At 37.7% G+C, this 213,572-nt stretch carries 207 protein-coding genes, 2 tRNA genes, 1 other RNA gene and 4 pseudogenes (1 of these 214 cut by a window edge); 80 read left to right on the plus strand and 134 right to left on the minus strand.

Annotation, left to right across the window (positions count from 1 at the left end):
- Window positions 1-842, minus strand: partial view of a DNA polymerase III subunit gamma/tau gene (locus tag B9N66_RS04190; protein ID WP_087580015.1) — the 5' portion only. It extends 796 nt beyond the left edge of the window; 842 of the gene's 1,638 nt are visible here — the first part of the coding sequence; it begins with the start codon at window positions 840-842; its stop codon lies off the left edge, out of view.
- A 149-nt stretch (window positions 843-991) separates the two neighbouring features.
- On the opposite strand from B9N66_RS04190, the gene B9N66_RS04195 reads away from it, so the two are divergent.
- Window positions 992-1,597 (plus strand): LysE/ArgO family amino acid transporter, encoded by a 606-nt coding sequence (locus tag B9N66_RS04195; RefSeq protein ID WP_087580016.1) that lies wholly within the window; start codon window positions 992-994, stop codon window positions 1,595-1,597.
- 98 nt (window positions 1,598-1,695) lie between these two features.
- On the opposite strand, the gene glnA is transcribed toward B9N66_RS04195, so the two are convergent.
- The gene (glnA, locus tag B9N66_RS04200) at window positions 1,696-3,126 is read right to left on the minus strand and encodes a type I glutamate--ammonia ligase (RefSeq protein ID WP_054196569.1); all 1,431 of its coding nucleotides are present in this window, start codon (window positions 3,124-3,126) and stop codon (window positions 1,696-1,698) included.
- 88 nt (window positions 3,127-3,214) lie between these two features.
- On the minus strand, window positions 3,215-3,994 hold the full coding sequence (locus B9N66_RS04205; protein WP_087580017.1) for a histidinol-phosphatase: 780 nt from the start codon (window positions 3,992-3,994) through the stop codon (window positions 3,215-3,217).
- A 135-nt stretch (window positions 3,995-4,129) separates the two neighbouring features.
- Between B9N66_RS04205 and B9N66_RS04210 the strand changes: the two genes are divergently transcribed.
- From B9N66_RS04210 to rplS, 17 genes are all read left to right on the plus strand, one after another.
- Window positions 4,130-4,888 carry a chemotaxis protein gene (locus B9N66_RS04210; RefSeq protein WP_087580018.1) on the plus strand — a complete coding sequence of 253 codons (759 nt, stop codon included), beginning with the start codon at window positions 4,130-4,132 and terminating at the stop codon, window positions 4,886-4,888.
- Window positions 4,888-6,147, plus strand: coding sequence for a peptidase U32 family protein (locus B9N66_RS04215; RefSeq protein WP_087580019.1), 1,260 nt, complete (start codon window positions 4,888-4,890; stop codon window positions 6,145-6,147). The genes B9N66_RS04210 and B9N66_RS04215 overlap by 1 nt, the downstream gene beginning before the upstream one ends.
- A complete protein-coding gene (gene purE, locus B9N66_RS04220; protein ID WP_087580020.1) occupies window positions 6,144-6,638 on the plus strand; it encodes a 5-(carboxyamino)imidazole ribonucleotide mutase in 495 nt (164 codons plus the stop codon). Before B9N66_RS04215 ends, purE begins: the two co-directional genes overlap by 4 nt.
- 12 nt (window positions 6,639-6,650) lie before the next feature.
- Window positions 6,651-7,124: a DUF3972 domain-containing protein gene (locus tag B9N66_RS04225; RefSeq protein ID WP_087580021.1), complete on the plus strand. Its 474-nt coding sequence runs from the start codon at window positions 6,651-6,653 to the stop codon at window positions 7,122-7,124.
- Between the two features lie 3 nt (window positions 7,125-7,127).
- Complete coding sequence (locus tag B9N66_RS04230; RefSeq protein ID WP_087580022.1) at window positions 7,128-7,547, plus strand: GyrI-like domain-containing protein; 420 nt, start codon at window positions 7,128-7,130, stop codon at window positions 7,545-7,547.
- A gap of 32 nt (window positions 7,548-7,579) precedes the next feature.
- Window positions 7,580-9,091 (plus strand): AbgT family transporter, encoded by a 1,512-nt coding sequence (locus tag B9N66_RS04235; RefSeq protein ID WP_257639768.1) that lies wholly within the window; start codon window positions 7,580-7,582, stop codon window positions 9,089-9,091.
- Window positions 9,092-9,109: 18 nt separating this feature from the next.
- A complete protein-coding gene (glyQ, locus tag B9N66_RS04240) occupies window positions 9,110-9,970 on the plus strand; it encodes a glycine--tRNA ligase subunit alpha (protein ID WP_087580024.1) in 861 nt (286 codons plus the stop codon).
- A 6-nt stretch (window positions 9,971-9,976) separates the two neighbouring features.
- A complete protein-coding gene (locus B9N66_RS04245) occupies window positions 9,977-10,699 on the plus strand; it encodes a Nif3-like dinuclear metal center hexameric protein (protein ID WP_087580025.1) in 723 nt (240 codons plus the stop codon).
- A gap of 17 nt (window positions 10,700-10,716) precedes the next feature.
- Window positions 10,717-11,424, plus strand: a complete 708-nt coding sequence (locus B9N66_RS04250; protein ID WP_087580026.1) for a zinc ribbon domain-containing protein — start codon at window positions 10,717-10,719, stop codon at window positions 11,422-11,424.
- An 8-nt stretch (window positions 11,425-11,432) separates the two neighbouring features.
- Window positions 11,433-12,569 (plus strand): lipid IV(A) 3-deoxy-D-manno-octulosonic acid transferase, encoded by a 1,137-nt coding sequence (waaA, locus tag B9N66_RS04255; protein WP_087580189.1) that lies wholly within the window; start codon window positions 11,433-11,435, stop codon window positions 12,567-12,569.
- Window positions 12,566-13,324 (plus strand): RluA family pseudouridine synthase, encoded by a 759-nt coding sequence (locus B9N66_RS04260; protein ID WP_087580027.1) that lies wholly within the window; start codon window positions 12,566-12,568, stop codon window positions 13,322-13,324. The genes waaA and B9N66_RS04260 overlap by 4 nt, the downstream gene beginning before the upstream one ends.
- A 62-nt stretch (window positions 13,325-13,386) precedes the next feature.
- Entirely contained in the window at window positions 13,387-14,727 is a 1,341-nt protein-coding gene (gene ffh, locus B9N66_RS04265) for a signal recognition particle protein (protein WP_087580028.1), read from the plus strand.
- 72 nt (window positions 14,728-14,799) lie between these two features.
- Complete coding sequence (gene rpsP / locus B9N66_RS04270) at window positions 14,800-15,027, plus strand: 30S ribosomal protein S16 (protein ID WP_009293992.1); 228 nt, start codon at window positions 14,800-14,802, stop codon at window positions 15,025-15,027.
- Window positions 15,027-15,269: a KH domain-containing protein gene (locus tag B9N66_RS04275; protein ID WP_072594183.1), complete on the plus strand. Its 243-nt coding sequence runs from the start codon at window positions 15,027-15,029 to the stop codon at window positions 15,267-15,269. The genes rpsP and B9N66_RS04275 overlap by 1 nt, the downstream gene beginning before the upstream one ends.
- Window positions 15,262-15,792, plus strand: a complete 531-nt coding sequence (rimM, locus tag B9N66_RS04280) for a ribosome maturation factor RimM (RefSeq protein ID WP_087580029.1) — start codon at window positions 15,262-15,264, stop codon at window positions 15,790-15,792. The genes B9N66_RS04275 and rimM overlap by 8 nt, the downstream gene beginning before the upstream one ends.
- Complete coding sequence (gene trmD / locus B9N66_RS04285; protein WP_087580030.1) at window positions 15,789-16,481, plus strand: tRNA (guanosine(37)-N1)-methyltransferase TrmD; 693 nt, start codon at window positions 15,789-15,791, stop codon at window positions 16,479-16,481. The genes rimM and trmD overlap by 4 nt, the downstream gene beginning before the upstream one ends.
- Before the next feature lie 8 nt (window positions 16,482-16,489).
- Window positions 16,490-16,846 (plus strand): 50S ribosomal protein L19, encoded by a 357-nt coding sequence (gene rplS / locus B9N66_RS04290; protein WP_021090978.1) that lies wholly within the window; start codon window positions 16,490-16,492, stop codon window positions 16,844-16,846.
- 162 nt (window positions 16,847-17,008) lie between these two features.
- Here rplS and B9N66_RS04295 read toward each other — a convergent pair whose 3' ends face one another.
- Window positions 17,009-17,707, minus strand: a complete 699-nt coding sequence (locus tag B9N66_RS04295; protein WP_087580031.1) for a CorA family divalent cation transporter — start codon at window positions 17,705-17,707, stop codon at window positions 17,009-17,011.
- The gene (gene tgt, locus B9N66_RS04300; RefSeq protein WP_087580032.1) at window positions 17,697-18,827 is read right to left on the minus strand and encodes a tRNA guanosine(34) transglycosylase Tgt; all 1,131 of its coding nucleotides are present in this window, start codon (window positions 18,825-18,827) and stop codon (window positions 17,697-17,699) included. The genes B9N66_RS04295 and tgt overlap by 11 nt, the downstream gene beginning before the upstream one ends.
- Before the next feature lie 79 nt (window positions 18,828-18,906).
- Here tgt and B9N66_RS04305 point away from each other — a divergent pair, with 79 nt between their 5' ends.
- The 10 genes from B9N66_RS04305 to mog all read left to right on the plus strand — a co-directional run bounded on the left by B9N66_RS04305 (window position 18,907) and on the right by mog (window position 29,805).
- On the plus strand, window positions 18,907-20,013 hold the full coding sequence (locus tag B9N66_RS04305; protein ID WP_087580033.1) for an MlaE family ABC transporter permease: 1,107 nt from the start codon (window positions 18,907-18,909) through the stop codon (window positions 20,011-20,013).
- Window positions 20,010-20,750, plus strand: a complete 741-nt coding sequence (locus B9N66_RS04310; protein WP_087580034.1) for an ABC transporter ATP-binding protein — start codon at window positions 20,010-20,012, stop codon at window positions 20,748-20,750. Before B9N66_RS04305 ends, B9N66_RS04310 begins: the two co-directional genes overlap by 4 nt.
- Entirely contained in the window at window positions 20,751-21,683 is a 933-nt protein-coding gene (locus B9N66_RS04315; RefSeq protein ID WP_087580035.1) for an MlaD family protein, read from the plus strand.
- Complete coding sequence (locus B9N66_RS04320; RefSeq protein ID WP_087580036.1) at window positions 21,680-22,240, plus strand: ABC-type transport auxiliary lipoprotein family protein; 561 nt, start codon at window positions 21,680-21,682, stop codon at window positions 22,238-22,240. The genes B9N66_RS04315 and B9N66_RS04320 overlap by 4 nt, the downstream gene beginning before the upstream one ends.
- A gap of 92 nt (window positions 22,241-22,332) precedes the next feature.
- Window positions 22,333-23,751, plus strand: a complete 1,419-nt coding sequence (locus B9N66_RS04325; RefSeq protein WP_087580037.1) for a COG3400 family protein — start codon at window positions 22,333-22,335, stop codon at window positions 23,749-23,751.
- A 3-nt stretch (window positions 23,752-23,754) separates the two neighbouring features.
- Window positions 23,755-24,792: a 3-dehydroquinate synthase gene (gene aroB, locus B9N66_RS04330; protein WP_087580038.1), complete on the plus strand. Its 1,038-nt coding sequence runs from the start codon at window positions 23,755-23,757 to the stop codon at window positions 24,790-24,792.
- Complete coding sequence (locus B9N66_RS04335) at window positions 24,789-26,378, plus strand: mechanosensitive ion channel domain-containing protein (RefSeq protein WP_087580039.1); 1,590 nt, start codon at window positions 24,789-24,791, stop codon at window positions 26,376-26,378. The genes aroB and B9N66_RS04335 overlap by 4 nt, the downstream gene beginning before the upstream one ends.
- Window positions 26,378-27,616, plus strand: a complete 1,239-nt coding sequence (gene mtaB, locus B9N66_RS04340; RefSeq protein WP_087580040.1) for a tRNA (N(6)-L-threonylcarbamoyladenosine(37)-C(2))-methylthiotransferase MtaB — start codon at window positions 26,378-26,380, stop codon at window positions 27,614-27,616. Before B9N66_RS04335 ends, mtaB begins: the two co-directional genes overlap by 1 nt.
- Entirely contained in the window at window positions 27,579-29,255 is a 1,677-nt protein-coding gene (locus B9N66_RS04345; RefSeq protein WP_087580041.1) for an ATP-dependent metallopeptidase FtsH/Yme1/Tma family protein, read from the plus strand. The genes mtaB and B9N66_RS04345 overlap by 38 nt, the downstream gene beginning before the upstream one ends.
- A 10-nt stretch (window positions 29,256-29,265) precedes the next feature.
- Entirely contained in the window at window positions 29,266-29,805 is a 540-nt protein-coding gene (mog, locus tag B9N66_RS04350; protein WP_087580042.1) for a molybdopterin adenylyltransferase, read from the plus strand.
- Between the two features lie 284 nt (window positions 29,806-30,089).
- Here mog and B9N66_RS04355 read toward each other — a convergent pair whose 3' ends face one another.
- The 15 genes from B9N66_RS04355 to murA form a co-directional block, all read right to left on the minus strand.
- Window positions 30,090-30,707 carry a thiamine phosphate synthase gene (locus B9N66_RS04355; protein ID WP_087580043.1) on the minus strand — a complete coding sequence of 206 codons (618 nt, stop codon included), beginning with the start codon at window positions 30,705-30,707 and terminating at the stop codon, window positions 30,090-30,092.
- Complete coding sequence (gene thiH, locus B9N66_RS04360) at window positions 30,700-31,854, minus strand: 2-iminoacetate synthase ThiH (RefSeq protein ID WP_087580044.1); 1,155 nt, start codon at window positions 31,852-31,854, stop codon at window positions 30,700-30,702. Before thiH ends, B9N66_RS04355 begins: the two co-directional genes overlap by 8 nt.
- Window positions 31,854-32,618 (minus strand): thiazole synthase, encoded by a 765-nt coding sequence (locus B9N66_RS04365; RefSeq protein ID WP_087580045.1) that lies wholly within the window; start codon window positions 32,616-32,618, stop codon window positions 31,854-31,856. Before B9N66_RS04365 ends, thiH begins: the two co-directional genes overlap by 1 nt.
- Entirely contained in the window at window positions 32,619-33,470 is an 852-nt protein-coding gene (gene thiF, locus B9N66_RS04370) for a sulfur carrier protein ThiS adenylyltransferase ThiF (protein WP_087580046.1), read from the minus strand.
- Window positions 33,471-33,477: 7 nt separating this feature from the next.
- Window positions 33,478-33,681, minus strand: coding sequence for a sulfur carrier protein ThiS (gene thiS / locus B9N66_RS04375; RefSeq protein WP_054196599.1), 204 nt, complete (start codon window positions 33,679-33,681; stop codon window positions 33,478-33,480).
- Complete coding sequence (locus B9N66_RS04380) at window positions 33,681-34,859, minus strand: pyridoxal phosphate-dependent aminotransferase (RefSeq protein WP_087580047.1); 1,179 nt, start codon at window positions 34,857-34,859, stop codon at window positions 33,681-33,683. The genes thiS and B9N66_RS04380 overlap by 1 nt, the downstream gene beginning before the upstream one ends.
- Window positions 34,860-34,870: 11 nt before the next feature.
- Complete coding sequence (speA, locus tag B9N66_RS04385; RefSeq protein WP_087580048.1) at window positions 34,871-36,706, minus strand: biosynthetic arginine decarboxylase; 1,836 nt, start codon at window positions 36,704-36,706, stop codon at window positions 34,871-34,873.
- Window positions 36,703-37,929: a histidine--tRNA ligase gene (hisS, locus tag B9N66_RS04390; protein ID WP_087580049.1), complete on the minus strand. Its 1,227-nt coding sequence runs from the start codon at window positions 37,927-37,929 to the stop codon at window positions 36,703-36,705. Before hisS ends, speA begins: the two co-directional genes overlap by 4 nt.
- Window positions 37,930-37,958: 29 nt before the next feature.
- On the minus strand, window positions 37,959-38,546 hold the full coding sequence (gene tmk, locus B9N66_RS04395) for a dTMP kinase (RefSeq protein ID WP_087580050.1): 588 nt from the start codon (window positions 38,544-38,546) through the stop codon (window positions 37,959-37,961).
- A gap of 1 nt (window position 38,547) precedes the next feature.
- Window positions 38,548-39,018: a pantetheine-phosphate adenylyltransferase gene (gene coaD, locus B9N66_RS04400; protein ID WP_012001782.1), complete on the minus strand. Its 471-nt coding sequence runs from the start codon at window positions 39,016-39,018 to the stop codon at window positions 38,548-38,550.
- Entirely contained in the window at window positions 39,015-39,566 is a 552-nt protein-coding gene (locus B9N66_RS04405; RefSeq protein ID WP_087580051.1) for a UbiX family flavin prenyltransferase, read from the minus strand. The genes coaD and B9N66_RS04405 overlap by 4 nt, the downstream gene beginning before the upstream one ends.
- Window positions 39,563-40,369, minus strand: coding sequence for a flagellar basal body P-ring formation chaperone FlgA (gene flgA, locus B9N66_RS04410; RefSeq protein WP_087580052.1), 807 nt, complete (start codon window positions 40,367-40,369; stop codon window positions 39,563-39,565). The genes B9N66_RS04405 and flgA overlap by 4 nt, the downstream gene beginning before the upstream one ends.
- Window positions 40,370-40,434: 65 nt before the next feature.
- Window positions 40,435-40,509: transfer RNA gene (locus B9N66_RS04415), tRNA-Gly, on the minus strand.
- Window positions 40,510-40,560: 51 nt separating this feature from the next.
- Window positions 40,561-41,721: a molybdopterin molybdotransferase MoeA gene (locus B9N66_RS04420; RefSeq protein ID WP_087580053.1), complete on the minus strand. Its 1,161-nt coding sequence runs from the start codon at window positions 41,719-41,721 to the stop codon at window positions 40,561-40,563.
- Between the two features lie 2 nt (window positions 41,722-41,723).
- Window positions 41,724-42,992: a UDP-N-acetylglucosamine 1-carboxyvinyltransferase gene (gene murA / locus B9N66_RS04425; protein ID WP_087580054.1), complete on the minus strand. Its 1,269-nt coding sequence runs from the start codon at window positions 42,990-42,992 to the stop codon at window positions 41,724-41,726.
- Between the two features lie 139 nt (window positions 42,993-43,131).
- Here murA and B9N66_RS04430 point away from each other — a divergent pair, with 139 nt between their 5' ends.
- From B9N66_RS04430 to B9N66_RS04440, 3 genes are all read left to right on the plus strand, one after another.
- On the plus strand, window positions 43,132-43,812 hold the full coding sequence (locus tag B9N66_RS04430) for an NlpC/P60 family protein (RefSeq protein WP_087580055.1): 681 nt from the start codon (window positions 43,132-43,134) through the stop codon (window positions 43,810-43,812).
- Window positions 43,813-43,920: 108 nt separating this feature from the next.
- Entirely contained in the window at window positions 43,921-44,730 is an 810-nt protein-coding gene (locus B9N66_RS04435; protein ID WP_087580056.1) for a ferritin-like domain-containing protein, read from the plus strand.
- Window positions 44,730-45,224, plus strand: a complete 495-nt coding sequence (locus tag B9N66_RS04440) for a SixA phosphatase family protein (protein ID WP_087580057.1) — start codon at window positions 44,730-44,732, stop codon at window positions 45,222-45,224. The genes B9N66_RS04435 and B9N66_RS04440 overlap by 1 nt, the downstream gene beginning before the upstream one ends.
- 9 nt (window positions 45,225-45,233) lie before the next feature.
- Here B9N66_RS04440 and B9N66_RS04445 read toward each other — a convergent pair whose 3' ends face one another.
- From B9N66_RS04445 to B9N66_RS04520, 16 genes are read right to left on the minus strand one after another with little or no spacing between them, the layout of a single operon-like run.
- On the minus strand, window positions 45,234-46,493 hold the full coding sequence (locus B9N66_RS04445) for a methyl-accepting chemotaxis protein (protein WP_087580058.1): 1,260 nt from the start codon (window positions 46,491-46,493) through the stop codon (window positions 45,234-45,236).
- 2 nt (window positions 46,494-46,495) lie between these two features.
- Complete coding sequence (locus B9N66_RS04450; protein ID WP_087580059.1) at window positions 46,496-46,996, minus strand: PAS domain-containing protein; 501 nt, start codon at window positions 46,994-46,996, stop codon at window positions 46,496-46,498.
- A gap of 21 nt (window positions 46,997-47,017) precedes the next feature.
- Window positions 47,018-48,256: a type II secretion system F family protein gene (locus tag B9N66_RS04455; protein ID WP_072594213.1), complete on the minus strand. Its 1,239-nt coding sequence runs from the start codon at window positions 48,254-48,256 to the stop codon at window positions 47,018-47,020.
- A complete protein-coding gene (locus B9N66_RS04460; RefSeq protein WP_087580060.1) occupies window positions 48,253-50,004 on the minus strand; it encodes a GspE/PulE family protein in 1,752 nt (583 codons plus the stop codon). Before B9N66_RS04460 ends, B9N66_RS04455 begins: the two co-directional genes overlap by 4 nt.
- A 9-nt stretch (window positions 50,005-50,013) precedes the next feature.
- Window positions 50,014-50,553: a hypothetical protein gene (locus B9N66_RS04465; protein WP_087580061.1), complete on the minus strand. Its 540-nt coding sequence runs from the start codon at window positions 50,551-50,553 to the stop codon at window positions 50,014-50,016.
- Window positions 50,550-51,428 carry a hypothetical protein gene (locus tag B9N66_RS04470; protein ID WP_087580062.1) on the minus strand — a complete coding sequence of 293 codons (879 nt, stop codon included), beginning with the start codon at window positions 51,426-51,428 and terminating at the stop codon, window positions 50,550-50,552. Before B9N66_RS04470 ends, B9N66_RS04465 begins: the two co-directional genes overlap by 4 nt.
- On the minus strand, window positions 51,421-52,248 hold the full coding sequence (locus B9N66_RS04475; protein ID WP_054196616.1) for an ATP-binding protein: 828 nt from the start codon (window positions 52,246-52,248) through the stop codon (window positions 51,421-51,423). The genes B9N66_RS04470 and B9N66_RS04475 overlap by 8 nt, the downstream gene beginning before the upstream one ends.
- Window positions 52,241-53,761 (minus strand): pilus (MSHA type) biogenesis protein MshL, encoded by a 1,521-nt coding sequence (mshL, locus tag B9N66_RS04480; RefSeq protein WP_087580063.1) that lies wholly within the window; start codon window positions 53,759-53,761, stop codon window positions 52,241-52,243. Before mshL ends, B9N66_RS04475 begins: the two co-directional genes overlap by 8 nt.
- A complete protein-coding gene (locus B9N66_RS04485) occupies window positions 53,739-54,152 on the minus strand; it encodes a hypothetical protein (protein WP_180382063.1) in 414 nt (137 codons plus the stop codon). The genes mshL and B9N66_RS04485 overlap by 23 nt, the downstream gene beginning before the upstream one ends.
- Window positions 54,152-54,799, minus strand: coding sequence for a pilus assembly protein PilO (locus B9N66_RS04490; RefSeq protein WP_087580064.1), 648 nt, complete (start codon window positions 54,797-54,799; stop codon window positions 54,152-54,154). The genes B9N66_RS04485 and B9N66_RS04490 overlap by 1 nt, the downstream gene beginning before the upstream one ends.
- Complete coding sequence (locus B9N66_RS04495) at window positions 54,796-56,316, minus strand: C4-dicarboxylate ABC transporter (protein WP_087580065.1); 1,521 nt, start codon at window positions 56,314-56,316, stop codon at window positions 54,796-54,798. Before B9N66_RS04495 ends, B9N66_RS04490 begins: the two co-directional genes overlap by 4 nt.
- Window positions 56,317-56,375: 59 nt before the next feature.
- Window positions 56,376-57,245: a GTPase Era gene (era, locus tag B9N66_RS04500; protein ID WP_087580066.1), complete on the minus strand. Its 870-nt coding sequence runs from the start codon at window positions 57,243-57,245 to the stop codon at window positions 56,376-56,378.
- Window positions 57,242-58,564, minus strand: a complete 1,323-nt coding sequence (gene hslU, locus B9N66_RS04505) for an HslU--HslV peptidase ATPase subunit (RefSeq protein WP_087580067.1) — start codon at window positions 58,562-58,564, stop codon at window positions 57,242-57,244. Before hslU ends, era begins: the two co-directional genes overlap by 4 nt.
- Entirely contained in the window at window positions 58,561-59,106 is a 546-nt protein-coding gene (gene hslV, locus B9N66_RS04510) for an ATP-dependent protease subunit HslV (protein ID WP_087580068.1), read from the minus strand. Before hslV ends, hslU begins: the two co-directional genes overlap by 4 nt.
- Window positions 59,107-59,553, minus strand: a complete 447-nt coding sequence (gene rplI, locus B9N66_RS04515) for a 50S ribosomal protein L9 (protein ID WP_087580069.1) — start codon at window positions 59,551-59,553, stop codon at window positions 59,107-59,109. It lies immediately after the preceding gene.
- Window positions 59,554-59,577: 24 nt separating this feature from the next.
- The gene (locus tag B9N66_RS04520; RefSeq protein ID WP_087580070.1) at window positions 59,578-60,801 is read right to left on the minus strand and encodes an argininosuccinate synthase; all 1,224 of its coding nucleotides are present in this window, start codon (window positions 60,799-60,801) and stop codon (window positions 59,578-59,580) included.
- A gap of 202 nt (window positions 60,802-61,003) precedes the next feature.
- Here B9N66_RS04520 and B9N66_RS09880 point away from each other — a divergent pair, with 202 nt between their 5' ends.
- The 7 genes from B9N66_RS09880 to B9N66_RS04555 are packed head-to-tail and all read left to right on the plus strand — an operon-like array spanning window position 61,004 to window position 66,578.
- Window positions 61,004-61,828: a TonB-dependent receptor plug domain-containing protein gene (locus B9N66_RS09880; protein ID WP_087580071.1), complete on the plus strand. Its 825-nt coding sequence runs from the start codon at window positions 61,004-61,006 to the stop codon at window positions 61,826-61,828.
- Between the two features lie 32 nt (window positions 61,829-61,860).
- Window positions 61,861-63,105 (plus strand): TonB-dependent receptor domain-containing protein, encoded by a 1,245-nt coding sequence (locus tag B9N66_RS09885; RefSeq protein ID WP_257639769.1) that lies wholly within the window; start codon window positions 61,861-61,863, stop codon window positions 63,103-63,105.
- Entirely contained in the window at window positions 63,099-63,926 is an 828-nt protein-coding gene (locus tag B9N66_RS04535) for an alpha/beta hydrolase (RefSeq protein WP_087580072.1), read from the plus strand. Before B9N66_RS09885 ends, B9N66_RS04535 begins: the two co-directional genes overlap by 7 nt.
- Before the next feature lie 33 nt (window positions 63,927-63,959).
- The gene (locus B9N66_RS04540) at window positions 63,960-64,205 is read left to right on the plus strand and encodes an RNA-binding S4 domain-containing protein (protein WP_087580073.1); all 246 of its coding nucleotides are present in this window, start codon (window positions 63,960-63,962) and stop codon (window positions 64,203-64,205) included.
- Window positions 64,205-64,603 (plus strand): tRNA (adenosine(37)-N6)-threonylcarbamoyltransferase complex ATPase subunit type 1 TsaE, encoded by a 399-nt coding sequence (tsaE, locus tag B9N66_RS04545; protein ID WP_087580074.1) that lies wholly within the window; start codon window positions 64,205-64,207, stop codon window positions 64,601-64,603. Before B9N66_RS04540 ends, tsaE begins: the two co-directional genes overlap by 1 nt.
- Window positions 64,596-65,324, plus strand: a complete 729-nt coding sequence (gene lptB, locus B9N66_RS04550; RefSeq protein WP_009293825.1) for an LPS export ABC transporter ATP-binding protein — start codon at window positions 64,596-64,598, stop codon at window positions 65,322-65,324. The genes tsaE and lptB overlap by 8 nt, the downstream gene beginning before the upstream one ends.
- 3 nt (window positions 65,325-65,327) lie before the next feature.
- On the plus strand, window positions 65,328-66,578 hold the full coding sequence (locus B9N66_RS04555; protein ID WP_257639770.1) for an RNA polymerase factor sigma-54: 1,251 nt from the start codon (window positions 65,328-65,330) through the stop codon (window positions 66,576-66,578).
- On the opposite strand, the gene B9N66_RS04560 is transcribed toward B9N66_RS04555, so the two are convergent.
- From B9N66_RS04560 to B9N66_RS04570, 3 genes are read right to left on the minus strand one after another with little or no spacing between them, the layout of a single operon-like run.
- A complete protein-coding gene (locus B9N66_RS04560) occupies window positions 66,579-67,322 on the minus strand; it encodes a hypothetical protein (protein ID WP_087580076.1) in 744 nt (247 codons plus the stop codon).
- Window positions 67,323-67,360: 38 nt separating this feature from the next.
- The gene (locus B9N66_RS04565) at window positions 67,361-68,191 is read right to left on the minus strand and encodes an adenylosuccinate lyase (protein WP_054196630.1); all 831 of its coding nucleotides are present in this window, start codon (window positions 68,189-68,191) and stop codon (window positions 67,361-67,363) included.
- A gap of 50 nt (window positions 68,192-68,241) precedes the next feature.
- Window positions 68,242-68,427: a hypothetical protein gene (locus B9N66_RS04570; protein ID WP_054196631.1), complete on the minus strand. Its 186-nt coding sequence runs from the start codon at window positions 68,425-68,427 to the stop codon at window positions 68,242-68,244.
- Between the two features lie 110 nt (window positions 68,428-68,537).
- Between B9N66_RS04570 and B9N66_RS04575 the strand changes: the two genes are divergently transcribed.
- Window positions 68,538-68,614: transfer RNA gene (locus B9N66_RS04575), tRNA-Arg, on the plus strand.
- A gap of 61 nt (window positions 68,615-68,675) precedes the next feature.
- Window positions 68,676-69,410, plus strand: a complete 735-nt coding sequence (locus B9N66_RS04580; RefSeq protein WP_087580077.1) for an imidazole glycerol phosphate synthase — start codon at window positions 68,676-68,678, stop codon at window positions 69,408-69,410.
- On the opposite strand, the gene murG is transcribed toward B9N66_RS04580, so the two are convergent.
- Window positions 69,402-70,424: an undecaprenyldiphospho-muramoylpentapeptide beta-N-acetylglucosaminyltransferase gene (gene murG / locus B9N66_RS04585; RefSeq protein WP_087580078.1), complete on the minus strand. Its 1,023-nt coding sequence runs from the start codon at window positions 70,422-70,424 to the stop codon at window positions 69,402-69,404. The two genes, B9N66_RS04580 and murG, sit on opposite strands and share 9 nt — an antisense overlap.
- On the minus strand, window positions 70,421-71,581 hold the full coding sequence (locus B9N66_RS04590; RefSeq protein WP_087580079.1) for an FtsW/RodA/SpoVE family cell cycle protein: 1,161 nt from the start codon (window positions 71,579-71,581) through the stop codon (window positions 70,421-70,423). Before B9N66_RS04590 ends, murG begins: the two co-directional genes overlap by 4 nt.
- Before the next feature lie 92 nt (window positions 71,582-71,673).
- Between B9N66_RS04590 and murI the strand changes: the two genes are divergently transcribed.
- Window positions 71,674-72,462, plus strand: coding sequence for a glutamate racemase (murI, locus tag B9N66_RS04595; protein ID WP_087580080.1), 789 nt, complete (start codon window positions 71,674-71,676; stop codon window positions 72,460-72,462).
- A 72-nt stretch (window positions 72,463-72,534) separates the two neighbouring features.
- Here murI and B9N66_RS04600 read toward each other — a convergent pair whose 3' ends face one another.
- The 8 genes from B9N66_RS04600 to pbpC form a co-directional block, all read right to left on the minus strand.
- Complete coding sequence (locus B9N66_RS04600; RefSeq protein ID WP_087580081.1) at window positions 72,535-73,125, minus strand: DedA family protein; 591 nt, start codon at window positions 73,123-73,125, stop codon at window positions 72,535-72,537.
- 138 nt (window positions 73,126-73,263) lie between these two features.
- Window positions 73,264-74,043, minus strand: a complete 780-nt coding sequence (locus B9N66_RS04605) for a MetQ/NlpA family ABC transporter substrate-binding protein (protein ID WP_087580082.1) — start codon at window positions 74,041-74,043, stop codon at window positions 73,264-73,266.
- A gap of 72 nt (window positions 74,044-74,115) precedes the next feature.
- Window positions 74,116-74,898 (minus strand): MetQ/NlpA family ABC transporter substrate-binding protein, encoded by a 783-nt coding sequence (locus B9N66_RS04610; protein WP_087580083.1) that lies wholly within the window; start codon window positions 74,896-74,898, stop codon window positions 74,116-74,118.
- 256 nt (window positions 74,899-75,154) lie between these two features.
- On the minus strand, window positions 75,155-75,829 hold the full coding sequence (locus B9N66_RS04615; RefSeq protein ID WP_087580084.1) for a methionine ABC transporter permease: 675 nt from the start codon (window positions 75,827-75,829) through the stop codon (window positions 75,155-75,157).
- A complete protein-coding gene (locus B9N66_RS04620) occupies window positions 75,829-76,785 on the minus strand; it encodes a methionine ABC transporter ATP-binding protein (protein ID WP_087580085.1) in 957 nt (318 codons plus the stop codon). The genes B9N66_RS04615 and B9N66_RS04620 overlap by 1 nt, the downstream gene beginning before the upstream one ends.
- Window positions 76,785-79,409 (minus strand): valine--tRNA ligase, encoded by a 2,625-nt coding sequence (locus B9N66_RS04625; protein ID WP_087580086.1) that lies wholly within the window; start codon window positions 79,407-79,409, stop codon window positions 76,785-76,787. The genes B9N66_RS04620 and B9N66_RS04625 overlap by 1 nt, the downstream gene beginning before the upstream one ends.
- 121 nt (window positions 79,410-79,530) lie before the next feature.
- Complete coding sequence (locus B9N66_RS04630; protein WP_087580087.1) at window positions 79,531-84,651, minus strand: alpha-2-macroglobulin family protein; 5,121 nt, start codon at window positions 84,649-84,651, stop codon at window positions 79,531-79,533.
- Between the two features lies 1 nt (window position 84,652).
- Window positions 84,653-86,821 (minus strand): penicillin-binding protein 1C, encoded by a 2,169-nt coding sequence (gene pbpC / locus B9N66_RS04635; protein ID WP_087580088.1) that lies wholly within the window; start codon window positions 86,819-86,821, stop codon window positions 84,653-84,655.
- A gap of 65 nt (window positions 86,822-86,886) precedes the next feature.
- On the opposite strand from pbpC, the gene B9N66_RS04640 reads away from it, so the two are divergent.
- The 5 genes from B9N66_RS04640 to B9N66_RS04660 are packed head-to-tail and all read left to right on the plus strand — an operon-like array spanning window position 86,887 to window position 93,940.
- Entirely contained in the window at window positions 86,887-88,920 is a 2,034-nt protein-coding gene (locus B9N66_RS04640; protein WP_087580089.1) for an ATP-dependent helicase, read from the plus strand.
- Between the two features lie 53 nt (window positions 88,921-88,973).
- On the plus strand, window positions 88,974-90,167 hold the full coding sequence (locus tag B9N66_RS04645; protein ID WP_087580090.1) for an efflux RND transporter periplasmic adaptor subunit: 1,194 nt from the start codon (window positions 88,974-88,976) through the stop codon (window positions 90,165-90,167).
- Window positions 90,168-92,096, plus strand: coding sequence for a MacB family efflux pump subunit (locus B9N66_RS04650; RefSeq protein WP_087580091.1), 1,929 nt, complete (start codon window positions 90,168-90,170; stop codon window positions 92,094-92,096).
- A 1-nt stretch (window position 92,097) separates the two neighbouring features.
- Window positions 92,098-93,444 carry a TolC family protein gene (locus B9N66_RS04655; RefSeq protein WP_087580092.1) on the plus strand — a complete coding sequence of 449 codons (1,347 nt, stop codon included), beginning with the start codon at window positions 92,098-92,100 and terminating at the stop codon, window positions 93,442-93,444.
- Window positions 93,445-93,448: 4 nt separating this feature from the next.
- On the plus strand, window positions 93,449-93,940 hold the full coding sequence (locus B9N66_RS04660) for a flagellar protein (RefSeq protein WP_087580093.1): 492 nt from the start codon (window positions 93,449-93,451) through the stop codon (window positions 93,938-93,940).
- Between the two features lie 512 nt (window positions 93,941-94,452).
- Here B9N66_RS04660 and B9N66_RS04665 read toward each other — a convergent pair.
- Both B9N66_RS04665 and B9N66_RS04670 read right to left on the minus strand, forming a co-directional pair.
- The gene (locus B9N66_RS04665; protein ID WP_087580094.1) at window positions 94,453-94,884 is read right to left on the minus strand and encodes a GatB/YqeY domain-containing protein; all 432 of its coding nucleotides are present in this window, start codon (window positions 94,882-94,884) and stop codon (window positions 94,453-94,455) included.
- Window positions 94,885-94,914: 30 nt separating this feature from the next.
- Complete coding sequence (locus B9N66_RS04670; protein WP_087580095.1) at window positions 94,915-95,817, minus strand: Ppx/GppA phosphatase family protein; 903 nt, start codon at window positions 95,815-95,817, stop codon at window positions 94,915-94,917.
- Between the two features lie 130 nt (window positions 95,818-95,947).
- Between B9N66_RS04670 and B9N66_RS04675 the strand changes: the two genes are divergently transcribed.
- Entirely contained in the window at window positions 95,948-97,486 is a 1,539-nt protein-coding gene (locus B9N66_RS04675; RefSeq protein WP_087580096.1) for an inorganic phosphate transporter, read from the plus strand.
- Window positions 97,487-97,591: 105 nt separating this feature from the next.
- Here B9N66_RS04675 and B9N66_RS04680 read toward each other — a convergent pair whose 3' ends face one another.
- Window positions 97,592-100,165, minus strand: a complete 2,574-nt coding sequence (locus B9N66_RS04680) for an ATP-dependent Clp protease ATP-binding subunit (protein WP_087580097.1) — start codon at window positions 100,163-100,165, stop codon at window positions 97,592-97,594.
- 207 nt (window positions 100,166-100,372) lie between these two features.
- Here B9N66_RS04680 and B9N66_RS04685 point away from each other — a divergent pair, with 207 nt between their 5' ends.
- From B9N66_RS04685 to B9N66_RS04710, 6 genes are read left to right on the plus strand one after another with little or no spacing between them, the layout of a single operon-like run.
- The gene (locus B9N66_RS04685; RefSeq protein ID WP_374057421.1) at window positions 100,373-101,689 is read left to right on the plus strand and encodes a S41 family peptidase; all 1,317 of its coding nucleotides are present in this window, start codon (window positions 100,373-100,375) and stop codon (window positions 101,687-101,689) included.
- Window positions 101,690-101,706: 17 nt separating this feature from the next.
- Entirely contained in the window at window positions 101,707-102,417 is a 711-nt protein-coding gene (purC, locus tag B9N66_RS04690; RefSeq protein ID WP_021091373.1) for a phosphoribosylaminoimidazolesuccinocarboxamide synthase, read from the plus strand.
- Between the two features lie 8 nt (window positions 102,418-102,425).
- Window positions 102,426-102,662, plus strand: coding sequence for a phosphoribosylformylglycinamidine synthase subunit PurS (purS, locus tag B9N66_RS04695; protein ID WP_085657331.1), 237 nt, complete (start codon window positions 102,426-102,428; stop codon window positions 102,660-102,662).
- Window positions 102,659-103,324 carry a phosphoribosylformylglycinamidine synthase I gene (gene purQ, locus B9N66_RS04700; RefSeq protein ID WP_087580099.1) on the plus strand — a complete coding sequence of 222 codons (666 nt, stop codon included), beginning with the start codon at window positions 102,659-102,661 and terminating at the stop codon, window positions 103,322-103,324. The genes purS and purQ overlap by 4 nt, the downstream gene beginning before the upstream one ends.
- A complete protein-coding gene (locus tag B9N66_RS04705; RefSeq protein WP_087580100.1) occupies window positions 103,318-104,613 on the plus strand; it encodes an SH3 domain-containing protein in 1,296 nt (431 codons plus the stop codon). Before purQ ends, B9N66_RS04705 begins: the two co-directional genes overlap by 7 nt.
- Window positions 104,594-105,268: a lysophospholipid acyltransferase family protein gene (locus B9N66_RS04710; RefSeq protein WP_257639779.1), complete on the plus strand. Its 675-nt coding sequence runs from the start codon at window positions 104,594-104,596 to the stop codon at window positions 105,266-105,268. Before B9N66_RS04705 ends, B9N66_RS04710 begins: the two co-directional genes overlap by 20 nt.
- A gap of 146 nt (window positions 105,269-105,414) precedes the next feature.
- On the opposite strand, the pseudogene B9N66_RS10085 reads toward B9N66_RS04710, so the two are convergent.
- Together B9N66_RS10085 and B9N66_RS10090 are read right to left on the minus strand one after the other, a co-directional pair.
- Window positions 105,415-106,467, minus strand: a pseudogene (locus B9N66_RS10085) (methyl-accepting chemotaxis protein); the annotation flags it as partial.
- Window positions 106,468-106,494: 27 nt separating this feature from the next.
- Window positions 106,495-107,391 (minus strand): annotated as a pseudogene (locus B9N66_RS10090) (Cache 3/Cache 2 fusion domain-containing protein); the annotation flags it as partial.
- 248 nt (window positions 107,392-107,639) lie between these two features.
- Here B9N66_RS10090 and htpG point away from each other — a divergent pair.
- Window positions 107,640-109,496: a molecular chaperone HtpG gene (gene htpG, locus B9N66_RS04720; protein WP_087580103.1), complete on the plus strand. Its 1,857-nt coding sequence runs from the start codon at window positions 107,640-107,642 to the stop codon at window positions 109,494-109,496.
- Between the two features lie 58 nt (window positions 109,497-109,554).
- On the opposite strand, the gene B9N66_RS04725 is transcribed toward htpG, so the two are convergent.
- The 19 genes and pseudogenes from B9N66_RS04725 to mltG all read right to left on the minus strand — a co-directional run bounded on the left by B9N66_RS04725 (window position 109,555) and on the right by mltG (window position 130,808).
- Window positions 109,555-114,261, minus strand: a complete 4,707-nt coding sequence (locus B9N66_RS04725; protein WP_087580104.1) for a hypothetical protein — start codon at window positions 114,259-114,261, stop codon at window positions 109,555-109,557.
- A 214-nt stretch (window positions 114,262-114,475) separates the two neighbouring features.
- Window positions 114,476-115,333, minus strand: a complete 858-nt coding sequence (gene sdhE, locus B9N66_RS04730; RefSeq protein ID WP_087580105.1) for an 8-methylmenaquinol:fumarate reductase membrane anchor subunit — start codon at window positions 115,331-115,333, stop codon at window positions 114,476-114,478.
- A gap of 2 nt (window positions 115,334-115,335) precedes the next feature.
- On the minus strand, window positions 115,336-116,301 hold the full coding sequence (gene sdhB / locus B9N66_RS04735; protein WP_087580106.1) for an 8-methylmenaquinol:fumarate reductase iron-sulfur subunit: 966 nt from the start codon (window positions 116,299-116,301) through the stop codon (window positions 115,336-115,338).
- A 9-nt stretch (window positions 116,302-116,310) separates the two neighbouring features.
- Complete coding sequence (gene sdhA, locus B9N66_RS04740) at window positions 116,311-118,173, minus strand: 8-methylmenaquinol:fumarate reductase flavoprotein subunit (RefSeq protein ID WP_087580107.1); 1,863 nt, start codon at window positions 118,171-118,173, stop codon at window positions 116,311-116,313.
- A 396-nt stretch (window positions 118,174-118,569) separates the two neighbouring features.
- On the minus strand, window positions 118,570-119,583 hold the full coding sequence (locus tag B9N66_RS04745; RefSeq protein WP_087580108.1) for an ABC transporter substrate-binding protein: 1,014 nt from the start codon (window positions 119,581-119,583) through the stop codon (window positions 118,570-118,572).
- An 11-nt stretch (window positions 119,584-119,594) separates the two neighbouring features.
- On the minus strand, window positions 119,595-119,936 hold the full coding sequence (locus B9N66_RS09895) for an ABC transporter ATP-binding protein (protein WP_257639771.1): 342 nt from the start codon (window positions 119,934-119,936) through the stop codon (window positions 119,595-119,597).
- A gap of 6 nt (window positions 119,937-119,942) precedes the next feature.
- Window positions 119,943-120,371 (minus strand): ATP-binding cassette domain-containing protein, encoded by a 429-nt coding sequence (locus tag B9N66_RS09900; protein ID WP_257639772.1) that lies wholly within the window; start codon window positions 120,369-120,371, stop codon window positions 119,943-119,945.
- Entirely contained in the window at window positions 120,368-121,330 is a 963-nt protein-coding gene (locus tag B9N66_RS04755; RefSeq protein WP_257639773.1) for a FecCD family ABC transporter permease, read from the minus strand. Before B9N66_RS04755 ends, B9N66_RS09900 begins: the two co-directional genes overlap by 4 nt.
- A gap of 40 nt (window positions 121,331-121,370) precedes the next feature.
- A complete protein-coding gene (locus B9N66_RS04760) occupies window positions 121,371-121,835 on the minus strand; it encodes a hypothetical protein (protein ID WP_087580110.1) in 465 nt (154 codons plus the stop codon).
- Between the two features lie 53 nt (window positions 121,836-121,888).
- Window positions 121,889-122,020, minus strand: coding sequence for a methyltransferase domain-containing protein (locus B9N66_RS10095; protein ID WP_374057419.1), 132 nt, complete (start codon window positions 122,018-122,020; stop codon window positions 121,889-121,891).
- A gap of 55 nt (window positions 122,021-122,075) precedes the next feature.
- Window positions 122,076-122,621: pseudogene (locus tag B9N66_RS09905) on the minus strand (TonB-dependent receptor domain-containing protein); the annotation flags it as partial.
- Window positions 122,622-122,655: 34 nt separating this feature from the next.
- Window positions 122,656-123,570: a TonB-dependent receptor gene (locus B9N66_RS09910; RefSeq protein WP_257639775.1), complete on the minus strand. Its 915-nt coding sequence runs from the start codon at window positions 123,568-123,570 to the stop codon at window positions 122,656-122,658.
- 307 nt (window positions 123,571-123,877) lie between these two features.
- Complete coding sequence (locus B9N66_RS04770) at window positions 123,878-124,429, minus strand: 2-oxoacid:acceptor oxidoreductase family protein (protein ID WP_087580111.1); 552 nt, start codon at window positions 124,427-124,429, stop codon at window positions 123,878-123,880.
- Window positions 124,426-125,271, minus strand: coding sequence for a 2-oxoglutarate ferredoxin oxidoreductase subunit beta (locus tag B9N66_RS04775; protein WP_087580112.1), 846 nt, complete (start codon window positions 125,269-125,271; stop codon window positions 124,426-124,428). The genes B9N66_RS04770 and B9N66_RS04775 overlap by 4 nt, the downstream gene beginning before the upstream one ends.
- Window positions 125,261-126,391 carry a 2-oxoglutarate synthase subunit alpha gene (locus B9N66_RS04780; protein WP_087580113.1) on the minus strand — a complete coding sequence of 377 codons (1,131 nt, stop codon included), beginning with the start codon at window positions 126,389-126,391 and terminating at the stop codon, window positions 125,261-125,263. The genes B9N66_RS04775 and B9N66_RS04780 overlap by 11 nt, the downstream gene beginning before the upstream one ends.
- The gene (locus tag B9N66_RS04785) at window positions 126,388-126,699 is read right to left on the minus strand and encodes a 4Fe-4S dicluster domain-containing protein (protein WP_021091402.1); all 312 of its coding nucleotides are present in this window, start codon (window positions 126,697-126,699) and stop codon (window positions 126,388-126,390) included. Before B9N66_RS04785 ends, B9N66_RS04780 begins: the two co-directional genes overlap by 4 nt.
- A gap of 8 nt (window positions 126,700-126,707) precedes the next feature.
- Window positions 126,708-127,601: a lactate/malate family dehydrogenase gene (locus B9N66_RS04790; RefSeq protein WP_087580114.1), complete on the minus strand. Its 894-nt coding sequence runs from the start codon at window positions 127,599-127,601 to the stop codon at window positions 126,708-126,710.
- A 4-nt stretch (window positions 127,602-127,605) separates the two neighbouring features.
- Window positions 127,606-129,780 carry an NADP-dependent isocitrate dehydrogenase gene (locus B9N66_RS04795; protein WP_087580115.1) on the minus strand — a complete coding sequence of 725 codons (2,175 nt, stop codon included), beginning with the start codon at window positions 129,778-129,780 and terminating at the stop codon, window positions 127,606-127,608.
- 83 nt (window positions 129,781-129,863) lie between these two features.
- Window positions 129,864-130,808: an endolytic transglycosylase MltG gene (gene mltG / locus B9N66_RS04800; protein WP_087580116.1), complete on the minus strand. Its 945-nt coding sequence runs from the start codon at window positions 130,806-130,808 to the stop codon at window positions 129,864-129,866.
- Between the two features lie 73 nt (window positions 130,809-130,881).
- On the opposite strand from mltG, the gene B9N66_RS04805 reads away from it, so the two are divergent.
- Entirely contained in the window at window positions 130,882-133,347 is a 2,466-nt protein-coding gene (locus tag B9N66_RS04805) for a YhdP family protein (protein WP_087580192.1), read from the plus strand.
- 244 nt (window positions 133,348-133,591) lie between these two features.
- On the opposite strand, the gene hypA is transcribed toward B9N66_RS04805, so the two are convergent.
- The 16 genes from hypA to flgH all read right to left on the minus strand — a co-directional run bounded on the left by hypA (window position 133,592) and on the right by flgH (window position 148,893).
- Entirely contained in the window at window positions 133,592-133,933 is a 342-nt protein-coding gene (hypA, locus tag B9N66_RS04810; protein WP_087580117.1) for a hydrogenase maturation nickel metallochaperone HypA, read from the minus strand.
- The gene (gene hypE, locus B9N66_RS04815; protein ID WP_087580118.1) at window positions 133,933-134,925 is read right to left on the minus strand and encodes a hydrogenase expression/formation protein HypE; all 993 of its coding nucleotides are present in this window, start codon (window positions 134,923-134,925) and stop codon (window positions 133,933-133,935) included. Before hypE ends, hypA begins: the two co-directional genes overlap by 1 nt.
- Before the next feature lie 9 nt (window positions 134,926-134,934).
- Complete coding sequence (gene hypD / locus B9N66_RS04820) at window positions 134,935-136,023, minus strand: hydrogenase formation protein HypD (RefSeq protein ID WP_087580119.1); 1,089 nt, start codon at window positions 136,021-136,023, stop codon at window positions 134,935-134,937.
- The gene (locus tag B9N66_RS04825; protein WP_054196671.1) at window positions 136,023-136,262 is read right to left on the minus strand and encodes a HypC/HybG/HupF family hydrogenase formation chaperone; all 240 of its coding nucleotides are present in this window, start codon (window positions 136,260-136,262) and stop codon (window positions 136,023-136,025) included. Before B9N66_RS04825 ends, hypD begins: the two co-directional genes overlap by 1 nt.
- Window positions 136,262-137,074, minus strand: coding sequence for a hydrogenase nickel incorporation protein HypB (gene hypB / locus B9N66_RS04830; RefSeq protein WP_002941014.1), 813 nt, complete (start codon window positions 137,072-137,074; stop codon window positions 136,262-136,264). The genes B9N66_RS04825 and hypB overlap by 1 nt, the downstream gene beginning before the upstream one ends.
- A 182-nt stretch (window positions 137,075-137,256) precedes the next feature.
- Window positions 137,257-137,865: a GDYXXLXY domain-containing protein gene (locus tag B9N66_RS04835; RefSeq protein WP_087580120.1), complete on the minus strand. Its 609-nt coding sequence runs from the start codon at window positions 137,863-137,865 to the stop codon at window positions 137,257-137,259.
- Window positions 137,862-139,121, minus strand: coding sequence for a DUF2157 domain-containing protein (locus B9N66_RS04840; RefSeq protein WP_087580121.1), 1,260 nt, complete (start codon window positions 139,119-139,121; stop codon window positions 137,862-137,864). Before B9N66_RS04840 ends, B9N66_RS04835 begins: the two co-directional genes overlap by 4 nt.
- A gap of 95 nt (window positions 139,122-139,216) precedes the next feature.
- The gene (locus B9N66_RS04845; protein ID WP_087580122.1) at window positions 139,217-139,585 is read right to left on the minus strand and encodes a Na+/H+ antiporter NhaA; all 369 of its coding nucleotides are present in this window, start codon (window positions 139,583-139,585) and stop codon (window positions 139,217-139,219) included.
- A gap of 16 nt (window positions 139,586-139,601) precedes the next feature.
- Entirely contained in the window at window positions 139,602-140,015 is a 414-nt protein-coding gene (gene nikR / locus B9N66_RS04850; protein ID WP_021091291.1) for a nickel-responsive transcriptional regulator NikR, read from the minus strand.
- A gap of 45 nt (window positions 140,016-140,060) precedes the next feature.
- Window positions 140,061-142,286 (minus strand): carbamoyltransferase HypF, encoded by a 2,226-nt coding sequence (gene hypF, locus B9N66_RS04855; RefSeq protein WP_087580123.1) that lies wholly within the window; start codon window positions 142,284-142,286, stop codon window positions 140,061-140,063.
- Window positions 142,270-143,742, minus strand: a complete 1,473-nt coding sequence (locus tag B9N66_RS04860) for a hypothetical protein (protein WP_087580124.1) — start codon at window positions 143,740-143,742, stop codon at window positions 142,270-142,272. The genes hypF and B9N66_RS04860 overlap by 17 nt, the downstream gene beginning before the upstream one ends.
- The gene (locus B9N66_RS04865) at window positions 143,739-144,281 is read right to left on the minus strand and encodes a HyaD/HybD family hydrogenase maturation endopeptidase (protein ID WP_087580125.1); all 543 of its coding nucleotides are present in this window, start codon (window positions 144,279-144,281) and stop codon (window positions 143,739-143,741) included. Before B9N66_RS04865 ends, B9N66_RS04860 begins: the two co-directional genes overlap by 4 nt.
- Window positions 144,281-144,961 carry a Ni/Fe-hydrogenase, b-type cytochrome subunit gene (gene cybH / locus B9N66_RS04870; protein WP_021091370.1) on the minus strand — a complete coding sequence of 227 codons (681 nt, stop codon included), beginning with the start codon at window positions 144,959-144,961 and terminating at the stop codon, window positions 144,281-144,283. Before cybH ends, B9N66_RS04865 begins: the two co-directional genes overlap by 1 nt.
- A 9-nt stretch (window positions 144,962-144,970) precedes the next feature.
- Window positions 144,971-146,689: a nickel-dependent hydrogenase large subunit gene (locus tag B9N66_RS04875; RefSeq protein ID WP_087580126.1), complete on the minus strand. Its 1,719-nt coding sequence runs from the start codon at window positions 146,687-146,689 to the stop codon at window positions 144,971-144,973.
- Window positions 146,690-146,698: 9 nt separating this feature from the next.
- On the minus strand, window positions 146,699-147,844 hold the full coding sequence (locus tag B9N66_RS04880) for a hydrogenase small subunit (protein ID WP_087580127.1): 1,146 nt from the start codon (window positions 147,842-147,844) through the stop codon (window positions 146,699-146,701).
- Between the two features lie 341 nt (window positions 147,845-148,185).
- Window positions 148,186-148,893 (minus strand): flagellar basal body L-ring protein FlgH, encoded by a 708-nt coding sequence (flgH, locus tag B9N66_RS04885; RefSeq protein WP_087580128.1) that lies wholly within the window; start codon window positions 148,891-148,893, stop codon window positions 148,186-148,188.
- Between the two features lie 66 nt (window positions 148,894-148,959).
- On the opposite strand from flgH, the gene pta reads away from it, so the two are divergent.
- The gene (gene pta, locus B9N66_RS04890; protein ID WP_087580129.1) at window positions 148,960-150,327 is read left to right on the plus strand and encodes a phosphate acetyltransferase; all 1,368 of its coding nucleotides are present in this window, start codon (window positions 148,960-148,962) and stop codon (window positions 150,325-150,327) included.
- 1 nt (window position 150,328) lies between these two features.
- Window positions 150,329-151,525, plus strand: coding sequence for an acetate kinase (locus B9N66_RS04895; protein ID WP_087580130.1), 1,197 nt, complete (start codon window positions 150,329-150,331; stop codon window positions 151,523-151,525).
- Window positions 151,526-151,649: 124 nt separating this feature from the next.
- Here B9N66_RS04895 and lpxD read toward each other — a convergent pair whose 3' ends face one another.
- From lpxD to B9N66_RS04955, 12 genes are all read right to left on the minus strand, one after another.
- Window positions 151,650-152,603, minus strand: a complete 954-nt coding sequence (gene lpxD, locus B9N66_RS04900; protein ID WP_087580131.1) for a UDP-3-O-(3-hydroxymyristoyl)glucosamine N-acyltransferase — start codon at window positions 152,601-152,603, stop codon at window positions 151,650-151,652.
- Window positions 152,603-153,064, minus strand: coding sequence for an acetolactate synthase small subunit (gene ilvN, locus B9N66_RS04905; RefSeq protein WP_223154400.1), 462 nt, complete (start codon window positions 153,062-153,064; stop codon window positions 152,603-152,605). The genes lpxD and ilvN overlap by 1 nt, the downstream gene beginning before the upstream one ends.
- Before the next feature lie 2 nt (window positions 153,065-153,066).
- Window positions 153,067-154,761: an acetolactate synthase large subunit gene (locus tag B9N66_RS04910; RefSeq protein ID WP_257639780.1), complete on the minus strand. Its 1,695-nt coding sequence runs from the start codon at window positions 154,759-154,761 to the stop codon at window positions 153,067-153,069.
- A 270-nt stretch (window positions 154,762-155,031) separates the two neighbouring features.
- Complete coding sequence (gene mnmH, locus B9N66_RS04915) at window positions 155,032-156,039, minus strand: tRNA 2-selenouridine(34) synthase MnmH (RefSeq protein WP_087580133.1); 1,008 nt, start codon at window positions 156,037-156,039, stop codon at window positions 155,032-155,034.
- The gene (locus B9N66_RS04920) at window positions 156,026-156,508 is read right to left on the minus strand and encodes an HIT family protein (protein WP_087580134.1); all 483 of its coding nucleotides are present in this window, start codon (window positions 156,506-156,508) and stop codon (window positions 156,026-156,028) included. The genes mnmH and B9N66_RS04920 overlap by 14 nt, the downstream gene beginning before the upstream one ends.
- Window positions 156,508-157,293: an indole-3-glycerol phosphate synthase TrpC gene (gene trpC / locus B9N66_RS04925; RefSeq protein ID WP_087580135.1), complete on the minus strand. Its 786-nt coding sequence runs from the start codon at window positions 157,291-157,293 to the stop codon at window positions 156,508-156,510. Before trpC ends, B9N66_RS04920 begins: the two co-directional genes overlap by 1 nt.
- Complete coding sequence (locus tag B9N66_RS04930) at window positions 157,290-158,555, minus strand: tetratricopeptide repeat protein (RefSeq protein ID WP_087580136.1); 1,266 nt, start codon at window positions 158,553-158,555, stop codon at window positions 157,290-157,292. The genes trpC and B9N66_RS04930 overlap by 4 nt, the downstream gene beginning before the upstream one ends.
- Window positions 158,534-158,899, minus strand: a complete 366-nt coding sequence (locus B9N66_RS04935; protein ID WP_054196689.1) for a YkgJ family cysteine cluster protein — start codon at window positions 158,897-158,899, stop codon at window positions 158,534-158,536. Before B9N66_RS04935 ends, B9N66_RS04930 begins: the two co-directional genes overlap by 22 nt.
- Window positions 158,896-159,603, minus strand: coding sequence for a tRNA1(Val) (adenine(37)-N6)-methyltransferase (locus B9N66_RS04940; RefSeq protein WP_087580137.1), 708 nt, complete (start codon window positions 159,601-159,603; stop codon window positions 158,896-158,898). The genes B9N66_RS04935 and B9N66_RS04940 overlap by 4 nt, the downstream gene beginning before the upstream one ends.
- Window positions 159,600-161,852 (minus strand): vesicular transport factor Uso1p, encoded by a 2,253-nt coding sequence (locus tag B9N66_RS04945; RefSeq protein WP_087580138.1) that lies wholly within the window; start codon window positions 161,850-161,852, stop codon window positions 159,600-159,602. The genes B9N66_RS04940 and B9N66_RS04945 overlap by 4 nt, the downstream gene beginning before the upstream one ends.
- A 2-nt stretch (window positions 161,853-161,854) precedes the next feature.
- Window positions 161,855-162,811 (minus strand): NAD(P)/FAD-dependent oxidoreductase, encoded by a 957-nt coding sequence (locus tag B9N66_RS04950; RefSeq protein ID WP_087580139.1) that lies wholly within the window; start codon window positions 162,809-162,811, stop codon window positions 161,855-161,857.
- Between the two features lie 24 nt (window positions 162,812-162,835).
- On the minus strand, window positions 162,836-164,176 hold the full coding sequence (locus B9N66_RS04955) for a class II 3-deoxy-7-phosphoheptulonate synthase (protein ID WP_087580140.1): 1,341 nt from the start codon (window positions 164,174-164,176) through the stop codon (window positions 162,836-162,838).
- A 145-nt stretch (window positions 164,177-164,321) separates the two neighbouring features.
- Here B9N66_RS04955 and rarD (B9N66_RS04960) point away from each other — a divergent pair, with 145 nt between their 5' ends.
- Genes rarD (B9N66_RS04960) through B9N66_RS04980 form a run of 5 tightly spaced genes read left to right on the plus strand, consistent with a single transcriptional unit; the run spans window position 164,322 to window position 169,139 of the window.
- Window positions 164,322-165,209 (plus strand): EamA family transporter RarD, encoded by an 888-nt coding sequence (rarD, locus tag B9N66_RS04960; protein ID WP_084107873.1) that lies wholly within the window; start codon window positions 164,322-164,324, stop codon window positions 165,207-165,209.
- A gap of 16 nt (window positions 165,210-165,225) precedes the next feature.
- Window positions 165,226-166,080: an EamA family transporter RarD gene (gene rarD / locus B9N66_RS04965; protein ID WP_257639781.1), complete on the plus strand. Its 855-nt coding sequence runs from the start codon at window positions 165,226-165,228 to the stop codon at window positions 166,078-166,080.
- A complete protein-coding gene (locus B9N66_RS04970) occupies window positions 166,073-166,525 on the plus strand; it encodes an aryl-sulfate sulfotransferase (protein ID WP_087580142.1) in 453 nt (150 codons plus the stop codon). The genes rarD (B9N66_RS04965) and B9N66_RS04970 overlap by 8 nt, the downstream gene beginning before the upstream one ends.
- Window positions 166,526-166,564: 39 nt before the next feature.
- Window positions 166,565-167,917, plus strand: a complete 1,353-nt coding sequence (locus tag B9N66_RS04975; RefSeq protein WP_257639776.1) for an McrB family protein — start codon at window positions 166,565-166,567, stop codon at window positions 167,915-167,917.
- A 16-nt stretch (window positions 167,918-167,933) separates the two neighbouring features.
- Entirely contained in the window at window positions 167,934-169,139 is a 1,206-nt protein-coding gene (locus B9N66_RS04980; protein WP_087580143.1) for an McrC family protein, read from the plus strand.
- Between the two features lie 41 nt (window positions 169,140-169,180).
- Here B9N66_RS04980 and B9N66_RS04985 read toward each other — a convergent pair whose 3' ends face one another.
- The 14 genes from B9N66_RS04985 to B9N66_RS05050 all read right to left on the minus strand — a co-directional run bounded on the left by B9N66_RS04985 (window position 169,181) and on the right by B9N66_RS05050 (window position 180,662).
- Window positions 169,181-170,236 (minus strand): glycoside hydrolase family 3 protein, encoded by a 1,056-nt coding sequence (locus tag B9N66_RS04985; protein WP_087580144.1) that lies wholly within the window; start codon window positions 170,234-170,236, stop codon window positions 169,181-169,183.
- Window positions 170,233-171,123, minus strand: a complete 891-nt coding sequence (locus B9N66_RS04990) for an NAD(P)H-dependent glycerol-3-phosphate dehydrogenase (protein ID WP_087580145.1) — start codon at window positions 171,121-171,123, stop codon at window positions 170,233-170,235. The genes B9N66_RS04985 and B9N66_RS04990 overlap by 4 nt, the downstream gene beginning before the upstream one ends.
- 13 nt (window positions 171,124-171,136) lie before the next feature.
- Entirely contained in the window at window positions 171,137-172,558 is a 1,422-nt protein-coding gene (gene gatB / locus B9N66_RS04995; RefSeq protein ID WP_087580146.1) for an Asp-tRNA(Asn)/Glu-tRNA(Gln) amidotransferase subunit GatB, read from the minus strand.
- Window positions 172,559-172,721: 163 nt separating this feature from the next.
- Window positions 172,722-173,405 carry a F0F1 ATP synthase subunit A gene (locus tag B9N66_RS05000; protein WP_054196701.1) on the minus strand — a complete coding sequence of 228 codons (684 nt, stop codon included), beginning with the start codon at window positions 173,403-173,405 and terminating at the stop codon, window positions 172,722-172,724.
- Window positions 173,406-173,470: 65 nt separating this feature from the next.
- A complete protein-coding gene (locus B9N66_RS05005) occupies window positions 173,471-174,232 on the minus strand; it encodes a TSUP family transporter (RefSeq protein ID WP_084041069.1) in 762 nt (253 codons plus the stop codon).
- A 154-nt stretch (window positions 174,233-174,386) separates the two neighbouring features.
- Window positions 174,387-174,923, minus strand: a complete 537-nt coding sequence (locus tag B9N66_RS05010) for a superoxide dismutase family protein (protein WP_087580147.1) — start codon at window positions 174,921-174,923, stop codon at window positions 174,387-174,389.
- Between the two features lie 66 nt (window positions 174,924-174,989).
- Window positions 174,990-175,757 (minus strand): TIGR02757 family protein, encoded by a 768-nt coding sequence (locus B9N66_RS05015; protein ID WP_087580148.1) that lies wholly within the window; start codon window positions 175,755-175,757, stop codon window positions 174,990-174,992.
- Window positions 175,754-177,625, minus strand: a complete 1,872-nt coding sequence (gene flgK / locus B9N66_RS05020) for a flagellar hook-associated protein FlgK (RefSeq protein WP_087580149.1) — start codon at window positions 177,623-177,625, stop codon at window positions 175,754-175,756. The genes B9N66_RS05015 and flgK overlap by 4 nt, the downstream gene beginning before the upstream one ends.
- Window positions 177,626-177,628: 3 nt before the next feature.
- On the minus strand, window positions 177,629-178,060 hold the full coding sequence (gene flgN / locus B9N66_RS05025) for a flagellar export chaperone FlgN (RefSeq protein WP_072594306.1): 432 nt from the start codon (window positions 178,058-178,060) through the stop codon (window positions 177,629-177,631).
- A 13-nt stretch (window positions 178,061-178,073) separates the two neighbouring features.
- Window positions 178,074-178,277, minus strand: a complete 204-nt coding sequence (locus tag B9N66_RS05030; RefSeq protein ID WP_180382065.1) for a flagellar biosynthesis anti-sigma factor FlgM — start codon at window positions 178,275-178,277, stop codon at window positions 178,074-178,076.
- 58 nt (window positions 178,278-178,335) lie between these two features.
- Window positions 178,336-178,635 carry a rod-binding protein gene (locus B9N66_RS05035; RefSeq protein ID WP_021091392.1) on the minus strand — a complete coding sequence of 100 codons (300 nt, stop codon included), beginning with the start codon at window positions 178,633-178,635 and terminating at the stop codon, window positions 178,336-178,338.
- On the minus strand, window positions 178,635-179,687 hold the full coding sequence (locus B9N66_RS05040) for a flagellar basal body P-ring protein FlgI (RefSeq protein ID WP_087580150.1): 1,053 nt from the start codon (window positions 179,685-179,687) through the stop codon (window positions 178,635-178,637). Before B9N66_RS05040 ends, B9N66_RS05035 begins: the two co-directional genes overlap by 1 nt.
- Window positions 179,688-179,754: 67 nt before the next feature.
- Complete coding sequence (rsmD, locus tag B9N66_RS05045) at window positions 179,755-180,321, minus strand: 16S rRNA (guanine(966)-N(2))-methyltransferase RsmD (protein ID WP_087580151.1); 567 nt, start codon at window positions 180,319-180,321, stop codon at window positions 179,755-179,757.
- A complete protein-coding gene (locus B9N66_RS05050; RefSeq protein ID WP_054196708.1) occupies window positions 180,318-180,662 on the minus strand; it encodes a hypothetical protein in 345 nt (114 codons plus the stop codon). The genes rsmD and B9N66_RS05050 overlap by 4 nt, the downstream gene beginning before the upstream one ends.
- Window positions 180,663-180,782: 120 nt before the next feature.
- On the opposite strand from B9N66_RS05050, the gene B9N66_RS05055 reads away from it, so the two are divergent.
- The 4 genes from B9N66_RS05055 to B9N66_RS05070 are packed head-to-tail and all read left to right on the plus strand — an operon-like array spanning window position 180,783 to window position 183,542.
- Window positions 180,783-181,178, plus strand: a complete 396-nt coding sequence (locus B9N66_RS05055) for a FlaG family protein (protein WP_084041076.1) — start codon at window positions 180,783-180,785, stop codon at window positions 181,176-181,178.
- 2 nt (window positions 181,179-181,180) lie between these two features.
- On the plus strand, window positions 181,181-182,941 hold the full coding sequence (fliD, locus tag B9N66_RS05060; protein ID WP_087580152.1) for a flagellar filament capping protein FliD: 1,761 nt from the start codon (window positions 181,181-181,183) through the stop codon (window positions 182,939-182,941).
- 9 nt (window positions 182,942-182,950) lie between these two features.
- Window positions 182,951-183,322: a flagellar export chaperone FliS gene (fliS, locus tag B9N66_RS05065; protein WP_035167483.1), complete on the plus strand. Its 372-nt coding sequence runs from the start codon at window positions 182,951-182,953 to the stop codon at window positions 183,320-183,322.
- Window positions 183,315-183,542, plus strand: coding sequence for a hypothetical protein (locus B9N66_RS05070; protein ID WP_087580153.1), 228 nt, complete (start codon window positions 183,315-183,317; stop codon window positions 183,540-183,542). The genes fliS and B9N66_RS05070 overlap by 8 nt, the downstream gene beginning before the upstream one ends.
- Before the next feature lie 14 nt (window positions 183,543-183,556).
- On the opposite strand, the gene rnpB is transcribed toward B9N66_RS05070, so the two are convergent.
- The 4 genes from rnpB to B9N66_RS05090 all read right to left on the minus strand — a co-directional run bounded on the left by rnpB (window position 183,557) and on the right by B9N66_RS05090 (window position 187,012).
- An RNA gene (gene rnpB, locus B9N66_RS05075) (RNase P RNA component class A) lies at window positions 183,557-183,883 on the minus strand.
- Between the two features lie 134 nt (window positions 183,884-184,017).
- Window positions 184,018-184,635, minus strand: coding sequence for a Type 1 glutamine amidotransferase-like domain-containing protein (locus B9N66_RS05080; RefSeq protein ID WP_087580154.1), 618 nt, complete (start codon window positions 184,633-184,635; stop codon window positions 184,018-184,020).
- A gap of 453 nt (window positions 184,636-185,088) precedes the next feature.
- Window positions 185,089-186,213 carry a tRNA pseudouridine(13) synthase TruD gene (gene truD / locus B9N66_RS05085; protein ID WP_087580155.1) on the minus strand — a complete coding sequence of 375 codons (1,125 nt, stop codon included), beginning with the start codon at window positions 186,211-186,213 and terminating at the stop codon, window positions 185,089-185,091.
- Window positions 186,191-187,012, minus strand: coding sequence for a thiamine-phosphate kinase (locus B9N66_RS05090; protein ID WP_087580156.1), 822 nt, complete (start codon window positions 187,010-187,012; stop codon window positions 186,191-186,193). Before B9N66_RS05090 ends, truD begins: the two co-directional genes overlap by 23 nt.
- 61 nt (window positions 187,013-187,073) lie before the next feature.
- Here B9N66_RS05090 and B9N66_RS05095 point away from each other — a divergent pair, with 61 nt between their 5' ends.
- Window positions 187,074-188,087: an HdrB C-terminal domain-containing protein gene (locus B9N66_RS05095; protein WP_087580157.1), complete on the plus strand. Its 1,014-nt coding sequence runs from the start codon at window positions 187,074-187,076 to the stop codon at window positions 188,085-188,087.
- A gap of 11 nt (window positions 188,088-188,098) precedes the next feature.
- Here the strand turns inward: B9N66_RS05095 and B9N66_RS05100 are convergent, their stop codons facing one another.
- From B9N66_RS05100 to B9N66_RS05130, 7 genes are all read right to left on the minus strand, one after another.
- The gene (locus B9N66_RS05100; RefSeq protein WP_087580158.1) at window positions 188,099-188,539 is read right to left on the minus strand and encodes a hypothetical protein; all 441 of its coding nucleotides are present in this window, start codon (window positions 188,537-188,539) and stop codon (window positions 188,099-188,101) included.
- Window positions 188,536-189,960, minus strand: a complete 1,425-nt coding sequence (locus tag B9N66_RS05105; RefSeq protein WP_087580159.1) for a Mur ligase family protein — start codon at window positions 189,958-189,960, stop codon at window positions 188,536-188,538. The genes B9N66_RS05100 and B9N66_RS05105 overlap by 4 nt, the downstream gene beginning before the upstream one ends.
- Window positions 189,957-190,742, minus strand: coding sequence for an alpha/beta fold hydrolase (locus B9N66_RS05110; RefSeq protein WP_087580160.1), 786 nt, complete (start codon window positions 190,740-190,742; stop codon window positions 189,957-189,959). Before B9N66_RS05110 ends, B9N66_RS05105 begins: the two co-directional genes overlap by 4 nt.
- The gene (locus B9N66_RS05115; RefSeq protein WP_002942153.1) at window positions 190,732-190,962 is read right to left on the minus strand and encodes a type II toxin-antitoxin system Phd/YefM family antitoxin; all 231 of its coding nucleotides are present in this window, start codon (window positions 190,960-190,962) and stop codon (window positions 190,732-190,734) included. Before B9N66_RS05115 ends, B9N66_RS05110 begins: the two co-directional genes overlap by 11 nt.
- 64 nt (window positions 190,963-191,026) lie before the next feature.
- Window positions 191,027-192,067, minus strand: coding sequence for a D-alanine--D-alanine ligase (locus B9N66_RS05120; RefSeq protein ID WP_087580161.1), 1,041 nt, complete (start codon window positions 192,065-192,067; stop codon window positions 191,027-191,029).
- A gap of 11 nt (window positions 192,068-192,078) precedes the next feature.
- Entirely contained in the window at window positions 192,079-192,633 is a 555-nt protein-coding gene (gene ruvA / locus B9N66_RS05125) for a Holliday junction branch migration protein RuvA (protein ID WP_087580162.1), read from the minus strand.
- Window positions 192,634-192,650: 17 nt separating this feature from the next.
- Complete coding sequence (locus tag B9N66_RS05130; RefSeq protein ID WP_087580163.1) at window positions 192,651-194,564, minus strand: flagellar assembly protein A; 1,914 nt, start codon at window positions 194,562-194,564, stop codon at window positions 192,651-192,653.
- 121 nt (window positions 194,565-194,685) lie between these two features.
- On the opposite strand from B9N66_RS05130, the gene murJ reads away from it, so the two are divergent.
- The 10 genes from murJ (at window position 194,686) to B9N66_RS05180 (ending at window position 205,766) form a co-directional block, all read left to right on the plus strand.
- Window positions 194,686-196,086: a murein biosynthesis integral membrane protein MurJ gene (murJ, locus tag B9N66_RS05135; RefSeq protein WP_087580164.1), complete on the plus strand. Its 1,401-nt coding sequence runs from the start codon at window positions 194,686-194,688 to the stop codon at window positions 196,084-196,086.
- The gene (cysS, locus tag B9N66_RS05140; protein WP_087580165.1) at window positions 196,073-197,467 is read left to right on the plus strand and encodes a cysteine--tRNA ligase; all 1,395 of its coding nucleotides are present in this window, start codon (window positions 196,073-196,075) and stop codon (window positions 197,465-197,467) included. The genes murJ and cysS overlap by 14 nt, the downstream gene beginning before the upstream one ends.
- Window positions 197,460-199,184: an ABC transporter ATP-binding protein gene (locus B9N66_RS05145; RefSeq protein ID WP_087580166.1), complete on the plus strand. Its 1,725-nt coding sequence runs from the start codon at window positions 197,460-197,462 to the stop codon at window positions 199,182-199,184. Before cysS ends, B9N66_RS05145 begins: the two co-directional genes overlap by 8 nt.
- A gap of 53 nt (window positions 199,185-199,237) precedes the next feature.
- Window positions 199,238-200,311, plus strand: a complete 1,074-nt coding sequence (locus B9N66_RS05150; RefSeq protein ID WP_087580195.1) for a quinone-dependent dihydroorotate dehydrogenase — start codon at window positions 199,238-199,240, stop codon at window positions 200,309-200,311.
- Between the two features lie 11 nt (window positions 200,312-200,322).
- Complete coding sequence (locus B9N66_RS05155; RefSeq protein ID WP_087580167.1) at window positions 200,323-201,564, plus strand: M16 family metallopeptidase; 1,242 nt, start codon at window positions 200,323-200,325, stop codon at window positions 201,562-201,564.
- Window positions 201,565-201,590: 26 nt separating this feature from the next.
- Window positions 201,591-202,460 (plus strand): 4-hydroxy-tetrahydrodipicolinate synthase, encoded by an 870-nt coding sequence (gene dapA, locus B9N66_RS05160; protein ID WP_219336837.1) that lies wholly within the window; start codon window positions 201,591-201,593, stop codon window positions 202,458-202,460.
- A complete protein-coding gene (locus tag B9N66_RS05165) occupies window positions 202,460-203,248 on the plus strand; it encodes an enoyl-ACP reductase (RefSeq protein WP_087580169.1) in 789 nt (262 codons plus the stop codon). The genes dapA and B9N66_RS05165 overlap by 1 nt, the downstream gene beginning before the upstream one ends.
- Before the next feature lie 31 nt (window positions 203,249-203,279).
- Window positions 203,280-203,825, plus strand: coding sequence for a CDP-diacylglycerol--glycerol-3-phosphate 3-phosphatidyltransferase (gene pgsA / locus B9N66_RS05170; protein ID WP_087580170.1), 546 nt, complete (start codon window positions 203,280-203,282; stop codon window positions 203,823-203,825).
- A gap of 196 nt (window positions 203,826-204,021) precedes the next feature.
- A complete protein-coding gene (gene rseP, locus B9N66_RS05175) occupies window positions 204,022-205,131 on the plus strand; it encodes an RIP metalloprotease RseP (RefSeq protein WP_087580171.1) in 1,110 nt (369 codons plus the stop codon).
- A complete protein-coding gene (locus B9N66_RS05180) occupies window positions 205,128-205,766 on the plus strand; it encodes a YggS family pyridoxal phosphate-dependent enzyme (RefSeq protein WP_180382066.1) in 639 nt (212 codons plus the stop codon). Before rseP ends, B9N66_RS05180 begins: the two co-directional genes overlap by 4 nt.
- 95 nt (window positions 205,767-205,861) lie before the next feature.
- Here the strand turns inward: B9N66_RS05180 and B9N66_RS05185 are convergent, their stop codons facing one another.
- The 8 genes from B9N66_RS05185 to B9N66_RS05215 form a co-directional block, all read right to left on the minus strand.
- The gene (locus B9N66_RS05185) at window positions 205,862-206,431 is read right to left on the minus strand and encodes a phosphoribosyltransferase family protein (protein WP_087580172.1); all 570 of its coding nucleotides are present in this window, start codon (window positions 206,429-206,431) and stop codon (window positions 205,862-205,864) included.
- A complete protein-coding gene (locus B9N66_RS05190) occupies window positions 206,431-206,988 on the minus strand; it encodes a YajG family lipoprotein (RefSeq protein ID WP_087580173.1) in 558 nt (185 codons plus the stop codon). The genes B9N66_RS05185 and B9N66_RS05190 overlap by 1 nt, the downstream gene beginning before the upstream one ends.
- 11 nt (window positions 206,989-206,999) lie before the next feature.
- Window positions 207,000-207,722: a hypothetical protein gene (locus B9N66_RS05195; RefSeq protein WP_087580174.1), complete on the minus strand. Its 723-nt coding sequence runs from the start codon at window positions 207,720-207,722 to the stop codon at window positions 207,000-207,002.
- On the minus strand, window positions 207,716-207,946 hold the full coding sequence (locus B9N66_RS05200) for a 2-hydroxymuconate tautomerase family protein (RefSeq protein WP_087580175.1): 231 nt from the start codon (window positions 207,944-207,946) through the stop codon (window positions 207,716-207,718). Before B9N66_RS05200 ends, B9N66_RS05195 begins: the two co-directional genes overlap by 7 nt.
- Window positions 207,947-207,991: 45 nt before the next feature.
- Complete coding sequence (locus tag B9N66_RS09685; RefSeq protein ID WP_180382067.1) at window positions 207,992-208,141, minus strand: hypothetical protein; 150 nt, start codon at window positions 208,139-208,141, stop codon at window positions 207,992-207,994.
- A gap of 21 nt (window positions 208,142-208,162) precedes the next feature.
- A complete protein-coding gene (gene lepA, locus B9N66_RS05205; protein ID WP_087580176.1) occupies window positions 208,163-209,953 on the minus strand; it encodes a translation elongation factor 4 in 1,791 nt (596 codons plus the stop codon).
- Between the two features lie 117 nt (window positions 209,954-210,070).
- Complete coding sequence (locus B9N66_RS05210; protein WP_087580177.1) at window positions 210,071-210,991, minus strand: cation diffusion facilitator family transporter; 921 nt, start codon at window positions 210,989-210,991, stop codon at window positions 210,071-210,073.
- On the minus strand, window positions 210,969-211,853 hold the full coding sequence (locus B9N66_RS05215) for an ABC transporter six-transmembrane domain-containing protein (RefSeq protein WP_087580178.1): 885 nt from the start codon (window positions 211,851-211,853) through the stop codon (window positions 210,969-210,971). The genes B9N66_RS05210 and B9N66_RS05215 overlap by 23 nt, the downstream gene beginning before the upstream one ends.
- A 152-nt stretch (window positions 211,854-212,005) precedes the next feature.
- Here B9N66_RS05215 and B9N66_RS05220 point away from each other — a divergent pair, with 152 nt between their 5' ends.
- From B9N66_RS05220 to B9N66_RS05230, 3 genes and pseudogenes are all read left to right on the plus strand, one after another.
- A complete protein-coding gene (locus tag B9N66_RS05220) occupies window positions 212,006-212,380 on the plus strand; it encodes a cupin domain-containing protein (RefSeq protein WP_087580179.1) in 375 nt (124 codons plus the stop codon).
- A gap of 54 nt (window positions 212,381-212,434) precedes the next feature.
- Window positions 212,435-213,070: pseudogene (locus tag B9N66_RS05225) on the plus strand (NAD(P)-dependent oxidoreductase).
- 114 nt (window positions 213,071-213,184) lie between these two features.
- Window positions 213,185-213,572: Rrf2 family transcriptional regulator (locus B9N66_RS05230; RefSeq protein ID WP_087580180.1), on the plus strand; the 388-nt coding region annotated here is incomplete at its 3' end.

Raw genomic sequence — 213,572 nt, forward strand, 5'->3', positions numbered from 1 at the left:
ATTTCATCTATTATCATCTCAGGATCATAGCTTTCAAGTTCGCTTACAAGCACTCTGATAGCATTTTTATCGTGATTTAAAACATGAGCTATTATCTCTTCGATCTTTTCTGGATCAAGAAGTCCTAGCATTGATGCTACGCCATTTGCCGTGACATTATTTGCCCCGTAAATAATAGCTTGATCAAGAAGCGTCAAAGTATCTCTTAGCGATCCTCCGCCACTTCTTGCTAAAATTTCAAGTGCCTCTTTTTCGTAGCTAATGCCTTCTTTGCTTAAAATAAACTCAAGATGCTTAATGATGCTGTATCTGCTTATCTGTTTAAATCTGAAATGCTGCGTTCTTGAAAGCACCGTTGTTGGAAGCTTTAATGGATCAGTCGTCGCTAGGATAAATTTTACATAGCTTGGTGGCTCCTCAAGCGTTTTTAAAAGGGCATTAAATGCCTCTTTGGTTAGCATATGCACTTCGTCAATTATAAAAATTTTATATCTTGCCATTGCAGGAGCATATTTTGTTTGTTCTATTAGCTCTCTTATGTCATCTATCTTTCTGTGGCTAGCAGCGTCCATTTCGATGATGTCCATATGCCTTGACTCATTTGCCATGATGCATTGCGGACATACTTCACATGGTTTTGAGGTAGGTCCTTTTTCGCATACTAGAGCTTTTGAAAATATCCTAGCACTTGAAGTTTTTCCACTGCCTCTAAGCCCAGAAAATAGATATGCGTGGCTTATGCGACCCTCGTCAAGTGCGTGTATAAGACTTTTACTAACTGCTTCTTGACCGATAAGTTCGTCAAAATTTTTAGGGCGATATTTTAAAGCTAGTGCTTGCAATGCGGTATCCTTTTTATAAAGTTCAAGGATTTTATAAAAAAAGGCATAAATTTATGATTATTTATATCTTTAAATTAAGTTAAAAAACTTTATATTTTTAGATCGGATTTAAATAAATTTGAGATAGTTAATGCCTTTAAAGGAGAAAAATGTCTGCATTTTGGAGTGGTTTTTTTACAAGTTTATCTTTAATATTGGCTATCGGCGCGCAAAATGCATTTGTTTTGAAGCAGGGTATAAAAAAGGAACATGTTTTCGCAGTTTGCTTAATATGCGCACTTGGTGATGCCTTGCTTATATTTGCTGGAGTTTTTGGTTTTGCAAAAGTGCTACAAAAATTTGAGTTTTTTAAACAGGTTGCCATATATGGTGGCTTTATCTTTTTATTTGTCTATAGTCTAAAGAGTTTGTATGGTGCATTTAAAAATCCCAAAAGCCTTCTTCCTAGTGCGCAACACGAGTCAAAATTTAGCAAAATAGTGCTTTTGACGCTTGCTTTTACTTGGCTAAATCCTCACGTCTATCTTGATACGATGCTTTTAATAGGATCTATTTCAACAAAATTTGGAGATGAAAATATAATTTTTGGCATCGGTGCTAGTCTTGCATCGCTATTTTTCTTCTTTTCTTTAGGATATGGAGCAAGAGTTCTCGCTCCAGTTTTTGCAAAAGAAATTTCATGGAAAATTTTAGAAATTTTTGTTGGAATTGTTATGTTGGTGATAGCTTTTAGTTTGCTGTTTGCTAAAGCATGAAGGATAAAATACATAAAATTTTATGTTAAATATTTTGTATTTTTGTATAAATTTTTAAAAAATGCCTTGGCGTGTGTGTGCCAAGGCAAAATTTTGGATTAGCAAGAGAAACAAGTTTTAAACTCATAAGCGGTTGGACGTGCTTCGTAAGGCCAAACTTGAGTTTCAAATTTAAAGTGTTGATAGGTGTCTATGAAAAGATCGGTCATTATTGGTTTTAAGTATTCATTATCGCGAATCAGCGCTTCTAAACTACCACGAAGTGTGTGTGGAAGCTGTTCTATGCCACGCTCTCTGATCTCATCAAGATGAAGTTTAAATAAATTTTCATCCATCGGACCAACTGGCTCGTATTTGTTTTTAACACCGTCAAGTCCTGCCATTAGCATCGCTGAGAAGGCTAGATAAGGGTTTGCTGTGCTATCTGGAAATCTCATCTCGGCTCTAACTGACTTTTCGCCTGAACCATAAGGTATGCGGATACTTGCTGAGCGGTTTTGGCTAGAGTATGTTAGGATAGATGGTGCTTCAAAGCCAGGGATTAGGCGTTTGTAGCTGTTTGTGCTTGGGTTAGTAAAGGCGGCAACGCTTCTTGCGTGTTTTAAAACGCCACCGATGTAGTATCTTGCGAAATCACTTAAATTTGCGTAGTTGCCCTCTTTATAGAATAAATTTTTACCATCTTTCCAGACTGATTGATGCACGTGCATGCCGCTTCCGTTATCGCCATAAAGTGGTTTTGGCATAAATGTAACAGTTTTGCCGTTTAAATGAGCTACCATACGAACGACGTATTTGTAGATTTGAACATTATCGGCGGCTTCGACTAAGTTACCAAATTTTACGCCGATCTCACCTTGTCCTTGAGCGACTTCGTGGTGTCCTAAAAAGACTTCAAGGCCAACTTGCTCTAAAACCTGCATCATCTCGGCTCTTAGATCGACCATGCTATCGATTGGTTGAGTCATCAAATAGCCGCCTTTTCTGCGTGGGCGATGACCTGTGTTGTAGCTATCTTTGAAGTCAGTAGCATCGTTCCATTCGCCTTCCTCGCTATCTACTTGATACATCGCGCAGTTTGGGCTATCGATGATTTTGACGTTGTCAAAGACAAAAAATTCATTCTCAGGGCCAAAATACGCCTCGTCACCAAGACCGCTATCTTTTACGTACTGCATTGCTCTTTTGGCTATTGAGCGAGGGCATTTTTCATAAATTTGACCCTTGTAAATGTCGTAAATATCGCAAAAAACAACAACTGTAATATCAGAAGTAAATGGGTCTAAAAATGCAGTTGTAGCTTCTGGCTTCATTATCATATCGCTCTTATCGATTGGTTGCCAGCCATGCATGGAGCTAGCGTCCATTGGGATGCCATTTATAAAATTTTCTTTCGTAACAGCTTTTATGTTGTAGCTAATACTATGCCAAGCACCACCTAAATCAGTAAATCTAAAATCTACAAATTTGACTTCATTTTCTTTACAAAAATCAAAAAAATGATCTATATTTTGGACGAATTTTCCCACTTTTTTCTCCTTTTAATTTTTAAATTTTTCGTATTCTATCATAAAACCTAATATTTAAGATTAAATTTATATTTTATTTGAACCCAATCTAAAATTTTACTAATTCTCTATCTCTATTTTTAAAAATAGCACATTTTGAATAACCTAAATCTCTAGCTATTTGCTCGCAAATTTCACCATTTTTACCGATATCTTCTTTTGCGTGAGCATCTGAGCCAAAGGTGATGGTTATATCTTTTTCGGCTATTAGTTCAAGTAAATTTACGCTTGGATATTGCTCGCCGATAGGTTTTCTAAAGCCAGCAGCATTTATCTCAACAACTAAATTTGCTTCTTTTATCGCATTTACTGCATTTTTAGCTAAAATCCTAACATCCTTTTTTGGTAAAAATTTAAAAAGCTTTAAAAGATCGATATGCCCCATAATGTCAAATTTGCCAAGCTTGGCCGATCTTTCTACGTGATCAAAATACTCTTGCCAAATTTGATCTAAGTCTTTGCCCTCGTAGCCACCGATAAATTCTGGATTGTCAAATGCCCAGCCATTAAAAAAATGCACAGAGCCTATCAGATAATCAACCTTTCTAGCAAAAACTCGCTCATCCATGAATCCATCTAAAAAATCCATCTCATAGCCAAGCAAAATTTCTATCTCACCGCTAAATTCATCTCTTAAATGTAAAATTTCATCTTCATAGCCCTGCATTTCATCAAAGCTCATTCTGTAAGCTTCATCGTAGTTCATCGGTGCGTGATCGCTAAAGCCAAAGTATTTTGTGCCAGCTTTTATTGCGTTTTGTACATACTCTCTTGGCTCTCCAACTGCGTGCTTGCAAAGTGGCGTATGGTTGTGAAGATCGACGGTCATTTTTAGCCTTTTAAGGTCGTTTATTTTTAAAAATGCTATCTAAAAATTTATAAATTTAAAGATAAAAGCATTGCCTTTAAACTTACTTTTTATTTAAATCCTATATAATCAAGCCAAATTTTATTAGGAGCTTTTATGACCCAAGAGGAACTTGACGCACTTATGGCAGGTGGGCTAGATGATGAGTTAGATAATGCTAAAGAAGATGCTGGCCAAGAGGTTGCGGACGTCAAAGAGGATACGGACGAGGTAGCAGAAGTTGCAGAAGCAATCGATACTAAAGATGAGCCACAGTCAAAATCAGAAAGTAATTCAAAGAATGCAAAAAATTATAGAGTTAGTGCAGATGGCGTTTGGCCACCACCACCACCAACGGAAGATCACAAAATGGTTCATCAGCTTGATGACGTAACAAGAGATAGCGAAGAAAAAGCTACTCAGATGTTTGATAAGCTTGAGACGATAAATAACTTTTTTATGGACGCTGAGAGCGACTCAAATAGCCTAAAAGACACAATAAACTCAAACATTGAGCTATTTACGACGCTAAGTGAGAAATTTCCAAATATCGCTGCATTTAGTGAGGCTTTGGAGAAAAATAACTCGCTTCTTGGCACGATCGATAATATCATCGGAAATTTACAAATGGGACAAGATGAGATCATGATGGCTATGGATATGATGCAGTATCAAGACATTCATAGACAAAAGATCGAGCGTGTTATTAATGTTATGAGGGCGCTAAGCAAATATATGAATACCTTGTTTGAAGGTAAAATCGACGATGATAAGCGTGTTAGCTCTGCTGTTCACATCGCTGGTGATACAACGACCGAAAATCTTGTCAGCAACGACGATATCGAAGCCTTGATAGAAAGCTTAGGTAAAAAATAGTGCTAAAAAGGCCTGAGCTTTTATCTCCAGCTGGAAATTTAACAAAACTTAAAATCGCCCTTGAGTACGGGGCTGACGCCGTTTATGGCTCTGTGGCTAGCTTTTCGCTAAGGACTAGATCGGCGAGGGAATTTAACCTTGAAACGTTCAAAGAGGCGATAGACTACACACATGCAAAGGGAAAGAAATTTTATGCGACCATAAATGCCTTTCCTTTTAACTCGCAGATCGAGCCACTAAAAAGGCACTTGCAGACTATCTCGGCTATGAAGCCAGATGCGTTTATAATCGCAACACCGGGGGTTATGAGCCTGGCAAAAGCCATCGCTCCAGATATCGAGATACACCTCTCAACTCAGGCAAACGTTATGAACGTTTTGGACGCTAAAATTTATCACGATATGGGCGCAAAACGCATCGTTGTGGCTAGAGAGATGAATTTAAAAGATGTTATAAAGATAAAAGAGGAAATTCCAACCCTTGATATCGAAATTTTCGTCCATGGCTCGATGTGCTTTGCCTACTCTGGCAGGTGTTTGGTAAGCTCAGTGCAAAGCGGACGTATGTCAAATCGTGGCAGCTGTGCAAATGACTGCAGGTTTAAGTATGAACTCTACGCCAAAAACGAGGATAGTGGCGTGCTTTTTCGCTTAGAAGAGGACGAAAATGGTACTCACATCATGAACTCAAAGGATCTTTGCCTCATCTCACACATTAAAGAGATCGTTGATAGTGGCGTAATAGATAGTCTAAAAATAGAAGGTCGCACAAAGAGCGAGTACTACGCAGCTTGTACAGCAAGAGCTTATAAAATGGCGATAGATGATGCCATGGATGATAAATTTAACGCACAAATCTATGAAAATGAGATAAATACATTGAAAAATCGTGGCTTTACGGATGGATACTTAGTGCATAGACCTTATGAACGAACCGATACACAAAATCACGTTAGTAGCCTAGAAGAGGGCACACATCAGGTAAATGCAATAAGCGAAGATGGCGAGTTTTTTAAGTGCAAATATAAAATTTTTCCAGGCAATAGCTACGAGATCGTGGCTCCTACTGGATCGGTTATAGAAGATAGTGAAAATGAAATCTCAAAGGTTTATTCACAAGAGGGCAAGAAATTTATCAAATTTAAACAGCTCATCACCAAAAAAGGCAAGATTATGAGTGAAATTCATAGCGGCAATGAAAATGAGATAAACCTCGGTGTTAAGCTGCCAAAATTTAGCTTTTTGAGGGAGAAAATATGAAATTTGTTTCTATTATAATGGGAAGTAAGAGTGACTATGAGATAGTTAGTGAGGCTGCAAAAACTCTTGAAAAATTTGGTGTAAAATATGAACTGATAATCAGCTCAGCTCATAGAAGTCCAAAAAGGACGAGTGAGTACGTCGCAAATGCTGAGAAAAAGGGCGCAAAAGTCTTTATCGCAGCTGCAGGTATGGCAGCTCACTTGGCTGGAGCGATCGCTGCAAATACAACCAAGCCAGTTATCGGCATACCAATGGCAGGATCAGCTTTAAGTGGCGTTGATGCACTTTACTCAACCGTACAAATGCCAAGTGGTATGCCAGTGGCAACTCTAGCTATCGGCAAGGCTGGTGCTATAAATGCAGCCTATTTGGCGGTGCAAATTTTAGCTCTTGAAGATGATAATCTGGCAAGTGCTCTAAAAGCCGATAGAGAGGCGAAAGTAAAGGCCTTAGAGGAAGACTCTTCAAAGGTTGAAGTGATACTGTAAAAAGGAGAAGCGGTGCAGACATATCTTGGAGTTGATGAATTTTGCAAACTTGTGCACTTGGAGCGTGAAGTTATCGAAGATATGATAAATCGTGGCGTTTTGAAAACCAAAGAGGAAAATGGAGAAATTTTGATAGAAGCGAGCGAAGGAACGATGAGCGTGGTGCCTAGTGTTTCGCAAAATTTATCCTTGCAGCCGCAAGGCCAAGATGGTATCAGCTTTGTTGAAAAGACGATCGGAACGATATTAAATTTACACGAAAAGGTGCTTGACGCAAAGGATGAGACGCTTGAAACCCTAAGAAATGAGAATAAATTTTTAAAAGAGGCGCTTATTTCTATGCAAGAGCTCTATGACGAAGATAGAAAAATGGTCGAGACTCTTACAAAACAGCTTAAAATTTCACAAGATGAAGTTGAATTTTTAAAACGAAAATACAAGCTAATGTGGAACCAAGCGGTTGAAAATTTTAACGGACAAAAGTAGTTTATGAAGATTATAAATTTAGAAGATAGCTTTGAAATTTACGGAGTAAAAACTCGCACTAAAAATGAAGATGAGATGGGCGGCAAGGGTAAAATTCCAGCTTTATGGTCTAAATTTATGAGTGAGCACTGCGATGGCAAGAGTGAAATTTATAGCGTTTACTGCAACTACGAAAGCGATCTTAACGGACATTACGATAACTTCATCGGCACAAGATCAAGTCACAAAAGTGATGAAATTCTAGAGATAAAAAGTGGCAAATACGCCGTTTTTAGTTTTGTAAGAGAGCCACAAAATGTTGTAAAATTTTGGGGTGAAATTTGGAGATATTTTGAAAGTAGTGAGCTAAAAAGAGCCTATGAAACAGATTTTGAGCTTTACAGCAGCGACGAGATAAAAATTTTTATATCTATTTTAGGTTAGAAAAAATGAATAAAAAAAACAATAGTTCAATTTTGAGTTTTATCGAAAATTTTGGTAACAAATTGCCAAATCCAACTATGCTTTTTATATATCTTTCGATTATTACGATAATAATATCGTTTGTGTTAGAAAAGATGGGCGTTGGTGTAAGCTATCAGGCTATCAAAGATGGACAAATATCACAGCTTAATGCAAATGTTATAAATTTGCTTTCTGCTGATAGTCTTAGATCTTTTGTTTCGTCTGTGCTTAAAAATTTTACTAATTTTTATCCTTTGGGAGTAGTCTTTGCGATTATTCTAGGTATTGGTATTGCAGATAAGTCCGGGCTTTTGTCAGCACTTATGACAAAGATTGCCTTAAAATCTTCCAAAATATGGGTAACTCCAATCGTTATTTTTCTTGGCGTAATGTCAAATGTTGCTTCCTCGGTTGGCTATGTTGTACTAATCCCGCTTGGAGCTATTTTATTTGTTGGATTTGGTCGCCATCCAATTGCTGGATTAGCTGCTGCTTTTGCTGGTGTCAGTGGTGGCTGGTCGGCAAATTTATTAATAGGTACAAATGACCCGATGTTTGCGGCATTTTCTATGCAAGCAGCTAGCGTGTTAAATCCAGATTATGTAGTGTTAGCAACTGCAAATTGGTACTTTATGATCGCTTCGACATTTTTGATCGTATTTGTTGGCTGGTTTGTAACGGATAAAATCGTAGAGCCTAGGCTTGGCAAATTTGATTTTTTAGGTGATTTTAGCCTAAAAGAGCATAGCGAGATAAGTGCAGAGCAAAAACGTGGCTTAAAATTTTCACTAATAGCGTTGATCGTTTTTGTGATTTTACTGCTTGTGGCTATTTTGCCTTCTGGTTCTTTACTTGGAGCAAAAGGCAATGAAAGCTTTATGAAATCTACTTTTATGCATTCTATTGTTGTTTTTATGATGTTACTTTTTATAGTGGTAGGTGTCGCTTACGGCGTAGGTGCTAGGAGTATAAAAAGTAGTAATGACGCCATAAAATTTATGGAACAATCTATTTCTGAGCTATCAGGATTTTTGGTTTTGATATTTTTTGCAGCTCAGTTTACATATCTTTTTAATACCTCAAATATTGGGCTAGTACTTTCTATTAAAGGTTCTATTTTTCTAAAAGAAGTCGGATTAACTGGACTTAGCCTTATTATAGTTTTTATTTTCTTGATCGCTTTTATAAATTTATTTATAGCTGTTGATTCTGCAAAGTGGGCGATGATGGCTCCGATTTTTGTACCAATGTTTATGAATCTTGGACTTTCACCAGAGCTTACGCAGGCTGCTTTTAGAATAGGCGACTCTACTACAAATATCATAACGCCCTTGATGCCGTTTTTTGTTTTGATAGTAGCTTTTATGCAAAAATACAATAAAGAGTTAAAAATCGGATCAGTAGTTTCCATTATGCTTCCTTATACGGTTGCATTTTTAATTTCTTGGACAGCGCTAATGTCATTTTGGTACATTTTTGATCTACCACTAGGACCTGGTGCAGTTATACACTATGTAAAGTAAAATTTTAAAAGGAAAGCAATGACATTTTCACAAATAATATTAACCCTTCAAAACTATTGGCAAGAGCAAGGTTGCGTTATACTGCAGCCATACGACATGCCTGCTGGTGCTGGAACATATCACCAAGCTACATTTTTAAGAAGCCTCGGACCAAAGCCGTGGGCGACTGCATATGTAGCTCCAAGCCGCCGTCCGACTGATGGCAGATACGGCGAAAACCCAAACCGCCTAGGCGCTTATTATCAGTTTCAAGTACTCATAAAGCCAAGTCCAGAAAATATCCAAGAGCTTTATCTAAAAAGTCTTGAAAAGCTTGGGTTAAATTTAAAAGATCATGACATCCGCTTTGTCGAGGATAACTGGGAGAGCCCAACGCTGGGCGCTTGGGGGCTAGGCTGGGAGGTCTGGCTAGACGGCATGGAGGTGACGCAGTTTACGTATTTTCAACAAGTGGGCGGCATCGCATGCGAGCTGATCTCTGGTGAGATAACATACGGACTTGAGCGTTTGGCCATGTATCTCCAAGATGTAAATAGCGTCTATGACATCGTTTGGGACGACTCTAATGGCAACATCGTAACCTACGCCGACGTGCATAAACAAGGCGAGTATGAGTGGAGCAAATACAACTTCGAAGTAGCAAATGTTGATATGCTTTTTAACCAGTTTGAAAACGCATTTAACGAGTGCAAACGCTGCTTGGAGGCTAAAATTTCACTACCAGCTTACGACTACTGCATGCTTGCAGCTCATACATTTAACGTCCTTGATGCGCGCGGAGCGATAAGTGTTACACAAAGGCAAGATTACATCTTAAAAATTCGAGAGCTTGCAAAAGAGTGTGCACTAACTTATAAAGAAAGCCTAGAACAAAAGTAAAATTTTATGAAAATAGCTGAAATTTATAAAATTCTAGATGAAATTTGCCCATTTGCGAGCCAAGAGTCTTGGGATAATAGTGGCCTTCAAGTTGGCTCATTTGATAGCGAATTTGAGCGAATTTATCTAAGTCTTGATTTGGATAGCAAACTTTTGCAAAATGTCTTACCAAATTCGCTCATCATCACTCACCATCCACTCATTTTTAAGGGACTAAAAAGCCTAGATTACAGCCTTTATCCAAGCTCACTCATAAGAGAGATGATGATAAAAAATATCTCGCTCATCTCTCTTCACACAAATGCTGACCTTGCATTTTTAAATGAAAAATTTGTAACGCAGGTTTTGGGGCTTGAAATTTCAAGTAAAGAGGGCTTTTTGATCTATGCTGATGTGAAGATGAAATTTAGTGAGCTTTGCAAATTTGTAAAAGAAAAGCTTGTGCTAGAAAATTTAAGAGTAGTTCATGCAAAAGATGAAATTTCTAAAATTTGTATCTGCACTGGAAGTGGCGCAGATCTTATCCAAGAAGTTAAAGCAGATGCCTTTTTGACAGGCGATCTAAAGTATCACCAAGCTCTTTATGCAAAGGAAAATGGGCTAAATTTAATCGATATAAATCACTATGAAAGTGAACGTTATTTTGGTGATTTTTTAGCAAAATATTTGCAAAATCTGAAAATTGAAGTTATAATACGCAATTCTAAAAATCCATTTACATATTGCTAACAAAAAAAGGAAACATTATGAATAAATACTTACAACAATTAGTTGAATTATCTGATCTTGATAAACAAATAGATGGCTTTATACCACGCATTCAAGACATAGAAAAGGCTTATAAAAATATAGAAGAAGAGTGCGAAATCATAGCGGTTAATATAGAAAGACTAGATGAAGAGGTAAGCGACTTAAAGTCTCAAAAATCAGGCACAAATGCTCATATTGCCGAGTTTAGTGCAAAGATAAAAGATGTAGCTAAAAAAAGCTCAAGTGCAAAAAGTGAAAAGGAGATAAAAGCTCTAAGTCTTGAAGAAGATATTGCAAAAGAGCAACTTGAGGCTGCAAATGAGGAGATCGCTAGACTTGAGAAGATAATAGATAGTAAAAATAGTCAAAAAGATGAGCTTGGTTTAAAAAAAGCTGAACTTGAAGAGAATTTAAAAAATATAAAAAGCAAAACTTCATCTGAGCTTGAAAAGATCGAAAAAGAACGTAAAGAAGTTTATGCTAAAAAAGACAAGCTTATCGCCACTATGAATCAAAAAATTCTCGCATTTTATGAAAAAATTAGAAAATGGGCTCATAACACAGCCGTTGTTCCTGTAAAAAAACAAGCTTGTTATGGTTGTTTTATGCAGATAAATGACAAAACTTTCTCTGCTGTTATCAAGGGCGAAGATATCGTTACATGTCCACATTGTGGCAGAATTTTATACAAACAAGAGCAATAACACATTTCGTGATAATAATATATTACTTTCTAGCCTCAATACTCTATCTATTTGGGGCTATCTTTCTACTCATCTTAAGTCTTAAAAAAAAGTATCATAAGTCGATTCCGGCACGTTTTTTTCTATTTAATAATCCTAAATTTCAAGATGCAGATGTACATTTTCACGCTTGCTCATTTGGCGAGGTGCAAGCACTCAAACCTTTGATACAAAAATTTGATAGCAAAGCCATAAGCGTGGTGACAAATACGGGCTTTGAAGCGGCAAGTAAAATTTGCTCTAACACGAGATTTTTGCCATTTGAAATTTTTTTGCCATTTTGGCTAAAAAAGAGCAAAATTTTAGTAATTTTTGAGGCTGAGCTTTGGCTTATGCTAGTTTTCATAGCAAAGCTAAAAGGCAGCCGTGTGATACTGATAAACGCTAGAATTTCAGACAGAAGCTACAAAAGCTACTTGAAATTTGGCTTTTTTTATAGGTATCTTTTTAAATTTATAGATAAGATTTATGCCCAAAGTGAGCTTGATAAAGAGCGGTTAAAGTCGCTTGGAGCAGGCGAAATAGAGGTTGTTGGCAACATAAAAGCTGCGTTTTTGCCAAGCGTGAGTAGAGTTTATGAAAAGCCAAAAGCTAGAGTGATCGTGCTAGCAAGCACGCATGCGGGCGAAGAAGAGATGATTTTAGATAATTTAAATTTAAAAGAAAACGATTTATTAATCATCGCACCACGCCATCCTGAGAGATTTGCAGAGGTGGAAAAGCTAGCGAGCGATTACGCTAAAAAGCATGACTTTAACTTTGCTAAATTTAGCCAAACGCATAAATTTGAAGCTAAAGTAAATTTGCTTGATACTTTAGGCGAGCTTGTAAATGTCTATACCATTAGCGATATAGTCGTGCTTGGGGGTAGTTTTGTACCAAATGTCGGCGGGCATAATCCAATCGAGTGTGCGAAATTTAACCCAGTGATAATTAGCGGCGAGTTTATATTTAACCAAAAGGCGTTATTTAGCCTAGCTGAAAACATATATATCGCAAAAGCAAGCGAGATCGGCGGCATAATGGGTAGTGACGCCAAAAAGAGCAAGATCGCCGTGCAAGCAAGCGCTGATGCGATCATAGAAGATATAAGGAGCACTTTATGAGTGAAGAAAAAGCGTATAAAATTTTAGCCAAGCAAAAAAATATCTCAAACAACGAGGCAAAGGAGCTAATCGACAGTGGACTAGTCTATACCAAGGGGCAAAAGGTAATGATCGCTCGTGCGCTAATGAGCGAAAATACTAAATTTAGCGTCGAAGAGATGCCAAAGCCAAGCATTATCTTTGAAGATGAGAATTTAATAGCCATCAATAAACCGGCTGCCGTTACTAGTGAAAAAATCAGTCAAATTTATAAATTCCCACTTCTTCACAGGCTCGATAAAGACACAAGTGGCGTGCTACTTCTTGTAAAGAATGATGAATTTGCGAGCCTTGCCATAAATGAGTTTAAAAAGATGAAGGTTGAGAAAATTTACGTGGCAGCAGTTAGGGGTATCATGAGCGAGGAGGTCGTCGTAAATGAGCCGATCTTAACAATAAAAAATAAAAATGGCGCCTTTTCAAAGATCTCAAAAGATGGCAAAGAGGCGATCAGTGAAATTTCGCCACTCATGGTTGTGGGTAAAAAAACGCTTGTAAAAGTAGCTATAAAAACAGGCAGGACGCATCAGATAAGGGTGCATCTAGCCAGCTTAAATTTACCTATCGTTGGTGATGAGAAGTACGGCAAAAATAGGGCAAATAGAATGTTCTTGCATGCTTACTCTATCGCTCTTTTAAACTATAAATTTAAAGCGCTGATCCCAAAAGAATTTAATACTCTTGGATTTGAGCTATCTAATAAATTTGAAATTTAAAGAGCAATAAAGAAATTATTTAGTAATATACGCCCTTTAATAACAACTTGGAAAGGTGATTAGTGTTCGAACAAATTAGCGAGTCTTTTAGATTAGCCGTTAGCAAGATACGTTTTGTAGATGACGAAAAAGCTCTAAAAAACGCACTTGACGTGCTCAAAAAAGCTCTTTTAAAAGCTGATGTTCATCATAAAGTCACCAAAGATCTACTCGCGTCTATCGAAAGCGAATTAAAGCAAACTGGCGTTGGTCAAAAGAATTTCTTGGATGCGATCAAGTCAAATTTAACGATTATCTTAACAGCTCATGGCAACCAAGGCTTTGTCTATGCGCCAGTTGCACCGACTATCGTTTTGATGGCTGGTTTGCAAGGTAGTGGTAAAACAACGACAACTATCAAGCTTGCAAACTATCTAAAACTAAGAAAGAAAAAAGTTTTAGTTGCTGCTTGTGATTTGCAAAGATTAGCAGCGGTTGAGCAGCTAAGACAGCTCTGCGTTGCAAACGAGATCGATCTTTTCTATATAGAAAACGAAAACAACCCTATAAAAGTAGCAAAAGAAGCACTAGAAAAAGCAAAAAGCGGTCTTTATGACGTGCTTTTAGTGGATACCGCAGGTCGTCTTGCGATTGATGAAAAGTTGATGCAAGAGATAAAAGATGTAAAAAATGTGATAAATCCACATGAAATTTTTTACGTAGCTGATGCTATGAGTGGTCAAGATGCTGTAAAAACAGCTGCAAGTTTTAATGAAATTTTGGGAATTTCTGGAGTTATCCTTTCTAAGTTTGATTCTGACTCGAAGGGTGGCGTAGCTATTAGTATTGCAAAACAGCTAAATATTCCACTTAGATTTGTTGGCACTGGCGAGAAAGTAGCTGATATCGAGAGTTTTATACCAGACCGCATCGTAAGCCGTATAATGGGTGAGGGCGACTTAGCTACTTTAGTCGAGAAAACATCGACTATTATAGATGAGAAAGAGGCAAAACGCCTAAATCAAAAGATAAAAAAAGGTCAATTTAACTTTAATGACTTTTTAGATCAGATGGAGAGTGTTAAAAAGCTTGGCAGTATGAAGTCTTTGATTGGGATGATACCTGGTCTTTCAAATATTGCAAATCAGATAAAAGATATAGATCTTGATAATTCAAAAGAAATTTTACATATTAAGGCTATGATAAACTCTATGACTCAAAAAGAGCGTGAAAATCCTGAACTTTTAAATAATAGTAGAAAAAGACGTTTAGCGACTGGCTCTGGACTTTCTCAGGTAGAAGTAAATCGTTTTTTAAAGCAGTTTGAAAATGCCTCAAAACTTGCTAAGAAATTTTCAGGAAAAGGTGGAGCAAAAGGACTTGCAAATATGCTTTCTCAAGCAAATTTAAAAAGACCTGTTTGATAAAAGGGTTTAAATTTGGATATTTATTATCTAAATTTAAGCTTTATTTAAAAATAAGAGGAGAAATATAATATGGCAACAGTAGTAAGACTAACAAGAATGGGACGCAAGAAAAGACCTTTTTATCGTATAGTTGTTACAGATAGCAGAAAAAGACGTGATAGTGGCTGGATAGAAAGTATTGGCTATTACAACCCTATGGTTGAACCAAATGTTATAAATTTCAACAAAGAGAGATTAGATTACTGGAAAAGTGTTGGTGCTAAACTTAGCGATAGAGTTGCACAAATTACAAAATAATGGTTAAAAATTTTTTATACGAATACGCCAAGTTAATTGCTGATTTTCCTGATAAAGTAAGTGTTGATCGTCAGGAGCTTGGTGAAAATTTTGCTGAGATAATTATAAGTGCCGACAAGGTTGATACAGGAAAACTTATCGGTAAAGATGGCAAAATGATAAACGCTATAAAGACCGTTATTATTGGTTGTAAAGCTAAAGATAATACAAGTTATAGAGTAACGGTAAAAGCTATTGAATAGTGATATTGTTGAAGTCGCTACCATCGGAAGATGTGTTGGTTTAAAGGGCTACTTAAAGCTTCACAATAAGAGCGACTTCCCAGAACAGTTTAAAAAAGGCGCAACCTTTTTTGATAAAAACAATGATCAGCTGACCATAAAAGACTACAATAAACAAAAAGAGCTGGTGTTGTTTGAAAATTTTGATGACTTAGACCTTGCTAAAACGCTTGTAAATATAACTATATACACCACAAAAGAGCTCACTAGAAAAAACTGCAAATTAAAAAAAAATGAATTTTTTCAGTTTGATATTATTGGCTTAAAAGTTATAGAAAATGGTGAAATTTTGGGTATTGTAGAAGATATCCAAGATAATTTTGCAAATTCACTTTTATACATAAAAACTGATGAAGAGCTTACCTTAGGTGGTAAACCAAAGAATTTTTACATTCCATATTTAGAGCATTTTATTATAAGTGTAAATTTAGACAATGAAGAGATTTTGGCAAAAGGTGCTAGAGCCATTTTAGAAAATTCATGAAATTTACGTTTATTACACTTTTTGAAAATTTAGTTAAACCTTATTTTTGTGATTCTATTTTAAAACGTGCAATTGGCAATAAATTTATTGAAATTGATTTTATAAATCCAAGAAATTTTACTAAAGATAAGCATAATAAAGTTGATGATTATATGATCGGAGGTGGAGCAGGGCTTTTGATGTTTCCGCAACCTTTGGATGAATCTATTAAATTTTTAAAAGAAAAAGATAAAAATACTCACGTGATATTTTTGACACCAGTTGGTAAAAAATTTAATCAAAATGATGCAAAGAGGCTTTCTAAAAAAGATCACATTTGTTTTGTTTGTAGTAGGTATGAAGGCCTTGATGAACGAGTTGTTGAGCTTTGGGCAGATGAAGTTTTTTGCATAGGTGATTTTGTTTTAACTGGCGGAGAGCTTCCTGCGCTTTGTATAAGTGATGCAATATCAAGAAATATACCTGGAGTTTTAGGAAACGATATGAGCCTTGAAGTTGAGAGTTTTGAGAATAATTTGCTTGAAGCTCCATCTTTTACAAAGCCTGATAATTTTAGATCAATCTTTGTGGTTTCAGAGTTTTTAAAGGGTAACCATGCTAAAATCCACACTTTAAAAAATAAGATGGCTCACTGCAAAACAAGGTTCTTTCGCCCTGATTTATATCAAAAGCTTAAGCCACATAAATAAGGAAAAACATGAGAAATAAATACATTGAAGCATTTGAAAACGCTCAAATTGCTAGTAAAAATATTCCTGACTTCCGTGCAGGAGATACATTGCGTGTTGCTACTCGTATTCACGAAGGCGATAAAACTAGAATTCAAAATTTTGAAGGTATTTGTATAGCTAGACGTGGTAGCGGTACTGGCGAAACATTTATCATCAGAAAAATCGGTGCTAACAGTGTTGGTGTTGAGAGAATTTTTCCAATTTTTAGTGACTCAATCGAAGAAATAAAAGTTCTTAGAAAAGGTCGTGTTAGAAGAGCTAAATTATTCTATCTACGTGACCTTCGTGGTAAAGCTGCTAAGATCCGCGAACTTAGAAAATAATTTTACTATCTGTCCTGAAGTCTATTCAGGACTTTTAATCTTCTTTTTAAATTTAATTTTTTAAATATTTTTTTGTTTTTTAATATTAAAAAATCTATTTATTTTATTGTTTTTACCGCTTGGCTATAAAAATTTAAAATATATACTAAATTTATTTATTTTTTACTTCTTCTTATTTGTATACCAAAATAAAAAAATAACACAACAAAGAATTACTCCAAGCATTATTGATACAACTATTATGGTAGCATTTTTAGTTTCATTAAATGGTAAGCCTTGTGTATTCATACCAAAAAAGCCAGTTATCAGATTTAGTGGTAGCATTACAGCTGATATCATTGTCAAAATGTAAATGTTTTGATTGATTTTGTCGTTTTTTATACTTTGTATAAATGTATAAATATCATCGATTCTGCAGGCATATTCATTGGCCATTGTTCTAAAAACATTTGCCTCATGAGTACTATTTTTAAGCTCTTTTTTTAAATTTTGTTGCTCACTTTGGCAAATCGAAAGTGTCTCATAAAAGTGAGATATCTTGTTTTGAAATTTTATAATCTCATATTTTAAAAAGTGATGTCTTTTGATAAATTGATTAAAGTTTTTTCGACTAGCATAAATTTTTTCATACTCATTTAGCTCATCTTGATGTTCTAAAATTTTGTTTGCATATTCATTACATAGTTTTTTAAGAGCCGCTTCAAACTCGTTTTTATCGCATTCGTGATCAAAATCTTCTTTGTAAATTTTGCCATTTTTAAATAAAAATTTATAGCTTTGCTTTTGTGCGAAAGAAACAAGCAAAATATAGTCGCATTCATCGCCATAAAAATATCCACAAACTGAACTTTTATAGCTCATTTTTTACCCTTTTAGCATAAAAATTTTTCTTAAATTTAGTAAATTCGCCTCTTTCTATTGCCTCTCTCATCCCTTTCATTAAATTTAGATAGTAGTGCAGGTTGTGAAGGCTTGCTAGCCTAAAAAATGTGAGCTCCCTCGCCTTAAAAAGGTGATTTAGATAGCCTCTGGAGTAGCGCTTGCAGGTGTAGCACTGGCAAGCCGGGTCGATTGGTGCGTGGTCGTTTATAAATTTAGCTGATTTTATATTTATCTTGCCAAAGCTAGTAAAGAGCGTGCCGTTTCTTGCATTTCTTGTTGGCATAACGCAGTCAAACATATCAACGCCTCGCTCTACGTTTTCCACGAGATCTTCAGGTGTACCAACGCCCATTAGATAACGCGGCCTTAGCTCATCCATAAATGGCATAACCGCCTCAACAGTGTCATACATCGCCTCGTTGCTCTCGCCAACGCTTAGCCCTCCTATCGCAAGGCCATCAAATGGCAGTTCATTTAAAGCTTCGGCGCAAAATTTACGTGCCTCGTAGTCGGTACCACCTTGAACGATGCCAAAGATATTTTGATTTAGCCCAACGCCCTTGCTTTGCATAAATTTATGATAATCAATCGCCTCTTTTGCCCATTTTATCGTTCGTTTTATACTTAGATCGATTCTTTTTGGCTCAGCAGGCAAGGCAACTAGATCATCAAGTATCATCATAATGTCGCTACCTAGATCGTACTGTGTGTCAAGGACGGATCTTGGCGTGAAGTAGTGCGTACTGCCGTCGATATGGCTTTTAAATTTTATCCCGCCATCATCGTTTTTGGTATTTGATCTAAGTGAAAATGCTTGAAATCCACCGCTATCAGTCAAAAATGAACGCTCAAACTTAGAAAATCCATGAAGCCCGCCAAACTCGCGCACGGCCTTGCTACCAGGTCGCAGATACATGTGGTAGGTGTTTGCTAAAATTATCTTTGCGTCTAAAATTTCACTCATATCAAAGGCGTCTAAGCTTTTAACCGCGCCAACCGTGCCAACTGGCATGAAAACTGGGGTTTGTATCACGCTGTGGGCAGTTGTTAGGATACCACGCCTTGCATTTCCATCTTTTTTTATAACTTCAAATTTCATCTAAATCCTTAAATTTTTTGATTTTCTATTTTAACAAAATTTATAATATAATCTAGAAATTTTAAGGCAAAGGAACTTTTTGCAAAAGAAAAATGATGTCATTTTTATAGTGACAAATGGCACTCAGACTATAAAATTTATAGGTGAGTTTAGCTACAAAGACGCAAAAAATTTACAAAGCATTTTAAAAAAAATTCAAAAACTTAATAGCAATGTTAAATTTGATTTTAGTGAGCTAAAAAGCATTGATTATGCTGTTTTGATACTTTTAAGAAATGCGCTAAACGGTAAGAAATTTGAGATCATCACAAATGACGAGAAGATAAAGGCAATGGGCGATTTTTTAAATGATGAAAAGATTGATTTTAACTACATGCCGCCGCACAATAGTCTAAATTTCTTCTCACGACTCGGTGAAAAAATTTGTGAAGGTTTTGTGAATTTAGCTGAGTTTGGCACGTTCTTGGGCGAATTTTTAATAAAAAGCGTAAAAATTTTATTTAATCCAGCCAGCCTTAGATTTAGGGAATTTAGTAACTACATAAAAGATGGCGGCGTAAATGCCGTTTTTATCGTCTCGCTCACCGCTTTTTTGATAGGTGTTGTGCTTGCATATCTTGGTAGCGCGATGCTCGCAAGCTTTGGGGCAAGTATATTTATAGTCGAGATCATGGGGATGCTGACGCTTAGAGAGGTGGCCCCACTCATCGCTGCTATCGTCATCGCAGGCAGGTCGGCTTCTAGCTTTACAGCGCAAATTGGCGCTATGAAGCTAACTGAAGAGATAGATGCGATGAAGACAATGGGCTTTGAGCCATTTAACTTCTTGGTCTTGCCGCGCATCATCGCGATGGTTCTTTGCGTGCCTGTCATCATCTTTATAGCTGATAGCATAAGCATTTTAGGACAGATGATCATTTGCCAAACTATTCTTGATATTAGTTTTAGCGACTATCTCAATAGATTTCGCGAGATGGTCGAGCTTAGGCACTTTGCTGTTGGCATGATAAAGGCTCCATTTTTTGGTGCGGTAATTGCGATCATTGGCTGCATGAGGGGATTTGGTGTGAGTCAAAATGCCCAAAGCCTTGGAGCAATGACAACAGTTAGCGTCGTAAATGCGATATTTTGGGTCATCGCACTTGATGCCTTTTTTGCGATAATTTTTATGTGGCTAAAGATATGAACGAGATAATAGTTGGAAAAAACATAACGACAAGTTATGGCGATAAGATAATGCACGATAATGTGAGCTGGAGCGTAAAAGAGGCAGAAATTTACGGCTTTTTGGGCGGCAGCGGCACTGGTAAAACGACGCTCATGAAGACGATGATATATCTAAAAAAACCTGATAGTGGTGATATAACATTTAATGGTGTCAATATGTGGAAAAGTAGCCAGGAAGAGCAGCAAGAGATTAAATTAAAAAGCGGAACGATGTTTCAATTTGGAGCACTTTATAGCTCGATGACGATCCTTGATAATGTGGGCGTTTTGCTTCATGAATACTCTAAATTTAACAAACGTCAGATCGATGAGATCGCGATGTTTTGGATACAAAAAGTTGGACTTAAAAAAGAGGTTTCTGTGCTTTATCCAAGCGAGCTAAGTGGCGGTATGAAAAAAAGAGCCGCGCTAGCAAGAGCCTTGGTGCTAAGCCCAAGGGTGCTATTTTTAGATGAGCCAAATAGTGGCCTCGATCCAGTTAGCTCACGCCAGATGGATGCACTCATAAAAGAGCTTCGTGATAGCATCGGCGTGACTGTTGTCATGGTGACTCATGATGCTGATAGTATTTTTGATATTTTGGATAGATTTTTGATAATAGATAACAAAAAAATAGCCTTTGAGGGAAATATAAAAGAGCTTGAATATCTTAAAAACAACCCACTTGAAGAACTATTTAAAATGAGGAAAAAGTAGATGGAAAATAGAAATTCTTATACCATTGTTGGCATGTTTTTTATGGCTTGCCTTACAGCATTTGCGATATTTATCTGGTGGATGACTAGCAAAAATAATACAAAGGTTGATTTTAAAGAGTACTACATCCACACGACTGAGCTGCCAAGTGGATTAAAGGTCGATTCTACGGTTAAATTTATCGGTGTGCCAGCTGGAAGTGTTAGTGATATAAATTTTGTCGATGATAAAAATGCTCTTATAAACATCACAATGAAAATTAGAGAAGATCTGCCGATAAAAGCCGATAGCGTGGCAAGTATTGAAGTTCAGGCTATCAGCGGCGTTGCTAGTATAAATATAAGCCGTGGCACAAAAGACTTTACATCAGGTCAAAAGCCTATCTTGCAGCTTGAAGAGAGCCTCTTTTCAAAGCTTGGAAACAACGCTGAAAACATTACTTTAAAAATAAATCAAACACTTGATAAAGTCGATAACTTTTTCTCGCCTGAAAATATCGCTCACGTAGAGTCAGTCCTTAAAAATATCGATAAATTTACACAAGTTTTAACAGACGAAGAGGGACTAAGTGAGGTTGATAGTATCGTTAAAAATGTGAAAAATTTTACAGATACTTTAAACAAAACCGACACAAAAGAACTGGTTAAAAATTTAAACAGACTAATTTCAAATGCAAACCAAGTTTTTGTATCGGCAAATTCGGCTATCACCGGATATAATTCGTTGCAAGAGCTCATCTCTAAAAAGGCCAAAGATGGCGAATACGACCTTAGAAATACGGTTGGGCCGTTATTAAGAGAAGCGAGTGATTTTTTGAATGGATTTGACAAGACACTTCGTGAATTTAGAGGTGCGCTTCAAAGGCTTGAAGATAATCCTTACGAGTTTTTCTTCACAAATCCAGTGCCAAACGACAAAGGAGATAAAAAATGAGAAATTTAATCTTTCTAACGGCTACGCTTTTATTTCTTGGCTGCTCGCTAAAGACGGATGTGCCGCAAGCTACGATGTATGAAATCCACTATTCAAACAAAGAGTGCTCAGCTGAAAACAAGCAAAAAGAGCTAAAAAATGTCTTCATAGAAAACGTAAGCGCCCTTGATATGGTCGATACTAGAAAAATTTTGATCGTAGCTGAAAATAATAAAATCAGATACCTAAGCGATGCTAAATTTGTCTCTGAGCCAAGCGAAATGGTCTATAAATCTCTTGTAAAAGGGCTTTATTCAAATTGCGCTGCAAAGCCGATATTTTCGCCAAATGCAAAAGATCTTAGGCTAAAAGTTAGCATCATCTCACTTCAGATAAGAGGCGACAAGGCCGAAGTTTCACTAGCTTATGAGCTGTTTAATGCAAACACTTCGCTAAAATCTGGCATGATCACGAAAGAAATTTTTTGTCCAGATCCAAGCTCAAGTACTATTTTTGATACGATAAATAAGGCTACAAATTTAGCAATCGATACGCTAATCTCTGAAATAATCTCTTAAATTTTCTTGGCTGTAAATTTTAAATTTATAGCCAAAATAGCTTATTTTAAAGACCTTTTGTTATAATGTGAGCTTTAAAATACGGAGAATTGATGAAGAAAATTTTAATAATCGCAGATGGAACTTTTGCAAGAAATTTTTTAAACAGACTACTTGAAACAAAATCAAATTTACATCACTATATCGTTGTTTCAAGTGAGGATTACAGCCAAAAATCAAATTATGAAAATTTTACATTTTACCAGTTTGATCCAACTAGTCTTTCAAAGCTAAAAAGTATAAGCGATGGCTATTTTAGTCAGTTTTGTATAGTTTGCGATGATAAAAATGAGGCAGTTGCTGTTTATGAAAATTTAAGACAGATCAGCACAAAGACTGAGACTGTTTTTATGAGCTCATGGGAGCTTGATGAAAAATGTAAAGAAATATTTGCAAGCGATAAACACTTAAGCGTGGTTGATATCAGAGATATTGCAGCATCAAGGCTTATGGACTATTTACCAGATTTGCCGGTTTTAGCTGATAATATCGGACTTAGTGAGGGCGAGATCATGGAAGTTAAGGTGCCAATAGGTAGCTCTTATATGTATCGTCACATCAGCTCAGTAGCTCAAAAAAAATGGCGAATAGCCCTCATATATCGAGGCAGCGAGATCATCTTGCCAAAGCCAAATATAATGATACGGCCAAGCGATATACTGCTAATCGTTGGTGATCCAAATGTGCTTCAAAATGTTTACCGCTCGATCAAGCGTGAAAGTGGGCAGTTTCCAAGTCCATTTGGTAGCAACATCTATGTGCTGATCGATATGATCTCAATGGATAAAGAACGTGTTAGCAAGCTCATAAAGGATAGCTTGTATTTGCATTCAAAGCTAAATAATAAACGCCTTTTTTTTAGAGTGATAAATCCAACTTTAGGTGAAAATTTAGATACTTTAAAAGCGATAAAAGAGAAAAATATCATCGTTTTGATGGATTATTTTAATAGCGATAACAAATCTATAAAACATGACGTTTTAAAGCACGATATCGGCCTAATCTTAAGCGATGACAAATACTTTTTTAAATTTAAAAAGCTATTTTATGAGCTAAAACTTCCAGTGCTAAAAACGGGTAAAATTTTGCTCTCAAATATAAAAGAGGGTGTTATACTAGGCGATCAAAGTCAAGAAGTGGAGAATCAATCAGCTGTGATAACAGACTGCTGTGCACAGCTTGATTTGGAGATGAAATTTTACTATTTTGACAATAAACACAGCGACGATGAAGCGTTAAGAGAGCATTTTGAGAGCATTAGCGCACTATTTTCTAAGCGTATAAAGATAGAAAATCACAATCTTAAAAATCCGCTTGTAAAACTAAAAAATACAAAAGATTTGCTCCATTTTGTAATGTTTAGCAAAAGCGTGGCAAATGGTGGGACATTTGCCTTTTTGTCGACGAATTTAAATAGGCTTTATAAAAAATTAAGTCAAAATGCACAGCTTTTTGTGCCAGTAAGTGAGTAAAAAATGCAGATAAATTTAAATCTCAGAGAAAAGGCGTCAGTCTATAAAATTTATATAAATGAGCTTGAAAAGCTTGAGCTAAAAGGCAAGGTTGGCATCGTTACAAACGCTAAAGTAGCGGGGCTTCATCTTGAAAAGCTACTTAGTGTTTTAAAATGCGATGAGAAATTTATCATAAGTGTACCTGACGGCGAAGAGTATAAAAATTTAAAGACGTTAGAGCAAATTTTAGAGCAGCTTTTTGTGAGTAAATTTGATCGCTCATCTACGCTAATCGCCTTTGGCGGTGGCGTCATAAGTGATATGACTGGCTTTGCGGCGAGCATCTATGAAAGGGGGATAAATTTCATAAATATCCCAACCACACTTCTAGCGCAAGTTGATGCAAGTGTGGGCGGAAAAACGGGTGTGAATAACAAATTTGGCAAAAATTTAATAGGCTCATTTTGTCAGCCAAAGGCGGTTTTTTGTGAGATAAATTTCTTAAAGACATTGCCAAAGAGAGAATTTGCAGCTGGTGTGGCTGAGGCTTTAAAAATGGCGATAACTTTTGACAAAGAGATGTTTGATTGGCTAAAGAGTGTAAAATTAGATGATGAAAATTTAGCCAAGCTAGTTGAGAAGTCGATAATTTTAAAAGCAAAAGTGGTTGAACAAGATGAGAAGGAAAAGGGGCTAAGAGCCATCCTAAACTACGGCCACACCTTTGCTCACGTTATAGAAAATGAGACAAATTATAAAGAATTTTTACACGGCGAAGCAGTAGCAATAGGTATGAATATGGCAAATCGCTTAAGCGTAAAACTAGGGCTCATGAGCGAGGCAGAAGCAGAGGATATCAAACAGGTTTTAGTGAAATTTGGCCTTCCAGTAAACTACAAAATAGAAAATGAATATGCATTTTACGAGGCATTTTTTATGGATAAAAAGACAAAAGATGATAAGATAAATTTTATCATTGCAGATAAAATCGGCAGTGCGATCATAAAAAATGACGTCAAAAAAGAAGACGTTTTAAAAATTTTAAGAGAATTTAAATGAAAAAGATCCTAGTTTTAATACTTTTTTGCTTTGCCCTTTACGCTGAGGAGAACATTACTCTTGAGCAAAATGGCTCACAAAATTTACAAAATAATGAGCTTGTAAAAGATATTTCAAATCTAGATAACTCCTTAAAAAACAATATCTGGATCACAAGATATGCTAACTATAACACTTATCAAAGGCTTATTGATGAGCTTGAAAAAAATGAAAATGAACTAAAGAAACTGGACAAAAGCTCAAGAAGAGGCAGCGATATCATAAAAAGAATCCAAACTCTAAAAGAGCAGATAAATTTACTAAAAGAGTATGAAAAAACGCCATTTTCAAATATGCTAGCAGCTCCTGAAATGGATACTCCACCAAGGATAACAAGTCCCGTTGCACTTATATCTGGCTTTTCGTATATCAAGAAGATAAAGAGCGATAAGATCGAGTATCAAAGGCATATAAAAGAGCTTGATACGCTTTTGGAAAAGCTTGAAACAAAAGAAAATTTGCTAAATAGACTAAATTTGATAGAAGAAAATGAGCAAAATAGAGAAAGCCTAAACTTAGTAAAACAAGAAATAGGCGACTTTAAAGCGGCAAAACAGATCGCTGATACAACTTATAATGTCTATGAAAAAAGAGCTGATGAGGCTATAAATTTAACAACCTCTGATATAAAAGCTCAGTTTTTAAGTATGGGCTATACAGCTATCATCATTCTTTTGACGATCGGGCTAACATTTATCGCTAAATTTATCGTTAAAAGAACAATTACCGATAATGAGAGATTTTACACGGTCAATAAATTTTTAAACGTTTTAAATATCACCGTTATCATCATAATCTTACTCTTTTCGTATATCGAAAATGTCACATATCTAGTAACCGTGCTAGGTTTTGCTTCAGCTGGTATTGCCATTGCGATGAAAGATATGTTTATGAGTATGCTTGGCTGGATGGTGATCATGTTTGGCGGCTCTATACATGTGGGTGACAGGATAAGGGTGCTTCATGATGGTAGTGAATTTGTAGGCGATGTGATCGATATCTCTTTGCTTAGGCTGACCGTTTTTGAGGATGTTAGCTACTCGACTTATAAGACAAACCGCCGTGCAGGTAGAATTATCTTTGTGCCAAATAACTATATCTTTACCGATCTCATTGCAAACTATGCTCATTATGGTATGAAGACTGTTTGGGATGGTATAGATATCGTTATAAGCTTTGATAGCAATCATAAAAAAGCTGTGTATCTAGCAAGAAATGTCGTTAAAAAATACTCAAAAGGCTACACTGATATCGCAAAACGTCAAATGAATAAACTAAGAAGTCAATACAGCATCAAAAATCCAAACGTCGAGCCAAGGATTTATACATTTTTTGAGCCTTATGGTATAAATGTCTCATGCTGGTATATGGCAAATTCTTATGCGACTTTGGCTCTTAGAAGTACTATTAGTGCAGAGATAATAGAAGCATTTTTAGCTCAAGATGATATAAAGATCGCTTATCCAACACAAACTATGTTTATAGGCAAAAAAGAAAATCCAAGCGATCACACCGCTCACAGCGAGCAAGAGAGCGAAAATTCTTAATGCAAAAGATATTTTTTAAAACATTTGGGTGTCGCACAAATATCTATGATACCGAGCTTTTAAAAAGCTACATCAAGGACTACGAGATCACAAACGACGAAGAGAGTGCTGATATTGTGGTCATAAACTCGTGCACTGTTACAAATTCTGCTGATAGTGGTGTCAGAAACTACATAAACGGCATAAAAAGGCGTGGGGCGAAGGTGGTGCTGACTGGATGTGGTGCGGTTAGCAAGGGTAAGGAGCTATTTAATAGCGGTATATTTGGCGTGCTTGGAGCTAGTAAAAAGAGTGATCTAAATGAGCTTTTAAAGCAAGAAAAGCCATTTTTTGAGCTTGGAAATTTAAACTCAGTCGATAAAAATATAGTTACAAATTACGAAAATCACACAAAGGCTTTTATAAAAATTCAGGAAGGTTGCAACTTTAACTGCAGCTACTGCATCATCCCTTCAGTGCGTGGCAAGGCTAGAAGCATGGATGAGGCTATGATTTTAAAAGAAGCTAGAATTTTAGCTCAAAACGGATATAATGAGTTTGTTCTAACTGGTACGAATATAGGCAGTTACGGCAAAGATACAAATAGCTCTCTTGGTAAGCTTTTAGCAAACTTGGGTAAAATTTCTGGCATAAGGCGCATTAGACTTGGAAGCATTGAGCCAAGCCAGATAGATGAGAGCTTTAGAGAAATTTTAAAAGAAGAGTGGCTGGAGCGTCATTTGCACATCGCACTTCAGCACACGAGTCAGGCTATGCTAAAGATCATGCGAAGACGAAATAACGCATTTAGTGATTTGGAACTTTTTAATGAGCTTAGCTCACTTGGCTTTGCCCTTGGCACGGACTACATCGTGGGTCATCCTGGTGAGAGTGAGGAGATATGGACAGAGGCTGTGGAAAATTTTAAGAAATTTCCTATCACACATCTGCACGCTTTTGTCTATTCGCCAAGGCGTGATACGCACTCAGCTATACTAAAAAGCGATGTTAGCGGTGATGTGGCAAAAAGTAGGCTAAAAATTTTACAAGGCATTGCTTTGCAAAATAATGAAAATTTTAGAAAAAAGCATAACGGAGCTTTAAAAATTTTAGTCGAGCAAAAAAATGGTGAGTTTTACGAGGGCTTTGATCAGTTTTACAACAAAGCTAAAATTTTAAGCCAAAAAGACATAACAAAAGAGTGGGTGGAGGTAAGCGAATATGAAGTTAAGCCAGATGCCAATTATACAAAAATTTAAATTTAATAAGAAAAATATCCTAATAATCGCAGCTATCGCATTAATCAGCGTGCTGTTATTTGCCGTTAGTAAAGAACCACGAAATATCACATATTCGCAATATATGCAGCTAATGGATGGAAATTTTATAGACCGCGCTGTAATCGATGACGATGAAGTCGTGCTTTATGCACAAAACAATCGTTTTTCTATTATAAAAGATGGCATCGATCTAAAAGAGCTTATTAAAAAAGTGCCTGTTGAAAAGACTAAGCAATACATCACTCCTGGCATGATCTGGGGATTTGTCATCTTTGTCTGCTTTGTGCTTTGGTACGCTTATATCTTTAGAAGTATCAGAAAAAAAGAGGAGAGCTTGCTTAGCAAAAAAGATGGCGCATTTGAGATAGAAAGCGTGCTAAATCAAAACACTATGCCAGTTATCTCAAATGTGAGATTTAGCGATGTGGCAGGCATTAGTGAGGTTAAAAGCGAGCTTAGCGAGATAGTTGATTTTCTAAAAAATCCACAAAAATATAGAAATTTTGGTATCAAAATGCCAAAAGGCGTGCTAATGATCGGCCCTCCAGGCGTTGGTAAGACGCTTGTGGCAAAGGCAGTTGCTGGTGAGGCAAATGTGCCATTTTTTTACCAAAATGGTGCTAGTTTTGTGCAAATTTATGTTGGCATGGGTGCAAAAAGAGTAAGAGAGCTTTTTAGCAAAGCTAAGTCTTATGCTCCGTCTATTATCTTTATCGATGAGATAGATGCTGTTGGAAAGAGCAGGGGTGGTACTAGAAACGACGAGCGAGAAGCCACTCTAAATCAGCTACTAACCGAGATGGATGGCTTTGAGGACAACTCTGGCGTCATCGTAATAGCTGCTACAAATAGGATCGAAATGATCGACGAGGCACTACTTAGATCGGGTCGTTTTGATAGGAGAATTTTTCTTTCGATGCCTGATTTTAACGATAGAGTGGCTATTTTAAATACTTATTTAAAAGATAAAAAATGTGACGTTTCAGCTGAAGATATTGCTAGAATGAGCGTTGGCTTTTCAGGTGCAGCACTTAGCACACTTGTAAATGAAGCTGCGATAAATGCTCTAAGAAATAATGAGAGCGTACTAAAAATAAGAGACTTTGAAGCTGTTTTAAATAAGGTCTTGCTCGGCAAGAAAAAGGTTTTAAGCTACAGCGAGAGCGAGAAAAAAATCCAAGCCGTCTATCAAGGTGCAAAGGCACTTAGTGCTTACTGGTTTGATGTGAAATTTGAAAAAATTTCACTCATTGAAGACCGCTTTATGGCAACCGAGCAAGAGATAGAGTCAAAGTCGCAGATGATATCTCGCATTAAAGTATTAATCTCTGGCATGTGTAAGCTTGAAATAGACGAAAATGATATTTTTTCAAACTCGAGCAATGATCTAAATTTAGCCAAAGAGATCGCATCAAAGATGGTTTATGAGTACGGTATGGGTAGCTCTTTTGTGCCAAATCCAAACGACGTCGAAGAGATCTTAAAACAGGCAAAAGAAGAGATTATGTCCTTTTTGAAAGGCACAAACGAGCAGATCGCAAAGATCAGCTCATATCTGCTGGCCTACGAGAGCGTAGATAAAGAAACACTGGCAAAAATTTTAAACGAAAACTATTAAAGGAGAAAAAGTGAAAGCAAAAATAGGCATACTAACACTCTCAGACCGCGCAAGCGAGGGCACATACGAAGACAAGTCGGGTCCTGCGATCAAAGAGGTGCTTGATAGCTGGATCGTGAGCGAGAGAGAGTACTTTTACGAGGTGATCCCAGATGAGTTTGAGTTGATAAAAGAGAGGCTCGTGCACATGGTAGACGTGCTTGGTTGCGACCTTGTACTAACGACTGGCGGCACTGGGCCAGCAGTGAGAGACGTTACGCCAGAGGCTACTGAGGCAGTTTGCGAGAAGATGATGCCAGGCTTTGGCGAGCTAATGAGAGCTGCAAGCTTGCAATACGTCCCAACAGCGATCCTATCGCGCCAAACAGCAGGTATTAGAGGCCATGCGCTCATTATAAATTTACCAGGACAGCCAAAAGCGATAAAAGAGTGCTTGGAGCCGGTATTTCCAGCGGTGCCATACTGCATTGACTTGATTGAGGGAGCATTTATTGAGACTGATGAAAATGTGATGGAAGTCTTTCGTCCAAAACAAAAGAAAATTTCTTAAATCAGTTTAATTTTAAAGCCACTGCTTTTATGAATAGGCAGTGGCTTTTATTAAAATTTAGTTTTTTATGTGGTAGTTGATTTTAAGCTAGAGATTGGGCTTTATGTAGGTTATATCTCTGATGTTTAGCTGTGTTTGTTGTTTACTTCTTGATGCTTTTATGCTCTTACTATATGTGTTGCCAGACCTTAGCGCTACTTATACTCGATATAAATTGGTTATATCACTAGAAAAATTAGTAAAATTTTATGTATTATTTTATATAAAAATTTAAGCACTATAAGCTAAATTTGCTCGTTTTTACTCTCTGCTATCTTTTTTATAAGCTGCTCTATATCGCCGTTCATTACTAGGCTCATAAAACAAACGCCACTTGCTCCAGCTTTTATAGTCTCTTTGTAGTTTTTACTATTTAGTCCGCCAAGTGCGTAAATTTCTTTATCAAGACTTTTTAGCTCGTTTATAAAATTTACCCCTTTTGGTTCTAAGCCTTCCTTGCAAGAGGTGATAAATATATGAGAAGCTACGAGCACGTCAGCGATAGAGGCTGAAATTTTAGCCTGCTCTAGGTCGTGAGCTGGGGCGTAAATTTTTGCTGTTTTTCTAAATTCATCTAAAAAAACGCTGTGATTTTTAAAAAAATCAAGCTGCGCCGAAGTGAGCCAAAAGTCACTTTTTAGCTTGCAAGCTATGTCAAAAAACTGATTAATGATAAATTTCTTGCGGTGGTTTTCACAAATTTGAGCCACAACCCTGGCAAGATCGTAAAAATCAGCTTCACCAAGCCCCTTTGCACGAAGTAAAATTTCATCCACGCCAGCCTTGCAAAGTAGCTGTATCCTCTTTAAAAAGTCATCGCCCTCATAGCTTTCAAAATTAGCCACGCAGAGAATTTTAAACATAGACATACTCGCTCATCAAAGGCTCTAAACCGTTTGCTTTTATCATAGCTTTGATCTCGTCCACGCTTCTGTCGTCGCTTATCTCAAACTGCTCGTCGCCCTTTTTCTCTTCGCCGTGAGCGCCAATGCTTACTTTTACGCCAGCGCTTATCTTATTTGCGGCGATCTTTATGGCGTTGTCGCGAAATTTCGCCTTTTCTCTAGTTGAGATAGTTATGATGGCTGTTGGCATGAAAATTCTATAAGCGCAGATCACTTGCAAAAGCTCGCACTCGCCCACGTCACGTGGATTGATGCGGTCGTTGTTTATGATAGGGCGAAGCCTTGGGCATGAAAATGCGATCTCAGCGTGCGGATACTTTTTTTGAATGAGGCTTGCATGAAGTGCGGTCGCAAAGGCGTCAAGCCTAAAGTCATCTATGCCAAGAAGTGCTGCAAAACCGACCCCTCTCATACCTCCAAGAAGCGCTCGCTCTTGCGCATTTATGCGGTATGGGAAAATTCTTTTATTGCCGCCAAGGTGGATTTTCTCGTATTTTGTGGGATTATAGGTCTCTTGAAAGACGGTCACGTAGTCCACACCGCTTTTATGAAGCAGAGCGTAGCCGTCTGAATTTAGCGGGTAAATTTCAACCCCAACGACTTTAAAAAATTTCTTTGCCAAAGCGCAGGCATTTGCGATATAAGCGACACTTGAGTTGGTCTCGCTCTCGCCAGTTAGTATTAAAATTTCCTCTAAGCCGCTTTTTGAAATTTCTTTTAGCTCCCTTGTGATCTCTTCATCACTTAGTTTTGCCCTTTTTATTTTATTGTTGGCGTTAAATCCGCAGTAAACGCAGAGATTGTCGCAGTAGTTTGCTATGTAAAGTGGGGTAAAAAGTGTGATATTTGAGCCAAAATTTGCTCTTGTTTTTGCCTGAGCGAGCTGGGCGATCGGCTCTAAAAATGGCGCTGCAGCAGGCGAGAGTAGGGCTTTTAGGTTTTCAAGCGAGCAGTGTTTTGCATTAAGAGCTGCTTTTACGTCAGCTTCGCTGTAAATTTCTGGTTTGTAGCAAGCTCGCTCTTTTAAAATCTTATCCATAATGTCGCTACCAACGTCCTGCATGTGTGGCAGCAGTTTCATGTGATCGGTTCTAGTAAATTTCATCAGTCTAAAAATCCAGTGAGCGGCGATGAGGCGTTTGCGCTTTTGCTCTTTGCACCAAGGCCTGCTAGATAGGCGTTGCGACCAGCGATGATCGCCTCTTTGAAGGCTCTTGCCATGAGCGGGATATTTTTTGATGAGGCGATGGCAGTGTTTGCCATGATCGCAGCCGCTCCCATCTCCATAGCTTCGCACGCTTGCGAAGGCCTGCCAATGCCTGCATCTACGATGATCTGCGTATCAAGCTCGTTTATCAAAATCTCAATGATATCTTTAAAAACTAGCCCTTGGTTTGAGCCGATGGGCGCAGCTAAAGGCATTATGCAGCTTGCTCCTGCACTCAGCATCGCTCTTGCGGCATTTAGATCAGGAAACATATAAGGCATCGGCACAAAGCCGTCATTTGCCAAAGCTTCGCATGCTTTTATCGTCTCAGCGTTGTCTGGAAAGAGAAATTTAGAGTCAGTGATGATCTCAATCTTCACAAGTTCACCACATCCAAGCTCCCGTGCTAGCTGGGCGATGCGAACGGCCTCTTTGGCGTTTCTAGCGCCACTTGTGTTTGGTAAAAGCGTGACGCCCTTTGGGATAAAGTCAAGTATATTTCGCTCTTTACTCTCGTTTATGCGTCTAAGAGCAAGGGTTAAAATTTCTGCCCCAGCCTCGTTTACAGCGGAGTCTATAAGCTCGTGCGAGTACTTGCCAGAGCCAAGGATAAAGCGGCTTTTAAACTCCTTGCCGCCAAGGATCAAACTATCATTTTGCACTTACGCCTCCAAGCCCATAAGTAGTCTAATGGCTAAATTTGCTTGGTGGTTTGCGCAGATTGCAACGCGTGGTGCCATGAGCCCTTGACCGATCTTCGCCTCATTTGTGAGGTCACCGCACAGATAGACATTTTTGGCAAATTTTATGGTTTTTATGAGATTTGAGCTAAAGTGTCCAGCCATGCCAGAAGCGCCGATGATTTTTTTATCTTTTAGGCTAGCTCCTGCTTCGTTTAGTATCATCGCCTTGCCAGCGACGTTATCAAAGGCTTCGCACAAAATTTTACACTCGCCAAAGATGTTTGCCACGTTTTTTTCATCCAAAAATATATCGTGAGTCTCGACCTCGACAAAGGGATTTACGTCATTTATCAGCTCTTTTAGCGCTTGCGTCTTTTGCATGCCGATGTGGCGGACGAAATACTGCTGGCGGTTTAGATTGCTTGGCTCAACGACGTCAAAGTCGGCAAGCACTAGCTTTTTTACGCCAACTCTAGCTAGGCTTAGCGCGATATTTGAGCCAAGGCCGCCAAGTCCAGCCACGCCGATCACCGCTTTACTTAGGGCTAAATTTAGCTCAGGGCTGTTTCGTGAGGCGATCATCGAGCGTAAAATTTCACGCTCAGGCATCACGCCACGCCTTATAAAGACAACATTTGAGCCATCTTTTAGCTCGCTATCTTCTTTTATAGCAAAGCCATCAACGATAAAAATGTCTGGCTTTGTCGCGTTAAATTTCTCTAAAAATTTATAAATTTCACTCTCTTTATCGCCAAGCGCAAGCTCTTTTAGCTCGCCAAGGCTTTTTGCTGGCACTTTAAATTTTGTGCCATTTAAAACTACCTCTATCATTTTCTCCTCATCCACCGCCAACTAAAGTGACGATCTCATAAGCTTTGCCCTCGCTCATGAAGCGCTCACGCCAAAGCTTTTTTGGCAAAATTTCTCCGTCTCGCTCAAGGGCTATAAATTTAAGCTCATAGCCATTTTGAGCTAAAAAATCATAAACATTTATATCGTTTTCAAGCTCGAAGTTTTTGCCATTTACTCTAAATTTGATCATTAAATTTTGTAGCTTTTTACAAAATTTGCGATCCTCTCGATCGCTTTTTTTATGCTCTCGATGTCTGTCGCAAAAGAAATTCTAAAATATCCATCCATACCAAAGCCCACACCTGGCACGGTGGCTACATTTGCCTCTTCAAGCATCTTTTTGCAAAATCTAAGTGAGTCGCCGTCTACGTCTTTGCATTTTACAAATAGATAAAACGCGCCATCAGGCTTAACTACGCTTAGCCCAGGGATAGCATTTATCATCTCAACTGCCACATCGCGTCTTTTTTCATACTCTTTTCTCATGTTTTCGATATCTTCATCTGTTTCGCCAAGAAGCGACGGGATAGCGCCGATTTGCACGATCGAGCTGATGTTACTTGTGCTTTGGCTTTGAAGCTTTTTGATGCCAGCGATGAGCCAGTCCATCGAGCTTGCTATGTAGCCAAATCTCCAGCCAGGCATCGCTCCACACTTGCTTAGGCCGTTTATCGTGACCGTTCTTTTAAAAAGATCCTCGCTTACCGAGGCTACTGCGTGAAATTTCTTGCCATAGATCACTTTTTCATAAATTTCATCGCTTGTGATGATGATATCACTGCCCTTTAAAACCTCTCCAAATGCCGCGATCTCATCTTTTGTATATACAGCTCCAGTTGGGTTTGTCGGGTGATTTAGTGAAAAGACTTTTGTTTTTGGCGTGATCGCTTTTTTTAGCTGCTCGGCTGTGACTTTGAAATTTGTGCTCTCGTCCGCCTCTATAAATACAGGCACACCGCCACAAAATTTAACGATCTCAGGATAACTCACCCAGTATGGAGAAGGGATGATGACCTCATCGCCTGGGTTGATAAGCGCTTGAAATACATTAAAAAGTGAGTGCTTTGCGCCGATATTTGTGACGATTTGATTTGCTTTATAGTCAAGCCCATTATCTCTTTTTAGCTTTGCTCTAATGGCATCAATGACCTCAGGTAGGCCTGGCACTGGCGTGTATTTGCCGCTTTTGCTATCGTTATCAAGTGCGTTTTTTACAGTTTCTCTTATCTTTTTTGGAGTCATAAAGTCAGGCTCACCAGCTGAAAGCGAGATCACGTCGATGCCAGCAGCCTTCATTTCTTTGGCCTTTGTGCTGATCGCGATTGTGATTGATTCGCTCAATGTTTGCATTCTGTTTGCTAGTTGCATTTTCGTCCTTTTTAGTTGATTGTCTTTAAGTAGCTATTATCATTTAAAAATAGATAAAGTTCGCCCAAAATTTGCTTCTTTTGTGTTTCGTTTATCAGAGTTGATTTCTCTAAGCGCTCATTTAGAGTGTCTTGGATCTCATAGATATCGTAGTCCATGTCCTCCATGATATCAAGGATCGACTGGCTCTCTAGTAAATTTGTAATCTTGTAGCCATCACTTGTTATCTCAATCGTAGCTTCTGTTGGATGAGTAAAGAGGTTATGCTTCATGCCGATCACCTCTTGATATGCGCCAACTAGGAAAAATCCCAAGAAATAATCCTCCTTCTCCACATCCACGTCGTGCAAAAGCAGTGGGTTTTTCTCATCGTCATAGCTGATCTCGCCGTCGCTATCGCAGGTGATGTCCCAGATCGAAGCTGGCAAAGTAGGGCGTTCATCAAGCCTATCAAGTGGCATGATAGGGAAATTTTGCTTTAGCCCCCAAAAGTCAGGCAAGCTTTGAAAGATTGAAAAATTTAGTAGGTATCTCTCTTGGACCTCTTTTTGAATTTTGGCCAGATCGCTTGAGTTGCTCTTGTTGCCAAGCATCACGACAGCCTTTTTACTAATTAGCCTTAAAAGCACCTCTGCGTTTGATCTATCTTGAAGATCGACATAGCCTAGATCAAAGAGTGTTAAAACGCTTTCTGTGTGATGGATGGCGTCGTGCAGGTATTCTAGGGCGTTTGAAGGTTTGATTGATTTATAAAGATCGACTAGCTCGGTTATTAAATTTGGATTGTTTTTCTTTAAATTTAGCTTCTCTTCGGTGTATTCTTGAGAAAATAGCTCAAGCACAGGAGCGACCAAAAGTGCGTGAGAAGCGGCGATGTAGCGACCCGACTCTATGAAAATATCTGGCTCGATCTCCTTTTTTTGCTCACTTATGGTTTTAAGCATATAAACAACGTCGTTTGCATATTCGTTTAGTGTGTAGTTTCTGCTGCTTTCTTCTTTAAACTGCGAGTATTCTATCGCAAGACCACCACCTAAATTTATAGCTTTTAAATTTGAGGCACCCATTTTTCTAAGCTCAGCGTAGATGTTACCAGCTTCAATGAGTGCCTTTTTGAGCGGATGGATCTCGCTTATTTGAGAGCCGATGTGAAAGTGTATCATTGTGAAGTTTTCAAGTAAATTTGCCTTTTTTAGCATCTTTACAGCTTCTATCAGCTCGGTTGATGTTAGGCCAAATTTAGAGTGTATGCCACCACTTTTAGCCCAAAGCCCCGATCCTGTCGAGTGTAGTCTTACTCTAAGTCCGATCTTTGGTTTTGGTTTAAAGCGCTCTTTTGCGATGGCGATTATCGCTTCAAGCTCGTTTAAGCCTTCAATCGTTAGTGTGATGTTGTGCCCCATTTCAGCGGCGATAAAGCCTATATTTATCATCTCTTTATCTTTAAAACCATTTACGGTTATGGGAGCTTTTTCGTTATTGTAAGCCATAGTTAAAAGTAACTCAGCCTTACTGCCAGCTTCAAGGCCGTAGTTGTAGGGTTTGCCAAGGCGGACTAAATTTTTTACAAAGCCAGGATATTGATTGACCTTAAGTGGAAATACGGCATTAAAGCTGCCTTTGTAGGCAAATTCTTTCTTTGCTTTTGCAAAGCTTGCGTGGATCTGCTCGATCTGCTTTTGGATAAGATGCGGAAAGCGAAGCAGCAGTGGCCCTCTGTAGCCGTCATCTCTTATCTCTTTTACGATGTCAATGATCGCTGGTTTGCTGGCTGCATTTATACAGACTTTGCCATCTTCTATAACAAAATTTGAATTGCCCCAAATGCTAAGTCCAAAATCATTCATCCCAGCTCCTTTTCAAGCTCATCTAAATTTATCGTTTTTTCGTCTTTGGTCTCTAAATTTTTATACCAAATTTTATTCTCTTTCATCTCGTTTTCGCCCACACAAAGGAAAATTTTCGCCTTTTTTGAGTCGGCATTTTGCAGATGTTTTTGAAGCTTTTTAGCTTCATAAGAAATTTCAACCTGATATTTTTTGCGAAGCTTTGAGCCAAGCGCATAGACAAAGTCTAAATTCGTCGCATCAAGCGCGCAAAGATAAACTCCAGCTCGCTCATCCTCAGCTTCACCTAAAATTTCCATTATCCTCTCAACGCCCATCGCAAATCCAACGCCATAACTTGCTCTACCGCCAAGGTACTCTACGAGCCTGTCGTATCTGCCGCCACCTGCGACTGCACTTTGTGAGCCGATCTCATTGCTAATAAACTCAAACGCCGTCTTGCAGTAGTAGTCTAGCCCACGAACGAGCTTGGTATCTATCTCAAATTTAACGCCATTTGCCGTTAAAATTTCTTGCAGTTTTTCAAAGTCAGCCTGCGCCTCATCGCTTAAGCTATCAGTGATAACTGGGGCATTTTTGTAAATTTCTTGGCAGCTTTCTATCTTACAGTCAAGCACGCGGATAGGGTTTAAGAGCTTGCGTCTTTTGCAATCTTCGCAAATTTTATCGTCATTTTCATCTAGAAATTTGACAAGCTTTGCTTTGTAAGACTTCATCGAGCTCTCGTCGCCAAGCGAGTTAATCTTTAGGGTTGTTTTTATATTTAGCCTATTAAAAATTTCGCTCACCATCAAGATAATGCTCGCATCCTCATAGACGCTGCCCTCGCCAAAGCACTCACAGCCAAACTGATGAAACTCCCTTAAGCGGCCTTTTTGTGGGCGCTCGTAGCGAAACATCGAGCCATGATAAAAGCAGCGTTTTGTCACGTTTGCCCTGTCAAGTTTTGCCTCGATAAAGGCTCTAACCACGCCAGCCGTGCCCTCAGGACGCAAGCAAACATCGTTGCCGCCTTTGTCTTCAAACTGATACATCTCTTTGCCCACGATGTCACTGCTCTCGCCGACACTTCTTTTAAAAAGCGCCGTCTCCTCGAGGTGTGGGGTCAAAATTTGCTCATATCCGTAGTTTTTTGCGACTTCCTCGCAGGTTTTGATTATCTGTGCGTAAAGTTTTGCGCGAGCTGGAAGCATATCTTTCATGCCACGAAGTGCCGTTATCATCGCATTATCCTTTTTTATTTTTTGTGATTTTACTTAAAATTTATAAAATTTTCTATCTCTTTTGAAATTAGCTCTATGCTTTTAGATGCGTCTATAAAAAGCGTTTCAAAGCCATTTTTGATAAGAATTTGCTTCATCAAACTTTGCACTTTTAAAAGATACTCTAGCCCACGAGCCTCGATCTTATCGCTTGTGCCTCTTGCTTTTAAGCGCGTGCTTATAAGCTCACGGCTTGCTTCAAAAAAGATGATCTTGTCTGCAAATTTATCATTTAGTGCAAATTTATTAAGCTCTAAAAGCACGTTTTCATCTAAGTTTTCATCATTTGCCAAAGCGTAGGCGATGCCAGAGATAAAGCCTCTGTCGCTTAAAATGAGCTTACTTAAATTTGGAGCAACCAGCTTTTCAAAATGCTCAGCCCTGTCAGCTAAAAAGAGTAAAATTTCAGCCCTTTTGCCTATTTTTATGCTTGAGCTTAGTAAAATTTCTCGTAAATTTTCACCAAGCTGCGTGCCGCCTGGCTCTTTTGTGACGATGGCATCACTAAATTTAGAAGCTAAAATTTCTATCTGCGTGCTCTTGCCAACGCCGTCAATGCCTTCAAACAAAACATACATTTTAGGCCTTTAAATTTTTTAGAATTTTTGCTGGCACTAGGTTGCTCACATCGCCGTCGTGTCGCAAGACTGAGCGGACGATCGAGCTTGAGATAAAGGCGTTATTTAAGCTTGGCATAAGATAAACCGTCTCAAATTCGTCCCAGAGTGCAGCGTTTGCGTAGCCGATTTGTAGCTCATACTCAAAGTCACTAACCGCACGAAGCCCCCTGATGACGGTGTTTATGCCGTGCGATTTAGCAAAATCAACAAGCAAGTTATCAAAGCCAAGAACGCTTACATTTTTTAGCTCGCAAACTGCCTCTTTTGCCATCTCTATGCGCTTTTCATGTGCGAACATTGGCTGTTTGCTGTCACTTTTTGCAACTGCGACGATTACCTTGTCAAAAATTTTTGTAGCTCTTATGATGACGTCTAAATGGCCGTTTGTTATGGGGTCAAATGTTCCTGGATAGATGCAAGATTTTTTCAAATTTGCCACCTTTTGTAAAGATTATTTTCGATTTTTAAGGCATCAAGCCACTTGCCGATGATAAAATTTTCCATATCATCAAGGCTTTTTATGTCTGCGTAGTAGCCCAAAACTGGCGGCGCGATGATGGCCCCAAGAGATGAGAGCAGCTGCATCTGAGAAAGTGTGATCGTGGAAAACGGCATCTCTCTAACTCCCAAAACTAGCCTTTGTTTCTCTTTTAGTGCGACACTTGCGGCCCTTGTAATGAGCGTGTCGCTTATGCCGTTTGCAACTTTTGCTAGTGTGTTGGTAGAGCAGGGCGCTATGATCATCGCTGATGTGCCAAATGAGCCTGAAGCAGGACCAGCGCTAAGGTCTTGATCATCATAAATTTTTACGCCAAGATCATTTAAATTTAGCTTTAAATTTTCCTCAGCCTCCAAAACCTTCATGGCATTTTTACTAACTATGATATGTGCCTCGCAACTATCTTTGGCGACATTTACTAGCTTTAGAAAAAGTCCAGCCCCACTTGCTCCAGTGGCTGCAAATACTATCTTTTTCATCTTATCACTGCCTTATCTTTGCCTGAAACTGTGGCCTCTAAAATTTTATTATCTTTTGTTCTTATCTTTATCATATCACCTAAATTTCCATCCTCAAGTGCCTTTACTTCAGCTATTATCTTAACGCCATCCTCGCTCAAAACTGCATTTAGCATTTGACCTTTTTTTACTAAGCTTATGGCGTTAAACTGACGCTTGGTTAAAATTTCACCGCTTTTTATCTGCACTTTTGTTATAAGAGCTAAGCTATTTGAGTTAGAAAGTGCATCTTTTGGCCATTTGCCAAACTCAATCATCGTTGGCTGATAGTCAAGCAGGCTTAAAATATGGTTTGTATTCATTGAATTTATTGCTATGAAGGCTGGCATCTTAGCGTTAAAGCTAAATTTAAAATAGATGCTTTTTAGACTCAGATCAACATCCTCAAATGATGCTCTAAATGTACCTTTTTGACTATTTTGATCACCTAAAAAGATATTTTTTAGGACGAGTTCTTTGAAATTTGCTGGAATCTTATTTTGTGGGCTAATACTAAGGTCACTTATGCTGATACCAGGATATTCATCGCTAATCGATCTTAAAAATTGCATTTGAATCTCATCCATGATAGAGCAGTTTTTTACAAAAGCTACGCTTCCGCCGCTTTTGTCTTTATATGTTTTAAAATTTGCTGTTAGAATTTCATAGAGTTTTTTGCTATCTATCTTGGCGGCTCTTTTGCCCTCTAAGTTTAAAATTTCATTGTCTTCGCCATCAAAGCCAAAAGTACTAAGCGAAATTTGATCATTTAGAACGCAATACATTGGATAAATGCTGACTTCATTTGCAAAAAGTTTTGTGGAAAATAAAAAAATGAGTATAAAAAAGATGGAGCGGGAAACGAGATTCGAACTCGCGACCCCAACCTTGGCAAGGTTGTGCTCTACCCCTGAGCTATTCCCGCAGTCAAAATGAAGTCCGCATTCTATCAGATTGTTTTTCATTTGTCAAGATTTTATGGAAGTTTTATAAGAGAAATTTCACTATTTTGCAAAATTTCGCTTTGATCTGGGCTAGTTAAAAACATAAAAGTGCTTTTTAAAATATGATCTATCATGCCAGAGCCGTATTTTCCACCATTTGTTGCTATAAATTTATCATTTTCAATATTTCCAAAAATTGTATTGGTCCTACCTGATTTTACCTTTAAACTTTGTGCATTTATAGCATTTTGCATCACAAAGCAATCCTCTTTTAAAAGAGGCAAAACAAGCATCATCATGCAAACATAAGCTGCCATTGGATTTCCAGGGAGCACAAAGACTAGTTTGCCATCTTTTTCATAAGCCTTGCAAGGTTTGCCAGGTCTTATATCAATATGCGAAAAAATTTCATTGTATCCAAGCTCACTTAGAGCTATTTTCATATAGTCAGCCTCACCAGCACTTGCTCCACCAGAGCAGATAACGATGTCGTAGTTTGCAGTGTTTAAAAATGCCTGTTTGACAGCACTTAGCTCATCTTTTATGATGCCAAGATATGAGCTATCTTGTCCAATAGATCTTAAAAGTACAGCGATGCCAAAGGCATTTGCATTGTAAATTTCATCCTCGCTTGCTCTTTGCCAAGGCTCGATGATCTCGTTTCCACTTGAATAAATTCCAATGCTAGGCTGTTTTTTTACATTTATAAAACTTATGCCCTGTGCTGCTAACATCATTATGCCTCTAGTGTTTAAGACCTCGCCACTTTTTAGCAAAATTTCACCAATCTTTACCTCTTCGCCTTTAAAGCGATACCCATCACCTTTTTTAAGATTATTTGGTGCTTTTATAAAATTTCCATCAACAACACAATCTTCAATCTTTATGATTGTATCAGCACCCTTTGGCATCTTCGCACCAGTCATTATCTTAACGCACTCATTTTTGCCGATGCTTAGCTGCTCTTTATCGCCTGCAAAGGCACTTGCAACTATTTTATATGGCTTATCTTTATCTTCAAATTTCACAGCAAAGCCATCAAGCGCAGAGTTATCAAAACATGGCAAGTCTTTTACCGCCACTACATCATTTGCCAATGTTTTACCAGGAGCCATGCTGATAGGTAAAATTTCACTATCTATTTTTAATTTAAATTTAGATTTAAGCGCATCTAATGCATCATTTAGTAGCATTTTTACTCCTCAAGCCTAATAATATTTGCACCAAGGCCTTGAAATTTCTCTTCTAAATTTTCATATCCTCTATCAAGGTGATAAATTCTATGTACCAAGCTTTCGCCATTTGCTATAAGAGCGGCTAGTATCAGCGCTGAGCTGGCTCTAAGATCTGTCGCCATTACATCGGCTGCATTTAGCTTAGCTGGCGCATAAACGCTTGCAATATGCCCATTTAATTTAATATCCGCTCCCATTCTAGCAAGCTCGCTAACGTGCATAAAGCGGTTTTCAAAAAGTCTCTCATCTATCGTGCTAACGCCATTTGCTGCAAGGCAAAGTGCCATAAATTGAGCTTGCATATCTGTTGGAAAGCCCGGATACTCGGTGGTTCTTATCTCCACTGGTTTTATCTCTTTTGCTGGCAATATCGTGATCTTGTCGCCGTCTACTTCGATACCAAAGCCCATCTCTTCAAATTTATTTAAAATGGCTGTCATATGGGCTGCATTTGCCTTTGTGACTGAAATTTCGCTATTTGTTATAGCTCCAGCACAAAGGTAAGTGCCAGCTTCGATCCTATCAGGGATGACTTCAATATCGCAAATTTCAAGTAATTTTTGACCGCTTCCGGTTATCTTTAGTTCACTTGTGCCGATGCCTTCTATTTTAACGCCACTTTTTGCCAAAATTTCACAAATTTGCACTACTTCAGGCTCAAGTGCGACGTTAAAAAGCTCTGTCGTACCGTAAGCTAGGGCTGCAGCCATGATGATATTTTCGCTGCCAGTTACAGTGATCTTATCAAAAACGATTTTTGCACCTTTTAGTCCATTTGGTGCTGTTGCAATGACGTAGCCTTGCTTTATTTCGATATTTGCGCCCATTTTCTCAAGTGCACTTAGGTGCAGGTCTATTGGTCTTTGTCCGATCGCACAGCCTCCAGGAAGGCTCACTTCGCAGTGGCCAAAACGTGCAAGAAGCGGTCCAAGCGTTAAGATTGATGCTCTCATCTTTCTAACGATGTCATAGTTTGCAGTCGTCGAGCTTACACTGCTTGTGTCTATGCTTAGTGAATTTTTATCTTTAAATTCGCACCTTGCTCCTAGATTAGTTAGCAGTTGGCAAAGCGTTTTTATATCAGCAACATTTGGGATATTTGTTAAATTTACACTTTTTTTTGCGAGTAAGGTTAGGGCGATAATAGGTAGAGCAGCATTTTTAGCACCGCTTATTTTTACTTCGCCACTTAATTTGGCATTTCCTTTTATCTTTAAATAGTGCATCATTGTTTTTTGCCTTAAGAAAATATGTTTTTTGCCGATATTATATTGCTTTTTAACTTAGAATAAAGAAAGCAAAGCACTATTTCCGGTTCATTTACGTTTAAAAGTTAAAATTGCAAACACTAAAATTTTGGATATAAATATGTCAAATTCAATAAATAAAAAAATCTTTTTTATACTTAGCATTATATTTTTTACAGGTTGTTCTTTTACCTCTAATCAACCGACAACTCCGCAAAATGAAACAAATCAGACCGTAACTTCAAGCGTTGATTTTAGTGAGCAAATGATTGGTGAAATCATAGATGAAGATAATGATAGAGAAGATAAAAAATTTGGTTCTTTTTTTAAAAAATACCTAAATACAAGAGCTGGCGGTGATTGCTCAGGATTCGTTTCTATCGTAAATGCAAAGTATCAAAATATGTATTTTGATGAAAAGATAATAAATCGCTACTACGATAATGGCGGTAGAAAGTCAAAAGCGATCTATAATTTTTATGAAAGTAAAAATTTAATTACTCATAAAAATCCAAAAATAGGCGATCTTGTATTTTTCTCAAATACTCTTGGCAAGGGTGTTCAGAAAAATAAAGATAAGAAAAATATCACTCATGTTGGCATAGTTACGGCTGTTCTTGGCGATGAGACAGTAAAATTTATACATAATTCTGGCGGAAAGATAATTCATAGCTATATGAATCTAAAACAAAAAAACGTGCATCTAAAAGGAAATCAAGAGATAAATAGCTACCTTGTAAGATGTTCAAACTCAAGTTGCTTGGCAGCAAATAGATTTGCTGGATATGGCAAAGCAAAATAAATCAGAAATTTTTACTAAAGACCTTTTAAAACAAATACTAGGCTCAAATTTTAAGCATTATTTATATAAATTTACACTCGTAAATACAGATTTATATAAAGAGAAAATATGAATTTTTACGATGAAATTTGGGAAATTTTAAATGAAGGCGAGATTGAGCTTAAATTTTTAAAATTTGAACTATTTTATGAGAAATTTAAACGAGATTTTAATATAAATTTTTGTGAAAGCTCTAAGCCAAATGAGCTAATAATGCCTAGCTATGCAAAATTTTGTGAAGTAGTTAGCATGAAAGAGTTAAACAAAAAAGTAAAGCCAATGGATAAAAATTTAAATTTTATCCATTCGGTAGCTCATATTGAATTTAGTGCTATTGACATCGCGCTTGATGCTTGTTATAGATTTAGAAATTTGCCAAGAGAATTTTATGAAGACTGGCTAGAAGTAGCTGAAGATGAGATCAGACACTTTTGCATGATAGAAAATTTGCTCTTAAAACAAGGCGGTAGATACGGCGAGCTAAGTGTGCATGATGGGCTTTTTATCGCACTTCAAAAGACTTCAAGTAGTCTAACTAGTCGTATGGCGCTACTGCCAAGATATATGGAGGCAAATGGGCTTGATGCAAACGCTCACATCATCAAAAGACTAGAAGCTGAGGGCGGGCAAGAAGAGCTCATTGAGTGCCTAAAAGTCATATTAAAAGAGGAAGTTTCTCACGTTTATAAGGGCGATAAGTGGTTTAAGTTTGCTTGTAACAAAGAGGGTATTGACGAAAATAGCTACTTTGACATTATCTTAAGTTTGTATCCAAATTCATTTAAAAATGTTAGAGAGATCAATGAGCAAGATCGCTTAAAAGCTGGATTTAGTAAAGAAGAGCTTTGCTTGATAAAGAATTTCTCAAAGGAGAGATAGTGAGTAAAATTTATTTCATAAGACATTCAAAAGCGGTTGATGAGAATAAGGATGGAGCTAAAGATGCCTTAAGGGAGCTTAGTCAAAAAGGCAAAGAAGACGCTAAATTTATGGCAAACAGACTAAAAATATATGATGTGATGCCAGGGGCTATCTTTTCTAGTAGTGCCAAAAGATGCGAGCAAACAGCAAAGATTATCGCTAAAACTTTAAAATTTAAAGAAGAGATCGATCTTATAGATGAGCTTTATGATATAAGCTTTGAAGATCTTTTAAAATTTGTCAAAAATATAGATGAGAGTTTGGATGAAATTTTTATCATCACGCACAATCCAAGTATAACTGAAATTTGCGAGTATTTAAGCGATTCGTCAATAGATAATATCCCAACTTCTGGAATATTTTGCGTTGAGTTTGGATGTAAATTTAGTGAGTTGAAAGAGGGTGGTGCAAAAGCGTTATTTTTTGACCACCCTAAAAAACATCAAAGATAATTTAACACTTCAGTTTTTATCTTTAAAAATTTCGTTATACGAAGTAAAAATTTGCTCGCTTAGATCTTCTATTTTCTTAGACTTATCAACAAAGTAATTCAAATTTTGTTCGTTATAGCCAGAGGCTGACTTCTCGAGCAAGAGTTTGATTTCATTATTTAGCGACGCTGTAAGCTCTTTTGACTTATCAAAATTTTTGTTTTGCTTGTGTTCACTTATACTCTCGTTCTCATACCAATCTAGCAGGCTCTGCGCTAAATTACGTATTTCCTCACTGTATCCTTGCTCGTTTATAAGATCAGAGTACACTTTGGTTTTATAAGCGATTTGCGAAATTTTTGCAATTATGGCAAAGGTTTTATTTTCGACATATTTTGATGTTTGAGCAGTATTTTGTGCGTTTGCATTAAACTCGCTCAATACCTTTTTGAAATTTTCTACATTTTGTGTCGTTAGTTTAGAAATTTCATCGATTTTTTTAGAATTTTCATCGATGTCATTTACCTCTTGCTGAAGTGTTTTTATATTGACTTCTATGTCGCTAGCGGCTTTTTGTGTGTTTTCAGCTAGCTTTCTTACTTCATCAGCAACTACCGCAAAACCACGTCCGTGCTCTCCTGCACGAGCAGCTTCAATGGCGGCGTTAAGAGCAAGTAGATTTGTTTGATCGGCAATATCTTTTATTAAATTTAAAACAGAGCTTATTTCAGAAGCCCTAGTGCTTAGCATGCCAGTGGCGTTCGAGCAGCTTTGTACTAGACCATCAAGCTCTCCCATGTTTTGACTAAGCTCGACGATATTTGACATATTTTCTTTTGCTATTTGTGCAGTTTGTCCAGCATCCGTTGCTGTTTGGCTTAAATTTTTGATACTTTCATTTAGATCATCTCTTACATCATTTATGCCATTTATGCCGTTTCCAAGTTTGTCAAGCTCACTTGAGAGAAGACCTCTGATTTTACTTTTTAGTCCTTCTTTTATACCAATTACTCCATTGCTCATAGATATAGCATTTCTTTTAAATGCGCCTCTAAAACCTTCTACAAATATATTTCTATATGTTTTTGAGTTTTGTGCAGCTTGGACTGAGGTTGAAATTTCACGTTGAAGCGCTTCAACTTGATCTAGCAAATCATTTATACCAAGGGCGACTTCATACATCTCGTCCTTTTCTCCAACATTTACAATGCGAGGCTCTAGTATGCCATTTCTTGCCGATTTGACAACACTTAAAATCTCATTTATTGCATTTGATTTTTTCTTAAACATATCTAGAACCTTTGTAAGTTGTTTATAAATTCATCATAGCTTGTTGATTTTTCTTCCAAAAATTTAAATAAATATTTTTTAGATGCTTCAATACCGCCATCTCGTTCTAGCTCAAGTAATTTTGCATAAAGTGGTTTTATGATCTCTATTGCTTTTGCATTTGGCTTACGTCTAACAGAATAGTATCCAACGATATTATCTTGCTGATCAAGTGAGGCTGTGATATTGCCAAATACCCAGTAAAATCCACCATTGAGAGTTTTATTTTTAATAAAAGCAAAAATTTCCTCTTTATTTTGTATACGTTCCCAAAGTAGCTTGAAGATAACTCTTGGCATATCAGTGTGTCTTATTATATTGTGTGGTTTTCCCAAGAGATCACCTTGTTTTACTCCTACGATATTTAAAAAAGGCTCGTTGCAATAAGTGATCCTTCCTTTTGTATCCGTTTTTGAAACTAAAAATGCGTTCTCATCAACGCCATATTCTCTTTCTATAGGCATTTTACTCCTTTAAATGTTGATTTAATTTTTAACAGCTTTTGCCATATCCCACATTGGCATAAATATACCAAGGGCGAGCAAAAGCACCATAGCCGCGATAAATATTAGTAGTATCGGCTCAATATAGTTTGAAATATTATCAATAATATCATTAAATTTCACTCTATAATAATCAGTAACTTTTTGTGTCATGTCATCTAAGCTACCACTTTGTTCGCCAGCTCCTATCATTTGTATAAGCATGCCCTCATAAAGTCCAGTTTGCCTAAAGGCCTCGGTTAAGCTTATGCCACGACCAACCAGTACTTTTACAGCAGTTAGCTTATTTCTTATATCTTGATTTGAAACAGTTACAACGGCAGTATCTAGCGCGTCAGCGATAGGAAGTCCTGCGCGAACAAGCTCTGTAAAGATTAGATTAAATCTACTCATATTTGCAAAAAATATTATTTTGCCTACAAGATAGACTTTTAGTAGATATTTATCGACCTTATCCCTAAAATTTTCATCATTTGAATATTGCCTTTTTAGCAAAAAAGCAAATGCGACAAGAACAACTATTATATATATGCCGTAATTGCTCATTATGTATTCAATGTTTAGTAAAATTTTAGTAGGAAGTGGTAGGTCGGCATTAAGCTGGCTAAAAATTTCTCGAAATTGTGGAACAACTGATGTCATGAGCACAATAAAAGCCAAAATTATAGAGCATATTACGGTTATTGGATACCTTATGGCTTTTTTAAATTTTTGTTGGTTATCCCAGACTTCTTGCAAGATAGAAGCTAGCTTTGATAATGCGTCAGCCATATTGCCAGTACTCTCTCCAAGCCTTACCATAGCAACAGTGACATCGCCTAGCTCTTCTTGAAAATTTTCTATACTTTGAGTTAAGCTTGCACCTTGATTTAGGTCTTCATCTAATGTTTGAAATATTGTTTTTAGCCTTTTATCCTCGGTAGCATTTGCTGTCTCTTTTATGCCATCATGTATTGATATACCAGCATTAGTCATAACGCTAAGTTGCCTTATGGTAGCGACTAGAGCTGGAATTTTTACTTTCGAAGAAGAGAAAATTTTGTTAAATTTTTCTTGCAAGTCTAAAAAATCATTGTTGATACTTGAAACCTGAGTTTCTTTGATCTTTACTATCATGCCTTGAATATTTGCACGATTTTTTACATCATTTTTGCTATTGGCCTTTAGGCTCATCTTTTGGCGTTTGCCATCTTTTATATATTCTATTTCGTAAAATTTCATATCTTGGCAACTCTATATACTTCTTCGATTGTTGTTACACCATTTGCTGCGCGTATAACGCCATCATGGAACATATCTATAAAGCCTTCGTCATAGGCAGCCTTTTTAAGCTCTTCTTTTGAAGCGTTATTTGCTACGATACTTGCTATATGATCGCTGATGGATAATATTTCGCTTATCATTTCACGCCCTAGATATCCAGTTTGTGAGCAGTGTTGGCAACCTACGCTTTTATAAAACTGATAATCTTCAGGGAGAAATTTCTTAATCTCATCAAGAGCTTTTTGAGATAGTGTGACTTTTTGTTTGCAATACGGGCAAAGCTTTCTTACAAGCCTTTGAGCCTCAATGCAAACTAGTGCACCACTTACTAAATATGGCTCAATGCCCATATCAACCATACGAGGTAAAGCACTAATAGCATCATTTGTATGAAGTGTAGAAAACACCAAGTGTCCAGTTAGCGCTGCTTGAATTGCGATCCTAAGTGTCTCTTGATCTCTGATCTCACCTATCATGATAATATCTGGATCTTGCCTTAAAATAGAGCGAAGAGCCGAGATAAAAGTAAGCCCAGCCTTCTCATTGACATGTACTTGTTGGATCATATTTAGCTGATACTCAACCGGATCTTCAACGGTAATAATCTTAGTTTTTACACTTTTTATATCATTTAATGCACCATAAAGTGTAGTCGTTTTTCCTGATCCTGTCGGACCAGTAACCAGGATAATGCCGTAAGGCGCTTTCATACTCTTTTTAAATTTAGCAAAGTTATCTGGATGCATGCCAAGGTCTTCAATGTTTATGATAACCTTTGATTTGTCCAAAATTCTTAAAACTATGCTTTCGCCGTTTAAAATAGGTAGTGTAGAGATACGAAAATCGTACTCTTTATCTAAAATTTGAGCTGAAAATCTACCATCTTGTGGGCGGCGGCGCTCCGCGATATCCATGTTTGAAAGTAGCTTCATACGGCTTACCATCGGCGGATAGATATCTTTATCAAATATAAATGTCTCGCTTAGCATGCCATCTATCCTGCTTCTTACGATGCAGTTTGTCTCAGTTGGCTCAATATGAATATCGCTTGCTCTGCTTTGAATAGATGTTTTTAAAATTATCTCAATTAGTTTTAAAATTCCAGAGCTTTCTGTGCTTTGCCCTTGGCTGCTAGAGCTTGAAAGCTCTTTTCTAATCTCTGTTATAACGTCCTTTATGCTTTCATTAAGAGCTATTTTGTTTATGTATTTTTCTATCTGGGCTGGATCTGCGCAAGCTACTTTTAATAGCTTTCTGTTAAATAAATTTTGAACTTTATCTTGAATGATCACATCAAAAGGATTTTTAAAAGCTACATAAACGCTTATCTCATCTTCTTTTACAGGGATGGCGTTATATGATTTTAGCTGAGAGGTGCTTAGCTTTTCGCTGATACGGTAGTCGATATCTATATCATCAAGATCAAAAAATGTGATTTTAAATTTATCACATACGTATTGAATAAAGCGCTTTTGATCTATCTGAAGACTAGTCGAAATTTCATCAATGTCAGTGTGTCCTCTTCTATAAATATCAGATAGAATTTCAAAAAAAATCTCTTCTTCTAGCATATTTTCTTCAAGCAAAATAGCTAAAAGACTTTTTTTGTTTATCTTTTTTATCTCTATAATCTTTAAAATTTGCTCATCATTTAGTTTATTAAGTTGCTCTAATGTTTTAAGCGTTAAATTTTCTAAATTATTCATCTCTTCTCTTTATCTATACTCAATCTGCGAAGTAAGATCGTCATTTTTAAAAATTTTTAAAATCATTTTTGCAAAATTTGAGCCAACTATTGCACTAAGCTCATATCTTGTATCTGAATTTGGCTCTTCAAAAATAAATACGCCAAGCTCCTCAATGTATTCTTTTTTGACAAATTTATCAAATATAAATGAAAGAATGTAATCGCTCTTTGGAAGCCTAATATAGCTTATATCGGCCCCATCCAAGATAGCATGAAGCAGTAACTTTTTTTTAAGCAATATATCAGCAAAATATGCTGCATTCTCTCTTGAGCTTTGTGTTTCTGATAGCTTGCTTGCTGGAAGAGCGAGCCTGTCTATATCATTTGTTTTTAAGCAAGATATGCCAAAGATATTAAGAAATTCTTCATTTTGTGAATCTTTTAAAAGATCTTGTATTTTTTGATTGCAAATTTTAGGATATTCAGCTTTTTCAAAATAACTCTTAATGTCAGCCGTTCCAAGCGCAAAGGCATTTAATGATAAAAATATAGCAAGCAAAAATTTCACAACGTATCACTTTTTATCTTATTTATTAGCTCATTTATCTCGGGCTTATTTTTATTTTTATTATATTCTTCTAATGCGCGCAATGCGTCATCTTTTTGTTTTAGCATATATTTTGCCTTAGCAAACATGACCCAAGACTCCTCAATGCTACTATCTAAATTATTCGCCGATAGTGCCCATTTTATAGTGTCGCTATATCTTTTATCTTGATAGCATTTTCTTGCTATTTTAAGGGCGATTTCTGGATTTTTGCTTTTATTAAAATTTTCTTTTAGCATAGAAATTTCATTGTTTTCACTTGAAATTTGAATATCAATTTTTGGCTTTACCTTTGGTTCTAATTCTATTACCTCTTCATTTGGTAGAGACTGTTCATTTTGTATATTCTCATTTTCAGTTGGTAAATTTAGCTTTAACCAACCGCCACCACTTCTTTGTTTTTTATCTAATGTCTGCTCTTTATTGTCTTCATTTAGCTTTATGGATTGTTCTAGCTTTTTAGCTATTTTCTCAGCAAGCTCATCTTGTTTTTTATCTGATTCAAATCTCTCTTTTGCCTGCTCGCTTTTTTGTTTGCCATCTTCTAAAATATTTTTGCTGACATTAGTTTCAGAAAAGGTTATGTTTTTTTCTTTTATATCTGTTTGTATTGTCAAATTTTTCTCAATTAAAGCTGGAGTACTAGTTGTCTCTTTTTTGTTTTTAGCATTTGAGAAAAATAAAAAAGCACCAAATATAAAAGCAATTAGCGAGATCATAATTATTAAAAGGCTTAGCTTTTTATTTGACAGCAATTTTAAAAGGCTATTTTTATTCTTTTTTTCGTAATCTTCATAAAGCTTTTCTAGCCTTTGAATTTCTTGTAATTCAAGCATGAATTATTCCTGTATCAAGTGCAGACATTGTCAAAATTTTAATATTTGCGTCCTCACTACTTAATTTTGATGGCTGATTTTGTTCGTAATATTCACAAATTTCATAAAATTTATACATAATTTTATTTAGTGTGCGTAGATTTCCGCAACAAAGCTCATAGGCTTTGTCATAGTCTTTTTTCTGAAAATTTAGGTATTTATCGTAGCCTTTTTGTCCTATTTTTCTTTGCAAATAAACTATGATTTCATTCGTGTTTGCACTTCCAAGCTCTATACTCTCCCAAATTCTAGTTTGAAAATAGTCCTTTGCTAACACATCTTCATTTTCAGTTTTATGAATAGTAAATAGAAATTTAAATAATCTTGTATCGGCCATTAGCCTTATTTTTTCGATCAATTCAGTAGGATAAAGTTGTGCTTCATCCAAGATAACGACTATTTGGTTTTGTAAAATTTCATCTTTATTTTTAAATTCTTTTGAGTAGTGTGCAACAAAACTTTCAAAATTATTTATATTATCAAGTTTATTTCCGTATATATCTTCACAAAGAGCTTCTATAAATGTAGCTTCGCTAAAAAAAGGATGCGGGAAAAAAATTAATTTTTTATCCTTTTGAAGATCAGAGGCTATCTTGTTTAGCAAAAAAGTCTTTCCACTGCCAGGCTTGCCATAAAAAAGTATAAGCTTTAATGGCTTTTTTAGAGCCGAGACGATCTTATTGTAACAAGTGATTGAGTTATCTAGATTAACAAAATCAGCTACTTCGTCTTCGTTGATAAAGATATCTTTTATATCTGTATAAATATTCTTGTTATTCATAGATCGTTTTAGAAAAACCTAAGTCTTTTAATGATTGATTAAGTAGCTTTTTTTTGTCAAAATCAACTACATGAGGAGTGATGACAAAGATAAGTTCTGTTGTTTTTATATTGTCTCTTGTGCTTTTAAAGACACCACCTATAAGCGGGATATCAGAAAGAAGAGGTACAGAAGTATTATTTTTACCCTTTGTCTGGCCTATTAATCCACCAAGAATAATAGTATCACCGCTATCAACTTGAACAACAGTTGAAAGCTTCTTTTGTACGGTATCTGGAGCAATCTCTCTTAACGCATTTTGTCTTGTGTCGTCTTCAGCGTATTTAAAGTTACTAAGTGATGGATTGATTCGAAGCATGATTTTATTATTATCAGAGACTTCTGGTAATAAATTTAATAATATGCCTATAAAAACAGAGTATTGTTTGTAAGTGGTTGTCAACCTATCGCTATTGCTGTTTCCATTGTCAGTTTTTTGTTGAACGCGGTAGTTTATGTTATCACCAACTGAGATTAGTGCTTGCTGATTATTAAGTGTTGTTACTTTTGGGCTTGATATAACCTTTGTCTTTCCATTTGTTTCAAGAAAATTTATCATTCCATCAAGGCTGAAATTTAAATTAGCTGCAATATTTAATGTACGTCCAAATCCATCACTTAGGCTATTTCCTTTATTTGTCCAAGTAGCACTTGAGCTAGGATTATTTCTTGAATTGCCAATGTATGTATTAAATCCAAGTTCAAATTTACTCCAATCAACGCCTTGTTTATATTCATTATTTAACTCAACTGAAATAATAGAAACATCAATAATTACTTGTTTTTTTAGTCTTTTTTGCATTTCATCTATATATTTTTCGACTCGCTTAAGTTGAGAAGGAGTGGCCGTAACAGTGATAAGGCCTGCGTTTTGATTTATGATAGGATCAGGTGCTGTGATATGTTCACTACTATTATTTAAAATAGCTTTGAGCTCAGCATCTAGTTTTTCCCAAAAGTCAAACCTTTCAGTTGTTTTTATAAGGTTACTTGAGCCTTGAGAACTATCATCTTGGGGATTATCACTACTACTTGAACCACTAGAAATTTCAGATGGAGTAGCATCCACTGAAGCTTGGGTGACAGCAGTTCCTTCTCTAATAGAAGTTATATAATCTAGTTTAAAAATTTGAGTTTTTAAAGATGAAATTTTTAATACATTATTTGAAAACTCGTAGCTTAAATTTTTCTCACTTAAAAGCAGGTCAAAAACTTCGCTAAGACTCATATTTCTGATATTAACACCAAAAACTTTATCTTTTAGTTCTGTCTTGCTATAAGTATCCTTTGCAACAATACTAAAGTTACACATCTCTGAAAGCTGATTTAACACATCTACTAGTGCAACATCATCTGAAATTTTCATATTAAAATTCTTGCTTAAACAACTACTCTCATTAGCACTAGCATAATTCATATTTAAGCAAATGAGTGCACCTATTATTAATATTTTATTTAATCTTAATCTCAACATTTTTACTTCCATTTTTTAAAATTAGCTCTTGTTTTTCATCGCCTTTTACTAAAAAAACACTATTTCTAGTAATGTTGGCTATTTTGTAACCATCAACAATATCACCGACAGCATACCACTTGGAATCAATATTTGCTTTGTTTAATAAAATTGCTTTTAAACTAAGCCCTTTTGAAACTTGAGTGATAATTGATAAATTTTGATCTGTTACCGTCTTGATAGGTTCTTGCTTAAAAGGATTTTTTATGCTCGAAAGCTCAATATCACTAAGACCGCTTCTTTTTTCCTTTATTTTTTCAAAAATTTTATCATAAGAGTCCATTTCCTCTTGAAGCTGATTAGCAAAAGCAATATTTAAAAATAAAAAAGCAAATAAAATTTTTATTTTCATTAGTATTCCATCCCCCAAACAGATATTGAGATCTTAGCGCCAAGCTCTTTTTGGGTGGAATTTACATCCATTTTGTGAAGATCAACCACTAGCTTTGATTCTTCAAGGCCATTTATATATGAAAGCATATCTTTAAAACCTCCCAAAAATGTCAAGTCAATATTTAAAATTTGCTCAATTTTTTGGAAATTTGGCTCTTTTATATCACTTTTTAACTCTAAAATTTTTATATTATTTTGCTTTGCTAAAGATACGATGTTGTCTAAAAAATTTGCCCAATTTTGATCGTTAAATAATAAAAACGATAGTTCTTTTAGCTTTGAGTCAAAATGGGCATTAAATTTTAAAACACTAGAATATTTGCCTTTAAGCGTTTCAAGTATCTTGGTCTCTTCATTTATTTTAAAATTTTTATTCCCACTAGGTGAGCTGGTCGATCTTAAATAATCTCTTGTTCTTGAAAGATCATTGCTAATTTTAGTATGCGAATTAAATCTTTCATCATAAAAATCTTGCGACGGATCAAAGCAAAGCATATAAACAATATAAATAATAATTAAAGCTGAACCCAAAAAAATTATATTTGTTTCGCTTTGTTTTTTTGCGTCAAAATACTTATCTATTTTACTTAAAACGTCTTGTCTCATTGTCTAATCTCTATACTTATATTACTTTCATACTCGTTGTTTTGCCTATCTTCTTTAATTTTTTTTGTATTTACTGAATATTTAGGCATCTTGCTAATATCTTTTATTAGCTGCGTAATCCTTTTTTCATTATCACTAACAACCGTTACAGTTAAATTTTTATCGTTATTTTTAATATTTGTTATAAAAATGCTATTGTTGTTTATCATATCGGTAATTTCAAAAAGATTTAAACCTTTCATTACGTAATGATCTTTTTTGTTTTCAATTTCTTGAAGCAACCCTTTTCTAAAATTTAACTTCTCTTCCTCTTTATCAGTTAATCCTTTTATATCATTTTGCTCTTTTTTTAGTTTTTCAAGAGTGCTTCTTATTTGTTCTGCTTGTGCATTAAGCACATCAAGCTCATCGCTTAGTCTTTGCGAATCTGTTTCTAAAATACTACCAGCTATATAATTATAAAGTGGATAGGACATGCTTAGGCAAAAAGCAGCAGCACATGTCAGTATAAATTTACCACTTTTTCTTTTTGTGAACGGATCAGGCCTAAGCAAATTTGAGAAGTTAAAATCAGCATTAAAGGCCTCTTTTTTATAAAAATTTGCATACAAAGCCATCATATTATGCCGTTCGCTAATGGCTAAATTTTTAGAATTTATTACAGTGCTTGTATTTAATTTCGTAGCATTTGTGCCAAGCTTTGTATTGATGAATTTCTCAAAACGCTCTATTTTATAGTCGCAGTCAATATAGATATTTTTTATATTTATGCCATAGATTCTATTGACAACATTTATCGTGTCATTTACGTAAAATATATAGTCCTCAAAAACAGTGTTTAGATCGTAGCTAAAGCCTTCTTCATTGCTATCTAAAAGTCCTCTTGTCTTTAGGATGTCTAAAAAGCTTTCTAGGCTTACTCTTTCGCCGCTTTGCTCTATAAATTTATCTTTTAGATAATTTAGTGTGTATCTTAAACCTCTTGATGTAAGGTATTCACCATTTACATAAATGCTTATAAATGCTTCATCTGCCCTAAATGTCAAAAAACAATCACTCTGAGTGCTAGGAAGCAAGCCTTTTTTATATATAGCACTATATAAAAGTGGCTCTACAACGACATAATCTATAAAAGGTACCCTTTTAGAAATATTTTTAAAAATTTTATTTATCGTTTCATTTGTAGCAATAAAAACATTAAAAATTCTGTCTTCTTTTTCAACATTGCTTTCAAAATAAACTATTTTATAGTCAATCGCAGGATCAAGAGAGAGCTCTTCGTAAATTTTGATCGAGATATTGTTTTCAATATCCTCATCATCTATTGTTCTTGAGATGTTTATGGTAGCTGTTATTATATCTTTGTACTCGATATAAGATATAAAGAAGTCTCGCTTTAGAATATTCTTTGAAAGACTTAGCGTATCGACATTGCTATTAGAAAATCTAAAACCTTCATATTCATAAGGATCTAGCGTAACGATTGGATTATCGTTAATTTTTCTAAGCTTTAACATAAAAATTTACCTCATAATGCTCTAATTGGGCTGTATTTTAATATTTTTACAATAAAAAATCAATATCCAATTATTTTATTAAGGCTCTTTTCTTCTTTACTCCAGCCTTTTTTAACGATTACATCGAGTTTCAAAAAGACCTTTGATCCGGTTAAATTTTGTATTAACTTTCTTGCAAAAATTCCTATTCGTTTTATCGTTTCACCATTCTTACCGATGATCATACTTTTGTGAATTTCGCGCTCAGTGATGATGCTCGCATAAATTTCAGTTATGCCTGTTTTTTCTTTTACGCTTTTTATGATCGCATCGCTAAGATATGGGATCTCATCACTTAAATTTTCATATATCGCTTCTAGTATAAATTCTCTAAAAATTTCTTTTTCATTTGTTGAAGTAAGAAATTCTGGATCATAAAAGTACTCATGCTCTGGCAAAAGCTTGCAAATTTCATCAAGAAGCGGCTTTTTATAAGTAGGCTGCTTGGTGCTAAAAGTAAGCAAAGCTGCAAATTTATCTTGAAATCTCTGGTACTGAGTGATCTTTTCTAAGACTTTCGCATTTGAGCTCTCATCGACTTTTGTTAGCACTAAGATGTGTGGTTTTTCAGGATTTAGAGCTAGAAATTTCTCATAGTCACTTGTATCATCATGAATAGGCGCTAAAAATACGATGAGATCACAGTCTCCCATCGATTTTATCGCTTGGCTAATTAGTAGTTGATTTATCGCCTTGTTGCTCTCGTGAAGCCCTGGCGTGTCGGTAAAGATGATCTGATCTTCGCCGTTCATAACTATGCCATTTATCTTTCTGCGAGTTGCGTTTTGTTTATGCGAGACGATAGCTATCTTTTCGTTCAACAAGGCATTTAAAAATGAGCTTTTGCCAGCATTTGTGCGTCCTATGATGCTAACAAAGCCCGATTTCAAAGTATGTACCTCGCTAGATCTTGATCTTCGACCACGTCTTTTAGACGCTCTTTTACAAGCTCTTTTGTCACATTTATCTTCTCGCCGCTATTTTCGCTAGCCTCAAAGCTAATATCTTCTATCACGCGCTCGATTACCGTATGAAGGCGTCTAGCGCCGATATCTTCCATCTTTTCATTCGCAGCGTGAGCGATCCTGGCTATCTCTTTTATCGCTTCATCGTCAAATTCTAGTTCAACATTTTCGGTTGAGAGTAGGGCAATGTATTGTTTTAAAAGCGAATTTTTTGGCTGAGTTAAAATTTGATAAAGCGCGTCCTCATCAAGGCTATCAAGCTCGACTCTTAGTGGAAAACGGCCTTGAAGCTCAGGGATGAGATCGCTTGGTTTGCTTATATGAAAGGCACCAGCAGCGATAAATAAAATATGATCTGTCTTTAAATTTCCAAATTTGGTATTTACATTTGAGCCCTCAACGATAGGTAGCAAGTCTCTTTGCACGCCTTCTTTGCTAGGATCTTGTCTATTTGAGCTACCTGAGCCAACAGCTACTTTATCTATCTCATCTATAAAGATTATGCCTTCGTTTTCAGCTCTTTTTATCGCCTCGATTTTTATGCTCTCAAGGTCTAAAATTTTATCATTTGCTTCGCTTTGAAGGGCTTTTTTGGCGTCTTTTACCTTCATCTCTTTTTTGATGTTTTTGCCACCGATGCCTATTATCTTTATAAAGCTCTCTTGCATCTGCACCATATCAGGTGGCACGTTTGAGCCAGCTTCAAGTGGGTTTTGCTGCACCTCGATCTCGATACTTAACTCGTCAAGCTCGCCGTTTCTTAGTCTATTTAACATTTTTTCATAGCTCTTTGCGTACTCTGCTTGCTTCTCTTCACTTGCACCTTTTGGCAGTGGCGGAAGTAGCTTTGAAACGATCTTTTCTTCGATATAGGCATTTATCTTGTCTTGATTTTTCTCACTTTGCTCGTTTTTTACAAGGTTATATGATGCCATAGCAAGGTCTCTTACCATGCTTTCAACGTCACGGCCAACAAAACCAACCTCAGTATATTTGCTGGCCTCGACCTTGATAAATGGCAGTCCCATCATCTTTGAAAGACGCCTTGCGATCTCAGTTTTGCCAACGCCAGTTGAGCCGATCATCAAGATATTTTTTGGCATGATGTCATCTTGCAAGCTTTTTTCAAGCTTCATACGGCGATATCTGTTGCGAAGCGCGATCGCTATGATCTTTTTGGCGTCCTTTTGACCGATCACATAGTCATCTAAAAATTTAACAATTTCTCTTGGTGTTAAGTTCATTTTCTCTCTTGTTCTAAAACATAAGTTTTGATGTTTGTATTTGTATAGATGCAAATTTCGCCGGCGATCTTGAGGCTCTCTTTAACTAGCTCCTCTTCGTCGATATCGGCAAATTTATCTAAGGCACGGGCTGCTGAAAGGGCGTAGTTGCCGCCGCTTCCGATAGCTGCTATCTTGCCATCTTCTGGCTCAACAACATCTCCAGTGCCACTAAGTAAGAAAATTTTATCCCTATCAAGCACAAGCATCATCGCTTCAAGTTTTCTTAGATACTTGTCTTTGCGCCACTCTTTGCTAAATTCTATCACCGCCTTTAGCAAATCGCCCTTTGTATGCTCTAAATTTTTCTCAAACATATCAAATAGGTTAAATGCGTCAGCAGTGCTGCCAGCAAAGCCAGCTAGGACTTTGCCGTTATGAATTTTACGAATTTTTACGGCATTGCCTTTTAAGACGGTATTTCCAAAGCTCACCTGTCCGTCTCCGCCGATGACTGATTTGTTTTTGCCTTTGTAGGCTAAGATGGTTGTCGCATGAAACATCTACTCTCCTTGCACATCAACCTTCAAGCTCGCATTTATCGAGTGTCCAAGCTTTACATGAACGTCATAAAGACCTACCGCTTTTAGATGTGTATCCATGTCGATCGCTTTTTTCTCGACAACTAAATGATGAGTTTTTTCAAGCTCTGCTGCGATCTCCTCTTTTGAGACTGAGCCAAAAAGCGAACCATTTGCACCAAGAGTTTTTTTGATGACAACTATAACTTTTTCAAGCTCTTCTTTTAGCTTTTCTAAATTTGCGATCTCATATTTTAACTCTTCAGCCTTTCTTTTTTGAGCTGCTTCATATTGGCGAAGAACGTCTGGAGTAGCTGCTTTTGCAAAGCCTTTGCCGATTAAGAAGTTATTGCCATAGCCGTCTTTTACCTCTTTTATCTCGCCAGCTTTACCAAGCGCCTTTACATCTTTTATTAATAATACTTTCATTTTTTTCCTTTTAAATTTTATTTTTTAGTCAAATTTTCGCCCATTTTTACGTGCGATGATAAAGCGAAGTGCGTTTAGTTTGATAAATCCCTCTGCATCTTTTTGGTCATACACGCTATCTTCCTCAAATGTGCAGTATGCCTCGCTAAATAGATTATCATTTTTACTGCTTCTGCCAAGGATAGTCACATTGCCTTTATAAAGCTCAACTTTAACTGAGCCATTTACGTGCTCTTGACTCTTGTCGATGAGAGCTTGAAGCATATTTCGCTCAGGTGACCACCAGTAGCCGTTGTAAATTAGCTCGGCGTATTTTGGCATGATCTCATCTTTTAAGTGAGCTGCACCGCGGTCAAGCGTGATGCTCTCGATCGCTCTATGAGCTTTTAGCATTATCGTGCCACCAGGAGTTTCGTAGCATCCGCGACTCTTCATACCAACTGAGCGGTTCTCTACGATGTCAAGTCTGCCTATACCGTGTTTTGCGCCAAGGCGGTTTAGCTCGGTTAAAATTTCAGCTGGGCTCATTTTTTTACCGTTTATGCTCACTGGATCGCCTTTTTCATAGCCGATCTCGATGATCTCGCTCTTATCTGGAGCATCTTTTGGGCTTACTGTCCATCTCCACATATCATATTCTGGTGCATGGCTTGGGTCTTCAAGCACTAGACCTTCGTAGCTTATGTGAAGTAAATTTGCGTCCATTGAGTATGGGCTCTTGCCTGGTTTTTTGGTGATATCTATGCCGTTTTTTTCAGCGTATGCCAAAAGTTTTTCACGGCTGTTTAGATCCCACTCACGCCAAGGAGCTATGATAGTTAGATTGTCGCCAAGCGCGTAGTATCCAAGCTCAAAGCGAACTTGGTCGTTACCTTTGCCTGTTGCTCCGTGGCTCACGCCATCAGCACCAACAAGTCTTGCGATCTCGCTTTGGCGTTTTGCTATTAGTGGGCGAGCGATTGATGTGCCAAGTAGATACTCGCCCTCGTAGACTGCATTTGCTCTAAATATTGGAAATACATAATCACGTACAAATTCTTCTCTTAAATCTTCTATAAAAATATTTTCAGGCTTTACACCAAGTGCTAAGGCTTTTTTGCGTGCAGGCTCTAGCTCCTCGCCTTGGCCAATGTCAGCTGTAAATGTGACTACTTCGCAGTTGTATTCATCTTGAAGCCATTTTAAAATGATACTTGTGTCAAGTCCGCCAGAGTATGCTAAAACCACTTTTTTTACGTCTTTTTTCATAGCTCTTCCTTTTGTTAAAATGGTCTTATTTTAGCCTAAATTGATTAATTTTTAATAAACTAATTTAATAAATAATGTAAGTTTTTTCTTAAAAAATTTTATAAAAAAGATTACTATTTAAAATTATGATAATTAATATTGTTTTAAAAGATACTTCGCTAAATTTCAAACTTTTTCAAATTAAATTTTTAAAAGGATAGTCGTGAGAAAAACAAAATTTATTGCCATCTGCCTTAGCGCTTGCGTGGCAAATTCGCTCTTTGGAGCAGAGCATAAAGACAATAACGAAACAAAACTTGATGGCGTTGTAGTAAGTGCGAGTGGCTTTTCGCAGCAGATCAAAGAAGCTCCCGCAAGCATAAGCGTGATAAGTGGCGATGAGCTTACAAAAGATAGCTTTACTTCGCTTCACTCAATCGCTCAAAAAGTCCCAGGCGTAAATGTCGTTGGCGGTGAGGACGGGGCAGCTAGCGGTATCTCGATACGTGGCATGGAGAAGTCTCAAACGCTAGTTTTAATTGATGGCAAAAGGGTAAACTCAAGTAGCGCAAATCCAAAGGGCGGAGCAGGGGATATAAACTCAAATTTCATCCCACCAGCTGAAGCGATCGAGCGTATAGAGGTCATCCGTGGTCCTATGAGCTCGCTTTATGGTAGCGACGCAGTTGGTGGCGTTATAAATATCATCACTAAAAAAGATTTTTCAAAATTTAACGGCAACGTCGGCATCTCAACCACGATAAACACGCACAAAGGCATAGGTGATGGCAGACAAGGCGACTTTTATCTAAATTTACCTCTTTATAAAGAGCTTTTCGCACTTCAGCTTTGGGGATATAAAAAGCTAAGAGATGAAGATGGTTACATCGGTGGCTATCAAAAGAGCGATAAGAGAAATTTAAGCGCAAAACTTTGGATCACGCCAGATGAACATAATAAATTTTACATCCTTGGCTCAAACGAAAGGCATGATTACTCACGTACAATTGGTAAGTCAGCCGATCCAGATATAAGAAAAAAGCTTTAAATGCATATGATTATGAGAAAAAGAGCTATGGCGTGGGCTATCTTGGCGAATTTGATAACCTAAATGCCGATATCAGCTACATTTATGATCAGACACAAAGAACGAGCCTTTTTGATAAATTCATACCTGCAAAAGCTAAAAATCATAACTTTAACTCTAAATTTACAACGTTTTTTGGTGCGCATACACTCACTTTTGGCTATGACTTTAGCAAGCAAAATGTCGGCACTACCTTCATCGTCTCAAACGCCTCAAAAAATGGCCTTGAAAGCCCAAAAAGTTACTCGATGAGCGAGCATGCAGGATTTATCGAGGATGAGTGGCAAATTTTAGAAGAGAAGCTATTTTTAACGCTTGGCTCAAGACTCACGCACAACGAATTTTTTGGTAACCACCTCTCGCCAAGAGCCTACCTAGTCTATAATGCCACAGATACGCTAAGTCTAAAAGGCGGCGTAGCAACTGGCTATAAAACGCCAAATGTAAATCAAATTTCTCCTGCGGTTGGCACTATCCAAGGTGGCTGGAGAATAGTTGATTTTGGTAACAAAGATTTAAAACCAGAAAAAAGCATAACTTACGAAGTTGGAGCATATTATGACAATCAGGCTGATTTTAGAGGCTCGGTAACACTTTTTAAAAATGAATTTAAAGACAAGATCCTAGATACCGACGGCAGTAATGTAAATAGAATTTCAGCCTTTGGTACTTGCTCAGGTGCGCCAAGTGTTAATTGCCCTGGCTGGGGAACTTACTTTAACATTGAGGGTGCGACCGTTTGGGGAGTGGAGCTAAGTGGCGACTATGACATCCTTTCAAACTTAAATCTAAGCTCAAATTACACCTATAATAAGTCAAAGATAAAAACTGGCAACCCAACAATAAATACGCCAAGAGGCCCTATGAAATTTAGTGAGACAAATCTTGGCAGACTTGATGCAAAAAGCCTTACCGCAACGCCAGAGCACGCACTTCACGCCACGTTTACTTATAAGCCTGTAAAAAGCGTTAAGACATTTTTTGGCGCAAACTATGAGAGCAAGCTTACTAGCGTGAAATTTGGCCCTGGTAACAAAGTTAGTGAAAATGACAAAAATTTACTCACATTTGATACAGGTGTAAGCTGGGAGGCAAATGAGCACCTAACGCTTAGCCTAAACGCCTACAATATCTTTGATAAAGTAAGATACGATGAGGCGCTAGCAGACGACGGCAACTACTACTGGTATCCGCAAGAGGGTAGGAGATTTTGGTTTAAGGTCGCTGCAAAATGGTAAGAGCGTTTAAATTTTTGCTTTTTACGCTTGGTATGGCACAGACTTTGCACGCAGGACCCAGCCAAACGCCTGAGCCACTTAGCCAAAAAGCTGCTAGTAAATTTGAAATTTCAACCTTTAAAATGAGCGCAAATGATGAAATTTATAAAATTTTCACAGCCAAGCTAAAGGGGCAAAATGAGTTTAAAAACGTGCTTTTCTTGCTTGATGCAAACGCCCAGTTCAACATGATATTAAATGAATTTGATGGCAACGCTGCACCACTAATAATAGGCATAGGATATGACAGCAACAAAAGCTACGAGGTGGAAAAACGCACAAGAGATCTTACGCCAAAAGCAAAGGGCGAGGAATTTGACAAAGGTGGCGGCGCAGATGAGTTTTACTATTTTTTGACAAGAAATTTAATGCCACTTATCGATCAAAAATTTAACGTGCAAGACCTCCCAAAAAGCCTTTATGGACACTCTTTTGGCGGTCTTTTTACGCTTTATGCCATGCTTAAAAATGAGAGTATTTTTCAAAATTTCTTTATCGCTTCACCATCTCTTTGGTGGGGCGAGTCTGAGATATTGAAACAAAACGTGAGTGAAGGTAAATTTAAAGAGAAACTAAAAGCTAAATTCGTCTTTCTTAGCGTTGGCGAGCTTGAAAAGAGAAAGGGCAAAACTGATAAAGCTGGCATTTTAAAGGCGAGCGATCTAGCCCAAATTTTAAAGCAAAGTGGGGTAAATTCTCACTTTGAGCTTTTTAAAAATGAAACCCATGGCAGCGTCATACCTCTAAATTTAAAAGAGCTTTTAAAATATCTAAAGGATTAAAAATTTAAGGCTATTTTTGTTAAAATCCGCCGCATGAGAGTAGATAAATTTTTAAACGTGGTAAATATAACCAAAAGGCGTGCCGTTAGCGAAGATATGTGCAAAAGCGGCGTTGTGAGCATAAACGGCGTGCAGGCAAAAGCGGCAAAAGACGTAAAGATAGGCGATGTTATCACTATCAAATTTCTAGCTCGTGAGGCGAGATATGAGGTGCTAGCGATCCCAGCTACAAAAAGCATACCAAAAAGCGCTCAAAGCGAATATGTAAAAGAGCTTTGATGGTTTTTGAGCTTTTAGAAAATGAGCTTAATGAGCTTGTGCAGGTGCTGCCAAAAAGTGGCGTGGTGCTACTAGGTGGCGATCTAGCAAGTGGTAAAACGACGCTTGTAAAGGCGATCATCAAGGCTCATGGCATAGAAGATAGCGTGACGTCGCCAACATTTTCTTTGATGCAAATTTATGGTAAAGATATCTACCACTACGACATTTACCAGATCGGTTTTGACGGGATGGCAAAAAATGGCCTTTTTGAAAATTTATTTGAAGAGGGGCTTCATCTAGTAGAGTGGGGCGATGAAAATTTAGAAAAAGCTCTAAAGAAAAACGGCGAGAGCTATACGTTAGTAAAAATTTCTCTTAGCAAAAATGGTAGAAAATACGAGGTTATAAGTGCATAAACTAGAAGTAAAAGATCTAAAAAAGACGATTAAAAAAAGTGAGATCATAAAAGGTATATCTTTAGAGGTAAATAGCGGCGAAGTCGTGGGACTTCTTGGACCAAATGGTGCTGGAAAGACGACCACTTTTTATATGATCTGTGGGCTCATCTCGCCAACTAGCGGAGATGTCTTTTTAAATGACGAAAAGATCACAAACGTCCCACTTCACAAAAGAGCGCACCTTGGTATTGGCTATTTGCCGCAAGAATCAAGCATATTTAAAGAGCTAAGTGTCGAAGAAAATTTACTTCTTGGCGCTGAAATTTTAAATCAAAGCAAAGAAGAGATATCTAAAAGAGTAAATGAGATGCTAAATATGCTAAACATCGAGCCTATCCGCCTAAGAAAGGGCGTTAGTCTAAGTGGTGGCGAGCGCAGACGCTGTGAGATCGCTAGAAGCCTCATCATAAAGCCAAAATTTTTGCTGCTTGATGAGCCATTTGCAGGCGTCGATCCTATTGCAGTTAGCGACATCCAAAGCATCGTTAGAGACCTTAAAAAGCTAGGTATCGGCGTTTTGATAACTGACCACAACGTCCGTGAGACACTAGCCATTTGCGACAGGGCCTACGTCATCAAAGATGGCTCACTTCTAGCAAGTGGCAGTGCGAGCGAAGTAGCAAACAATAAGCTTGTAAGAACGCACTATCTTGGCGAAGAATTTAAACTTCTTGAGTAGATGATGCTAAGGCAAAAGCAAACTTTAGCGCCAAAGATTAAACTAAACCAAACGCTAAGAAGCTGGCTTCCCATCCTTCAAAGCGGACTTGATGAGCTAAAAGAGACGCTCGAGCCTTTTATAAAAGACAATCCTTTTGCTACGATCACACATAAAAATTTAGAAAAAAACGAAAAAAAGCGAAATTTTTTTGAGCAAGTCAGTAAAAATTCAGTAAGTGAGAGTATCGAGGCTTTAAGTATTTACAAAGAAAGCCTCTATGAAAAGCTAATTAGTCAAATCAATCCGCCACTTTTTCCCACGCAAAAGTCTCAGGATATCGCATATAAGATCATTGAGTGCTTGGATGATGAGGGCTATTTTTCTTATGATGATGAAATTTTTGCTGGCTTTAATGAGAGCGAAGTAGAGCGGGTTAGGGCGAGATTTGCCTACCTTGAGCCCTGTGGCGTGGGCGCAAAAGATGTCAAAGAGAGCTTTTTGTTTCAGTTAAGTGAGGCAGAGGCAAGCGATGAGATCATAGAGTGCACAAGAAAGATCATCTTAAATTTTGAAAATATAGAAAAGCTTAGAAAGCTAAAATTTTACGACGACGCGCTAAAGATCATAAAAAAATTTAAAAATCCTCCGGCCATTGAATATCTTGAGGACGAAAAAGAGGCAGTGCCTGATATCTTCGTATTAAGCACAAGTAGCGGCATAAGCGTGCAGATAAATGATGAGTACTATCCAGAAATTTTGGTTGATACCGAGGGATTAGACGAAAAAGAGGCCTTTGTAAGCTCACGCATAAAAGAGGCGAGCGAGCTCATAGACGCCCTTGAGATGAGAAAAGCGACGCTTTATAAGATAGGGCTCATGATAGTTGAGTATCAGTATGACTACTTTTTGGGTGGCGACATAAAGCCTATGAAGCTAAAAGACCTAGCAGACGAGCTTGGGCGCAATCCGTCAACCATCTCAAGAGCTATTGCAAATAAGTATCTAAGCTGTGCAAGGGGCACTATTGCACTTAAAAATTTCTTTGCAACTGGCTTTGACGAGGAGACTTCAAACGCTGCGATAAAAGAATTTTTACTAGAGCTCATTAAAGGTGAAGATCGCAAAAAGCCACTTTCTGATCTAAAAATTCAAGAACTAATCCAAGCCAAATTTAACATCCAAATCGTTCGCCGAACCATCACAAAATACCGCAAAATTCTAAATATCGGCAGCTCAAGCCAGCGAAAAAGAGTCTATCAGATAAACGGCTAACTACCACTCATTTACAGCAAAAAGTATGACCTTGTGCATCTGTGCAAAAAGCTCGTTGCTAAGCTCTTCGTACTCTTTGCCACGTTTTTTATATTGTGCCATGCCCGCTGCATCGTCGTTCCAAGAGCCCATACCGCCAAAGACATCAGCCAAGCTTGCCGCAGCAAAAAGGGCTAAATTTTTCTTTGGCATAAGCGGTGCATTAAATATCTTTTGATCATCATTGCTTGAAGATCTAAGTGATTTTAATGCCCTACGAAAACACTCACCAAAATTCTCACACTCTATCTCATCTGCAAAGGCCGCTATCTTGGTAAGTATGGCCATAAAAACCTCTGTGTTGTCGCTAAAATTTTCTAAATTTACATCTTTTTCAAGACCTAATTCTTTATATATTATGTCCCAGCCTCTTTGGTCTTTGTTGTATTTCCAGTAGGGCACAAAGCAGCTTATGTGCTCTTTAAAAATACAAATGATCGATTTTGCGGTAGAGTTTGAAAAGCTAAGCAATAAACGTTCATTTGATGAGCCAGTTAAATTTGTAGCAAGTCTTACATCGCTTAATCCAAGTTTTAATGCGTGCTCAAACCACTCATTTACGCCATTTGCCCTATGGCCTGAGAGAAAGTGAAAATTTATACTATTTTCGTAGTTAGTGCCATTATATAGGATAGGAGAATTTGACTTTATGGCCTGCTTTGTGGCAACAATAATGGCGCATATATTAAACATTTCACCATTCATCTTTGCTCCCTTTAATAGCCCTTGTGGCAAGCCGTGCTCTAGCCAACCATCACAAAATTTTCTTGATTTTTAAAGTATGGTTTTAGGCTCTCATAAGCAGATTGAATATTTTTAAATTTCTTTGCGTATTCTTCTTGTATGAGAGGATTTTTGTTGGCATGCCTATCTGGGTGATAGATATTTACGAGCGAAAGGTAACTTTGTCTGATGGTTTCAAAGTCATCATTTTTTTTGCAACCCAAAATCCCAAAATTTTCCTCAAGCAAATTTGCAAGCACAGAAAATCTACTTACAAATTTAGATGAGCTTTTTATTTTTATGCCTTGTTTAAAGGCTTTGTAGTCTTTTTCATCATAGATAAAATTTACGCTAAATTTTGGGTAGCTTCTTTTGTAGAGTAGTTTGTTTAATGTGTTTATGTCGTTGTCATTTGAGATGGTGATGTTTAAAAAATCATCATTTTTGCTAAAAGCAACATTGCTTTTTACTAAACTCTCGCTGATGTAGCTAGCAAAATCTCTGCAAAGTGTATCTTTTAGTTCAAATTTGGCTTCATTTTTTACAAAATTTACATTTAGGCTAATGACTGGAGTTAGGGTATTTTTTTGAACAAAGCCAAGCTTTATGGTTTTATAGTTTGCAAAACGAATATCGAGCTTATCATCACTTTGCTTTTCATAAAGTTTTTTTATAAATTTTAAAAAGCACTTGCGTTGTGGGATCTCGCTCTCTTCGTAAAACGAAATAACCTTATTTTTATTAGATAAAATTTTTGTAAAATTTCTGCTTATCATATCTCTAAGCTCACGAAACAAAGCGTCATTATCAGTTAAAATGCTTAGAGATTCTAATGTTTGCGTAACTTTCATTGCCTACTCCACATAAAATATTACATGTTTTAGCAATAAGCATTCCAAATTTATATTTTTCTTATATCTTGGCCTTTAATGTACTCTGCAAATTCGTTTTTTAGCTTATTTTCTTTATATGAGATCGCCTCTTCTTTTGTATGAGAAACGGCTTCTTTTTGAGTTTTTTTGATCTCACCTTGCTCTTTAGTAAGTTCTTTTTTTATCTCTTTTAAACTATCGAAAAAATCATTCATCTTTGCTCCTTTTGTTTTTATCAGATTTTACTAAAACAGTTATAAAATTAAAATGAATACAATTTTTCTTTAAGGAAAGTTTGGCTAATATCTCGACTTAACTTTCTTGTGCGCTCGTAGCTCAGCTGGATAGAGCATTTGATTGCGGTTCAAAAGGTCAGAGATTCGAATTCTCTCGGGCGCACCATCTTAATGACAAACTTCATAATTTTTATAGTAAAATAAGCAAAAAAATTAAAAGAGAAAAAATGGATTTTCAAAATATTCAAAAACAAATTTTAGTACTAAAAGAGAGCTTGACAGCATTAGAACAAAATAGTGAGCACGAGATCGGCTTGGCAGTTGGGGTTGTTGAGTTTAATAAAAACGCTGACGAACTTAAAAAAAAGCTTACAAATTTAAAAGGTGAAAGCGATTTTTTTAAAAGTGTCTTCAATACAGAGGACTATTATGAAAACATTAGTACTTATTTGGAGCAGATAAAGAGAAGCTTAAATTATAAAATTGAAAAAAACGGGGTGAGCTTTAAGGCAAATGAAAATTTACAAGAAAGCTATGTTGCCATTTTAAATATAATAGAAATTTTAGTAGCAGAATATCAAATACAAAACAAAAATAAAGCAAAAAATCTCTTTTCTAGGACAACAGATACTACTCAAATAAAATCAATACTTGCGGAGCTAAATACTCTACAAGAGCGTATACATAATGTTTTACATATTCATTCTAGGATAGTTTCAAATATTATTTTGCAAAATTTTAAGATAATTTATACGTTCTTTTATAATTGTATTAAGGCTGCAAAGCAACGCAAAGATGAGCTTTTGCTAGTGGAGATCGCGGGTATAACTGACAAGATAATAACTATGATAAAACCGGTCTTTAGTGCAAAAATTTTAAATACAAATGAGCTTATTTATCATTACTTGATCTTTGAGCTAAAAGAACTAAAAGCTTGTGCGATAGGCGAGGAGCTAGTTTAAAATTTTATCAATTATCTCTTTTGCTCCATTTGGCAAAAGGATCTCTTTTAGAGCTTTACTGCTTTTGTTTAGATCAAAATTTTCTATCATTCTTATGACTTCGTCTTTGTTCAGAATTTCTCCATTTTGCAAGCAAATTTCAGCAATGCCCTTATCTTTTAAAAATTTAGCGTTATAAAGCTGATGATTACCAGCAGCATAAGGAAATGGCACAAAGATAGATGGCAAAGCATTTGCACAAAGCTCCCAAAGCGAGCTAGCTCCTGCTCTTGAGATAGCAAGATCAGCCTCGCTCATCTTCTTTTCTATCTCTTTACTAAATTCAAAAATTTCTAGATTTGTTTCATCAAAGCCAAGTTCATCATATCTTTTTTTAAGTTCATCAAAACCATTTTTGCCACATTGATGAATTATCTTTATGCCTTTTTCTTTGAGATATGGAGCTAAATTTATAGCTAGCTCGTTTATCGCTTTTGCACCTTGCGAGCCACCTAAAAATAAAATAGTCTTTAGCCTATTTCTCATCCTCGCACTATCAAAAAATTTCTTTGCAACGGGATAAGGGTGGGGCGAAGTTTCATCATAAGAGCTAAAAAAGCCTTTTGCATAGGGCTTTAAAATTTTATTTAATTTGCCCATTACAGCATTTTGTTCGTGAATAAAAAGTGGTGTTTTCGAGATGATAGCTGCGATCGCTGCCGGTGCTGCCGAGTAGCCGCCTACGCTAATAACTGCCTTAACGCCATTTTGCTTAAAAATTTTCCTGCATTTTAAAGCAAGATTTACGATATTTGTTAGTGATTTTATTTTAGCAAAGCCTCTTTTATTTACCACGCCACTACTTGGTAAGAAAAATTTTTGTAAAAAATTCTCATCATTTTCAAACCAAAATTTATCTTGACCGCTAGTTGAACCAATAAAAATGGGCTTAATATTTCGTCTATTTAGCTCCTCGCAAAAGCTTCTTGCGATCGCTAAATGCCCACCAGTGCCTCCACCGCAAATAACAATCATAATTTTGCCCTTTTACTAACCATCAAAACCATGCCGATACCGATACAAATCGCAAGCACAGAGCTACCACCGTAACTAAGAAATGGCACAGCAATACCCTTGATAGGCGTGATCGATGTGATACCATAGCTATTCATTAAAAATGAAAACGATAATATAAGTCCTACACCAAGCGTAAATAGATGATAGACCTTATTTTCGCTTCTGGCTGAAATTCTAAAAATTCTATAAAGTAGCGTTATAAATATAGCTACGATACACAAAATACCAAAAACACCGACCTCTTCAGCGATACCAGCTAATACAAAGTCAGTATGGACCTCACTTAAAAAGCCGAGTTTAAAGATACCAGCGCCAAGCCCTTCGCCGAAAAATTCGCCATGCTTTATAGCGTTTAATGAGTGAGAAATTTGATATGGCTCTGGCGCATCAGCTACTCTTAATACATCTGCAACGCTGTCAGGTAAGAAAGAAAGCACCATATTTTGTATCGTGCCCCACCATGACTTTATACGTAAAATTCTATGCTCAGAGCTGATTATCGCTACAGTCATAACAAAAGCAGCTCCTAAGATACCGATGCTAAAAAGTCTCGCACTTGCTCCTGCAAAAAGTGCCATCGTCACAAATGTAAGTGCCAACACGACCACTTGACCAAGGTCATTTTGCATAACAGCGATAAGAAAGATAGCAACACCAAAAAGAATAATATAAGGCATAAGTATCTTAATCTCATCTAGCAAGGTCCTTTTGCCTTCACTAAATTTTCTAGTAAAACTCCAAGCTAAGAAATAGACAAAACCAATTTTAAAAAACTCAACTGGAGCTAGCGAAAAGCCAGGTAGTCTAATCCAACGCCTAGCACCACCAGCGTCAGTCACCATTGAAGCTGGCAATGCATGCATTAGCCCCATGGCGATACCGCAAGATATAAGAAGGCCAAATCCTATCCAAACAAGCGTCTTTTCAGGATTGAGCCTGGAGAGCCACCACATGAGAAAAATTCCTATACAACCAACAATAAACTGGCGGATGAAAAAGTGAAATTCGTCGTAATTAAAAAATAAAACCGTAAAAACTGGCAAAGATAGTGAAAAAATAATGCTTATAGCGATCAAAGTCGAACAAAGATAGAAAATAATCTTATCAACTGCCAAAATTTAGCTCCAAGTTTAAAAAGTGCCAAAGTATAATAAAAAACGGCTTACAAAGATATTATTTGCTATAATTGCAAGCTTTAAGGAAGGGCATGAAGATAGGTATATTTGACTCAGGACTTGGTGGACTAAGCGTCTTAAACGAAGCTTTAAGTAAGCTTAGCGAGCATGAATTTTTATATTACGCAGATGTAAAAAATGTCCCATATGGACAAAAGAGTAGGGATGAGATATTAAAATTTAGCTTTGATGCGGTTAAATTTCTCATAGAAAATGGCTCAAACGCTGTTGTAGTAGCTTGTAACACAGCAACAAGCGTGGCAATAAAAGATATTAGAGCAAAGTTAAGTGTGCCAATCATCGGCATGGAGCCAGCCATAAAAAAGGCTCATGACTTAAGCTATAATGATGCCTTAAAAACGCTTGTCATAGCCACTCCAGTCACCGTAAATGGTGCAAAGCTAAAAGAGCTGATCATAAATTTACACGCAAAAGATAAGACTGAGCTGCTCGCTCTACCTCGCCTTGTAAATTTTGCTGAAAATGGAGAATTTGACACCGAGAATGTGAAATCATATCTAAAAGAAGAGTTAGCCAAATTTGATCTAAGCAAATTTGGGTTTTTAGTGCTTGGCTGCACGCACTTTAACTATTTTAAAGATAGCCTAAGAGAAATTTTGCCGCCAAATATAAGTATAATTGATGGCAACGAAGGGACAATAAACCGCCTTGTTAGCGAGCTTGGGCTTACAATTTCAAATGCAAATTTAACTTCAAATGTGAAATTTTTCTACTCTGGTGCCGAGATGTACGAGCAAAGCGAACTAGAAAAAATTTCAAGAAATTTAGCTAGATTAGAGAAGATGAGGGCGATCTGCTAGGTTAAATTTAACTAAATATCACAAGTAAAAATTTAGAAAAATACACTAAATTTTACATATTTTTATATGTATTTAGCCTTTTCTTTGCTTTATTATATAGACTACACTTATTACTACAACCACCGCTAAAAGAGCGATCGTGATTATTAAAAGTGTCTGTTTATCAGGGTTTGAGCCTATAAAATAGCCGACTCCAAGTAAAACAGCACACCAAATCCCAGCTCCAAGTGAGGTAAATAGGCAAAATCTAAAAATGTTCATCTTAGCAAGTCCGGCTGGTAGGCTGATGTATTGACGAATGCCAGGAATCAGACGTGAGTTAAATGTAGAAATTTCGCCGTGTTTATTGAAAAATGCCTCAAATTTATCCATTTTTTCGTGAGTAATTCCCACAAATTTGCCGTATTTTAAAACGATCTCGCGACCAAAAAAGTAGCAAAGATAATAGTTAAAAATAGCTCCAAGTAAGCTACCAAGCGTGCCTGCAAGAAAGGCCAAAACTAAACTCATTTCACCTTTATGCGCCAAATAGCCAGCCGGTATCATCGCGACCTCACTTGGAAATGGAAAAAATGAGCTTTCTAAAAACATCATCACAAATATGCCAGCATAACCCCAGCTACTTACGCTCGCAACTATAAAATCAATAACATCATGCAGCATTTAAATTCCTGAAAAATTTTAAAGTGAGCCATTTTAGCAAAGCATAGCTTAAGCTTTTTGACAAAAATAAAGAGAGTTTATAGCTTATTAAAACAAGATGAAAGTAGAAATAAAATAGGGCGAAAGCTCGCCCCGTTTTTAAAATGCAGGTATAACCTCGCCTTTGTAGCGAGTGATGATGAAATTTTTAGTATCAGTACTAAGCACCGCATCAACTAAAGCTTTGATCTTAGGATTGTTCTCGTTGCCAGCTCTTGTGACGATGATGTTAGCGTATGGGCTATTGGCATCTTCAAGTAAAAGTGCGTCTTTTGCCACGCTCATGCCAAGATCAAGGACGAAATTTGTGCTAATAGCAGCGATATCGACATCATCAAGCGTTCTTGGGATCTGAGCACCTTCTAACTCTACAAATTGTAAATTTTTAGGATTTTTAGTTATGTCATTTACAGTTGCAACTTTTACGTTTTTATCGATCTCTATAAGACCAGCTTTTTCTAAAATTCTAAGCGCTCTGTTGCCATTTGACGGATCGTAAGCGATCGCCACTTTTGAGCCATCTTTTAGCTCTTTTATGTTTTTTATCTTTTTAGAGTAAAAGCCAAGTGGTTCTACGTGCACGCTTGCAACGCTTACAAGATGCAGGCCTCTAGCCTTGTTTTGCTCCTCAAGATATGGTAAATGCTGAAAGAAATTTGCGTCTAAGCTGCCATCTTCTGTAGCGACATTTGGTATCGAATAGTCTGAAATTTCAGATATAACAAGGTCGTAGCCCTTATCTTTTAGCTTTGGTTTTACAAATTCTAAAATTTCAGCGTGTGGCACTGGTGAGACGCCAACAGTGATAGTGTGGTCTTTGTCAGCTGCGTGAAGGCTTAGAGCAACTAAAGATGCGGTTAAAAGTTTGATAATTTTCATTGTTTTTCCTTTTTTTGGTTTAAGCGACGCTAAAAAGGTAAAAGCTTCCACGTCGCTTATTTAAATTTTTAATTAAAATGCTGGAAGGATAGCGCCGTTATATTTTATCTCGATAAATTTTTTAACTTCTGATGAGTTTATTGCTTTATCAAGAGCCTTTATTTTAGGGCTATTTTCGTTGCCAGACTTTACTACAACGTAGTTTACATACGGGCTATTTTTGCTTTCAAGCACAAGTGCGTCTTTTACTGGATTAAGATTAGCATTTAGAGCGTAATTTGTGTTGATAACTGCAATAGTAACGTCATCAAGCGTTCTTGGTACTTGAGCAGTCTCTATCTCTTCAAATTTAAGCTTTTTAGGGTTATCAACTATATCAAGCGGAGTTTTTAGTGGATTATCATTTAGCTTAATAAGTCCAGCATTTGCAAGAATATCTAAAGCACGGCTTTCATTTGTCGGATCATTTGGGACAGATACAGTCGAACCATCTTTTAGATCCTTGATGTCTTTTATCTTTTTAGAATAAACTCCCATTGGCTCAAGGTGAACGCCAACTGTTTTTATAAGATGAGTGCCCTTGTTTTTGTTAAATTCGTCCAAATATGGAAGGTGCTGAAAGAAGTTTGCGTCAAGGTCGCCGTCCTCTGTCGCAAGGTTTGGCGTGGTGTAGTCGTTAAATTCTTTGATCTCAAGTGTGTAGCCATCTTTTGCCAAAATAGGCTTTACAACCTCTAAAATTTCAGCATGTGGAATAGGTGTAGCACCAACGATTATTGTTTTTGATTTATCAGCTGCATTTGCACTTACACTAAGACCAAGAGCAACTAAAGAAGTGAGAAGTAGTTTTTTCATTTATTATCCTTTTTTAAAATTTGCCAAGCACCAAAAAGGATAAATTTAAGCTAGAGGATTAAATTTCTTTTTAAGCGCTTAAGCTAGTTCTAAGCACTTAAAAAGAAATTTTGTGCTTAGAGATTAGTCTTTCGACAACGAGTTTTTTAATAGGCGGCACATCTGGCACATATCTGATTTCATCTTTTTTCCTTTCAGCTAAAATTAATTTGGCAATTTTAAGAAAAAAAGCTTAAAATCAGATAAAAATGTGGTCCTATTTTTTTGAAATTTTATAGAGATAGTTACCTAAAACCTGGAAAATTTGAACCATTATGATAAGAATAACCACAGTGTAGAGCATTATATCTGGGCGAAATCTTTGATAGCCGTAGTTTATAGCGACAGAGCCAAGCCCGCCACCACCAACTGCACCAGCCATTGCTGAAAAGCCGATGTTTACGATAAGCGTTAGCGTAAATGCCGAGATGATACCAGGAAGCGCCTCTACAAACATCACGCGAAAAATGATCTGAAATTTCGAGCTACCAAAACTTTGAGCAGCTTCGATGATGCCTTTATCAACCTCTTTTAGCGCATTTTCAATGAGCCTTGCTACAAATGGGGCCGCTCCGATAGTTAGCGGAACGATCGCAGCTGTGGTGCCAATACTAGTACCTACGATCATTTTTGTAATTGGAAAGAGCACGATGATTAAAATGATAAACGGAAAGCTTCTAAGCACGTTTATAACGATATCAAGTACAAGATAAAGCTGCTTGTTTGGCTTTAGTCCGTCTTTATCTGAAAGGATGAGTAAAACCGCAGGTATAAGGCCTATGGCAAAGGCGAGCAGGGTGGAGACGATGCTCATATATAGCGTTTCGCCGATAGCTGGCAAAAGTATCCTAGAAAAAACATCTGGAAATTTAGAAAAATCAATACCAAACATCAAGCAACCTCCCATAAAACGCCACTTTGCTTGATATAGTTAAGCACGTTTTCTTTATCTTTTTCATCTATATTTATGACAAGTGAGCCAAGGACGTTGTCGTTTAGCTTTTCAAGCTTGCCCCAGACTATGTTAAAGTCGATGTTTAGGCTTCTGGCCATGTGCGTGATCACGCTATTTTGAGCCACTTCTTTTGGAAAAAATAGCCTGATATTTGTGCCAGTGCTCGGCAAAATTTCGACTTCACCCAAAAACTCTTTCATCTTCTCATCTGGCTTTAAAAATAGCTCTTCAATACTTCCAGAGCCTATGATCTTGCCGCCTTCAAGCAAGATGGCGCGTTTTGCGATCGATTTTACTACCTCCATCTCGTGCGTGACGATGACGACGCTGATGTCTAGCTCTTTGTTTATCTTTTCAAGCAATTCTAAAATTTGATTTGTCGTGTTTGGATCAAGAGCCGAAGTCGCCTCGTCGCTTAGTAGAATTTTAGGATTTAAAGCAAGCGCTCTAGCGATGGCGACGCGCTGTTTTTGACCGCCACTTAGCTCGCTTGGATAGCTTTTTGCCTTGCTTTCAAGACCGACTAAATTTAAAAGTTCTCTCACTCTTTTTTCAGTTTCATCGCTTTTATAGCCCCAAAATTTAAGCGGAGTAGCCACGTTTTCAAAGACGTTTTTTCTAGCCATCAAGGCAAAATGCTGAAATATCATTCCAACATCTCGCCTTAAAATTCTTTGCTGCATCTCATCTAAATTTTTTATCTCTTGATCAAAGACTTTTAAGCTCCCACCTTGATAGCTTTCTAGACCGTTTATGCATCTTAAAAGTGTTGACTTGCCAGCGCCGCTGTGTCCTACAATAGCAAAAATTTCACCCTTTTTAACCTCTAAATTTATATCAAAAAGGATCTGCGTATCACCATAAAATTTGCTTAATTTCTCTATTTTTATCACTATTTTTCTCCAAGAGCTTCTAATTCTTCACATACTTTTTTAAATTTAGCCTCAGCGCTCTCTAGCGCCTCTTTGTTCGTCTCTATAACCTCTTTTGGTGCGTTTGCTACGAAATTTTGGTTATTTAGCATGCCTGAGAGTTTGGCTATCTCTTTTTCAAGCTTTGTCTTTTGAGACCTTAGCCTTGTGATGATACCGCTCATATCAAGCCCTTCAAGTGGGACAAACGCCTCTAAATTTTCACTCACATCTCTGATAGAATTTTCTATTTTTTCATCTACAAAGCCGATCTCTTCGCATTTTGCAAGCAGCTTGATATACTCTTTGACTTCATCAAGATCTATTTTGTCGTTAAATTTAACAAAAGCTTTTGCTATCTTTGAGTTGCCAAGATCTATGGTTGCTTTTGCACGGCGAATCGCAACGATCGCTTCGATAACTAGTTCAAATTTCTTCTCAACATCTAAATTTCGCTCTTTTACCTCTGGATAGCTCATCACCATTATTGATTTTGTATTTTCAAGCTGTGTGCCGCTAAGCTCCTGAAATAGATACTCTGAGAGAAACGGCATAAAAGGATTTAGCAGCTTCATAGCCTCTTTAAATATGCTTCCAAGCTCTTTTACGCTCGCTTTATCAGCCTTGCTAAGCTCGATACCCCAATCGCAAAACTCATCCCAAAAGAATTTATAAAGTGTGTTTGCTGCGTCATTGAAGCGGTAAGCGTCGATGTTTTCGCGTACCTCTCTCACGCACTCGTTAAAGCGGCTATTCATATAAATTCCAAGCTTTGTTTGAAGCTTGATATCCTCTAAATTTGGAAATTTGCTCTCATTTAGCATGAGGTATTTGCTCGCATTATAAAGCTTGTTGGTGAAATTTCTTACCTGCTTCATCTTGGCATCACTTAGCTTGATGTCACGTCCTTGAACGGCTAGAAGTGTGAGCGTAAAGCGCAATATATCGGCGCTATATTCATTTATGCTATCAAGCGGATCGATGACGTTACCAAGACTCTTGCTCATCTTTCTGCCGAATTCATCCTTTACAAGCGCGTGCAGATAGATATCGTCAAACGGCAGCTTGCCAAGGGCATTTTCACCCTGAAACATCATCCTAGCAACCCAGAAAAATAAAATATCAAAGCCAGTTATGAGAAGGTTGTTTGGGTAAAATTCGGCCAAATCGCCTTCAAACCATTTTTCATTTTTTAGCTCATTATCATTGCCCCAGCCAAGCGTACTAAATGGCCAAAGACCAGAGCTAAACCACGTATCTAGCACGTCTGGGTCTTGGTGGAAATTTTTACTTTTACACTTTTTGCACTCACACGGCTCGTCCTCGTCAGCCCACATATGACCGCAATCATCACAGTAAAATACAGGAATTTGATGTCCCCACCAAAGCTGGCGTGAGATACACCAGTCTCTTAGCTCTCTCATCCACGCGTTAAAACTGTTTATCCAGTGCGGTGGGTAAAATTTCGCTAAGCCTTCGCCGACCTTTGCGATCGCCTCGTCTGCGATCTCTTTTTTGACAAACCACTGCTTTGAGATATATGGCTCAACGACATTTTTGCAGCGGTAGCAGTATCCCACTTGGTTTTCATAGTCCTCTATCTTTTCAACATTGCCAAGTTTTTCAAGCTCGGCTACGACGATATCTCTGGCCTCAAGCCTTTCAAGACCTGCAAATTTATCGCACTTGTCGTTTAAAATGCCTTTTTCATCAAAGACAGTGATAAACTCAAGGTTGTGCTTTTTGCCAACCTCGTAGTCGTTTTGATCGTGTGCAGGTGTGACCTTAACAAGGCCTGTTCCAAACTCCATATCAACGTGCTCGTCCGCGATAATCTCGATCTCTCTATTTATGATAGGTAGCACCACTTTTTTGCCGATTAAATTTTTATAGCGCTCGTCGTTTGGATTTACCATTACGGCAGTGTCGCCGAAATATGTTTCAGGACGGGTTGTAGCCACAACAACAAATTCACTTGGCTTGTCTGCAAAATAATATCTCAAATGATAAAGCTTGCCTTTATTCTCTTTGTGCTCAACCTCGATGTCAGAAAGTGCGCCATCATGCGTACACCAGTTTATCATGTAGTTTTTCTGAACGATCAGCCCTTTGTCGTATAAATTTACAAAGGCTTTTTTTACAGCTTTTCTTAAGCCCTCATCCATAGTAAATCTCTGGCGTGACCAAGCCGGAGTGATGCCAAGCTTACGCATCTGATGGACGATCATGCCGCCGCTTTTTTCCTTCCATTCCCACACTTTTTCTACAAATTTCTCACGTCCAAGCTCTTCTTTTTTGATCCCTTGAGCCAAAAGCTGCTTTTCTACGACATTTTGAGTGGCGATGCCAGCGTGGTCAAGTCCTGGCTGCCAAAGCGTCTTGTAGCCGTCCATTCTCTTATAACGAGTCATGATGTCTTGAAGTGTGAAGGTTAGGGCGTGTCCGATGTGAAGCGAGCCAGTCACGTTTGGAGGTGGCATCATAATGCAAAATTTACGTTCATCTTTTTGGATATCTTTGTTCGCGTCTATCTCGAAGTATCCGCGTTCTTCCCAAATTTTATAAAATTTATCTTCTATCTCTTTTGCATTGTAAAATTCTACCACTTTTGTGTCCTCTTTTCGTTTAAAAAATGCTTAATGTTATCTAAAATTTGTTTAAAAAAATCTTTGCAAAAGTGGGGAAATATGGGCTTGGGGCGGTTAAACGCCCCAAAATTTATATGGCTTATTTGACAGTAAAGCTTCGCTGAGCTAGGTCGTAGTCGTTTTGTCTTTCGTTATACATATTTTCAGTTGTGACTGCACCAAGTGAGCATTTGCCGCCAAGTCTTACACGATAAGGTGTGTAAAGTACAGCCTCTCTTTTGTCGCTATCTAATGCATAAAAACTTAAAACGCGATCATCTTTTATGCTCTGATATTCAAGCTCAATGCTATCTTTAAGACTCTTATTAAAGCCACTTAAATTTTCATTTATTGGCTCAAAGCAGCTACTTACTATCTCGTTTATTACACCATTTTTAACCATAGCTTTAGAATTTATCACTATTTTTGAATAGACAACATCATTTACTCTTAGGCTGTCAAGACCTAGCTCTTTGCCTTTTTCATCAACAAACGTTCTATAAATATCAAGCTCTTTTGGCTCTATTTTATGCTTGATCTCAAGTGGCACATAAGCGTAGCTTAAAATAGTGGCATATAGCTTGTTTTCACCAAGTGGAGTGATGGTAAAATTTTCATCCTTTGCTGTAAATGATACGCTTAAAAGGCCGTCAAATTCTTTACTTTCACCGTTGTAGCTAAGCTTAAATTTATTATTTTTCTCGCCGCTATTTTTGCCAAAGTAGGCATTTAGCGCTCTAAGAGTAAAAGCGCGCTCCTGCGTTGAGCTAAGCTCATTTAAATTTGTGATCAAGAAATTTGCAAGATCATCTGAGTAGTCGTTTTTCTCAAAATATTTTGCGTGCAGATACAAGATAAAGGCATTGTCTCTCATCTTTGAGCCAAAGCTAGAATAATCCCTGCTGTAATCAGCTATCTGAGCTTTTTTGATATCTTTTAGCGCCACCTTTGCTTCGTCATTTAAGCCGTTTAGCTTTAGAGCCGCTGCCATTAGATATTTATTAAGTGCGGTCGTATTGTAAGCTTTGTGGTCATAAATTTTATTTAGCAGCGACTTGTCAGCCATATTTGCACGAGCACTTACATATAGAGAGTAGAGCGCTTCAAGGTCACTATTTACATATTTTGCCATTGAATTTACAGCACTTTGTTTTACTCTTTTGCCTACCTCATATCCAGCCTCTTCAAGATCAAGCAGTACATCAGTTGCATAGATCGAAGCAAATGCATTTGTACTACTTAGATCGCTCCAGTAGCCAAAGCTACCATCTGGTTTTTGCATCTTAATTAGCTCACTCATTCCGTTTACAATAAATCTCTTTTGATCATTTTTTTCAAGCTCATCTTTTGGCTTTAAATTTAAAAGCGCAAGCAGTCTTGAGCTCCTTTGCTCCGCACATCCGTAAGGGTACTCGACTAAATTTTTAGAAGCTGCTAATAATACGCTTGAGACCGAGCTTGACGCATCTATACTAACATTGTGAAAGCCTTTTGGAAGAGAGATCATGCTCTCTTTGTCAAAGACGCTACTTTTTGCATAGGTGCTAATCGTATAAGGATTAACTACATCAAGTAAATTTTGAGCAGTTTTCGAGCTGTTTTTATCGCTTATTGTTATATTGTATTCGCCAGCTCCAGCTTCAAGAGCTGAAATTTTAAATATAAAGGCTTTATTTTCAAGCGGCTTTAAATTCACATTTTCTTTTGTTTTGATGTTTAAATTTTTACTGCTAGCCACTTTTATGGTTAAATTTTTATCCTCATTTGTTGTGTTTATGAGCCTTAAGTTTGCATTTAGCTCATCGCCTTTTAACAGATAAACTAACGCACTTGGCTTAATAATCACATCATCTTTTACTAAAATTTCTTTATTTACCGCATTCATGCTATTTTCATTATTTGCCACAACGTCCACTCTGACAGCCGAGTTAAAACCATTCGGTGTTTTAAACTCGTATGAAATTTCACCATTATCGTCAGCTTGAAGACTTACCAAATTTGCATATGTTTTTATCTTTTTGCTATCGACTGGGCTAGCATGTTTTGCCATCTTTGCCTCCATAGCAAGTGCCGCCATATCGCCACCAAAGCTTAAAGTTTTGCCCTCGACCTTATAGTTTGTGAGCATATTATAAATGTCATAATCCAAGACGCCATCTGGTAAAATTTTGTCAAAAAATTTAAGTGGATCGGCTGGCTTTTGTGACGTTATATCAAGCACGCCAACATCTGTGATAAATAAATTTACATAAGCTTTTGGCTTTGTTTTTAGTGAAATTTTTATATTTTCATCGCTTTTTGCTGTATTTGGTGCATCAAGACTTAGATCAAGTATCCTTGATGACTTATCAGCCTTAGCATAGACCTTACCGTAAGTTCTAAAAGGAGTTAATCCGCCATCTGTCATGCGGTAGATATTTGCACTCACGTAAAGTCCGCTAAAATCAAAATCAAGTTTAAATTTCACATTTGCTGAGTTGTTTTTTATCTTAACAACCTTGTAAGCTTTCACGCCACCATCTTCAAGTGTAACAAGGGCGATACCTTCTTTTATAGCTGAGCTTATATCAGCACTTAGTTCATCGCCTTTTTTGTAGATATTTTTATTTAGTTTGATTTGAGATTTGCTAAGCTCTTTTGTAGGCGCTAGAGTCGAGTAGTTGTAGCCACTTACGTCCATATCAAGACTTGTGCTTGCTCCACTTACTAGATTTGTAGCGATGATCACATATGAGCCACTTTGTGTAAATTTATAGCTAAACTCGCCATTATCTTTATAAAAATTATCCACATCTTCTAGAGTTTGAAACCACTTTATATAGCCATTTGCATCTCTTTGGTATTGCCAAGTAACACGCTTTATTTCAAATTTCAAATTTGATTTTACGGCCTTTTGACTTGACATATCTACCACAACCGTTCTTATTTTTATATCTTCGTTTGGCTCAGCAAATGTCGTGCTTGCTGCGATACCAACCATATCTTTGTAAGGATAGAGAGTAAAGCTTTTTGTATCGCTTACGTTTTTGCCGTCATCATTTACATTGAAATTTATCACGCCTGTTATGATAGAAGAGGCATTTTTAGTGCTAAAGCTAAGATCTATCATTTGGCTTGATTTGCCATCTTTTGAAAGAGTAAGATCGTTTTCAAAAGATGGATAAGCGCTTGGTTTTAGCGTATTGTTTTTAAATTTATACTCTTTAAATTCGCTATTTTTATATTCATCATCAAAAAAGCTAACCTGCATGCTACCATCAAGCTCGCTAGCAGCGCCACCAAAGAGATAGTTACTAGCTAGATTGGCTCTAACAAGCTCGTTTGCAAAAAATTTATCTCTCTCAAGCGTTATCTCATTTTTTATCCTATTTGGCATAAAACTCTCAACAAAAAATGGCACATTTGAGATCACTTTGCTTGCATAAATTACTTGCATATTAAATCTACCGCTAAGATCGCTTAGTATCTCTTTTTCAAAATTTACCATGCCAACGTCATTTGTATTTTTTGAAATTTCAGCACTACTTTTGCCTTGCGGATCGAAAAATTTTATCTTTATAGGCATATTTTTTAAAGGATTAAAATCTCTATCCCTTAGATAGATTGCGCCCTTTAAACTCTCATTTGGTCTTATGATATTTGAAGCAAAATGAACGTACGCATCGATACTCTCACTGGCATTTTGGCTCATAAATTTCGCTTCATTTAGCGCTTCGTCTTCTTTTAAAATAAGAAAATTTTGCTCTTTTCCAAGAGAGACAACCACCGAAGAGATATCTTTGTAAATATCTTTTTTGTTAAATTTAAAAACACCTATATCATTTGTCGCACCAACTGCGATCTCTTCGTTTTTCTTACCATAAATTTTTACATTTGCGTTTGGAAGCATTGTATTTTCGCCAAGACGATTTGCAAATACGAAAATTTCATCCTTGCCAAGCTTTGCATTTACGGCAATATCACTTAGATAGACTACTTTTGAGACGCTCTTACCTTTGCCGTAGTTTAAATTGATCTTATAAACGCCGTCTCCAGCTCCAGCAAAGTCGAGTTTGATTTTATTTAGCGAAATTTCATTTAATGCGCCATCAAGCTTATAACTTTTGCTTGCCACTTTTGTGCTGAAGTTGCTTAACTCTTCGTTATTGTCATTAAAATTTAAGAAATATCTAAAATTTTGATCGCTTAGCTTTTCAATGCTTACATTTAGCTCAGGCAAATTTGCACTTCTAATACCGATCTCACCGACGCTTGAGATATATGGTTCATTATTTATAAAATTTGCAAATGGAGTAAAATTGCCAGCTACTACTTCATAGCTACTTTCTTCTCTTACTACATTTCTATCATCGCCAAAACCGGGTTTAATGGTGATTTCATAACTATTTTGTGGTTTAAAATCGTCACTTGTAATATCAATGTAGTAATAATATTCGCTAAGTTCTGAGTTTTCTTCATAGTTGTCACTATATTTAACGTCACTAATGCTAAAGTTTTTTACACCTTTAATGTTTATAAATTTTTTTAAGTTAATGTCGTCATCAAGCCAATTTTTTAGATAAATTCTAAAGCCTAAGATGCCATTATCAAGGCTTGCTGGATAAATTTCTGGTATCTCAAGACTCTTTGCATTATCATTTATATTTACGCTTTCTTCGCTTATTTCATCGGTAAAATTTACTATCGTTTCACCTGAAAGCATTGCGCCAAATTTGCTCTCAAATTTTTCACCAAAATCAAAAACTGGATTGCTTAAATTTTTATCAAGATTAAGCTCAAAGCTATTGTTAGAAAGCTCAATTGCTTTAAATTTCGCATCTTTTACGGCAATATTTTTGATAGCTTCAATATTTACTTCATCATTAAATTTAACTATATATTTGCTATCGCTTATTTTTTCTATCTTTGTTAGCTCAAATTCTTTCGTAGCAAAACTAGCAGTGCTTCCATTTTCAAGCTTGCAGCTATAATCCAAACCAGCGTGCATATCTTTTGTAAAAAGTAGCAAGCTTTGATTATTGAATCTAACCGTACCATTTAATGCTGGTTGGCACAAAAGTAGCTTTTTATCGCTTAGCATACCAACAAAATTTTTATCTACTTTATCTTCTAGTCCAAACTCTACGCTTAGTGGCGATTTTATCTGTGCTGTACCATTTAGGCTCAAAGCATATAAATTTGTCATTCCCAAAAGTGCTAGAAGTGCTACTTTTTGCCACATTTTATCTCCTTATTTTTATTGTTATTTCACTTTGATTTGAGTTTTGATCAAGGCATTTTATGCTGTGCTCGCCAAGAGTTAGATCAAACTTTTTTTCGCCTGCATTTTCTATCTTAGAAAAGTTCAAATCATCTATTTTTAGGTAAATTTCATTACCTAAAAACGCGTAGCATTTTACCATAACTTGTGTAATATTTTCATCTGTCACTATCTCTTCATTGTCATACGGATAGGCAAAAACTGGCTTTTTATCTTTAAAAATTTCAGCACAAGGACTTTTTTGTATCTCTTCTTTATCCAAAAGCTCATTCTTAACCAAAAAATCAAGCTCTTCGCCCCTTAAACTTTCGCATTTATCTTTTAAATCTACACCCTTTATCCTATCATCAAGTGCCATTTTTTTACACTTTTCATAGTTAAAGGCATCAAGGCAGGTTGGCACTTTTTCAATGCCATCTGGCTCACTCATAAATCTTAACTTCTCTTTTTGAGTGATTATCTTAAACATATCAAAAAGGCTCTTTGATACGTCATTTAGTCCTGTTAATTTATCAGTTTTACTGGCATTAAAATTTCCAATCCAAATAGCAATCGTGTAATTTTCATCAACACCTATGGCATAAAGGTCACGCGAATTTGCGCTTGTACCTGTTTTAAAGGCTATTTTTGGCGTGTTTTGTGCATACTGCCAAGCATTTTTTAGATATGATCTTGAGGCTTCACTTAGCATTTTAGCGGTTAAATAAGCACTTTGAGACGAGATTAGAGTTACATTTTTCTCTTCATTTTTGTAGTTTTTGCCAGCAAACTCAAGCGGCCTATAAATGCCGTCATTTGCATAAATAGTATAAAGATGAGCAAGATCAAGCAGGCTCATTTCAGCACTTCCAAGCGTTATAGAAGCTCCATAATACTCTTTATTTTCATCTACCAAATTTACCTTTTCAAGTAGTTCGTAAAGCGAATTGTCTTTTAGTTTTAAGTTTAAATTTATGACTGGGATATTTAGGCTGAAATTTAGAGCATCTTTTGCGCTTACGATACCTAAAAAATCATTACTAAAATTTTTTGGAGCATACTCTTTTATATAAATTTGCGTGTCAATTAACTGCGAATTTGGCGTTATAAGCCCACTATCAAGTGCTAGCGAATAAATAAAAGGCTTTAGCGTGCTGCCGGTGTTTCGCTTCATATTTAGAGCTGAGTTTTTGCCGTCACGAGCGTGCTCATCGTGCGAGCCGATGAAGGCAACAACACTCATTTTTTTATTATCAATGACCACGGCTGCTGCGTTGTTTGCATTTTTAGCCTTTAGCGAAAACATCGCATCTTTTAAAATTTTAAGCATATCTTTTTGTAAATTTAGATCCAAACTCGCCTTTGAAATTTGGTTTTTAAAAGCGACATTTGCATAATCTTCCGCGGTTACGATAGCTTTTGCTCTTACATTTTTAAATGGCTCAGCCTGCGCTCTTCTAAAGGCGCTAAGATCGATTAAATTTGCCTTGTAAAGCATCTTTATGACCCTGTTTTTTAGGGCATTTATGTTTGAAACGCGGTCAAGTCTATTTTTATTTGGATTTTTGGGTATCGTGCTTAAAAGTGCAGCCTGAGCGTAGCTAAGCTCGTTTAGCTCTTTTCCAAAATAAAAAAAGCTAGCCGCCTTTGCGCCCTCGATATTGCCACCATATGGGGCTAAATTTAGATAAAAATTTAAAATTTCATCCTTACTAAAGTGAAGTTCAAGCTGAAATGCTCTAAAAATTTCTCTTATCTTATTTTTATAGCTTCGCTCACCAGGCTCAAGCATCCTGGCTACTTGCATCGTGATAGTGCTGGCCCCTATGCGGTTGTCGCTTCTTAGGTTGTAAAAAAATGCTCTAAAAATGGAGGCAAAATTTACTCCAAAATGGTAGTAAAAGTATCTATCTTCAAAGAGCACGACGCATTGTTTTAGCGAGTTTGGGAAGCTTTGCTCGTGAAATCTCCAAATTCCGTCACTACTAAGCTTCATATTTATGATCTCGCCATTTTTATCAAGCAAAATTTTGGCTTCGTCTTTTTTGAGTGCGTCTAAATTTAGTGGATAAATTTGATCCAGTATCAAAAAAATAGTGACCATTAAAGCCAAAAATAGGGCAAGGAATTTTAAAAATTTAAACTTTTTCATCGGCGTGATTATAGCTGTTAAAGTTTAAGTAGCTATAATTAGGCCTTTTTGAAAAAGAGGAAACAATGCCTTTATCTAGGTTAAACAAAGAACAATACACCGCCGCAACTGCGCCATTTGGACACAATCTCATCATCGCTTCAGCTGGCACTGGCAAGACTAGCACGATCGTCGCGCGCATCGCCCATCTTTTAAATTTAGGCGTAAAGCCAGAGAAAATTTTGCTTCTAACTTTCACCAACAAAGCAGCGAGCGAGATGATAGAGCGTTTAAATAGGTATTTTGACAAGCAAATCACCTCCAAAATCACCGCAGGCACCTTTCACTCGGTCTCATTTTCGCTTTTAAAAAGCCTTGATAAAGGCGTCACGCTAAAGCAGCCAAGCGAGCTAAAGACGCTTTTAAAAAGTCTTGTTGAGAGGCGTAAATTTTACCACTTAAGCGACGTCAAGCCTTATGGCGGAGCCTATCTATATGATCTTTACTCGCTATTTCAAAACAGCGAACAAGGCACAACTTTTGGCAAATGGATAAGCGATAAGAGCGAAGAGCAGGGCGTTTATGCTGAAATTTATGAAGATGTTTTAGAAGAGTTTGAGGCCGAAAAGGCTAAATTTTCTTATGCTGATTTTAACGACCTTCTCATAAAAATGCGCGATGAGCTAAAAAAGGGAGCAAATTTAGCTTATGATGAAATTTTGATCGATGAGTATCAAGACACAAACACGCTTCAAGGTAGCCTCATAGACGCATTTGCGACGAAGAGCCTATTTTGCGTGGGCGATTTTGACCAGAGCATTTACGCATTTAACGGCGCAAATATCGAGATCATTGGCTCATTTAAAGATCGCTTTCCAAACGCAAATATCTACGCTTTAAATGTAAATTACCGCTCAAGCTCAAGCATACTTGCCCTTGCAAACAAGGTCATAAATAACAATCCAAGGCTTTATGAAAAGCACCTCACAGTTAGTCGCGAGGGGAATTTTAAGCCTCCAAGGCTACTTGTCTATAACGAGCTTTTTGATCAGTATCAAAATATCGCCGACATCATCTCGCTCTCGCCATTTAATAGAGAAAATATCGCCATAATTTTTAGAAACAACTCATCAGCAGACGGCATCGAAGTCGCGCTAAAAGAGCGAGGCATCAGCTCAAAGCGAAAGGGTGGGGTGAGCTTCTTTGAGAGTCGCGAGATCAAGGCACTCATCGATATCATGGGAATTTATGTCAATCCAAAAGATATAATGGCATTTATTCACATCTGCGAATATGCAAAGGGCGTTGGTAGCGCAGTTAGCAAAGAAATTTTTGACGCACTTCTTAAGCTTGGGCATGGAAATTTGATAAAAGGGATAGTTGAGCCAGATGATAGCGTAAATATCTCATCAAATAAAAGGCGAAACTACCAGCTAGGCCTTTTTGACGACCTTGATGAATTTGCCGAGGTTTCAAGGTTTTCCAAGCTTGGCTTTAGCGATAAATTCCTAGGCCACCCAGTGCTAAAACTACAAAAGCTAAGTGAGAGTGGGGCACAGTTTTTATATGAAATTTACAACTTTTTAAAGGGCATGAGAAATATCTCAAAGCCAGCTACGATGATAAACGAGATAAAAACTAGCAAAATTTACTCGTTAATCGTCGAAAACATCAGCACAAAAAGGGCAACTTTAAAAAATGGCAACGTCGATCTAGCTCTAAAAGAAGAGGTTAAAGAGCGCATAATGGCAAAGAGCGTGGTGCTAAGCGAGCTAGCTAAAAAATATCAAGATATCAGTAAATTTTACAACTTCTTAGCCCTTGGCAGCAACGAGATGAGCGAAGGGCAGGGCGTTAGTCTACTTAGCGTGCATGCGAGCAAGGGGCTTGAGTTTGACCAAGTTTTTATCGTAGATCTCGCGCAAAACCGCTTTCCAAATTTAAAGCTAATGAGCATGGGCGGCAGCCTAGAAGAAGAGAGGCGGCTCTTTTATGTAGCAGTAACTAGAGCAAAAGACGAGCTATATCTTAGCTACGCAAAATACGACAAGATAAAGAAGGTGACCTATCAGCCAAGTAGGTTTTTGATAGAGGCTGGCATGGCAAAAGAGGAAGCTTAAAGAGTATTTACTCTTGTGAAGTAAAATTTACCAATTTTTTACAAAGAGAAGTAATGAAAAAATCTAAAATTTTAATAATCCTGCTTATTTTAGGCGTCGGTGGATATTTTATCTATGATAATTTTTTTAAGATAAAAGATGAAAAGGTGGAATTTATCACCAAAAAGGCAAAAAGGGGATCATTTAGCAAAAAGGTCGATGCAACTGGAGAAATTTTCGCTACCGAGCTAATCGACGTGGGAGCTCAGGTGAGCGGTCAGATAAAAAAGCTATACGTTAAGCTTGGAGATCAGGTAAAAAAGGGCGATATGATCGCAAGTATCGATAGCTCGACCCAGCAAAATAGCATAGACAATAAAGAAGCACAGCTTACCATCTACAAAGCTCAACTTGAAAGCGCAAAAGTGGCTCTAAATATCGCTAAAACGCAGTTTGATAGAGAAAATGCACTATTTTCTAAAAATGCCACCTCAAAGCAAGAATTTGAAAGCGCAAAAAACATATATAGTGCAAATAGCGCCAAAATAAAGGAGCTTGAAGCTCAGATAAAACAGACAAATATTGAGCTAAGCACAGCTAAGATAAATTTAGGCTACACAAAGATCACCGCCCCAAGAGATGGCACCGTAGTAAGCGTGCAGGTTGAAGAGGGACAGACTGTAAATGCCAACCAAACTACACCAACTATCGTAAAAATCGCAGATCTTAGCTATGTCAAGATGAAGATGCAAATAGCCGAGGGCGACATCACAAAGATAAAAGTTGGCACGCCAGTTGAATACTCGATCCTCTCTGAGCCAACGAAAAAATTTCAAACAACGGTTAGTTCGATTGACCCTGGCTTAACGACATTAAGCGATGGTAGCTACGGCTCTAGCAGTAGTAGCAAATCCACAAGCTCAAGCACTTCAAGCAACTCAGCTGTTTATTATTACGCGCAAAGCATAGTTGAAAATAAAGATAAAATTTTAAGAATAGGCATGACAACGCAAAATGAACTCTTAATAGCAAACGTAAAGGACGCTATCATCGTGCCAAGCATCGGCATCAAAAGAGATGAAAACGGCACATTTGTCTATATTTTAAAAGACGGCAAAGCAGTAAAAACAGCGGTCAAAACCGGTATAAAAGACAACCTAGATACGCAAATAATTAGTGGCGTAAATGAGGGTGATGAGATCATCACATCACAAGGCTCAGCAAGCGAGATAGCCAAGATGATCGAAAAAGAAAATAAGAAGTTTTAAGTGATAAGTCTAAAAAATATCACAAAAAGCTTTAAGCTTGGCGATAATGAGATAGAAATTCTTCATGGCATAAATTTAGAGATAAAAAAGGGCGAATTTATAGCCATTATCGGTCAGTCTGGCTCTGGTAAATCAACGCTTATGAATATCCTTGGCTGCTTAGATAGCCCAAGTGGCGGGCAGTACCTGCTAGATGGCAAAGATATATCAAAATTTGATAGCGACGCACTTGCTAAGCTTAGGCGAGATAAATTTGGCTTTATCTTTCAAAGATATAACCTTCTTAGCACAATGAATGCTCTTGAAAACGTCACACTTCCTAGCATTTACGCAGGGGCAAATAAGAGCGACCGAGAAAAAAGAGGAATGGAGATTTTAGACTCTCTTAGCCTTAGCGAAAAGGCTAAAAATTTACCAAATAAACTCTCAGGCGGACAGCAGCAAAGGGTCTCCATAGCAAGGGCGCTGATGAATGGTGGCGAGATCATCTTGGCTGATGAGCCAACAGGCGCGCTTGATAGCAAAAGTGGTCTAAGAGTGATGGAAATTTTAGTGAATCTTTACAAAAAAGGTCACACCATCATCATCGTCACGCACGATCCAAAGATCGCCGAGTACGCGAGCCGTGTGATCGAGATAAAAGATGGCAATATCGTAAGTGATAATGTAAGAAATAGTGAAATTTTTGAGGCCAAAAAGCAAACTCAACCAGAAAAGAGCAAATTTACTTATTATAAAGATCAGCTAATTGAAAGTTTTAAAATGTCGGTAAATGCGATGCTAGCTCATAAATTAAGATCGCTTTTAACGATGCTTGGTATTATCATTGGCATTACGGCAGTCATTAGCGTCGTAGCTCTTGGCAAAGGCTCACAGGAGCAAATTTTAGCTGGCATCAGAAAGATCGGTACAAATACGATCGATATCATGCCAGGAAAAGGCTTTGGCGACATGCTCTCGGGCAGGGTAAAAACGCTCTCTATAAGTGACGCAAATATGCTCTCAAAGCAGTCATTTCTTGACTCAGTCACTCCAAATACAAGCACTTCAGGCGTACTAACATATGAAAATATCTCCTTAACAGCGACATTAAAAGGTGGTGGAGTAAGGAGCTTTGACGTAAATGGACTAAAGCTAGAAAAAGGAAGAATTTACGATGATGATGAGGTCTTAAACTCAGATTCTGTCACATTAATAGATCAAAATACCAAAAATAGCATATTTAAAAACGAAGATCCGATCGGCAAGATCATACTTTTTAATAAAAAGCCACTTCGCATTATAGGCGTTTTGCAAAAAGATGAGTTTAAAATCGGCGATGCTAGCTCACTTAAAATTTATGCTCCATATACGACTGTGATAAACAAGATAACGGGCGATAAATTTATTAGCTCAATAACCGTAAAAGTAAATGAAAGCGTAAATGCTCAAATCGCAGAAAAGAGCCTAACTGATCTTTTAACGATAAAACACGGAAAAAAAGACTTTTTTACAAGAAATTCTGATAGCATCAAGCAGACTATCGAAGAGACGATCTCAACCATGCGCCTTCTAATATCAAGTATCGCTGTAGTTTCACTAGTAGTTGGTGGCATAGGCGTGATGAATATCATGCTAGTCTCGGTCACCGAGCGCACCAAAGAGATAGGCATCAAAATGGCGATCGGAGCCAGACAGAGCAACATCTTGCAGCAGTTTTTGATAGAGGCGGTGCTACTTTGCTTAATTGGCGGAGCTATTGGTATAGCCTTTTCTTACGCGATCGGCTACATATTTAATAACTTTTTAGATGGCTTTAGCATGATCTTTTCAAATGGCTCGATCGTGCTTGCGCTTGTTACGTCGATGGCTATTGGTATCATCTTTGGCTATATGCCAGCTAAAAATGCCTCAAAACTAAATCCAATAGATGCGCTTTCAAGGGAGTAATATGAAATTTCTAAGCTTAGCTTTAGTACTTGTTTTAAGCGGCTGCGCCGTTAAAAACATAGATGAAAACTACAAGCAAATTTTACTTGAAGATAACGCCAGCAGGGAGCTAAATTTAAACACTTCTTGGTGGAAAGAGTATCATCAAAGCTACCTTGATGAGCTTGTAGAACTTGCGCTTAAAAATAACACTGACCTTGCAAAAGCAGCTATAAATGTAAATAAAGTGCTCGCTCAAGCTGGCATTTTAGAGGCAAATTTAATCCCAAGCTTTAACGCTGGCATCGAGGCTGGAAGTAGCAAAAACATAAAAGATGGTAGTGATTCTAGCAGAAATTTTGGTTCAAGCATAGGGCTTAGCTACGAGCTTGACCTTTGGCAAAAGCTAGCAAATAGCAAAGATGCAGCGATGTTTGAAGCAGAGGCTACCAAATTTGATCTGGAGGCTAGCAAACTAAGTGTGATAAACTCCGTGACAGATGCCTATTTTCAGATCCTATATCTAAATGAAAACATCAAAACTTATGAGCAAATTTTAGAAATTTATAATGAGTTAATTAAGATAGTCGGGCTTAAATTTGAGCTTGGCAAAGAGGAGGCGCTAAGCCTAAAACAGATAAATTCACAGCTTTTAAACGCTCAAAATAAGATAGAAAATGCCAAAAAAGAGCTAGTCGTAGCCAAGAAAATGCTTAGGATTTTGCTAAATGAGAGGCCGGATTTTGAGCTTAAATTTGAAGACCTCATACTAAGTCCCGTTAAAAGAGTGGGCGTTGATCTAGACGTGCCAACAAGCGCCATAGCAAACCGCCCTGATCTAAGAGCGGCCATTTACCGTATAGAAGAGGGCATCCTAAGCTATAAAGCTAGTCAAAAAGATTTTTATCCAAGCATCACGCTAGGAGCGAGCCTCAAAAGTAGTTCAAGTACAAAAGAGGGCGCATTTAGCCTTAAATTTCTAAATGGCAACGTCGCTTTAAATTTACCATTTTTAAACTACTCTAAACTAAAGTCAAATTTGAAAGTAAGCGAGGTAAATTTTGAGCTTGCAAAACTAAACTACATAAGCACTCTAAATAGCGCATTAAACGAAATAGACGCATTTTACAAAGGCTATCTAAACGACGAAGCGCTGCTTATAAACTATCAAGAGCAGATAAAAAACTACGAGGAAATTTCAAAAATTTACGAGCTAAAATACTCTTATGGCAAGGTTGAGTTAAAGCAGTTTTTAGAGGCAAAAAATAGTGAGCTAGAGGCTAAAATAGGGCTATTAAAAGTAAAATACATGCTTTTACAAGACGAGCTAAATATCTACAAAGCCATGGCAGGCAAATTTAATAGGTAAATTTATGAGCTCGGCTTGGGACTATGAGGCAAATGCGTGTAGCAGTGATGGCAAATTTAGCGCCAAATTTGAAGGCTATGAGGTCGCTATGGGCGCTCCAACCCTTGGCGAGCTACGACTTTTTATAAATAGCAAGCACTGTCTAAAATTAAAAAATGAGCCTTCAAACCACGAAAAAAGACTATCAAATTTTGATCAAAATTTAGTTAAAGATGACGATGCGCTTCAAATTTTACTTAGCGAAAGGGCGACTGCTTGCTTTTTGTTTTCAGAGGACTCTAAATTTCTAGCTTTTTCTGAATGGACGGCAGATAAAATGCAGATCGTAAAGGTAGTGCACCTAGCCGATATGAGCATAAAAACTGATAATAGGCGCAAAAGAGTAGTGGAATTTCTCTCATTTAATGATGGCTTGCTTGAAATTTTAGACTCGCCGATCTTTATGCCTAAAAACTACACACTGGATATCCGCACACTTTTTGACGATAAAATTTAATTCTTGAGCGAGCGCTTTATGTACATTTATCGCAGTTTTTGCAAGGTTAGTGCTCTGCGCTTAAAAGCAAGAACCACAAACTCCAAAGATAGCTCTTGCTCACTTTTTCAAAATAGGGTAGATCAAATTTTAAGTTATATATAAGATAAATACAAATTTCACATTTTTTGAAAAGTGTAAAATTTAACTAATTTTCTTACAAATATTTTTATGTCAAATTTAATGGATAAATTATAATCATACAAAAGATAAAATCCAAAATAAGCCTATAAATCAACATTTAAATTCATATAAAAGAAAAAATAAGAAAATTAAAATAACAATTTGAAAATTATAGTTTTCAATACAAATATATAAAAAAGCTTGTATTTTACCTTTTAACATATTCATATAAGTAGTATTATGCTTTTAAAATTATCTTTTTAAAATGAAAGTCGTATTTGATTTTTTGAAAACTTACAACATTTAGAAGTAAGTTTTCAAAAATTAGAAGTTTTATAAGATTGTAGATTTTAAGCCAAAAGCTCTTTTGCGATCATACTTATGCGTTTTGCTTCAGCACTTGCTCCTATCTCATCTTTTGCCATTTTCATTACGGCACCTAAATTTTTGCCAGCTCTTTCAATAATCTTTTTTATTTTCTCTTTAAGCTCTTCATCACTTAGTTGTGCTGGCAAATATGCCTTAATAAGCTCAATCTCACCCTGCTCTTTTTTAGCCAAATCCTCTCTAGTACCTTTTATATAAAGCTCAACCGAGTCAGCCCTCTTTTTGATCTCCTTTTGAAGTAGCGGAAGTACCACTTCATCAGTCATTTCAATCCTTTGATCGACTTCGACCTGCTTAAGTGCTGCATTTAGCGTTCTTAAAGTATCTCTTTTAAACTCATCTTTTGCCTTCATAGCCTCTTTTATATCAGCTAAAATTTGCTCTCTTATACTCATTTCCTCTCCTTTAAATTTTTGAAATATTAACTAAAAATTTGTGATAATTTCTTGAAATTTTCCTTGCAGATAGGCCACCCCAACACCCTCTCTAAGCCCATCGTCAATAACTAAAAATTTTGCTTCTTGCCCGATTAAAAGCTCCTCTAAAAGCAAGGTTCCAGCGATGAGCGGATACTTTCTGCTTCTTCCAACCGCCACATCAGCGCTCTTATCGTCCATCTTTAAAAGCTCATTTACAAACCAGGCAAGATCATCATCTCTAAGCTCATATCCGCTTACTTTTTTTGGATCATAGTTCTCGTAGTTAAGTCCTAGTCGTAGCGCTGCGATAGTAGTTGGTACGCCAGAAGTCAGCACGATAAATTTATTTTTTAAGCTATTTAAAAATTCTCTTGCATCTTTTGTATAAAATTTTGCATTTTTTTGCATCAGATCAAGCGTTTTAAATTTCTCAAAAAATGTAATAATGCCAAATTTAAAACTCATAAAATTTCCATTTTCACCAATCTCTGAACTTGCTCCACCGATGTCAATGATGCTAAAATTATCATTGATTCCAAGCTTTTTAAAAGCATTTTGAACACCCAAAAATGTAAGCTTTGCTTCTGCTTTACCACCGATGATGTGAAAATTTATGTCAAATTTCTCTCTTATCTCGCTAAAAATTTTCCCGCTATTTGACGCTACCCTAAAAGCCTCAGTCGCAACCGCAATACACTTAAATTTAGAAAAATCAAATTTACTTTTAGCCTCTGTTATCGCTTCAAAGAGCCTATTTTTGGACTCATCTGCTATCTTGCCACTTTCATTTAGCCCTCTAGCAGCTCCTACTATCTTTTCATAAATTTGCTCATTACTAAAGCCATTTTGTTCTTTTTTGACAAGTGCTACGCGAAATGTGTTTGAGCCAAGATCGATCGCTATAACCAAAATTTATCCTTAAAAATTTTTGCAGATTCTAACATATGATAATTTAGTATCATTTAAAGTTGAAAAATTCTAAAAACTTTAATATTTTTCAAGATATAATCCCTATCAAAAACCTTATAAGGGGGCTTGATTGCTTCGAGATAACTTATTAGCATTTGTTATTTTTGCAATTTGTAGCGTTGGATTTTTCGTTTGGGGCTATCAGTACATCCCGACAAATAACTACTTTTTATTCTTGATCGCTGGCATGTTTGGTCTTTTTATGGCCTTTAATATCGGTGGAAATGACGTTGCAAATAGCTTTGGCACAAGCGTTGGTGCTAAGACGCTAACACTTAAGCAAGCTCTCATCATCGCAGCTATTTTTGAGCTTAGCGGTGCGATATTTGCAGGATCAGAGGTTACAAATACGATTAGAAACGAGATCGTGAAATTTCCAAGCGATCTAAACCCGATGAAATTTGTCATCATCATGATCTCAGCCCTTCTTAGCTCAGGCCTTTGGCTATTTTACGCATCCAAAAAAGGTCTGCCAGTCTCGACCACTCACTCGATCGTTGGCGGCATCGTTGGCGCAGGACTTGCTATGGGTTTTATGATAAAAGATCCAGAGCCATTTAGCATGGTCTCATGGAGCGAGATCGGTAGAATCGCCGTAAGTTGGGTCATTTCGCCACTGCTTGGCGGCGTGATGTCTTACATTATATTTGGCTATGTAAAAAGTAAGATTATCGAGCCAACACATGAACTTAAAATGAATCTAAAAGCTCTAAAAGCTGAGCGAAAAGCATATAAAGAAAGCTTCATAAAAGCACTAAAAACAAAGCCAGCTGAGGAGCAAATAGCTACTCTTTCAAAGATCGCAGTTATCGACGAGGACGAAATCGAAACCACTGAATACAGCGAGTATCGCTCAAAAATTCGCATCATGAAAGATGGTGAAAAAGAGATAGACACTTTTAAAGCGATGAAAAAGCACATCCCAATCATCGCTGGATTTGCCGCGATGGTGATCTCGTCGATGATGCTTTTTAAAGGGCTAGAGCATATAAATTTAGCCTTTAGTATCATCCAAACCGTCTGGATCATCTTTGTGATTGGGGCTCTAGCGTATCTTGCAAGCCTTGCTATTATAAACGTCATGAGCAAAAACGATAGCGAAAAAAGTATCAATAGAATTTTCTCATGGTTTCAAATTTTTACCGCTTCATCTTTTGCATTTTCACACGGCGCAAACGACATTGCAAACGCAGTTGGACCATTTGCCGCTGTGCTTGATGTGCTAAAGACTGGCTCTATAAACGAAAGCTCGCCGATACCTAGCATCGCAATGGTAACATTTGGCATCTCACTTGTCGTCGGACTTTGGTTTTTAGGCAAAGAGGTGATCACCACCATCGGCTCAAAACTAGCTGAAATTTTACCGACAACTGGCTTTAGTGCCGAGCTTGCCTCAAGTATCGTCATACTTCTAGCTACAAAGCTTGGCATACCAGTTAGCTCGACGCATATCCTAATAGGCGCGGTTTTGGGCATTGGCATCGTAAATAAAAATGCAAACTGGAAAATGGTAAGACCAATCATTCTTGCTTGGCTCATCACACTGCCTGCAGCTGCGATATCATCGGCTATATTTTATTTTGCCCTTGCTAAATTTTTAGGCGTTTAGTCATATTTTTAAGTAGCAAAAAGCACCCTATTTTTTAGATATTTTTTGTATAAATCTTATATGAGAGCTTGGCAAGTTGATTCAACCTGCCAAGTAAATTTGAAGTTATTTTTTCTTAATAATGATCTTCTCACCATCGCTATCAATGGTGATCTCATCGCCGCTTTCAAGCTCATCTTTTAAGATCATATCAGCGATCTTGTCTTCAACTAGCTCGTAAAGCGCTCTTCTAAGAGGTCTTGCGCCATAAACTATGTCAAAGCCAGCTTTTGCGATAAATTTCTTAGCCTCTTCGCTCAAAATTGCCTTGATACCGCGGTTATGAAGAGTTTTTTCAAACTCTTTAAACATGATCTCAACGATAGATATCAAACCTTGTTCGTTTAGAGGATTAAAGATGATAGTATCATCAAGCCTATTTAAAAACTCAGGTTTAAAGTAGTTTTTAAGCTCATTTTTAACAGCCACATCACGATCTTCACCCTTTAGCTCCATGATGAAATTTGAAGCAATGTTTGAAGTTAAAATGATGATAGTGTTTTTAAAATCAACCGTTACACCTTTGTTATCAGTCGCACGTCCGTCATCTAAAATTCCCAAAAGTATGTTAAATACATCTTTGTGAGCCTTTTCAACCTCGTCAAAAAGTATAACTGAGTAAGGTCTTCTGCGAACTGCCTCTGTTAGCTGACCGCCCTCATCGTAGCCTACATATCCTGGAGGCGCACCAAGAAGCCTGCTCACGCTATGTTTTTCCATATATTCGCTCATATCAAAGCGGATAAGCGCCTTCTCATCGTCAAATAAAAATTTAGCCAAAGCTTTAGCAGACTGGGTTTTACCAACGCCTGTTGGCCCAAGAAATAAAAACGAACCAATCGGCCTTTGACCTTCATTTAGCCCTGCTTTGTTTCTCTTAACAGCACGTGCAAGTGCATGTAGCGCGTCATCTTGACCGACGACACTCTCTCTTAGATGCTCTTCGATGCGCAGATATTTCTCTTTTTCACTTGTTAGCATCTTTTTAACTGAAATTCCAGTCCATTTGCTCAAAATTTCAGCCACAAGCTCTTCATCGACTTGATTTTTAAGAAGCACGCCCTCTTTTTTCATGCTCTCCCATTTTTCTTCAAGCTCGTGTTTGTGCTTTTTAGCGTCAGCTATTTTGCCGTATTCTATCTCGGCAGCCTTTTGAAGATCACCATTTCTTTTTGCTATCTCAGCTTGTGATTTTAAGCTATCGATCTCTTTTGTAGCTTTTGAAATTCCGCCAAAAACAGCCTTTTCGTTTTCAAATTTAGTATCAAGCGCTAGCTTTTTCTCGTTTAGGTCAGCTATCTCTTTTTCGATCTCGCCAAGTCTTTCTTTATTTTTATCCGCATCCTCCATCTTTAGAGCTTCTTTTTCTACTTGAAGCGTTACGATCTCGCGTTTTATCTTTGAAAGCTCGTATGGCTCGCTCTCTATTTGCATCTTAAGCTCAGCTGCGGCTTCGTCAATAAGGTCTATCGCCTTATCTGGCAAGAAGCGGTTTGCGATGTAGCGGTCACTTAGTCTTGCAGCGGCAACTAGCGCACTATCTGTTATCGTGATGCCGTGATGAACTTCAAGACGCTCTTTTATACCACGTAAAATTTGAAGTGCCTCATTTACGCTTGGCTCTTTAACATCTATCGGCTGAAAACGTCTTTGAAGCGCCGCATCTTTTTCAAAGTATTTTCTATACTCTTTTAATGTCGTCGCACCAACAGCGTGAAGCTCGCCACGTGCAAGAGCTGGTTTTAGGATATTTGCTGCGTCCATTCCACCCTCGCTCGCACCAGCTCCAACTATGGTGTGAATCTCATCTATAAAAAGTATTATATTTCCAGCTTTTTTAACCTCGTCAATGACAGCTTTTAGCCTATCTTCAAACTCGCCTCTATACTTTGCACCAGCTACAACTGCGCTCATATCAAGTGCGATGACACGCTTGTTTGCAAGGCTTGTTGGCACGTCGCGAGCCACTATCTTTTGAGCCAAGCCCTCAACGATGGCTGTTTTACCAACGCCTGGCTCACCGAGCAAGATAGGGTTGTTTTTGCTCTTTCTTATTAAAATTTGCATCATTCTAGTGATCTCTTCATCACGGCCAATGACTGGATCAAGCTCTTTATTTAGCGCTTTTTGCGTTAGATCGATACCAAATTTCTCTAAGCTATCAAGAGTATCATCGCCAGTTTGGCTATCTATCTTTTTACCGCTTCTTATGCTCTCAAGGTTCTTTTTGATCTCTAAGATGTCGCAAAATTTGCTTAAAATTTGTTTGATCTCACTAAGCTCAAGAGATGAAACGATCCATGTATCAACAGCTATGTAGCTATCTCCCATGCTTACCATCAACGCTTTTGCATTTTCAAGAGAATTTATAAGCTCTCTTGAAACTGAAACGTTATCTTTTGTAACGTTTGAGCTACTTGGAAGTGAAGAAATTTTACTTTTTACTTCAAGCTCGACAGCGTCTTTACTTACATTCATTTTATTAAACACTTGGTTTAAAATGGAATTGCTATCTGCAAGCAAAGCCCAAAAAATATGAAGTGGAACAACTTGCGGATTTTTAGAAAATATCGCTAAACTAATACCTTTTTCAAGAGTTTCTTGCATCTGAGCTGTTAAATTTTCTGTTATATCAGCCATTAAATCTCCTTGGGTTATTTTATATGGTTGCCATTATATAACTTTAGTCTTATATTGTCAAGTATTTTTATAATGCTTGTCACTCTTTTTATTTAATTGCTAAAATTTGCTGTTATAAATTTGTATCAAAAACTATCCAAAAGCAAAAATATAAGCTTAAATTTATACTTTTTTTAGCCAAAAGCTAATAGAATTGAGCCAAAAATTATAGGAGAAATTTTGAATAAATTTAGTAGATTTTTTGCACTAAAAATTACAGGTGCCTTGCTTATCTCAAGCGTAGCAGTGAATGCACTTTTTGCAAAGAGTGAAGACGAAGCAAGTGCGAAGCTTGAAGCACTTTCAAAGCTTACAAAAACAATTTCAACCGTTGAAAAATACTATGTTGATGATATTAAATTTAAAGAGATCATCGATAAAGCCATTGCTGGTTTAATGCAAAATTTAGATGCTCACTCAAGCTTTTTAAATGAAAAAGCTTACAAAGATATGCAGGTGCAAACAAGTGGAGAATTTGGTGGCCTTGGCATAACAGTAGGCATTAAAGATAGCGCATTAACCGTTATCTCACCGATAGAAGATACCCCAGCTGATAAAGCAGGTATAAAATCAGGCGACATTATCTTAAGGATAGATGGGAACTCAACTATTGGTACAACGATAGATGAGGCAGTAAATAAAATGCGCGGCAAGCCAAAAACTCCAATAACTATCACAATTTTGCGAAAAGGTGAGCAAAAACCATTTGACGTAAAGATCATAAGAGATCTTATAAAAGTTGAGTCTGTCTATGCAAAAATGATAGAAAATGACAACATTCTTTATGTGCGTGTCACAAATTTTGACAAAAATGTTGTTACAAAGGTAAAAGAAGCGATCAAAGAATATCCAAAAGCAAGTGGCATCATACTTGATCTTAGGAATAACCCTGGCGGACTTTTAAATCAAGCTGTTGATCTAGTTGATCTTTTTGTAGATAACGGCGTCATCGTCTCTCAAAAAGGTCGCGACGCATCTGAAAATGTAGAGTATAAAGCAAGTGCTAGTAAAACTCTTTCAAAACTACCGCTTGTTGCACTAGTAAATGGCGGAAGTGCTAGTGCTAGCGAGATCGTAAGTGGCTCACTTCAAGATCATAAACGTGCTGTAATAATCGGCGAAAATACCTTTGGCAAAGGAAGCGTCCAAGTGATCCTACCAATAGACGACACCGAAGCACTAAGACTAACCATCGCAAGATACTACTTGCCAAGTGGTAGAACTATCCAAGCAGTTGGCGTAACACCTGATGTAGTCGTGCATCCTGGCAAAGTGCCGCAAAGTGACGATAGTGCATTTAGCATCAAAGAGAGCGAGCTAAAAGCACACCTAAAAAGCGAGCTAAATAAGATAAATCCTACAAGCGAGGGCAATAAAACTGAAGCAAAAGATGATAAAAAGATAATCACGCAAAAAAAAGTTGATGAAGATATTCAATTAAAAACAGCAATTGATACGATCAAAATTTTAAAAATAAAACAATAAATTAGAAGGAGATCTCCATGCAAAAAAGAGAGCTTATTTACGAGGGAAAAGGTAAAAAAATGTATGCCACAGACGATGCAAATCTGCTTGTGGCTGAATTTAAAGACGATCTAACAGCATTTGATGCTCAAAAAAGAGGCAACGAAGCTGGTAAAGGCGCATTAAATAATAAAATTTCAACACAGCTTTTTAAGCTTTTGGAGAGTAAAGGCATCGTGACTGACCTAGTTGAGACTATCAGCGACACTGAGCAAGTAGTCAAAAAATGCGAGATTATTCCTCTTGAAGTTGTTGTTAGAAACATTGCAACTGGTTCACTAAGTAAAAGACTTGGCATAAAAGAAGGCACGGTTTTACCTTTTACACTTGTTGAGTTTTACTACAAAAATGACGATTTACACGATCCATTAGTAACAGATGAGCACTGTATCATTATGGGATTAGTAAAGAGCGAAAAAGATCTTCAAACTCTAAGACACACAGCAAGGGAGATCAACTCTATATTATTTAAATTTTTTGCCGAAAGAGATCTAAAATTAGTTGATTTTAAAATAGAATTTGGTATCGATAAAGATGGCAATATCATTTTAGCTGATGAGATAAGCCCTGATAGTTGTAGATTCTGGGATGCTAAAACTAATGAAAAACTTGATAAAGATAGATTTAGACAAGACCTTGGTAGCGTAAAAGTCGCTTACGAAGAAGTTTTAAGAAGAATTCTTTCTTAAGGACAAAGATGAAAGCTGTTGTAAATATAGCATTAAGAAGTGGGGTCCTTGACCCTGCTGGCAAAGCAGTGGAGCATGCTTTAAATTCTCTTGGATTTAGTGGTGTGTCAAATGTCAGAATAGGCAAACAAATTGTTTTAGACATAGACGAGAACGATAAAGCTAAAGCAAACGAGCAGCTAAAAGTGATGTGTGAAGAACTTTTAGCAAATACTGTCATCGAAGACTATGAGATCGTGTTATGAAAGTAGCGATTATACTTTTTCCTGGCACAAACTGCGAAGAAGACACAGCTCACGCATTTAAATTGCTTGGATGCCAAACACAGATCATTTGGCACAAAGAAGATAAGATTGACGCTGATCTAGTCGTACTTCCAGGCGGTTTTAGCTATGGAGATTATCTAAGAACAGCTGCGATAGCTAAATTTAGCCCAGCTATGCAAGCTGTAAAAGAGCATGCAAAAAAAGGCGGCTATATCTTAGGAATTTGCAATGGTTTTCAGATGCTGCTTGAGCTTGGACTCTTAAAGGGTGCGATGAGAAGAAATGAAAATTTAAATTTCGTCTCAAAATACCATCATCTAAAGGTAATCTCAAATAACAATAAATTCTTAGCAAATTTAGCCAAAAATGAAGTAGTTAATATCCCTATTGCTCACGGCGAGGGCAACTATTATACTGATGAAAACACTCTAAAAAACCTTTACGACAACGATCAAGTATTACTAAAATACTGTGATGCTAAAGGTAACAAAATAAATCCAAATGGCTCAGTCGATAATATAGCTGGAATTTGTGATGAGAGCAAAAAGATTTTTGGTCTTATGCCTCATCCTGAGCGCGCTTGTGAGAAAATTTTAGGCACAGATGATGGCATGAAGATGCTAAAAGGTCTAGTTTGGTAAAACATTTTCTTTTTGTCTCCCTACTCATAATAAATTTATTTGCTGTAAACACTGATGAAGTTAGTGTTTTTGATATGATGGATGAAGCCAGGGAGGATAAATTTGTAAATAGTCCTGCCGCAAAGCCGAAAACTCAAAAACCAGCTAAAGAGCAAGACTTTTCAAGAAAATTTGTATCACCACAGCCAGAGCGCATCACTCCGGAACAGATGAGAAATATCGTGCCAACAAATGAACCAGATATTAATGTTCCTGATAATCAAATTTACGATAAGATCAAAGTCAAAGAACTTCTTTTAAAAGCCACAAACGTACCAAAAAATGTTGTTATAGGGGAAATTTTTAATGTTGAGATAGTGGCTGATACGCAAAATGACCTTGAGTTTGAGTTTGAGACACAGCTTGATGAAACAAATATCAAATGGCTAAATAAGAAAAATTTTCAATGGGTAAAAAGCGAAGACAACAAATATGTAGGTACTTTTTATCTTGAAGCAACAAGCATTGATGCAAAGACTTTAAAAGTTAGCTTGGATCTAAAAAGAAATGGCGAAAACTATCAAAACTCAAGTATAAATATCTTTTTGCCAAAGCTAAAAGAGCTTAGAAGCGATGAGAATTACAACCATATCGTGGCTGATAATCTTGAAGTTAGGAAATTTAAGACAACAAAATTTGATGATATAAACAATATCATGGTTGTAGAAATTTATGGTAACAACGTAGATCTAAGTGCTTTTAATATTGAAAATAAAACGATATTAAAGCAAGGCGTAGATACGATAAATGGCGACTTTAACTCACAAAGTGCATATTATTTTGCAGTATTTAAGCCAAATAAAAAATCGCTTGACTTTAACTACTACAACCTAAAAAAGGCTAAATTTGAAAGCTTTTCTTTGCCAGTGAGTGTCGAAGATGACGATGTCAGCACACAAATCGGACTAAACCCAAAACAAAGCGAGTTTAGCACCTATAAAGATATCACGATATACTCTTGTGCGGTAATTTTTATATTATTAGCTATTTGGCGCAGAAGGCTTAGCTACTTTTTTGTAGCAGCTGTTTTTATCGCACTTGGAATTTATACCTACAACCCTTTTGGTAAGGCTATTCTAAAACCAGATATTAGCGTTTCGATCTTGCCTACAAAAAACTCAACCATTTTTTACACATCTCGTAAAAATGAAAATGTAGAAATTTTAGACATAAAAGGTGACTACTCAAAAATTTTATTTGCTGATGGTAAGATTGGCTGGGTAAAAAAGGATAATCTTGTTAAAAATTAGAGCTTTATTTTTTGCTATTGAGTTTGTTATCAGCGTTGTTCTAGTTGTCTTTTTTATGTGGCTATTTAATGATAAAAATAGAGCCATAAGAAAATTTTGGGGAAGATCGCAAAGGTTTTTTGGTGGATATAAACTTGAAGTAATTGGTGATTTTAAAGATGAGGCCAATATCTTGCTTATAAATCATCAAAGTATGCTTGACATTATTGTGCTTGAAGAGGTTCATCCAAAAAATCTTTGCTGGATAGCAAAGGCACAAATCGGCAAAATTCCTATAATTGGTAAAATTTTGAGCCTGCCAAAGATGATAGCAGTTGAGCGTGAAAATAAGCACTCTTTAATAAAACTTTTAAAAGAGGCTAAAGATAGAGTTGAAAATGGTCGTGTTTTAGCTATTTTTCCTGAAGGAACAAGATCGCAAACTAACAAGCTTTTACCATTTAAAGGCGGAGCTAAAATGCTTGTAGAAAAGCTAAATTTAAAAGTTCAGCCTATTGTGATTATTGGGAGCGATGCTTTAAAAGTAAAGGAGTTTAGCTTTAAAAAAGCAGATATTAAAATATTTTGTCTTGATCTAGTAGATACCTCTAAAGAAAACTGGTTAGAGGCAACTAGAGAGAGTATGCAAAAAGTCCTAGACGAAAATAGAAAATAAATTTGGCTTTGCAAATTTACAAAGCCCCCTGCTTCTATATCATTATCTATAAAAATTTGATTTTATATACTAGAAATTTTTATAGATAAATTTAAAATGGTCTAGCGGGAGCTAGACCTAAAAATATTAGCTTAAGAGGTAAGCTTTCAAGTCCTAAAGACACTAAGTTTTGAATTTAATGCATCTGTCATCTTGTTTAGATGTTCTGCTGCTGAAGCTATCTCTTCAACACTTCTAGCATTTTCAGATGAAATTTGGTTGATATTTGAGATGCCTTCCATGATTTCATTTACATTTTTGCCAGTTGCGATGTAGTCTTGCATAGTCTTATCAGACATTGCTATGGCGTTATTCATTGTCTCACTCATAACATTTATAGTTTTTTCAACGTCGCTTGCCACGTGAGTTAGCTCTTGGATCTGTTTAGAGTTGATACCCATTTGCTCACTGCTATCATTGATCGCTTGGACGATGACATTGATAGTTGCATTTATCTCAGTTAAGCTCTTTTGAGTCCTCTCAGCTAGCTGTCTAACTTCATCAGCAACAACGGCAAAGCCACGTCCATGCTCACCTGCTCTTGCAGCCTCAATAGCGGCATTAAGTGCAAGTAAATTTGTCTGATCGGCTATATCATTGATAACAACAAGAACTGATTTTACCTGCTCAGCATCACGGCTAAGCTGATCGATCTTATCAGCCATTTGATTTTCTACATTAGCAGAATCAATAATCTGCGCCGATAGCGATCTTATAGCTTCAGTTGCCGTTTTTATATGTGTGCTTGCTTTTTGAAGATCGTCTTTGCCAGCTTGAGCTACCGCTAAAGATTCTTTCATATTTTCTTGCATTACTTTACATCTTTGATTTGTCTCTTCTACTATTTCAGTTGATTTTTCTACACGTTTGCCTGTTTGTAGAGATGTAGAACTAAGCTCATTCGCAACGGAGCTATTTTCACTTGAAAGGTGCTTTGTATCACTTATTAATACCCTTATTCTTTCAATAAAATCATTTATATCTCTACTTATCTTAGCTATCTCATCTTTACCATAAATAGGAATTTTAATTGTAAAGTCCGATGTTATCGCATTTAAATTTGTTCCTAGTCTATCGATAGGACTTGCAACCATCTTTTTAAGTAAGAGCATCGAAACAGCTATCAAAAGTAAGGTAACTATGATGCTTGCTATGATGAAATTTTTACTAACTACTTTTAGTGGTGTTAAAAAATCATCAGTAACAGCTGAACCTAAAACCATCCAGTCTAGTTTATCAAATGACTCAAAAGCAACTATGCAGTCAACCCCATCAATTATAATAGGCTCAATGCCCTTTCCTTTTTTAACAATATTATCCATAGTAGTTTTTAATTCACTGCTTAGCTCTTGATTTGCCTTGGTTGGATGAAAGTCAAATTTACCAGTTTTAGTATTGTAAAGAGAAAAATATCCATGCTTACCAAGTTTCATCTCAGAAAAAGTCTTTTTCATATTGTTTAATCCCTCGGTAGGATCATAACCAACAAATAAAATTCCTATTACCTCGTTATTTTCAATAATAGGATCATAAATACTCATATAGTTGCGTCCAAATAAATTTACAACGCCTATATACCTCTCTTTATTCATGATATTTTTATAGGCTTGACCGCTTTTGTCAAGCATTGTACCAACAGCTCTGCCACCATCAGCCTTCGTCACTGATGTACTAACTCTTAAAAAATTATCACCTGATTTTGCAAAAATCGTTGAAATTCCGCCTTTTGTAGCGTTGTTAAATTTATCTAGAATATCGTAGTTATTGTTTAAAATACCATTTTGAGATATTAGTTCTATCGCTTCGTATTTACCAGTCTTACTCATCTGGTGATTGGTTGAAATTTTTCCGATCATCTCTTTAAAAACACTCATTATTAGCTCTGCACTACTTACATTATCTTTTTCAAATAATTTAACCGTATTCATAGCAAGCTGGACGTTTTGTTCTACTGTCGTAAGCACACCATCTTTTATCTCGCGCTCTAAAATATTTGATGTATATATGACAAAACATGTCATAGATACTGCCAAAACCGTAGCAATCGTTGCTGAAACTTTTACCAAAATGCTTCGTAAATTCATTTTGTCTCCTTTTTTCTAAAAATTTTCGCCTTGATTATAGCACTATTTTAAATAAACTTTATACAAGAATGCATAATTAATAATAATTAATAAATTATCATTATTATTTTATTCATAAACTATAACTTTTTTGAAATCATTTTAAAAAATTAATTTAAAAACCTTGATAGTAATGCTATCAAGGTTAAGTATATTTTTATCACTTTGTGTTATAATCTGCCAAAAATTTTAAAAGAAGGAAAAGAAAAATGGCAGATAAATTTGAATTTCAAACCGAGGTCAATGACCTTTTAAATTTAATGATCCACTCTCTTTACTCAAACAAAGAGATATTTTTAAGAGAGCTCATTTCAAACTCAAATGACGCTCTTGACAAGCTAAACTACCTATGCTTGACCGATGAAAAGTATAAAAGTCTAAGCTACACTCCAAGGATCGACATCAAAGTAGATGATAAGGCTAAGACTTTAACCATCAGCGACAATGGTATCGGCATGGATAAGGACGAGCTTATAGCGAATTTAGGTACCATTGCAAGAAGTGGCACAAAAGGTTTTATGAAAAATTTAAGCGGCGATGCCAAAAAAGATAGCTCACTGATCGGTCAGTTTGGTGTTGGCTTTTACTCAGCATTTATGGTGGCAAACAAGATCGAGGTCATAAGCAAACAAGCACTTAGCGACAAGGCCTATAAATGGACATCTGATGCAAAAAGCTATGAGATCGAAGATGCCCAAAAAGAGAGCTTTGGAACGGACATCATCTTGCACTTAAACGATGATGAGTTTGCAAATTCTTGGCGTATTGAAGAAATAGTCAAGAAGTATTCAAATCACATTCCTTATCCTATATTTATGGACAAACAAAGCTATGTCGCTCCAAAAGAAGGCGAAAAAGAAGGCACATATGAGACTAAAAATGAGCAAATAAACAAGGCAAATGCTCTCTGGAGGCTAAATAAAGCTAGCCTTAAAGAGCAAGATTATAACGACTTTTATAAGCAAATTTCACACGACAGCAGTGATCCGCTCCTTTACATCCACACAAAAGCTGAGGGTAAGATCGAGTACTCAACTCTATTTTATGTGCCAAGCACTGAGCCGTTTGACCTCTTTAGGGTTGATTATCAAAGTGGCGTAAAGCTCTATGTAAAAAGAGTCTTTATCACAGATGATGCAAAAGAACTCTTGCCGCCATATTTAAGATTCATCAAGGGTATCATTGATGTTGAGGATCTACCATTAAATGTAAGCCGTGAAATTTTACAAGAAAATGCGATCATGAGAAGCGTCAAAGAGCAAAGCGTAAAGAAAATTTTAAGCGAGCTTGCAAAGCTAAAAGATAACGATCGTAAAAAATACATAAAATTTTACAAACTATTTGGCAAGGTTTTAAAAGAGGGGCTTTATGGATTTAACGCTGAAAAAGAGCAAATTTTAGATCTTTGCTTATTTAAAAGCTCAAAAAGAGATGGGCTTATCAGTCTAAAAGAGTACAAAGAGGCGATGAAAGAGGATCAAAAATCGATCTATTATATCAGCGGTAATAATGAAAATATGCTAAGAAATTCGCCGCTTCTAGAAAGCTTTAAGAAAAATGACATCGAAGTGCTTATTATGGACGAAGAGATCGACACGATCGTGATGCCAATGGTCAATGAATTTGACAAAACACCTCTAAAATCAGTCTCACACGCTGATATCAATGACGAGATAAAAAGCGATGAAAAAGTAGACGAAAGCAAAGTTGCAAATACGCTTGTTAAAATGAAAGAAATTTTAAAAGATGAGGTAAAAGATGTAAGACTAAGCTCAAGACTATCAAGCTCGGCTGCGGTGCTAATTTACGACAAAAACGATCCTGATTACGCTATGCAAGAGATATTAAAACAAATGGGACAAGGCGCAAACGCTCCAAAAGTTAAACCAATCTTAGAGATCAATGCTGACCATGAAATTTTTGCAAAACTAGAGAAAAATGAGGCGATGGTTTATGACATAGCGCCTTTGCTTCTTGATATGGCAAGGCTAAATGAGGGCATGAGCCTAGAAAATCCTGCTAAATTTTCAGAGCTATTAACGAAAGTGATGATAAAGGCTATCTAATTTCATAAAGCCCAAGAGAAATTTTGGGCTTTAACCTACTTCTATAAATTTAAATTTCTTATAATAAATCGACCTGTACACCATCTTGGATCTCAAGAAAGACGGTGTGTCTTGTGTTTATTGTATTTCCATTGATGGTTTCTTGGCGATTAAATGTCGCTTTATATACTTGATTTACTGCGTCACCCTCACTTGTAACATCTACCTTGTTGTACATGTCACCGACAACGCTATGTTTTCTATTTAGCGTAGCAACATCAGCTTTTGTAGCTTTTACAAAGTCATGCGTGAGCTGTACTAGGTCCTTGCTGTCGCCTATTACTTTTAGAACTGTATTTACGCTCTCACTAGCTGCACTATTGCTTGCATCCTTTGTGTTTCTGCTATCAATAATATCAAAGACACCATCTGGGCTAAATTTTATAGATACCGCTTGATCGGCACTTCCTAGCTGGATCTTTTCAAAGTTATTTATCTTTTTAACGTTATCTAAATTTGAAAAATCCACATCATCAACGACTATCAGAGTATCCACACCACCTCTGCCGTCTATCGCCCTACCTTTACTATAAACAAAGGCATCGTCTAGGTTACCACCTTTTATATCGCCTTCTTGTCTTAGATATACTAGATCACCAAAATTTGATTCGCCGTATTTACTAGCGTCACTTAGCTCGTAAGAATTTGTAGTCCCTATCTTTTTTAAATGTCCATTTTGAATAAGTGCTTCAACATAATTATTACTAAAAAGATGCGTGCCGCTACCTTGTGCTCCAACTAGCATAGATGAAGGATATGGATCTTGAGGGCCATAAGTGTTTGCTATACTTTTTGGAAGCATATATAAAGATAAGTTCATCTCACCAGTTCCGTCCATATACTCCATATCAAGTTTATAAAAACCAGCTTTATCAAATGTAAAATCCCTACTCCACCACTGACCATTTTTACCATACGATGCTTCCGTCGTCGGGTTTATATATGTTGTTGGACTTCCAAATTTTTGTGTCGTTCCATTTATAGTAAGCTCTGCATAGTTATGCAAGTCTGCTGCTCTTACAGAATATATTCCAGGTGCACTTACATATATCCAGCCATTCATCTTCATAACAAGATCAGATCCAACAGGATTTGACTCACCAAGGGTATAATTGCCGGGTCTGCCTTTTAAAACACCATTTGCAAAGCCTATATTATCACCAGTGCCAGCAGCAGTATCGACACCATTTCTAAATTTCTTTGGTGCATATGGATTAGACGCATCATATAAGGCACTATCTCCATGCCTACCAACTCTAGCTAGGTCTTCTGCGTGCATATTTCCTTGATTAGACAAAGTCTTATAGTGCGTTCCTGAAGCAAACTGCACAACATCATAGGTAGTAGAGGCGCTTGGAGAATAAATTTCCATATAGTCTTTATAGATAGGCTTGCCGCCTTGCGTACTATAAACACCGGAATTGTTACCAACTCTAGCTCTCCATGACGGATCTACGTAGTTGTAAAACCACATATCAGCATCAAGACCACTGTTGCCAATAAATGTTACTGTGCTAATAGAGACGTTTCCTGCAGCATCAGAATTTTTTATCATAAAATTTGCTCCAGTACTATTGGCTGATAGGGCAAAATTTTCAGAATAAGTGTGTGTATTATCAAGAGGTGGGCTTTTATGAACAGAATTTAGTAAATCATAAAGATCAACTTTATTTATGGTATTTTTATTAAGAGTGTTGTTTCCATTTGAGTCGGTTCCGATACTGCCTGAAATATCTACACTAGTAACATTAGATGTGGCATTTGGTGCGCCTATCGCATCTGGAGTAGCATCAAGATCGACTCGAACCAAGAGATCATCATCTTTTGTTTCATCACTCTTTAAAACAGTCGCTCTAATATTTGAGTATCTCTCATCTAGCTTTATCCCAAGCGCTTCAAAGTCCATATTTACACGCTTGTCTGCACCTACAACTAGATCTATATAGTTTTGTCCGTTTGGTAAAATTTTAGCATTACCAAGATCATCTTCAAGAGCTAAACGAAGTTTGGTTCCAGGAGCACGGTCTACACCAAAGACTATATTGGGTTGCTCATCGTTAGTAAGCGAAATGTTATACTCTTTTATAGTTTTGCTCTCATTATCAAAGTTATTTTTCTGAATAACTTTTTCATTATCTCCTGCTCTTAAGTATTTTGCGATATTTATAATTCCTCCATCTATCTGCGTAGCAAGCTTTACATCGTCAATATACTCTAAAATTCCAAAGTCAAATAATCTACCACGGATACCATCAGTCGTCGTAGCCTCGCCAGGTGTTGTGATGGTCGCTCTAACCGGCGTAGAGTGATCCATGGAAATAGGAACGTCTGGTATGCTAAATTTACCACCGGCTATTGGAAGTGGTGCTGAGCCATCGCTTGGTATAGCCGTTAGTCCATCATCGCTTATGGTATATTTGACAGTTGTTGTAACAGATGGTATGGTAGGAGTTGATATCGTGACGTTTATGCTGCTTCCTGGTTTTGTATTGTTAGGTAGGTAGATATCAAGATCACTTTGGGTTGACGGCGAACCTGAAGGAGTCGTTATGCTATCTATTAGTCCATCACCGTCATTATCCCTTGCAAATTGCACCTTTATGCTATTATCTAGAGTTATCCGGTCTTTGACTGGGGTTGCTTTGTTGCCAGCTTTGTCAGTAAATGTAGTTGTAAAATTTGTCGTAAGCCCATAAAGCCTTGTGGCGGTCTCTATGGTGCCATTATTTACACTAATAGGTACACCATCATCTCTCGTAGCACTATACACACCAGACGTGTTTTGAGAAATTTTAATAGTGATTTTATCTGTTTTACCATCACTTCCTGCGATATCTATCTCAAATTTATCACCATCTCTTGTATCATTTGGAATTTTTATCTTTATCGGTGTCTTTACGCCATCAGGGCTAAAGCCACTCTCCTTGCTGGTTAGAACACCATCTTTATCGCTATCTTTTGCAAACTGCACATGCGGGGATTTAATAGGTGCAACTATATCGCTTGAAATTTCACTCACGCTTGAAGCTTTTGGGGTGCCAGTCGTGCCATCAATGATCGTCGTACTTAGCCTTTTTATACTTGGATCGCTCGAGTTTGTTGGATCAGCAATTGTAATCTTGCCATTTTCTATAGGGATAATCTCTGTGCCGCCATCAAGCGTAGCGGTAAGTCCGTCAGATGAGATGGTATATGTCTTTGTTACGCTTGTTGGTGTACTAGCTGGATCATCAACTTTTATACGGATCTTGTCGCCAGCTGTAGCATTGTTTGGCACATAAATATCTATCATTAAGGCTGTGCTACCACTTTTTGCGAGCTCGGCTAAATTTATCATGCCATCTTTATTCTCATCAAGTGTAAAAACAGCGATTGGGTCGTTATTGTTTGCTATGGTTATGGTTTCAGTTACACCTGGATTACCCGACTTGCTTATCATTTGGATATTTACATTTGTTGGAGTTGAAGATAAAATTTTAACCGCATTTGCTACGTTAAAACCGACATTTCCACCACTTTCACTTGTGAGCGGATAGCTCTCACCGCTCTCTTTATCTACAAGCATATTACCAGATGTTTTAACCAGCACTTTTTCATGTAAAGTTCCGTCAGGATCAGTGGTAGTTAGTTTTATCTTGTCGCCTATTTTCATATTTGGTGATAAGATGACCTTTGCATCATCACTTGGTGTGCTAACTGCTGGATTAAAGCTATTTTCGCTTGCATCTATGACGCCATCTCGGTTTAAATCTTTACCCAAAACTACCTTTTTAAAAGCAAGAGTTGGAGTGATAGTATCAACACTTGTGGCTATATTTGCCACAGATGAGTTAGTGCCATTTGCCAGAGTGATACTAGAATTTACACTAAATGTAGCATTTGGAGTGACAGCGACACTTGGAATGATAAATTCTTTTTGTTCTGGGTTTGTAGCATTTGACGAAATAGGCAAAATTTCACTTGGATTATTTATATTTATCACGCTTATGCCAGCTTGATCAACCTTATAAACAAGCATGGTCTTTACACCGTTATTTACGACTTCCAATGTCACTTTGTCGTTTGGCTTGAAGTCATTATTAAAAGTAACCGCCATACCAGTATGATTTGCATCGCCGCCTGCTTCTGCAATATTTATATAGCCGTCGCCATCAATGTCTTTTAAAATTCTAACACTTGGTGCCGCAATAACCGGAGCACTCTCTTTTTGCTCTACCGCTGATACCGCGCCGCTAATAGACCTATGTGCCAATGCCAACTCTTTTAATATGACTGGCAGTACAACTGCACCACCATCAACACCAATAATATTTGAGATGTGACCTTGTGTATCAAAATTTAAACCATTTATGCTTGCAAAGCTACTACTGTGGCTTGAGCCATGAGAACTATGGTTTGCGTTGTGAGAGTTATCATCTTCGCCTTTGTTTTTTGTTTCTTCATTCTCACTAAGAAATTTTCTCTTATCTTCTTCTATCTGTGCTTCGCTGCCTTGCGTGTTAAAATTTGCCTTTGATAGCTCTTTTGTGATGATAATAGTTTGGGGCTCAAGTAACGTGATAGGCGAAGCGTGGTAGAAATTTATAATGACTGTATCACCACTACTTTGTGTTATGATCTCGTCGCCTAAAAATATCTCATCTCCCTGCTTTAGTGCGATCAACTTTCCATTGCGTTTTACAAATACTTTTCCGCTTATTTTTGCGACTATACCAACGTTTTGCATATTTAGTCCTTTAAATTTAATAATCAATCCATTTAAAATTTCACGCGATTATAGCTAAAAAATATTTTATATAAATAAAAGAATTTACATAATAAATTTTATTATTTTTGATCCATTTTTATATTAAAAATTTTTATAAAATGCCAAATTTGCTTTGTTTGTAATAGAAAAATAAATTTTAAGAATTTCCCACGCCAAAAGACGTGGGATAAATTTAAGCTATCTTGGTAGCGTCGATGATGTTTAGATCAAGTCCAAGATCTTCAACAGATAGACCAAGTGCAAGACCTACAAGCTGAGATAGGTGAATGATTGGCTTTCTCACGTTTGAGTGGTTTTCATCTTGATATCTCTCTTGGTAGATGTCAAGTTGCATTTGACAAAGCGGGCATGGTGTGACAACTACGTCAGCGCCGTTTTCATCGGCGTTATTTACGATCTGGCTTGACATTTTTCTTACAGATGTGCCAGCTGGGTAGCTAGCGTGGAATCCACAGCAGTCAAGTCTTTTCTCAAATGGCACAATAGTAGCACCAAGTGCGCCTACAACGGTTTCAAAGCTCTTTGGATTGACTGAGCTTTCTCTATTATGTAGATCTTTTTCAGGTCTTAGGCTGTGGCAGCCGTAAAATAGCGCTACTTTTAGCCCGCTAAGTGGTTTAACAACCTTTGCTCTTAGCGTTTCTACGTTTTGATAAAGCACCCAAAGAAGGCTTGTGATCTCAATTGAGCCATTGTATTTCATATTACCCTCAGCCAAGAAAGTATTTATGCGGTCCTTTGCACCCTTATCAAGCGTGCTTTTTGCTCTTGTTAGAGTTAGCATACAAGTTGAACATGTCGTAAGCATCGGCATATTCATCTGCTCTGCAAGCGCTATGTTTCTAGCATTTGCTACAAGCGTAGCGATAGGATCTACGTCTTGTGCTTGTTGGGCACCACAGCAGCTCCAGCCCCTTATCTCGTGAAGCTTCCAGCCAAGTATCGGAGCGATAGCCTCAAGCGACATCTTAGCCTCTTTAGCTGCTTGAGAGAGTACGCATCCTGGAAAAAAAGCGAATTCGTTTTGCATAATTACTCCTTACTAGCAGCTTTTCGAGCCGCATTTATCATTTTTACTAGATCATCATGTCCTTCTATGTCCTCTTCGCCGAAAATATGAAGTGGATTCATCTTGCCTGCAAGCATTAAATTTGCAGCGATATCCATTTTGCCCATATTTCTAAACACTCCCTCAGAGCGAAGTGCAAGCTTGATCTCATTTAGTCTACCTGAGCCATCAACTAGATCAGTTAAGAACGCCTCAGCGTGATCTGGTCCCATGCCATCATCAAAGCCTTTTTGTATAGCCATAATGCGAAGATCAGTTATATCCTTGCATGCGCTTATACCTTTTGGACAGCGATCAGCGCACTCTTGGCATTTTACACACATCCAAAGGCCATTATCGATAGCTGGTTTTAGATGTGGCATAGGATCTTTGCTACGTGAGTCAAATGCCGCCCTATAAGCATGAACAAATACAAATGGCTGCATATAATCACTCGCATCAGCTTCAAGTTTATTACACTCGCTAGCGCACGCACCGCAAAGTATGCAGTCCCATTCAAGTGCTACTTTTTCATACTCTTTTTGACTTTGCTTACAGCCTTTTTCTGCACTAAATTCTGACTTAGCAGTGATACTAGGCCTAATCTTGCGTAAATTTTCGATACTTGGCTCCCAATCAACCATAAGATCAGATATAACCCTGAAATTTCCAAGTGGAGAAATTCTTATACTCTCTGGGTTATCATACTCAGCCAAAAGCTCATTCATCTTTGTATCACAGGCTAGATATGAGTGACCATTTACTCTAACAGCACACGCTCCACATATCGCCGAGCGGCAAGATGCTGTGAAATTTAGCGTCGCATCCTTTTTTTGTTTGATATCAAGAAGCACTGTTAAAAGAGTTTTACCTTTGATCTCTTCATTTGTTAGTTCATAAACTGATTCATATTTTTTAGTTCCGTCAAAGCGGTCGATAATAATTTTCATCCTAGCTCCTTACTCTGGCTTTTTGCCGTCAAGTGAAAATATGCCTGTCACAACATCTTTGTAACCAAGCTCCAACTTGCCGTCATTTAATGTAACGATGCTGTGTTTTAAGAAATTCACATCATCTCTTTTTGGATAGTCTTCTCTTGTGTGAGCGCCGCGGCTCTCTAGGCGTTTTTGCGCTGCAAGACATGCTGCACGAGAAAGAAGTATAAGGTTGCCAAGCTCGACATAGTCTGTAAAGGCGGTATTCATAACTGGATTTTTATTTGGCACTTTTATAGTGTCGTATCTTGCTTGGATAGCTTCAAGGTTTTTAGAGAGTTGATCTAGCTTGTCGCCTGTTCTAAAAATTCCCATTAAATCCCAGTTGTTTTTACCAAGCTCCTCGCGAAGCGCATACATGTCGTTCACGCCACCCTCGCCTGTTGCTATGGCTTTAAATTTATCCTGCCACATTTTAGCTAGCTCTGAAGTCTTTTTGCCACTTGCAAATTTAGCATCTTTTGCGTATGCGCCAGCACCTTTACCAGCTAGATCGCCAGTGACCACTGCATCAGTTAGGCTGTTTCCACCAAGGCGGTTTGCACCGTGGATAGATACACATGAAGCCTCGCCACCTACATAAATTCCAGGAATTTTTGTGCTCATATCATCAAATTTAGCTACCTCTATACCGCCCATTGAGTAGTGAGCTGTTGGACGGATAGGCACTGGTTGCTCGATTAGATCGATATTTTGGAAAAGCATGGCTGTGTGGCGAATTTTTGGAAGCTTTTTCATAATAGTATCTTTGCCAAGGTGGCGAACATCGCAAAGTACATAAGCGCTCATACCCTCACCAAAGCCTCTACCCTCGCGAATTTCTGTCTCGATCGCACGAGCGACGACGTCACGAGGAGCTAGTTCCATCTTTTCGTGATAGTTTTTCATAAAGCGCTCGCCCTTGTTATTTAGCAAGTATCCGCCCTCGCCGCGAGCTGCTTCAGTGATTAGTGTGCCACCATTTTGAACGCCAGTTGGGTGAAACTGAAGCATCTCAGGGTCTTCAAAACCAAGACCCGCTTTAAGCGCAGCGGCGATGCCATCACCAGTTGCTATAAATGGAACTGATGTGCGGTTATAAAAAATTCTAGTGTATCCGCCAGTTGCGATGACTAGAGATTTGCAAAGAACTGGGTAAATTTGACCATCTTGGATATTACGAAGAACGACGCCTTCAACCTTGCCATCCTCAAGACCAATCTCAAGCAGCTCATGGTCCATTAGAAATTTCACACCAGCTGTGATCGCGTCGTCCAAGCACGCATGCATCAAAACGTGGCCAGTTTTATCAGCCGCATAGTTACAGCGCTTTTTGCTAGCGCCGCCCATAAAGCGAAACGCAACATCACCATTATCTTTACGAGATACGTCGCCATTATCTATACGAGAAAAAAGCATACCGTTGTGATCTAGCTCATGGATGACCGCGCCTGCTGCCTCGCAAAATTTCACAACTGCATCTTGATCAGCAAGATAAGCCGCACCTTTAACTGTATCATAAGCGTGAAGCTTGAAGCTATCGCCATTACTAAAGTCAGTAACGCCGTTTATTCCACCCTCCGCCATACAGGTCGCATTGCGAGATGGCATCATCTTTGTAGCAACAACGACGGTTGAGTTTGGATATTGCTTGCGAACGGCTGTTGCTGCACGAAGTCCAGCACCACCAGAGCCGATTATTAGCACATCAACAGATGGCAAGCCACTTTCATTGCCTTTTGGCAACTCACCAGCAAAAACATTGGTCGCACCAGCTGTTGTAGCTAGCGCACCTACGCTGATACAGGCACTTTGTAGAAATTCTCTTCTGGTAAATTTTTCACTCATTGATAACTTCCTATCTTAGTAAATTTTTAGCGTTTAAAACGCACCGCCAGTTCATTTCTTAATATTTTTTAAAACGACTACATTAATTAAATAATTAATAATGAAACATTACATTAAATTTACTTAAAAGAAACATAAAGATTTATTTTAGATTAAGAAATGAGAGCTGGTATTAAAATCAAAAAGGATAGAATGGGCTTTTCAAGGTAGTTTTTATAAATTTAGTGGTAGAAAATTTATAAGATATATAAAAATTTCTACCAATTTGAAGTTTATTTTTATTTTTAAGCTTTTAAGCTTTAAAAGCTATTATTCAGGGCGTTATAAATATAAATTTTCTTTTATACTTAAATAAATATATTAAATATAATAAATAACCTTATTTTTGTCCTATTATCAAAATTCACCCTTTGGGTGCAAAATTTCTTTTAGTTCGCCATCACTTAGCTTGTAGTTATAAAATCTCTCGTAAAACTCTTTTGTTTTTTGCTCTAAATTTAGATCACTAAATTGCTCTGGGTAAAATGTCTTAGCCAGCCAAAGCGGATAAAGCGCACCTTCAGCACTTCTTACGCTCCAAAGATAAACGCCACTTGGCACTACAAAAATTTCTCCATTTTGCACAGCTTTTAGCTTAGCAAATGATGCGTTTTTAGCGATAGCATCGGCACTTTTTTGTGAATTTGTTATGATGATATCTGGGTTAAAGATGATGACTTGCTCTTCGTTTATCGCTTTTGAAATTTTAAAATCCCCATCACTTAGCTCTGAGCTTAAATTTATGCCGTCAGCCACGCTAATATACTCTGCGCCGATATCTTTTGAGCTAATGGTGCTAAAGTTTCCTGAGTTGTAGTTAAGCACCAAAACTCTCTTTTTTGGCGTTAAATTTGCTGTTTTTTGGCTTACAAATTTTATGTTGTCGTTAAAATAGTCATTAAACTCACGCGCCCTTTTTACGCTCTTTTCGCCCCAAATTTCAGCGATCTTGCTAAAGCTGTCTTGTATCTCTTTGATACTTTGAAATTTATCTATCTTCACAACTGCGATGCCAGCGCTCTCAAGCTGAGCTTTGCTGTTTTCATCAAACATCATACCAACTGGTCCAAAAACAACTTGCGTTTTTGATGCGATGATCGTTTCAACGCTGCTACTTAGCATGCCACTTTTGTTATCGTTGCTCTTTATTTTTGGAAAAATTTTTGACATTAGTGGAGGCAGTTTTGGCGCACCACTAATTATATGATCTTCATTGCCAAGCATCGCAGAGACCTGCACAAATGCACCTATCAAAGGCGTAGCACACTCGATAACATCAGGCACTTCTACCTTTTTATTGTCGCTATCAAGCACCACTCTTGCTTGCAAACTAACAAGCAAAAAAGCCAAAAGTAAAATTTTCTTAAACATATATTCTCCTTTTAATCCACCATCACGCAAGAGTAATGCTCGCGCTCATCGATGATATTTTTCACCACTCGTATATCTACGCTGTAAATTTTCTTTAAATTTTCGCTACTCATCGCCTCGCTAGCCTCGCCGTAGATGTAGTTTTTATCCCGTCCAAGCATCGCAACCTTTGCATTTAGATAAAAGACCTGCTCTGGTTGATGAGAGGTGAGAATAATGATGTAGCCTTGCTTTGCGAGCTTTTTTATCTCTTTTAAAACTCGCATTTGGTTGCCAAAGTCTAAATTTGCCGTTGGCTCGTCAAGTAGCATCACCTTTGAGCGTTGCGCTAATGCCCTAGCTATCAGCACCATTTGCCGCTAGCCACCACTTAGATCGGTGTAAATTTTATCTTTAAAGCTCTCTAAATTTAGCGTCTTTAACGCGTCTAGCGCTATCTTTTCATCCTCTTTACTAGGGCGCTCAAATATACCAAGTCTGGCATTTGCACTCATCATCACCACGTCAAAAATGCTAAAAGCAAATGGCGGTGTGTGAGCTTGCGGGACGTAGCTTATAAAGCTTGCTCGCTCTTTCTCGCTCATCTTTAGCGCATTTTTGCCGTCTATTAAAATTTTTCCTCCAAGTGGCTTTAAAAAGCCAAGTATCGTCTTAAATGTCGTCATTTTGCCAACTCCATTGCTACCAAGCAGGCAAAAGATGTTGCCATCTTGTAAATTTGCGTTGAAATTTTCTATAACTGCCTTTTTATCGTAGCCACAGCTTAAATTTTTTATCTCAAATTTCACGCAAAACCCTTTTTGCTTTTATAGAGCAGATAGACAAAAAGAGGCGCGCCAACTAGCGAAGTGATGACGCCAAGTGGGATCTCGCTTGCCATTAGACTGCGTGAAGTGGTATCAACTATCAGTAAAAATAGCCCTTCGCCAAGCAGCGAAGCTGGAAAAAGTGTGATAAAATTTGCCCCCACGACAAAGCGCATGATGTGAGGGATGACGAGACCCACCCAGCCCACGATGCCGCAAAATGAGACGCAAGTAGCGGTTAGAAGTGTTGAGGCGATGATGATTATGATGTTGTAAAATTTGACATTTAGCCCCATAGCCCTAGCCTCTTCTTCGCCAAAACTAAGCGTATTTAGCTTGTATCGAAGCATGAAAAGCGGCACAAGACAGATCATAACTACGCAAAAAAGTAGAGCTAAATTTTTATATCCACCGCTTCTTGCTAGGCTTCCCATCAGCCAAAAAGTAACTTCTGGCAGTTTGTCTTCGCTGTCAGCTAGGAATTTTATAAGCGAGCTAAGCGCTCCAAAAAGAGATGAGATGACGATGCCAGTTAGCACCATCACGAGTAAATTTAGCCTGCTCTTTACGATGACGCTACTTATAAAAACGACGGCAAAAACCGCAAACAGACCGCAAGCAAATGCGTTAAGCTGCACGCCTATGTAGTTAAAATTTAAGATGATAGCCACGCTAGCTCCCACAGCTGCGCCACTTGAGACGCCAAGGATGTCAGGCGAGACTAAAGGATTTTTAAAAAGACCTTGATAGACAGCTCCAGAGCTAGCAAGCGCTGCTCCAACTAAGATGGCAAAAAGCACCCTTGGCAAGCGAATGAGCGTAAAGACCGTGTAGCCTTGCTCGTCGCTTGGTTGCTCGTTTAAAATAGCCGATCTTATAAACTCAAAAATTTGAGCGTAACTTATCTCGTAGCATACGATACCTAATGAAAAAAAGAGCACCAGCAAAAGAAGCGCAAATAATGCAAAAATGATCTTTTGGCTACTCAAATTTCATCTCCCGCACGTCCCACCAGATGAGATAGCTCTTGGTTTCTCTTTTAAATTTATATCCGTTATTTGTTTTGGTAAGATATTTTTCTACGTTTTGTTTGTAAATTTCTTCTTTTTCGGGCGCGATCTCACCAACAAATCTAAAATAAGAAAACGCCTCTTCAAGGCTAGCAAAATCCCTCTCAAAAATGGTGTCTATTATCTTTAAATTTGGATTTGCTCCCATGTCGTAAGCGATGTTAAAGATAAAGTTATAGCCAAATCTCCTATCGCTAAGACCTGCCTCTTTTTCATCTTTTATCCCTTTTAAGAAGTCTTGCCAGATATCTTTTAGGCTCGGATGATCTGGCAAAAACGAGGTCATCACGACATATTTTTTAGCAAATTTGCAAAGCTTTTTTATATCAAAAAGCCCAACCGAGCGTGATGCTAGCACGATGTCATGTTTTGGCAAGCCCTTTATGCTCGCCTCATCACTCCAGTCTTTTTGGATGAAATTTATATTTTTTACTCCAGCCTCTTTTGCATTTTTTTAGCGTATTCAAGCATTTTTGCAAACGGATCTAGCGCGCTTACACTCTTTGCTAGCTTTGCAAGTGGCACGCCAAGTCTTACTGGGCCACATCCCACGTCTCTCATATTGTTTGCTTCTAATAGGCTCTACTGTTAAAGTCTCACCTGTTCTAGGTCCTCTTCTAAAAGTATAAGTTGATTGTTCATTTGAGATACTATCTGCATAAGTAGTATAAAGGCTTACGTTTTCAACTGGCTTATAGACAAGGCTTACACCGTAGTTAAAGCCACTTTTATCATAGTTTTTCTCTTTAGATGGATCTAGCTTATAGCTTGTAAACCAGCTTCTTGAAACTGATAAGATAGTGCTAAAGTAGTCATTGAATTTAATATCATCAACAACAGAAATATTTTTCATATCGCTACTACTACTTTTATATCTACCGCTTCCTTTTTTCACATGTGGATTATTAAATATTACTGGATGATATAAATTTGAGTTACCAAGCACTCTTTCTTCACCTCTATTTCTAGCACTATAAATGGTCCATCGGTAGCCGTTTGTAGCTATGGCAAAATTATGAGATAAAGGCCCCGTTTCAAAATTTGTCAAACCTTTTAAGAACCAGCTATCTACATCAAATCTACCAGATGCACCACTGCCACCACTTTTAGTAACTTCATAATCTCCATTTTGATTTAAGAATTTTCCATCGGTGCCATACATATCTCTGATAGCCTTTTGCCACTGATAGCCACCTTCAAAGTACCAAGTTCTCTGTTGGAGCGTATTTTAGTTTTACACTAGCTGTCGTTGTTTTAAGGTGATTACCACCAAAAGACTGCTCAAGTCCTCTTTTAGTATCTTTTACAGGGCTTGGTACGTCAAAATTTGCTACTCCGTTTGTTAATGGCATGCTAAATCCACCTGGCATACCTGAGTCTTTATGCTCATAGTGGCTAAAGTTTGTCTCAAGTGTCAAATTCTCTGTAAGATAAAAATCAAGTCCTAGTGAGGCTAAGCGACGAGAGAATTTACTATCTTTAGCATTCTTTTCACCGCCTGAATAGTAAAAGACACCCCTATATCCAACTTTTTCAAATTTGTTTGAAGTATCAAGACCTACGCCCAAATTTGACCTTGAGCTGTAATCAGTCCAGATAACGTTTTGAAGTGGGACTGGGCGCTTGCGAGAGTAGAGGAAATATCCAGAAGGTGTAGCACCACCATAAAGCGAGCCAGCAAGTCCGTTTTGGATTTGCAAGCTCTCAAACATAGCCATAGGTATAGCTGTGGTTGATGAAGCATAAAAACCATCCCAAAGGACGTTACCTGCGACTGAGCCTTGAAAGCCACGAGTTTGCGGACGACCAACATCGCCACCGCCACGATATTGAATTTGTGCTGAAGGAAAATACCTAACTGCATCTTCAAAACCTTGAACACCTTGATTATCAAGAACCTCTTTTGAGATCGTATTTACTTGATAAGGCATATCTATAACTTTTTTGTCAGCCAAAGGACCAGCGGCTACTCTTTTGCTTAAAATTCCTTCATCGATGCCACTCTCGCTGATGTTGTCACTGACTGAATTTACTTCGATACCCTCAAGTTTTGTCGTTTGCACAGCAAAAACTTGACTTAAAAACCACTGCACATCAAAAGCGCAGCACATGTTGCAACTGAGATTTTGTAACTCAATTTTCACTCCTTTTACTAAAAATTTTACATCTGAAATGTTACTAAAACAAATATTAAATATAATTTATTAATTTATTAAATATTTAAAAATATATTTTATTCAAAAAAGCTGAAATAAGGCATTATGAGAACTATTTTTAAAAAATTTCATAGCTTTGATAAGATAAATAGATACTATAAATATAATTTTTTATATCGACAAGTAATGCTTTAAATTTTAAGAAAAGTAATAATTGATTTTTCTGTTTATAGTAGAATTTTGGCTAAAAATTAGCCAAAATTTATTTTAAAAGCTCTTTTGCGTATTTTAGACCTAGCTCATAAGCTTTGGCATTTGCCTCTTTGACCTTAGCTGGCACGCTTGCTAGCATCTCTTCACGCACTAAATTTTCATCCATGCACTTGCTCATCGCCACAGCCACGCCAAGAGCCACAACACTTTGAGTGATAACATTTCCGACCTCGTCTTTTGCGATAGAGATGATAGGGATTTCATAAATTTTCCAGCGCTTTTTATCCTCATCGCTTACTTTTACCAAATTTGGCTCGACAACGATCGCACCGCCCTCTTTCACTCCACTTTTAAAGGCATCGTAGCTTATCTGCGCAGTTGCTAGCATGAAATCTATCTCGCCCTCGTTTGCATAAGGATATAAAATCTCTTTCTCATCAAGTATGATATCGACCTTTGTTGGGCCACCACGCACCTGAGATGTGTAGGTAGAGGCCTTGACGCCGTATCCGCCTGCCTTTATTTTGGCAGCTGAGAGGATCTCGCCTGCTAGTATGACGCCCTGTCCGCCAACGCCAACAAATCTTAATTGTGACTTCATGCTAGCTCCTCAAAATTTATCGCTTCATTGCTCATGGCAGCCTTTCTTACCATGTCGTAAGCCTTGGTGTATTCGATCTTTTCTTCATCTTTATGCAGAACACCAAGTGGGAAAATGCCCTTTTTCTCCTCATCACTTAACATGTCAAATTTAACCTTGCTAGTCGTGCGGCCCTTTATCCACTCTAAATTTTTCACCGCTTCGCCCATTTTATTTTTGCGACCTAAATTTATATGGCAGTTTGAAAACACATCGAAAAAGCTGTATCCATCGTGGCTAAAGCCCTCTACAAAGAGCTTTGTAAGCTTCTCTGGCTCGATGACGCTACCACGCGCGACAAAGCTAGCGCCTGCGGCAGTTGCGAGCTTACAGGCATCAAAGCTAGGATCGATGTTGCCATACTGCGCTGTGACCGTCCACATGCCCTTTGGCGTGGTTGGGCTGGTTTGCGAGTTTGTTAGCGCGTAGATAAAGTTGTTTATCAGGATGTGATTTAGCCCGATATTTCGGCGGCATCCATGTATCGTGTGGTTGCCTCCGATCGCCAGTCCATCACCATCGCCAGTTACAACAATGACGTGCTTATCTGGATTTGCCATCTTTACGCCAGTGGCGTAGGCTACGGCTCTGCCGTGAGTTGTGTGGATAGTGTTGCAATCTAAATATCCACTAAAGCGGCCAGAGCAGCCTATGCCTGAGACTACGCAAACGTCGTTCATATCCCAACCCATGGTGTCGATAGCGCGGATGAGTGCCTTTAGTATGACGCCGTCGCCGCAGCCCCAGCACCAAAGAGTAGGCATTTTATCTGTTCGTAAATATTTATCATAATTAAAAGCCATAAATTTCTCCTATCTTCGCCTCGATCTCGCTTGGGCTTATCGGTCTGCCGTTTGCTTTTAGCAGTGTTGCAAAGTCATCTCTTAAGATGATCTTTGAAATTTCGCCACTATATTGACCTAAATTTAGCTCGCAGACCAAAATTTTCTTAAATTTATCTGATATCTCTTTTAGTTTTTTAGCTGGAGCTGGAAAGAGTGTGAGTGGCTTAAATAGCCCTACTTTTAGCCCTTTTTCACGTAAATTTAATATCGCTTGCTTGGCTGAGAGAGCCACACTACCAAAGGCGATGATGCAAATTTCTGCATCTTCAAGCATAAACTCTTCAAATTTCTCGCACTCATCTACGTGTAAATTTATCTTATTAAATAGCCTATTTATCGAGTTTTCAACGATCTTGCCATCTTCTGTTGGAAAGCCAGTAGCGCCGTGATGAAGCCCAGTTATGTGGTAGTGATAGCCTTTAAAGAAAGGATTTAGCGTGGCTGGCGCGTCTGGTGCCGCCTCGTAGGGTTTATACTCTTTTGGCTCACCAATAAATTCTTTTCTTTTATAAATTTCTAGCTCGCTAATTTCTGGCAAACGCACCTTTGCTTGCATGTGTCCTATCGTCTCATCAAGTAGTAGCATAACTGGTGTCATAAACCTAGCAGCGAGGTTAAAGGCACGCACTGTTTGCGTATAGCACTCCTCAAGGCTGCTAGGAGCCAAAACTATCATATTTACATCGCCATGAGTTGGGTTTTTAGCCTGCAAGATATCGCCTTGTGCGACGCGGGTTGGCAAGCCAGTTGAAGGGCCGCCGCGCATGACATTTACGATGACAAGTGGTATCTCAGCGATAAAGCCAAGGCCTATTTGCTCAGCCTTTAGTGAAATTCCTGGACCTGAGCTTGCAGTCATCGCCTTAGCGCCACTCGCACTTGCGCCAAGAGAAACTGAAATTCCAGCTATTTCATCTTCCATTTGTATAAATGTACCGCCATGTTTTGGCAAAAGCACGCTTAGCTCGTGGGCGATCTCACTGCTTGGAGTGATCGGATATCCACCAAAGAAGTTACAGCCGCACTCGACCGCAGCCCTTGCTACTAGGGCATTTCCAGTTGATACTAGCTCTCTCATGCGCTCTCTCCAAGCTTTGCAAATTTATTTGCCTTTACAGCAGCAGCTCGCTCTTTGCTCTCAGGCGTTAGCTTTGCAAATTTAAAGCCTTTTTCAGCCACATAAATGGCAAAATCAGGACAGTGAAGCTCACAGTCGCGACAGCCTATGCATGAGTCAGCATAGACGACCTCTATCATCTTACCAAGCACTGCTTTTGGCTCAAGCCTCATCGCTAGCACGCCTGCTGGGCAGTAGCTCACGCAGACATCACAGGCCTTACACCTGCTCTCATCGACCCAAACAGGTACATTTTCTTTTATTATCATCTATATTCCTAATCCAAACTTTCTTTTAAAAATTTAATGTTTTTTCTAATATCAGCTTCGCTTTTACTTAGCTGCTCTTGCTCACTTTCATTTATATTTAGCTCTAAAATTTCTTTTAAGCCCTCGCGTCCAAGCCTTACTAGCCTGCCGCAACTTAGCTCATCATCAAGAAGCACGCTAGCACTTAAAATTTCATCACTCTTGCCCATGATCGTTTCACACATCTTCACAACTGCAGCCGCTGGTGCATAGTAAGCTGAAGTGCCAAGAAGCTTAACGATCTTTGCGCCACCTGTGCTTGTCTCTTTTTTAAGAATTGCCAACTCATTTTCGTTTAAATTTTCGCTGATATTACTAGCAGATACGATCATCTCGTCGTTGTGAGCGCCAATTATCTTTGTCTTTAGCTCTTTTGCATCTTTATCTTTTAGAATTGCTAGCTCATATCTGCATCTTGCCCCATCTAGTTCACCAGCCATGCCGATCACTTTATTTTTGCTAAAACCACTAAATTTATGAGCCGTCCAGACCATCACATCAAGCGGATTTGTCACGACGATTATCACCGCATTTGGTGCAAATTTTGCGATATTTTGAGCCATTTGTTTTACAACAACGGCATTTTTAAGGAGCAAGTCCTCTCTTGTTTGACCCTCTTTTCTTGGGCTTCCAGCAGTTACCACTACTATATCACTGCCCTCTATTAGCATAAAGTCATCGCCACCGCAAACGGTAGTTTTAGCATTAAAAACGCAGCTTGACTGCGCTAGATCGATAGCCTTTGCACGTGCCACGTCACCAAATATATCCACAAGCGCGATCTCATCGCAAACCTCCCTCATACAAAGCGCATAAGCTATGCTTGCACCGACGTTTCCAGCTCCAACTATACTTATTTTCATTTTCTCATCCTATTATTTGATTTAAAATTTTACTTGGTCTCATGACCTCATTTGCCCTCACTTCATCTGGCAAATAATATCCGCCAAATTCCACGCTAGCACCATCATTTTGTCTTATCTCTTTTAAAATTTTGCTCTCATTTTTCTCTAGCTCGTCTACTAAATTTTCAAAAATTTTACTTAAAATCCCGCCACTTTTTGCCATCTCTCTTGCCCAAAAAAGTGCCAGATAGAAGTGTGACTCCCTAGTATCAAGAGTGGCATTTGGAGTTTTGTTTTCGTCTAGATAGCTAGCAACCGCTCTATTTAGCGCATCACTTAGCTCTTTTGCTTCTTTTTTTTGCTTAGCAAATGCCAAGTGCTCGAGTGAAGCACTAAGCGCTAAAAACTCACCCAAGCTGTCCCAAAGTAGGTGATTTTTCTCTTTTAGCTCTTTTACGAGCGTCGGAGCCGTTCCACCAGCACCTGTTTCAAACATTGCCCCACCAGCAAGTAGTGGCACGACTGAGAGCATTTTTGAGCTACCACCTAGCTCAAAGATCGGGAAAAGATCAGTTAGATAGTCTCTTAAAACGTTACCAGTTACACTTATTACGTTTTTGCCAGCTCTTATTGCTTGAAGCGATTTTTTAGTTGCTTGCTCATAGTTTAAAATTTCAAATTTTAAGCCAGCGCTAGCAAATTTCTCTCTAAATTTTTCAAATTTAGCTATCAAATTTCTATCGTGAACACGGCTACTATCTAGCCAAAATATAAGCTCATCTTTTGAGATTTCGCCTCTTTTTAAAGCAAGCTCGAACCACGCATTTATCGCATCATCCTTTGCCTGAGTCATCCTAAAAATGTCGCCCTTTTTGACGCTAAATTTAAAGATACTCTCACCAGCCTCATCAAAAACTACAAATTCTCCATCTTCTTTTGCGATGAAAGTCTTATCGTGGCTGCCGTACTCCTCAGCCTTTTTAGCCATGAGCCCCACGTTTGCTACGCTACCGATCTTGCTCACATCAAGCGCGCCATGCTCCTTAAAGTCCGCTACACAAGCCTCATAAACCCTAGCGTATGTTTTATCTGGGATCATGCAAAGCGAGAAATTTAGCTCGCCACTTCTATCTTTTACCTTGCCAGAGTTTCTAATGAGCGCAGGCACGGAGGCATCGATGATGACGTCATTTGGCACATCAAAGTTGCTGGCATTTTCATTTAGCGCCCAAATTTTTGCTTTTTTGCTCAAAATTTCATCAAATTTAGCCAAAATTTCATCTTTATTTTTAAGAGTTGAAATTTTAGAAAACATATCTTTTAAACCATTTTTTGCCTCAACGCCGTGAGCTTTAAACTCCTCATCAAACAGCTCAAAAACCTCTTTAAAATAGCTCTTTATCGCATGAGCAAAGATGACTGGGTCACTAACCTTCATCATCGTGCATTTTAGATGCAGACTCAAGGTCAAATTCTCCTTTTTTGCCTCGTCAAAGCAGCTTTCATAAAATTTATCTAGCTCATCTACGCTTAGATATGCCGCGTCTACGACCTCGCCACTTTGAACGGCAAGCTCTTTTAAAAGCTCTTTTTTGCCATCTAAACTTATAAAATTTATATAAAATTTCTCATCCTTACTAGCGATGATTGAGCACTCATTCTCATAAAAATCACCCTTTTGCATGTAGCAAATTTTTGTCTTATTTGTCTTGTCCCAGTCGCCGTTGCTGTGAGGATGCTTTTTGGCAAATTCTTTAACTGGTGGCAAGACTCTTCTATCTGAGTTTCCTTGTCTTAGCACTGGATTTACTGCACTTCCTAGTACTTTTTGGTATTTTTTAGCAATCTCTTCGTCGTAGTCAGTGATGATCTCATCTGGATAAAAAGGCACGTTTATGCCTTTGCTTCTAAGCTCCTCAATAGCCGCTTTTAACTGAACGAGCGTAGCTGAGATGTTTGGCAGTTTTATGATATTTGCCTCTTTGTGACTGGTAAGCTCACCCAAAAGTTCTAGCTCATCGGCCTTATTTAGTCCAAGCTCCTTGCTAAAAAGAGATAAAATTCTACCAGCTAGGCTAATATCGGCCCTTGTTATGCTAATGTCAGCACGTGATAAAAAGCTCTTTACGATAGGAAAGAGAGAGTAGCTTGCAAAAAGCGGTGCTTCGTCGGTTTTGGTCCAGATAATATCACTCATTTTAGCCCTTTTATTTTTTTAAAATTTATCACTTTCTTTATTAAAATTCGTTGTATTTTAGGCATTTGTCGCAAATTCTAGCTCTATTTTCCTATATTTTGGTTGTGCTCGCTTAAGGTTTTTGAAAAAATGTGTTTTTTCGCCTTTTTGTCAAGCACAAAGTATAAATAATCGCTCTTTGCAGGATTTATCGCCGCTTTGATCGCACTTATTGAGACCGAGCAGACTGGACTTGGCGGAATGCCGTCGTTTAGATAGGTATTAAACTCGCTCATATCGCTTCTTATACGCTCAGCCGTGATCACATCATGCGAATAAATTCCGTAGTTTAGTGTGCCATCCATCTGCAACCTCATGCCCTTATTTAGGCGGTTATAAATGACTGAGGCGACAAGTGGCATCTCAGCATCATTTGCCGCTTCTTTTTGAATGATCGAAGCGATCGTTAAAATTTTAAACCATTTTTTCTCGTTGTATTCACCAAAAATTTTATTGCTAATATCACTTTGAGCCTTTCTTGATGAATTTACAAGATAAAAAGCAAGGTGCCTTTCGCTGATACCTATTGGGATTTTGTATGTATTTGGCATCAAAAAGCCATCACTCACTGGAGCAAGAGCGTTATATTCGCTATTTAGCTTAACTGGGTCAAGTCCTAGCTGAGCAGCGATCTGGTTTAAAAAAACGATAGTCGTTTCGCCTGGTATTAGCGTTATCTCGGTTAAAGCTGCTTTTGATTTTGCAAGTTTTTTTAAAAAATCAACCCTTGAAATTTTGTCTTGGCCGATCTCTATCCAGCCAGATTGTGGAGAGCCGATAAAAAGTATGGCGTATTTGTCTATCACGCTTAAGTTAAAGTTGCGATTAGCTAAATAAGATATAATCTCGCCCACACTTCCCTTTGGTATAAAAACGACCTTGCTTGTGTTTATAGGGCGTGCCAAATAGACAAAAATACTTAGGAAAATGATGGCTACGATATCAAAAAAAATGTCTAAATATGGCTTTTTCATAAAATTTTTTATCATCTTGATTCTTTCATTTATCTTACTTTTAAAATACGGCATAAAAATTAACGATTTCGAGTTTTACGGCGTAAAATTGGAGCAATTATATATAAAATTAGATAAAAAAATAATTGCAAGAGCAAAGCAGATAAGGCTTCCAAATTTTAAGAAAGAGAGCAAGCAAAAAAGCAGCGATGAGCGCCTTTTAAATCTTAGTAAAAGCGTAGATTTTATAGATACGATTTTTCAAGAAATTTCACTTGAAAATGTGCAAATAGGCGATGATTTTAAACTAAAAATTCTATTTTTAGATGATATATTTTTTGTTGATAGCCCTTATTTAAATGTGGATATTAAATTCCAAAACGAACAGCAAGACGGAATAGATCTTTTTAGCGTTAGAAATTTAAGCTTTAAGGATTTTAACGTCAGCATTAGCGGCGAAGGGAGTGCAGATTTTGATAAAAATGACTATAAATTTGAAGGAAATTTTACCTCTCATGAGCTGCACGGTAAGCTAAATTTTGCTCTAAAAGATACATTTTTAACTTACAAAGCTTATGATGTCGAGGCTGGAAGTATCAAAAACTTCATTGACGAGCTTGACAGACGCATAGAGCTAAATAGTGAAGTTAAAAACTGGATATATGGATACATCGTTGCTGATGATTACGAGTTAAAAGAGATAAACGGCAAGGTGGATCTAGCCAAAAATGACTTTTATCTAAATGATCTAAATGCCACCGCAAATACTAAAAATTTGCTCGTTAAATTTGAAAAAGGCTTGCCAGCCGTAAATGTAGGCGAGGCAAATATCACACTTAAAAACTCAAAGCTTAAATTTGATCTTATTTCGCCTATTTACAAGGGCAAAAAACTTGATGGCTCAAGCGTTGCGATAAACAATATCTTTGATGAGAAAAGCGCAAATTTAGAGCTACTTATAAAGACAAAATCGATCTATGATGAAGCTATAAATGAGATATTAAAAGCCTATAAGATCATCGTGCCAGTAAGGCAGCTTAGCGGAAAAATGGATGCTAGCTTAAAAATTTTAATAAAACTAGACGAGAAAAGCTTAGAAAATTTTGATGAAAAAAGCGTCATTGCAAATGGAGAATTTAAGCTAAGTGATGCGGTTTTAGAGATTGCTGGAAGTAAATTTAATACCAAAAATGCTCTCGTAAAGCTCATAAATACGACAAATTTAAGCATCGATGCTACTGGCTTTGGGCTTGAGTTTTTTAAAGCAAATGCTAAGGCTGATATAAATTTACAAAAAAGTACTGGCGATATAAAAGGCGTGATAGAAAGCTTTGATCTAAAAGAAAAAAATGATGAAATTTTAGCCTTTAAAAATGAGCCATTTAGCGCATTTTTGGACTTTGGCAAGGCTGATGAAACTTTGCTTAAGATAGAGCCATTTGGGCTTGATATGAGCTTTAGCAGTGAAAGTAAAATATCAACAAAAAATAGTAAATTTTTCATAGAGAGCTCGCCTGTTTTAAAGCAAAACGGCGTGCATGGTTTTGATGAACTTAGTATAAAAAGCAAGGATTTTACTGATCTTGAAATTTTTGCCAAAGAGGCAAACTTTGATTTGCCGTTTTTAGATAAAAATGGCTCAAAGTATGAAAACGATGATCTTAAAATTTTAGTCTCAAAAGCTGGTGTGAAGGTAGATAGTGCAAGTAAAAAGCTAGACCTAGACATAAAAGAAAAAGCCATAAACGTAAAAACTCAAGATCTAAATTTGCTAGTGCTTGACGATAACAAAACCAGCGAGCAAAGCACGCCGCTTGAGCTTTTAGCAAAAAATGGCGATATCATTTTAAGGGATCTAAACAAGACCTTGCCATTTGCTAGCTTTAGCGCCGAGAAAAAGGGCAAAAGCACCTCGCTAAATGGGCTAGCAAAACAAGGAAGAGTTGGCTATTTTAACGATGAAAAGAGTATAAATTTAGACGCAACCGACATAAGCGGAGAATTTATCAACGACCTTTTTGGCATCAAGAGTTTTGAGGGTGGTAAATTTCGCCTGAAACTACTTGGAGAAAACTCTAAGAATTTCAAGGCAGAGGTGAGATTTTTTGATACTTTTTTAAAGGATTATATCTTTTATCAAAGACTGCTTAGCTTTTTAAACTCGGTTCCATCGCTTCTTAGCTTTAAAACGCCTGACTTTAATGACAAGGGCTTTACCGTTAAAAATGGTAAAATTTTACTCACTAGAAATGGCGATATGATCGAGTTTTTAGCGATTGAAATGATAGGCACAAGTGCTGATATCGGCGGGCGTGGCACGATCGATCTAAAGAGTAAAAAGATAAATATCGACCTTGAGCTAAAGCTACTAAAAGACGCTAGCAGTATCATTGATAAAATTCCACTGGTAAATCAAATAATCCTTGGCAAGGACCGCTCGCTCTCAACCGTCATCGCCATACGTGGCACTACCGATAAGCCTGAATACTCGACACAGATCTTGCAAGACGCCTTGCTTTCGCCACTAAAGATAATAAGAAACGTGATTCAGGCTCCGTTTTTGATATTTGAGTAGTTTAAATCTACAACGCACGAAAGTTATAGAAAAATTATTGGCTGCTTCTAAAGCCAAGAGTGGCGCTCATTTTTGATTAACTATACTAACCTCGGTTCGTAAAGCGCGTAATGCTTAAATTTTACTAGTCAAAAGACATCAAAAGCTAAAGATCAAGGCTTTGATAGCTCTATTTTTTGATACTACAACTATTAAAATATTTTGATAAAAAACATAAAATTTTACATATAAAAATATGTAAAATTTACTTCATCTCAAGGCGCATGAGATACATCTCCTCGCCGTCAGTCACCTTTAAATTTTGGCTCTTACACTTTGGGCAAGTAAAGTCATTTTCGCTAAGCTCCCCGCCAAATCCACAATCCAAACACTCGATCACAATGCCTTGTAAATTTATCACAAGCTCAGCATTTTCGCAGATCGTGCCAGCCTTATAAACATCAAAGGCGCTCTCTAGATAGTGTGGCTCCACTCCGCTTAAACGGCCGACCTTTATCTCGATCTTGCTTATCTCTTTGGCGTTTTCTTTGGCTGCGTTTTTTTCACAAAGACTAACTAAATTTTGAACGATGCTAAGCTCGTGCATTAGCATATCCTTGGCAGTAGCTCGCCCTTTGGCGGCTCGAGAAATCTTCTTGATTTATAGGCGTTTTCGATGATAACACGCTCGTTTTTAGCTTCCAAGACCTCACCTATTATCATCGCGTTTTTATCAAATTCTCTTAAAATTTTAAGCGCGTCCTCAGCCTCGCTCTCATCGACAGCCATCACAAAAGTGCCCTCATTTGCAAGCTCATAAGGCTCAAAACCAAACAGCTCACAAACGCCCATCACTTCGTCAGCTACCTTTATATTTTCTTCAAAAACTAAGATGTCAAATTTACTAAATTTAGCCCACTCATTTAGCACCGCACTTAGTCCGCCCCTTGTCGCATCACGCATGCATTGCGGCTTTATGCCAGCACTAAATAGCTTTAAAGCGACCTCTTTTAAGCTCTTGCAGTCACTTTTTAGATCAAGTCCGAGCTCAAATTCTTCTCTTGCTGCAAGTACTACGCCGCCGTGCCTGCCAACATCTCCAGAGATTAAAATTTTAGCACCTGCTTTTAAATTTTTAAGCTCCACGCCTTCGCAAACTATCTCACCGATACCAGCCGTGTTTATGAAAATTTTATCGCATTTGCCTTTTGGCACGACCTTTGTATCACCACAAACTACGCTTACGCCACTTTCTTTACAAGTTTTTGCAAGCGAGCCAAGCACACGCTCGAGCTCCTCTATACTAAGCCCCTCTTCGATTATGAGCGAACAGCTTAGGTATTTTGCGCTTGCACCAACCATCGCAAGGTCATTTATCGTGCCGCAAGCTGCGATCTTGCCGATGTCACCGCCATTAAAAAAAATGGGAGTTACCACAAAGCTATCAGAACTAAAAGCGATTTTTCCGTTTAAATTTAGTATCGCTGAGTCGTTACTCTGCCTTAAAATTTCATTATCAAAAATTTTAAATATCGTCTCATTTATAAGCGAGTTCATCTCCTCGCCGCCGCCTCCGTGGCTTAGCATTATCTTTTTCATTAAATTCCCTTAACCAACTCTTGCGTATTTGAAATACGCCGCACAAGCGCCCTCGCTTGAGACCATGCACGATCCTATCGGATTTTGCGGGTTACAAACTTTGCCAAAGACTTTACACTCTGTTGGCTTTGCTAGCCCTCTTAAAATTTGCCCACAAATGCAAGCCTTGCTCTCGCCCGCACTCTCTACGTTGCAGTCAAACTGCACTCTGGCGTCAAGATAGGCAAACTCATCTTTTAGCTTCATGCCACTTTGTGCTATCTCGCCAAGGCCTCTCCAGACAAAGTCGCACGGCTCAAAGTACTTAGCGATGAGCTCTTTTGCCTTGAGGTTGCCCTCTTCTTTGACCGCCCTTGCGTACTCATTATAGACTTCATAAGTGCCTGCGTTTTGCTGACGGACTAAATTTAGCACACTTGCCATGATGTCAAGCGGCTCAAAACCGCTAATGGCTATCGGTCTTTTAAATTCGCTCGCTAGCTCTTTGTAAATTTTACTTCCAGTGATGACACTTACATGGCTTGGGCCTAAAAATGCGTCTATCCTCACGTTTTCATCGCTCATTATAGCTCTAACTGGAGCTGGAACGGTTACATGATTTATGTGAAAGTATAAATTTTTAATGTCCTCTTGCACCACTTTTTCAACCAAATTTGCGCTCATTGGCGTTGTCGTCTCAAAGCCTATGGCAAAAAATATGACCTTTTTATCTGGGTTTTGCTTAGCTATATTTAGCGCATCAAGTGGCGTGTAAAGTGCCCTTATGTCATGCCCCTCGCCGCGAAGCTTTTGCAAGCTTGTCTTTGAGCCAGGCACTCTTAGCATGTCAGCTAGCGTGCAAAAGATCACATTATCCATGCTAGCAAGCTTACAGGCCTCATCTATGCGGCTCTTTGGCATCACACATACCGGACAGCCTGGGCCGTGGATGAAATTTATATGCTCTCCAACCAAGCTTGGCAGTGCAAATTTCATAATGCTATGCGTGTGGCCGCCACAAATTTCCATGATATTTAGGGACTTTGTGCTCTCTTTTTGGATGAGCTTTGAAAGGGCTAGGATTAAATTTTTATCGCGAAAGTCATTGATAAGATCCATCAAATTTTCCCCGCGTTCATATCATCAGCGATCTTTTGATAGACCTCTAAACTCTCAAGCGCAAACTGCGTATCGATCTTTTGCATAGCGTATCCTACGTGGATTAGCACATATTCGCCAACTTTTACCTCTTCAGAGATGAGATCTAGGCTTACCTTTCTAGTAACGCCCAAAGTCTCAACGGTAGCAACGTTATTTTCATCTATTTCTATTACTTTTGAAGGGATCGAGAGGCACATTATCTTAGCTCTTTTTTAAATTCCAAATAACTTATCCATTTGTCGATTCCTTCGCCTGTTTTGCTATCTATCACAAAGATATCGACCTTTGGATTTAGCTTTCTAGCGTCGTTTTTCACTCGCTCGATATCAAAGTCAAAGTGCGGTGCAAGCGAAGCTTTTGTGATAAGAAGCACATCAGCAGCCCTAAACATCACTGGATATTTGCTCACCTTATCATCGCCCTCTGGTACTGAAAGAAGCACAGCGTTAAAATGTGAGCCAACGTCGTAGCTTGCAGGACAGACTAAATTTCCAACATTTTCTATAAAGACTAGATCAAGCTCGTTTAGGGGCAGGTGATGAAGCCCTTCATGCACCATAAATGCGTCCAAGTGACAGGTCTGACCTGTACTTATCTGATGAGCCTTTGCACCAGCTTTTACTATGCGATCAGCATCTTGATTTGTCTCCAAATCGCCCTCTACAACGCCTATTTTAAACTTACCAGCCTTTATCGTAGCCTCTAAAAGTGTAGTTTTTCCAGCGCCTGGGCTACTCATCAAATTTACGCAAAGTATCTTTTTCTCATCAAGATGAGCTCTGTTGTGGGCGGCCTCTTTGTCATTTTCAGAGAGAATTTTCTCTATCACGTCTATAGTTTTGCTCTCGTTTAGCACAGGGTGTGCGTGAGCCTCGTGGCTATGTTCGTGCGCATCATGAGCGTGATCTGTATGTCCATCATGAGTGTGTGGGTGCGAGTGAGTGGTGCCATCAGCGTGAGTGTGAGTGTGGGCGTGATTACCCATTGAACAACCGCAATCTTTACACATTTTTTCATCCTTTTTTATTAATTTATGGAGATTTTAACTCTTAAATTTAAAAATAAAATTAAAATTTAGGAGTTTTTGCAAATAGATCAAAATTAATTAATTTATTTAAATTTTTATTTAAATTTTTATTTAAATTTAAAAATATAAATGAAATTTACACAAGAATTTTGACTAAATTTACTTTACTCTTTTTGCCTAATCTCATCCAACTTATCAAAATTTTCATCACCGAGTAGTTTTTTACTATTTTTTTGGGCATTCTTTTGGATTATTAGATCCTTTAGTCTAGCTTTGCCATTATCCATCACCATCAAAACCGCATACGCATCAACGTCTTCTTCTTCTCTCATTTCATCTTCGGTATTAGCTGCACTATCAGGTGACATATAAAAGTGCTCTATGCCATATTTTACGAGCGAGTAGCCATCATATCTACCAGCTAAAAACACTCCATTGTCTGGCTTGCTTATACTAAATTTTGCAAAGCTGTAAGTGCCATTAGTATCTGGCTTTAAAATAGCATAAACTCTAGCCCCATCTCTTACTCTCTCATCGTATTGGTCGATATAGCGGTCATCTTCATCATTTTCGTCAAAATTTCTTGAATGAAAATTTGAAAATTCATAGTTTAAATCAACATAATTTCCGCGAAAAAGATCTCTTGGATCATAAAGATTAACCCTTACTCTTACCTCTTGCCCAAAATAAAGTGGCATAAGTGCGTAGCCAAGCATAATGCCAATAAGCAAAATTTGAAAAAACACAGCTACTATTAATACTTTTATCTTCATTTTTTACGTCCTTTTCTAGCGACAACTAGCACTATGAAAGCAAACACCATAAATAGTGCCGTAGCACCAATATAATCACCTATGAGTTGGAAATACCTCACGGCTGCAACCAAAAATATCATACAAAGACCAAGTTTTAACTCACCCTTTTTGATAAGAACCGCAGCTGTTATGATATTTGCAAGCGAAAAAAATATATTTGCGTAGCCAGGACCGTAGCTAAAGACAAAGGGTAACGACACGAGCAGCGCCCCAAGTAGCAAACCACTCTTGTTTTTTTCTTTAAAAAATAGTGCAAAATAAGCAACACTAAATAAGATAAAGACAAAGCCAAAGTTGCTTTTAAAAAATGACTTCACAAACCAAAGCTTTTCATCGTAAAGCTCAAATAAATTTCTTTCTTCAAATAAAAATAGACAAAATAGCAACACAAAAACGCCAAAATTTTTACCAAATTCTTTTGTAAATGCGCCAAGCCCTACTCTAAATTTATCTAGTAGCGGCGAAATACTAATAAGCAAAAGTGCATAAGATAGCGACACGATCGCAACCATCGGAAGTCCAAACAAAAATCCATAATCAAATATCGCCCTAAGACCACTAATGTAGCCGCAAAATGAAATGATGTATATAAAGATATCTATAAAAAGCACAAAAGCAAGCCATTTTGAGTCGTCTTTGTAAAGCGTATATGCGCCAAGTACTATAAAAATGATAAAACCAAAACCAAAGTCGCCCTGATAAGCTATCATAAAAAACCAAACTGTTGCAAAGATAAGGCTTTGGGCTACTAGTACACCTTTTTTACTAGCAAAAGAAACCGCAAACGCTCCGATACTCCAAAGCAAGATACCACCGCTTGGCTCATCGCTAATGTTATAAATTTGAGCAATAAGAGCAATCGCTGCACCAAAGCAGAAATTTCCAAGAAATAACATCGCCGTTGATAGATTTTCCTTTCCCTTTACGAGATAGTAAATTCCACCAAAATTTACAAGCCCAAGCACAAACAATACAAGTGCTAAACGTCCTAGTCTTGGTATCTCTTCCCAATTTGCACCAACGAGCGTAAAAAAGGCTAGCGCAAAAAAGAGATATGCTACGAGTTTTAAGACAAAACTTATCTTGTCACTATGGGCATCAGGGTCGATGTCATATAAATTTGCTATTTTTATAGCGGTCTCTTTATCGACTATGCCATCACTTTGCCACCGATCCAGCTCTTTTGCTAGAAAAATTCTATTTAAAAAGTTCATTATTCACACTTTCTTTTATAAGATATACAAAACACCAAATTTCTAGCCAGTACCTTAAATACCGTATTTATGTCCATTGACACTGCCTTAGTCTTTCAACAAAAAATATAATTGTGATTTAAAATATAAAAAAATACAGAAGCTAAAATGCCACCGATGATAAAAATTTTTAACAAGGTAGCTTGGGCCAGACTCCTAAGCTTTGCTTTAAAAATTTCTCGCTTAAGTCTAAACCCAAGTAAAAAGAAAAAAACGGCCATCAAACTATCATTTACCAAAAGGATAAGGGGCCTTTGTATCGGCGATTTACCAAAATTTAGCCTTGTATCGATTTGTAAAAATGAGTTATAAAAACTGCTTAAAAAAACATTTTCAAAGATAAATGCTACTAAAGTAGCAGCGATAATAAAAATACCACCGCTAGCTTCACCTATAAAAAAATCCCAAAAATTCCTAAAACCCATAAAGACCCTTAAAAAACTAAAACCTAGGAATAGCTGCCCTTGTGAGTTTAGAAAATTTTACGCCCTTTAAGCCGGCGATCCTTTCAGCAAAGCGTTCAATTTTGCCCGCCTCGCCTCTTATTGAAATCGTTTCTAAGCAGTTATGATGATCGACATGAACATGGTTTGTGCAGATGATTTTCACATCAGAGCTATGCTCTATATCCATCTTTTTATTCACCAAATCGTTGTGATGATGCATATAAATGAGCGTCAAAACCCCGATCAACTCCTCGCTAGCGTCTTTCCAGCTATCACTTACGATCTTTTCACGTATCAAATCTCTCGTAAATTCGCTCCTAGAAGCATAGCCTTGTTCGCTAACCTTTTTATCTAGTTCGTCTAGTAACTGACTAGGTAAAGAAACACTAAAACGTATAACACTATCCATTTTCTGCTCCTTTCTCGTTTGATTACCGTTTATAATCATTATACATCACTTATTAGAAAATGTGGATAAATAATAATAAATTTGCCCTAAATTTACGTTAGAATCGTTGCTACAGAATTTTTTATTGATATAAAATTTCAAATTTGCTTTAGTAAATTTTTTGTAAATAAGTTCGAGTAAAGTCTTATTTTGAAAAACTCCGCCGCTTAGCAAAATTTCCATTTTTTCTTTTTTTGAAATTTCAAAAATAATATCAGCCAAGCCATTTATAAACGCCGTTGCAGCCACTCTTGGCTCATCTTTTAAAGTACTTTTAAAAGCTTCTTTAATGCCGATCACTCCATTATCTAGGCTAAATTTGTAACACACATCTAAATTTTTATCATAAAGCGCTTCAAGCCTCATACCGCTCTCGCCCTCAAAGCTTGAGTGAAAAAGACCACAGATAATAGCACCAAATGCGTCAAATATCCTACCAACCGAGCTAGTCTTTACTAAGTTTAATCCTTTTTGCTCCATTTTTTTAAAATTTGCAAGCATTTTTTCATCAAAATTTACTAAAAATTTACTCGCTTCTTCTTCAAGTGAGTACTTCAAAATAATAGAATAAGCGATGAGATAGATATTTTTTATGCTATTTTCGCCACCAAATAAGCTAAATTCATCAAAATGATAAACTCTCTCGTAATTCTTTTTATCTAGCTTAAAGACTTCTCCACCCCAAATTTTGCCATCCTCCCCATATCCAGTGCCATCAAAACAAAATCCAAGATACTCTTTGTCTACTAGTTCATTTTCAAAGATCACGCTTAGCAGATGCGCGTAGTGGTGCTGCAAATAAACTAGCTCAAAGCCCTGATCCTTTGCCCATTTTGTGTTTAAAAAATTTGGATGCAGATCGGCTATGACCTTGTCTATTTTTAGGTTGTAGGTCTTTTCAAAAAGGGTAAAAATATCTTTAAATCTATCAAAAGTCGCCACGTTTTTTAGGTCGCCGATATACGGGCTAATCATCAAAAGGCCGTCTTTGTATATACAAAAAGAACTTTTTAGCTCCGCTCCAAGGGCTAAAAATGTCCCTTTTTGCTTGAAATTTGTATGGATGAAATTTGGATTTAAGCCACGACTCGTTCTTGTGAAAATTGTCTCATCACCAACGCAAAATGCGATACTATCGTCACTTGGTGAGTAAATTTCGCGGTCGTGATCAAGGTAAAAGTCTATGACATCGCCTAGCTTTACTCTTAGCTCACTCTCATCTTTTATCACAACTTCGCCTGAGATATTTGCGCTAGTTGCGATGATGTCGTGTTCTAAATAGTCAAACAACAAAAGATGTATGCCACTAAATGCGAGCATGACGCCAAGCTTATTTAAATTTGGAGCGACGCTTTTTGCGATATTTGAGCCATTTTTTGCCTCAAGCAAGACGATTGGCTTTAAATTTGAAGTAAGAAGCCTGGCCTCTGACTCTGAAATTTTTGCTATTTTTCTAGCATTTTCTAAATTTTTACTCATTAGGGCAAAGGGCTTGCTTGGGCGGTGCTTTCTAGCTCTTAGCTCGCTAACTGCGGCTTCATTTGTCGCATCACAAATCAAATGAAAGCCACCAAGCCCTTTAATGGCTAAGATTTTGCCCTCGTTTATGAGCTTAGCCGCATCTTTGGCCGCTTCGTTTTTACTAGCCAAGGCTTTACCAAATTTATCTTTTAGATAGAGCTTTGGTCCACAGTTTGGGCAGGAGATCGGCTCTGCGTGATAGCGGCGGTTAAGCGGATCTTTATACTCGCTCTCGCAAAATTTGCACATTTTAAACTCATTCATCGTCGTATTTACCCGGTCATAAGGCAATGCTTTGATGATGGAAAATCTTGGTCCGCAGTTGGTGCAGTTTATAAATGGATATTTGTAGCGTGGATTTGTGGGGTCATAAAACTCGCGCAAGCAGTCATCGCAAAGCGCGTAATCAGGCAAAATAGGCGCTTGTTTGGTGGCTCTTTTTGAAGCGATGATCTCAAGCTTTTTATAAATTTTATCTATCTTAATCTTCTTTAGCTCATCGATCCTAGCAAGGGCTGGTAGCTTCTCATAGAGCTCCTTTTCAAAAACCAAAAAGCCAGCCTCATCGCCGCTAAAATTTAGCTTCACGCCCTCATCATCATTGTAAATTTCACCAACGAGGGCAAATTTATGCGCCAAAGTATAGACAAAAGGTCTAAAACCAACGCCTTGAACTAAGCCCTTGATCTCATATCTAAAGCTTGATCTCAATGCCAAATCCGGGGTCAAAATTTGTTTTTATGTTTGGGTTTAGGTGCTTTTTTATCAAGTTGCTAACTACCTTATTATAAAATAAATCCCCGCTTAAAGTAACATTTTTGATGTTAAATTTATCTCGTTTTTCATAGCTAAAATCGCTCAAAAAATGCGCCAAAGACTCGGTGCAACCAAAGCTGATGTTCTTCTCTCCAGCGCCAGCAAGGACAAACGAAATGATACTTTTTACAAACTTAACCCCGTCTAAACCAAAGTCATCTTTCATCTTATAATCGATCCTAACGCCCTTTTGACCGTTAAAATCAGCTGCCATAAGAAGCAAATTCTCCCCTGCTTTTTTAAACTCACTGCTTGTGCCAAGCAAGCGTCCAGCTATACAAAATAGCGAGAAAAAGCTAGCGTTTGAGCTAAATTTACCGCTTGGCAAGGTGTGCTCTTTACTGAAGTTTTCAAGTAGTCTTTCGCCGCCTTCCTCGGCTCTTATGAGCTCATAAATTTCTTCAAAGCTACTAAATTTTGGCAAAAATAGAAGCTGCGTTTTGCTTGATTTTGAAAGCAGGCAAATTTCATCATCGCTAAATTTGCTAAATTTTAGCCCCAAAGCTATATCGCCAAAATTACTAAGCTCAATTTCCCCGTTTTTTGCATAGAAAAATGGGCTTAAAACTGCGCTATTTTCAAGTAAAATAAGCCTTGAAAGAGCATTTTTTTGCTCCTTTACAGCAACGCTTAAAAAGCTAAAGCCCTCTTTATTTAGCTGTTCGCAAACGGCGTAAAGAAAAAGATCATTTGGCGCCATCACGTCAAAAAATAGCGGTGCGTCCTCGTGATTTTGCCTATAAATGGCTGTCGTCTTTAGAGCTAAAAGTGGCTTTTCAAAGCTAGCTAAAAATGTCAAAACTCTATCATCGGCGATAAAAATTTTTGGTAGCTGCTTTAAATTTACAGGCATCAAGAAATTTGCGTCAAAATTTACGCCAAGAGAAATTTCATATAAATTTTCATCTTGCTCTACGCAAACGCTCTTGCCGTTTTTTAACAAATTTAGGCAAGCTTTTAGCTTTTCATTAAAATTTTCAAGCGTTATCTCACCCTCAAATTTACTCTCACATAGCACGCCACTTTCATTTAAGATAGCCTTTTCGCTAGCCAAAAATGTGCTCGCTTGAGTCGGAGTTAGGCCGCCAAATTTTATCTCATTTATCTTGCTATCTTCATCAAGCTCACTTGCAGCCAAGACCTCACTGTGCTTTATAAAAAGACTAAATGGCAAGAGCGCGCTTGCTTTATTTGCCACGCTCTCAAGCTCGCTGGTATTGCCACTTACCTTTAGACAAGTTTCATCATCTCTGCACTTTATACTATGAGCTAGATCGCCAGCAAGCAAGCGTAAAAATGGCACCAGAAACGAAGCATCTTTGTGGCAAGTAAATTTAAAAGCAAGTATCATTTTAAACCTTTTTTAGCGTATTCATCAACGATATCATTTAGGGTGAAATTTGCTACTTTTTCACACTTAAAATCAAGCTCTTTTAAGTGATCAAGCAGCGTTTTTTCTAAAATATTAGAAGCGTTTATAACCTCATCTGAGAGGCTAAAATTTGATGATTCTATGCGGCTAGGCACGATGCCTAAAATTTTAGTCGTAGGTCTATCGCCTGCAAGCTCCATTAGATGAAGGGTCTGGAGCATCTCTATCTCGTGAGCCGAGCCGTCCCAGCTGATAAAATTTGGCACATTTAGAAAGTCAAAAAAATAAACATCACCCACGCTTGCACCATTTGCGCTAATGCAATCAACGACGATAAGATAGTCAAATTCACTTATGATGTGAGTTAGAGCGAGGGCTAAAGTGCCACCGTCCATTAGAGTAAGCTCGTTTTTAGAGCTTGTAAATTTATAGTTTTTAGCCATCAAATTTACAAAATGAGCACCTATGCCCTCATCGGCAAACATCACGTTGCCGATACCAAGAACCAGCACTCTCATCAGTGTTCTTTTACAAATTTATAACCACTAACGATGGCGTCCATCGCTCCATTTTTGCCTTTAACAGCGTTAAATACCGCCATATAAACATGAATCGGCACAAATATCATAATGACCCACATACAAATTCTATGTATCGTTCTGACATTTGCTAGTCCGCCCATAAGCTCTTCAAAAAACCTAGCTGGCTCATAAAGTGCTCCGCCAAGTCCCTCATGATAAACATGAACATAAAGCACAAGACCACTTAGGCAAATAAGAGTCAAAATAAGATAAAAGAAAAAGTATGAGGCAAACTGCAAAGGATTATAAACGCCCCTTAAATGCGGATGTGGCCCCATAAAAAGATAGTATTTGATCTGTGCGATCCAAATTTTTGGATTTAGAAAATCAACCACACTCATCCACTCTTTTTTACTATGTTTATCAAAGACAAATAGATAAAATTTAAAGATAAACGCCGCTATTAGCACAAAGCCAGCGATCTGATGAGCCATACGCCACTTTGCTTGCATAAAATTTGTAGGCTCGCTCGTAATCTCTGGACTCACAAAAACGTATGAGATATAGTAGCCACTCACAACTAAAAGTGTGATCGCTGCAAATCTAATCCAGTGTGTCAGCCTAACGCCGATGGAGAATTCGTATTCGCTGATCCTGTCAGCATTTTTATGTGACATATTCTCTCCTTACAAATTTGGATTTATCTTATAAGTACTCAAATCATTTCCCTTTGTATCCATAACATGCACAGCACATGCGATGCAAGGATCGTAAGAGTGAATTTTTCGTATTATCTCAAGTGGCTTTGAAAGATCAGTGATCTTTAAACCAACTAAGCACGCCTCATAGCTTCCCATTTGATTTTGTGCGTCTTTTGGAGAGGCGTTCCATGTGCTTGGTACGACTGCTTGCCAGTTTGTGATAACGCCATCTTTTATGCGACACCAGTGGCTAAGCGCACCTCTTGGAGCGTTGCCTTGAAAATTTCCTTTATATTCTTTTTTGTTATCGATTACATATTTTGCGCAAGTCTCTTGATCTGTCTTTAAATTTTCGATCAGGGCATTAAATGCGTCCATCGTGTGCTCTGCGACAACTTTTGCTTCAAGCATACGAGCAGCGGTTCTGCCTAGAGTTGAAAAGACCGCGCTTAGTGGCAAGCCACTCTTTGCTAAAAACTCATCAACTACCTTTTTAACTCTCTCGTTGCCTCTAGCGTAGTTTATGACGATGCTTGCGATCGGTCCTACTTGCATAGGCAAGCCGTCATATCTTGGTGCTTTGATCCAGCTATATTTACCCTTTGTGTCAAAAAGCTTGCTGTGAGCTAGCTTGCCCTCGCCGTCTATGCTCTCGCCATCAACAAGGCCTGTGTAGTTTGCCTCGGTCTCGCCGTCATATGGGTGAAGCGCTTTGTCATTTTTATACCAAGCTCTTGTCGCCTCTTCTGTGATCTTGTCTTCGTCTATGTCATAAACCTTGCTAAGATCGCCATTTAAGATGATGCCACCTTTAAATAGATGGTCATTTTTGCCGATCAAAAACTCATCGTAGCAGAATAAATTTGATACGCCAACGTCGTTTAGAACGCTTGGCTCGTTTGCATAAGCCTTAGCTGCCATCAAGATATCTGGGTAGTAAGCTCTATCTACAAATTCTTTTATCTCAGCAAATTTACTCATGTATTCGCCCATTCTGGCTGGATCAAGCAGGTCCATCACGCAAGTCACGCCACCAACTGTTAGACTTTGTGGATGTGGGTTTTTCGCACCAAAGATAGCCATCATCTGAGCTGCTGTTCTTTGAATTCTAAGGCACTCTAAGTAGTGAGAGAGGACGATTAAATTTTGCTCAGGAGTAAATTTATATGTGCTATGTCCCCAGTATGCGTTAGCAAATGGTCCAAGGTTGCCCTTTTTAACAAAGGCTTCAACCCTCTCTTTTACCTCTTTTAGCTTATCAGCTCCTGTGGCAAATGGCGTGCTTGTGTATTTAAACGCCTCTTCGCTAGCCTTATGCACGTCTGCGCTTAGTGCAGAGACGACATCTGCCCAGTCCATGCCGTGAAGCTGATAAAAGTGCACGATGTGATCGTGAAGATATAAAGCTGCATTCATAAGCGTTCTAGTTAGCTCAGCATTTAGCGGAGGCTTGATGCCAAGGGCGTTCTCAACTGCGACTATGCCTGCTCGGTAGTGCGAGTATGTGCAAACACCGCAAATTCTTTGCATGAAAAAGCCAGCATCTCTTGGGTCTCTGTTTTTTACTATCTGCTCTAAGCCTCTCCAAAGAGTTGAGCCAGAGTAAGCCTCTTTGACAACGTTGTTTTCATCGACTACGACTTCTATTCTTAAGTGCCCTTCGATACGTGTTATAGGGTCTATTACTATTCTTTTTTCACTCATTTTTTCGCCTTATTCTTTATCTTTACTCATAGAAGCTATAACAGCGTGAGCCGCCATGCCAATACCTGCTAGAGCTAAAATTCCAATGCCTATTTTATCACTTACATTATCAGCGCCAAGCCCCAAAACAGTGTCAAATAGTCTATCAGCCATAGGCTCTTCAAACGGCCCCATCGTATCCCAGAAGTCTGGCTCCGAGCAGCCTATACAGCCGTGACCTGCCTGAACTGGCCATGATGTGTGCTGGTTAAATCTCTCGCGTGAGCAGTTATTAAATGTATATGGACCTTTACAGCCTACTTTATATAAGCAGTAGCCATTTTTTGCGCCCTCGTCGCCAAAGCTTTGGACAAACTCGCCTGCATCAAAGTGGCCACGTCTCTCGCAAAGATCGTGAATTCTTAAGCCATAAGCCCATTTTGGTCTGTTATAAACATCAAGTGCAGGCAAAGTGCCAAATAGCAAGTAGTGAAGCACGTTGCCAACGATGTTTTTCTCGCTTGGAGGACAGCCTGGCACGTTTATGACTGGCTTGTCAGTCACCTTTGAAAGACCGACTGAATTTGTTGGATTTGGCTTAGCTGCTTGGATACCGCCAAAGCTAGAACAGGTGCCAATAGCAAAGATAGCAGCCGCGTTAGCAGAGGCATTTACAGCGTGAGTTTTGCCACTTGTGCCGTGAGGTCCGACTGTTAAAAAGTGCTCAGTAGCTCCTGTTGGCACGCCACCCTCAACTAGCAGGATATATCTGCCTTTATATTTTTCTATCGCATGCTCTAAATTTTCTTCAGCCTGCCAGCCAGCAGCTGCCATGATAGTTTCGTGGTATTCAAGGCTTATGTAGTCAAATATAAGGCTATCTATGCTTGGAGCGTCAGTTCTTAGCAAGCCCTCGCTACAGCCAGTGCATTCTGCCATGTGAAGCCATATCACAGGGAGCCTATCGCTTAGCTCAGCAGCACGAGCAACCATCGGTGTCATCGCACTTGGTAGTGCCATAAAAGCTGTCATCGCACCAGCCCACTTCATAAAATCACGCCTAGTAAAGCCCTTATCTTTTAAAAGCTGCGCAATACTAGTGTCATTTTTCATCTTAGGCAATGCACTAAGTTCGCTTAAGCGTCTATTTATCTTTTGACGCAAGTCATTATTCATATAAGCTCCTTCATTTGAAATTTGTTTCATATGTATAGTATCTTTGTTTTAAAAAGAGTAAAATTATTTTATAATATTAGTAGTTATATTTAAATAAATTTTAAAATAAAATTTTAAATGCCTTGAAATCAATAATCTTAAAATATGTTAAAAAATAATATTTAGTGAGAATTTATCCTATTTTGAGAAATGATATGGCAAGAATTCTATTTTTCTGAAAGTAAATATCAATTAAATTTTTAATAATTTTAAAAAATAATTTAGTGTTTTTAAGAAGAGTAAAATTTAAGGTAAAAATTACAAAAGCCTAAACGGGTTAAATTTAGGCTTTTAAATTTGTATTAAAATGGCCAGATAGCCTCCATAAGTCTTGTGCCCCAAGGCTTTTTGGTAGATTTGTCTAGCTCGCCCTCGGTTTTATATAAAATTTTGGCGTCAGCTATGTATTTTGAGTCGATTTCGTTGTTTTGTGAGATGTCGTAAGGTCTTATGACGCCACTTACTTGCATGATCTGCTTTTCGCCATTTATAAGTAGCTCGCGACTACCTTCAATGAAGTAGTTGCCGTTATTTAGGATCTTGATGATCCTAGCTGAGATGGTCGCGGTAAATTTCTCGCTTCTGTTGCTCGTGCCACTACCTGTAAATTTATTGCCACCACCTGCTTTAAAGCCGATGTCGCCGTATTTGTTCAGATTTTCAGCCACGGTTGAGAGCGGCGCGGCTCCAGCTGTGAAAACGCCGCCACCAAGCGAAATGGTGCTATCTTTGTTGGTGCTTTTACTACCGCTTGAAATTTGACTTGCATTTTCTGAGATGACGATGGTTACGATGTCATTTACATTCATCGCCTTTCTATCTGAAAATAGAGGGTTGTCACCCTTGCCAAAGAGGCTACCAGCATTACTTTGACCGCTACCACTGTCTTTTGAAGGGAGTTGCTCGACATACACTGGAGGTTTCATATTGATGTGAGGATCTGCACTTGGGGTGCAACCTGTGTAAAAAATGCCCGCAAATGTGACGAGCCAAATCTTTTTATAGTTCATAAAATGCCTTAAAATAAGTATCTTTGTGCTAAGATTAAGCAATTTAAGTTCCCAAAAAGGTCACAAATGAAAAGTTGTTACATTTTTTCAGACAAAAATCTAGCATATTTGCAGGAAATTATAGCTACAAAATTCAAAAAAGTTGAGATCTTTAAGATAACTCCAGACGAAAACGACAAAAAAAATCTAATAAATTTAAATGAAAAGGAGTTTTTTTTAAAATTTATAGATAAATTTGAAGAGTTAAAGGCCAAGAGCGACTTTGTCATAGTCGTTGGTTGTGAGGGCTTTAGCGTCTTTGGCAAGAGCGAGCTAAATTTAAAGCTAGCTAGAAATTTAAACACTCCAGTCTTTGATGAAAATGCAAACGAGCTAAGGGCGCTAAATTTAAACTCAAAGCTTCTAATAACCGATAATTTTGATGAAATTTTAAGCTACAACGCCGAGATCATCACGCCATTTAAATTTCAAAGCCTGCTTCTAAAAAGAGCCAAAGCGGCAAACAAAACAGTCGTTTTGCCAGAGAGTGATGATGAGAGAATTTTAAAAGCAGCCCACATCGTGTTAGAAAAAGGTGCGGCAAAGGTGATCTTGCTAGGGCTTGAGAGCGAAATTTCTAAAAAGGCAGCCACTTTTGGGCTAAATTTAAGCAAAGCAAAGGTACTAAATCCAGCGCAAAACGAGCTAACAGATGAATTTTCAAAGAAAATTTATGAGCTAAGAAAACATAAAGGCGTTGATGAAGCCAAAGCAAATGCGCTTGCAAAAGATAAAATTTACTTTGCCACGATGCTAATACATGAAGGCATAGCAGACGCACTTGTAAGTGGCGCTACGATGAGCACGGCTGATACTATCCGCCCAGCCCTTCAGATCATAAAAACAAAGCCAAATGTAAGTGTGGTAAGCGGGGCATTTTTCATGGCGCTTGAAGAGGAAATTTTACTCTTTGCAGACTGCGCCGTCACACCAAATCCAAGCAGCGATGAACTAGCTAGCATCACGCTAAGTAGCGCTCAAACGGCAAGTGCCTTTGGGCTTAACCCAAAGATCGCCATGTTAAGCTACTCAACAGCTGATAGTGGTAGCGGGGCTGATGTGGAGTTTGTAAAAGAGGCTGCCAAAAAGGCGAGCGAGCTTGATGCGAATTTAAAGATCGCAGCGCCAATTCAGTTTGACGCGGCAGTTGATCTAAGCGTTGCTAGTAAAAAGATGCCAAATTCCGATGTCGCAGGACAGGCAAATGTATTTATATTTCCAAATTTAAACTGCGGAAACATCTGCTACAAGGCAGTTCAGCGAAGCGCAAACGCCCTAGCTGTGGGCCCGATACTTCAAGGATTAAAAAAGCCAGTTAACGACCTAAGTCGCGGCTGCCTCGTTGAAGACGTGGTAAATACTATCTTAATCAGTGCTATACAAGCAGGAGAATAATATGAAAATTTTGGTTTTAAACTCAGGTAGTAGTTCGATAAAATTTCAACTTTTTGATATGCAGACAAAAACGAGCCTAGCAAGCGGTCTGGTCGAACAAATCGGCAGCAATAGCTCAAGAGCGGTACTAAAAGCAAATGGCGAAATTTATGAGATAAAACGCTTTATAAAAGACCACCACGACGGACTTGAGGCGATGAACGAGCTCTTTGTCACCTCACACACTCTGCACGATCTAAGTGAGCTTGATGGCATCGGACACAGGATAGTGCACGGCGGAGAGAGCTTTTTTAGCTCAATGATCGTTGATGAGAGCGTTATTAAAAAGATAGAGGAGATAAGCCCACTTGCCCCTCTTCATAACCCAGGGCACCTTGCTGGCATTAAAAACGCAATGAAAGAGAGCAAAAATGTGCCTCACGTGGTCGTTTTTGACACTGTGTTTCATCAAAGCATGCCAGAGTATGCCTACCGCTATGCCCTACCCTACGATGTTTGCAAGACTCATCACATCAGAAAATACGGCTTTCACGGCACTTCACACAGATATGTCTGCAAGCAAGCGGCAAAAATGCTTGGCATAGAGTTTGATAAATTTAACGCTATCTCGCTTCATCTAGGCAACGGCGCCTCAGCATGTGCGGTGCAAAACGGCAAAAGTATCGATACCTCGATGGGGCTTAGCCCACTTGAAGGGCTCATAATGGGCACAAGAAGCGGCGATATGGACCCAGCTGTGGTCATCTACTTGCTAAATATCGGCGTTTTAAAGTGGAACGAGATAGATAATTTTTTAAACAAAAAAAGCGGACTTTTTGGAATTTGTGGCTCAAGCGACATGAGAGAGGTTGTGGCTAAAATGCAAAACGACGAGCGAGCAAAACTTGCATTTGAGATGTTTTGCTACCGAGTGAAAAAATATATTGGCTCATATTACGCCATTTTAGGACGCGTTGATGCACTTATATTTACTGGCGGTATCGGCGAAAATGCACCAAATACAAGGCAAAAAATTTGTGATGAACTAAAGCATCTTGGCATTCACATAAATCACGATCTAAATTTCCAAGACATGCGAGACGAGAGATGCATAGACGGGGATGACGCTAAGATAAAAACACTCATCATCCCAACAAACGAAGAGCTAGAAATCGCGATAGAAACGGCTAGAGTAATAAAAGAGAGCAAAGCCAAATAAATAGATGTTTAAGCCAGACTTGATATATAAATTTTAAGCCTAATTCGTTTTAAAATAGAATTAGCATTATTTTTATACTACTAGATAAAAAGCTTTTGCGATTTTAAGCCGCAAAAGCTTGCAATCAATTTTTCTTAAAAAATCTCAAAATTTTTGCTTGAAGTTTAAACTGATCTGAAAGCTCCATTATCGGATAAGCTCCAGCGTATTTTTTGCCACCAGGCAGATCTTTACTAACACCACCACGTGCTGCGATCTGCGCAAAGTCACCCACACTCACATGTCCAGTCGAGCCACTTTGCCCGCCCATGACGACGTTTCTGCCTAGCACTGTTGAGCCAGCAAGGCCAGTTTGTGAGACGATAAGGCAGCCGTTTCCAAGCTCGCAGTTGTGGCCTATTTGAACAAGGTTGTCTATCTTTGTGTAGTTTGCGATCATTGTGCTTTCAAAAACACCACGATCTACAGTCGTGCAAGCACCGATCTCTACAAAATCACCTAGGACAACATTGCCGTTGTGATAAATTTTCACATGTTCGCCAGTTTTTGTGTGTGCATATCCAAAGCCGTCGCTTCCTATAACGCAATTTGCCAGCAAGTGACACTCATTGCCCACCACACAGTCGTTGTAAATGACAACATTTGGATGGATGATGCAGTTTTTGCCAATAGTCACATTATCGCCCAAAAATACCCCAGCCATGACTATCGTGTTTTCGCCCACGCTCACATTTGAGCCAATATATACATTTGGCATGATAGTAGCACTAGAAGCAATATTTGAAGGTTTTGGCTCACAAAATAATGGCTTCGCATAGTCCTTGCTAAGCAAGGCAAATGCAAGATGCGGATTGTCGCAGACAAGTGCGATCATGCCAGCTGGTACCAGGTCCAAAAGGGCTTTTGTGACCAAGATAGCTCCAGCATTTGAGTTGCCTATAAATTTGGCATTTTTCTCGCCATCGCAGTATGTTAGCTCGGCTTTATTTGCATTTTTTAAAGAATTTAAGGCAAAAATTTCTATATCTTCTCCGCTAAAAGTAGCGTTTACTTTTAAAGCTATTTCACTTAGTTTCATTATATATCCATTATCACAGATCCGCCGCGTACGACGTCAACTGGGTTAAATTTCTTTATAGATTTTAAAAAACTCTCTATCCTGCTCGCATCGTCAGCCACCATGACAACGATATAATTTTCGTTTGTGTTTGTTACGATGCCGTTGTATGCCTTTAGTATCGCTTCAAGGCCAGCAAAATTTTCACCAAGCGGAATTTTCACAAGAGCCATCTCTTTTTCGACAAATTCACCACTTTCTATGACTTTATATGTTGGTATGAGTTTATGAAGCTGCTTTACGATCTGCTCCAAGACTCTCTCGTCGCCACTAGTTACGATGCTTAGTCTTGAGAAGTTGCTCTCAGGTATTGGAGCAACTGTAAGCGTGTCGATGTTGTAACCCCTGCCCGCAAAAAGCCCAGAAATTCTAGCCAAAACGCCGTGTTCATTTAAAACTATAACCGAAATCGTTCTTCTGATACTCATTTTTCTTCCTTGCTCTTTAATATCATATTATAAATCGCGGCTCCAGCTGGAACCATAGGAAGCACATCCTCAAAGCGGTCGATCCTAACGTCGATCATCGCTGATTTTTTGCTATCGATCGCTTCTTTTAAAGCCTTTCTAAACTCATCCTTACTCTTGCAAACAAAGCCAACTCCGCCAAATCCTTCAGCGATCTTTACAAAATCAGGCTGCAAGCTAAGATCAGTTGATGAGTAGCGTTTTTCATAAAAAAATGTCTGCCACTGACGAACCATACCTAAGAAGTTGTTATTTAAAATGATATTTATAACTGGCATATTTATCTCATGAGCCGTCATTAACTCTTGGATATTCATAAGTATTGAGCCATCGCCTGTAAAATTTATAACAAGATTGTCTGGTTTTGCGCATTTTGCGCCGATCGCTGCAGGGAGGCCAAATCCCATTGTGCCAAGTCCACCACTTGTGACAAGCTGTCTTGCTCGGTTAAACGGATAAAACTGCGCCACCCACATTTGGTGCTGTCCGACATCTGTTGAGATTATCGCATCAGCTCCTGCTATCTTTGCGGTCTCTTCGATAACCCATTGCGGTTTTAAGACCTTGTCGCTATCTGTGTAGCCAAGTGGATTTAGTTTAGAATATCTATCTAAAATTTCTCTCCAAGGGGCGTAGTTTTCAGGCTTTGCATTGACTTCTTCATAAAGCTCAGTTAGCACGTTTGCAAGATCGCCAACGATTGGATAGTGGGCATTTATGATCTTTGAGATGGAGCTTGGATCGATATCGATGTGGATAATCTTTGCATGTTTGGCAAACTCGTCCGTCCTGCCGGTGATCCTGTCACAAAATCTAGCTCCAAGCGAGATCAAAAGGTCACACTCGCTTAAAGCCATATTTGAAGCATAGCTACCATGCATACCAGCCATGCCTAAATTTAGCTTATCTTTTGCGTCAAGTACGCCAAGAGCCATCAGTGTCTCGACTGCTGGAATGCCTGTTTTTTGCATAAATTTACGGATGATCTCGCTAGCATTTGATGCGATCGCACCACCACCTATGTATAAAAGCGGTCTTTTGGCTTCATTTATCGCAACTGCTGCCTTTTTTATCTGTTTTGAGTTGCCCTTATAGGTCGGCTTGTAACTTGGGATAGAAATTTCTTTTGGATATACAAAATCACCAAGCTTTGATGTGATATTTTTTGGAATGTCGATATGAACTGGTCCTGGGCGGCCTGATCTTGCGATATAAAAAGCCTCTTTTATGATGCGAGGTAGCTCCTCGACGCTATTTACTAAAAAATTGTGCTTGACACATGGGCGTGAAATTCCAACCGCATCAATCTCTTGAAATGCATCTGTACCTATCATAAATGTCGGCACCTGACCGCTTATAAGCACGATCGGTATGCTATCGCTGTAAGCTGTGGCAAGGCCTGTGACTGCATTTGTAAAACCAGGGCCACTCGTAACAAAAGCAACACCCACTTTACCGCTAACCCTTGCATATCCGTCTGCTGCATGTACGGCTGCTTGCTCGTGGCGAACCAAAACGTGTTTAAAATAAGTCTGCTTGTATGTTTCGTCGTAGATATTTAAAGCTGCACCGCCAGGATAGCCAAAAACTATCTCAACGCCCTCTTCGTGCAAGGCCTCGCTTATCATCTGTGAACCAGAAATCTGTTTTATCATCACTTTAGCCTTTTGATAAATTTATCGCAGATTATATCCCAAAGCATTTTAAATCCATTTTAACTTTCTAGCGAAATTTAGGTATTGCTTTGATTTTCTTGAAAAATTTTTAACTAGCTTAGAAGAATAATACAAAATATTTTACATAAAATTAAACATATTATTTTTAGTAAAATTAATAAATTTAAGTGAGCAAAGACTATAAAATTTTAAGAGCTAAAACTCATTTGTATAAATTTTAGGCTTAATTTTTTAATTAAAATAAGCCTAAAATTTTGCTTCATTTTTTATATCATTTAGCTTTTTAACGGCCTTGCCAAAGTCGTCAGAATTTATAAAAACATTAATATTTTCATTTTTCTTATAGACTTTATCGTAGTATTTTGTGAGTAAAATTTCAGCTACTTTAGCAATGTCATTTTCATTAAATTTAGCCACAGCTTCATCTCTAGCTTTTTTATCGATAAATGGTGAAATTTTCTTCATGCACTCGTCAAAAAAGGCTTTATCCACACTTTTATAGTCATCTACTATACAAGAAATTCTTTTTTCTAAACTTGCACTTACTTCGACATTTATGCCACTACGCATTGCCTCATAAAGACTTTTTGGCAAGCTTAATGAGCCTATCCTTCTGCTCTCACCCTCGATAAAGCAAATTTCATCTTTTAACGCAATGAGCTTTTCAAATAACGCATCTTCAAAGCTTTTTTGACTTGGCTGCGCGCCATTTATCGCTCCAAAGACAGAGCCTAAATGATTTGCCATAGTTTCAAGGTCTATTGACGGGTTTAGAACCCTTATTAGCTTACTTTTGTAGCAGCCAGTATTTCCAAAAAGAGTGATAAATTTTATGCTTAAAGGTCGATTTAGAAATTCTAAAACGTGATTTCTATAGGCTTTATAGCCACCACTAAGTCTAAAAACTCTATATCCTATCATGCTTAACACATAGCCAATAGAATTTGATCTAAGCCCGCCTTTAGCGCAGTAGATGCCAATAGCTGAACCAACTTTGGCTCTTTTATAAACCTCATCAATGATATTTTGTAAATTTTTGCAGATATATTTTGCGCCAAGGCTCTTTGCTAGGGATCTGTCACTTTTATAGAGCGTGCCTACCTCTTTATGTTCTATGTCATTTAAAGCGTATAAATTTATGGCATCTTTTATGTGTGAATATAAAAATTCATGTGGCGATCTTGCGTCTATTAAAATTTCAAACGAGCTTCTTTTCTCTAGCCACTGCTCTACATCAAGCTCAGACAATGGCACTAAAAGCCTTTTTTAGCTTTTGATAAAGCGGATGAAACGGCGTGCCATTTACTCTCACATCAGCGATCGTCGTGATGAAATTTGTATCCCCACTCCACCTTGGCACAAGGTGATAGTGCACGTGCTCAGCTATGCCAGCGCCTGCTGCCTTACCTAAATTCATACCGATATTTACGCCCTGAGCGTGAAGCTCACGCTTTAAAATTTCAACCCCAAGCCTTACAAATTCACTCATCTCAAACCAAGTCTGCTCGTCAAGCTCCTCGATCTTGTCGGTGTGGTGGTTTGGTATGATCATAAAATGCCCTGGAGAATACGGATATAAATTCATGATCCCAAAGCAGTGCTTAGCACGAAAAAGCACACCATTTTTATCATCATCATCTGAGTTTATAACATCACAAAAAACACAGCTATCTTTTTTAGCGCTAAAGTATTCGCTTCTCCAAGGGGCACAAAGGTGCTGCATTACTCACCCTCCTTTATCTTTTTGACGGCATTTTTTATATCATCTTGTCTCATAAAATGCTCTCCTATCAAGAAAGCATCTACGCCTATTTTGCTTAGCTGTCTAAGCTGTTCATGCTCGTAAAGACCGCTTTCAGCGACTATTATCTTGCCATTTGGCAAAAGTGGTATGAGCTTCTCACAAAGACTCATATCCATCGTAAAATCATCTAAATTTCTATGATTTATGCCTATTATATTTGCTCCTGCAAATATCGCTTTTTTCACATCGCTCACATCATGTGTCTCGACTAATACCTCAAGACCCAAGTGGTGCGCGTACTCAAGTAGTTCTTTTAGCTCGTTTTGAGTTAATGCTTTTGCAATGAGCAGGATAAAGTCCGCTCCATAAACAAGAGCTTCTAAAATTTGATATTTATCAATAATAAAATCTTTTCTAAGGATTGGCTTTGAGGCGTAGCGGCGAACTTGGGTGACGTATTCAATATTGCCTTTAAACCAATGCGGCTCAGTTAAAATACTAAAAGCATTTGCGTATTCTTCATACTCCTGGGCTATTTTTATCGGCTCAAAGTCCTCTCTTATCACGCCCTTGCTTGGGCTAGCTTTTTTGATCTCGGCTATGATTTTTATCGGCTCGTTTTGGCTTGCTCTAAGCGCACTTAAAACATCTCTTGGCACATATGGGTTATATGCTAGTGAGCGACCAAGCCACTCCTCAGGGAAGTCTGCTTTTCTTTTTTCAAGATCATCTTTAGTCTTTTTTATTATCTCATCAAGTATCATTTTTTAAGCCTTTTGTTTAGATTTATTATACAGCGCTCTATTAGGTGCAAATGCTCTTTTGCCTCTTTTGAAGTCCTAAAATCAACATCTTTCATCGCATGCTGCATAATGCTTTTTGCCTTTTTGCACTCACCAAGCTTAAAATATCCCCACGCTAGCGAATCCTCATAATAAGGCGACTCAGGCGAGATAGCAAGTGCCCTTTGCACAAGCTCTATACCTTTTCTAGGATCGATGTCATGGTCTATCAGCAAGTAGCCATAATAGTTAAAAAACATATCATTCTCTAGTTTTGGCACACTAGCTTCAAATTTATCTAAAATTTCAGCCATTTTTTGTTCATCTAAGTTGTCTTTATTCATCTCGTATTCGTAAATCGCGGCTTTTGCTAAAAAATTTAAATCCCTGCTATCATTATAAATTTTAACAGCAAGTATGTATGCGTCACCAAAATTACTAGTCGCCGCATAAAGATCCATAAGCGCTATATCGTTGTAGCTATATTTTTTTAAAATTTCAATTGCTGCTTTGTAATTTTTATCATAGATAAAAAACTGCACGATCTTATCAAGATAAGAAGTATCGTGATTTAGTTCATAAAGCTCTTCAAAGAGTTCGATCACTTTTGGGAAATTTCTTTGCTGGGAGTAAATTTCAGCCAAAAGCTCGCAAGTCTTTAGCGTGCAACCTTGTTCATCTTTAAATTTCTCAAGATATTTTGTAGCGTCTTTTATCTTATCCATGCGATTTATCAAAATATCAACGATACGGAGCAAGTTTTCTTCTTCTTGCTTTAGCGAGTATGCCTCTTCAAAGTATTTTAGTGCAGTCGTTGTTTCATTTTGCATCATACAAATAGTGCCAAGCATGAGTAAATTTTGAGCATTTGGTTCTTTTGTAGCAAGCTCTTGCATTAAACTTTTAGCCTCATTTAGCTTTGAAAGATTTACTAAATTTGCCACCTTTATACGGATAAAATCGCTGTCGTCTTTTAAGCTTTTTTCGCCTTCACTTATCAAAGCGTCTAAATTTTCATTTTTTGTAGCAAAGGCGAGTTTGATCGCCTCTTTTAAATAAGCTTTTTGATTCGTATCTTTAAAAATGTTTGAGTAAGATTGAATGCTAGCATTCACATCTCCGCTATCTTGAAACAATAAAGCCTGCATTAGACGTAAATTTATACTTTTATTATCGTCAGCCAAAAGTAGCTGCGAGTTAAAAAATACGCTCATAAAAAATACTAAAATTTTACGCCAATGCATTCTGCTTTTAGCTCCTTTAAATTTTTTTTAAAATAATTCCAAAACGGAAAAGTCCTACACTGCTGTGGCCTTAGCTCATAGACTGAGCAGTTTTTATTTTTTTCATCAAAAAATATACAAGCAAAGCCATCTTCATAAGGCTTCTCTTTTATGCTACACCTTAGCCCAACTCTTATTAAAAACTGCTTTTCAAACTCATCTTTACTCATATGAAATGCAGTACAAAATTTTGAAATTTCTTCTTCATTTATCCAGATATACCCACTCTCTCCGGTACAACACTTGCCACCACAGCTCTCGCAAAAGCTAGCATCAAACTCATAACTAAAACCTTGTACTTTCACGCTAGTTCCTGATAATCAACACTGTTTGTATTAGCTTTTTTAAAAATTTCAATCGCCTCTTTTGTATGCGAGCCATTTTCGCTCATCACTAAAGGTGGCAAAATTTTTAACTTTGAGTTTGAATTATTTCTTACCTCAAATAAGGCTAAATTTGCTGGTTTATCAGCCTTTGTATGAATAAATTTTAGGCTTACTAAATTTAGCTTAAACTCTTTTAGAGATGCTATGATCTGACTAAGATCATCAGGTGCATAGCAAAAAAACGCCCTTTTGTGAGGCTTTAAATTTATACTTATACCTTTTATAAAGTCTTTTAGACCCAAAGAGCTTGTATATCTACTAGCTTTTATATGCTCATCTTCGCTTTGTTTCGTACCCTCGTGATAAAATGGAGGATTTGATACGATGAGGTCAAATTTCTCACTATCTTTAAAATCTGCAAAATTAGCATTTATAATTTCTGCCTCCAAGCCGTTCTTACTGGCATTAAATTTAGAAATTTTACCATTTATTTGTAAGATATCAAGCAAACTTAGGCTGGAATTTTTAAAGTCGCGTTTAAGCAAAAGCCCAAGTATCCCGCACCCTGCGCCAACGTCTAAAATTCTGCCTGAAAAATTTTTCAAACTTGATCTTATAAAATCATAAAGTACCAGCGTATCGCTGTTGTAGCGATAGCCACTTTTTAGCTGAGCCAAGATCATCTATAAACCTTGATGATAAAGCCACGCGTGACATCTTTTACGATCACTTCAGAGCTAAAGCTGATCCTTGCAAAATCGCCAAATTCTTCTTTTATAAGCTCAGCTGCTGCCTTTGCGCGCTCTTTACCAACGCCATAATTTACATAATTATTTAGCCTGCCAAGATCATCTTTTTTGATGCTTTGAGCCACATTTGACGGAATCACAAAATTTTTATTATCTACGATTGGAATTATCTCATACAGGTAATTTGAGTTAAATCTTTGTAAAAATTCGCTGACTCTATTCTTACACATCACGCTAGCCTTATCTTTTGCGTCCATGTCATCACACTCAAGGCTAGAGATCAAAACTAGCTTTGTTGGAGTTTCAGGTTTTGTCGTAGCTTGCAAGATATTTTTTAAATTCACATTTTCATTTTCAAGCTCATCTTGCCTATTTAAATTTTGCTCGATATCTTTTTGAAGTTCGATGATCTTGGCATTTACTGGACTTCCTTTTACGCTAGATGAGCTAAGTTCATTTATTTTAGAATTTAACCTCTCAATCGTCTTATTACTCTCGTTTAACTTATGTTTTGCGCTTTCAAGCTCGTTTTGTAAGCTTAGTAAATTTTTACCGCCACTTTTATTGCTATCAGCAAAAAGAGCCGACGTATCAGCTATCTTTTTTTGCAAAATATTTATTTGCTGACGCAAAATTTCATAGTTTTGCATATCGATCTTTAGTGTTCTTTTTTGAGCTTCTAGCTCACTTTGCTTTGCTGCTAGCATCTGACTTGTTTGCGTGAGATTATTTTCCAGCTCTTTTATCTTTTCATCTTTTAAATTTATCTTTGCACTTAAATTTTTTAACTCGCTGTCATTTAAACCAAGCTTTTGGGTCTGCAAAGAGATAGTTTGATTTTGCTCAAACAAAGTTTTTAAAAATTTATTCGTCTTTGTATCAAGCGTCTTTAGCTCATCTCGTGCATTTTTAAGGCTCTCTTCACTCAAATTTAGCTTTTTATTTAGCTCACTTAAACTTGCATTTGCATCTAAATTTTGTTTCTCTAGCTTTTTATTTATCAAATTTACCCGTTCAAGCTCTTTTTTAAGTGAATTTATATTTTCATTTGCGAGTTTATTTTCCTGCTCACTTTTAAGATTTTTTTCTTTTAGATCATTAAAACTTTTATGAAGTGCCGCAAGAGAGGCGTTTAGCTCTAAATTTTTACCATTATAGTTTTCAACTGCTAAATCTTTTGAGTTTAAATTTTTCTTTATCTCATCAAGCTCATAAATTCTATCTTTTAAGGCGGTCTTGCTTGACTCAAGTGCTTCCTCAAGATCAATTATCTTATTTGCCTTTTTTGAAAGCTCATCCTCCATAACACTCTTTTGCGTTTCAAAGCCATCAGTTAGAGCGTTTATCTCTTTTTCATAGCTAAATTTTTGTGTCTTAGCGTCACTCTTTGCTCGCTCAATCTCCTCTTTTAAAAGCAAAATTTCTTTTTTTTCGTTTTTATCTTTTTCATTTTGAGTATTTTCATACTCTTTTATTAGCGCGTCTTTTTGAGCCAGTGTCGTATTTAGCTCTATATTTTGCTCTTTTAAAGCTGTGTAATTTGCCTCAGCTGCCTCTTTAAATTTAGCAAAATTTGCTTCGATATCTTTTATCTTACTTTCATCGCCATTTTTTGCCTCATTTATCGCATTTTCAAGGTCTATTATCTTTTTTTCATAGGCTTTTGAGCTCTCTATCATATCAGCTTGAGCTTCATTTAGCCGTTTTGTGAGAGTTTGTATATTTTCAAAGTGTTGTGCTTCAAGCTCGCCAAGCGTCTTTTGGTTTTTTTCAACTATCTCATTTTTTTCATTTTCGATATTTTTTTTCATCTCTGAAATTTTGCCTATAAAGTCTAAATTTTTCTCGCTGATATCAACATTATCAGTAGCTAAAATTTTATTTTTTTTGCTTAGCTCACGAACTTGTTCTTGAAGTTCGTTTACATCATTTGATAAATTTTGATCGTTCGTTTCAGTAAAATTTTGGATATAGCTTTTTGGAGTTATATATCCGCCATATTCGTAAAGATCGTCTTTGCTGATGTACTTTTGTCTCTCTTCTTCTGGCAAATTATCAAAATTTATAGAATAAATCGTTTGATTAGTATCTTTTGGCGCTTCATCTTCTTTTGGAGATTTAAAAAACGATAGGCAAAAGCCAGCAATCAAACAAAAAATAGCTAGTAAAATTTTATTTATCAAGCTTATGCCTTGCCCTTTAAAATGTCTTTTATGACGTGATGAGCATGATTTAGAGCAACAACTATTGAGCCGCCATTTTTTAATACTATATCACCGCCCACATAAAGTCCTGGCACGCTACTTTGGTAGTTACTATCAACTATTGGAGTGCCCTTTTCATCGATTTTTATCTGACATTTTTGTAAAAAATCAACCGGACTTGAGCCACCTATTGCATAGACAACTCTGTCATAAACGCGAATTTTGCCATTTTCGTAATGCACTCTAACTTTGCCTGATTCGTTATCTATCTCTTTTATGTCGTGATTTAGCCTAACTTTTATCTTGCCGTGCTTTTCTAGCTCCCAAAGTGCAGTTAAATTTGTCTCATTTACGCGGCTAAAATTATCTTTTCTATAAGCAATCGTGGTTTTATTGTATTGGCAAAGCTCGATCGCATACTCAACTGCTGAATTTCCGCCACCTACAACAAGCACCTTTTCGCCGTTTGTACAGCTATCAAGGTTAAAATTTACAACTGAGTTTAGTGAAGGCGGGATTTTATAATCAGGCTTATTTGGTCGTCCCATTTTGCCAATTGATATCATCACATTTTTAGCTTCATATACGGCTTTTGAGGTAGTTACTTTAAAAATTTCTCCATCTTTTTTCACGCTCTCTACTTCAGAATTAAAAAAAGCTTCAATCTTTTCAGTATCAAGCAGCTTGTCAAAATAATCAAGCGTGCTCTCTTTCGTGCCATCCTCAAATGAAACTACACCATGTATCGTGCTATCTTGCCCTTTATACTCTTTATCTACGCGTTTATTATCTTTATAAAATTTTCTTATCGTTTGGCTGTGATTATCACCTTTTTCAAGAAGCAAAACGTTGTTTAAGCCATTTCTTTTTGCCTCAACTACGCTAGCAATTCCACAAGGTCCGCCACCAACAACAATTAGATCATAAACATTTACCATCTTTTTCTCCAAATTTTATAAATTTTAAGCTTTTTTAACCAGATCAGCCATCAAAAATGCAAGCTCAAGTGCCTGATCGGCATTTAGCCTTGGATCACATTGTGTTTCATATCTTTGCTCAAGCGAGCTTTCAGTGATATTTAATGCCCCACCCGTGCACTCAGTCACGTCTTGCCCTGTCATCTCAAGATGCACACCGCCAGCCCTTGTGCCCTCAGCTTTGTGAATTTCAAAAAAGCTTCTAACTTCGCTTATTATCTTGTCAAATTCTCTGGTTTTATAGTTATTTGAGGTTTTTACAGTATTGCCATGCATCGGATCGATACTATAAACAATATTTAGCCCTTCTCGCTTTAGCTCTCTTAAAATTTTTGGTAAATTTTCGCCTATCTTATCAGCGCCCATTCTGATTATCACATTTAGTCTGCCAGCTTCATTCTCTGGATTTAGCTTATTTGCAAGTGCGACGACATCTTCAGCCTTTGCACTTGGTCCGATCTTTACGCCGATAGGATTTTTCACACCACTTAAAAAATGTACGTGAGCGTCGTTTATACCACGTGTTCTTTCACCTATCCAAAGCATATGAGCCGAGCAGTCGTACCACTCACCACTAAGACTATCAACCCTAGTCAATGCCTCCTCATAAGGTAGTAAAAGTGCCTCGTGAGATGTATAAACCGCGGTTTGATTTATGACTGGCGTATTTGCTGAAGTGATGCCACAAGCTGCCATAAATGAAAGTGTCTTTGTTAGTTCATCAGCTAGTTTTGCGTATTTCTCGCCTATCTCTGGCTTTTTAACAAAGCCTAAATTCCACTTATGTACTTGATGAAGGTCGGCCAAACCACCTCTTGAAAATGCTCTAAGCAAGTTCATCGTCGATGCGCTCTGATAGTAGGCTTCTATCATGCGTTTAGGATCAGGCACTCTAGCTTTTTCGTCAAATTCAAAGCCATTTATGATGTCGCCTCTATAGCTTGGAAGTTTAGCGCCATTTATCTCTTCATAATCGCTACTTCTTGGCTTTGCAAACTGCCCTGCCACGCGGCCCACTTTGACCACTGGATAGCCACCAGCAAAGGTTAAAACTATCGCCATTTGAAGTAGGACTTTGAACATATCTCTGATGTTGTTTGCATTAAAATTTGTAAAGCTCTCAGCGCAGTCACCACCTTGAAGCAAAAATGCCTCGCCATTGCAAACTTTTGCAAGTTCTTCTTTTAAACTTCTAGCCTCACCAGCAAAGACCAAAGGAGGAAGTCCTTTTAATTTTTCTTCGACCTCTTTAAGCTCTTTTAAATCTGGGTATTTTGGTTGTTGCAAGATATTAAATTCTCTCCAGCTATCGCGGTTCCAAGTCATTTATTTTCCTATCTTTTTTGCCTTAAATTAGACGCTGATTATATCACGGCAAACTTAAAAAATAAAAGCCATTAATAGGCTATTAAAGTTAAATTTCATAAAATCGCTAGTTTAAATTTACCCAAAAAAAGAGAAGATTTTTTTCATGATAAAAGGCATTTTTTATTCGCTTTTGGCATCAGTTTTATTTAACTGCATCTACTACATGTCAGTGCTCATGAACCCCATCAGCACACAAGCTCTTATTGGATACCGCATGATCTTTGCCATGCCTTTTGTCATCGCCGCCATTTTTTTGTTAAAACAGCAGCGAAATTTCAAATTTTTACTTCTAAAAATAAAGCTAAAACCTAAAATTTTACTAGTTTTGCTTGCTACCTCGCTCATCGTCTCATTTCAGATGTGGCTTTATCTCTGGGCGCCAAGCAATGGCTCAGCACTAAAGGTATCAATTGGCTACCTCATCATGCCAATAGTCATGGTCCTTTTTGGACGGATATTTTTTAAAGAGCACCTCTCTAAAACAAAGCTAGCCTCGATATTTTTTGCAGCCCTTGGCGTCTTTAGCACAGCTATACTAAGCGGCGGCATCTCGTGGGAGAGCGCTGTAGTTTTTTGCCTTTATCCAGTCTATTTTGCCATTAGAAAGTACTACAACCTTGCAAATTTCTCAAGCTTTGTTATAGAGATAATTTTTATGTTTTTATTCTCATTTTATTTTGCGCTCACAGCCGATATGAACTACGTGATGAGTCAAAATCCAAACATCTACTATCTGCTCATCTTGCTTGGTGCTATCAGCGGCATAGCCCTCATCGCCCAGATCCTCTCAAGCACGCTCGTGCCGATAAATGTACTAGGTTTGCTTACATATTTTGAGCCTATAATGATGCTTTTTGTCTCATTTGCTATCGGCGAGAGACTGGAGAAAAGCTCATACTTTTTAATGATCTGCCTAGCCATCTCGGTCACACTTTTGATGATAGATAGTATAAATTCTATAAAAGGCGACAAAAATACCAAGACTAAATGAGAGCCAAAAAGGCGTTATTCTCGCGCTTAGCGCCTTTTTTATGTGGGGGTTTTTGGCGGTTTATTTCAACCTCTTTAGCAAAGATGTCGATGCTTATGAAATTTTAGCCCACAGAGTCATTTGGTCATTTTTCTTAATGGCTGGAGTGCTTTATTTTAGTGGCAGAATGGGTGAAATTTTTACCTTACTTAAAGATATTCGTTCACTAAAAACCTTATTTTTGAGTGGCATATTTATCACCACAAACTGGGGCGTTTATGTATATGCGGTTAGCAATGGCAAAATTTTGGACACAAGCTTGGGCTATTTTATAAATCCACTAATAAGCATGCTCCTTGGCGTTATCATCTTCAAAGAAAGGCTAAATAAAAGCGGAATTTTAGCCATTTGCATAGTCGCTTTAGCCATTAGCGTACAAATTTATGCCCAAGGCGGATTGCCATTAGTTTCCATTATCTTGCCGCTTTCATTTGGATTTTACGCAGCAGTTAGAAAGATGGCAAAGATTAGCGCATTTAACGGGCTTTTTATAGAGACATTTTTTATGTTCCCATTTGCACTTGCTTACGTCCTTTACATAGCATTTTTAGGTAAAAGCCACTTTGGACTAAATGAGGACTCACTTTTAATGATCGCTTCAAGTATCGTAACCATCGTGCCGCTTGTCGCTTTTAACGCAGCGGCAACAAGGATAAATTTAACAACGATTGGCTACTTGCAATACATCTCGCCGACCATCGCGATCCTTTGTGCGGTCTTCATTTACGGCGAAAATTTGGACGGCTACAAGGTCATCTCGTTTTGTATGATCTGGCTGGCACTTGCGATAATTAGCATAGATAAATTTAGAAAAAGGAGTAAAAATGAATAGTGTGACGATTTATTTGCTACTTGCATTTTTTGCAGCGCTTATTTTATATTTTCAGATACAAAAACTAACCAGAAAGCTCGACGAAGAGGGGGCGGTGCCAGCTTATCAAAAGGCCGCACAGGAGGTTTTAGAAAATTTAAGCAATGCCGAGAAATACCCAAAATTTTGCAATGTAATATTTAAAAAAATAAACACCTTAAGGCAAGATATTTTATTTGAAGATGCGCTAAATAGTGAGTCTGAAAAAGATAAAGCATTAGATGCCTTAGAGCAAATAAGAGAAAAATTAGAAACTTTATCAAAGCAAGAAAATTTAAGCTGGGAGAGTGAGCTCTTTGCGATCTTGGACGAGCTTGATGGCTTTATAAGGGTAAATTTCAAAAACGGCGAAGATAGAGCTGAAGAGCTAAGGGGCGAACTAAAGAAAGAATTTGATGGGTTGTGAGAGTGACTTTGCTAAATTTTAAAAATTAAAGGAGTAAGTGTGTTTGAAGATATAGACTATGACGGCTTTAAGATTTATTGTGATGAGAATAAAAAAATGATAAAGAGCTCTACTGAATCCTATCAGTCCTATTTAAGAAGCTCCATTAATTTTTTAAAAGATAATAAAATTTATTCATTTTCTGATTATCACAATGCAGATAAAAAATACTTAGAAAAAGAATTTATAAAAACAGGTAGAGACGAACAAACTTTTAATAAATATATGCGTGCAGTAAATTATTATATAGAATTTAAAAGTGGCAAAGGAGACACAATGCCAATAACAAATAACCAACAACAAGAAAGAAAAGTAAATTTTTCACTAAATCAAATTTTATATGGCCCTCCAGGAACTGGAAAGACATATAGCGTTGTTCGTAAAGCACTAGAAATTATAGAAGGCAATGCTTCCGATGATAGATCTAAATTTAAAGAGTATGTAGAAAAGGGACAAATAAAATTTATCACATTTCATCAAAGCTATGGATATGAAGAATTTGTTGAGGGCATAAAGCCTGTATTTGATAGAGAAAATGGCAACGAAGACAACGAGATATCTTATAAGATAGAAAAAGGTATTTTTTATAAGTGTTGCGAGGACGCTTTACGCTTGGCTGGATACAATGATGGACTCGATAAATTTTGCACTTTGTCAAAAGAGGAACAACAAGAGTTTTTAAATGATAAAACACCAAAATATACAATCATAATAGACGAGATCAACCGCGGAAATATATCCAAAATTTTTGGTGAGCTCATAACTCTTATAGAGCCGTCAAAAAGGCTCGGCGCAGATGACGAGATAATGGTCGAGCTGCCATATTCAAAAGAGAAATTTGGAGTGCCGTCAAATTTATACATAATAGGCACGATGAATACAGCAGATCGCAGCATAGCTCTTATGGATACGGCGCTTAGAAGAAGATTTGAGTTTGTAGAGATGATGCCAGAATATGACGAACTAAACAAAATAAATATCGAAGATATAAATATAGGCAAAATGCTAAAAATGATAAACGAGCGTATAGAATATCTTTACGACAGAGATCATGCGATAGGGCATGCTTATTTTATAGATGTGTCAGACATGGAAACGCTTGCAAATGTCTTTAAAAATAAAATTTTACCGCTACTACAAGAGTATTTTTATGACGACTGGGAAAAAATAAGACTAGTTCTGGGCGACAATCAAAAAGATGAGGATTTGCAGTTTGTTAAAGTCAAGGAAAATATGGCAAAAGAAAAACTATTTGGAGGAAAAATCGACGATATAGACGATAAAGTCCTATATGAGATAAGCGACCAAGAAACTTTCAACAACCCTCAAAGCTATATAAAAATTTACGAATGAAACAAAACGTAAAGCAATGACCAAATACTTAATAGAGTTTGAAAAATTTCGCCAGGAAGACGACCAAAGCCTATTTAATGCCGTAGATGCATTTACTAGAGAAAATTTTGCCGCAGTAGAATTTTTAAAGCCTGGCAGAGACAAAAAGGGCGATTTTTTACAAGCTCAAAACTACGTCGGTATCATCCAGACAAAAAGTGGCGATAGCCTTGAGATACTTCCCAAAATCCACGACAACGATAATAGCAACAACAAGGAAGCGGTAGAAAATTCTAAAAGAATTTTACTGAAAATGTTAAAAACTTTAAAAAACCATCCATTTAAAAATATAAACATAGCGAATTTAAAAAGCCTAAATTTACCGCTTCTTGAAATTTTTATATCGATGTTCTTAGATGAAGTATCAAAACTCATAAAAATAGGCATAAAAAGCGACTATGTGGAACTGGAAGATAATCTAAAATTTTTAAAAGGAAAGCTTAAAATATCGGAGCAAATACGTAAAAATATCGTCCATAAAGAGAGATTTTACGTTTGCTATCAAGAGTTTTCCATAGATAGGGCCGAAAATCGCCTCATAAAAAGTACGCTCGAGTTTTTATATAGACGCTCAAAATCAAGCAAAAATCAACGACTTATTAGGGAATATTTATTTATCTTTGACGAAATTTCATCTAGCTCAGATATAAACGCGGACTTTAACCGATTAAAACTAAATCGCCAAACAAAACACTATGAGCAAGCGCTTTTATGGAGCAAGATATTTTTACAAAACAGGTCGTTTAGCCCGTATAGAGGTAACGAAATAGCCTTTGCCTTGCTATTTGATATGAATGCGCTTTTTGAAAGCTATGTTGGAAATTTTATTAAGAAAAAGCGTGCAGATGTTAGTTTGCAACACTCAGCAAAACACCTCATAGAAGACCCAAAGAGCTTTAGACTAAGGCCTGATATATTTTTAAAAGATAAATTTATAGCCGATACAAAATGGAAGATCATCAAGACAAAAGACGATATTTCACAAGCCGACCTATACCAGCTATATGCTTACGGTAAAAAATATAATTGTGGCAAACTTTATCTAATATATCCAAAGATAGACGGCATAAAACAAGAGTTTATGAAATTTGAATATGAAAAAGATATGCAGCTTGAAATTTTATACTTTGATCTTGAAAACGACTCCAAAAACGATAAACTTATTGAAAATTTACTAGCATAAACTATTTTGTTATCAAGCTAAATTTTAGCCACAAGCCATGTTTAAAGCTTCGCTTTTAGAGCCATTATCCTCTTGTATGAAGCGTCGATTCGCTCTTTGCTGATCTTTTTCTCGTTTACTGCATCGACTATGATCTGAGCGACTAGATCAGCCGTTCTTTGGTTATTTATCTTAAACTCACTAAAAAGCAAGATATCGCCACCAGCGTTTATAAATTTAACCACTTTTTGCGCTAAAGACTCATCGCCAACGCCTTTCATAAGCATATCATCGCTAATGACCACACCGTTAAATTTAAGTTCATTTCGCAAAAGATCGGTTATTATTTTTTTAGAAAGTGTGGCTGGATTACCCTCGTCGATACCCTTTACAAAAAGGTGCCCAGCCATGATGATCTGTGCCCTACCTGTGCTTATAGCGTCTTTATATGGTAGTAGCGCATCTTTGCTTAGCGTGATCTCGCTCTTATTTTTATGCGAGTCCTCTTTTGAGCTACCATGCCCAGGAAAGTGTTTGATCGTAGTTATCACACCCTGCTCTTTAAATGCATCCATAAAAGCGTCAGCATAGATCACCACCTTACTCGCATACTCACTAAACGCTCTTTGCTTGGCAGCAATGATCGGCGAGTTTTCATCGTGCAGATCGACAACTGGGGCGAAATTTAAATTTATGCCGCACTCTTTTAAATTTATAGCCATTTTTGAGTAGAGATCATAAGCGCTTTTGATATCAAGCGTGCTTGCGACCTCGTATGCGCTAGGATATGGGCCATCAAAGCTCTTGTCCTTCATACGGCTCACATTGCCGCCCTCTTCATCGATAGCGATGAAAATTTTAGGACTTTTTTCTTTGATAGCTTTTATGCTAGCTTTTAGCTGGGCTTTACTAGTGACATTTCTGCTAAGTAGCATCACTCCGCCAAATCTCTCGTACCCAGCGTCGCTTAACATCGCGCGAAACGCAGCGTCTTTTGTGCTAGCTCCATTAAAGCCAACCATTATCATCTGCGAGACCTTGGCTCTTAGGCTTACCTCTGCACCGTTTAGCCCCAAAGCAAAAATGGTCACAAAAAGTATAAATTTAAAAGCTCTCATCTTCTTCCCAAAAGCGATTTAACGCTTTCAAAAACATCTTTGCCATTTAGCATATTTTCTACCTCGCTAGCAATCGGCACATATATGCCCCTCTCTTTAGCGATCTTGCTAATAGCTCTTGCGGTATCGACACCCTCGGCCACTTCGCCAAGCTCATTTAAAATTTTTTCTAATCTCTCGTGCCTTGCGATGCCAAGACCTACGCGGTAGTTGCGTGAAAGTATCGATGAAGCGGTTAAGAAAAGATCTCCTGCACCGCTTAGCCCCATAAATGTCTCATCTTTTGCGCCAAAAAATTTGCCAAATCTAGCCATCTCAACAAGCCCACGTGAAATGAGACTTGCTCTTGCGTTGTTACCAAGGCCAAGGCCGTCACAGATGCCGCCAGCTATGGCGATCACGTTTTTATACGCCCCACACACTTCAGCGCCGATCACGTCATCTGAGGTGTAGGCTTTCATGTAGCTTGGGAAAAATGAGGCAAATTTTAAAGCTAAATTTTCATTTTTAGAATTTACCACCAGGGCACAAGGAAGCTTCTGCATGATCTCTTTTGCAAAGGTCGGTCCTGAGAGAAAGGCTAAATTTTCTCTATCCACAAAATCCTCGTAAATTTCATTTAAAAATTTAAGACTTGCTGTGTCTATACCCTTGCTAGCGACTAAGATCTTTTGGCCTTTGTTTTTGTAGTTTTGCTTTAGCCATAAATTTGTAGCTTGCGTTGGGATAGTGCAGACTAGATATTCGCACCACAAAGCCTCTTCTAAGTTTACAAAATTTGGCATCTCTCTTGGCGTTCTTGAACTGATGACGCACTCGTTATTTTCACTAAATGCGTGAAAAAGCGCACTGCCCCACTTGCCAGCTCCGATGACTGCTATGCTCATTTTAGCCCTTTTTTTAGCCTATTTTGGCCTTTAAAAGCTCATTGACCTTGCCTGGATTAAATGCGCCCTTGCCCTCTTTCATCACCTGACCGACAAAGAAGCCAAACATCTTGTCTTTGCCGTTTTTATACTCTTCGACTTTGTCGGCGTTTGCAGCCAAAATTTGATCTATGATCGCGATAATCGCTGAGTCGTCGCTAACTTGTTTTAAGCCAAGCTTTTCGATGACACTATCGACGTCAGCGTCATTTTCCATAAGGTAGTCAAGTACCTCTTTTGCAGCCTTGCCGCTTATCGTTCCATCTTCTATGCGTTTTAGTAAATTTATCATCTTGGCGCTACCAACTGGGCTTGTCTCGATCGTTACGCCGTTATTTAAGCGGCCAAGAAGCTCGACTATAAGCCACGTAGTAGCGAGCTTTGGAGAAATTCCAGCAGAGATTAGTTCTTCAAAGTACCTAGCCATTTCAACGCTTTGGGTTAAATTCAAGGCATCGCTCTCTTTAACGCCTAACTCGCTAACATATCTTGCGACCTTTTGCTCGGCAAGCTCTGGAATTTTTATCGCTTCGTTATACATCTCTTCTGGGATCTCAACTGGCAGCAAGTCAGGGTCAGGGAAGTACCTATACTCTGCGCTATCCTCTTTACCGCGCATCGATCTTGTCACCAAATTTGTCGTATCAAACAGCCTCGTCTCTTGATAGACCTCTTCGTCGTATTTGCCATCTTCCCAAGCTGCACTTTGGCGCTCTACTTCGTAGTCGATAGCTTTTTGGATAAATTTAAATGAGTTTAGGTTTTTTATCTCAACTCTTGTATAAAGTTTAGTGTCGCCTTTTGGACGGATAGAGACGTTTGCGTCGCAGCGAAAGCTTCCCTCTTGCATATTTGCGTCGCTGATGTTTAAAAAGCGAAGAATTGAGTGTAGTTTTTTAAGATAAGCCACCGCCTCATCGCTGCTTCTAAGATCTGGCTCACTAACTATCTCAAGAAGTGGCGTGCCGGCTCTGTTTAGATCAACCAGACTCTCGGTTTCTTCATGGATATTCTTGCCAGCGTCCTCTTCAAGGTGCGCTCTAGTTACACCGATGCGTTTTTTAGTACCATTTACGTCGATAATAAGCTCACCACCTTCTACGATAGGGATCTCAAACTGAGAAATTTGATATGCCTTTGGAAGGTCTGGATAGAAGTAGTTTTTTCTATTAAAGACTGATTTTTTATTGATCTTAGCATTTATCGCTGTGCCAAAACTGATAGCCTTTTTTACAGCCTCTTTGTTTAGCACAGGTAGTGCTCCAGGAAGCGCTAGGCAGGTCGGACAAACGTGAGTATTTGCCTCGTCGCCGAAGCTAGTTGAGCAAGAGCAGAAAATTTTAGTTTTTGTATTAAGCTGAGTATGAACTTCTAAACCGATAACAACTTCAAACATATTTTTACCTTTAAATTTATGCAAATTTTTAAGGCGTATTTTAGCGATACTTTCTTTTAAAATATCTAAAAATGAGCGTTTTGACTGGAAAATAAAGAAGGTGATTTAAAAATTTAAATAGTTTAAATAAGGAAAAAGCCATATAAAAATATGGCTTTAAATTTTAATGCTCGTGCTCACTAATAGCAACGGCACCAGCTAGATAAACGTAAGTTAGCATCATGAAAATAAATGTTTGCAAAACAGCCATAAGCGTTAGAAGCGCAAAAGCTGGAAGCGGAGCAAACCAAGGTGCAAGTGTAAGCATCGCTAGCAAGAATAGATCATCTCCCTTGATATTACCAAAAAGACGAAATGATAGCGAAACTACACGTGAAAGATGTGAGATAACTTCAACTGGAAACATAATAGGAGCTAGAAATTTATTCGGTCCCATAAAGTGTCCAAAGTACTTGAAAAATCCATTTTCTCTAATGCCCTCAAAGTTGTAATAAACAAATACAACTAAAGCCAAAACTAGAGTTAAATTTAGACTTGATGTTGGTGACTCAAATCCAGGAATAATACCTACAACATTTGAAAAAAATACGATAAAACCGATAGTTGCAACAAGTGGAAGATATTTCCTTGCTAGTTTTTCACTTCCTAAAGTATCTCTTCCCATAGATATAACGCCTTCTAAATAAGCTTCAACTATATTTTGAAGACCTCTTGGCACAAGTTGCATCTTACTCCTTGCTATATAAGCAACTATGATAACAATCAAAGCTACAAGCAGAAAGTGAAACGCATAGATAAAGGCGTGGGAGCTATTTAGGAAATTTGAAAATAGAAACAAATCTTTCATTAATTTACCTTGGATTTAGAATTTTGCGTGATTGTAACAAAATTATTGTTAAAACATTTTTAATTTTAAACTCTGAAATAATCGAAAATCAATTTACAAATAGTCACTGCAACTACCACTAAAAACATTGTTCTAATAAATTTTACCTCTTTTTTAATGACAAGATTTGATCCAAAATATGCGCCTAAAATTTGACCAACTGCCATCAAAAGTCCAACAGCCCAAAGCATCTGTCCGCCGGCTATAAAAATGCCAAGAGCAACGATATTGCTAGTAAAATTTAAGAGTTTCGTATGAGCGACAGCCTTTTTTAAATTTAGCCCAATTAATGCCACTATCGCAAATGTCCAAAAAGAGCCTGTTCCTGGACCAAAAAAACCATCATAAAAGCCAAGTATTAGTCCAAAAACTACATAAAATAGCTTTTCATTCATCTTTGCAGCTCTATCATTTTCGCCGACTTTTGGCATAAAAAGCGTGTAGATAAAAATAGCAATCAGTAAAAATGGGATAATTATCTTTAAAAAATTTGTATTTAAAAATAGAATAACCACTGCTCCAATGATAGCTCCAATGAAAGTAAAAACGATACCTACAAAGCACTCTTTATAATTAATCAATCCCCGTTTTGTGAAATTTAGAGTCGCTGTGAAGCTGCCAAAGACACCTTGAAGCTTATTTGTGCCAAGTGCAAGATGTGGTGGTACGCCCATCGCCATAATAGCTGGAAGCGTTATAAGCCCACCTCCACCAGCGATAGAATCGATAAAACCACCTAAAAACGCAGCTACAAAAAAAACGACATAACTAAGTAGATCAAATTCCATTTTTTGCTCTTTTGATAATTGAAATAAAAGCAGATTGTATTTTATTTGTACTTATCTTTTTGTAAAATTTTTATATTTGAAATGAGAGATTTTTGAAATTTATAAATTTAAACGAGCCTTTGGATCTAGCTCAAAGACTCGTTTATTAAAGTGACTACTTAATAACGCCACAAAGCATTCTAGCGCCACCGCCGCCAAGTGCTTTTGGATTGTCGCTGTGATTGTCGCCACCAACATGAACCATTAGTGAGTGACCTTTTAGCTCGTCAAGACTTTTTATCTTTGGGGCTAGCACTGGATAGTTTGCATTGCCCTCAGCATCTACGTAAAGTGCTGGCAAATCGCCTTTGTGACCCTTGTCGTCCCATGCAAAAGAGTGCATTTTTGTGCCGGCTGGATCCCAGTGGCCGCCTGCTTTCATACCAAGGCCTTTTTCAGTCGCACCACAGTCAGCATTTTCATGGATGTGAAAGCCGTGTAGTCCTGCAGTAAGTCCTTTTAAATTTGGAAAAAATGCAACGCCGTAGTTTGTCTTAACAGCTACTACTTTGCCGACACTCTTATCGCCCTTCTCGCTTAGCTCATTAACAGGTATAACTAGATGCTCTCCAGCTTTCGCATCAAAGTGATGACCCTCATGAGCAAAAAGCAAAGTTCCTAAAACTGCACTTAGTAAAACGATTTTTTTCATACAAGCTCCTTATGGATAAAATTGTATGGCAAGTCTATCCTAAATTTAAAAATTTAGCAATAATTTTTATTTTTTGAGATTTTTTACGATAGTTTCTAGCTCTTTACTCTGCCCTATTCTATAAAGTGCAAAGTCGTATTTTATCGGGTCTAGCTCATCAAATTCTCTAAGTTTTTTTGTGAGATCCATGACTGCTTTGAAATCGTAGCTCTTTCTGCTTATAAGTCCTAAATTTAAAGAAACTCTATGTGTATGAACATCAAGCGGCATCAAAAGCCTATCTTTTGGTAAATTTTTAAATAGTCCAAGGTCGATGTCACTATCTCGTACCATCCAACGAAGATACATATTGTAGCGCTTATATGGGCTTTGTGGCTCTTTTTCAAAACTCTTACCAAAGAAAAACTCATATCCGTCAGAGCGGTAAGAATTTAGCTTGTATATAAATTTGATAAGTTCATTTATGCCATCTATCATCTCGCCATTTTTTGTAAGACCTTGGCGTAAAATTTCTTCTATCTCACCCTCTTTTTTAAGACGTGAGAGAGTGATAAAAATTTCTCTCACATCATTTTCATTTTGAAAGCGGTATTTGAAATTTGATAAATTTTTCTTGATATTTTGCTCGCTCTCATCAAGCAAACCAAAATCAAGTAAATTTAGAAATTTCACTATCACTTTTGCGTTACCATAAGCAAATAACGCACAAATGAGTGCTATGTTTGGCTCTTTAAATTTAGTGGCTACCTGAAGTGGATCTGGGGCTTCAAACAGCCCCAAATTTGTATTTTTACTAAGTACGTGCGAGTCTAAAAGGCTCTTTAGCTCGCTCATTGTTTTAGTGAAAGAAGCGTGTCAAGCATTTGATCAACTGTCGTGATGATCTTTGCCGCTGCGCCGTAACTTGCTTGAAAGCGGATCAAATTTGTAAGCTCTTCGTTCGTATCTACGCCACTTGTTGATTGAAATTCCTCTTCAGCTGTCTTTTGCAAAGACGTATTTGTGTCGTGGATCGTATTATTTGCCTCTGTATCACTCGCCATGTCAGTCGTAAGATAGCGGTAATATCCCTCGATCGTCTCATCTCTATCAAGCGCTATACCACTTGAGTAAAAGGTCTGCTTTTGATACTGAAGCTGGATCATTTTATTTGCAACTTCATTATTTCCGATAACTGGCTTTGAGTAGGCACGAAGCTTTGTGTGGTCTTGGGTAAAATTTTGATTTATGCCGATACTATTTGAGTCAGTACCTGAAAAAAATCTATTTATGCCAACAGCGCCTGGAAAATTTGTACCGTGATCGACTATCGATATGCTATAAAGCCCTTGAGCTTGTTTTGGAATGAGAGAAAATGTGCCTTTTTTTGTATTTTTATCATAAAAATATGACGCCTCAAAAAAGTCATCAACGTCATTTAGCATATTATTGTCTTTATTGTCATCTGAGTTTGAGTTAAAGTCTTTGACGATAGAGTTGCCATATCTTGTATCATTCATCGTCGTCGTGCCATTTACATTTATAGTTTTTCTGGCCACAACATTGCCTTTGTTATCATAAACAATAGCTTCAAAACTTCCGTTTCTTATACTATTATCATGATTCATCAATGTCTTATCGCCTTCTAAATAACTTATCGGATCTGAGTTAGAAATTTCAACTGCGGATTCGGCATAGATATTATTTGTACTTGTTATTAAGGTTTTACTAAATGTATTTAGATTATCAATGTATTTTTGGATCGTTCCATCACTAAATTTATCATTATCTGGCTCGTAGTTTCGGCCCCTAAGATCAAGTGCAGCTCCAATTTTACCACCTGTAATCTTTTCCTCCATTGGGATTCTTCTGCCGTCTTCTCTTTCATAATAAATTTTTGTATATCGTCCACTTTCAGTTGAACTCATAGAAATTTCATGAAAATTTACACCATCAACGATACTTACACCGCCAATATTTAGATTGTAGTATTTTCCTTGATCTGTTATTCCTGTATCTACCCTAGAATTGCTCTTTAGATCACTTTTATAAACTGCTGTATTTACCAGCTTTGACATCGCAAGCTCAAGCTCATCACGTTTATCACGAAGATCATTTGCATTTATTTTTATACCAGCGTCCGCGCCTGATTCTATTCTTTGGATTTGCTTATTGATATTTGCTATTTGTCTGCCTAGAGAATTTATCTCTTTTATATTTATTTTTATCGTTTCATCAATCTTTTCATGCATATCATAAAGCATCTTTGACGAGCGGTTGATACTTGCAGTCAATACACTTGCTTTATTTATCAAATTTACTTTTTGAGCACCTGCATTAGGGTTTGAAGCAAAGTTATTCCACGCGGAAAAATACTCCTGAATATCCTTTACCATACCATTATCTTTCAGATCAGGAAAATACTTTGTAGCTTCTTGCAAAATTCTTTGTTTATAGGCTGTATTTTCTAAATTTGACGATGAGTATTTTAGTCTTGAGTAGGCAAACTCATCATGAAGCCTTGTTATAGTATCTACTTGCGTGCCTGTACCAACTCCGCCAGGTACTGTATTCATCGCTGGAGATGCGGATTGGACAACACGCTGCCTTGTATAGTAGTTGCTATCAGCGTTTGCGATATTATTTCCGGTTGTACTTATTTGAAGCTGGGCCGCATTTAGTCCTGAAACACCCGTGCCTAATGACATAAAAATATTAGCCATTTTTTAAACCCTTGATTTATAAAAATTATTATCTATGCTATTTCCATCTTGGCCGTATTCACTTGTTTTAGTTCCAAAAATTTTTTCATTAAGTGAGTCAAAAAATTCTTTAACAGCAACAACATGTCTTGCATATTCTTTATTAACTTTATGTAAATTTTCAAGCTTTGAACGCATAAGTACAAGCTTTGACTTCACTTCATCGTCTAAAACACTAGCAAGTGTAGTCGTACCGCTCTCTTTTGATACTTTTAAAAGCTCTTTATCTAGTGCTCTTTTTGTATCTTCAAATGCACGAACTAAGGCATTTTTTTTCTTTACACTCTCATCAACGCTTGAGTGCTTAGCCTCTTTTATATTTGCGATATCTTGTATAGTTAAATTTATAAGCTCATCAAGCTCGCCTATAGCCTCGTCCAAAAGCTTTTTTATCATTTAAATTCCTTAATTACAGCAACGCATCAGCCACAGCCCTAGCCGTTTTTGAGATATCAACCTGATAAGTGCCATTTGCTATGGCATCAGCTATCTCTTTTAGCTTTGTGTTTTCGTTTGTTCTTACTTCTTTACTCTGAGTTTCGACCTTGGCATCGCTATTTTTATTTAGCGTATTTGCCTGGAAATTTGGTCTTTGATTCAAAGGCCTTATCATATTCATACCTCTTAAAATAAAATATTTATATCACTACATCGGCAGAATATAAATTTACTTAAGAGTCTCTCTTTAAAAAATCGTACAAAAGTTCTGAAAAACCAAGATTTCCACTCAATGCTTTACTCATTGCATCGTTATACATTGACCTATAGATATCGCTACCAGCAGCCTTTGGATATAGCGAGTTATGCTCATCTTCTTTTAAAGCAATATCAAGCACAGCCTTTACCATATATGCCTCAAATGCATCAGTTTGCTCTTTTAAAAGTGCATCTTGTTTAGCATTTGCATTTTTTATCTTATTTGCCGAAATTTCATTGTATGAATTTAGTGCTAATGTGTTGTCAATTTGCATTATATTATCTCCAGATCGACTTGTATCGCACCAACTCGCTTTAAATTTTCAAGTATCGATATGATATCACTTGGTGTTGCTCCGAGCTTGTTTAAAGCTCTTGTTACATTTGCAACGGTTGTTTTTTCGCCTGAAATTTTAAGTAAATTTTGACTAGGTGCGACCGACGTATCGCTTCCTATATTTACATCATTTTGCGCTGCTTCGTCATAGCTATTTGGCTCTATTTTTATTGTGATTGCACCATGCGTTAAGACAACTGGGCTAACCACAGCATTTATGCCACTTACTATCGTGCCAGTTCTCTCATCAACTACTATCTTTTCATCTGGCTTATACTCTACATCAAGATCAAGCACAGCGCTTGCAAGCTCAATAATGCTAACATCATCTGGCTTTTTAACGATAACCGTTCTTGGATCGATCGCCTTTGCGGCATCATCAGAGATATTTGCATTTATAGTATTTTGGATATCAAGAGCAGTTTTAAAATTTGTATCTTTTAGGCTTAGTCTTATGCTATCTTGATTGTAAATGTCATAAGTCACTTCTCGTTCAACCAAAGCTCCATTTAGGATAGAGCCAACGGTTGGGTGGTTTCCACCCGATCTACCCATGCTTTTACCACCGATGCTTAAAGCACCCTGAGCCAAAGCGTAAATATCACCATCAACGCCTTTTAGTGGCGTCATGAGAAGAGTACCACCTTGCAAACTTTTTGCATCGCCAATAGATGAGATCACGACGTCAAGCTTGTCGCCATGCCTAGCAAATGCAGGAAGCTTAGCTGTTACCATAACAGCAGCTGCATTTTTTGACTTGATATCATCTGGGTTTATCTTTACGTTTACGCCTTGAAGCATGTTTGATAGAGACTGTATCGTAAATTTCGACGTTGAGCCATCGCCTGTGCCGTTTAGTCCGACAACTAGACCATAGCCTATTAGCTGGTTATCCCTTACGCCAACGATGTTTGCAAGCTCTTTTATCTGCGTAGCAAAGGCTGAAGTAGCTATCACTGAAGCTGCTACAAAAGATAAAAATTTTTTCATATTTTTTCCTAAAATTTAGCTATTTTAGGTTTTTAAAGCAAAAGATGTTCCAAATTTACTATAAAAATTATTGGAAATAAGAGAGCGAAGTAGCTCCAAATTTTTTAAATTTTACAAGCTTATATGTAGAAATTTCATCGCTAAATTTAAAATCACTGTTGTGCTCAAAAACTATCATATAAATTTTCTCTTTTTTTAGCTGTGAGATCAAATTTACAAGCTTTTCGTAGATATCATCAAAGCCAGTTCTTATGTCAAATGGTGGATCAAGATAGAGCAAAACTTTACCACTTTGAGAATTTATAAGATCAGGCAAGACGGAAAAGGTATCGCCACTTATCGCTTTTAAATTTGTACTCTCTAGGCTTTTAAGGTTGCTTTGCGTGATCTTAAAAGCGGCTCTATCTTTTTCGATAGCGATAGCTTCACGCGCTCCGTTGCTAACGGCCTCGCTTGCCATCACACCGCTTCCACCAAAACCCTCTATAAATGTAAGTGAGTAAATTTCATCTCTAATGACGTTAAAAAAGGACTCTTTTACGATGCTTTTTGTGCTTCTAGTCGTGCTTAGGCTTGGCAGTTCAAGCCTTTTACCTTTAAATTTACCACTTGAAATTTTAGTGTAGAGTTTCACTGATTTACCCTTAAAATTTCAAGAAGATCGGCTTTAAATTTATCTATCAAAAGTGAAATTTTCTCCTCTAAGCCCTTTTCATTTTTAGCTTCATTTAGCTCATTTGCTTTTGAAATTTGCATAGCTGAGTAAAATTCTTCAAGCGTATCAAGAAGTGTTGTCTTGGTAAAAGGATGAGAAAGATGAGCATTTTTACCTATTATAAATAGCGGTTTTTTTGTCGCAATCTCGCGGTCACTCACTACAAAATCACAATCCTTATGATGAGCAGCCAAATTTCCACAAAAAAGCAGCAGTGTCTTTTGAAGCAAAATACACTCGCACTCAAATGAAATTTTCATATCTCTTCCTATAAATTTTTGCTCGATTTTAGCCTAAATAATCAAAAATTTATATAAACACTAAAGGATTTTAAAATTTTACCGATGTAGAAGCTAACGTAAGTTTTAAGGAGTAAAACTATGGAAATCTTTAAGGCAGCAGCAAATCAGGTACTAGATACGAGTATGAGCACATCTGCTCAGCGTCAAATAGATAGCAGACCTATCGAGCATTCTGATGTTAAATTAAGTGCTGATAAAAACAATGAAACCAAAGATGTTAACGAGCTAGACGGACTTAGCAACGAAGAGCTTGCCAAAAGAACAAGAGAGGTCACCGATAGACTAAACTATCAAATGCAGCAGCTCGATACTAATGTAAGATTTGCTTACAATGAGAAGCTAAATTTAATGGTCGTGCAAGTAAAAGACGCTAAAACTGGAGAAGAGATAACACAACTTCCAAGCAAAGAAGCTATAAGAATAAGCGAGTATTTCAAGGAAAGTATCGGAATACTTTTTGACAAGGAGAGTTAAAAATGGCAGTAGGTAACGTAACAAATTTAGGTATCGGTACAAAAAATAGCGGACTAAATGATGATCTTATCAAGAAATTAAAAGAAGCAGATGAAGCAGGACAGATCAAGCCTTTAACAAAAAGGCTAGAAAGAAATGACCTAAAGCAAAAAGACCTTGCAGCGCTAAAAACTCTAGTTAGCAACGTAAACGTAAGTGGCAAAACACTTGGCGGAGAGGCACTTTATCTAAAAAGAACTACAAACAATGCTGGCAAAAGCGTAACAGCCTCAGCAGCAAATGGCGTTAGCGTTCAAAATTTTAGTATAGATGTGCAAAAACTTGCTCAAAAAGATACATTTCAAAGCTCAAATTTCAAAAACGCTTCAAACTTAGTAGGTGCGACAAACAACGGCTCTTTTGATGTTGAGATCGATGGACAAAAATTTTCTATTAGCGTAACTAGATCAACCACATATCAAGATATTGTAGACAAGATAAATGATATTAGTCGTGGTAAATTGCAAGCTAGAATTTTAAATGTTGGCGGAGATAAGCCAAATCAAATCATGCTTCAATCAGGCAACACTGGCGCAACACAGACTATTAAATTTTCAAATGATACAGCTGGTGTTTTAGATAAACTTGGCTGGGATAGCACACAGTTTCAGGATAAAGATGCAAATGGCACTCTACTAACAAATCCTGATGGCACACCAAAGATGACATCAAATTTTGAGAAAAATAGAATTTTAAAGGCACAAGATGCGGAATTTACATATAACGGAGTAAATGTAAAAAGAAGCAAAAATACCTTCAACGACTTAAGGCCGGGAATTTCTATTACATTAAATGAAACTGGCAAAACAAACGTAAGCGTCTCTCAAGATACGAAAGAAGTAATAAAAGCGGTTGAAGAATTTATCAAAGACTACAACCTAATGACCATGAACCTTGGTATAGCCACAAAATATGACGAGGAAAAGGGAGCTGGCACTTTCCAAGGCGTTAGCGAAATTTCAAGCTTAAGATCAAACATTGGTCGTCTTGTAAATGGACAAGATAGCGAAGGCAAAGCATTAAGCAAATATGGCATAGTGCCTGATAAAGACGGACAGCTTCAGCTTGATCTAAATAAGCTAAATGCAGCTCTTAGCAAAGATCCTGAAGAGATTCAGAAATTTTTCATGGGATCAAATAAGATCGAGCCAATAAGCTATATGGGAGCATCGACTGTTAGTGCTGGAGCATTAGACATAAAAGCTGGTGATCTTACGATAAACGGTAAGTCAGTTACATTCTCAACTACAGCCACTGCCACAGCTGAAGAGAATGCGCTAAAGCTTCAACAAGCCATAAATGACGCTGGTATAACTGGAGTTACAGCTAGTCTTGATAAGAGTGGCAAAAGAATCGTCTTAAAAAGAAGCGATGGTGAAAATATCGAGGTAAAAGGCAAAAATTCAGCCTTAACAGCTCTAGGTATGAATGAAGCTAATATAAATCCAGTAACCAAAAAGACAGATGGGCTATTTACAAAGCTAGCTAAAATGCTTGATGGTGTCGTTGGTAAAAGTGGTACGATGGTTGCTATGCAAAATCAGTTAAAAGACGAAAACGAGTCGATCACAAAAAATAAAGAGAGCACACAAAAGCTTTTAGATGAGAAATATACAACAATGCAAGAGCGCTTTATCAAGTATAACGCTATCATCGCAAGCTTAGAAAATCAGTTCTCAACACTAAAATCAATAATCGATGCAGAGATAAATAGCAGAAAATAAGAGAGAAAGATGAATCAAAGTGCATATAGTGCATACGCACAGTCTAGTTTTGGGGGCATTGAGTCCCCAACTAAATTAATAGAGATGCTTTATGACGGAATTTTAAAATTTATATTTCGTACCAAAAAGGCGATAGAAGCTGGAGATATAGAGAAAAAAGTTTATTATATTAATAGGACAAACGCTATTTTTGTTGAGCTTTTAAATTCACTTGATTATTCTCAAGGCGATGTAGCTCACTATCTTAGCGGACTTTATACAAGACAGATGCAGCTTCTTGCTATGGCAAATATACAAAACGATATCGCAGCTTTAAATGAAGTAACCAATGTCGTAAAGCAACTATCTGAAGCATGGAGAGAGGTAACATCAGGTGAATAGTTGGATCAATGAATTTAAGTTAGCATTGATAAACGAAGACACAAGCAAGATAGCTGCATTGTCACAAAATTTTAGTGAGGATATGTTTACGAGCCTAGCTCTAGCGCAAGAAGCACAAGCATTAATTGGCGGAGCAATAGAGCTTTTAAAAAGCAAGTCTTTACATATTCAAAATGAGCTTATAAAACTACAAAAAGCTCAAAAATACGTAACAAACTAATCTAGTTTTATAAATTTAAAGGCACGGCGTTAAGCCGAGTTCTGTCTTGAGCGATCATTTATCTACGCTTGCTTTTACAAACAAACTCTAGCGAAGGGTTTTAATATAAGACCAAAACCATCCCTTCTTGCTGCAGGTTGGGTTTATATGGCCACGCAAGTTACCAAGCGTGCCGGTGGGCTCTTACTCCACCGTTTCACCTTTACCGCCAAAGCGGAAGTTTACTTTCTGTTACACTATCCCTTAGGTTTCCCTAGCCATCCGTTAGATGGAACCTTGTCTTATCGCAGCTCGGACTTTCCTCTTTTGCGTGGTGCAAAAGCGACCGCCTACCGTGCCAGGATAAAATTATAGCGGTTTTGGCTTAAATTTCTAGCTTTAAAAGCTTTAGACTTTTAACTTTATGTTTTTTAATTTGCAAACAGATAGAGCGCTTTGAGTAAATATTTAGCGTATGTTTTGTTAAAAATTTATCTCAAAGTGCAATAAATTCAGCATTATTTATAGGTCGTAAATCGTACAAGTCCCCAAATTTCTCCATTATCTCGTGCGTGGCCTCTACAAAAGGCTTGCAGCCAAAGTGCGGTACGACGTAAAAATCAACCAAATTTAACCCTGTAAAATCGCTCATATTTGGGCTATTTTCATCCATTAGCGTAGCATATCTCGTATCTGGTGCCGCTACGATCGCTCCTGCCGACTCGCCGATATAAATTTTACTCGCTTTGACCGCATTTTTTATAGCTTGGGCGGCGCACGATTTTCGCAGCTCGTTAAGCAGATAAAACGTATTTCCACCGCTAATGTAAATGATGTCACACTGACTAATGGCGGATAAAATTTCATCGTTGCAAAATAGCTCATCTTTCTCAGATACTGGCACAGCTAAACTCTGGGCGCAAGAGACGTCAAGGCGTCTTAGCCTCGCGCCAAAATTTTCTAAAATCTCCACCGCTTCATCTACGTAAAAATTTACATCCTCAAATTTTGCTGCCGTATCAATAAAAATAATATCTTTACCTTGAAAATCTATCACTTCATTGATCTTGCTCGCAACCTCCGCAAAATAAGAGCAAAGAAAAATATTCGCCATTTCTTAAATCCCTTTAAAATATAAATTTGCAAACGCATTATATCTAAACTAGCCTAGAAACGCTCGTATTTTGCGTCGCTCGCGTCTTGCTCCACGGGTAAAATTTAGCGGGTTTAGGATACGGGTCTTGGCGCGAAAATCCAATAAATTTAGCCTCAAATTTGAGCTTAAAACAACAATATAAAGTTTTTGCACCGCTTCACTCACAGCTTTTAAAGAGCGTTAGGCGAGGTGAATTTTGATTTGCGAAATTTAAACTTGAAAGTTAAGGTGAAGTCTTGCGAGATGGTTTTAAGTGTTTTCTGTGTCACTATGCTCGTAGCCAAACAAAAGAAGTAAATTTCGTCCCAAGATAAGGTATACAGCCTATCGCGGAGCGAAATTTATGCTCTGCTTGCAGTTACCAGCATAGTGACGTAAAACCATTTAAAAGCGCTTGCAAGACGAGCCGCCCTACTCAAAGATATTTTTATGCAAGATTTCTTCTAGCACCACCGTCGCGTAGCTTCCTTTTTGCAGCGTAAAATTTATCGTAAAGTGCGCCTTTTCCTCGTTATATTTGTAGCTTACATCCTCCAAATAACACCACGCAAAGCGCCTAGATCCCGTCATTTTAGCTTTGTATTCATTTGCCTGCGCGAAAATTTGATCCTCGACCATTCTCGCCGCACCCTGCGCCTCATACGCCTTCGCGCCCGCGATCAGCCCGCAGCTAGTGATATCTCTAGCGTCAAAGCGCGCGCCCTCAGCGTCCAAATCCTCGCATAAAAAGCACTTGCCGTGCGGATAGTGACCCAAAACTTCGCCCTCCATCAGCTTAAAAAATCTCTTTTGTGATTTTAAATTTTTTAAAATCGCGCCGTCAAGATACGGGTAAATTTGAGCTAGCTCGCCTAGGCTAAAATCCTGCGCAAACCTCGAAATCTCCACGCGTTTGCTAAGCCAGCGATTAAAAAGATCACTTTGATATGCCGAGATCAAAAAGTCGTTTAGCTTTACGTTTTTGCTCTTTTTGCCGTTTATCGTCCCATTTTTAAGAAGCTCCAGTCCAGTTTCGGCGTTGTCGCCAAATTTACCAAAACGTTGATAGCCAAAGTAGTTTGCATAGCCCATTTTATCGATACTAACAAATGCTTGCTCTAGCTTTTTGGCATTACTTGGTAGCACCTTTTTTAAACGGATAAAAAAGCTATTTCCCTTTAGATGTCCGATACGAAGCTTATTTTTATGCACATTTAGGCTTAAAATTTTCATCTTTTCATGGCTAAAGTTTGCAAGCGTGCCCTCAAATTTACGAGGCATCGAGATAAACTGCGTCGTCATGCCCTGCTTATCCTTTAGTCCAGCATAGCCAAAGTCGCGCATTTTTGCTCCTGTAACCTCGCTTAAGACATGCAAGGCCTCTTGTGTCGTCATATCTTTTTTAGAAATTTCAACGATCAAGTGCTCGCCGTCACCGCTAAACTCGTAAAGTGGTATCTCACGCACGACAAAATCATCTGAATTTTTAGAAAAGTAAGCCTCGATAGGTGCATGAGTGAGTGCATAAAGTGGCTTAAAAATGGTGGTTTCTTGCATTTTGTTTTAACCTTTTATTTGAAATTTTTGCAAAGACGCTAATCTTTGTCCGTGTTTTTGCGGCGATCCTTTTGATAGCGTTTAAATTTTTAGGACTAAAAGTAAATAAAATTTCATACTCCTCGCCGCTACTAAGCTCAAATTTGCTTAGCTTTTTTGTAAATTTAGCACCCTTTTTACTAGCCTTTAAAAGCTTAGCAAGATCGGTATTTAGCCCATCTGAGATATCCATAGCGGAGTTTATAAGATGAGCTGCTTTGTAGAAAAATTTATCTCTTAAAATAGGCTTTTTAAATCGTGAGTTTTTTGAAATTTGAGCTAGTCTTAGAAGTGAATTTAGCCCTTTTTGGCTGCCTCCAAGCTCGCCAGTAAAAGCTACTAGATCGCCGTATTTTGCATTTTCTCTAAGCACAGCTTTGCCATTTAGCTCACCAATTATACTAACGCTTATATTTAAAATTTTGCTACTTATCGTATCGCCACCGATTATCTTTACGCCAAACTCCTCGCAAGCTCTGTTTATGCCTACGCTTAGCTCTTTGATTTGCTGTGGCGAAAAATTCTTTGGCAAGCTAAGTCCAAGAAGCGCAAATTTTGGCCTAGCATTCATCACGATCGTATCTGAAAAATTTACGATCATCGCCTTGTAGCCGATCTCTTCAAGGCTTAGCCAGCCATGCCTAAAGTGCGAGTTTTGCGCAAAAATATCCTTGCTAAAGACCTGCTTGCCAAGCACGGCCGCATCATCGCCAATATAAGCGTTACTAAAGCATTCAATCGTAAAATTTTCTTTATCCATCGGGCCATTATAATGAAACTCCTTTTAATTTTAGGATAAAATAAGCCAAAAAAGGAGCCAAATGCAAAAAATAGAAATTTTTAGATTTAATGCAAAAAAGGATATTTTGTCGTATTTCAAACCATATTTTTTAGAAATTTTAGATTACGCAAACCTTGATGAACTATTTTTGCATATTAAAAAGATTGATCCGTATTTTCAGCCAATAACTGGCTTTGTGAAAGTAAATGATGTCGTAGTGAGCACTGCTGAACCATTAGAGAATTTATATGAGAAATTTGTAGACAAGCTTGTGATTTCGCCACTTGATGAAAAACGAGCGGTTTTAGATCTTGAGATAAATGATGATGACTTTTGGGAGAAATTTAAGCCATTTGAGAAATTTTGTGATCAAGCAGACAAAGAATTTTATGCAAGCTTAAAGCCATATTTTTATGCTGATTTTGTGAGAGAATACGAGCCAAATTTTATAGGTGTAGCTGCTATCATACTAGCTCATCATCTTTATAAAAAAGAAAAAAATGATGAGATCATGAGGCTTATCAACAATGCAAATGGTATTTTGATAGCTTGCAAGATTGATGATTTTATCTTTAGCGGAAACGAAATTTATACCGAAGCGATTAGGTTTTTTAAAGAAATTTTAGGAATAAAAGAGGATGAAACCTCAAAAAATGAGCTTGAAAAGATAAAAAACTTGGATAAATTTAAAGAGTTTAAAATAGCCGTAAGCGATAAAATCCCTGTAAATTTAGATAAATTTAGAGCAAATTTTATAAATCTAAATATCAAAATTCCTTGTGGATTTGAACTTTTAAAAGTAAACGAAAAGCTTGCATTTGCACTTGCGAGCAAGACCATTTTTAATGCGTTTGATAGCGGGGCTGATTTTTTACTAGCTAGCAATGAGGCTGAGTTTTATATGTTTGACACGCTTTCAAAAAAGCTTGAAAAATTTGCAAACAGAAGTTTGCAGGATTTTTATGTTTTAAGAGTTAGCGAACTGATCGAGCTTGAAAATGGCAAAATTCCAGCAAGCCTAAAAGAGCATACGCTAAAAGTAAATCTAGTCTAAAACTAGAGAATTTATTTTTGCAAAGTTGCATTTTGCTCGCTTAAGGCTTCTTCTTTTTCGTCTTCTTGTCTTATCTCATCGTACCTTGCTTTGGCGTTTTCATAAACACCAGCTGGAAGGCTTATGTTTAAATCATCCCTTAAGCTCATCACATCATCACAAGCATTTTGGTAGCCAAGGTCACAGCTTTTCATATAATAACTCACGCCAAGCTCGATATTTGAGTGCTTTTTTAGATCACTATCCATTTGCTCACTTATCTCTTCATTTACAAACATATCGCCCAAAGCTTCGCACGAAAGCACATCTTTTTGCTCACAGCCATCATAGAAAATTTCATACGCAGCTACGTAATCTCCGGCATTTAGCGCCTCAATACCTCTGTCATAGTCATCAATATCAAAGCCAAATGCCAAATTTAAAGTTAGGATTAAAAAAACTATTTTTTTCATATAAAGCTCGGTGCGTCGTTTGAAAATAGTATAAGATCGCCAACACGCGTATTTTGAGCTAGAATTTCTTGCATTTTGTTCTTATCCTTTAAGATAATGATCTTTGGCTTTATGATGTGTTTTAGCAAAACTTCGGCATTTAGCGAGCTTGTGATGACGACAAGGTCAAAAATTTCATTTATCACCTTGGCTAAATTTGTATTTTGCTCCGCATCACTCTCGACAATGCCTGGTGTTAGCAGCACTTTTCTGCCAGCATAGGTGCTTACAAGCTCGTAGCTTGCGCTCATACCTGAAAAATTTCCATTAAAGCTATCATCAATTATCAGCTTGCCGCCAGCCTCGATCTTGCTTAGACGGTGCTCGACGTTTTTCATCTTAGATAGCGCTCTATCTACCGCCTCATCGCTCATTTTTAGGTATTTTGCCACCTTGATGCAAACGGCTAAATTTGTAGCGTTAAATTTGCCAAGTAGCGGCGAAGCATAGTATTTTTCATCAAGCGTAAATGAAATTCCATCTAAATTTGCATTGATATCTTTTAGACTTTCATCGTAAATTTCTATATTTTCACTTGGCTCTTTCTTTGTCGAGCTATGTAAAAATGCCATTTGCAAACGAGTGCTTTGAAGTGCTTCAAGCTTGGTAGAGCGGATATTATCAAGCGTTTTAAAATACTCAATGTGTTGCGCGCCGATCTCGCCTACGATGACGATTTGTGGGTTTAGAAATTTTGTGATCTCTAAAATGTCGCCCTTTAGCCTAGCGCCTGCTTCTGCGATGTAAATTTGCGTTTGCTCGCTTAAGTTTTCATTGATATCTTTGATGATGCCAGCCATTGTATTTACGCTGCGAGGTGTTTTGTAGCAGACAAAGCTATCTTTTAAAATTTCAAATAAGAAATTTTTGATACTCGTTTTGCCGTAGCTTGCTGTGATCAAGATGATTTTTAGATCTTTATTTGCGCCCAGTTTTTTAAGAGCCTTGTTTTTAAATCCTTGAAATTTTATCTTTTCTAAAATTTCACTAAAAAATAGGCTCACAACCAAGACAAAAAGTGGCATTGGTGCCAAAAACGCATTGTGGATGATAAAATTTAAAGCGTAGTTTAGGATGATAGCGCAAGTAATGATCACAAAAAAGTGCTTGACCCTGGCGGTAAAGACTAGCTTTTTATCAAGTTTTTTATGCCAAAGATAAAGAGCTGGCAAAAGCGCAAAGTAAAAATAGATAAAAAACCACTTACCAGTCGTGTAAAATAGCACCAAAGGCACTATAAAGAAAAAGACGTGCCAAGCGGGCTTTGTAAAGTGAAAGAGCACGCGCTCAGGCCTATATGAAAACCACTGAAAGCAAGTAATCACATAAAAAGCGAGCGCAAAGATAAATAAAACTGTGCTTATGCTTAAAAATATATTCATCTTATCTCCTCGATCCCGCTCTCATCGTCATCTAGCACAACATTTTTTGCTTCATTTGGCTCAATTTTTAGCCCTTTTTCTATCTCGTCACTTATGAATTTAGCGTGAAGTAAAAAGAAAAAATGATCACCATTAAGCGGAAAAAATGAACTATTTTTTATGAGCTTATGTATGCTCTCTCCGCTTGTTATAGGCGTTGCCTTGTCATTTTCGCCCCAAAATATCAAAGCCTTGCCGCTAAAGCTAGCAAAATGCTTTGTAAAATCCTCATCAACTACGTTTTTTAGGGTCTCATACATCACTCTATTCATACCGCTTACATCTTTTGTGGCAAAGAATTTATAAAATTTTCCAAATCCAAAAAGCTTAAAAATTTTAAAAATAGCGATCTTTGCGCGCACGATAAATGGCTTTTTGACAATTATGCCAGCTGAGCTTAAAAGCACAAGATATTGCGGTCTTAGAAGCGTTGCGACCTTGCCACCAAAGCTATGACCTACGATGATATATGGCTTTATGTCAAGCTCACCACAGAAATTTTCAACGATTTTTGCGTAATCACTTGTTTTTAACGGATCAGTAATGGAGCTTTTACCAAAGCCTGGCATGTCGATATAGACATGGCAAAACTCGTTTAGATAGTGCCCAAATGCCTTTTTCATTATCTCTTTATTAGCGCCCCAGCCGTGCAAGAAAAGCACTATTTTTTTGCATTTTGGATTTACTACTTCATAGCTGATCTCATACTCGTCTGAGCCGTACTTTACCGCCCTACTCGCCATCGTTCTCTCTTTTTTTTGCAGCATAAATGCTCTCAAGCACGCTTACTGCTTCGCAAAGGCGCTCATACTCTTCCATATTTAAAAGCACTGCTTCAAATTTATTATTTTTTACAATGACCGCTCTTTTTAATTCACTAGCTCCCACACGAGAGAGCACTGAACTAAAATTTCTAACCACTTCAGTTGCTGTATAAATTTCATCTTTTGTAAAAGTTACCATTGTCGCTCTTTGTGTAAAATTTTACGTAAAATATCACAAACTACTTTATAATCTACTAAATGGCCTAAATTTTTCCGCGACCTTTTACTGAAGTGATCGAGTTTATGAAACTATAATCAATCTTTATATTACGCTCTCTTGGAAGTGAGTTTGCAAGAGCGTTTAAAGTGCTCTCAAAATCCTCAAATAGATAGTTTGCAAGGCTTCCTGGATTTGGATTTATCTCATTTAGATAGACCTCATCATCTATCATAAAAAAGTCGCATCTAATGATCGCTCCATCAAATCCACAATCATAAATTTTTGAAAAGTTAAATTTGAGCTTTTGTTTTAGCTCCTCAGAAATTTCAGCCTCTTTTACCTTGTTTTCATTTGAAAAGCTAAGATATTTTTGCTCGTAGTCAAGAAATTCTTTCTTTTTTGGCTCTTCGATGATAGAAAATTTTATCTTTCCATCTATCTTACAGCCTGCAAGGTTGTACTCTTTTACTCCCTTTATAAAAGGCTCGACAAGCACATCCTTGTCAAACTCAAATGCTACGTCTTTTGCGTAAGCTAGCTCACTGGCGTCATGCACTATATTTACGCCTATGCTACTTCCAAGTCTTGCTGGCTTTAAAATAATAGGATAGTGAAATTTTGGCTGGCTCTCACGAGTTAGCATCTCATAGTCAAGCGCCTTTACGCTAGCTTTTTGCGCTAGAAATTTAGTAAGCTCTTTGTTGTAGCTAAGCGCACTTACTTCAAGCCTTGGACCTATATATTTTATGCCGTAAAAGTCAAAAAGTGCTGCTATCTTGCCATCTTCGCCGTCCATGCCGTGGATCAAATTTATAATGACATCGCACTCTACTTTTTTATCGCCAAAAAGAGAGTGTATGAAAAATCCACCTTTAGACAAAATGAGCTTTTTTGAATTTTTGTACTTGCCTGAGCTAAAGAAATTTGCTCTCATATCTTTCTGCTCGATAAGATAAAAATCTCTATTTGCGTCACAAAATATAAATTTTAGCTCTTGTTTTAGGACATTTTTTAAAACTATCGCACTAACTATGCTTATCTCATGTTCATAGCTCTTTGCTCCAAATATCACACCTAAATTCATCTTTTTAATCCTTATCCTAATTTCTTTAATGCTTCTTTTATAAGATCGCTCGTGTTTTCACTCTTGCAATCAGGCAAAATTTTTACTATCTTCTCACGTTTAAAGCCAAGCGCCTCAAGCGCCATGAGAGCTTCATTTTGATAGCTTGGCACGCTCTCGTCACTTATTAGTTTTGCATCGCTTAGCTCGGCTATGATGCGCCTAGCAGTCTTTGGTCCGATACCTGGTACACTTTTAAAGGTGTTTGCATCGCCGCTTATTATGGCATTTGTAAATGCTTGCGAGCTAAGACTTGAGCAAACTGCCATTGCCGTACTTGCCCCTATTCCATTTAGCTTTATTAACATTTCGAACATCTTTTGCTCATTTGCATCCAAAAATCCGTAGAGTAAATTTGCATCTTCTCTTATTATCTGCGTTATAGCGAGTTCAACTTTTTCACCTTTATTAAGTTTGGCCGAGCAAAAAAGCGAGATAAAAATTCCATAACTTACACCACTATTTGTCTTAAGCATCACAAATGCGGGATCTTTTTTGCTGACGATACCTTCGATCGCTTTTATCATCATTTAACCTTTTATTCTTAAAAATTTGTATCTGTGTAGTCTTCTAATTTATTTGACTTTTTGATCTTATACTCAGCCTCATCGCCATCGCCAATCTTCTCCAAAGTAATAGCATGAGCGGTTTCATTTTGCTTTGAGATATAAGTGACATTTTGCGGAGGATCAACGATAACAAATCTAATCTCATTTAATTCAACCCAGTTGCCTCTATTTATCACTTTTGCAGAAAATATTCCATTTTGCATGATCTCAAGCTCATCTTTTAGAGTAGACAGCAACTCTTTTTTATCTTTAAAAATTTTTAGCAAAGTGTTATATTCATTGACTAGACCTTGATACTCTTTTAGCTTTTTCATAAAGGTAACTGGCGGTATCACTTTAGCTTTTGAGAGCTCTTCTACCTTTGCTTTTATGGTATAAATCGAGTCTTTATTTTCATTTATGACATTTTTCTTTGTTTCAATATTTTTTAGAAGCGAAGCAAGCTCTGCTTTTGTATATTCGATCTTATTTAATTGCTCTTGCGTAGCCTCAGCACTCTCAGGCATTTTGCTAGTATCGATTATAAATTTATTGTCAGTGCCTCTTAGATATCTTACGTCTATTAAGTGTGAAGCTGTGATAGTGCAGTTTGAGCCAAGCGTATTTATTTGGATATTTTGAGCAGTTATAGAGCCACCAACAACGCTATTTATCTTAACTCTTTTTGCTACAACATTTCCGCCTTCTAGCCTATCTATCTCGACATTTTCAGCTTCAACCTTACCGATGTGGATAGAAATTTTTGCATTCTTTGCATAAATTTTAGCCTTTTGGTGTGTTTGACCGCCGATTATTACTTCATTTGCTTTAACCATCGCATTTGCGCCGACATTTCCTTTTACCTCTATCTCGTCAGCCTCCACGATGATGCCAGTGCCGATGGCGTCTTTTATAGTATCAGTTTCCCTAACCACCAAAGTCACATTTGTATCAGTACCTGCTTGAATAGAGCCAGTTGTTTTAAAATTTGCTTCATTTATCTCTATACGCTCTTCGATGTCAAATGAGCCATTCTTCTCAACTACATATCCTGATTTTTTAGCGATATATATTATGCTATCGTCATTTTCTACTCTCTCTATATTTTCGCTTATACTTATCTCTTTGCCAGTATCTTCTTTTGGCTTTTCTACTGCTAATAATTTACCTCTCGCATCACGGCCATTTTGCCCTTCGTGAGACTTTTTCTCTTCCATTATCACTTCATCTTGTGCCACACCAAAAACAAAACCTCTATCAGCGTAATCAACCTTATCTTCCTCTTTTATCGCATCAAGTTTATCTTTGTAGTAGTAAAGTATCTTTGCATCGGTAGCTTTTTTTGGATTTATACCTTGTGTTATGTTTAGTATGTAGTCTTTATCAAGTTCACCCTTTACATGCACAACTGAGGCGATTTGTTTTAGCTCGTCTTTTAGTTTACCGATCCTTATGCCTATTAAAATTTGAGCTTTCATAAGCTGTTTGGCGATATATTCAAAAAGTTTATCTTCGTAATGCTGTTCGTATTCACAATCTTTTGTGGCTTTTACCTTTGCGACTACTTTTGTAACTGTTGAATTTACACCGATTTCTATCTTTGGAAGCTTTGGCACAGCATTTAGCCTAACATCAAAAAATTCCACATCATAGACCTGCTCGATCTCTAGTGTCTCGTCAAGATAAAATGCATTATCATCAAAAAAGTCTAAATTTTCTTCAGGGACAAAAACTGGCTCTTCATTATCTTTATTTTTATAATAAGTCAAAATGTCTAAAATTTTAAAATCTATAAATTCTACCGGTACGCTGTATTGTTTGCTTAGTTCTTTAAGCGATATATAAGGCGTTGAAGTTTGAATTTGCGTTGGCGGTAAAAATCTCTCGTTTTCTTGCACGTTCTCGCTCAAAATTGATCCATTTCACATAAAATTTGACTCTTATTATCGCCAAAATTTTATTAAATTTGGGTTATGTAAGCTTTAAAGCATCTTTTGTTACTATTGCGTTTTCAAATTTAATAGGTGGGCGATGTTTATAAAAGGCTTTTTTTCAAACTCAGTTGGCATTATGGTTTCAAGGATTCTTGGACTTATAAGAGACCTTTTAACAGCTTCTATCCTTGGAGCTGGCATATTTAGCGATCTTTTTTTTATCGCTTTTAAAATCCCAAATTTATTTCGCCGTATCTTTGGTGAGGGCGCCTTTACGCAGGCATTTTTACCAAATTTTACAAACAGCAAGAAAAAAGCGATCTTTCAAGCTGAAATTTTTATCAAATTTTTACTTTTTATAGGCGCATTAACGCTTCTTGTAAATTTATTTACGCCCTACTTTATAAAGATCATCGCAAGCGGTCTGAGTGAACAAAATGTCACAGACGCAGTGCCACTTGTGCGTATAAATTTCTACTATCTAGTCCTTGTTTATATCGTCACTTTCATGGGTGCGCTGCTTCAGTACAAAGGGCACTTTGCAACGACTGCGTTTTCTACAGCGCTACTAAATTTAGCCATGATCGCTTCATTACTTTTGGCTCGTGGCAAGAGTGAAAGCGTGGTCGCACTTTATCTTAGCTTTGGCGTCGTTGCAGGCGGTATTTTGCAAGTTTTAGTGCATTTAATTGCTATGAAATTTAACGCTTTAAATAAAATTTTTTGGGGCGGTCTAAGCGGATATTTTAAAGGCAAAAAAGCTAGTAGCAAAGGCTTTTTTATAAATTTTTATCACGGCTTACTTGGCTCAAGTGCGATGCAGATAAGCGCATTTATGGACACTTGGCTAGCTAGCTTTTTGGTAAGTGGCTCGATAAGCTACCTCTTTTATGCAAATAGAATTTTTCAGCTTCCGCTTGCCATCTTTGCGATCGCACTCTCTCAGGCGCTCTTTCCAAAGATCACCAGACTTTTAAAGCAAAAAGACGAGGCAAACGCGCTAGTTTGGACGAAAAAAAGCTTTTACCTGCTGCTTTGTGCCCTGCTAGCTGCCACGATCACAGGTGTTGTGTTGAGCGATTTTATCATTTGGCTCTTGTTTGAAAGGGGAAATTTTACAAGGGCAAATACGCTTGAGTGCGCCAAGGTGCTAAGTGCTTATCTCGTGGGACTCACACCATTTGGCCTAGCTAAAATTTTCTCGCTTTGGCTCTATGCAAACATGAAACAAAAAGAGGCAGCCAAAATTTCCATCATCTGTCTTGTGATAAATTTGATCCTGGCGGTCATTTTAATGCAAAAATTTGGAGCTGCTGGCCTTGCATTTGCAAGCTCACTTGGGGGATTTTTACAGCTTATTTTATACATAAGAGCCTTTGGAGCTAAGAGATTTTTAGCTATAATCGAGCCTAAATTTATAGCCGCTATCACTATTTCAGCGGTTTTGCTCTATTTTGGTTTAATATTTTTAAAGGATATATTTAATGCGAATTTTTGATACTTCTAAAAGAGAAAAAGTAGAATTTAGCCCTATTAAAGATGGTGAAGCTAGCATCTATCTGTGCGGCCCAACGGTATATGACGACGCACATTTGGGGCATGCAAAATCAGCCGTTAGCTTTGATCTTTTAAGAAGAGTTTTAAAAGCGCTTGGCTACAAGGTAAAATTTGCAAGAAACTACACTGACATAGACGATAAAATTTTAAACAAAATGGCACAAACTGGCCAAAGCCTAAAAGAGATCACAAACAAATATATAGCACATTACGAAAGCGATATGAAGGCTCTAAACGTGCTTGATCCAGACTTTAAACCAAAGGCTACGCAGTGTCTGGAGGCGATCATTAGCTATATCGAGCTACTTATGCAAAAAGGGGCGGCATATAAGACCAGCGATGGAATTTACTTTGATACGAGCAAGGATAGCGGCTATTTTAGCATTAGTGGCAAGGATAACAATACCGATCTAATCGCGCGCGTGGCGAGCTTTGGTGAGAAAAGAGATGAAAAAGACTTTGTGCTTTGGAAATTTGACGAGAAATGGTACGAGAGTCCATTTGGCAAGGGTCGCCCAGGCTGGCACACTGAGTGTGTGGCTATGATAAGAGAATTTCTAAGTGATAAAGAAAATGAAGAATTTGAGATCGATATCCATGCTGGAGGCATCGATCTACTCTTTCCGCACCACGAAAATGAAGCAAGTCAGTGCAGATGTGCATATCATAAAAATTTGAGCAAATACTGGATGCACAACGGCTTTATAAAAGTAAATAATGAAAAGATGAGCAAGAGCCTAAACAATAGCTTTTTTGTAAAAGATGCTCTTAAACACGTACACGGCGAGGTACTTAGATTTTATTTGTTAACAAGCCATTACAGAGCACACTTTAACTATTCAGACGAGGATCTTTCAGCTTCTAAAAAGAGGCTTGATAAAATTTATCGGCTCAAAAAAAGAGTCGATGGCGTGCAAGCAGGTGCTGCAAATGAAAGCTTTAGAAACGAGCTACTTGAAGCACTAAGCGATGATCTAAACGCATCTAAAGCACTTGCAAGTGTCGATGAGTTTGTAAAAATGGCAAACGAAAAACTTGATAACAATCCAAAAGATAAAGCCTATAAGTCCGAAATAGTGGCAAATTTGGGTCTTATAAGTGAAATTTTGGGCATTGCTAGCACAGATTATGTTGAGTATTTTCAATTTGGTGTAAGTGACGAGCAAAAAGAGCAGATAAAAAAACTACTTGATGAGCGCGCGGTAGCCAAAAAAGAGAAAAATTTTGCAAGGGCTGATGAGATAAGAGATGAGCTAGCAAATATAAACATCTCTATCATGGATACACCAAATGGCGCAGTTTGGGAGAGAAATAATGAATAACTTTGGCTTAAAAGATGTACTAAAACGCTTTGCTCCATATTTTAAAGACTACATTCCACACTTCATCCTAGCCTTCATAGGTATGGCCCTTGCAAGTGGCGGAACAGCGGTCAGTGCGTATCTAGTGGAGCCAGTACTTAATAAAATTTTCGTTGAAAAAAATGAAACATTGCTTTATATGTTGCCATGTGCGATTATTGCCATTTATGTACTAAAAAATATAGGAACCTTTATGCAAGCCTATTTTACGGCATATATCGGACAAGATACGATTAGAAGATTTCGTGAGAAGATGGTCGAAAATTTACTAACTTTGGATATGAAATTTTTTAATGATTTTCGAACAGGCGAGCTAATAAGTAGAACCACAAACGATATCGACCGCATAAGATCGATAGTCTCAAGCATGATACCTGAATTTGCAAGGGAATTTATAACAATTATTGGCCTACTTTGTGTAGTCATATATCAAAGCCCAAAGCTAGCATTTTTTGCACTTGTAGTTATGCCAATAGCGATTTATCCGATTTCTCATCTTGCAAAAAAGATGAAGAAAATTTCCAAAAAGTCACAAGAAAAGACGTCTGATATCACTTCAGCCTTGAGTGAAATTTTTACAAATATCGAGATAATTAAAGCAAATAACGCTCAAAAATACGAGCACTCACGTTTTATTGATGAAAATAATAAGTTTTTTAAACTAAATCTTAAAACTGTAAAAATTGAGCAATTAGTAAGTCCGCTTATGGAGACGATAGGCTCTATTGGTGTTGCAGCCGTTATTATCGTAGGAGGCAAGGACGTTATCGACGGAAATATAAATATGGGTGCTTTCTTTTCATTTTTAACCGCACTTTTTATGCTCTACACTCCACTAAAACGCATCGTAAATATATACAACAAAATGCAAGACGCGATAGCCGCAAGCGAGAGAACTTTTTTCTTGATGGATAAAGTAAGCGATATAAAAGATGGTGAGAAAGAACTAAACGAAAAGATAAGACTTATCAAATTTAACAATGTCTGCCTAAACTACGGTGACAAAGAGGTTTTAAAAGGTATAAATTTAGAGGCTCGTAAGTCAGAATTTATAGCCCTAGTTGGCTCAAGTGGTGGCGGAAAAACTTCGCTTATGAATTTACTTATGAGATTTTACGACGTAAATAGCGGAGAAATTTTAATAAATGATACAAATTTAAAAGATATCAAAATCCACTCACTTCGCCAAAATATCGGTCTTGTCACGCAGCGTGTTTATATCTTTAACGACACGATCGCTAAAAACGTAGCTTACGGCAGAGAATTTAACGAAGAAGCCGTAGTGAATGCTCTAAAAATGGCAAATGCTTACGAGTTTGTGAGTAAGCTTGATGATGGCATCCATACCATTTTAAATGAATTTGGCACCAACCTATCAGGCGGTCAAAGACAGCGCATCGCAATAGCCAGAGCACTTTATCAAAATCCACAAATTCTCATCTTTGACGAGGCTACTTCAGCACTTGATAATGAGAGTGAAAAAGAGATCACAAAAGCTATAAACAACCTCAGAAACAAAAAGATCATCTTTGTCATCGCTCACCGTTTAAGCACGGTTGAAAGCGCTGATAAAATTGCGGTTTTAAGCAACGGAAGGATAGTTGATACTGGAAGTGATGAAGAGCTTAGCAAGAGAAATGAAATTTATGCAAAACTTAAGGGCAAAGCCTTAGTTTAAGGCGATTTTTGCTAAGATTTGCACAAAATTTTAGGCATTTTAAAGAGGTTAAAATGAGCTTAAACTACGATACTTTAAAATCTATATTTTTTAAATTCGATCCTGAAACTGCCCATAAAATCGCTGAACTTGCAATGATCGGAGTAAATAAAATTTTTCCAGGATCATTAAGCTTTGTAGCAAATAAGTGCGTGGTCGATGACAATGCGCTAAAACAAAATTTATTCTCAAGCACCTACCACAATCCAGTTGGTATAGCTGGAGGCTTTGATAAAAACGCCACGATGTTTGAGGCACTAACAGCTCTTGGATTTGGGTATTTAGAATTTGGCACATTTACTCCAAAACCTCAACCTGGAAACGATAAACCAAGACTTTTTAGGCTCATAGACGAAGAAAGCATCCAAAATGCGATGGGCTTTAACAACGATGGCTGTGAGGCTATTAAAAATAGAGTTAAAAAACTTTATCCTTATACTTTGCCAATCTGGGCAAACATCGGTAAAAACAAGGTCACACTAAACGAAGACGCAATAAAAGACTATGAAATTTTAGTAAAAGAATTTAGTGAAATTTGCGACACATTTGTCATAAACGTCTCATCGCCAAACACGCCAAATTTAAGGGCACTGCAAGATGAGAGCTTCATAAAAGAGCTTTTTAGCGTCATTTTACCACTTACCAAAAAACCAATCATCTTTAAAATCGCTCCTGATATGAGCCACAAAGATGCGATCAGGCTTTGTAGTTGTGCGGTAGAAAACGGCGCTAGCGGCGTGCTTGTCTCAAATACAAGTGTTGATTACTCGCTCTCTCACTCGTCAAATTTAAAAGACTTTGGCGGACTAAGCGGTAAGGTGATCGCTAAAAAGTCAAAAGAGATATTTAAAGCTGTAGCAGACGAGCTTTATGGTAAGACGACGCTTATCGCATGCGGCGGCATAGATAGCGGTGCAGAGGCCTATGAGCGCATAAAAATGGGGGCTAATCTAGTGCAAATTTTTACAAGCTTTATCTTTAAAGGGCCGATGATCGCAAGGGATATAAATTTAGAAATTTTAGAACTTTTAAAAAGAGATGGCTTTGCTTCTATCAGCGAAGCAGTCGGCGCAGACGTTAAAAAATAGAGGGCAAGAGATTGATAAAATTTAATAAATTTAAACTAGAAAATGGACTTGAGATTTATCACGTACCAGTAAATCCGGGCTCAAAAGTGATAAGCGTCGATGTCTTTTATAAAGTTGGATCAAGAAATGAAGTGATGGGTAAAAGCGGCATCGCTCACATGTTAGAGCATCTAAATTTTAAATCAACCAAAAATTTACGAGCTGGGGAGTTTGACGAGATCGTAAAAGGCTTTGGTGGCGTAAATAACGCAAGTACAGGCTTTGACTATACCCACTACTTTATAAAAGCTTCAAATGAAAATTTAGATAAAACGCTTGGTCTTTTTGCTGAGCTTATGAAAAATTTAAGCCTAAAAGATAAAGAATTTCAGCCAGAGCGAGACGTGGTGCATGAAGAACGCAGGTGGCGAACAGACAACAATCCTATGGGATACCTCTACTTTAGACTCTACAATCACGCATTTATCTACCACCCATACCACTGGACGCCAATAGGCTTTATAAAAGATATCGAAAACTGGAATATCTCCGACATAAAAGAATTTCACGCTACATACTATCAGCCAAAAAATGCGGTTTTGATGATAAGTGGCGACATTGACAAGGATGAGGCATTTAAGTTAGCCAAGAAAAATTTCTCCAAAATAAAAAACAAAAGAGCTATCCCAAAATCTCACTGTAAAGAACCTGAACAAGATGGGGCTAGAAGAGCCATTATCTACAAAGATAGCCAAACACAAATGCTAGCGATCGCTTACAAAATCCCAAATTTTAAACACGCCGATCAAGTAGGTCTAAATGCGATCAGTGAATATCTAGCCACTGGCAAAAGCTCTATTTTACAGCAACGTCTAATCGATGAGCTAATGCTCGTAAATCAAATTTATGCTTATAATATGAGCTGCGTTGATGAAAATTTATTTATATTTTTAGCAGTTTGCAACCCGGATCTCGAGGCAACTGCGGTTGAGGCTGAAATTTTAAAGATTATAGAGGATATTAAAAGCAAACCTATCGACAAAAACGATGTTTTGCGAGTTAAAAATTTAATCAAAAGCGACTTTATCTATTCGTTTGAAAGTGCAAGTAAGGTTGCAAATTTATACGGCTCGTATATTGCTAGAGGCGACATAAAGCCTCTTTATGAGCTTGAAAAAAATATCGATAAGATAGATGCCAAGCTTTTAAAAGAGATAGCAAATAGATATTTTAATGAAAAAACCAGCACAACAATAATATTAAAAAAGGAATAAACGTGGAAAATTCGCTTCAAGGTGCGATGACCGCACTCATTACGCCATTTAAAAATCAAAAAGTAGATGAAGTCAGTTTTGAAAAGCTAATAAAAAGACAGATAAAACACGGCATAGATGTCGTTGTGCCAGTTGGAACTACTGGTGAGAGTGCAACACTAACGCATGATGAGCATAGAATTTGTATCGAAATAGCCGTAGATGCATGTAAAGGTACAAACGTAAAAGTACTAGCTGGCGCTGGCAGTAACGCGACTCACGAGGCTATTGGTATCGCTAAATTTGCTCAAGCTCATGGTGCTGATGGTATCCTTTCAGTTGCGCCTTACTACAACAAACCAACCCAAGAAGGACTTTACGAGCACTACAAAGCTATCGCAAATAGCATTGAAATCCCTGTGCTTCTTTACAATGTCCCTGGCAGAGTTGGAGTGGATATCTTGCCAGCGACCGTTTTTAGGCTTTTTAAAGAGTGCAAAAATATCTATGGCATTAAAGAGGCTACAGGTAGCATAGATAGATGCGTCGATTTGCTAGCTCACGAGCCAAATTTAGTAGTCATTAGCGGCGAAGATGCGATCAACTATCCTATCATATCAAATGGCGGCAAAGGTGTTATCTCAGTTACAGCAAATCTCTTGCCAGATCAAATTTCAGAGCTTACGCACTTTGCGATGAACGAAGAGTACAAAAAAGCAAAACTAATAAACGATAATCTATACACGATAAATAAAACACTCTTTTGCGAAAGCAATCCGATACCGATCAAAGCAGCGATGTATCTAGCTGGACTAATCGACTCTTTGGAGTACCGCTTGCCACTTTGCAAACCAAGTAAAGAAAATTTTAAAAAGATAGAAGAAGTAATAAAAAATTACGAAATAAAGGGTTTTTAATGAAGGACACACTAAACGAATTTAAAGGTAAAACGCTAGTTATCAGCGGTGGAACTAGAGGCATTGGTAGAGCCATAGTTGAAGAATTTGCAAAAGCTGGCGTAAACATAGCATTTACCTACAACTCAAACGAAGAACTTGCAAATGAGCAAGCAAGAGAGCTTGAGGCTACTTACAAGATAAAAGCCAGAGCATATGCACTAAATATCCTCGAGCCAGAGACTTATAAAGAGCTATTTTTAAAGATAGACGAAGACTTTGATAGGGTTGATTTTTTTATCTCAAACGCGATCATTTCAGGTCGTGCAGTAGCTGGTGGATACACTAAATTTATGAAACTAAAACCAAGAGGCATAAACAATATCTTTACAGCAACCGTAAATGCCTTTGTTGTAGGCACTCAAGAGGCTGCAAAACGTATGGAAAAAGTGGGTGGTGGTAGCATCATCAGCCTATCATCGACTGGAAATTTAGTATATATCGAAAACTACGCAGGTCACGGCACAGCAAAAGCAGCCGTTGAAGCCATGGCAAGATACGCTGCTACAGAGCTTGGTGAGAAAAACATCCGCGTAAACGTCGTAAGTGGTGGTCCTATCGAGACAGACGCGCTAAGAGCCTTTACCAACTACGAAGAAGTACGCGATATGACAGCAAAGCTTAGCCCGCTAAACCGCATGGGACAGCCGACTGACCTAGCCGGAGCATGTCTATTTTTGTGTTCACCAAAAGCTAGCTGGGTGACAGGACATACATTTATAATAGATGGCGGCACGACTTTCAAATGAGAGTGAAATTTCTAAGCATAAAGGCATATTTGTGAGTTTAAATTTACCAAACGCATTGGCATTTTTTAGGATACTACTGGCTCCGCTTATGTTTTTTATGCTTGTAAATGCGCCAGGAATTTTTACACAAATTCACATAAGCTGGATAAACTACTTCGCAGCTCTTATTTTTGTGATCGCCTCGGTGACTGACTTTTTTGACGGCTACATCGCCAGAAGCTGGGATCAAAAGACCAAACTTGGCGCGATCCTTGACCCACTAGCTGATAAGATGCTGATCTTGGCTGCATTTTTAGGCCTTATGATGCTTGGTAGAGCGAGCGCTTGGGCTGTTTATCTCATCTTGGTGAGGGAATTTTTTATAACTGGCTTTCGTGTCGTGATGGCAAGTGATGGTGTCGAGATCGCTGCATCAATGGCTGGCAAGGTAAAGACCGTTTCACAGATGTTTGCGGTTGGTTTTTTACTGATGAGCTGGCCTGGTGGCGAACTTTTGCTCTGGATAGCTGTCGCACTTACACTTTATTCTGGATTTGAGTATATCTTTGCCTATGTAAAGGCGATGAAAAAGAGTTAAAATTTCTTTCGTTCGTAAGACCCAAAGTTTTTACTTGTAAATTCTTATATAAAATAATCAAATCTTCATTTTCAAAATAAGTAAAATCAAGTTAAAAATTTCTCCTAGCTAAGAGAAATTTTTAGCTAAACGCCGTTTGAGAGTAAATTTATAAATTTTGGCTAAAATCTCATCAATTTTTCAAAAAAGGTAAGTTTTGAAAGGTATTCTCTTCACGTTAGCCCTACTTTGTCTTGGGTTTTATGCGTATTCGTTTTATTTTTTAGTGACCGTTTTAGCCATTAAATTTCTCATATTTTTCCACGAGCTTGGCCACTTTTTGGTGGCAAGAATGCTTGGCGTAAAGGTAAATACCTTTAGCATCGGCTTTGGGGAGAAAATTTATACCAAAAATGTTGGCGGCACCGACTACTGCCTAAGTGCGATCCCACTTGGTGGATACGTGCAGCTAAAAGGGCAAGACGACACCGACCCAAAGGCAAAAAACTACGACGCTGACAGCTACAACGTGCTAAGTCCGATAAAGCGAATTTACATCCTCTTTGCAGGACCTTTTTTTAACTTTATCTTGGCGTTTTTTATATACATTTTGCTTGGATTTATCGGAGTTGAAAGACTTGCACCAAGTATCGGCCACATAGCTGAAGGCTCGGCAGCTGCGAGCGCTGGACTAGCTAAAAATGATAAAATTTTAGCAATAAATGGCGTAAAGATAAACGAGTGGGATGAGATCAGTAAAAATGTAAAGCTTGAGCCAAGCACCATTTTGATAGATCGCAACGGCTCGCAAATGACTATAAATTTAACACCAAAGATAGGCGAGACGATAAATCTATTTAATGAAAAGGTGCAACGCCCATTGATCGGGATCTCTCCAAATGGAGAAGTGATAAAAATTTACCACACTGGTCTTGCGGGCATAGATTTTGCCTTTAGTGAGACGATCGAGGCATCAAAACTAATCTTTAAAAGCTTTACCAAACTAGTAAGCGGAGCTGTGCCGCTAAAAGAGGTCGGTGGTATCGTACAGATCGCTGATGTAACTTCAAAAGCCGCAAAAATAAGCCTTGGCGTACTTTTGACGATCGTCGCTTTAATCTCAGTAAATTTAGGTGTTTTAAATTTATTCCCAATCCCTGCACTTGATGGTGGGCACATACTTTTTAACTTATATGAGCTAATTTTTAGACGTGAGGTAAATGAGCGAGTACTCACAACGCTTACCTACTGCGGCTGGGTGCTACTGCTTGGTATAATGGTACTTGCGACCTTTAATGACATTATTAGATTAAGCGGAGGTTTATGATGATAGTTTTAAAAGAGCTATTAGAAAAGATAGAAAATTTAAGCAAAGATGTGACGCTCATTGCCGTTAGCAAAAACGTCACAAGTGCTGAAGTAAGAGAGCTTTATGCGCAAGGGCAAAGAAATTTTGGCGAAAATAGAGTCCAAGAGCTAGCCAAAAAAGAGCTAGAACTGCAAAATTTTACTGATATAAAATGGCATATGATCGGCCGATTGCAAAATAACAAAATCAATCAAATGATAAGCCTAAAACCAGTGCTTTGGCAAAGCTGCGATAGCTTTGAAAGGGCCCTGGAGGTCGATAAAAGACTCGACTACAAGCTCGATACCTTGCTTCAAATAAACTCGGCTGATGAAGATACAAAGCAAGGTGTGAGCGTCGCAAATGCGGCAGAAATTTATGAGCGCATCCAAAGCGAGTGTAAAAATATAAATTTAAAAGGTGTGATGAGTATCGGAGCGCATGTGGATGAGCCAAAAGAGATTCAAAAGAGCTTTGAGCTAACTTATAAAATTTTTGATAGCCTAAAGCCAAAAGGTGCAGCTATATGCTCGATGGGTATGAGTAGCGACTTCGAGCTAGCGATAAAATGTGGCTCAAATATGATTCGCCTTGGGACAATGCTTTATCTATAAATTTATCGCTTTTGCACGCCCCTACCACTAACGAAATAGATTACTGCTGGGGCTATGTAAATTTCTATCCAAAGAGACTTGAGAAAAAATTAAATTTAATGTTTAGCATCAGCCAAAACTAGAGCAAAAAGTACTTTTACACCAGCTTTTTCTAGAGTATTTTTAGCCTCAAGTATCGTTGTACCAGTGGTTACGATATCGTCTACTAAAATAACTGGCGCAGTGATCTTTTTTAGGATTTTAAAATTTCTTGGGTTATTTTGCCTAAATTGCAAATCCCTACCACTATAACTGGTCTTGCTGGTTGCATGCAGTGCGTGAAATATGGGCTTTAGATTTTTAGCCCTTAGTGCATTTGCCAAAATAGCCGTGTGCGAGTAGCCATGATGCACTCTATCATCTATCGGCAAAGCATAGACTTGCTCCGGAAAGCTAAAACTTTTAGCAAATTTCTTAAATGCAAATTTAGCTAAGTTTTTATATATAAAATATCCGTGCATTTGGTGCTTGGAGTGGATGAGTTCTTTTATTTCAGAGTAGCCGTAAAAGCTATAAATTTTAAAGCCCTCTAGTTCTCTTACTATCGGGCTTGGCTCGCTTAAAATTTGTGAGCAAATTTTACAAAATGTATTTAGCGTAAAGCTCTTGCAAAACGCACAAAACATTAGCTATTTAAAATAGCAATTGCTGTGCGTTTGATGGCATCATTTATGATCTCAGTTAAAAATGACTTAAATGCTCCACCTGTGGGAATTAACTCAAATTTGGTTTGATTATTTGAAATATTTTTAACGATACTTTGATCGCCTTTTTGGATCTTAAGTGTAATCTTAATATTACCTTTTGTATTATCGGTGCCGTATCCACTCATATTTGCTTCAAACTCGTTGATAAAAATTTCAACCACGACTCCACCCATGCCATTTACATTTGCGCCACGTGCCATAAGCTCTTTTTTAAGAGAATCGCTAAAATAAGTAGCAAGATCGTTTTGAAGCACGACATATTCTTTTACTGTGCCTTTACTATCAGTGATCGTAGCAATGGTACTTTTGTTTTTTCGGTTGTCATGCACCGCGCTTATATAGGCTTCAAAGCCGCTATTTTGTTGGCTTGAAGCAGCCTTATATAGATCAAATGCGACAACACTTTGACTTGGCGCACAACCAGTCAAAAATAAAACAAAAAGTCCGAAAATAGCTAAAAATTTAAATTTATTCATCGTTTTTCCTTTTAAAGTTTAGTGATCTCATCGGCTACTTTTATCGCGGCTTGTTTAACTAAAAGTGCAATAAAAAAGTCAAACTGACCAGACTCTGAGGCCTCTAGCTTCTCCACATGGTGCCTAGTCGAGATAGGTAACGTTTTTTTGAAATTTATATTTGAAAGAATAAGAAGCCCATTTAGATGTCCATTTAAAATTTCTGAACTTCCCGAATAGCTTCCTCTAAGCTCGTCAAATCTAAAATCAAGCCTGTATGTATAAGGCGATGTTTGAGTATCGATAACAACGATTCCGCGAGAATTTAACTCACGTTGCAAAAACATGTAAAAAAGCACTTCGAGGCGTAGATTTGAGTTAAAAACTGCAGTATTTCCTTCAACACCTGTGTAATATATCGATCTTGCACTACTTCTAGCATCGACGATCCTGTGGAAATAAACCTTTTTTAATCCAACATTAGTATCGATCATATTTTTTTCTAAGCAGCAGTTTATTGCTACATCACTTTTGTATTTAACACCATTTATAAAAAGACCATCGCCCCTGCCTTTACAAGCGCTGCAGTCAGCTGGGATCCTCATAACCTCTTCAAAGTACATCTTATCTTCACTATTTATGCTCGCACTTTGCACACCGTCTATTCCCTCGCACGATAGACAAAGGCTAGCTTTAGCCACGCAGCCAGTTAAAAAGATAGCTACAAAAACTGCAAATAATGTCGTTCTTAGCATTTTACTTCCTTTTGCTCTTTTTGTTTTTTACGAAGATTTTTCACACTCTCTCCTGCTATACCGTAATTATTAGTGTCTATCTCGTCAATGATAACAACAGTATTTTGAGCATTTCTTCCTAAAATTTCGCTTATTAGTTTAGTGACTCCGCTTATCATCTTCTCTTTTTGCTCTACACTCGGACTATCACCTTCTTTTGTCACACAAATTTTTACAAACGGCATAACATTTCCTTTTTACAAATTTAGCATTTAAATTTTAATCAAAACCTATCCACCAAACGAGCTCCCAAATGCGGCAGTATCGCCGCCTCGCAATAAGACGAAATATTTTGTGATGATTTTGAAAGTTGTGACGTGAAATTTTGGTGCGGATAGAACATGTAGTTCATCAAGCCAAAATTTCACTAACTCTTTCAAAAGGGCACAAAAGATAAGCCGCTAGTCTATTTTTAGGACTGATAAAAATGCCTCCTGCGGCAAATTCACCTTTCCTATCGCCTTCATCCGTTTCTTACCCTCTTTTTGCTTTTCTAGCAACTTCCTCTTACGAGTGATGTCGCCGCCATAGCACTTGGCTGTGACGTTTTTACCCATTGATTTTACGGTTTCACGAGCGATGATTTTATTGCCGATGCTTGCTTGTATCGCCACTTCAAAAAGCTGACGTGGTACGATCTCTTTCATCGCTTTTACAAAGTCTCTACCTTTTGTTTGTGCCTTACTCTCAGGCACGATGATAGAGAGTGCATCGACCGTTTCACCAGCCACTTTAACATCAAGCTTCACTAGATCACCCACGCGGTAGTCGCTAGGCTCGTAGTCAAAACTCGCATAACCTTTTGTGCTTGATTTTAGCTTGTCATAAAAGTCCATCACTATCTCATTCATCGGTATGTCATACTCAAGCAGCACGCGTTCAGGTGTGATGTAGTCCATCTTTGTTTGGATGCCGCGGCGATTATTTAAAAGTGTGATAATATTGCCCAAAAATTCGCTTGGTGTAATGATAGTAGCCTTCACGTATGGCTCAAGGATAGAGTCTATTTTATTTACAGGTGGCAACTGGCTTGGGTTTTGAATTTTTAAATTTAACCCATCTGTTTGAATGACTTCGTAAGTCACGGTCGGCGCTGTGGCGATGAGATCAAGATCAAACTCGCGCTCCAGCCTCTCTTTTACCACTTCCATATGAAGAAGGCCTAAAAAGCCAACCCTAAAACCAAATCCAAGTGCGACCGAAGTCTCTGGTTCGTAGCTTATAGAGCTGTCATTTAGCTTTAGCTTATCGAGTGCGTCACGCAGATCTTCAAATTTATCAGTTTCGATCGGATAAAGTCCAGCAAAGACAAATGGCTTAGCCCTCTCAAAGCCACCTACTGGCTCTTTTAACGGGTTTCTAGCCTGTGTAATCGTATCGCCCACCTGGATGTCACTAACATTTTTAAGTCCAAGCACAACGATGCCTACTTCGCCAGCAGAAAGGCTCTTTGTCTTGATAGGAGCGATAGGATTTGGATACATGAGATCGAGCACGATGTGCTTTTTGCCTGTTCCCATGACTAAAATTTCATCATTTTTTGAGATAGTACCGTCATATACGCGAACGAGTGCTAGTGCACCAAGATAATTGTCAAACCAACTATCATAAATAAGCGCCTTTGTAGGCTTGCTTGCGTCGCCATTTGGCGCGGGGATCCTCGTGATGATAGCCTCAAGTAGCTCTTTTATACCAATGCCTGTTTTTGCGCTCACTTCGATTGCTCCAGAGCAGTCAAGACCGATGATATGCTCGATCTCGTCCTTTACCCTAACAGGATCAGCCGCTGGCAGGTCGATCTTGTTGATGACTGGAATGATCTCTAAGTTGTTTTCAAGTGCGATGTAGACGTTTGCGATTGTTTGTGCCTCTACGCCTTGACTAGCGTCCACTACTAGCAGTGCACCCTCACAGCTGGCTAAAGATCGACTCACCTCGTAGCTAAAATCCACGTGGCCCGGAGTGTCTATCAAATTTAGAACAAAATTTTCACCGTTTAGTGCGTAGCTTAGGCGGACAGACTGGGCTTTTATCGTGATGCCGCGCTCTTTTTCGATGTCCATCGTATCCATGATCTGTGAGCTCATCTCACGGTCGCTCACGGCGCCGCACTCCTGTATCAGGCGGTCTGCAAGCGTGCTTTTGCCGTGGTCGATATGAGCGATGATGCTAAAATTTCTGATGTTTTTCATATAAGCTTTACTTTTTACTAAATTTTGGGCTTTATTTTGCCTAAAGTTGATTTAAATGCCAATAAATATATTTTTTCATAAGCTCGCCAATAGAGCCTGGCTCTATTCTTAAAAATTTTAATGACAATACCTAAAATGTTCATGCCCTTCTTCGTCATTTAGCTCGCAGATGAGACCAGCTTTGTGCCCAAGGCTCTCGCTCTCAAACTGAAGCGTGACATGGCCGATGCCAACTTGAGAAAGCTCGTGCTCGATGCGCTTTATCATCTTTGAAATTTCAGCCACGCTTAACGTGTCATCCACCACCACGTGGGCTATGAGCGCATTTGTGCCAGCATTTATCGCCCAGATATGCAGGTCATGCACGATTTTAACGCCATCTACGCTCTTTATAACGCCTAAAATTTCATCTGTATCAAGCTTAAGCGGCACAGCTTCGATTAGGATATTAAAGCTATCTTTTAGCAAGCTAGCGCCACTTTTTATGATGAGTAGCGATACAAAGATACTTGCGATGCTATCGGCCTGCGTGAAGTCAAATTTCATCACAAGAAGCGCTGCGACGATCGCTCCAACCGAGCCAAGCGTGTCGCCAAGAACATGCAGATAAGCCCCTTTCATATTTAAATTTTCTTTTGTGTCAGCACTTTTGTGCATGTAAATAGCCACGACCAAATTTACCACAAGCCCCAAAATACTAACAAAAAGCATCGTTTTAGCCTCTATCTCTGGCTCGTTAAAAAGCCTAATGATCGCTTCAACTATGACAAAGATAGCAAGCGCGATAAGAGCGATAGCGTTTATGAAAGCAGCGACGATCTCGACCCTCTTGTAGCCAAATGTCTTTTGTAAATTTGCCCTTTTTTCTGCGATCTTAAAAGCAACCAGCGACAAAAAGAGAGCCGCGGCGTCTGAGAGCATGTGAAATGCGTCGCTAATAAGCGCAAGCGAGTTTGAAACGAAGCCAAAAACGGCCTCAACTATCATAAACGTGAAAATTAGTAAAAACGAATTTCTAAGAACGCTCTTGTTGTGCATCATTGTCCTTCTTTTGGGCGTCGATCCTCTTACCGATATCTTTTAAATTTGAAAACTCCTCGATGAGTTTTGGCGAGTCGTCAAGACTGATGATAAAATTCCATATATAGGTCATCACGGAGTAGATGTGGCCGGCGTTTGTCTGCTGCGAGCTTAGCACTATTATCGCCACCAAAAAGAGCAGCGAAGCGCTAATGCCGATGATAAAATAGCTCATCGCCTCCCTGTTTGAGATCGCTATACGAAATTTAGAAACGACATCGTAGTGCCTATTTAGCATGCTTTTGCTAAAAGCACCTATCACTTTTGCCTCTTTTTCTAGGCGGTCATTTAAGCGAAGATAAAGATCGTCATTTTTCTTGATATATTTTGGCAAAAATATAAGAAAAAAGGTCATCACTACAAAGCACGCCACAGCGACCTTTGGCTCGACAAAGATGAGCATAAACGCTGAGCCGATGATCGAAATGACCGATGTAAAAAACATAGGAAAATGCGTCTCAAAGAAATTTACAAACTCTTGCGAGAGCGCTACTCTGGCGATGATAGCGGAGTCGTCTTTGGCGTTTTGTTTTTCATTCATGATGACATTTACAGCAAGCTTTGCGTAGATATTTGCAAAAACTTGCGTATCCACGCGGCGCCTAATGGCTCCTACAAGCCACGCTATAAGCACAAAAAGTGCGTAAATGAGGGCATTTAACGTATTTCCTTGCATGATTGCGTTGATCGCAAAGCCCGCAAATATCGGATAAGCTAGAAAAAGCCCGTTCTCTGCTAACACCAAAGTAAAGATCAAAATGAGCTTTTTGTTGTGCTCGGTCGCTATGCTCTTTAGCGTTTTAAAGGCGTTATTTTGCAAATTTACTCCTAAAAATTTTGCGAATTTTAGCTCAAATTTATAAATTTTGAAAAATTTTTGTTGTAACTCTTGACATTACAACAAAAAATTATTATACTTCGCTCATCAGTTGTAAATAAAAAGATTACAACACAAAAAACAAGGAGAATAAAATGAAAAATTATCAGGTTGCAAAGATCACAAACGAGCCAAGAGTTGAGCTAAAAGAGGCTTTAAATTTAACTGGCTGTGAGGTATCTATAAACGAGCTTCCAGCAAACGTGAGCGTACCATTTGTCCATGTGCATAAGCAAAACGAGGAGCTTTACATCATCACTGAGGGCGATGGCGAGCTTTTCATCGACGGCGAAGTGATAAAAGTAAGTAAAGGCGACGCGGTGCGCATAGATCCAGAGGGTAAGAGGTGCTTTAGGGCTGGCAAAAACGGCATCAAAATGATCTGCATCCAGACAAAGCGCGGTAGCCTAGAGCAATACACAATGAGTGACGGCGTGATAGTTGATGACGTAAAGCCAAGCTGGCTGTAACCTCAAAAACGTTGCTGTCTAGCAGTCAAAAGACAAAAATTTAAAGGAGAAATGATGAAAATAGCAATCATAGGTGCAAATGGTAAAAGCGGTACAAATTTGGTGAACGAGGCTTTAAAACAAGGCTACAATGTCACAGCAATAGTTAGAAATAAAGAGTATAAAAATGATAACGTTAAAGTCATATATAAAGATATTTTTGATCTAGCCAAGTCCGATCTAGCAGGCTTTGATGCAGTTATTAGTGCATTTGCTGCTTAGACGCCAGAGACCTTTCCACTCCACAAAAAGGTTGCTGCTCATCTTGCAAATTTGCTAAAGGATGGCAACACAAGACTACTTGTAGTTGGCGGTGCTGGCATACTATTTGTAGATGATAAGAGCACAATGGTAATGGATACGCCAGACTTCCCAGCTGCATATATGGGTGTGGCAAAGGCGACTGCAGAGTCTTATTTTGAGCTAAAAGGCAGGAGCGATTTGCTTTGGACATATGTAAGTCCAGCAGGCGACTACGACGCAAGTGGTGCTCGTACTGGTAAATACACGCTTGGTGGAGATAATCTCATCTTAAACTCAAAAAATGAGAGCTATATAAGCTATGCAGACCTTGCGCTTGCGATCATAGACGAGCTAAAAAATAAAAAATTTATACAAAAACGCTTCACGGCAGTTGGCGAGCGAGCATAAAATTATAGATTTGACATAGCTGACACAAAAAGCCGGCTTGTCAAATCTAAACTAAAAATAAACTGCTTTTAGTAAAAATTTAAAGTATAATCAGAGAAAATTTCAAGGACGATCATGCAAGTAGGGATTAAGTTTTCAACCGCGATCCATGTAGTTTTAGCAGCTTGTTTTTTCAAAGAAGAAAAAGTCACGAGCGAATTTATAGCAAGTAGTATAAACACGAATCCGGTCATAGTTAGGCGCCTGCTCGGTACTCTAAAGGCTGCAGGACTCGTGAATGTCGTAGCTGGAGTTGGTGGAGTGAGTCTTGCGAAAGAGCCAAAAGATATAACCCTCCTTCAAATTTTTAACGCAGTAAATGATAAAGAAAAACTTTTTAAGATCCACTCTGACTCACCTAAAGCCTGCCCACTTGGTAGCAAGATCGAGGGACTTTTAACTGGTCACTTCCTAAAAGCACAAGAAGCTTTAGAGGATAGTTTAAGAAGCATTACTTTACAAG

It is taken from the genome of Campylobacter concisus, from assembly GCF_002165775.1.
Taxonomy (GTDB): domain Bacteria; phylum Campylobacterota; class Campylobacteria; order Campylobacterales; family Campylobacteraceae; genus Campylobacter_A; species Campylobacter_A concisus_E.

What these genes read in the sequence shown, in the direction of transcription:
- B9N66_RS04195 (WP_087580016.1), top strand. Translation starts at nt 992, where the DNA reads ATGTCTGCATTTTGGAGTGGTTTTTTTACAAGTTTATCTTTAATATTG.
- B9N66_RS04205 (WP_087580017.1), bottom strand. Translation starts at nt 3,994, where the DNA reads ATGACCGTCGATCTTCACAACCATACGCCACTTTGCAAGCACGCAGTT.
- B9N66_RS04210 (WP_087580018.1), top strand. Translation starts at nt 4,130, where the DNA reads ATGACCCAAGAGGAACTTGACGCACTTATGGCAGGTGGGCTAGATGAT.
- purE (WP_087580020.1), top strand. Translation starts at nt 6,144, where the DNA reads ATGAAATTTGTTTCTATTATAATGGGAAGTAAGAGTGACTATGAGATA.
- B9N66_RS04230 (WP_087580022.1), top strand. Translation starts at nt 7,128, where the DNA reads ATGAAGATTATAAATTTAGAAGATAGCTTTGAAATTTACGGAGTAAAA.
- glyQ (WP_087580024.1), top strand. Translation starts at nt 9,110, where the DNA reads ATGACATTTTCACAAATAATATTAACCCTTCAAAACTATTGGCAAGAG.
- B9N66_RS04245 (WP_087580025.1), top strand. Translation starts at nt 9,977, where the DNA reads ATGAAAATAGCTGAAATTTATAAAATTCTAGATGAAATTTGCCCATTT.
- B9N66_RS04250 (WP_087580026.1), top strand. Translation starts at nt 10,717, where the DNA reads ATGAATAAATACTTACAACAATTAGTTGAATTATCTGATCTTGATAAA.
- B9N66_RS04260 (WP_087580027.1), top strand. Translation starts at nt 12,566, where the DNA reads ATGAGTGAAGAAAAAGCGTATAAAATTTTAGCCAAGCAAAAAAATATC.
- rpsP (WP_009293992.1), top strand. Translation starts at nt 14,800, where the DNA reads ATGGCAACAGTAGTAAGACTAACAAGAATGGGACGCAAGAAAAGACCT.
- B9N66_RS04275 (WP_072594183.1), top strand. Translation starts at nt 15,027, where the DNA reads ATGGTTAAAAATTTTTTATACGAATACGCCAAGTTAATTGCTGATTTT.
- trmD (WP_087580030.1), top strand. Translation starts at nt 15,789, where the DNA reads ATGAAATTTACGTTTATTACACTTTTTGAAAATTTAGTTAAACCTTAT.
- rplS (WP_021090978.1), top strand. Translation starts at nt 16,490, where the DNA reads ATGAGAAATAAATACATTGAAGCATTTGAAAACGCTCAAATTGCTAGT.
- B9N66_RS04295 (WP_087580031.1), bottom strand. Translation starts at nt 17,707, where the DNA reads ATGAGCTATAAAAGTTCAGTTTGTGGATATTTTTATGGCGATGAATGC.
- tgt (WP_087580032.1), bottom strand. Translation starts at nt 18,827, where the DNA reads ATGAAATTTGAAGTTATAAAAAAAGATGGAAATGCAAGGCGTGGTATC.
- B9N66_RS04310 (WP_087580034.1), top strand. Translation starts at nt 20,010, where the DNA reads ATGAACGAGATAATAGTTGGAAAAAACATAACGACAAGTTATGGCGAT.
- B9N66_RS04315 (WP_087580035.1), top strand. Translation starts at nt 20,751, where the DNA reads ATGGAAAATAGAAATTCTTATACCATTGTTGGCATGTTTTTTATGGCT.
- B9N66_RS04320 (WP_087580036.1), top strand. Translation starts at nt 21,680, where the DNA reads ATGAGAAATTTAATCTTTCTAACGGCTACGCTTTTATTTCTTGGCTGC.
- B9N66_RS04325 (WP_087580037.1), top strand. Translation starts at nt 22,333, where the DNA reads ATGAAGAAAATTTTAATAATCGCAGATGGAACTTTTGCAAGAAATTTT.
- aroB (WP_087580038.1), top strand. Translation starts at nt 23,755, where the DNA reads ATGCAGATAAATTTAAATCTCAGAGAAAAGGCGTCAGTCTATAAAATT.
- B9N66_RS04335 (WP_087580039.1), top strand. Translation starts at nt 24,789, where the DNA reads ATGAAAAAGATCCTAGTTTTAATACTTTTTTGCTTTGCCCTTTACGCT.
- mtaB (WP_087580040.1), top strand. Translation starts at nt 26,378, where the DNA reads ATGCAAAAGATATTTTTTAAAACATTTGGGTGTCGCACAAATATCTAT.
- B9N66_RS04345 (WP_087580041.1), top strand. Translation starts at nt 27,579, where the DNA reads ATGAAGTTAAGCCAGATGCCAATTATACAAAAATTTAAATTTAATAAG.
- B9N66_RS04355 (WP_087580043.1), bottom strand. Translation starts at nt 30,707, where the DNA reads ATGTTTAAAATTCTCTGCGTGGCTAATTTTGAAAGCTATGAGGGCGAT.
- thiH (WP_087580044.1), bottom strand. Translation starts at nt 31,854, where the DNA reads ATGAAATTTACTAGAACCGATCACATGAAACTGCTGCCACACATGCAG.
- thiF (WP_087580046.1), bottom strand. Translation starts at nt 33,470, where the DNA reads ATGATAGAGGTAGTTTTAAATGGCACAAAATTTAAAGTGCCAGCAAAA.
- thiS (WP_054196599.1), bottom strand. Translation starts at nt 33,681, where the DNA reads ATGATCAAATTTAGAGTAAATGGCAAAAACTTCGAGCTTGAAAACGAT.
- B9N66_RS04380 (WP_087580047.1), bottom strand. Translation starts at nt 34,859, where the DNA reads ATGCAACTAGCAAACAGAATGCAAACATTGAGCGAATCAATCACAATC.
- speA (WP_087580048.1), bottom strand. Translation starts at nt 36,706, where the DNA reads ATGAATGATTTTGGACTTAGCATTTGGGGCAATTCAAATTTTGTTATA.
- hisS (WP_087580049.1), bottom strand. Translation starts at nt 37,929, where the DNA reads ATGATAACGGCACTTCGTGGCATGAAAGATATGCTTCCAGCTCGCGCA.
- tmk (WP_087580050.1), bottom strand. Translation starts at nt 38,546, where the DNA reads ATGTATGTTTTGTTTGAAGGCATTGACGGCGTTGGCAAGAGCACGCAG.
- B9N66_RS04405 (WP_087580051.1), bottom strand. Translation starts at nt 39,566, where the DNA reads ATGAAAAAGATAGTATTTGCAGCCACTGGAGCAAGTGGGGCTGGACTT.
- flgA (WP_087580052.1), bottom strand. Translation starts at nt 40,369, where the DNA reads ATGTATTGCGTTCTAAATGATCAAATTTCGCTTAGTACTTTTGGCTTT.
- B9N66_RS04420 (WP_087580053.1), bottom strand. Translation starts at nt 41,721, where the DNA reads ATGCTACTAAATGATGCATTAGATGCGCTTAAATCTAAATTTAAATTA.
- murA (WP_087580054.1), bottom strand. Translation starts at nt 42,992, where the DNA reads ATGATGCACTATTTAAAGATAAAAGGAAATGCCAAATTAAGTGGCGAA.
- B9N66_RS04430 (WP_087580055.1), top strand. Translation starts at nt 43,132, where the DNA reads ATGTCAAATTCAATAAATAAAAAAATCTTTTTTATACTTAGCATTATA.
- B9N66_RS04435 (WP_087580056.1), top strand. Translation starts at nt 43,921, where the DNA reads ATGAATTTTTACGATGAAATTTGGGAAATTTTAAATGAAGGCGAGATT.
- B9N66_RS04445 (WP_087580058.1), bottom strand. Translation starts at nt 46,493, where the DNA reads ATGTTTAAGAAAAAATCAAATGCAATAAATGAGATTTTAAGTGTTGTC.
- B9N66_RS04450 (WP_087580059.1), bottom strand. Translation starts at nt 46,996, where the DNA reads ATGCCTATAGAAAGAGAATATGGCGTTGATGAGAACGCATTTTTAGTT.
- B9N66_RS04455 (WP_072594213.1), bottom strand. Translation starts at nt 48,256, where the DNA reads ATGAAATTTTACGAAATAGAATATATAAAAGATGGCAAACGCCAAAAG.
- B9N66_RS04460 (WP_087580060.1), bottom strand. Translation starts at nt 50,004, where the DNA reads ATGAATAATTTAGAAAATTTAACGCTTAAAACATTAGAGCAACTTAAT.
- B9N66_RS04470 (WP_087580062.1), bottom strand. Translation starts at nt 51,428, where the DNA reads ATGCTTGAATTACAAGAAATTCAAAGGCTAGAAAAGCTTTATGAAGAT.
- B9N66_RS04475 (WP_054196616.1), bottom strand. Translation starts at nt 52,248, where the DNA reads ATGAATAACAAGAATATTTATACAGATATAAAAGATATCTTTATCAAC.
- mshL (WP_087580063.1), bottom strand. Translation starts at nt 53,761, where the DNA reads ATGTTGAGATTAAGATTAAATAAAATATTAATAATAGGTGCACTCATT.
- B9N66_RS04485 (WP_180382063.1), bottom strand. Translation starts at nt 54,152, where the DNA reads ATGAAAATAAAAATTTTATTTGCTTTTTTATTTTTAAATATTGCTTTT.
- B9N66_RS04490 (WP_087580064.1), bottom strand. Translation starts at nt 54,799, where the DNA reads ATGAGACAAGACGTTTTAAGTAAAATAGATAAGTATTTTGACGCAAAA.
- B9N66_RS04495 (WP_087580065.1), bottom strand. Translation starts at nt 56,316, where the DNA reads ATGTTAAAGCTTAGAAAAATTAACGATAATCCAATCGTTACGCTAGAT.
- hslU (WP_087580067.1), bottom strand. Translation starts at nt 58,564, where the DNA reads ATGAACTTAACACCAAGAGAAATTGTTAAATTTTTAGATGACTATGTG.
- hslV (WP_087580068.1), bottom strand. Translation starts at nt 59,106, where the DNA reads ATGTTTCATGCGACAACCATCTTAGCCTACAAAGGCAAAAACAAATCA.
- rplI (WP_087580069.1), bottom strand. Translation starts at nt 59,553, where the DNA reads ATGAAAGTATTATTAATAAAAGATGTAAAGGCGCTTGGTAAAGCTGGC.
- B9N66_RS04520 (WP_087580070.1), bottom strand. Translation starts at nt 60,801, where the DNA reads ATGAAAAAAGACGTAAAAAAAGTGGTTTTAGCATACTCTGGCGGACTT.
- B9N66_RS04535 (WP_087580072.1), top strand. Translation starts at nt 63,099, where the DNA reads ATGGTAAGAGCGTTTAAATTTTTGCTTTTTACGCTTGGTATGGCACAG.
- B9N66_RS04540 (WP_087580073.1), top strand. Translation starts at nt 63,960, where the DNA reads ATGAGAGTAGATAAATTTTTAAACGTGGTAAATATAACCAAAAGGCGT.
- tsaE (WP_087580074.1), top strand. Translation starts at nt 64,205, where the DNA reads ATGGTTTTTGAGCTTTTAGAAAATGAGCTTAATGAGCTTGTGCAGGTG.
- B9N66_RS04555 (WP_257639770.1), top strand. Translation starts at nt 65,328, where the DNA reads ATGCTAAGGCAAAAGCAAACTTTAGCGCCAAAGATTAAACTAAACCAA.
- B9N66_RS04560 (WP_087580076.1), bottom strand. Translation starts at nt 67,322, where the DNA reads ATGAATGGTGAAATGTTTAATATATGCGCCATTATTGTTGCCACAAAG.
- B9N66_RS04565 (WP_054196630.1), bottom strand. Translation starts at nt 68,191, where the DNA reads ATGAAAGTTACGCAAACATTAGAATCTCTAAGCATTTTAACTGATAAT.
- B9N66_RS04570 (WP_054196631.1), bottom strand. Translation starts at nt 68,427, where the DNA reads ATGAATGATTTTTTCGATAGTTTAAAAGAGATAAAAAAAGAACTTACT.
- B9N66_RS04580 (WP_087580077.1), top strand. Translation starts at nt 68,676, where the DNA reads ATGGATTTTCAAAATATTCAAAAACAAATTTTAGTACTAAAAGAGAGC.
- murG (WP_087580078.1), bottom strand. Translation starts at nt 70,424, where the DNA reads ATGATTGTTATTTGCGGTGGAGGCACTGGTGGGCATTTAGCGATCGCA.
- murI (WP_087580080.1), top strand. Translation starts at nt 71,674, where the DNA reads ATGAAGATAGGTATATTTGACTCAGGACTTGGTGGACTAAGCGTCTTA.
- B9N66_RS04600 (WP_087580081.1), bottom strand. Translation starts at nt 73,125, where the DNA reads ATGCTGCATGATGTTATTGATTTTATAGTTGCGAGCGTAAGTAGCTGG.
- B9N66_RS04605 (WP_087580082.1), bottom strand. Translation starts at nt 74,043, where the DNA reads ATGAAAATTATCAAACTTTTAACCGCATCTTTAGTTGCTCTAAGCCTT.
- B9N66_RS04610 (WP_087580083.1), bottom strand. Translation starts at nt 74,898, where the DNA reads ATGAAAAAACTACTTCTCACTTCTTTAGTTGCTCTTGGTCTTAGTGTA.
- B9N66_RS04615 (WP_087580084.1), bottom strand. Translation starts at nt 75,829, where the DNA reads ATGTTTGGTATTGATTTTTCTAAATTTCCAGATGTTTTTTCTAGGATA.
- B9N66_RS04630 (WP_087580087.1), bottom strand. Translation starts at nt 84,651, where the DNA reads ATGTGGCAAAAAGTAGCACTTCTAGCACTTTTGGGAATGACAAATTTA.
- pbpC (WP_087580088.1), bottom strand. Translation starts at nt 86,821, where the DNA reads ATGAAAAAGTTTAAATTTTTAAAATTCCTTGCCCTATTTTTGGCTTTA.
- B9N66_RS04640 (WP_087580089.1), top strand. Translation starts at nt 86,887, where the DNA reads ATGCCTTTATCTAGGTTAAACAAAGAACAATACACCGCCGCAACTGCG.
- B9N66_RS04645 (WP_087580090.1), top strand. Translation starts at nt 88,974, where the DNA reads ATGAAAAAATCTAAAATTTTAATAATCCTGCTTATTTTAGGCGTCGGT.
- B9N66_RS04655 (WP_087580092.1), top strand. Translation starts at nt 92,098, where the DNA reads ATGAAATTTCTAAGCTTAGCTTTAGTACTTGTTTTAAGCGGCTGCGCC.
- B9N66_RS04660 (WP_087580093.1), top strand. Translation starts at nt 93,449, where the DNA reads ATGAGCTCGGCTTGGGACTATGAGGCAAATGCGTGTAGCAGTGATGGC.
- B9N66_RS04665 (WP_087580094.1), bottom strand. Translation starts at nt 94,884, where the DNA reads ATGAGTATAAGAGAGCAAATTTTAGCTGATATAAAAGAGGCTATGAAG.
- B9N66_RS04680 (WP_087580097.1), bottom strand. Translation starts at nt 100,165, where the DNA reads ATGGCTGATATAACAGAAAATTTAACAGCTCAGATGCAAGAAACTCTT.
- purC (WP_021091373.1), top strand. Translation starts at nt 101,707, where the DNA reads ATGCAAAAAAGAGAGCTTATTTACGAGGGAAAAGGTAAAAAAATGTAT.
- purS (WP_085657331.1), top strand. Translation starts at nt 102,426, where the DNA reads ATGAAAGCTGTTGTAAATATAGCATTAAGAAGTGGGGTCCTTGACCCT.
- purQ (WP_087580099.1), top strand. Translation starts at nt 102,659, where the DNA reads ATGAAAGTAGCGATTATACTTTTTCCTGGCACAAACTGCGAAGAAGAC.
- htpG (WP_087580103.1), top strand. Translation starts at nt 107,640, where the DNA reads ATGGCAGATAAATTTGAATTTCAAACCGAGGTCAATGACCTTTTAAAT.
- B9N66_RS04725 (WP_087580104.1), bottom strand. Translation starts at nt 114,261, where the DNA reads ATGCAAAACGTTGGTATAGTCGCAAAAATAAGCGGAAAAGTATTTGTA.
- sdhE (WP_087580105.1), bottom strand. Translation starts at nt 115,333, where the DNA reads ATGCAAAACGAATTCGCTTTTTTTCCAGGATGCGTACTCTCTCAAGCA.
- sdhB (WP_087580106.1), bottom strand. Translation starts at nt 116,301, where the DNA reads ATGAAAATTATTATCGACCGCTTTGACGGAACTAAAAAATATGAATCA.
- sdhA (WP_087580107.1), bottom strand. Translation starts at nt 118,173, where the DNA reads ATGAGTGAAAAATTTACCAGAAGAGAATTTCTACAAAGTGCCTGTATC.
- B9N66_RS04745 (WP_087580108.1), bottom strand. Translation starts at nt 119,583, where the DNA reads ATGTTTAAGAAAATTTTACTTTTGGCTTTTTTGCTTGTTAGTTTGCAA.
- B9N66_RS09895 (WP_257639771.1), bottom strand. Translation starts at nt 119,936, where the DNA reads ATGGTGCTGATAGCTAGGGCATTAGCGCAACGCTCAAAGGTGATGCTA.
- B9N66_RS10095 (WP_374057419.1), bottom strand. Translation starts at nt 122,020, where the DNA reads ATGAGAGACGTGGGATGTGGCCCAGTAAGACTTGGCGTGCCACTTGCA.
- B9N66_RS09910 (WP_257639775.1), bottom strand. Translation starts at nt 123,570, where the DNA reads ATGTGCTGCGCTTTTGATGTGCAGTGGTTTTTAAGTCAAGTTTTTGCT.
- B9N66_RS04770 (WP_087580111.1), bottom strand. Translation starts at nt 124,429, where the DNA reads ATGAAGTCACAATTAAGATTTGTTGGCGTTGGCGGACAGGGCGTCATA.
- B9N66_RS04775 (WP_087580112.1), bottom strand. Translation starts at nt 125,271, where the DNA reads ATGGCTTTTAATTATGATAAATATTTACGAACAGATAAAATGCCTACT.
- B9N66_RS04780 (WP_087580113.1), bottom strand. Translation starts at nt 126,391, where the DNA reads ATGAGAGAGCTAGTATCAACTGGAAATGCCCTAGTAGCAAGGGCTGCG.
- B9N66_RS04785 (WP_021091402.1), bottom strand. Translation starts at nt 126,699, where the DNA reads ATGATAATAAAAGAAAATGTACCTGTTTGGGTCGATGAGAGCAGGTGT.
- B9N66_RS04790 (WP_087580114.1), bottom strand. Translation starts at nt 127,601, where the DNA reads ATGAAAATAAGTATAGTTGGAGCTGGAAACGTCGGTGCAAGCATAGCT.
- B9N66_RS04795 (WP_087580115.1), bottom strand. Translation starts at nt 129,780, where the DNA reads ATGAGTGATATTATCTGGACCAAAACCGACGAAGCACCGCTTTTTGCA.
- mltG (WP_087580116.1), bottom strand. Translation starts at nt 130,808, where the DNA reads ATGATAAAAAATTTTATGAAAAAGCCATATTTAGACATTTTTTTTGAT.
- hypA (WP_087580117.1), bottom strand. Translation starts at nt 133,933, where the DNA reads ATGCACGAGCTTAGCATCGTTCAAAATTTAGTTAGTCTTTGTGAAAAA.
- hypE (WP_087580118.1), bottom strand. Translation starts at nt 134,925, where the DNA reads ATGAAAAAGATAATGCTAAGCCACGGAGGCGGCGGCGAGGAGATGAAC.
- hypD (WP_087580119.1), bottom strand. Translation starts at nt 136,023, where the DNA reads ATGGATCTTATCAATGACTTTCGCGATAAAAATTTAATCCTAGCCCTT.
- B9N66_RS04825 (WP_054196671.1), bottom strand. Translation starts at nt 136,262, where the DNA reads ATGTGCCTCTCGATCCCTTCAAAAGTAATAGAAATAGATGAAAATAAC.
- hypB (WP_002941014.1), bottom strand. Translation starts at nt 137,074, where the DNA reads ATGTGTAAAGATTGCGGTTGTTCAATGGGTAATCACGCCCACACTCAC.
- B9N66_RS04835 (WP_087580120.1), bottom strand. Translation starts at nt 137,865, where the DNA reads ATGAAGATAAAAGTATTAATAGTAGCTGTGTTTTTTCAAATTTTGCTT.
- B9N66_RS04840 (WP_087580121.1), bottom strand. Translation starts at nt 139,121, where the DNA reads ATGAACTTTTTAAATAGAATTTTTCTAGCAAAAGAGCTGGATCGGTGG.
- B9N66_RS04845 (WP_087580122.1), bottom strand. Translation starts at nt 139,585, where the DNA reads ATGGGTTTTAGGAATTTTTGGGATTTTTTTATAGGTGAAGCTAGCGGT.
- nikR (WP_021091291.1), bottom strand. Translation starts at nt 140,015, where the DNA reads ATGGATAGTGTTATACGTTTTAGTGTTTCTTTACCTAGTCAGTTACTA.
- B9N66_RS04860 (WP_087580124.1), bottom strand. Translation starts at nt 143,742, where the DNA reads ATGATACTTGCTTTTAAATTTACTTGCCACAAAGATGCTTCGTTTCTG.
- B9N66_RS04865 (WP_087580125.1), bottom strand. Translation starts at nt 144,281, where the DNA reads ATGAGAGTGCTGGTTCTTGGTATCGGCAACGTGATGTTTGCCGATGAG.
- cybH (WP_021091370.1), bottom strand. Translation starts at nt 144,961, where the DNA reads ATGTCACATAAAAATGCTGACAGGATCAGCGAATACGAATTCTCCATC.
- B9N66_RS04875 (WP_087580126.1), bottom strand. Translation starts at nt 146,689, where the DNA reads ATGAGTGAAAAAAGAATAGTAATAGACCCTATAACACGTATCGAAGGG.
- B9N66_RS04880 (WP_087580127.1), bottom strand. Translation starts at nt 147,844, where the DNA reads ATGAATAATGACTTGCGTCAAAAGATAAATAGACGCTTAAGCGAACTT.
- flgH (WP_087580128.1), bottom strand. Translation starts at nt 148,893, where the DNA reads ATGAACTATAAAAAGATTTGGCTCGTCACATTTGCGGGCATTTTTTAC.
- pta (WP_087580129.1), top strand. Translation starts at nt 148,960, where the DNA reads ATGAAAAGTTGTTACATTTTTTCAGACAAAAATCTAGCATATTTGCAG.
- B9N66_RS04895 (WP_087580130.1), top strand. Translation starts at nt 150,329, where the DNA reads ATGAAAATTTTGGTTTTAAACTCAGGTAGTAGTTCGATAAAATTTCAA.
- lpxD (WP_087580131.1), bottom strand. Translation starts at nt 152,603, where the DNA reads ATGAAACTAAGTGAAATAGCTTTAAAAGTAAACGCTACTTTTAGCGGA.
- B9N66_RS04920 (WP_087580134.1), bottom strand. Translation starts at nt 156,508, where the DNA reads ATGCAGCACCTTTGTGCCCCTTGGAGAAGCGAATACTTTAGCGCTAAA.
- trpC (WP_087580135.1), bottom strand. Translation starts at nt 157,293, where the DNA reads ATGATACTTGATGAGATAATAAAAAAGACTAAAGATGATCTTGAAAAA.
- B9N66_RS04930 (WP_087580136.1), bottom strand. Translation starts at nt 158,555, where the DNA reads ATGCATTGGCGTAAAATTTTAGTATTTTTTATGAGCGTATTTTTTAAC.
- B9N66_RS04940 (WP_087580137.1), bottom strand. Translation starts at nt 159,603, where the DNA reads ATGATCTTGGCTCAGCTAAAAAGTGGCTATCGCTACAACAGCGATACG.
- B9N66_RS04950 (WP_087580139.1), bottom strand. Translation starts at nt 162,811, where the DNA reads ATGGTAAATGTTTATGATCTAATTGTTGTTGGTGGCGGACCTTGTGGA.
- B9N66_RS04955 (WP_087580140.1), bottom strand. Translation starts at nt 164,176, where the DNA reads ATGACTTGGAACCGCGATAGCTGGAGAGAATTTAATATCTTGCAACAA.
- rarD (WP_084107873.1), top strand. Translation starts at nt 164,322, where the DNA reads ATGATAAAAGGCATTTTTTATTCGCTTTTGGCATCAGTTTTATTTAAC.
- B9N66_RS04970 (WP_087580142.1), top strand. Translation starts at nt 166,073, where the DNA reads ATGAATAGTGTGACGATTTATTTGCTACTTGCATTTTTTGCAGCGCTT.
- B9N66_RS04980 (WP_087580143.1), top strand. Translation starts at nt 167,934, where the DNA reads ATGACCAAATACTTAATAGAGTTTGAAAAATTTCGCCAGGAAGACGAC.
- B9N66_RS04985 (WP_087580144.1), bottom strand. Translation starts at nt 170,236, where the DNA reads ATGAGAGCTTTTAAATTTATACTTTTTGTGACCATTTTTGCTTTGGGG.
- B9N66_RS04990 (WP_087580145.1), bottom strand. Translation starts at nt 171,123, where the DNA reads ATGAGCATAGCAGTCATCGGAGCTGGCAAGTGGGGCAGTGCGCTTTTT.
- gatB (WP_087580146.1), bottom strand. Translation starts at nt 172,558, where the DNA reads ATGTTTGAAGTTGTTATCGGTTTAGAAGTTCATACTCAGCTTAATACA.
- B9N66_RS05000 (WP_054196701.1), bottom strand. Translation starts at nt 173,405, where the DNA reads ATGAAAGATTTGTTTCTATTTTCAAATTTCCTAAATAGCTCCCACGCC.
- B9N66_RS05005 (WP_084041069.1), bottom strand. Translation starts at nt 174,232, where the DNA reads ATGGAATTTGATCTACTTAGTTATGTCGTTTTTTTTGTAGCTGCGTTT.
- B9N66_RS05010 (WP_087580147.1), bottom strand. Translation starts at nt 174,923, where the DNA reads ATGAAAAAAATCGTTTTACTAAGTGCAGTTTTAGGAACTTTGCTTTTT.
- B9N66_RS05015 (WP_087580148.1), bottom strand. Translation starts at nt 175,757, where the DNA reads ATGAGCGAGCTAAAGAGCCTTTTAGACTCGCACGTACTTAGTAAAAAT.
- flgK (WP_087580149.1), bottom strand. Translation starts at nt 177,625, where the DNA reads ATGGCTAATATTTTTATGTCATTAGGCACGGGTGTTTCAGGACTAAAT.
- flgN (WP_072594306.1), bottom strand. Translation starts at nt 178,060, where the DNA reads ATGATAAAAAAGCTTTTGGACGAGGCTATAGGCGAGCTTGATGAGCTT.
- B9N66_RS05030 (WP_180382065.1), bottom strand. Translation starts at nt 178,277, where the DNA reads ATGATAAGGCCTTTGAATCAAAGACCAAATTTCCAGGCAAATACGCTA.
- B9N66_RS05035 (WP_021091392.1), bottom strand. Translation starts at nt 178,635, where the DNA reads ATGCAAATTGACAACACATTAGCACTAAATTCATACAATGAAATTTCG.
- B9N66_RS05040 (WP_087580150.1), bottom strand. Translation starts at nt 179,687, where the DNA reads ATGAAAAAATTTTTATCTTTTGTAGCAGCTTCAGTGATAGCTACTTCA.
- B9N66_RS05050 (WP_054196708.1), bottom strand. Translation starts at nt 180,662, where the DNA reads ATGAAAATTTCATTTGAGTGCGAGTGTATTTTGCTTCAAAAGACACTG.
- B9N66_RS05055 (WP_084041076.1), top strand. Translation starts at nt 180,783, where the DNA reads ATGGAAATCTTTAAGGCAGCAGCAAATCAGGTACTAGATACGAGTATG.
- fliD (WP_087580152.1), top strand. Translation starts at nt 181,181, where the DNA reads ATGGCAGTAGGTAACGTAACAAATTTAGGTATCGGTACAAAAAATAGC.
- fliS (WP_035167483.1), top strand. Translation starts at nt 182,951, where the DNA reads ATGAATCAAAGTGCATATAGTGCATACGCACAGTCTAGTTTTGGGGGC.
- B9N66_RS05080 (WP_087580154.1), bottom strand. Translation starts at nt 184,635, where the DNA reads ATGGCGAATATTTTTCTTTGCTCTTATTTTGCGGAGGTTGCGAGCAAG.
- truD (WP_087580155.1), bottom strand. Translation starts at nt 186,213, where the DNA reads ATGCAAGAAACCACCATTTTTAAGCCACTTTATGCACTCACTCATGCA.
- B9N66_RS05090 (WP_087580156.1), bottom strand. Translation starts at nt 187,012, where the DNA reads ATGGATAAAGAAAATTTTACGATTGAATGCTTTAGTAACGCTTATATT.
- B9N66_RS05095 (WP_087580157.1), top strand. Translation starts at nt 187,074, where the DNA reads ATGCAAAAAATAGAAATTTTTAGATTTAATGCAAAAAAGGATATTTTG.
- B9N66_RS05100 (WP_087580158.1), bottom strand. Translation starts at nt 188,539, where the DNA reads ATGAAAAAAATAGTTTTTTTAATCCTAACTTTAAATTTGGCATTTGGC.
- B9N66_RS05105 (WP_087580159.1), bottom strand. Translation starts at nt 189,960, where the DNA reads ATGAATATATTTTTAAGCATAAGCACAGTTTTATTTATCTTTGCGCTC.
- B9N66_RS05110 (WP_087580160.1), bottom strand. Translation starts at nt 190,742, where the DNA reads ATGGCGAGTAGGGCGGTAAAGTACGGCTCAGACGAGTATGAGATCAGC.
- B9N66_RS05115 (WP_002942153.1), bottom strand. Translation starts at nt 190,962, where the DNA reads ATGGTAACTTTTACAAAAGATGAAATTTATACAGCAACTGAAGTGGTT.
- B9N66_RS05120 (WP_087580161.1), bottom strand. Translation starts at nt 192,067, where the DNA reads ATGAATTTAGGTGTGATATTTGGAGCAAAGAGCTATGAACATGAGATA.
- ruvA (WP_087580162.1), bottom strand. Translation starts at nt 192,633, where the DNA reads ATGATAAAAGCGATCGAAGGTATCGTCAGCAAAAAAGATCCCGCATTT.
- murJ (WP_087580164.1), top strand. Translation starts at nt 194,686, where the DNA reads ATGTTTATAAAAGGCTTTTTTTCAAACTCAGTTGGCATTATGGTTTCA.
- cysS (WP_087580165.1), top strand. Translation starts at nt 196,073, where the DNA reads ATGCGAATTTTTGATACTTCTAAAAGAGAAAAAGTAGAATTTAGCCCT.
- B9N66_RS05145 (WP_087580166.1), top strand. Translation starts at nt 197,460, where the DNA reads ATGAATAACTTTGGCTTAAAAGATGTACTAAAACGCTTTGCTCCATAT.
- B9N66_RS05150 (WP_087580195.1), top strand. Translation starts at nt 199,238, where the DNA reads ATGAGCTTAAACTACGATACTTTAAAATCTATATTTTTTAAATTCGAT.
- dapA (WP_219336837.1), top strand. Translation starts at nt 201,591, where the DNA reads ATGACCGCACTCATTACGCCATTTAAAAATCAAAAAGTAGATGAAGTC.
- B9N66_RS05165 (WP_087580169.1), top strand. Translation starts at nt 202,460, where the DNA reads ATGAAGGACACACTAAACGAATTTAAAGGTAAAACGCTAGTTATCAGC.
- B9N66_RS05180 (WP_180382066.1), top strand. Translation starts at nt 205,128, where the DNA reads ATGATGATAGTTTTAAAAGAGCTATTAGAAAAGATAGAAAATTTAAGC.
- B9N66_RS05185 (WP_087580172.1), bottom strand. Translation starts at nt 206,431, where the DNA reads ATGTTTTGTGCGTTTTGCAAGAGCTTTACGCTAAATACATTTTGTAAA.
- B9N66_RS05190 (WP_087580173.1), bottom strand. Translation starts at nt 206,988, where the DNA reads ATGAATAAATTTAAATTTTTAGCTATTTTCGGACTTTTTGTTTTATTT.
- B9N66_RS05195 (WP_087580174.1), bottom strand. Translation starts at nt 207,722, where the DNA reads ATGCTAAGAACGACATTATTTGCAGTTTTTGTAGCTATCTTTTTAACT.
- B9N66_RS05200 (WP_087580175.1), bottom strand. Translation starts at nt 207,946, where the DNA reads ATGCCGTTTGTAAAAATTTGTGTGACAAAAGAAGGTGATAGTCCGAGT.
- lepA (WP_087580176.1), bottom strand. Translation starts at nt 209,953, where the DNA reads ATGAAAAACATCAGAAATTTTAGCATCATCGCTCATATCGACCACGGC.
- B9N66_RS05210 (WP_087580177.1), bottom strand. Translation starts at nt 210,991, where the DNA reads ATGCACAACAAGAGCGTTCTTAGAAATTCGTTTTTACTAATTTTCACG.
- B9N66_RS05220 (WP_087580179.1), top strand. Translation starts at nt 212,006, where the DNA reads ATGAAAAATTATCAGGTTGCAAAGATCACAAACGAGCCAAGAGTTGAG.